The organism is Massilia atriviolacea, from assembly GCF_003953935.1.
Classification (GTDB): Bacteria; Pseudomonadota; Gammaproteobacteria; order Burkholderiales; family Burkholderiaceae_D; genus Telluria_A; species Telluria_A atriviolacea.
Map to the genome: position 1 here is coordinate 1 of NZ_RXLQ01000006.1, position 227,873 is coordinate 227,873.

A 227,873-nucleotide genomic window follows, 5' to 3' on the forward strand; every position below is an offset into this window, starting at 1 on the left:
CCGAAGACGGCGCCGGCCGCTGCCGCCGCCAGGGTCCCGGCCACGCCGGCCCGCGCCGCCGCGCCGCCGCCTGCGGCCCCCGCGCCCGCACCCAAGGAAACGAACCGATGAATCGCCCGCATTACATCCTGCTGCCCGTCAGTCCGCTGTTCATCACCTTCAGCCTGAGCTGCGCCTTCATGCTCAATCTGCTGCCCTGGGGGCACTGGATGGGCGCGCCCGACTTCGTGGCGCTGGTGCTGGTGTTCTGGGGCATCCACCAGCCGCGCAAGGTCGGCATCGGCGTCGCCTTTTTCATGGGCTTGCTGATGGACGTGCACGAAGCGACCCTGCTCGGCGAGAACGCGCTGGCCTACACCTTGCTGTCCTACCTGGCCATCATGATCCACCGCCGCGTGCTGTGGTTTCCGGTGCTGACCCAGGCGCTGCACGTGTTCCCGCTGCTGCTGGCCACCCAGGCGATCCAGGTGCTCGTGCGGGTGATCGTCTCGGGCAAATTCCCCGGCTGGATGTACTTCATCGAGAGCGTGGTGGCCATCGCCCTGTGGCCCGTGATTACCTGGATGCTGCTGGCGCCCCAGCGGCGCGCCGTCGACCGCGACCACACGCGCCCGATCTGACCGGCGTGGCTTCTTCATGACTGAACTGACCAATAACGACCGCGAAATCCATCTGTTTCGCCTGCGCGTGGTGGCGCTGGTGGTGCTTGTCTTCCTCTGCTTCGGCGTGCTGGTGGCGCGCCTGGTGTTCCTGCAGGTGGTCAAGCACGACGGCTTCGCCGAAAAAGCCGAAGACAACCGCATCGCCATCGTCCCGATCGTGCCCAACCGCGGCCTGATCGTCGACCGCAAGGGCGTGGTCCTGGCGCGCAACTACTCGGCCTACACGCTCGAAATCACCCAGTCCAAGCTGCGCAACACGCTCGACTCGGTGATCGACGAGCTGTCCACCCTGATCGAGATCGAACCGAAGGACCGCAAGCGCTTCAAGTCCCTGCTGGCCGAGTCGAAGAACTTCGAGAGCGTGCCGCTGCGCACCCGCCTGACCGACGACGAAGTGGCGCGCTTCGCGGCCCAGCGTTTCCGCTTTCCCGGGGTCGAGGTGCAGGCGCGCCTGTTCCGCCAGTACCCGCTGGGCGAAACCGCCTCGCACGTGATCGGCTACATCGGCCGCATCAACCAGAAGGAAGCCAAGGAACTGGAAGGCATGCCCGATGAAGCGAACTACAACGGCACCGACCATATCGGCAAGGAAGGGCTGGAAAAGAGCTACGAAGCGCAGCTGCACGGGCGCACCGGCTACCAGAAGATCGTGCGCACCGCCAGCGGGCGCGCGGTCAGCATCCTGTCGCGCACCGAAGCGACCGCCGGCAGCAACCTGATCCTGTCGATCGACATCGAACTGCAGAAGATCATCGAAGAAGCCTTCGGCGAATACCGTGGCGCGCTGGTCGCCATCGAACCGGAGACGGGCGACATCCTGGCCTACGTCTCGCGTCCCGGCTTCGACCCCAACCTGTTCGTCGACGGCATCGACACCCAGAGCTGGAACGAACTCAATACCTCGCTCGACCGCCCGCTGATGAACCGCCCGCTGCAGGGCACCTATCCGCCCGGATCGACCTTCAAGCCCTTCATGGCGCTGGCCGCGCTGGAACTGGGCGCGCGCACCCAGAACCACGCGATCTCGGACGCCGGCTACTTCACCCTGGGCGGGCACACCTGGAAAGACGACAAGGCGGGCGGGCACGGCATGGTCAGCCTGACCGAGTCGATCATCGTCTCGTGCAATACCTACTACTACCAGCTCGGCAACGACCTCGGGATCGACGCCATCCACGCCTTCATGAAACCGTTCGGCTTCGGCCAGAAGACCGGGATCGACCTGGAAAACGAAAAGACCGGCGTGCTGCCGTCGAAAGAGTGGAAGCGCACGCGCTTCGCCAAGAACAAGCCGATGCAGGCCTGGGTCGGCGGCGATAACGTTAACATCGCCATCGGCCAGGGCTTCAACAGCTACACCATGCTGCAGCTGTCGCACGCGGTGGCCACCCTGGCCAACAACGGCGTGGTGATGAAGCCGCACCTGGTCAAGATCGTGGAAGACAGCAGCACGCGCGCGCGCACGCTGACGGTGCCGAAGGAGAGCGGGCGCATTCCTTTGCGCCAGGAGAACATCGATTTCATCAAGCGCGCCATGATCGGCGTGTCCGAACGCGGCACCGGCCGTCCGGCCTTCGGCAACGCCGCCTACGTCGCGGCCGGCAAGACCGGCACCTCGCAGGCGGTGGGCCTGCGCCGGGGCGAAAAGTACAACGCCAAGAACGTCAACGAACGCCTGCGCGACAACGCGCTGTACATCACCTTCGCGCCGGCCGACAAGCCGCGCATCGCGGTGGCGCTGATCGTCGAAAATGCCGGCTTCGGCGGCGCGGTGGCGGCCCCGATCGCGCGCAAGGCGCTCGATTACTACCTGCTGGGCAAGCGCCCGGTCGGCAAGGACGGCGCCAAGGTGCCCAAGGAAGACGTGGAACTGCTGCCGCTGGAAGAACTCAAGACCGACACCGCCACCGAAATGCCCTACAAGCCCGGCGCCGAAACGCTGGCACCGAAGGAGTGACCGCCATGCGCATCAACGAACGGCGCTCGCTGTGGCGGCGCGCCAAACCCTACCTGCTGGTGTTCGACGCGCCGCTGGCCATGGTCATCTTTCTGCTGCTCGGCACCAGCCTGGTGACGATGTACTCGGCCGGCGCCGACTTCCCCGGCCGCATCGAAGGCCAGCTGCGCAACATGATGATCGCCTTCGTGGTCATGTGGCTGGCGGCCCAGGTGCCGCCGCAGACCCTGATGCGGCTCGCCGTGCCGATCTACACGGTCGGCGTGACCCTGCTCATTGCGGTCTTCCTGTTCGGCGTGATCAAGAAGGGCGCGCGCCGCTGGCTGCACATCGGCTTCGACATCCAGCCGTCCGAGATCATGAAAATCGCCATGCCGCTGATGCTGGCCTGGTACTTCCACCAGAAGGCGGGGCTGGTGCGCTGGCATTCGTTCATCATCGCCACCGTGCTGCTGGCCGTGCCGGTCGGCCTGATCCAGCTGCAGCCTGACCTGGGCACCTCGCTGCTGGTGCTGGCCTCGGGCTTTTACGTGATCTTCTTGGCCGGCCTGTCGTGGAAGGCGCTGCTCGGCCTGTTCCTGGCCGGCGCCGCCAGCCTGCCGGTGGCCTGGTCGCTGATGCACGACTACCAGCGCCAGCGCGTGCTGACCCTGATCGACCCGAACGCCGACCCGCTCGGCAAGGGCTTCCACATCATCCAGTCGGTGATCGCGATCGGCTCGGGCGGGGTCGGCGGCAAGGGCTGGATGAAGGGCACCCAGGCCCACCTCGAATTCATCCCCGAGCGCACCACCGACTTCATTTTCTCGGTGTTTGCGGAGGAGTTCGGGCTGATGGGCTTTCTGGGACTGCTGCTGCTGTACCTGCTGCTGATCGGGCGCGGGCTGATGATCGCGGCCAATGCGCCGACCCTGTTTTCGCGCCTGCTGGCCGGCGCCATCACGATGATCTTCTTTACCTACGCCTTCGTGAACATCGGCATGGTCAGCGGCATCCTGCCGGTGGTCGGGGTGCCGCTGCCGTTCATGAGCTATGGCGGCACCGCTTTTGTCACCCTCGGACTCGGGGCAGGTATACTGATGAGTATCCAGCGGCATCGCAAGCTGGTGCAAACCTGACCACGGAGCCACGATGGCGGTATCGAAAACGCTTTCACCTGCCATGACGCTGAGCGCACTGGCCTTTTTACTGACCGCCTGCGGCACCGATTCGGAAGGCCACCGGCGCATGTCGCCGGTGCCGTCGCCCGGCGCCAAGCCGGCCAGGCATGGCGAGCTGCCGTCCCTGCCGCGCGCCGGTTCCGGACGCGGCGGCTATTACCAGGACGACGGCCCGGGCGAGAATCCGCCGGCCAACCTGCTCGACATCCCGGACGCCGAGGTCAGGGCCGAGCCCCTGGCGCGCTATGCCAACCGGCCCTACGTCGTGTTCGGCAAGACCTACACCCCGATACTGCACGAGCAGCCGTTCCGCCAGCGCGGCGTGGCCACCTGGTACGGGAAAAAATTCCATGGCCAGAAAACCTCGTCCGGGGAACTGTACGATATGTACAAGATGACGGCGGCCCATCCGACCCTGCCGATTCCCTCGTACGCGCGCATCACCAGCCTCGATAGCGGCAAGCAGGTGGTGGTGCGCATCAACGACCGCGGCCCGTTTCATTCGAGCCGCGTGATCGACGTGTCGTACACGGCGGCGCTCAAGCTGGGATTGCTCGGCAAGGGCAGCCACACGGTGGAAATCGAACGCCTGCTGCCCAACGCACAGGAACGCATCGCCACCATCCGGCGCCTGGCGCCGGAGCCGGACGGCGAAGTGAGCACGATGGCGGTGGACCTGCCGCCGCCGGGCGAAAGCAGCGCGCTGGCCGTCACGCCAGCGGTGGCGGCACCGCCGGCGGCGGCGGCGCCGCAGAGCGGATACTACCTGCAGCTGGGCGCCTTCAGCCGCGCCGACAAGGCGGCCGACGTGCGCGCGCAGATCGCGGCCACGGGCGGGGCGCTGGCCGGGGTCCAGGTCGTGCAGGGCGGTGCGCTGCACCGGCTGTTCAGCGGTCCGTTCCCGAGCCGGGACGAGGCCATGCAGGCGCTGCGCGAATTGCCGTCGACCTTGCGCCTGAAACCGATCGTCGTGCAGCGCTGAGCGGGCCGGGCGCCGGGGGCGCTCCTGGCCGGGTCCATTATTTGCAGCTGCGCGCCTGCTGCTCGGGGAACTTGGCCAGCACCGCATCGACCTTGGCCTTGGCCGCCGGTTCGAGTGCGCGGAAGCGGTACGCCATTTTGGTGGCCTGGCTGGTGCGGCCGGCCACCTTGGCCCCGACCACGCCCTGCTTGGTCAGGGTCGCCAGCAGCGTCTGGGCCGATGTCTCCGACTTGAACACGCCGAGCGAAATCGCGTATTTCATCGGGCTGTTGTCGTTCATGATGAAGTAACTGGTGATCCCGAGTTCCTTCAGCTCGGCCGCCTTGCGGTCGGCCGCTTCCTTGCTGCCGGCTGAAGGAATGAACACGATATGGCTGGTCACCTCGGGTACGGCCACGTTCTCGCGCGTCTGGCGCTGGCCCAGGGCCAGCGGTGCCAGCATGGCTTCGAGGCGGCGCGCTTCGGGCGGCGCAAAATTGCCGACCAGGGTGCAGGCGACCAGCTCCGGCTTGACCTCAGGCTTCGGTTCCGGCTTCGGCTCGACCGGCGCAGGTGCGGGCGGCTTGGCCATGACCAGGACCGGCGTTGGCGGCGGCGCAACCGGTTCGGCGTCGCCCGCAGGTTCGGCGTCCGGCGGCGGCGCCGGGCGGGCGGCGACCAGCTTGATGTTCTCGACGCCGAGCTGGTTGCGCATGCGGCCCGGCTCGCGCTCGTTCTCCCTGAAGTTGCCGAGCAGGCCCTGGCCATACGCGAACAGCACGGCATTGATGGCAAGGAGGGTCCAAAATATGAATTTCAACACGGGCTATCCTGGAATGGCGAAGACGTGACGGTGGAATGAAGGCCGATCAGGACGATATTATCGACGATCCGGTGGCCGGCCGGTAGCCGCAGCACGGGACCGATGTACTGCGCCGCGCCGCCCGAGACGATGCAGGCTGCCGCGCCGTGCAGCGCGCAGGCGCGTTCGATGGCGCCCGCCTGCGCCGACAGGCAGCCCGACAGGATGGCGTCGGCGGTATTGTCGGCAAAGCCGGACGGCAGGGCGCCGGGCGCCACGTCCGGCAGTTGCGCCGTATTGCGCGCCAGCGAGCTGGCCATCAGCCCCAGGCCCGGCAGGATCATCCCGCCCAAAAACACGCTGTCGGCGCTGACCGCGTCGATCGTGGTGGCGGTGCCGCAGGTGGCCACGATCACGGCCTGGCCGGGCATCAGCGCGCGCGCCCCGAGCGCGGCGGCGAAGCGGTCGCACCCGAGCTGGGACGGATTGCGGTAAGCGTTGCGCAGGCCGGCCAGCTGCGCCACCGAGGCGAACCAGGTGACATCGGTGGTGGGCATCATCAGCTGCAGCTGGTCGCGCAGCTTGCTGCCTGCCACATTCGATATGAGCGCGCGCGTGATGCCCTGGCGCGGCCAGCTGGCCGGCAGGTGATTGATATCGGCGTGGGTCACGGCGCCGCTGTCGAGCCATGCGCCGGGCGCGGCGCCGTCCTCGGCCAGGGCCCACTTGATGCGCGTGTTGCCGGCGTCGATCAGCAGCAGCATGTCAGGCCTCCCGCGCGCGCAGCGACACGTCGCCGGCCACGATGGCGATGCGGCCGGCGGCCGTATCGAGCAGCAGGCGGGCGCCGTCGTCGACGCCGGCGGCCACGCCTTCGTGCAGGGTCGCGCCGTTGTCGAGGATCGCCACCGGCACGCCCTGGTAGGCATGCAGGCGGTTCCAGCGCGCGCAGAAGGGGGCGAAACCGCCCTGCGCGAACTGGCCCAGGCTGGCCGCCAGCGCGGCCAGCAAGTGCGCCATCAGCGCATTGCGGTCCATCTGCGCCAGCCAGGGAGCGGCGGCCACGCTGCGGCCGATGCGCTGTTCGATATCGTCGGGCATGAGCAGGTTGAGGCCGATGCCGATCACCGCCCACACGCCGCCGCCGGGCGCGGCCTGGGTTTCGATCAGTACCCCGGCCAGCTTGGCGCCGTCGCGCAGCACGTCGTTGGGCCACTTGAGCTGGACCGGCACATCGAGCGCGCCGAGGGCGTCGGCGATGGCCACCCCAACGGCCAGCGGCAGGCCGGCCAGCTCGCGCAGCGGCCCGGCAAAATGCCAGGCCAGCGAAAACGTCAGCGCCGCTCCCGGCGCCGACAGCCAGCTGCGCCCCGCGCGTCCGCGTCCCGCACTCTGGTGCAGGGCCACGCGCAGCAGCGGGCGGCGCAGGCCGGCGGCGCGCGCCAGCAGGTCGGCGTTGGTCGATCCGGTTTCGGCCACGACTTCGATGTCGATATCGGCGGCGCCCAGGTGGCGCGCGATCGCCTCGGCATCCATGGCGAAGGTCTCGTTCATGATGCGCCCTTGTCTGTTTTGCGCGCCTTGTGCGGCGCGTTGACGAAGGCCAGGTCGTACACGACGTCGGGCAGGAGCCGCAGCAGCTTGGCCACCACCCCCATCTGCCACGGGATGACGCGGTAGCTGGTGCCGGCGTCGATGGTCCGCACTGCCCTGGCGGCAAAGCGCTCCGGGCGCATCAGGAAAGGCATCGGATAGGCATTATGTCTGGTCATGGGCGTGTCGATGTAGCCGGGCGCGATGGTCACCACCTTGACACCGTGCGGCTTGAGTTCGAGCCGCAGCGACTCGCAGTACACGCGCACCGCCGCCTTCGAGGCGCTGTAGGCGCCGGCGCCCGGCAGGCCGCGCACGCCGGCCACGCTGCCGATGCCGACCAGGCGGCAGGGCGTGGTTTGCGCTTTCATGGTGGCGATGAAGGGTGCGAAGGTGGCCACGGTGGCGCCGACGTTGGTGGCGATGATGGCGTCGAACACCGGCAGGTCTTCGGTGAATTCGGTCAGGGTGCCGGCCGAAATGCCGGCGCAGGCGATAACGATATCGGCGCCGCCGCAGCGCGCGATGAAGTCGGCGGCGGCGGCGGCCAGCGCTGCGCGATCGGTTACGTCCAGCGCATAGACCAGGTGCCGCTCGGGGTTGGGCAATTGCGCGCGCAGCTCGTCGAGCGCATCGCGGCGGCGCGCCGCCAGGCCGACCGTGGCGCCGCGTGCGGCGTACTCGCGCGCCAGCGCGGCACCGATGCCGCTCGACGCGCCGGTGATGAACACGCGGTTCATTGGGCGCGCGCCGGCATGGCTACTTTTTTTCCGCGGCCGCCTTGGCGACCAGGTAATCCATCACCTGCAGGGCCATCGCCTGCTGCTGCGCTTCGCTGGCGTCGGGCGCGCTCCTGCCGGCCTGGGTGGGCGAGGTCAGGTAGCGGCCGGCGATGGCGATCTTCGGCCAGTCCTGGACCTTGTAGGAAGCCACCATGCCGTTGGCGCGAACCAGCTTGGCCTGGATGCCGAACGAGCGGTAGGCATTGGTGAAGGCGGCGCGGTCGATGCCGGCGCTGGCGGCCCACTCGAAGACCTGCTCGTCGTTGCCGAAGCGCTGGCGCTGCTCGTGCATCGCGGTAAACACCTTGGCGTGGTACTGCGGCACGATGCCCATCGATTCGAGCGTGTAGTACAGGCGCTGCTGCGGCACCACGGCCGGCGTGTGGCCGAGGTGGACGCGCTTGAAGACGATCTTGTCGCTGTTCTTGTTGACCCACTCGGCCAGCGCCGGTTCGAAGCTGGCGCAGTGCGGGCAGTAGTAGGCGAAAAATTCGGTGACTTCGACCTTCTGGCCGGCGTCGGTGTTCTGCGTCTCGGCCAGCGTGAGGTATTCGACGCCGCTGGCCGGCTGCTCGGGCGAGGCGGCCGCGTTGGCGCCGGCGCCGCACAGGGCCAGGGCGAGCATGATCTTGAAAAGAGTTGGCATCTGTCTGTTCCGTGGTTATTTCTGGTTGCGCACGATGGCGACGTCGATGCCGGCGTCGACCAGTTTGGCGCGCGCCTTGTTCATCGACTCGACCTGGCCGAAGGGGCCGATGCGCACCCGGTGCAGCACGCCGCTGTCGTTGGCGCGCTCGCTGATGACCGCCTCGAAGCCGAGCAGCGCCAGCTTGGCGCGCGTGTTTTCGGCGTCCGCCACTTCGCGGAAGGCGCCGGCCTGCAGGTAGTACGTGATCTTTTCCTCGGCCGGTTCGGCGGCCGAGGACGGGATCACGTTTTGCGCCGGAGCGGTGGCGACCTGGGTTGGCGCAGGTGCGGGTGCCGGCGCCGGCGCCGCTTTTTCTTTCATGTTGGCGATGGCCGCGCCCAGCGGATCGGCTTCGGCCGGGGTGGCCGGCTTCGGCTTCTCGGTGACCTGCTTGTTGGCCGCCCGCGCCGCGTCCTTGTTCCCGTACAGCGGCTTGTTCGGATCGGCCGCCTGGCCGGCGGTCGGCTCGCTCATCTTGCCGGCCTTGCCGGTTTTGTCGGTGAAGGGCGTGGCGCCCTTGGTGATCGCCAGCGCCACTGCGACAGCGATCACCAGGCCCACGATCAGGCCGATGACGATGCCGGTGAGGGTATTGCCCTGCTGGAACTGGAACCGGTGCTTGAGCGGGAGTGTGGGCCGCAGGCGGGAGTCGCGTGTCATTGGAGCTTTCAATCGAAGAAACGGTTACATTGTTTCCGGCGCCGACACGCCGATCAGGGCCAGGCCGTTGCGCAGCACCTGGCGCGTGGCGACCATCAGCGCCAGGCGCGCCAGCTTGAGCGCCTCGTCGTCGACCAGCACGCGTTCCGCAAAATAGAAGCTGTGCAGGTTGGCGGCCAGGTCGCGCAGGTAGAACGCCACCTGGTGCGGACCGAGTTCGGTCTGGGCGCGCGCCAGCATTTCCGGGTAGGCGGCCAGGGTCGCCAGCAGCGTCATTTCGGTCGGCGCGGTCAGCGGCGCCAGGTCGACCGATGCCAGCGAGGCGATGTCGCCCGTGAACTGCTCCAGCATGCGGCAGATGCGCGCGTGCGCGTACTGCACGTAATACACCGGGTTCTCGTCGGACGTCTTCAAGGCGATATCGACGTCGAACACGAATTCGGTATCGGCCTTGCGCGAGATGAGGAAGAAGCGCACGGCGTCGCGGCCCTTGGCGATGTCGCCGTTGCCGGACCATTCGATCAGGTCGCGCACCGTGACGTAGGAGCCGGCGCGCTTGGAGATCTTGACCTCTTCGCCATCCTTCATCACGGTGACCATCTTGTGCAGCACGTAGTCGGGATACCCCTGCGGGATCTCCAGGCCGACCGCCTGCAGGCCGGCGCGCACGCGCGCGATGGTGCCGTGGTGATCGCTGCCCTGGATGTTGATGGCCTGGGTGAAGCCGCGTTGCCACTTGACGATGTGGTACGCCACGTCCGGCACGAAATAAGTGAAGCCGCCTTCGGACTTGCGCATCACGCGGTCCTTGTCGTCGCCGTACTCGGTGGTGCGCAGCCACAGCGCGCCATCCTGCTCGTAGGTCTTGCCGGCCTTGATCAGGGCCTCGACCGCCTTGTCGACCTTGCCGTCGGCGTACAGGGACGATTCGAGGTAGTAATTATCGAACTTGACGCCGAAGGCCTGCAGGTCGATATCCTGTTCGTTGCGCAGGTAGGTGACGGCGAACGGGCGGATCGAATCGAGGTCGTCGACATTGCCGCTGGCGGTGGCGGGCAGGCCGTCGCTGGCCGAGACGGTTTTGCCGGCCAGGTAATCGGCGGCGATATCGGCGATGTAGTCGCCGTTGTAGGCCGACTCGGGCCATGCGGCGTCGCCCGGCTTGAAGCCGCGCGCGCGCGCCTGGACCGAATTGGCCAGGGTGGCGATCTGCACGCCGGCGTCGTTGTAATAGAACTCGCGGGTGACCGCGTAGCCCTGGGCGTCGAACAGCGCGGCCAGGGCGTCGCCGAGGGCGGCCTGGCGGCCGTGGCCGACGTGCAGGGGGCCGGTCGGATTGGCCGAGACGAATTCGAGGATGACCTTCTTGCCGGCGCCGGCGTCGCTGCGGCCGAAGGACTGGCCTTCGGCGAGGATGGTCTTGACCACCGACTGCTTGGCGGCAGCGGCCACGCGCAGGTTGATGAAACCGGGGCCGGCGATATCGGCGCTGTCGACCAGGGCTTTGCCGGCCGGGTTATCGAGCAGGGCGGCGACGATTTTCTGGGCCAGTTCGCGCGGATTCATCTTGAGCTGCTTGGCCAGCTGCATGGCGATATTGCAGGCGATGTCGCCGTGCGAAGGATCGCGCGGGCGCTCCAGGACGACGGACGGCGTGATGCCGGTGCCATCGAGGACAGGGGCGAGGGCGGCCTGGAACAGGGCGGCGATTTCTTGTTTTTGTGAGGCGAGCATGAGTGTTGATCTGTAGAGTGGTCGAGCGGTGGCGGTGCCACGGGCAATAGTAGCTCAATTATACTGGTTTGCCGCCCCTCTGAGTCCGCCCGCGCAAGCCATCGTCAGCCCCCCGCCGCCGCCAATCCCCCAACCGGGGTCAGAGCTTTAACTAGCAACAAAATTCCCCGGAGTCATAGCTTTGGTCTCGATGAATCCGCTTCATCGTCTCGTGCCATGGCGCGATGGCCCGGATTTGTCGCTTCCGAGGTAAAAATGTTGGGTTTGTGCTAGATGTTTCTAATTAAAGCTCTGACCCCGGTTGTAGGATTTCTAAATGTTTCTAATTAAAGCTCTGACCCCGGTTGTAGGATTTTGGGTTGGATAAGCGTTGGGCGTTGGAAGAATGTGTTGTCATAAAGGATCGTTTAAGCCTGCGCGAAGGCGAACCCGGTACAATTGCGCCTTTATTAAGTAGCTGAGCTGATCCCGACCATGACCAACAAGCGCCCGACGCTCTCCATCAAACCCGCCGCCGCCAAAAACGCCAAGCCGGCCGCGCAGCGCATGCGCGCCAGCTATGAGGTCAAACCGGTCCTGCAGCCCGGCTACCGCCCCGACCTGAAGGCCGATTCGCTCGCACTGTGCCTGCTCGGCGCGGCGAATGCCGTGGCCCAGGTGCGCGCCGGCGCGGCCTTGCCGCAGGCGCTGCTGACCGCGTTCGGGGTGACCGCCGCCGCTCCCCAGGCGCGCGGAGCGATCCAGGATATCGCTTACCGCACCATGCGCCAGCTCGGCCGCAGCGAAACCCTGCTCGGCCTGATGACGTCGAAGGCGCCCGAGCCGCCCATGCTGGCCAGCCTGCTGTGCTGCGCCCTGACCCTGATCGATACCCCGGACGGCGCCGAGCCGCCCTATGAAGTGTTTACCGTCGTCGACCAGGCCGTCACCGTGGCCAGCTCGCATCCCGACATGGCGCACGCCAAGGGCATGGTCAACGCCGTGCTGCGCCGCTTCCTGCGCGAGCGCGAGGACCTGCTCAAGACCGCGCTGATGCAGCCGGTGGCGCAGTTCAATTATCCGCAGTGGTGGATCGATGCCGCCAAGGCGGCCTACCCGGGCAACTGGCAGGCCATCCTCGCGGCCGGCAACGCGCAGCCGCCCCTGACCCTGCGCGTGAACCGGCGCAAGACCACGGTCGAGGCCTACCTGCGCTTGCTGGCCGACGCCGGCATGGGCGCCACCCAGATCGGCCCGTCCGCCGTGCGCCTCGACAAGGCGCTGGGCGTGGCCCTGATTCCCGGGTTCGACGAGGGGCTGGCCTCGGTCCAGGATGCCGGCGCCCAGCTGGCCGCGCCGCTGCTCGATGTGCAGGACGGCATGCGCGTGCTGGACGCCTGCGCCGCCCCCGGCGGCAAGACCTGCCACCTGCTGGAACTGGCGCAGCTGGAGCTGACCGCGCTCGATTCGGACCCGAAGCGCCTCGAACGCGTGGGCGAGAACCTGGAACGCCTCGGCCTCGGCGCCACCCTGAAAGCCTTCGAAGCCCAGACCAGCGTATGGTGGGACGGCCAGCAGTTCGACCGCATCCTGGCCGACGTGCCGTGCACGGCCTCGGGCATCGTGCGCCGCCACCCGGACATCCGCTGGTTGCGGCGCAAGGGCGATGCACTCCAACTTGCAACACTTTCGGCCAAAATTCTCGACAACCTTTGGCAGATGCTGCGCCCGAATGGTAAATTGCTGTTCGTGACATGTTCGCTCTGGCCCCAGGAATCGGAGGCGCAGGCCGCCGCATTCGCGGTGCGCCATAACGCGACCCGCCTGGCCGCGCCGGGACAGTTGCTTCCGACCGGTACCGCCGTGCAGGATCATGACGGTTTGTTCTACGCCCTGTTTCAAAAAAACGCGACGTAACGGGTCCTTCGACTATGCGAACTTTTAAGGCTCTGTCCCTCCTGTGACATTACGATTTTTCCGACTCCTGGCCTGCCAGCTGCTGCTGATGTTCGCGTCCGTGTGCGCGTTCGTGCCGGCATGGGCGGCGGACGTGGTCGATGTCACGCATGCGCATATCGAGGCGACCGACGAGGGCTACCGCCTGGCCGCCAGCTATGCCTTCGACCTGAACGAGGGGCTGGAAGACGCGATCAAGCACGGCGTGCAGCTGTACTTCACCACCGAAATCGAACTGACCCGCCCGCGCTGGTACTGGTACGACGACAAGGCCGTGTCGGCGCGCCAGACCATCCGCATCTGGCACAATGTGCTCACGCGCCAGTACCATGTGTCGGTGCTGGGCAGCATGGCGCAGAGCTTTCCGACCCTGGAAGACGCGATGGTGCTGATCCGCCGCCCCAGCCGCTGGGTGATCGCGCCGAAAGGGGCGCTCAAGCGCGGCGAAACCTACAACGTCACCGTGCGCATGTTCATGGACCGCCAGCTGCTGCCCAAGCCGATGCAGGTCAATGCGCTGAATAATTCCGACTGGCGCCTGGCTTCCAAGAACAAGTCCTTCCCTTACACGGCAGAGTAAAAAGAGTGAAACAGGTCTTGCGCTATGCCGTGATGGTCGGCGCCGCCGTCGTCAGCATCCTCCTGTTCCTGCTCGCCTCCGCCTCCGACAATTCGGGCTTCTTCGACCGTTACTACACCTGGCTGCTCGGCCTGAACGCCGCCGTGGCCGGCGCGCTGCTGGTGTTCGTGGTGGTGGCGCTGGCGCGCCTGTATGTGCGCTACAAGAGCGGCAAGTTCGGCTCGCGCCTGATGACGCGCCTGGTGCTGCTGTTCGCCGGCATCGGCATCCTGCCGGGCCTGGTGATCTTCCTGATCTCGGTGCGCTTCGTGTCGAATTCGATCGAATCCTGGTTCAACGTGAAGATCGAGGCGGCGCTGGAATCGGGCGTGAGCCTGGGCGTGGCCGCGCTCGATCAGGCGCGCAGCGAACTGGGCTCGATCGGCGAGATCAGCGCGGCCACCATCGCCGGCCAGGACGCGCTGGCCTCGCACGATATCCTCACGCGCCTGGTGCAGGACCAGGAGGGGATGCTGAGCGCGGTGATCATCGGCCAGGACGGCAAGATGATCACCAGCGCGGCCGCGCCGCGGGTCGACCTGAAGACCGATATGCCGACCCCGGCTATGCTGCTGCAGGCGGTCATGCCGGGCGGGTATTCGGTGGCCGAGGGCGGGGTGGAGCGCGATTTCAAGGATGCCAGCGGCAACCACGGGGGCGTGCCGAGCGCGCTCGACGGCGCCACCAGCCTGCGCCTGCGCGTGGTGCTGGCCATTCCCGAGCCGCCCGGGGCGGCGCCGCGCTTCCTGCAGCTGATCCAGGCGGTGCCGGTCAAGCTGGCGCTCAACGCCGAGGTGCTGCGCACCGCCTACAGCGAGTACCAGGAGCGCTTCGTGGCGCGCACCGGCCTGCGCAAGATGTACATCGAAACGCTGACCCTGACCCTGCTGCTGGCGATCTTCGGCGCGATCGCCAGCGCCTTCGTGATCGCCGGCAAACTGGCGCAGCCGCTGCTGGTGCTGGCCGAGGGCACGCGCGCGGTGGCCGAGGGCGACCTGTCGCCGCGCCCGATCGTGGCCACCTCGGACGAACTGGGTACCCTGACCCAATCGTTCAACACCATGACCGGCCAGCTGTTCGAGGCGCGCAGCGCGGTCGAGCGCAACCGCGCGGCCCTGCAAAGCGCCAAGGCGCACCTGGAATCGGTGCTGGAAAATATGTCGGCCGGGGTGATCGTGCTGGACGCCGATTCGAAGCTGGTCAGTTCGAACGAGGCGGTCGAGCGCATCCTGCAGCACGACGTGGCCAGCCACATGGGCATGGCGCTGGCCGCGATCGACGGACTGGAAATGTTCGCGCAAGCCATCGCCAAGGCGTTTTCGGCCCAGAGCGCGCAGAGCGCCGCCGGTTCGCCGCGCAAGCAGAGCAAGCAGGCCCACTGGCAGCAGCAGATCGAAATCCCGCGCCGGCTCGGCACCAGCGACGACCATGACATCACCCTGCTGGCGCGCGGCTCGCGCCTGCCGGTCGGCGCCGGCAGCGGCTACATCGTGGTGTTCGACGATATCTCGGATGTGATTTCGGCGCAGCGCTCGATGGCCTGGGGCGAAGTGGCGCGCCGCCTGGCGCACGAAATCAAGAATCCGCTGACCCCGATCCAGCTCTCGGCCGAGCGCATGCAGATGAAGCTCGAAGCGCGCCTGGAGGGGAGCGACCGCGACCTGCTCAACAAGGGCACCGCCACCATCGTCAACCAGGTCGACGCCATGAAGCGCATGGTGGACGACTTCCGCGACTATGCCAAGGCGCCCCCGGCCGTGCTCGACAAGCTCGACCTGAATGCCCTGGTCGGCGAAATCCTGCATATGTACCTATCCGGCGACGAAAGCGATATTATTCATGCTGAGCTTGCCGACACGCTGCCGGCGGTGATGGGCGACGCCACCCAATTGCGCCAGGTGATCCATAACCTGCTGCAAAATGCCCAGGATGCGATGAGCGAGCGCGCTGCGGATGCGCCGCCGGCGCGCATCGATATCACGACCGAGGCGATTCATTACCAGGGCGCGAACGGGGCCGGAACCGCGGTGCGCTTGTCGATCGTCGATAACGGACCGGGATTCGCCCCTAAAATCCTGTCGCGCGCATTCGAGCCGTATGTGACCTCGAAAGTGCGCGGAACCGGACTGGGACTGCCGATGGTGAAGAAAATCATCGACGAACACGGCGGCAAGATCGAGATACAGAACCGGAGTGACGGAACTGGCGCGTCGGTGTTGATTTTACTGTTAAAGTTAGCACCGGCCAGCGTTGTGGCATAAGCGTTGAATCAAGAATAAAATCGCGGCTGTGAGCGGTATGCGCTGCATGCCATTGGAGCGGGCAAAAAGAGGAAGGCAAACACATGGCAAACATTCTCGTAGTTGATGATGAAATGGGCATCCGCGAGTTACTCTCGGAAATCTTGGGCGACGAAGGCCATGCAATCACGCTCGCTGAAAATGCGCAGCAGGCCCGCGATGCGCGCGCGGCCGGGGCACCGGACCTGGTGCTGCTCGATATCTGGATGCCCGATACCGACGGTGTCACCCTGCTCAAGGAGTGGCAGCGCGACGGCCTGCTGACCATGCCGGTCATCATGATGTCGGGGCACGCCACCATCGATACGGCGGTCGAGGCAACCCGCATCGGCGCGCTCAATTTCCTGGAAAAGCCGATCGCGCTGCAAAAACTGCTGAAAGCGGTGCAGCAGGGCCTGACCCGGGCCCAGGAAGTGGTGCGCGCGCCGGTGATCGCGCCGCGCCCGATGCTGGCGCCCCAGCCCGAGGAAAGCCCGATGACGGCCTCGGCCATGTTTTCGGCGCAAACCCCGCAATCGGCCATCGCCCCGCGCATGGGCGGCTTGCCGAACGGCGAAGGGCACGGCTTCAACCTGAGTTTCGACCTGCCGCTGCGCGAGGCGCGCGACGCCTTCGAACGCATGTATTTCGAGCATCACCTGGGGCGCGAGGGCGGCAGCATGACCCGCGTGGCCGAAAAAACCGGCCTCGAACGCACCCACCTGTACCGCAAGCTCAAGCAGCTCGGCGTCGAGCCGGGCAAGCTGGCCAAAAAGAACGGATGAGCGCACCCGCTGCGCGCAGGGCGGCCCTGACCCTGGTCACGGGCGGCTCGGCGGCGCAGCGCGAGGCGGCCATCGCGGCGCGCCTCGCGGCCTTGTCGCCGGCCGGCAAGCCTGGCCCCGGGCCCGAAGCGGCCGCCGGCGCGCAGGAGGCGGTCGCCGTCCTGCTCGAAGGCTTGCCGTCCGGCCAAACCCTGCTCTCTCCCTCCGACCGCCTGCAGATTCACCGGATCGCACCCGGTTGCCTGTGCTGCACCGGCCATCTCGTTTTACGTGTAACATTAAACCGGATCCTGCGTCTGCGCCCCGACCGGCTGTTCATCGGGCTGGCCGCCACGGACCACCTTGATCAGTTGCGATCGTGGCTGCAACACCCGCCATACGATCAGCTGTTGGAACCGACAGCGGACCTGCGCACTTGAAATCGGTCCGCATAGCCCCACCTGCTCTGTCGAGCACAGTGGAACGTCTGATCGAGCGAAGGAGCATTCATGAACATGATCTACAACAGTGAACAGTACAGTGTGGTCGAATTCGGCGTCGATCACAACCTCGAAGCCCTGCGCTTCGGCGGCTATGAAATCGTCGACAAATCCGGTCGCCGTGAAGCGTTTATCGGCGGCAAACTTGCGCAATCGTTCAGGCGCGACGTCAACAACCTGATCGCCAGCGAACCGACCATGGAAGAGATCGACGACTTCCTCGGCTCCTACGACTCGCTGATGAGCCAACCGGTGTTGTTGCACTAATACCCCCGCAGTCCGGCAGGCAGGCATGACGCCGTCCGGGCTGCCGCTGCGCAGCTTGCCGTCCGAACATGGTATTCTTGCGCGATGTGCCAACTCCTCGGAATGAACTGCAATGTCCCCACGGACATTGTTTTTAGCTTTACCGGCTTCGCCATGCGCGGCGGCCGCACCGATACCCACCACGACGGCTGGGGCATCGCATTCTTCGAAGGCGCCGGCGTGCGCCATTTCGTCGATCACCAGGCGGCTGTGGCATCGCCGGTGGCCGAACTGATCAAGCGCTATCCCATCAAATCCCGGCATGTCATCGCGCATATCCGCAAGGCGACCCAGGGCCATGTTGCGCTGGAAAACTGCCATCCCTTCGTGCGCGAACTGTGGGGACGCTACTGGGTATTCGCCCATAATGGCGACCTCAAGGATTTCGCGCCGACCCTGGACGGCCCCTACCGGCCGGTCGGCAGCACCGACAGCGAAACCGCCTTTTGCTTCCTGCTGCAGGAATTGCGCAAGCGCTTCGGCGCCACGCCGCCGGCCCTGTCCGTGCTGCGCGCGGCGCTGCAGGAACTGGTGGCCGCGGTGGCCGTGCACGGTACCTTCAACCTGATGCTGTCCGATGGCGCTGCCCTGTTCGTGCACTGCTCGACCAAGCTGCATTATGTGGTGCGCCAGCATCCGTTCGTGACAGCGCGCCTGTCCGACGAAGATGTCAGCGTTGATTTTTCTCAAGTCACCACGCCCGCCGACCGGGTCGCCATCATCGTCACCGAGCCCCTGACCACCAACGAACAGTGGACCGCTTTCGCGCCCGGCGAATTCAAGGTGTTCGTGGACGGAATGTCAATACAGGAACGATAAGTATTTCCGCCACGCACTGGTATTTGTAGGTTACATTACCGGCTGTTATTATTGATATTTACAGGACAGATGAGCCACGACGCCGAATCCGACCTAATGGCGCAGCAGATGCCAGTGCGGGATTTTTATCTGGGGCGCCAGCCAATCCTCGACCGGCAACAAGGTTTGTACGGTTATGAAATGCTTTTTCGCAATGCGGCAGGCGAATCGGCCGAGATCGACAGCGATGTGGCGGCCACCGCCACGGTGATCGCCCACACCGCCCAGCTGGGCCTGGAAAAAGTCATCGGCGATGCGCTCGGCTTCCTGAACGTGGACGCCGAAGTGCTGATGAGCGATATCTTCGTGTTCCTGCCGCGCGAGCGGGTGGTGCTGGAAATCGTCGAGAGCATGGTGGTCAGCCAGCCCGTGCTCGAGCGCATTGCCGACCTGACCGGCCATGGCTTTCGCTTCGCCCTCGACGATGTGCGGGTCGATGCGCCCGAGGTGCAACTGTTGCTGCCGATGGTCGAATACGTCAAGCTCGACGTGCGCGCCATGCCCCTGTCCGGCCTGATGGCCGCCGCGCCGCGCTTCAAGCGCGAAAAAAAGAAACTGATCGCCGAAAAGGTCGAATCGCGCGAGGAATTCGACACCTGCCTCGGCCTCGGTTTCGATTTTTTCCAGGGATATTATTTTGCCCGCCCGGCCGTGATCAGCGGACGCAAGCTGTCGCCATCCCAGCTGGCGGTCCTCGAACTGATGGGCCTGGTGACATCGGACGCCGACAATATCGACATCGAGCGCGCGGTCAAGCGCGACGTCACCCTGGCCCTCAATTTGCTGCGGCTGGTCAACACGCCGGCCATCGGCATGCGCCACCGCATCGATTCGATCAGCCAGGCGATCACCATCCTCGGCCGCCGCCAGCTGCAGCGCTGGCTGCAGATCATGCTGTACGCCGAGCCTTCGCGCGGCGGCAACAGCATGACGCCGCTGCTCCTGCTGGCCACCACGCGCGGCCGCCTGCTCGAACTGCTGGCGCAGCGCCTGCGTCCCGGCCAGCGCAACGTGGCCGAGATTGCCTTTACCGTCGGCATCATGTCGCTGATGGATGCCTTGTTCGGGATGCCGATGACGCTGATCGTCGAGCAGATTCCCGTCATCGACGAGGTGGCGCACGCCCTGCTGCGGCGCAGCGGCTTCTTCGGCGACCTGCTGCACCTGGCCGAATGCATCGAACGCATGGAGGAGTCCGACGACCAGGTACTGCCGGCCCTGCGCGAACTGGCCATTTCCAGCGAAGAGCTGATCGAGCTGGAAGTGGCCGCCTTCGAGTGGAGCGACAAGGTGGTGCGTTACGCGCTGTAAGCGCGGCGTGGCGCGGGCGGGGCCCGCGCCACGCCGCGCTCACGGGCTACCGGCCCACTGCCTGTGCAGCTCAGGGTCGCTGCGCAGTTCCCACAAGGCCAGCACGATGACGGCGATGCCCACGATGAGGCTATTGTTCATCATGGCGCCGCGGTCGGCCACGGCCGGCACCCACGGCGATACCGCCACCCACACCCCCGCAAGGAGATTGACGACGACGGCCCAGACGTAGGTTTTGTAGAGGTCGAACGCGGCGAGCACGGCGATGACCGCGCCCGCGATCCAGGCATTCATGGCCTGTGGCGAGTCACTGGGGTAGGCCAGTGCCCAGGGTGAGACGATCAGCCAGAGACCGAGCAGCAGGATCGCCTGATCCTGCCATCGTCTGGCAGCGGGGTGAATGTCCATATTGCCTCCTGAACGCGATGTCCGGCGCGCAAAATCGCTGCGCGGGAGCTGCGCCGTCACTCCCGGGCTACAGGGAGTTAGGCAGGCAAAGCCGGGAAAAGTTCACCCGGCGTGCTACGACAGATTCGGCGCCAGCCAGCGTTCGAGCTCGTCTTTCGGCACGCCGCGCCGCGCCGCCATATCGCCGACCTGGTCGTCGCCGATCTTGCCGACCACGAAATACTTCGATTCCGGATGGGCGAAATAGAATCCCGATACCGCCGCTCCCGGAAACATGGCGAACGATTCGGTCAATTCCATGCCGATCTCCTGCGCCTGCAGCACCCTGAACATATCGGCTTTCACCGTATGCTCCGGACAGGCCGGATAACCGGGCGCGGGACGGATACCGGCATAGCGCTCGGCGATCATGTCCTCATTCGACAGCTGCTCGCCCGCCGCATACCCCCACAAATCGGTGCGCACGCGTTCGTGCAGATATTCGGCGAAGGCTTCCGCCAGCCGGTCCGCCAGCGACTTGAGCATGATCGACGAATAATCGTCGTGCGCATCTTCGAACCGCTTTTCGTGTTTCTCGATTCCCAGCCCGCTGGTCACCGCGAACATGCCGATATAATCCTTGATGCCCGATGCCTTCGGCGCGATAAAATCGGCCAGGCACTGGTTCGGGCGCTGCACGCCGTCGACCAGCGGCTTGACGCCCTGCTGGCGCAAGCCGTAATACGTGAACGCCACGCTGCTGCGCGTGTCGTCGGTATAGACCTCGATATCGTCGTCGTTGACGCTATTGGCCGGCAGCAGGGACACCACCCCGTTGGCGCTCAGCCAGCGTCCTTCGATGATCTTCCTGAGCAGCGCCTGGCCTTCTTCGAACACCTTGCTGGCCGCTTCGCCCACCACCTCGTCGGTCAGGATGGCGGGGAAGGGGCCGGCCAGGTCCCAGGTCTGGAAGAACGGACCCCAGTCGATGTATCTGGCCAGGGTGCCCAGGTCGACGTTCCTGAATTCGCGCCGGCCGATGAATTTCGGGCGCACCGGGTCGAACGCCAGCGCCATCTTGTTGGCGCGCGCGGCGGCCAGGGGCAGGATCGGCAGCGCCTTCTTGTTGGCGTGCTGCTCGCGGATGCGCACGTAATCCTGGGCGATGTCGTCGATGTACTGGTCGCGGCTCTCGGGCGTGAGCAGCGACTGCGCCACCGACACCGAGCGCGAGGCGTCCGGCACGTACACCACCGGACCGTCGTAGTTGTGCGCGATTTTCACCGCCGTGTGGGCGCGGCTGGTGGTGGCGCCGCCGATCAGCAGCGGGATCTTGAGCATGCGGAAGTGCGGGTCGCGCTGCATTTCCTTGGCCACGTGCGCCATTTCTTCCAGCGACGGCGTGATCAGGCCGGACAGGCCGATCATGTCGGCGTTTTCGACCTTGGCGCGCGCCAGGATTTCGGAGCAGGGCACCATCACGCCCATGTTCACGACTTCGAAGTTATTACACTGCAGGACCACCGAGACGATGTTCTTGCCGATGTCGTGCACGTCGCCCTTGACGGTGGCGATGACGATCTTGCCCTTCGGTTTGGCGACGATGCCGGTGCGTTTTTCTTCGAGCAGTTTTTCTTCTTCGATGAAGGGAATCAGGTGGGCCACGGCCTGCTTCATCACGCGCGCCGACTTGACCACCTGCGGCAGGAACATCTTGCCTTGTCCGAACAGGTCGCCGACCACGTTCATGCCGTCCATCAGCGGGCCTTCGATCACGTGGATCGGGCGTCCGCCGTTGTGCAGCAGTTCCTGGCGCGCTTCTTCGGTGTCTTCCACGATCCACTGGGTGATGCCGTGCACCAGCGCGTGCGAGAGGCGCTGCTGCACCGTGCCTTCGCGCCAGGCCAGGGTCTGCACGTCCTGCTTGTCGCCGGCCTTGAGCGTGCCGGCGATCTCGATCATGCGTTCGGTGGCGTCCTCGCGCCGGTTCAGGACCACGTCTTCGACCCGTTCGCGCAGCTCGGGCGCGATGTCGTCGTACACGCCCATCATGCCGGCGTTGACGATCCCCATGGTCATGCCGGCCTTGATCGCGTGGTACAGGAACACGGTGTGGATCGCTTCGCGCGCCGGGTCGTTGCCGCGGAAGCTGAACGAGACGTTCGACACGCCGCCCGAAATCTTCGCGTGCGGCAGGTTCTCCTTGATCCAGCGCGTGGCGTCAATGAAGTCGACCGCGTAGTTATTGTGTTCTTCGATGCCGGTGGCGATGGCAAAGATGTTGGGGTCGAAGATGATGTCTTCCGGCGGGAAGCCCACCTGTTCGGTCAGCACCTTGTAGGCGCGCGCGCAGATCTCGGTCTTGCGGGCGAAGGTGTCGGCCTGGCCCTGCTCGTCGAAGGCCATCACGATCACGGCGGCGCCGTAGCGGCGGCACAGGTGCGCCTGGCGGATGAATTCTTCCTCGCCTTCCTTCATCGAGATCGAGTTGACGATGGCCTTGCCCTGCACGCACTTCAGGCCCGCTTCGATCACCGACCACTTGGACGAGTCGATCATGATCGGCACGCGCGAAATGTCCGGCTCCGAGGCGATCAGGTTCAGGAAGCGCTCCATGGCCGCCTTGGAGTCGAGCATCGCCTCGTCCATGTTGATGTCGATGACCTGGGCTCCGTTTTCCACCTGCTGGCGCGCCACCGACAGCGCTTCGTCGTACTGCTCGTTGAGGATCATGCGCGCGAAGGCCTTGGAGCCTGTCACGTTGGTGCGTTCGCCGACGTTGACGAACAGCGACTGTTGATCGATGGTGAACGGCTCCAGGCCGGACAGGCGCTGCGCCACCGGAATGACGGGGACTTCACGCGGGGTGGTGGCGGCCAGCATGTCGGCGATCGCCTTGATGTGGTCGGGCGTGGTGCCGCAGCAGCCGCCGGCGATGTTGATAAAGCCGCTGTCGGCGAATTCGCGCAGCAGCGAGGAGGTATCGGCCGGCAGTTCGTCGAAGCCGGTGTCGCTCATCGGGTTGGGCAGGCCGGCGTTCGGGTAGATGCAGACGAAGGTGTCGGCGATCTGCGACAGTTCTTCGGCGTAGGGGCGCATCAGGGCCGCGCCCAGCGCGCAGTTCAGGCCGATCGTCAGCGGTTTGGCGTGGCGCACCGAGTTCCAGAAGGCGGGCACGGTCTGGCCCGACAGGATCCGGCCCGAGGCGTCGGTGACGGTCCCGGAAATCATGATCGGCAGGCGCTCGATGGCGGGGTGTTCGTCGAAATACCGGTCGATCGCGAACAGGGCCGCCTTGCAGTTCAGGGTGTCGAAGATGGTTTCGACCAGCAGCACGTCGGAGCCGCCTTCGACCAGGCCGCCCACCTGCTGGTGGTAGGCCGCGACCAGCTGGTCGAAGGTGACGTTGCGCGCGGCCGGATCGTTCACGTCCGGCGAGATCGAGGCGGTCTTCGGGGTCGGCCCGAGCGCGCCGGCCACGAAACGCGGCTTGTCCGGGGTGCTGTACTTGTCGCAGGCGGCGCGCGCCAGTCTGGCGGCGGCCACGTTCATCTCGTAGGCCAGGTGGCCCATGTGATAGTCGTCCTGGGCGATGGTGGTGGCGCCGAAGGTGTTCGTTTCGATCAGGTCGGCGCCGGCCGCCAGGTAGCGCTCGTGGATTTCCTGGATCACCTGGGGCTGGGTCAGGGTCAGCAGTTCATTGTTGCCCTTGACGAACAGCTCGCGCGCGCCGCTGCCTGCCGGGGCGGCGAAATCGGCGAAGCGCCCGTCCGGGCCGCCGCGGTAGGCTGCCTCGTCCAGCTTGTACTGCTGGATGATGGTGCCCATCGCGCCATCGAGGATCATGATCCGGCGCGACAGGATGTCGCGCAGCCGGGTTTCAGTCGTGGACATGGCGGGATGGGCGGTAGTCATGGGTGTGCTTTCAATAGGCGGGTCGGAACCGGTCTGGACCGGGTCTAAAATTATACGTCATCGTGCCCTTTTGGTTTTCCAGGGCTTAATGATCAGTTCGCTTTGTATCGTTTTGTAATTAAATGCCGGCTTGATACAAGACGATACAAAATGTGTTGTGTCTGCAATCTTTGCGTTACATGCGAAGACGACAATCGCTTCGATGACGCCGCAGTGCGTCTTTACGGGGAACACATAATGAACGATGAATTTCAAACCAGCTGGTCCGAGCCAGCATCCATGCAGCAGGGTGACGCCAGCACCGTGCAGCGCCCACCGGCAGCCGCGCCGCTCAAGCAGATCGTCACGATCCGCCTCGATGTCGACATGCTGAAGTGGTTCAAGTCCGCAGGTCCGGGTTACCAGACCCGCATCAACCAGATCCTGCGTGAACATATGGAAGCGCAGCAAGCCGCGCAGGACGCGGCCCGGTAAGACGTCGCCAGGGCGGCTCAGTCCAGGCTGAGTCCGTCCAAAGGGAATCCCTTGAGAAACTCGGCCGCAGGCAGACGCTTGCCGCCGGGTTTTTGCAGTTCCGTCAGGCGTAAAGTGCCTTGCTTGCAGGCAACGATGATTCCGTGCTGGGCATCGGCCGCCAGTACCTGGCCCGGCGCCGCATCGCTACCGGCCTCGAGCGCCTCGGCGCCCCAGATCTTGATGGTCACCCCGTTCAGCTCGGCGTGCGCGCCGGGGAAGGGGTTGAAGGCGCGGATCTTGCGGCCCAGTTCGTTTGATGACAGCGAAAAATCGAGTGCGGCTTCTTCCTTGGCGATCTTGGCGGCGTAGGTCACGCCCGCTTCCGGCTGCGCCACCGGGTGCAGGGTGCCGGCGGCGCGCGCGCGCAGGGCGTCGACGATCATCCGTGCGCCGAGCGCGGCCAGGGTGTCGTGCAGGGTGGCGGTGGTGTCGGTTGGCAAGATCGGTACCCGTTCCATCAGCAGCATGGGGCCGGTGTCCAGGCCTTCTTCCATGTCCATGATGGTCACGCCGGTTTCCGTGTCGCCCGCTTCGATGGCGCGGTGGATCGGCGCGGCGCCGCGCCAGCGCGGCAGCAGGGAACCGTGGATATTGATGCAGGGCTTGATGTCGAGGGTGCTGCGCGGCAAGATCAAGCCATAGGCGGCGACCACCATTGCGTCGTAGTCGGTGGCCATCAGGCGCGCATGCGCGAAGGCGGCCTGGGCGGCGCGCTCGGGGTCCTTGCTGTCGAGGCGCAGGGAGAGCGGCTGCAACACCTCGATGCCGTGGGCTTGGGCGTATTGCTTGACGGCGGAGGCGTGCAGTTGCATGCCGCGTCCGGCGGGGCGGTCGGGCTGGGTCAGGACCAGCGGAATCCCGAAGCCGGCTTCATGCAGGGAGCGGAGGGCGACCGCGGCGAACTCCGGCGTGCCGGCGAAGATGATGTTCATGGGGTTCCTGGGTTAAAACGGTTCAAGGGACAAACGCACTGTGTTTCATCAGCAACGCTAAAAATCGACAACAACGCTAAACACCGACAATAACGCTAAAAACCGTCGTTCCCGCGAAGGCGGGAACCCAAGTTATCGGCACAGTCGGGAACTGCGCGACGGACTTGGGTTCCCGCCTGCGCGGGAACGACGGTTTCAGGTGCAGAGGCAGTGAAGGCTAGGCCAGCCTATCCGCCAAGGCCAATCAATGCCGGCGACCGGCCGCCCGCAATGCCGCTTCGCGCTCCATTCCGCGCTCTTCCTTGAGCATCTTGGCCTTGATCCGGTTGCGCTTGAGCGGCGACAGGTATTCCACGAACACCTTGCCCATCAAATGGTCCATCTCGTGCTGGATGCAGACCGCCATCAAGCCGTCGGCGCTCAGCTCGAACGGCTTGCCGTCCGCGTCCAGTGCGCTGACCTTGATCTGCGCGGGCCGCTCCACGCCGTCGTAGATGCCCGGCACCGACAGGCAGCCTTCGTCGTAAACTTGCTTCTCGGCACTTGCCCACACGATCTGCGGATTGATGAACACGCGCAGCTCGTCCTTGGTCTCGGAGATATCCACGATGAGCAGTTGCTCGTGCACGTCGACCTGGCTCGCGGCCAGGCCCACGCCAGGCGCGTCGTACATGGTCTCGGCCATGTCGGCCACCAGTTTCTTGATGCGTTCGCCGAATTCGGTGACCGGCTTGGCCACCTTGTGGAGACGCGCGTCCGGGTAGCGGAGAATATTCAGTATTGCCATAGGTCTAGTAATTTCGATAACAATTCGGTGATAATTTCAAGTGGTCACGCGCATAAGAATTCTAAAACACAACAAAAACACAACAGACCCGCAACCGGGTTGAGCATGGTTTTTCTTGCTAGTTCAAGGATTTATGTGCAGAATTTGATCCAGTTCGGCAAGCCTTATCATCGATATCGTCGATAGGGTAGCGTTAAATCGCGCTGTCTCTTGCGCTGTGGCTGGCAAGGTGACGTGTCCAGCTAGCAATTCCGTGTTAATGCCGCACTTTACGGACATCTCAATGAAAAATTTTAGCACAGTCGGCGTCCGCGTAGCGGTTGTGGCGCTTTTTGCGGGACTGCTCGCAGCCCCGACCCAAGCGGCCACCTGCGAATTCCGGCCCAATGCCCCTGACCAGCATCTGGTGGTCAAGGGTGATACCTTGTGGGACATTTCCGGCAAGTTTCTGCAGCACCCATGGTGCTGGCCCCAGGTATGGGGTTTGAACAAGGCGGAGATCCGCAATCCGCACTGGATTTATCCGGGTCAGATCGTCTATTTCGACCGCAAGAACAACCGCTTGTCGCTGTCCCGTCCGGGTAGCGGCGATGGCTCGGGCAGCGCCAACGGCACCTTGCGCCTGTCGCCCCAGATCCGTACCGAAGGCCTGGGCAAGGATGCGATCCAGGCCATCCCGGCCGGCGTGATCGAACCCTTCCTGTCGCAGCCCCTGATCGTCGAAGCCGGCGAGCTGAAGGGCTCGCCGCGCATCGCCGCGGCCGAAGATGGCCACGTCTACCTCGGCCAGGACGACAAGATTTACGTGCGCGGCGACCTGAAGGGCGGCAGCTCGTTCCAGGTCTTCCGTCCGGGCACCCCGCTCAAGGACCCGCAAACCGGCAAGCTGCTGGCCTATGAAGCGGTGTACCTCGGCACGGCCAAGCTGTTTGCCGAAGCCAAGCCGGGCGTCGATGCGCATACCTTCGTGGTGGCCAGTTCCAAGCAGGAAATCGGCGTAGGCGACCTGCTGATTCCGGCCCCGCCGACCGTCATGCGCAACTACATGCCGCATCCGCCCGATCAGAACGTCGATGCGCGCGTCGTGGGCGTGTATTCGGGCGTGACCCATGCCGGCCAGAACCAGGTGGTCAGCATTAATCGCGGTACGCTTGACGGAATCGATGTCGGCACCGTACTCCAGCTGTACACTCTGGGCAGAACGGTGCCCGACCCGGGTGCGCCACGCCGCGGCATCCTGGGCACCAAGAAGACGATGATCAAGTTGCCTGACGAGCAGTCCGGCACCCTGTTCATTTTCCGTGTGTTCAACCGTATTTCGTACGGCTTGATCATGCAGGTAACCGACCCGGTGAAAATCGGCGACGTGGCCCGATCACCGGAGTAATATCGCCGTGCAAGACACGGACCCCGCCAACCCCATCAGCCAGGCCGAGCGCCTGGCTGCCTGGGTACGCCTGGAACAGACCCCGGGCGTGGGGGCCGTGAGCGCGCAGCGCCTGCTGGAGCGCTTCGGCACGCCGCAATCCGTCTTTTCCGCTTCCCACCTGGCCCTGCGCGAGATCGTCTCCGACAGCGTCGCGCGCGCCCTGTGCGGGCCCATGCCCGATGCCTGCGCCGCCTGTCTCGACCGCATCGGCGACTGGCTGGCCGATCCCGCCCACCATCTCCTCACCCCCGACGACCCCGCTTTCCCGCCGCTGTTGCGCCAGCTGGCCATGCCGCCGCTGCTGCTGTACGCCGCCGGCCGCATGGAGCTGCTGTCGGCGCCGGCCGTGGCCGTCGTGGGCAGCCGCAACGCCACCACGCAGGGCGCGGCCAATGCGCGCGCCTTTGCCGGCGCCCTGAGCACGGCGGGCCTGACCATCGTCTCCGGCCTGGCGCTGGGGATCGATGCCGCCGCGCACGACGGCGGCTTGCGCGGTCCCGGCTCGACCGTGGCCGTGACCGGCACCGGCGCCGACCGCATCTATCCGCGCCGTAACGAGGCGCTGGCCCGGCGCATCGCGGAGGAGGGGTGCATCGTCAGCGAGTACCCGCTCGGCAGCGGCCCCCTTGCCGCTAACTTCCCGCGCCGCAACCGCCTGATCAGCGGCCTGTGCTGCGCCGTGCTGGTGGTCGAGGCGGCGGCCGATTCCGGCTCGCTGATCACCGCCCGTCTGGCGCTCGAGCAGGGCCGCGACGTGTTCGCCATCCCCGGTTCGATCCACGCGCCGCTGTCCAAGGGTTGCCACAGCCTGATCCGCGACGGCGCCACCCTGGTCGACTGCGTCGACGATATCCTGGTCCCGCTGCGCATCGCGCCGCTGGCGACCTTGCCGGTCCAGGCCGACAGCGCCGCGCTGTGCACCGGCGCGCAAGCCGCGCTGCTCGACGCGCTCGGCTACGAGCCGGTCGGCGCCGATGCGCTGGGCGCGCTCACCGGCCGAGATGCGGGCGCGCTGGCCGCAGCCTTGCTGGCGCTGGAACTTGCCGGCCATCTCGAACGATTGCCCGGCGGATTGTTTCAGCGCGTGAAGCGCTAGCCGAACGGCGGGTCGCGCCGCAAAGCGCGCGCGGGCGGGGCTTGTGTCGGAGCGAGCTTAACTGATAGAGTAGAGCCATGTTCGATATCCTGGTCTACCTTTACGAGACGTACTACCGCCCCGATGCCTGCCCCGAGCCGGCCGCGCTGGCGCGTAAGCTGTCCGCTGTCGGTTTCGACGATGTCGAGATTTCGGAAGCGCTCGTGTGGCTGACCGACCTGACCGAAATGGCCGGCGACGAGACCAGCCTGGCGTTCAGTTCGACCGGTACGCGCTTTTACGTGCAGCGCGAATACGATGCCCTCGGCAGTGCCGCGGTCGGCTTTATCCAGTTCCTCGAAAGCGCGGGCGTGCTCAGTCCCTTGCAGCGTGAAATCGTGATCGAACGCGCGCTGGCGCTGGAAGAATCGCCGGTGGGCCTCGGCAAGCTGAAGATCATCGTGCTGATGCTGTTGTGGAGCCAGGGCAAGGAACCGGACGCGCTGATGTTCGACGACCTGTTCGGCTCCGACGACGAACAAGCCCCCCGCCTGCTGCATTGAATCGGGCCGGCGCTGTCCGCAGGCGCCCGTTTTCCCTTCCACGCAACGCTTTTCCCCCGCTGACGGCACGATTGTGGCGTTTGGCATGCAGTGGCTACTTGCGGATTTCCCGACAACCCGCTTATCATTGGCCGCTCTATCGGGTTGTTATAATTTCGATATCAGCTTGGCAAAATACCGCCTGCTGCGGCTGAGATAGGCTCTTAGCATGTATGATGCGCGGGCCGAACCACTTAATATAGTACGACGAGAAAACCTATGACCAAAACCCTCATCATCGCCGAGAAGCCCTCCGTCGCGAACGATATCGCCAAGACGCTGGGCGGCTTCACCAAGCACGATGAGTACTTCGAATCGGACGAGTATGTCCTGTCGTCGGCCGTCGGCCACCTGCTCGAAATCGCGGTGCCGGAAGAGCACGACGTCAAGCGCGGCAAGTGGAGCTTTGCCCACCTGCCCATGATTCCCCCGTATTTCGCGCTCAATCCGATCGCCAAGACCGAGGCCCGTCTCAAGGTCTTGAACAAGCTGATCAAGCGCAAGGATGTCACCCAGCTCATCAACGCATGCGACGCCGGGCGCGAGGGCGAGCTGATTTTCCGCCTGATCGCGCAGAACGCCAAGGCCAAGCAGCCGGTCAAGCGCCTGTGGCTGCAATCGATGACGCCGGGCGCGATCCGCGACGGCTTTTCGAACCTGCGCAGCGACGAAGAAATGCTGCCGCTGGCCGACGCCGCGCGCTGCCGCTCCGAGGCGGACTGGCTGATCGGCATCAACGGTACCCGCGCCATGACCGCCTTTAATTCGAAGGAAGGCGGCTTCTACCTGACCACCGTGGGCCGCGTGCAGACGCCGACCCTGTCGATCGTGGTCGAGCGCGAAGACAAGATCAAGAAATTCGTTTCCCGCGATTACTGGGAAGTGCGCGCCGAGTTCGTGTGCGCCGCCGGCGTGTACGAAGGGCGCTGGCTGGACCAGTCCTTCAAGAAGGACGAGAACGACCCCGAGAAGCGCGCCGAGCGCCTGTGGAGCAAGGCGGCCGCCGACAGCATCGCCATGGCCTGCAAGGGCCGCCAGGGCAATGTGACGGAAGAATCGAAGCCGACCACCTCGATGGCGCCGGCCCTGTTCGACCTGACCAGCCTGCAGCGCGAAGCCAACGGCCGCTTCGGCTTTTCGGCCAAGAACACCTTGGGCCTGGCCCAGGCGCTGTACGAAAAGCACAAGGTGCTGACCTACCCGCGTACCGATTCGCGCCATTTGCCGGAAGACTACATCAACACCGTCAAGGACACCATGGTGAGCCTGGCGGAAAACAATAACTACCACCAGTTCGCCAAGCAGATCACCGACAAGGGCTGGGTCAAGCCGAACAAGCGCATCTTCGACAACACCAAGATTTCGGACCACTTCGCGATCATCCCGACCACCCTGGCGCCGAAGAACCTGTCGGAGCCGGAACAGAAGCTGTACGACCTGGTCACGCGCCGCTTCATGGCCGTGTTCTTCCCGCCGGCGGAATTCCAGGTCACCACCCGCTTTACCGACGTGTCCGGCCACCAGTTCAAGACCGAAGGCAAGGTCATGACCAATCCGGGCTGGCTGGCGATCTACGGCAAGGAAGCCTCGACCGACAGCGACAAGGACGACAACACCGGCGGCAATCTGGTTCCCGTGGCCAAGGGCGAAAAAGTGCACACCGAAAAAGTCACGCCGAACGCCCTGGTCACCAAGCCGCCCGCGCGCTACTCGGAAGCGACCCTGCTGTCCGCCATGGAAGGCGCCGGCAAGCTGATCGACGACGACGAACTGCGCGACGCCATGGCCGGCAAGGGCCTGGGCACGCCGGCGACGCGCGCGGCCATCATCGAAGGCTTGCTGGGCGAGCGCTACCTGCTGCGCGAAGGGCGCGAGCTGATGCCGACCGCCAAGGCATCCCAGCTGATGACCTTGCTGCGCGGCCTCGGCGTGAACGAACTGACCGCGCCGGAACTGACCGGCGAATGGGAATACAAGCTGTCGCAAATGGAGAAGGGCAAGATTTCGCGTGACGAGTTCATGCGCGAAATTGCCCAGATGACGCAGATCATCGTCAAGCGCGCCAAGGAATACAACAACGACACGATTCCGGGCGAGTACGCGACCCTGCACACGCCGTGTCCGAACTGCGGCGGCGTGGTCAAGGAAAACTACCGCCGTTTCGCCTGCACCAAATGCGAATTCAACATGAGCAAGACGCCTGGCAGCCGCCAGTTCGAGATTGCCGAAGTTGAAGAACTGCTGGAAAAACGCACGATCGGCCCGATGCAGGGCTTCCGCTCGAAGATGGGACGTCCGTTCGCCGCGATCCTGCGCATCGTGCGCGACGAAGAGATCAAGAACTTCAAGCTGGAATTCGATTTCGGCCAGAACGACGATGGCGGCGAAGATGGCGAAGGCGTCGACTTCACCGGCCAGACCGCGCTCGGCCCGTGCCCGAAATGCACCGGCGGCGTCTACGAAATGGGCCTGGCGTATGTGTGCGAGCACAGCGTGGCCAAGCCGAAGACCTGCGACTTCCGCAGCGGCCGCATCATCCTGCAGCAGGAGATTTTGCCCGAGCAGATGGTCAAGCTGCTCAACGACGGCAAGACCGACCTGATGCCGGGCTTCGTGTCGCAGCGTACGCGTCGTCCGTTCAAGGCTTTCCTGGTCAAGGGCAAGGACGGCAAGATCAGCTTCGAGTTCGAAGAACGCAAGGCCAAAGCGCCGGCCAAGGGCAAGGCTGCGGCGGTAGCCGATCCGGAAGGCGGCGACGAGGCGGCACCGGCCACGGCCAAGAAAGCCGCGCCAGCCAAGAAAGCGGCGGCCAAGAAGGCGCCGGCGAAAAAGGCGGCCGCCAAGAAACCGGCTGCGAAGAAAGCCGCTGTCAAGAAGGCCGCTAGCGAGGAATAATCCGCCGCGCCGCGATCGACAGGAAGAGGTGGTCACAGTCTGTGGCCACCTCTTTTTTTTTGCGGGATAGGGACAGGGAAGGGCGAGCAGATGCAACCAGCTTGCATTAATAAACGATAATGCATTATCATTATCGGCTCTGTCCGCGTTTTTCCCGTATCCTGGAGCCGTCATCTTGCCATCCGTATTGCGCCTTCCCCGGCCGCCCGCACTGTCTCTGCGCCCGGTTCACCGTGCCGTCCTGCTGATCTGCGCGCTGGGAAGCGCCGCGCCCGCCAACGCCGCCGCCGACCTGCCTGCGCCTGCGGGCGACACCCAGGTCGTGGAAATCAGGGGCAGCAAGGAGGACGACGGGCGCGCCGCCGCCAGCGCCAGGGCGCGCGCCTTGCCCGGCACCGTCAGCGCCATCACGGCGCAGGAGATCGCCACACTCAATCTGGGGCGCGACATTTCCAACATCTTCCGGCGCGTGCCGGGCGTGGTCGCCAACAACATCGACCAGGGCGACACCGGCAACGGCTTTCGCATGCGCGGCTTCGCCACCCAGGGCACGCACGGCGCCGACACCGCCATCAGCATCGATGGCGTGCCGCAGAATATCCCGTCGAGCCAGGGCGGGGCCGGCCACGGACCGGCCTTCCTCGAATGGATGAGCGCCGACATGATCGACACCGTCGACGTCGTCAAAGGCCCGGTATCGGCCCTGTACGGCGACCAGAACCGGGCCGGCTCGGTGTTCATCGCCACGCGCGAGGGCGGCGCCGCCACCCCGTCCAGCGCCGCGCTCACGCTCGACAGCCACGGCGGCCGGCGCGGCTCGCTGACCCTGTCGGGCGAGTATGCGAACGTTCGCTCGCTGCTGGTGGCGGAGCGCTACCGCAGCGATGGCTTCCGCCACGGCGGCGGCAACGACCGCGAGAACCTGTTCTGGAAGCTGTCGACCACGATCGGCGATGGTCTCTACAGCCTGCGCGCCAGCTACTACCGCTCGGACTACGCGGGCGCCGGCTACCTGTCGCTGCCGGCCTTGCAGGCCGGGCTCGATCCGCATTCGGTCCAGTTCAACCTGCCCGGCTTCGGCGCCGCGCAGCGCACCTCGCTGGTGTTCAAGCGCGCACCCGCGCGCGGGGAGGCCGGCTGGTTCGCTACCGTGTATGCGGAAGACTTCGAACGCAGCCGCGCCATCGCCACCAGCGCCAGCGGCCACACCTTCGGCTACGACGATCGCAGCATCGGCGGCGCGCGCGCCGGCCATACCTGGGTCGTCGGCGACCGTGCGGTGCTGACCGTGGGCGCCGACACGCGCAGGGACAAGGGCGACGCGCTGCGCCGCCAGTACCTGCTGCGCCAGCCGACCGCCAACTACGTCAACAACCAGCAGCTCGACCTGCTCACCTACGGCGCCTTCGTGCAGGGCCAGTACCGCATCCTGCCGACGGTGAAGCTGCATGCCGGCGCGCGTTACGACCGCTTCGACTACGACCTGGTGAACCGCAAGCTGCCCGCCGCCTCGACCGGCTACGAGGGCTCGGTGCTCACGCCGAAATACGGCGCCATCTGGACCGTGCTGCCCGACCTGGAGCTGTTCGCCAATGTCGCCCAGGGCTTGCGCTCGCCGGCTGCGGAGCAGATCAGCGCGAGCGGCAGCCCTGGCCCGCTCGGCGCCGCCGGCGGCAGGGTCAACGCGGCCATCGATCCGAGCAAGGTGCGCTCGCACGACATCGGCTTGAATGCGAAAGTGGCGGGCGGCTGGCGCCTCGCCGGCGCGCTGTACGCGATCGGCAACGACGACGACATCGTCAACAGCGCGCCCGACGTCTTTGTCGCATCGGGCCAGACCACGCGCCGGGGCCTGGAAGTGGATGTGCGCTACCAGCCGGACAACACCTTCAGCGCTTCGCTGAGCTACGGCCGCATCCTGCGCGCGCGGCTCGACAACCCGGCCCCCGGCGCGGGCGCGCTGCTGTCGGTGCCGGCGCATACCTGGAAGGCGGGCGCGCAGCACCGCAGCGTGATCGGTGCGGGCAGGCTGACCGTCAACGGCGACGTGTACGTCAGCGCGCGCAATCCGTATTACAGCGGCACGCCATCGGTGCGGCGCGACATGCCGACCTTCGTGCGCTACGACGTCAAGGCGAGCTACGATATCGGCAGGTTCCAGGGTGCGCTGTTCGCCACCTTGCAGCCGCACCGGTTCGCCAGCGACATCGCCTACGGCACTGCCGCCGGCCTGCTGGTGTCGACCGTGCCGCGCGCGCAGGGCGGGGCGTCGCTGCGCTACTTCTTCTGATCGGCGCTTCGGACAGGGACGGGAACGCGCGCGCCGGGTGCGTTGTCTGCTGCGCGTACATCAGGCCATAGCGCACCGCCAGCATGCCGCCGCCGTCGCGCTGGGCCGCAGCGCTTACGGCGATTCGCCCGCAAACGACTGGCGCTCGCGCAGCGTATCGAGCTCGCGCGCCAGGTTCTCCTGCGCGCGTTCGTTGTACAGGTCCGCGAAATACGCATCCGGATACAGCGTGCCCGCCCTGGCCTGGGCATGAAAATGCGCCAGGATGCGTTCGCGCCCGGCGAGATAGTCCGCCTCTTCGATGTGCCGGTATTCGGCCCGCACCGCGCGCGCATAGCCGTCGTACACATCGGGCGCCTGGCCGAGGATCGCCAGGTCCACGCCCTGCATCACGTCCTGCAGCGCATGGCGCGCCGCCGCCGGCGCCAGATGCTCGGTGGCGCGAATCAGGGCAGCCACCTCGCCGGCCGCCGCGCCGCTGTCGAGAGCGGACGAAAGCCACAGCTGCGCGCTCTGTTCTTCGTTCGATCCGCTGCCGCTGCCGCCGCCGTACACCGCATCGTGGAACCAGAACGCCTTTTTCAGCATCGCCATCTGCGCCGCACCGGCGCCGGCGTTGGCCGCCCACACCGTGATCTCGGTCAGGCCGTGCACCAGGTGATCGAGGTTGTGATACGGCCGTGCCTCGGCACCGTAGGCGCTCTCGCCGGTCAGGCGCGCGAACCAGGCGCCGGCGTTGGCGTCATCGGCCGGCCACAGGCTGTCCCATTCCTTGCGCAGCCAGTCCAGGATCCAGGCGGCGTAGGCCGGCGCCGGCATGAACTGGCGCGTGGTCCAGTGCCAGCCGACCGGTCCCTGCAAGCCGCGCACGAAACTCGAACTGACCGAGCCCAGGTCGCGCGGCGGCATCACGAACAGCGTTTTGGCGCCGTGCAGCACGTCGACGTTGGCTTGCTGGATCAGGTTCTCGTAATCGAAGTCCGAGGTGTTGCGGATGCCCCGGATCAGGAAGTCGATGCCCAGCCGCTTGGCCGCGCGCGCCGTGTAGTCGCCGCGCACCAGCACCACGCTGACATTGGTCCAGCCCTGCGCGGCCACGCTGCGTTCGACGATGTCCTTGCGCGAGGCGGCGTGGAACTGCGGCTTCTTGAACGGGTTTTCGGAGATCAGGACGACGACTTCGTCGGCCAGTTCGCGCGCTTCGCCGATCACCCACAGGTGGCCGTTGGTGATCGGATCGAGCGTGCCGGAGAAGGCGATTTTTTTCAAGGTTCAGCTCCAAAGGTCGGTGTATTTGCGATGCAGTTGTTCGGTGAGCACGCGCACCTCGTCGAGCGTGCCGTCGTTTTCCACCACGTCGTCGGCGCGCGCCAGGTAGTCGGCGCGCGCCAGCTGCATGGCGACCACGCCGGCTACCTGGGCGCGGGTCCAGTCGGGATTGCGCAGGGCGATGCGCGCGGCGCGGTTGCGGTACGCGGCGTCGACCACCAGCACCCTCGTCGCGGGCAGCGCCTGGTCCATCGCCAGCGCCGACTCCCACACCACGTACGGCGTTTGCTGGCGGCGCGTCCATTCCGCGGCCAGCGCCAGCACCGCCGGGCGCAGGATGCGCTTGAGTTCCTCGTTGGCGTCCGCATCGAGCGCGAAGATGCTGCGCAGGGTGCCGCGCGCCAGTCTGCCGTCCGCCGCCATCGCCTGCGGAAAGGCGCGCGCGATCTGCAGCGTGGCCGGATGCGCCGGGTCCTGGTGCACGGTGCGCGCCAGGGCGTCGGCATCGATGCAGGGCACGCCCAGCGCTTCGAATGCACGGGCGAAGGTCGACTTGCCGCTGCCGATCCCGCCGGTCAGCACCAGTACCCTGGGGGGTGTTGCGCTCATTTCGTGCTCCGTTCGATTATTTGGTTGCTCACCCAATATTGTGAGGTTAGCGAAAGCCGGCGCGGAAAACAAGTATAATTTGGTCAATCAACCAATTTAAGTGACAACACGTATGTCGAGGAAGCCGAATTCGGAGCAGCGCCGCGCGCAGATCGTGCAGGCGCTGATGGACACGATGGCCGAACATGGCTACGAAAAGGCCACCATCCAGTTGATCGCGCGCCGCGCCGGGCTCACGCCCGGCCTGCTGCACTACCATTTTCACAGCAAAGCCGACATCCTGCTGGCGCTGGTGAAGGCGCTCGCCGGGGCGGCGCAGCAGCGCTACCAGGCGTTCGCGCAGGACGCGCAGGACGACGGCCAGCGCCTCGGCGCCTACATCGACGCGCGCCTGGGCCTGGGCGAGGGTGCGGACGCGGGCGCGGTGGCCGCGTGGGTGGTGATCGGCGCCGAAGCGGTGCGCCAGCCGGAGGTGCGGGCAGCCTACCGGCACGCCATCGATACCGAAACGGCGCTGCTGCGCGAACTGCTGTCGGCCAGCCTGGCCGCGCACGGCAAAAGCACGGCCAACGCGCAGGCGCTGGCGGCTGCCTTGCTGGCGATGATGGAGGGGACTTTTCAACTGGCCAGCGTGGCGCCGGCCGGCATGCCGGCGGGGTTCGCGGCGCCGATGGCCGCGCAACTGGTGCGCCGCTTTATCGACGCCGAGCCGCCGGCGTAGTGGCGCGCCAGCCGCTGCCCGCTTGCGGCGGCAGGGTTGCGGCATCGCCCCTGGCGATACTGAAGTGGGCCATGCCGCCGGGATGGCCGTGCGCCCACGCCGTCCAGGCGGCGCCGCTCATCAGCCAGGCCAGCGCGCCGTCGTCGCGCGCGAAGCGCTGCGCGCGCACCGGGCCGGCGTCGATGCGCACCCACAGTTCGCGGTAGCTGCCGTCGATGCCGGTTTCTTCGACCGTGTCGGCGCCGTCGAAGCGCATCGTGCCCGCATCGATGCCGGGGCCGAGTGGGGGATAGGCGATCGCGGGATGCCATTCGCAGCGCGCTCCCTGCACCACGGTGGTGCCGGCGAAGCCGCGCGAGTCGATGTGCCAGTGCGCCGACTGGAACCACAGCACCACGGTGGTGCTGTCGCTGCTGCCGTCGCTGCGCCAGATGCCCTGGCGCCGCCACAGGCCGTGGTAGGCGTCCGGCACGCTCATGCCAGGTCGGCCTTGTCGAAGTAGATGGTGCCGAGGATGCGCGCACCATCGAGCCGGCGCGCCAGGACCGCATCCGGGGTCCGCGCGAGCGCTTTTTTCGGCACCTCGAGCGTATCGCCCGGCGCATCCGGGCGCGTGCGGATGGCGACGATGTGATCGACATCGGGCCGGCTGTCGATCTGCTTGACCAGGAAACGCGCCGCCCCGCTACCCACCTGCAGGTAGCGCGCCGTGGGCCTGGCCACGAAGACCGGCAGCAGCGGCCGGAAAGCCAGCACCTGGTCGACGAGCACCGTCGCCCCCTTGTGGCGGGTGGCGCCGCCGCGCTCGAAGTGGCCCTGCACCAGGTCGGCCTGGAAGGCGCGCAGCGGATCGGCGCTGTCGGGCGCCAGCCGGTCCAGGTCGAAGTGTTCCGGGGCGATGGTCCACAGCGCCGTCTTGCCATCGAGCCGGCGCCGCAGGGCCGCGTCGAGCGCCGGGTCGGCCAGCCGGATCTGCAGGATCGCCTGGCGGTCGTGCGGTGCGCGCAGCATCGGCAGGTGCGAGGCATACAGCCCGCCGGCGCCGCCGAACAGCACCATGCCGTGCTGGCCGTGGCGCGGCGCCACGGCCGCAGCGGCGCGGTCCATGCAAGCCAGCAGCGCCAGCTTCAGGACAAGGCGGCGCCGCTTCATGCGTGCGATCCGCGCAAGGGCAAGGCCAGGCGGAAGGCTGCTCCCCGGTTCGGCGCGCTGTCGACATCGAGCGTGCCGTCGTGCGACTCGGCCAGCTGGCGCGCGATGTACAGGCCCAGTCCCAGGCCCTCGCGCACATCCTTGGTGCCGGCCCGTTCGAAGGGGGCGAAGATGCGCAACTGGTCTTCCGGCGCGATGCCCACGCCCTGATCGCGCACCTCGATCCAGGCATGCTCGCCGCGTACTTCCAGGCTGATCTTCACCGGCTTGCTGCCGCCGTAGCGCAGCGCGTTGGTGAGCAGGTTGATGATGATCTGCTCCACGCGGAACTCGTCCCACACGCCGGCCACCGGCTGCGGCGCATGCAGTTCGATGGTGCTGCCGGCCGCCTCGGTGCGCTGCGCCAGGTCGTTGACGATGCGCGACAGGAGCGCCGACAGTTCGGTTTCGGCCGGGCGGATCGACAGCTTGCCGCTGCGGATGCGCGAGACGTCGACCATGTCGTTGATCAGGCGGATCATGCTCTGGATCTGGCGTCCGTCGCGCGCCACCATCTTGCGCATGTTCTCTTCGCTGAAGGCCGCCATATTGCCTTTATCGAGCTGCATGCCGCGCAGCTGGGTTTCCAGGAACAGGGTGTTGAGCGGCGTGCGCAGTTCGTGCGCGACCATCGACATGAAGTCGTCGCGCATCTTCACCGAGCGTTCCAGTTCGACCTGGGTGGCGCGCAGCTCGCGCCGGCTCTCTTCCAGTTCGGCCACCTGGCGCTTGACCTCGTTGCGCTGCTGGCACAGGGCCACGAACACATTGACCTTGCTCTTGACGGCCGCGATGTCGAGCGGCTTGTAGAGGAAGTCGACGGCGCCGGTCTCGTAGCCCTTGAAGGCGTAATTGAGTTCGCGCCCGGCCGCGCTGACGAACACGATCGGCACGTTGCGCGTGCGTTCGGTGCCGCGCATCAGTTCCGCCAGTTCGATGCCGTCCATCCCTGGCATCATGACGTCCAGGATGGCCAGCGCGAAGTCGTGTTCGAGCAGCAGCGACAGCGCCGCCTCGCCCGAACCGGCCTGGTAGATGATGCGGTCGTCCTGTTCGATGATCTTGCTCAGCGCGAGCAGGTTCTCGGGCAGGTCGTCGACGATCAGGAGCTTGATTTTTTGTTGGTCGCTCTTCATTGGTTCTCCATCATCGCGCCCATCAGCGCGCGGATCGCGGGCACTGGCAGCACGGCGTCGGGTGCGCGCAGCCGGATCGCGGCGGCGGGCATGGTCGCTATCTCGGCGTCCTGCGGGTCCTGCACCACGGTCAGGCCGCCGCAGGCGGCGATGCGCGCCATGCCGGCCGCGCCGTCGGCGCTGGCGCCGGTGAGCAGGATGCCGGCCAGGCGCTTGCCGTAGGCGTCGGCGGCCGACTCCATCAGGATGTCGATGGCCGGGCGCGAAAAATGCACCGGGTCTTCCTGGCTCAGCGAAAACGTCAGGTCGCGCTCGATCGACAGGTGGTAGCCGGGCGGGGCGAAGTACACCGTGCCCGCCTCCACGCCCATCTTGTCGTCGGCCTGGCGCACCGGCATCGGCAGGTGCTGCTGGAAGACGCCGGCCAGGCGGCTGTCGCGGTCGTCCGGCAGGTGCAGCACCACCGTCACCGAAAAGCCGAATTTTTGCGGCAGCGCCGGCAGGATGCGCAGCAGGGCGTCGATGCCGCCGGCTGACGCGCCGATGACGACGGCGTCGATCCTGCGCCCGGCCAGCAAGCTGTCATGCACGGCGCTCATGGCGCCACCTTGCGGAAGATGCGCTCGGCCTTGACCAGCGGCTCGAAGGCGTCCGCGTGCGAGGAGAAGTCCAGGCTCTCCTTGCTGCCCAGGCCGAGAAAGCCGCGGTGGCACAGCGATTCGTGGAACAGGCCCAGCGCGCGGTCCTGCAGCTTGCGGTTAAAGTAGATCATCACGTTGCGGCAGCTGATTAGGTGGGTTTCTGAGAACACGCTGTCGGTCGCCAGGCTATGGTCGGCGAAGCTGACGTTCTCCACCAGGCTGCGGTCGAACAGGGCGCCGTCGTAGGCGGCCGTGTAGTAGTCGGAAAACGCGGCGCGCCCGCCCGCCATCTGGTAGCTGGCCGTGTAGGCGCGCATGCGGTCGAGCGCGAATACGCCCTTGCGCGCCCGTTCCAGCGAATGCGGATTGATGTCGGTGGCGTAGATGATGGAGCGCTCCAGCAGTCCTTCTTCCTTCAGCAGGATCGCCATCGAATAGATTTCCTCGCCGGTGCTGCAGCCGGCGATCCAGATCTTCAGCGACGGGTAGGTGGACAGGTGCGGCACCACATGCTCGCGCAGCGCCTGGAAGTAGGCCGGGTCGCGGAACATCTCGCTGGTCGGGATGGTCAGGTACTGCAGCAGCTGCATGAAGGCGTCCGGATCGTGCAGCACGCGCGCCTGCAGTTCGGAGATGCTGGCGCAATCCATCTGGTGCAGCGCATGATGCACGCGGCGCTTTTGCGAGGCGCCCGAGTAGTCGCGGAAGTCGTAGCTGTACTTGAGATAGATCGCCTCCATCAGCAGGCGCAGCTCGATGCTGATGCTGTCCGGGGTATGCATCAGAGCCGCTCCATGCTCGGCAGCCAGACCCGCAGCAGCGAGTACAGGCGGTCAAGGTCGATCGGCTTGGCCAGGTAGTCCGAGGCGCCGGCCTTCATGCACTGCTCCTGGTCGTCCTTCATGGCCTTGGCGGTGATGGCGATCACCGGCAGCTTGGCGAAGCGCGGATCGGCGCGCAGGCGCCGCGTCGCTTCCAGGCCGTCCATGCCCGGCATCATCACGTCCATCAGCACCAGGTCGATCTCGGCAATCTGGTCCAGCCTTTCCAGCGCTTCGAAGCCGTTGCGGCCGACTTCGACGATGATGCCTTTCTGTTCCAGCGCGCTGGTGAGCGAGAAGATATTGCGCACGTCGTCGTCGACCAGCAGGATGCGGCGGCCGTCGAACACGCGGTCGCGGCTGCGCACCGTCTTGAGCATGCTCTGGCGCTCGGCCGACATCTGCGACTCGACCTTGTGCAGGAACAGCGTGACTTCGTCGAGCAGGCGTTCGGGCGAACGCGCGCCCTTGATGATGATCGAGCGCGAATATTTGAGCAGTTCGGCTTCTTCGGCGCGGGTCAGGTTGCGGCCCGTGTAGACGATCACCGGCGGGAAGGAGACGATTTCTTCGGCCGCCATCTTGCGCAGCAGTTCGTGGCCCTGCATGTCGGGCAGCTTCAGGTCGATGATCATGCAGTCGTAGATCCCGGCCTGCAGCAGCGCGAAGGCTTCGCCGCCGGTGGCCACCGCCGTGATTTCGACATCGGCGTCGTCGATCAGCTGCACCACGCTCTCGCGCTGGCGTTCGTCGTCTTCGACCAGCAGCACGCGCTTGAGCTTCTGGGTGAATTTGCCTTCGAGCGTCTGGAATACCTGTTTCAGGCGGTCGCGCGTGGCCGGCTTGATCACGTAGCCGATCGCGCCCAGCTGCATGGCCGCTTCGGCGCGGTCGTTGGCCGAGACGATGTGCACCGGGATGTGGCGCGCGCGCGGATTGTCCTTGAGCTTTTGCAGCAGGTCCAGGCCGGAGCCGTCGGGCAGGCCCAGGTCGAGCAGGATGGCGTCCGGCAGGAAGTCGTTGGCCGCCTGCAGGCCGTCGGCGGCGCTGTGCGCGACCAGGCAGCGGTACTGCATTTCGTGCGCCAGGTCGAACAGGATGCGCGCGAACGAGACGTCGTCCTCGATCACCAGCACGCTGCGCCCGGGCGTCGTGGCGCGCTCGCGGTCATCGGCAAACACGGGGGCGCGCAGGGCCGATGCCGGCGCCGGCGCGGCGGCGCGCGCCGCGCTCGCAAGCGCAGGGGCGGGCGCTTCCGGCAGGCCGGGGGTGCCGGCCGGCAGGGTGCTCGGTAACAGCAGGGTGAAGGTGCTGCCCTTGCCTGGCGTGCTGTCGATCGCGATCGAGCCGCCCAGCAGGGCCGCCAGGTCGCGCGAAATGGACAGGCCCAGGCCCGTGCCGCCGTAGCGCCGGCTGGTGGTGCCGTCGGCCTGGCGGAAGGCTTCGAAGATGATCGCATGCTGGTCGCTGGCGATGCCGATGCCCGAGTCGCGCACGGTAAAGGCCAGCATGCCGTCGGCGCGCGCGGCGATCTTCAGCGAGACCTCGCCCGCATCGGTAAACTTGATCGCGTTCGACAGCAGGTTCTTGAGGATCTGCTGCAGGCGCTGGGCGTCGCTATGCAGGGTAAGCGGGGCGCCGGCTTCCACCGTCGACGTGAAGGTGAGCTGCTTCTGGCCGGCCAGCGGGCCGAAGGTATGGCGCATGGTGTCGGCCAGCTCGGTCAGGGCGATGTCTTCCGGCGTCAGTTCGAGCTTGCCCGCTTCGACCTTGGAGATGTCGAGGATGTCGTTGATCAGGTTCAGCAGGTCGTTGCCGGCCGCGTAAATCGTGTTGGCGAACTGGATCTGCTCCGGTTCCAGGTTGCCCTTGGCGTTCTCGGAGAGGAGCTTGGACAGGATCAGCGAGCTGTTGAGCGGGGTGCGCAGTTCGTGCGACATATTCGCCAGGAACTCGGACTTGTATTTGCTGGCGCGCTGCAGGTCGAGCGCGCGTTCTTCCAGCTCGTGCTGGATGACGCCCAGGGCGCTGTTCTTTTCATCGAGCGCGTTGGCCTGTTCGGCCAGGCGTTCGTTGCTCTGTTCCAGTTCGGCCTTCTGGTTTTCGAGGATGGTCTGGGATTCCTCCAGCACGCGCGACTGCTCTTCGAGTTCCTCGTTGGCGGTGCGCAGTTCTTCCTGCTGCACCTGGAGTTCTTCGTTGAGCTGCTGGGTTTCGGCCAGCGCGTCGTGCAGGCGGCGGCGCGCCAGCGCCGCTTCGATGGCGCGCCCGATGTTCGGCGCCACCAGTTCCAGGAATTCCAGGTCGCGCTTGCGCGGCTCGTTCAGGAAACCGAATTCGATCACGCCGTTGGCCGCGCCGTCGTTGTCGACCGGGACCAGGACCAGATGGCGCGGGCTGCCGCTGCCGATGCCGGAACTGACCTTCAGGTAATGGTCGGGCAGGTTTTCCATCACGATCATGCGCTTGCACAGCTGGGTCTGGCCGACCAGGGTATCGGCGCCGTTGAAGCGCACCTCGCGTTCGGTTTCTTCGCGGCTCATGCCGAAGCCGGCGATGCGGCGCAGGCTGCCGTCTTCCTCGCGCGCGTACAGGGCGCCGACGGCGGCGCCGGTGTATTCGGCCATGAAATCGAGGGTGGCGCGCCCGAGGCTGGTCAGGCTGTTGTGGCCGATGCTGCGCTCGGCCAGCTGGGTTTGTCCGCTGCGCTGCCAGGCCTGGCGTTCCAGCGCTTCGCCGTGGCTGCGGTGCTGGTCGATGGCTTCGCCGAACACGTCCGACAGGCGCATCAGCTCGCGCCGGCCGAAGTAGGCCAGCACGCCCGACAGCAGCAGGCTGACCAGCAGGTACAGGGCCACGCCCCAGCGCGTCACGGTCTGGGCGCTCGCGTTACGCTGTTGCAGCAGGCGCTGTTCGACCGCCAGGAATTCGTCGAAGGTGGTGCGGATTTCATCGAAGGCGACCTTGCCGCGTCCGCTGCGCACGAGGGTGATGACGTCGCTGTTGGCGCGCCGCAGGGCGATCGCGTTGTTGGCGTAGACATTCCACTGCTCCTGCATCGCGCCGATCTGGCGCAGGCGCTCGACCTGGGGCGGATTGTCGGCCACCAGCTTGGACAGGGCTTCGAGGGTGGCTGCGGCTTTGCCTTTCGACACCGTGTAGGGGGCGAGGAAGGATTCGTCGTTGCTCAGCAAGTAGCCGCGCAAGCCCGATTCCTGGTCGACCGAGAGCTTGGCCGCTTCGTTGGCGTGGCCGATCACCTTTTCGCTGTGCTCCACCATGCTCAGTACCGACAGCAAATAGGTAATGACGGCAACGAAAATGAGCGCACTGCCGACGCCGATCGCCAACGGCAAGGCGACGTTGCGGGCGAGGATGCGGCGAAAGCCGGTCTGGTCCATCGTTTTGACGCTCGGCATGCTATCTTCCACGTAAAAGGTGGAAGTTTATACGAAAAGAAATATTTGACGCGCAAGATTCGGGGCGGACCTTGTACAAGTGTCAGGTCCCTGGCGCCGGCCAGGTCTGGGGTTTGCCAGGTACGGGCGTGTTGACGACGCCCTGTCCGGCCTGACGGTCAGCGGCAGCCGTACCTGCGCGCCCCGGATTGCCCTTCGGCGATGGCGGCGGGCGGGGTCGCGCTGGCGCTGGCAAAAACCTTTCTCAGCGAAGCGAGCTGTTTCAGCGCCGGGGCGGTGTCGGTCTTGCTCCCGCAATAACACCCCGCGTTTGCCAGTTCATCCAGCCCGGACGTCACTCTGGGTTCCAGATGCCGCTTCACGCAGGATGTCACCGCCGGCCAGGCTGCCGCGAGCGCGCGCAAACGCGACACCACCGCTGCGGGACGCATGCAGCCGCCCGTGTCGGTGGAGGGCTCGACATGGATGGCGCGGCCGGCCGGATCAGGCCAGATCTCGCCAGCAAGCCGCAGCGCGCTCCGATGCGGAACCCTCCGGCGCGCCCGACGCCAATGCGCCATAGCGCACGTAATGGTAGACCGTCTCCGCACCCACGGCCAGTCCGATGCCGCGACGCCGGCCAGGGCGGCGAGCAGCTTTTTCCAGCCCCGCGCAGACCTGCCATACCCGCCTTGACGCATCTGTTTCCTTTTTTGGCGTTTACTGCTCCACCTCGATCATATTGTCGCCCGGCTTGCGGTCGATCAGCTTGTTGTCCGGATCGATGCCGGCCTTGTACGGCAGCGCCCCGACCACCATGGTCACGCTGACGGTCTTGCTGTCGACGATGCGCCGTTCGCGCAGCAGCGGCTTGCCATCCTTGTCGTCGACGCCGAATTCGATCACATCGCGCACAGGCGCTTCGGTTTCGTCGCCCAGCTTGCCGGCGCGCTGCTTGGCGACACTGGCGCGCAGCACCACCTCGTACTTGCCGTCCGCGCGCCTGGTGGCGCTGGCGCTGGTGGCGCGGTTTTCGTAGAGCACGATGTGCTCGAACAGGTCGTCGACCAGGTAGGCGTACTCGGGCGGGGCCGCGCGGCGCAGGCCGTCGGTCAGCGCCAGCACGCTCGGATACGGCGCGCCGTGGAAGGCGTGGCTGGTCAGCAGCTGGTGCAGCACGGCGTTGACCTTCCGTTCACCGAGCACGTCCTGCAGCAGGTACATGGCCAGCGCGCCCTTGTGGTAGTGGATGTAGCCCTGGTTTTCATTGTGCGACAGCGGCAGCTCGTAGCGGGTTTCCAGCGCGCGGCCCAACAGGTACTTGTCCAGGCCATAGCTCAGGAAGCGCCGCATGCGCTCCGGGCCGACCTGCTGCTGCATCACCATCAGGGCGGAATACTCGGACAGGGTTTCGCTCAGCACCGTGGCGCCGCGCGTGTTCGACGGCACCAGCTGGTGTCCCCACCACTGGTGCGCCACTTCATGCGCGGCCACGTAGAAGGGGTAGTCGATATCCTTGGGATTCTTGTCGTCGACCCGGGCGATGAAACCGACGCTCTCGGAAAACGGGATCGTGCCGGGGAAGGACTGCGCGAACGCCGCATAGCGCGGAAACTCGACCACGCGCAGCACCTTGTGCTGGTAAGGGCTGAAATGCTTCGAGTTGTAGTCGAGCCCGGCCTTGACGCCGCGAATCATGCGCTCGACGTTGACGTCGTGGCCCGGGTGGTAAAACACGTCGATCGTCACATCCTGCCAGCGGTCGTGCCGCACCTCGTAGCGGGCCGACTGGAAGGCGTAGAAATTCAGGATCGGCTTGTCCATGCGGTAATGGAAATAGCGGCGGCCGGCCGACATCCATTCCTTTTCCAGGATGCCGGGGGCGATCGCCATCTGCTCCGGGCTGGTGCTGATGACGGCGTTGAAGTCGATCCAGTCGGCATCGGCCGACAGGGTGTTGTTGGCCAGGCCCGCGGGATCGGTCGGCGCGCGCATCGGCGCGTGCGGGCCCAGGCCGTGGCGCTTGCGGTCGCGGTCGTTGTCCAGCTCGGCCGCCGGCTGGTAGCCGATGCGCGGCAACTGGCTGTTGTTGAAGAAGGTGCCGTTGGCCAGCACCGGGGTGTCCGATTCCAGGCCGAGGATGCCGCGTGCTTCGAACTCGACATCGAATTCGAGCGCCAGGCGCTGTCCCGGCTGCAATGGCGTGCCCAGCTTGTAGCCGTAGAAGCCGCGCTCGCGGTCGCTGACCAGCGTCGTGATTTTCTGGCCGAAGCGCACTTTCAGGCTGGCCAGGCGGTCCTGGCTTAGGAAGACCTGCTCGATCGGGCGCCTGCCCTTGTTCTCGAGCTGGTAGACGCCGGTGACAGTCAGGCGCCGCTGCTCCGGCACGATCGCCACTTTCAGGTCGACGCCGGTGATGCGCGGCTGCGGCAACGCCGCGAATGGCTTGTAGCGCAGCTCGTACTGGGCGCGGGTCTGGTCTTTTTGCCAGGCGGTCTGGTAGTCGCCTGCGACGTGCAGGTTGTAGTAGAGCAGCGCGCCGGTGCCGAGGAAGAGCGCCAGCCCGGCGCCGAAGGTGGCTAGCACCGGCAGGCTCAGGTTGCGGCGCGCCAGCTGGATCCGGCTGCCCAGTTCGGCGTTGCAGCCGCGCGGCCAGAACACCAGCGAAGCCACCAGCAGCATCAGCGCCGCGCCTCCCCAGTACAGCTCGAACCAGCGTTCGCGCACCAGGAAGTGGCCGTACCCGTTCATGTCCGAATACACGAAGGAGGGCGTGGTGCCGTACAGCAGCATCGGATGGTCGAGGCCGAGCGAGCCGAAGGTGATGGTGGCGAGGTAATACACGATCATGGCGAAGTACGCCAGGTACTTGTGGTTGATCAGCACCTGCAGCGCGATCGCCAGCACCGCCACCAGCGCGTATTGCGGCAGCTGGATCAGGAACAGGCTTTGCAGGTAGAGGCCGACGTCGATGGCGAAGTAGCCGCGGAACAGCTGGATCAGCATGCCGGCGATCATCACCAGCACCAGCATCAGCACTTGCAGGCCGATCAGGGCGAACAGCTTGGCCAGCATCGGCACCCAGCTCGGCAGCGGCAGGGCGTCCAGCATCTGGCCCACGCGCGCTTCGCGTTCGCGCCACACCAGTTCGCCCGCATAAAAGGTGGTCACGACCAGCATGAACAGGGAGAATGTCTCGCTGACCAGTTCCAGCACCTGGTAGGTGACCGGATAGGTATTGGTGCCGTACATCGAGCCGAGGTTGAGCGAGGCGCCGAACACGGCCAGCACGCCGGCCAGGGCGATCACGGCGAAGTAGATGTCCTTGACCGACTCGCGCAGGTTCAGCCAGCCCGATTTGAGCAACAGCAGGGCCAGGCTGCGCTGGAGGAAGTCGGGCGCTTCCTGGGTCGCCAGGGCGCTGTGGGACAGGCGCGCGGCGGCCTCGCCCTCGCTGCGCCCGGCCGGACGGCCCTCGCTGCCGCCGATGAAGTGGAAGCGCCAGTAGCCGAGCAGCAGCGCCACCAGCGCGAAGCCGCACCACAGCGCGCGGTTGAACAGGTAGACGCCGGCAAAGGGAATCTCGCGGCTGTTGCGCTCGGCGATGGACCAGTATTCGGTGACACGGATCAGGGCGGTGGTGCCGAAGGGGTCGATCAGCGCGGCCAGGGTCTTGTAGTCGAGGTCGCGCGCCAGCGAGGGCGCGACGATGTAGCCGATCATCATCACCACGCTGGCCACGTAGACCGGCAGCATGCGCCGGGTCAGCGCCGCCAGCACGAAGAAGATGGCGCCGAAGATGAAGATATTCGGCAAGGTGATGAACAGATAGGGCCGCAGGAACATCCAGAGCCCGGAGGGACCGAGCCGGTCCGGTTCGATGCCGGGAATGTAGCTGCCCAGCCAGGCGCCCAGCGCGATGCTGGAAAACACCACCGCCAGGGTCAGCGCGGCCCCGATGAAGCGCCCGAACACATAGTCGTGCTTGGCGATCGGGGCGCTGAAGAAGAAGTGGTGCATATCGTATTCGAAATCCTGCTGCACCGAGCGGCCCATCATCGCGGCCATCACCACCACGCCCAGGCAGCCGAGGAAGGCGACCGTCAGCGAGACCGAGCGCGGGGCGTTGATGAACAGCCGTCCGCCGAAGGTGATGTGGGCTTCCTTGAAGACGCCGCCGGCGGCGGCCATCCACAGCATCGCCAGCGCGAAAAACATGCCGAAGTAGACCCAGGTCGAGAGCAGCTTGAGCCGCTGGCGCGCTTCGAACAGTGCGATTGCCAACATGGAGGCCACCTTCAACAGTTGCTGGCCGCGACGTGGCGTCCGGCGATGGTGGCGAAGTAGACGTCTTCCAGGTCGCCGGCGGCCGGCTCGAAGCCCTCGCCCGGATCCTGTTCGGCATACACGTGAATCAGGGTGCGGCCGGTCAGCAGGCGGGTCGAGATCACCGCGTGCGCTTGCTGGAAATGGGCCAGCTCATGCTTGGCGACGAAGCGCGCCCAGATCTTGCCGTCGATATCGTCGATCAGCTTTTGCGGCTCGCCGCACAGCAGCACGTGGCCCTTGTTGATGATCGCCATGTTGGCGCACAGGTCCGACACGTCGGACACGATGTGGGTCGACAGCAGCACGGTCTTGTCGTCGCCGATGTCGGACAGCAGGTTGTGGAAACGCACGCGTTCCTGCGGGTCGAGGCCGGCGGTCGGTTCGTCGACGATGATCAGCTGCGGGTCGCCCAGCAAGGCCTGGGCGATGCCGAAACGTTGGCGCATGCCGCCCGAAAAGGTGCCGAGGCGCTGGTTGCGCACTTCGAACAGATTGGTTTGCTGCAACAGGCCGTCGACCACTTCGCGCCGGCGGCCGCGCTGGGACAAGCCCTTGAGCACGGCAAAATGGTCGAGCAGTTCGTAGGCCGTGACCTTGGGGTAGAGACCGAAATCCTGGGGCAGGTAGCCGAGCAGGCGGCGGATGTCGTCCTTGTCGTCGAGTACGTCGAGGTCGCCGAAGAAGACCGAGCCGGCATCGCACTCCTGCAGGGTGGCCAGGGTGCGCATCAGGGTCGACTTGCCCGCCCCGTTCGGGCCGAGCAGGCCGAACATCCCGCTGGGGATGGTGAGGGTAACTTTATCCAAGGCAACTACGCCATTCGCGTAGGTCTTGGATAAATTCCTGATGCGTAATTCCATGCCTGACTCCTGATACGGTCGCTGTATGTACGCCCTGCGGATAGCGGGGCGTACTTTTAGAGTTGCATTGTATAAAATTTGACCGTCCAGCGGCCGCCCATTGCGACATGCGGCGTTTTGATGGGCTCAGATTGCACAAATGGGGGTGTGGGAGTCGCCACCGTCGCCCCGGGCAGGCGGGGGCGGCAACGCGAGCGCCCGCCCGACCGGGCAGGCGTTCAACTTAATTCCGGAACAACACATCTTCGCGGTTGAACCACCACCTGCACCACGCCAGCAGCGCCCCGGCGATCAGGGTGGTGGACAGCAGGATCGCCGAAAACATGCGGTAATCCATGGTCCCCTTGACCAATTCCTTCATTGCCAGCGAGACATTAGTCAGGGGCACCATCGACCAGAACCAGTTCAGCTCCACGCCCGGCATCATGGCCACCACGATCGGCACGATCAGCAGCATCATCAGCGGCGAAATCATGCCCGAGGCTTCCTTGTAGCTCTTCGCATAGATCGAAATCGACAGCAGGATCGAGGCGAAAATCGCCGCCGTCGGCACCAGCATCAGCGCCACCATCGCCAGGTCGCGCGCCCCGATGGCGCGCACCATCTGCGCCAGGCCGCCCTCCAGCGAGCCGCCGAACACGCCCAGCAGCAAGCCCATGCTGGCCACCATCAGCAGCGCCGAGGTCAGTCCCACCGTAAACAGCACCAGGAACTTGGCCAGCACCAGCGCAGTGCGCGAAATCGGCGCCAGCAGCAGCGTTTCCAGGGTGCCGCGTTCCTTCTCGCCGGCGCCGAGGTCGATGGCCGGGTACATCGCCGCCATCAGGCACACCATCAGCAGGATGTAGGGCAGGAAGCCGCCCACCAGCGCGCCCACCCGTTCGCGCGTGCCGGCCGTCGACAACTCTTCCAGCTCGATCGGATTGAGCGCAAAGCGCAGCTCGGCCTGGCTCATGTTCATGGCCGACAGGGCCTGCTCGCGCAGCGCCCCGTTATGCGCCTGGATCACCGCCGCCACCCGCTTGTGGGTCATGTCGAGCGCCACCGCGTTGTTGTAATGCAGGGTCACGCGCGCCTGGCGGTGCGCCGCCATGGCCGCTTCGAAACCGGCGGGAATGACGATGGCGAAGGTGATGCGGTCGGCATCGATGGCGGCCTTGATCGCCCCCGCATCGGCCAGCGGCACTTCGCGCAAGCCTTTTTCGTGCTTGAAACGCTCGCTCAGCCCGGGCGCATGTTCCTTGCCGAACACGGCGTAGGTCAGCTCCTTGTGCTGGGCTTTCTTGAAGATGGTCGACGACAGATAGCCCAGGCCGCCGAAAATCAGCGGCATGGCGACGATCGGCAACAGCAGGGTGAAGATGAATGTCTTGCGGTCGCGCAGCAGTTCCAGCAATTCCTTGCAATACACGGTCCACATGGCTCAGCCTTCCTGGTTGATGACATGCACGAAGGCATCGTACAGGTCGTGGCTGCCGCCCAGCTCGCGCAGCTCGGCCACGCTGCCGTTGAAGGCGCTGCGGCCGCGGTTGATGACGCAGACCCTGTCGCACAGTTTTTCCACCTCGTGCAGGTGATGCGTGGAAAAGATCAGGGGAATGCGCAGCGCCTTGTAGCTGGCGATGAAGTCGAGCAGCACGCGCGCCGACATCACGTCCAGCCCGGTGGTCGGTTCGTCCAGGATCACCACCTGCGGCTCGTGCACCACGGTGCGGGCGATGGCGCACTTCTGCTTCATGCCGGTCGACAAGTCATCGGCGCGCTTGTGGGCGTAGGCGTGCATGTCGAGCTGTTCGAACAGGGCGTCGCAGCGCTGCTTGAGGCGGGCCGGGGCCATGCCGTGCAGGCGCCCGAAATACTCGACATTCTCGCGCGCGCTCAGGCGTCCGTACAGACCGGTGCTGCCGGACAGGAAGCCGACCCGCTGGCGCGCCTTGATCGGATCGGCCACGATATCGATATCGTCGATGAAGGCGCTGCCGGCGTCCGGGCGCAGCGCGGTCGAGAGGATGCGCAGGGTGGTGGTCTTGCCGGCCCCGTTCGGGCCCAGCAGGCCCAGCACTTCGCCGGGCGCGCAGGCAAAACTGACGTCGCGCACCGCATGGAACCAGCCATCGCTCTCGCGCACGTCGCGCTGGCGGGCGCGCCGCTCCTTGTGTACCGTCGCGGCGAAGCGCTTGGCCAGGTGTTTCACCTCGATCATCGGGTTCCTTCTCTCAAAGCGTGAGGGTAGCAGTACAAATTCGGCGCCGCAAGCGCGGCAGCCTGCCAAATCGGGCTGGAAATGTGGATAATGGGGCCATGGACAGTGCCATCAAAGAAAAAGTTCTTGCCGTCGCCAGCAGCGGGCGCAACGCGGCCGAGTGGACCGCGTACTTCCGCGTCACCCTCGGCCTGTACTACCTGGCCGGGCTGATGACCCCCGAAACCATCGATTTCAAGAAGGTCGACCGGGCCTTCAACCAGTTCATCTATCACACCATCGGCAAGGGCCACACCATCACCAGCGTGCTGCAGTTCATGAGCGGGGCGAAAGTGGTGCCGGTGGTATCGTCGCCGCGCTTTGCCGCCGCCTTTGCCGCGCATTGCCCGGACGTGCCGTCCGACACCATTCCCTTCCTGCTGAAGCTGAACCTGGGCGTGGCGAAAAACATTTCCGGCATCGATGCCGGCGGGCCCCTGCTCGACTGGATCGAGGCCCAGGCCGCGCCGGATACCGGCGACCCGCCCGCAGCGGAGGTTCTATAATGGCGTTTTATCGCCACCGGGACAGCGTATGCCAGTTCAACGATCCATCCATCCACTCGACCAGCTGATCGTCAGCATGGACAAGGCCCTGCGCGTGATCGCGGGCGTGGCCTCGGCATCGCGACCGACCCCGGCGGCGCACGCGGACGACGGCCAGCTCGACGAAGCCGAACAGCGCCTCAGCGCCGGCCTGATGCGGGTCAACCACGTGGGCGAGGTCTGTGCGCAAGCCTTGTACAACTCGCAATCGCGCTTTGCCAAGACCGAGGAGATGCGCGCCCAGTTCGCCGAAGCGGGGCGCGAGGAAGAAGACCACCTGGCGTGGACCGCCCAGCGGCTGGCCGAGCTCGGTTCGCGGCCGAGCCTGCTCAATCCCCTGTGGTACGCGGGCGCCTACGCGCTGGGCACGGTGGCGGCGCAACTGGGCGACGCGCGCAGCCTGGGCTTCGTGGTCGAGACCGAGCGCCAGGTGGAGGCGCACCTGGACAGCCATCTGAGCATGCTGCCGGCGCAGGACGCCAAGTCGCGCGCGGTGGTGGACCAGATGCGCATCGACGAGATTGCGCACGGCGCGGCGGCGCAGGCCCTGGGCGCCGTGGCGGTGCCGGCGCCGGTGCAGGCAATGATGAAGGCGATGGCCAAGGTGATGACGACGACCGCGTATTACGTTTGAGGTCGATAGCGAAGGTTCCACGGCGCTGCCGTGAGTGCCGATCGTCGATCCGCCGCCGGCATTCGTCGTCCGCGCGCCAAGGGCCGCCTTGGCGCGCGGAGGTCGCCGGCTTATCCTTCGACGATCTCGAAGGAATGCGTGATCTCGGCCGTCTTGGCCAGCATGATGGACGCCGAGCAATATTTGTCGTGCGACAGGCTCACGGCGCGCTCGACCGCCGCCGGCTTCAGGTTCTTGCCGCTCACGGTGAAGTGAAAATGAATCCTGGTGAATACCTTGGGATCGGTGTCGGCGCGCTCGGCCTTGAGCGTCACGTCGCAGCCGCGCACATCTTCGCGGCCGCGCTTGAGAATGAGCACCACGTCATACGCGGTGCACCCGCCGGTTCCCAGCAACACCATTTCCATCGGCCGCGGCGCCAGGTTGTGGCCGCCGCCTTCGGGCGCGCCATCCATGCTGACCATGTGGCCCGACCCCGTTTGCGCCCGAAAACTCATGCCCGACGGGCCGTTCCAGCTGACACTCACTTCCATTCCATTCTCCGATAATTGTTCCCCGGCCTATTGTAATGGAGGCGCGCCGGACGCGCCCGCCGGCGCTCAGACCGACAGCACGTAGCGCTCGCTCTTCATGCGCCAGCTGGCGAAGGCGACCGCGCCGAGCGCCGGCAGCATCGAACTGAGGAAGGTCAGCACGAAGGGCAGCACGCCCAGTTCCTGGCCCTTGGCCAGTTCGCGCAGCAAGGTCTGGTTCGACAGCATCGGCACCACGTACATCCAGGTGGCCGTCTTCAATTCCAGCATCGACACCGCCAGCCCCGGCAGCATCGGGATCAGGGTCACCAGGCTGAGCACGCTCTGGGCTTCCTTGAACGAGCGCGCATTCATGGCCAGGGCGATATGCAGGCCGGCCGCCAGCAGGGACAGCGGCACGGTGGCGACGCACACCCAGGCCAGCTGGGCCGAGGTGACGCGCCAGCTCATGCCGATTTCCTCCAGCGGCAGCCAGGACAGCACCGCATGCGCCAGCGCCAGCTCCAGGGTGATGCCGATCACCGCCAGCGAGCCGGCCGCCAGCCACTTGCCGCCGATCAGGGACCACGGACTGGCCGGCTGCGCCATCAGCACTTCCAGCGAGCGCCGCTCGCGTTCGCCGGCGGTGCTGTCGACCGCCGCCGACAAACCGCAAATGAAGGCCGGGAAAAACAGGAAACCGAGAATCGCGCCGATCAGCCCGGCCGAGCGCGCCGCCGTGCTGCCGGTGTCGTAGCGCTGCAGGCGGATCGGCGTCATGGTGGCGGGCGAGACCCCGTGCGCCAGCAGGCGCGCGCTGCTGATGCCGGAACTGTAATGCTGCAGCACTTCCTCCACATCGCGCTGGCGCTGGCCGTTGTCGCTGGCCGAGTCGTACCACAGCTCGATTTCGGCCGGGCGCATGGCCTGGTAGTGTTGGCCGAACTTGGGATCGATGCGCAGCAGCCCGACCACCTTGCGCGCGCGCAGCAGTTCGCCGATGGCGTGTTCGTCCATGTCCGCCACCTGCTGCACGGTGATGTTCTTTTGCTTGAACTGCGCCATCAGGTTGGGCGCCTGGGCCGCGCCGATCACGGCCAGTTCCATGCCCTCGCGTTCGGCCTGGGTGGCGCGCTTGATCTGCTGGTTCAGCATGTAACCGAGCATCAGCGGATACATCAGGGTGAACAGGGCCAGCAGGCCGAGCGCGCGCCTGTCGCGCAGGGTTTCCTTGAATTCCTTGAGAAAGACGATGAGGAACGCCGGCTTCATGCGGAGATTCCTTCTTCGCCGACCAGGCTGACGAAGGCGTCTTCCAGGTTGCTGATGCCGGTGCGGCGGCACAGTTCCTGGGGCGAACCCTGGGCCACGGTGTGCCCCTTGGCGATGACGATCACGTCGTCGCACAGGTGCGTCACTTCCTGCATCACGTGGGTGGCCATGATCACGCAGCAGCCTTCGCGGCGCAGGGCGGCGAGGGCGGTGCGCAGGGCGCGCGTGCTCATCACGTCCAGCCCCCGGCTCGGTTCGTCCAGCAGCAGGTGGCGCGGCTTGTGCAGCAGGGTGCGCGCCAGCGCCACCTTGATGCGCTGGCCTTGCGAAAAGCCCTTGCCGCGCCGCTCCAGGATGTCGTGCATGACCAGCAGGTCGGCCACTTCATCGATGCGGCGCTGCACCGCCGGCAGGGTCATGCCGTTCAGTTCGCCGAAATAAGCCAGGTACTCGCGCGTGCTGAGGCGCTCGTACAGGCCGAACTGGTCGGTGAGGAAGCCGATATCCTTGCGCACCGCCATCGGATCGATGGCCGGATCGACGCCGCCGATGCTGATCGTGCCCTGGTCGCGCTTGAGCAGGCCGACCAGCAGGCGCAGCAGGGTGGTCTTGCCGGCGCCGTTCGGCCCCAGCAGCGCCGTGATCTGGCCGTCGGCCGCTGCGAAGCTGACCCCGCCCAGCGCTTGCAGGCTGCCGAATTGTTTACGTACATCGTTTACGACAATCATCGTGGCCTCGGGGCTTAAGGGTGCGGACCGGCGCTGCCGATCTGGAAATTGGCGGCCGGAATCTCTTTCAGGCAGGCGGCGGACACCGGCCTGGCGGGATTGTCGAGAAACTCGCGCAGCAGGCGCGGCGCGCAGCCGAGCGAGGAAATGCCATGCCCGGCATTGGCCACCACCAGGTGCTGGGCCTTGGGAATGTGGCGCGCGGCGGCTTCGGCGCGGCGCGGCGGCGTGACCGGGTCGAGCGCGCCCGACAGCAGCAGGGCCGGCGCCAGGATCGGGGTCGGCGCGCGCCAGGGCACGGCCGGCAGCTTGAGCGACTTGCACTGTTCCATCAACTGGCCGACGCGGCTGCCGCCGAGGAAGGAATTATGGGCGTCCTCGGCCAGCAATTGCGGCGTCAGGCGCGGATAATCCTCGGCGCAGATGACCGCCATGTGCAGCACCAGGGCCACGCCGCCTTCGCCGGCCAGGTCGGCCCCGACGTTGCGGCGCGCCACGAACGGCGCCCAGCGGCCCTGCCAGGCGCTGTGGATCAGAAAGGGCAGGCGCCGTCCGTCCAGGGCCGAATACAGCACGTTGTGCACGGTGCCCAGGAAGCGCTCCTTGGTCATGCTCATCTGGAGGGGCTCGGCGGTGCGCGGATTGGCCAGGTTCAGCGGCACCGGGTGCTCGCCGATCTTGCTCAGCAGGCTGGCGAACTCGGTGCGAAGGGCCGGATAGGCCTGCTGGCAGGCGGGATCGGCCGCGCACTGGCGGAACAGGGTGTCGAGCGCGGCCTGGCCGTCGCGCCCGCCGGCCGGGATGATCTGGTCGGGCGCGGCCACGCCGTCCAGCACCAGGCTGCGCACGGCTGCGGGAAAGGCGCGCGCGTAGGCCTGCGCCAGGCGCGTGCCGTAGGAGGCGCCCCAGACATTGATGGTCTTGTAGCCGAGCGCCAGGCGCACCTGTTCGATGTCGCGCGCGGCGTTGTCGGTGGTGTAGGCCGCCAGCGGCGCGCGGATGCCGGCCAGGCAGCGGCGCACGGCGGCGATCTGCTGCTCGTCGCTGAGATCGTCGGAAAACTCTTTTTCATCGCAGTCGAGCTTGCCGGACAGGCCGGTGCCGCGCTGGTCGATGAGGATGATGTCGCGCGTGGCGCGCACGCGCCGGAACACCGCGTGCAGCACCGGCAGCACGTCGCTGCCGGCCTGGCCGGGGCCGCCCGCCAGCACGAACACCGGATCGTGACGGGCCGACTCGCGGAAGGCCGGCGCCACGGTGATGTGCAGGGGCAGGGTGGGGCCGCTGGCCTGCTGGTAATCGAGCGGGACGGCCAGGGTGCTGCAGCGCAAGCCTTCCTCGGCACCGGGCAGGTGGCAGATGCGCGTGGTCGGGGCAGGGGCGGCAAGGGCCGCCGGCGCCAGGGCCGGCAGCAGGGAGAGGAGTGAAGCGGCAAGGCAGTGTTTCAATTTCACGAGGTCTCCCGACGGTAGGTGCAGTTACATAGTAGGTTGACATTGTTTCCGTGGTCAAGAAAGTTTTTCCCCGTTAATGAAATTGTCCACCGTGGTGCAGTCTAGGGCGGGCCGGATGGCCGATGTTTGCGATTTCTCTAGGGATGGCGCCGATGTCATTTCGCCATCACTGCCACAGCGGCGGAAGGGCTTGACTCGGCCGTGGGGAATGCGCTATAGTTGCCGGCTTTCCGTTTGCTCAGGAAAAGACAATAAGGCAGAGTCCGCAGGCAGCACGAGCGGAACCACCATTTGAGCGATTTAATAAGTTTTATATTTAGGAAGTCAACATGAAAACTTTTTCCGCTAAAGGACATGAAGTCCAGCGCGATTGGTTCGTGGTTGACGCGACGGACTTGGTCCTCGGACGTGTTGCCAGCGAAGTGGCACTCCGGTTGCGCGGCAAACACAAACCAGAATTCACTCCGCACGTCGACACGGGCGATTTCATCGTCGTGATCAACGCAGGTAAACTGCGCGTGACCGGTACCAAAGCAACCGAGAAGACGTACTACCGTCACTCGGGCTACCCAGGCGGTATCTACGAAACCAACTTCAAGAAAATGCAAGAGCGTTTTCCTGGTCGCGCGCTGGAAAAAGCGGTCAAGGGCATGCTGCCTAAGGGCCCGCTTGGCTACGCCATGATCAAGAAGCTCAAAGTGTACGCGGAAGGTTCCCACCCGCACGCTGCCCAGCAACCTAAAGCACTCGTGCTGTTCAAGTAAGGAGCTGACATGATCGGTAACTACAATTACGGCACCGGCCGTCGCAAGAGTGCAGTCGCTCGCGTCTTCATCAAGGTTGGCACTGGCCAAATCATCGTTAACGGCAAACCAGCCGCTGACTACTTCTCGCGCGAAACGGGCCTGATGGTCATCCGTCAACCGCTGGAACTGACCGGCAACGTCGAGCGTTTCGACATCAAGGTCAACGTTCACGGTGGTGGCGAGTCCGGCCAGGCTGGCGCGGTTCGTCACGGCATCACCCGTGCACTGATCGACTACGACGCAGCATTGAAGGGCGACCTGGCACGTGCCGGTTTCGTTACCCGCGATGCACGTGAAGTCGAGCGTAAAAAAGTTGGTCTGCGCAAAGCACGTCGCGCAAAGCAATTCTCGAAGCGTTAATTCGCCTCTTGCGGTGCACTCCGGTGCGCCGCCCTCAAAAAAGCCGCCGACTGCGAAGTCTGGCGGCTTTTTTGTTTTTGCGAGGTTTTGCTTTTTTCAGCGCTGCGCAGTGTTTTGCCTGCGCTGTTAGAATCACCCTCTTTCGGGCATGGCCCCGCTTTTTACCTTTTAAGGACTACATATGATCAAAGTTGGCATCGTCGGCGGTACGGGTTACACGGGCGTGGAATTGCTGCGACTGCTGTCGGTCCACCCTGATGTGGAGCTGACCGCGATTACCTCGCGTAAGGAAGATGGCTTGCCTGTCGCGGACATGTTCCCTTCGCTGCGCGGCAAGGTGGACCTGGCGTTCTCGGCCCCGGACAAGGTCGACCTCAGCAAGTGCGACGTGGTCTTTTTCGCGACCCCGCACGGCGTGGCCATGGCGCAGGCGCCGGAGCTGCTGGCCGCCGGCGTCAAGGTCATCGACCTGGCCGCCGATTTCCGCCTGAAAGACCAGGCCACCTTCGAGCAGTGGTACAAGATCCCGCATACCTGCCCGGAATTGCTGGAAGAGGCCGTCTACGGCTTGCCGGAACTGAACCGCGACGCCGTCAGGAATGCGCGCCTGATCGCCAATCCGGGTTGCTATCCGACCACGATGCAGCTGGGCTTCGTGCCGCTGCTCAAGGCCAAGCTGATCGATGCCAGCGCCCTCATCGCCGATGCCAAGTCGGGCGTGTCCGGCGCCGGCCGCAAGGCCGAAATCGGCACCCTGTTCTCGGAGTCGAGCGATAATTTCAAGGCCTACGGCGTGTCCGGCCATCGCCACACCCCGGAAACCGTGGCCCAGCTGCAGCGTTACACCGGCCTGCCGGTCAAGCTGATCTTCACGCCGCACCTGGTGCCGATGATCCGCGGCATGCATTCGACCCTGTACGCGCGCCTGACCACCGAGATCAGCAACGAAGCGCTGCAGGAATTGTTCGAAACGACCTACAAGGACGCGGCTTTTGTGGATGTCATGCCGTTCGGCTCGCATCCGGAAACCCGCTCGACCCGTGGTTCGAACGTGCTGCGCCTGGCGCTGCATCGTCCGGACAACGGCAACACCCTGGTGATCCTAGTGGTCCAGGATAACCTGGTCAAGGGCGCGTCCGGCCAGGCTGTCCAGTGCATGAACCTGATGTTCGGCCTGGAAGAAACGCTGGGCTTGCAGCAGGTCGCGCTGCTGCCCTAAGGCGTTGCAAGCGCGAGGAAAGCATCGGCCCTCCCCGATGCTTTCCTCGCCCGCATGAATTAATATTTAATTAAGCTTTCTATTTAGCCAAGCAGTCTTTATGATGGGGCGTATCGATCCACCATCGAAAGACTGTCATGCCTTCCGTCCGCTCGCTCCTGTCCGCCCTCGTGCTCGGCGTCTTCGCCGCTCCCGTCTTCGCCGCCACCCCTGCCTATTCGGTCACCATGATCGACACCGGGCAATACGACAAATGGCGCCTGATCGATAACGCCGGCACCCTGTACGGTTCTTCCGGGGGCTATTCCGCCTTCTATGCGGGCGGCAGCAAGACGGTGCTGCATGTCAGCACCAGCCCGTTTCCGACCGGTGGCATCACGGCCATCAGCAAGGCCGGCCACATGGCCAGCTACGAATACTGGACCACGATCGGCGACCTCGTGTTCGCCAGCGGCTACCTGAGCTTCAATGGCGGCACCACGATCCTCGGTGCGCTCGGCCATGGCAGCGCCGCCCTGGACACCTTCACCCATGGGGTCAACCATGCCGGCACGGTGGTGGGCAGTTCGGGCACCGACCTGCGCCTGCCCGGCGGCGATCCGCATTACCCGCGTTATGCCGCGCACGCGTATGTGTACAGCGGCAATAAAATGCGCGATCTGGGCACGCTGGGCGGCACCCAGAGCAGCGCCATGGGCATCAATGCCGCCGGAACCATCGTCGGCGGCGCCGACAATGCCGCGTCGCTACAGCGCGCATTCATCTATGAAAACGGACGCATGGTCGATCTCGGCGCGTTTGCCGGGGGCACCAGCCTGGCAACCGGCATCAATGATGCCGGCCTGATCATCGGCCACTCGGCGCACCGTGCCGGCAGCGAGGAGCGCTCCGCCTTCCTGTACGCCAACGGCGTGATGAGCGACCTGGGCTGGTCGCCGCAGCGCGCTTCCAGCGCCGTCGATATCAACGAGTCCGGCCAGATCATCGCTTACGGCGTCGATGCCGGCGGCCTGCAGCGCGGCTTTCTCTACCAGAACGGCCAGTTGCTGCAGCTCGATACGGCGCTCGACCCGCTCGACAACTGGATCGTCGGCACCACCTACAGCATCAACGATCGCGGCCAGATCCTGGCCGACGCCTGCAGGCTGGGTAGCTGCGGCACTGTGCTGTTGAGCCCGGTTCCCGAGCCGGAAACCTGGGCCATGATGGCAGCCGGCCTGGCCTTGCTCGGTGTCTGCGCGCGCCGCCGCCGCGCGCGCCAAGGAACTGCTTGATTTCCGCTCGAATGGCCGCATTGTAGGTACAGTGGCATGCCGCCGCCCCGGCCCGCGCCGGGGGTGTTGCATTTGACGGCCACCAGAAGTGGTCGCTGAGCGTGACTCGTCCCAACAGTCTATAATGACTGATATCCGTTCCCCAGTAGGAGTTCCAAATGAATGCAGTTGCTGAAATGCCAGAAGTGATGCCGGCCCCGATCGTGTTTACCGATAGCGCCGCGCAAAAGGTTGCACAGCTGATCGAGGAAGAGGGCAATCCCGACCTCAAGTTGCGCGTCTTCGTGCAGGGCGGCGGCTGCTCGGGCTTCCAGTATGGCTTCACCTTCGACGAAATCGTCAACGAAGATGACACCACCATGGTCAAGAACGGCGTGCAACTGCTGATCGATTCGATGAGCTACCAGTACCTGGTCGGCGCCGAAATCGACTACAAGGACGACCTCGAAGGCGCCCAGTTCGTCATCAAGAATCCGACCGCCACCTCGACCTGCGGTTGCGGTTCGTCGTTCTCGGTATAAGGTCGTGAGCGCAGGCAGCCTTCGCGGCCGCCTGCCGGCTCATGCCGGATAGAGGGCGCCCAGGATCCTGGGTCCCTTCGCCCCCGTCACCTGGGGCAGATTGCCCGCTTCGCGCCTTGTGAAGCGGTAGCCCAGCCACGCGAACGCCAGCGCTTCGACGTGATTCGGGGCCACGCCCAGGGCGTCGGTCGTTTCCACTCTGGTCTTTCCGCCCAGCGCTTGCGCCAGCGCGCGCAGCAGCGCGCCGTTGTACGCCCCGCCGCCGCACACATACACCGCCTCGACCTCGCTGGCCTGCTGATGAATGGCGCGCGCGATGCTCGCAGCCGTCAGCGCCGCCAGGGTCGCCTGCACGTCGGCTGCGGGCATGGCCGGCGCCTGCGCCAGCCGCTGCGCCAGCCATTCGCCGTGGAACAGGTCGCGCCCGGTGCTTTTCGGGGCAGCCAGGCGGAAATACGGTTCGTCCAGCAAGATCCCGAGCAGGGTCGGATCGGCCCGCCCGCTGGCGGCCCAGGCGCCGTCGGCATCGTAGGCCTTGCCCTGGTGCAGGCCGATCCAGTGGTCCATCAGCACATTCCCGGGGCCGGTATCGAAACCGCCCACCGTGCCGTCCGCATGCAGCACGCTGATGTTGGCGATGCCGCCGATATTGATCACCACGCGGGTCCGGCCGGCCTGGCCGAAGCAGGCCTGGTGGAAGGCCGGCACCAGCGGCGCGCCCTGGCCGCCGGCGGCGACGTCGCGCGCGCGAAAGTCGGCGATGACGTCGATCCCCGTCAGTTCGGCCAGCAGGGCCGGGTGGTTGATCTGGCGCGTATAGCCGAGCTCGGGCCGGTGGCGCACCGTCTGGCCGTGCGCGGCCAGGGCTTGCACCGGACCGGGCGCGGCCGGCAGCAGGGCGGCCGCGCAGTCGGCGTAGCAGCCGGCCAGGCGGGCGGCGGCCAGCGCTTCGCGGGCGATTTCATTGTCGCCGCTGCTTTGCAGGGCCATCAGCTCGGCGCGCAGGGCGTCGGGGAAGGGCACGAAGGCCGCTTGCACGGTGCGGATGGCGCCGCCGGCAAAATCGGCCAGCACGCCATCGACGCCATCCATGCTGGTGCCCGACATCATGCCGATGTAGAGGGTCGAATGCAGGGGGGAGGCTGTGCTCATGTCGTTTCCAATTCAATCATGACGGACGAAAAAAAGGGCAGGAGCCGGGATCGACGATCCGGGTCCTGCCCTCGGTATGGTACGCGCTGGACTGTCAGCGCGCCATGGTCGAGCCGCTGGTGGGACGCAGCAGGGCGAAGCGGTGCGACATGTCGCCCGCGGCGATCTGGAAGCGTGCGCGTTCGGCCGACGTCATCGGGGCCTGGGCCAGCACCTTGATCGACATCGGATCGACAGCCTGGTTGTTGACGCGGAATTCGTAGTGCAGGTGGGCGCCGGTCGACCAGCCGGTCGAGCCGACATAGCCGATCACGTCACCCTGGCTGACCTTGCTGCCCTTGCGGATGCCTGGCGCGAAGCGGCTCATGTGGGCGTAGGCCGTGGTGTAGTTGGCCCAGTGCTTGATGGTGACAAAGTTGCCGTAGCCGCCCTGTACGCCGGCGAAGTCGATCACGCCGTCGCCGGAAGCGCGGATCGGGGTGCCGTTGGCGGCCGCGAAGTCGACGCCCTTGTGGGCTTTCCAGGCGCCGGAAATCGGATGCGAGCGCATCGAGAAACCGGAGGAAATACGGGAGAATTCGAGTGGGGATTTGAGGAAGGCTTTTTTGAGGGCTTTGCCGTCGAAGGTGTAGTAGCCACCTTGCTTGCTGACCGGGTCTTCGTACCAGACCGACTGGTAGGTCACGCCGCGGTTGACGAATTCGCCTGCCAGGATGCGGCCCGAGCGCACCATTTCGCCGTCTTGCCAGAACGTTTCGTAGACCACGTTGAAGCGGTCGCCGCGTTTCAGGTCGGAACGGAAGTCGATACTGGTGGAGAACATCTCGATGATCTGGGCGACGATCGCGTCGGGCAGCTTGCCGCCGTCGGTGGTGGCGTCGGTCGCCGAGTAGAGGGAGTTGGTGATTTCGCGGGCCCGCATTTCAACCCGGCGTTCCAGCTTGGCCGGTGCTTCCACGGCAGCGAACTTGTCGCCGGTGCGGGTGATCGAAATCTGCTTGACCGGGGTGTCGCGGCCGTCGACGACGGTGGCGCGCAACCATTGCAGTTCGCCGTTCTCGCCCGTCTGCGCCTGGACCCGCTTGCCGGTCTTGAGCTGCATCACGGCTTTGGCGACCTTGTCGGACTTGATGAATTCGACTGCTGCCGCATCGTCCACGCCCAGGCGCGTGAGCAGGGCGGCGAGCGTATCGCCCGGCCGTACCTTCTCTTCGTGCACGAATTGCTGGTCGTCATTCTGCAGCGCCGTGATCTGGTCGGCCAGGTTCGGCAGTTCCAGATTCTGTGCGATCGATTTGACCGGCAGGTCGGACGCATCGGGAGCCAGGGGCGCAACGCCCGCGGCACCGAATGCGCACACTGTCAGGAAGAGGGCGCCAGCGCTGATAATGCGCTGCTTTCGCGTCGTTCCCAGCAGGCCGGTCAAGCGTTTGCCTGTGAATTTGTTTGTAGGGTCCATGCAATCAGTTAAAATTTGCCGCTTGAACATTCGCGTTGAGCACTGAACTATTTCTTGTTATTGTTTTGTTTAGTTTTCATTGGGCAAGATTAATCGGATCGAGCAGTATATCAAACTTTTGAATCTTCCCAACAATTTCGACACTTCGCTACAGATTTATTACAAAGCACCTATGACAACTCCTGCCACTTCCAAGCCTGCCGCCCCTGCGCAAGGTACACCTGTTTTGCCGCTGACGGACTCCGTGCTGGAAGCGTTGGCCATCACCAAGCGCGGCGTCGACGAGCTGCTGATCGAGAGCGAGTTCGCGCAAAAGCTGGCCCGCTCCGAGCAGACCGGCACGCCGCTGCGCATCAAGCTGGGCCTCGACCCGACCGCGCCCGACCTGCACCTGGGCCACACCGTGGTGCTGAACAAGATGCGCCAGCTGCAAGACCTCGGCCATCAAGTCATCTTCCTGATCGGCGACTTTACCTCCATGATCGGCGATCCCTCGGGCCGCAACGTCACGCGTCCGCCGCTGACCCGCGAGCAGATCGAAGAAAACGCGATGACCTACTTCAAGCAGGCCTCGCTGGTGCTCGACCCGTCGCGCACCGAAATCCGCTACAACTCCGAGTGGTGCGACCCGCTCGGCGCGCGCGGCATGATCCAGCTGTCCTCGCGCTATACCGTGGCCCGCATGATGGAGCGCGACGACTTCACCAAGCGCTTCAAGAGTGGGACACCGATATCGATCCACGAGTTCCTCTATCCTTTGATGCAGGGTTACGATTCGGTCGCCTTGAAGGCCGACCTGGAGCTCGGTGGTACCGACCAGAAATTCAACCTGCTGGTCGGGCGCGAGTTGCAGAAGGATTACGGCCAGGAACAGCAGTGCATCCTGACCATGCCGCTGCTCGAAGGGCTCGACGGCGTGGACAAGATGTCCAAGTCGAAAAACAACTATATCGGCATCACCGAACCGGCCAACACCATGTTCGCCAAGCTGATGAGCATTTCGGACGTGATGATGTGGCGTTATTTCGAGCTGCTGTCCTTCCGTTCGATCGCCGATATCGCCGCCCTCAAGGCCGAGATCGACGGCGGGCGCAATCCGCGCGATGCAAAAGTAGCTCTTGGGCAAGAAATCGTGACGCGTTTCCACTCGGCACAGGCGGCCGACGATGCGCTGGCCGACTTCGTCAACCGTTCCGCCGGCGGCATTCCCGACGATGCGCCTGAAATGACCGTCGATGGCGCGCCGATGGGCATCGCCCACCTGCTCAAGAAGACGGGCCTGTGCGCGTCGACCGGCGAGGCGATGCGCATGGTCGAGCAGGGCGGCGTGCGCATCGACAGCAATGTCGTCAGCGACAAGGCGCTCAAGATCGAGGCCGGCACGTTTGTCCTGCAGGTCGGCAAGCGCAAATTCCTGCGCGTGACCTTCAGCGCATGATCGCCCTGCTGCAAAGGGTCAGCCACGCCAGCGTGGCGGTCGACGGCGCCACCATCGGCGCCATCGACGCCGGCTTGCTGGTATTGTTGTGCGCCGAAAAGGGCGACAGCGAGAAGGAGGGCGATGCCCTGCTGGCCAAATTGCTGGGCTATCGCGTTTTCAGCGACGAGGCCGGCAAGATGAACCGCAGCGTGACCGACATCCACGGCGGCCTGTTGCTGGTGCCCCAGTTCACCCTGGCGGCCGACACCAAATCGGGCACGCGGCCCTCGTTCACCCCGGCTGCCAGCCCGGAAGATGGCTTGCGCCTGTTCGACCATGTGGTGCGCCAGGCCCGTGCGCGCCACCCCGTGGTCGAGACCGGCCAGTTCGGCGCCGACATGAAAGTGTCGCTGACGAATGACGGTCCGGTCACTTTCTGGCTGCAAGTGAACCCGAAATGAAACTAAGCAGGCCGTTTGTGGTCAATATCATCAGTACAGGAGCTTGCGATGAGACTCTGGAGTGATTCCTTTACCGATGGCGGCCTGATTCCCGCCGAATGCGCCTTTGCCGCGATCGATCCGGACACGCACACCCGCTTGTCCAGCAACCGCAACCCGCACCTGGCCTGGGACGACGTGCCGACCGGCACCCAGTCGCTGATCCTGTTTTGTTACGATATCGACGCGCCCACGGTCGGCGACAACGTCAATAAAGAGGGCGCCGTGGTGGCGGAAGCCTTGCCGCGCGCCGATTTCTATCACTGGACCCTGGTCGATATTCCGGTCGCCATGCGTTCGCTTGCCGAAGGCAAGTTCTCGGAACTGGTCACGCCGCACGGCAAGCCGGGTCCGCTGGTCCCGTTCACCATCAAAAATGGCACCGAACATCAATTGCGCCAGGGTGTAAACGATTACACCAGCTGGTTCCTGGGCGATCCGGACATGGCGGGCGAGTATTACGGCTACGATGGCCCATGTCCGCCGTGGAACGACCTGCGCGTGCACACCTATCTGTTCTGCATCTACGCGCTCGACATTCCGCGCCTGGCGCTCGAAGGCCGCTTCACCGGCCCCGAGGCGCGCCTGGCCATTCGCGGGCACATCCTCGACGAAGCGCAGATGGTCGGCGTGTACTCGCTCAATCCCGCGCTGGCTGCCACCCTGGTCCCTTAACCTCATTAAAGCATCCTTTCCGGTCCGGGCACGGCGTGTCCGGCGTGCCCATGTCCCCGACCAATATCATCCTCATCCGCCACGGCGAAACTGCCTGGAACGCCGAACGCCGCCTCCAGGGCCATATCGACATCGCCCTCAACGCCGAAGGCTTGCGCCAGGCTGCGGCGACGGCCGACGCCCTGGCGGGCGAGCGGATCGACGTCATCGTCTCGAGCGACTTGCAGCGTGCCGCCCACACGGCCGACGCCGTGGCCAGGACGCGCTCCGTGCCGCCGCTGCACGCTACAGTCCAGCGCGACCCCTTGCTGCGCGAACGCTGCTTCGGCGGCTTCGAAGGCTTGCTGTACGCCGAGATCGAACAGCGTTTCCCGGCCGAGTTCGCAGCCTGGCAGGCGCGCGAAATCGATGCGCCGATGCCGTCCGGGGCCCGGGCGGCCGAAACGTTCCGCCAGTTTTACCAGCGCGTGGTGCCGGCCATCATCGCCTGGGGCCAGGCCCATCCCGGCCGCACCCTGGCCCTGGTGGCCCACGGCGGCGTGCTCGAATGCGCCTACCGCGCCGCGCTCGGCCTGTCGCTGGAAACACCGCGCGACTTTCCTGTGCTTAACGCCAGCATCAACCGCTTCCGCCTGGATGACGGCAAGCTGGGCCTGGTCAGCTGGGGCGAAGTCGGCCACCTGCATCCGAAGGTGCTCGACGAGCTCAGTTAAGGCTTGTCAAGCGTGCCCGATCCGTTTTTTGTGGCGGCGCCGTGCTGTCAAATGAAAAATAGTGCTTATTAATTGAGCAGCACTTCGGGTAAAATAGAGGGTTCCCGCAAACTCAGAGCGTCCCATCCGTGCAAATTGGTCCTTACTTGCTGCGCAATAATGTTTTCGTTGCTCCCATGGCGGGCGTGACGGATCGTCCTTTCCGACAACTGTGCAAGCAGCTGGGCGCCGGCTATGCGGTCTCCGAAATGGCAGCCTCGAATCCGCGCCTGTGGGCCACCGAAAAGAGTTCGCGCCGCACCGACCACGACGGCGAAATGGAGCCGAAGGCGGTCCAGATCGCCGGCGCCGACCCGCAGGACCTGGCCGACTGCGCCAAGTTCAACGTCGACCGCGGCGCCCAGATCATCGATATCAATATGGGTTGCCCGGTCAAGAAGGTGTGCAACAGCTGGTGCGGCTCGGCCCTGCTGCAGCACGAAGACCTGGTCGAACAGATCCTGCACGCGGTGGTGCGCGCGGTGGACGTGCCGGTCACCCTGAAATTCCGTACCGGCTGGAACCGCGAGAACAAGAACGCCCTGCGCATCGCCCGCATCGCCGAACAGGCCGGCATCCGGATGCTGACCCTGCACGGCCGCACCCGGGCCGACGGCTATACCGGCGACGCCGAGTACGAGACCATTGCCGCCGTCAAGGCCTCGGTCGCCATTCCGGTGGTCGCCAACGGCGACATCACCACCCCCGAAAAAGCCAGGCATGTGCTGGCCGTCACCGGGGCGGACGCGGTCATGATCGGGCGCGCGGCCCAGGGCCGGCCGTGGATCTGCCGCGAGGTCGACCATTACCTGCGCACCGGCCTGCACCTGCCGGCGCCGGCCGTGGAAGAAGTGCGCGCGCTGATGAACGAACACTTGCAGGCGCACTACGCCTTCTACGGCGAATTTTTGGGCGTGCGCACGGCGCGCAAGCACATCGGCTGGTATGTACGCGACCTGATCGGCGGCGAAAAATTCCGCCAGCAAATGAACCTGCTCGAATCGACGGAGGCGCAGTTGCGCGCGGTCGATGCGTTTTTTGAAACGCAACATATTCATGGCGAACGGTTACAATACCGGCCCGCGGGCGTTGCTCAAGTAGCATTGGCAGCCTGACACGGCACAGCTAGCAAGAAGAACTACCGGAACGACCGCTGCCTGCAGAGCCGCGGCGAAACATTTAATCCGCAGAAAAGCACCAACATCATATGAGCAAAGAAAGTATCCAGGAAGTTGTCCAGAAAAGTCTTGAGGAATATTTCAACGACCTGGGCGAGCAACAGGCATCGAACATCTACGACATGGTGGTCCTCACCGTCGAAAAGCCGATCCTCGAAGTCGTCATGACGCGAGCGGAAGGCAACCAGTCGCACGCGGCCCAGATGCTGGGCATCAACCGTAATACCTTGCGGAAGAAATTGCAGGAACACGGACTGCTGTAATCCGTCTTATTAGCACACACTGAGTGGCCGTGCTATCGAGCGCGAGCCCATCGCGCCCGAGGGGTGCGCCAGTGCAAACACCGAATACTCCACAACCAGGCCACTCACCATGATCAAACAAGCTCTCATTTCCGTCTCCGACAAGACCGGCGTGCTCGACTTTGCACGCGCCTTGTCCGCACTCGGCGTCGGCATCCTGTCCACCGGCGGCACCGCCAAGCTGCTGGCCGATAACGGCGTGGCCGTCACGGAAGTGGCGGACTACACGGGTTTTCCCGAAATGCTCGATGGCCGGGTCAAGACCCTGCACCCGAAAGTGCACGGCGGCATCCTGGCGCGGCGCGACTTTCCCGAGCATGTCGCCAAGCTGAGCGAGCACGACATTCCAACCATCGACATGGTGGTGGTCAACCTGTACCCGTTCCAGGCGACCGTGGCCAAGGATGACTGCTCGCTGGAAGACGCGATCGAAAACATCGACATCGGCGGCCCGACCATGCTGCGCTCGGCGGCCAAGAACCACAAGGACGTGATCGTCATCTGCGATCCGACCGATTACACGCAGGTGCTGGCGCAAGTGACCGCCGGCGAGGTGCCGTACGACACCCGCTTCCGCCTGGCGAAGAAAGTGTTCGCTCACACCGCCCAGTACGACGGCGCCATCACCAATTACCTGACCAGCCTGGGCGAAGACAAGGCCCACGCCACGCGCGCGGCCTATCCGCAAACCTTGAACATGACGTTCGAAAAGGTGCAGGACATGCGCTACGGCGAAAACCCGCACCAGTCGGCCGCCTTCTACCGCGATCTGGCGCCGGCCGCCGGTTCGCTGTCCGCCTACACCCAATTGCAGGGCAAGGAACTGTCGTATAACAATATCGCCGACGCCGATGCGGCGTGGGAATGCGTCAAGTCGCTGGGCGGCCTGGGCCAGCCGGCCGGCTGCGTGATCGTCAAGCACGCCAACCCGTGCGGCGTGGCGATCGGCACCGACGCGCTGGACGCGTACAAGCGCGCATTGCAGACCGATCCGACCTCGGCTTTCGGCGGCATCATCGCCCTGAATGTCGAGCTGGACGGCAAGACCGCCGAAGCGATCGCCAAGCTGTTCGTGGAAGTGCTGATCGCGCCATCGTTCACCGCTGAGGCGCGCGCCATCATGGCGGCCAAGCAGAACGTGCGCCTGCTGGAAATTCCGCTCGGCGCCGCCAACAACCCGTTCGACGTCAAGCGCGTCGGCGGCGGCCTGCTGGTGCAGTCGCCCGACGCCAAGAATGTCGGCCTGGAAGAACTGCGCGTGGTCACCAAAAAGCAGCCAAGCCAGCAGCAGTTGCAGGACATGATGTTCGCCTGGCGCGTGGCCAAGTTCGTCAAGTCGAATGCGATCGTGTTCTGCGCCAACGGCATGACCCTGGGCGTGGGCGCCGGCCAGATGAGCCGCATCGATTCGGCCCGCATCGCCTCGATCAAGGCCCAGAACGCCGGCCTGACCCTGGCCGGTTCGGCCGTGGCGTCGGATGCCTTCTTCCCCTTCCGCGACGGCCTCGACGTGGTGGTCGATGCGGGCGCGACCTGCGTGATCCATCCGGGCGGCTCGATGCGCGACCAGGAAGTGATCGACGCCGCCGACGAGCGCGGCGTGGTGATGCTGTACACCGGCACGCGCCATTTCCGTCATTAATTTCGGCGGGGTGCGCAAGTTTGGTATACCGAAGTTTCTCCGGCGGTATACCATTCGTCCATGATTATTCTTGGCATTGACCCGGGCCTGCGCACCACAGGCTTCGGGCTTATCGAAAAGCACGGCAACAAGCTGCGCTACATCGCGTCCGGCACCATCAAGACGGTGTCGGAAGGCGAGCTCCCCGGCCGTCTGAAGATCATCCTCAACGGGATCGCCGAGATCGTCCGCACCTACCAGCCCGATTGCGCGGCGGTGGAAAAAGTCTTCGTCAACGTCAATCCCCAATCGACCTTGCTGCTCGGGCAGGCGCGCGGCGCCGCCATTACGGCCCTGGTCGGCGCCGACCTGTCGGTGGCCGAGTACACCGCCTTGCAGGTCAAGCAAGCCGTCACCGGGCACGGCAAGGCGGCCAAGGAACAGGTGCAGGACATGGTGGCGCGCCTGCTGGTGCTGCCCGGCCTGCCCGGGACCGATGCCGCCGATGCGCTCGGCGTGGCCATCTGCCACGCCAACAGTATCGACGCGCTGGCGCTGATCGGCGCGCTGGCGCCCTCGCTTTCCGGCCTGCGCATGAAGCGCGGCCGTCTCGTTTAACCTCGCTTGAAGGTCTTCCCATGATCGGACGTATTTCCGGAACTTTGCTCGAAAAAAATCCGCCGCAGTTGCTGGTCGATTGCAACGGCGTCGGCTATGAAATCGATGTGCCGATGAGTACCTATTACGACTTGCCGGCGCTCGGCGCGCAAGTCACCCTGTTCACGCACCAGGCGATCCGCGAAGATGCGCACCTGCTGTTCGGCTTCGGCAATGCGGCCGAGCGCGCGGTGTTTCGCCAGTTGATCAAGATCACCGGCGTGGGGGCGCGCACGGCGCTGTCTATCCTGTCCGGGATGACCGTCAACGACCTGGCGCAGGCCGTCACCTTGCAGGAAGCGGGGCGCCTGGTGAAGGTGCCGGGCATCGGCAAGAAGACGGCCGAACGCTTGCTGCTGGAACTGAAGGGCAAGCTCGGCGCCGACCTCGGCGCGGCGGGCGGCGTGGTGCAGCACGATGCGCAGTCGGATATGTTGAATGCGCTGCTGGCCTTGGGGTATTCTGACAAGGAAGCCACTGCCGCGCTGCGCAATATGCCGGCCGGCAGCACCGTTTCGGACGGCATCAAGTTTGCGCTCAAGGCGCTGTCCAAGGGCTGATGCTGTTAGGTTAACCGAGCTCCGTCATTCCTGCCATTGGCAGAAATGACTTCCCGCGAAGGCGGGAATCCAAGGCATCTCTGTTAAGCGACGGCGCCTGACATGTTCGCAGTTGCGGAAATCACTTATCTACACGAAGGTTTATTCATGAGTATCCAGACCGACGACTTCAGCGAGCAGCGCATCATCGCGCCCACGCCCGCGTCGCCCAACGAAGAGGCGATCGAACGCGCGCTGCGGCCCAAGCAGCTCGACGAATACGTCGGCCAGGAAAAAATCCGCGGCCAGCTCGAAATCTTCATTTCGGCCGCGCGCAAGCGGCGCGAAGCGCTCGACCACACCTTGCTGTTCGGGCCGCCGGGCCTGGGCAAGACCACCCTGGCGCACATCATCGCGCGCGAAATGGGCGTGAACCTGCGCCAGACGTCCGGGCCGGTGCTGGAGCGCCCGGGCGACCTGGCGGCCATCCTGACCAATCTCGACGCGAACGACGTGCTGTTCATCGACGAGATCCACCGCCTCTCGCCGGTGGTGGAAGAGATCCTGTACCCGGCGCTGGAAGACTACCAGATCGACATCATGATCGGCGAAGGGCCGGCGGCGCGCTCGGTCAAGCTCGATCTGCAGCCGTTCACGCTGGTGGGCGCGACCACGCGCGCCGGCATGCTGACCAACCCGCTGCGCGACCGTTTCGGCATCGTGGCGCGGCTGGAGTTCTATAACACGGCGGAACTGACGCGCATCGTCACGCGCAGCGCTTCCTTGCTCAATGCGCCCATCGTCGAGGATGGCGCGCGCGAAGTGGCCTTGCGCGCGCGCGGCACGCCGCGGATCGCCAACCGCCTGCTGCGCCGGGTGCGCGATTACGCCGAGGTCAAGGGCACAGGCGAAATCACCAAGGCCATGGCCGACGCCGCGCTGGTGATGCTCGACGTCGACTCGGTCGGCTTCGACGTCATGGACCGTAAACTCCTCGAAGCGGTGCTGTTCAAGTTCGGCGGCGGGCCGGTCGGGATCGGCAACCTGGCGGCGGCCATCGGCGAGGAAAGCGATACGATCGAAGACGTGCTCGAGCCGTACCTGATCCAGCAGGGCTATCTGCAGCGCACCCCGCGCGGGCGGATCGCCACGCCGCTGGCTTACCAGCACTTCGGCATTGCCGCCCCGCGCATCAGCCCGACGGGCGATTTGTGGGATAACCTGGTTCCCTGAGGTGCATCCTTAGCGGCGGTTGCGCCGGTCGCTCCTCGGCGGGATATACAGCAGCTCGTCGTTCTCGCGCTTCTTTTTCTTGCGCGACCAGTCGCAGCAGTCGGCGCCGCAGCTGAGGACGTCGCAGACCTTGCCGGCGCCCTTGAACGACAGGTCGCACGGGCATTCCCCCGGTGCGTCGCAGGGCAGGTCGCAAAAGCCTGCCTGGTGCCGGCCGACCACGCGGCGCGGCGCACTCGATCGTTCCGCTTCCGGCCGGTAGCGGCGATAGGCGACCCCGCATTTGTCCAGGCGCCGTTTCAGGACGCCGAGCCCGTTCCACACGCCGAAGCGGCGAATGGCGCGGGCGCCGAGGTGGGAGCAGCTGGCATTGTCCGTGTAGGCGCAATAGGCGCAGCGAAAGCCTTTGTAGGGCGACAAGTGGCGCTGGTAGAAACCGATGGCCGACAGCGCGAGTGTTTTCATCATGGTGCGGTGTTCACCGTCTTGCAACGGCGCCTGTTTGATTGCCAAGAAGAACAATTGAGGACGAGTATGGCCGTTGGATACTTCCAGAACAAGCAGGTATTTACGAGGTTTAGCTACCGTAAACCAGGAGAGATATGGATGCAATCCTGAAACTGACCGTCCTCTTCTTCGTGACCGCGCTGGCGGAAATCGCCGGCTGCTATCTGCCGTGGCTGGTGCTCAGGCAGGGAAAGACCGCCTGGCTGCTGATGCCGGCAGCGCTGTCGCTGGCACTGTTTGCGTGGCTGCTCACGCTGCACCCGGCGGCGGCGGGGCGCACCTACGCCGCTTATGGCGGGGCTTACATCTGCGTCGCGCTGCTGTGGCTGCGCTATGTCGATGGCGTCACGCTGACGCCTTACGATTATGCGGGCGCGGGGCTGGCGCTGTCCGGCATGGCGATCATCGCCCTGCAGCCGGCACCGTAGGCGCCGGCGTCATGCCGCGCGCGCGCTTGCCGATGTCCACGATGGGCTCCGGGCGCTCGAGGAAGTGGATGAACCGATGGCCGATATCGTCGGCATTCGAGCCGGGGTTCATGTCGGTTGCGCCGGATCGTTGGCCTCCGGCAGCACACTGTCCTTGCGCTTGCGCCCGAAGAAACGCTTCCACGCCGAGAGTTCGAAAAACATGCCGAGCAGTGCAAAGCCGGCCGCGTATTCTATCGACGGCATGTAAAAGTACAGCGCCAGGGCCAATGCGAAGCAGACCGTTGCCGTGAGATGAGGATTTTTCATGACACCAATGTCGAGCGTTGTGGACTGCGCAGTATGCGCCGCAAACACGGCGCGATCAAGCCGGCTCACCTCCTCGATGCGGCTTCGTCGTGCCGCTCGCGCCAGCGTGCCGGCCGATAAGCGGGATTGCGCCTGGCCGGCCACACGAAAGACGTGAACATGAATACCGACACGCACATCAGCGGCAGCATCACGCCCAGCACGGCCGGCTCCGGATACAGCCAGATCATCGCGCCGCCCGCCACCAGCTGGAACAGCGCGATCGCCACCGCCATCGCGCGCCGCCAGGCAGAACGCACGATGCGATAACCGGCCACCGCAAAGAAAAAGTAGCCGCTGGCAAACGCCAGGATCCCCGCGCCCATCACGGCCAGGGTGGCATCCCCCGCAAACGGGTGTAGCTGCGCTGGCGGCAGCAAGGTGAGCGAGGTGGCGAACAAGGCCGCCAGGCCCGCCAGGAAGGCGAGCGCCTGTACAAGTTTCATCCGGACTCCGCGTGATGCAACGGACGAATGTCCGGCAAGGTTTCAGAATGGCAGGAATTGCCAAGCATGTATGAAACTTGTCGAAAGATAACACATGATGCATCGCGCTGCCAGCGGCGGCGCTATACTGTGCGCCCGTCCCACCATCCGCTGAGAAAGAACCGAACATGATGCAAATATGGGTCGATGCCGATGCCTGCCCGGCCGTGATCAAGGAGATCCTGTACCGCGTGGCCGAGCGCCTGCAACTGAACGTGACCCTGGTCGCCAACCAGCTGATGCGGGTGCCGCCGTCGCGCTTCGTGCGCGCAGTGCAGGTGCCGTCCGGGGCCGATGTCGCCGATGCCGAAATCGTGCGCCTGCTCAATCCCGGCGACCTGGTGGTGACAGGCGATATTCCGCTGGCCGCCGACGTGCTGCTCAAGGGCGGATTCGCGCTCAATCCGCGCGGCGAGTTCTACACCGACGACAACATCGCCCAGATGCTCACCATGCGCAAGTTCATGGACGAATTGCGCGGCAGCGGGGTCGACACCGGCGGGCCCGCGCCCTTCGGCCAGGCCGACCGCCAGAACTTCGCCAACCAGCTCGACCGCCATCTGGCGCGCCACGCCAAACGGCCGTGAACGGGATGCCCGCCGATGGCCGGGCTTGCTTGACGGTATTGCAGGAGGCGCGCAGCAGGGCGCCATGCATCCCCGCCTTGTCGAACTTGCGTCGAGCGCCAACAAGATCTCCGGGCGCCTCGCCGCCCTCGACCGCGATGTCCGGCGTGGCGTTCGCAGCCGCCGGGCCGATCGACTAGCCAGTCGACATGCGCATCACCGTGGTGCGCGTTTCATTGCGATCGCTTCCCCGAGAGAATGCGTGCCGGGTGCATACAGCGCCAGCCCCGCGCCGGCAATGGACACGGTCACCGCAGCGGCCAGGAAGGCCTTGCCGGTACGCCGGATCGCCGGCTCGATCCAGTGTGCGCGGTCGAGCCCGCGCAGGCGACGGTACAGGCTGGCCGAGAGCAGCCCGTCGACCAGCAGCTCGGCGAACAACAGCGGCGCCGAGGATACCAGCGAGAACATCATGAAGACGGCCGCGCCCAGGGCGACGCACATGCCCGCGAGCAGCGCCAGCGGAATGAGCAGATCGTCGGCGCCGTCGGCCGCATCGAGCGCCTGGCCGACGCCGCTGTCGGCCGCGCTGTCGATGAGCCCGCCGTCGGATGGCTCCCAGTCGCCGCTGGCGCCGCCGCCATCGAAGCCGCCGCCCTTGCCGCTGAACGATGCGTCGGCATCGTCCCTGGACGGGTTCAGGTCGAGCGAGATATCGCCTTCGCCGCGCCAGCGCAGCCACAGCCAGAGCAGGAACAGGAAGACCAGATAGGCCACGGCGATCGATGCAGGATAACGCAGCCACATCGCGTGCAGCCCCGCGTGCAGCAGCAGGAACGAGGCCAGCAAGCCCGCCGCGCCGGTCAGCGTGACCAGCAGCAGCATCTGCAAGCGCGGATAGCTGTCGCGTTCGAGCCTGCTTCGGGCGCGGGCGATGGCGCGCTCGCGCTGCGATACCACAGGACGTCGTCTCATGCGCGTCATGGCGGTGCCGTGCGTCAGGCCTCAGGCTGGTGGCACACCGCCTCGATATTGTGGCCATCGGGCCCGATGACGAAGGCGCCGTAATAATCCGGATGGTAGTGCGCGCGGATGCCCGGTGCGCCGTTGTCCTTCGCCCCGGCTTCCAGCGCGGCAGCGTAGAACTGGCGCACCTGTTCGCGGCTGTCGGCGACAAAGGCCACATGCATCTGGCCAGACGCCGGGCCGCCCTGGCCGAACCAGAATTCCGGCTTGCCGTGCTTGCCCAGCCCGGCCCAGCCTTTGACTTCGGTGATCAGGGAAATGCCGAGCGGCGCCAGCGCCTTGCCGAAAAACGTTTTGCTCTCTTCGTAGTTACTTACTGCAAAGCCAAGATGGTCGATGATCATGTCGGGTCCGATCGTGCGTTAACGGGATAAACAAGCTGCCATGTACTTCATGGCAACTTTGTATCCTGAATAATATCAGAGGAGAGCTTGGCGATCAGCAATAATCTGGATCGCCGCCGCGCAGGATGCGCGGGTGAAGCGGCTTACTCTTCGCGCACCCAGACCTGGGAGCGTCCGAACACGGGCATGCCGACATAGCCGCGCACATTGAGTTTCTTGCCGCCTTCGACGACTTTCAGTTTGCTCTTGTAGACCTTGCCGTTGTCCGGATCGAGGATCTGGCCGCCCGTGTATTCGTCGCCTTCTTTTTTCAGGCCGCTCATGAAGGTCATGCCGAGGATCGGCTGGTCCTTGTTGACGCCTTCGCATTTATTGCATTTGGGATTTTGCTCGCTGCCTTCGGGACGGAACAATTTTTCCAGCTTGCCCTGGATTTCGCCGTTGTTCTCGCTGATGCGGATCAGCGCCTTCGGCTTGCCGGTCACGTCGTCGATGTTTTTCCACAGGCCGACCGGGGACGCTGCGTCCTGCGCCATGGCCGGCGCCATGGCCAGCATGGCGGCGATCAGGGTGGCTGTTGTAAGTGCTTTCATGGTGTCTCCAGTATTGTTAGTGTGTCTAGCGTTGCTAGTGTAGCAAACTGGATGCGGTATTTGGGCGTGGATACGGCGCGCTGCGACCTGACAGTTGAGAGGGGCAACAGCGGTGGGGAAGAAAACTGCGGGAGAGGCCGGCAAGCGGCAGGCGATAAGGGCGCGCTACCGCAGGCTATTCCCGGCTGACGTCGGCGCGCTGGCCGACGTCGGCATGCGCCGCTTAAGGCGCGACGAGGATCTTGACGATTTCGTAGGTGCTGCCTGACATGATGGCGCCCTGGGCGTTGAGCGTATGGGAGCGCACGGTACCGAAACCACTTGCCAGCCACGAGACGTCTGTTTCGCCATTTTTTCCTGTTGGAGACGACAGCTTGCAGGTGTTCTTGAAAGTGTATCCAGCCACTGTTACCGTTTCAAAACCGTTAAATGTGAATTCATCGGTTTCCGAACTGACCGTCGAGGTATTTTCCGGGGAGTATGTTCGGGTAGCGGTGTAATGATTGATGACTGTCTGGCCCGGCACAAGGTCCAGGTTCATTTTGGCATCGGCCGAATTCACTTCTTTAAAGCTGTAGACGCCGCGATCGGTGTAGTCCACCATCCCGGGAAAATAGGCAAAGTTACCTTCTACGTGACGATAGACAACGCCAAACAAGGTGCCGTCAGTGCGCATTTCCGTCACGCCGAATGTTGGCTTGCCTTCAAAGATCTCCCTTGAGACTGTCTGCGTGGCGCCGTAGGTATCGATGAACTTCACGCCGGCCGTCAGCGTGAAGCATGCCGCCACCGTTGGTGCGGCCGTGGTTGTTGGAGCCGGAGCGGGGGCTGGAGCAGGGGCTGGAGCAGGAGCCGGAGCGGGGGCTGGGGCAGGGGCCGGAGCGGGGACCGGAGCAGGGGCCGGGGCGGGCGCTGGCACGGGCACGGGGGTTGGCGTCGGCGCCGTTGCTGGCGATACCGGCGCTGGCGCAGGCAGCGGCGCCGCGACCGCAGGTTCCGGCGTCGTGACCGGCGCCGGCACCACGACCACAGGCGCAGCCGGCGCCATGGCCGGTGCGGTATTGTTATCGGACGAACCGCCGCCGCAACCGGCGATCAGGACGCTGGACAGGGCGATGGCATAAGCTGATTGTTTCATGGTATTCCTCTTTCAAAAAATCGTCGTACTTGCGCCGGCCAATGGCAATCCATCACGGCCATGCCGCGGGACCGGCAAGTTGTTTGTCTGCGTGCCGGCGTGAACCGGTGAGTGATGTTGTTATGCGCGCTGGGAACGCCAGCCCTGTGCATGCGCACGGAACCGGGTAGCAGAGGGGCAGTCGACGGCAGGCGTCGATCGACGGGAACAAATCAGGGACATCGCAGGTGTTAACCGGAAAACCAATAGCGGGACTGGATCCGGCTCACCAAAGAGCGATAGTATAAAGAAACTTTAAGTTCTTTTCAGAAAAGAATTGTTAAATGTTAACTTTATAAGACAGTGCGTATTTTCAACTTGACATTTTTTAATGTAAGTACAGCGCGCTTCTGTTTCCTGCGGAAAGCAGAAGCGCGCAGCACCAACGCGCGACGGCTTAGGCCGGCGGCAGCTTGGCCAGCTGCTCGCGCAGCTTTTCGATGGTGGCCGAGAACGCCACCAGGCGCTCTTTTTCCTGCGCCACCACCGCCTCGGGCGCGCGCGCCACGAAGCTTTCGTTGCCCAGCTTGCCGTTGACCTTGGCGATTTCCCCTTCGATGCGGGCGATTTCCTTCGACATGCGCTCGCGCTCGGCGGCGACGTCGATTTCCACTTTCAGCATCAGCTTGGTCGCGCCTACCACCGCCACCGCCGCCGGCGATTCCGGCAAGGTGTCGACGATGTTCACTTCCGACAGCTTGCCCAGCGTCTGCACGTAGGCCGCATAGCTTTCCAGGCGCGCCCGGTCGGCAGCGTCCGCCGCTTCGACGATCAGCGGCACGCGCATCGATTCCGGCAGCTTCATTTCGCCGCGCAGGGTGCGGGTGCCGTCGGTCAGCGCCTTGAGCTGGCCCATCCACTCTTCCGCGCGCTCGTCGATGAGCGCAGGATTGGCTTCCGGATACGGCTGCACCATGATCGAATCGCCGGCCGGATTGAGCTGTTTGCCGGCCAGCGGGGCGACGGTCTGCCACAGCGTTTCGGTCACGAACGGGATGATCGGATGCGCCAGGCGCAGGATCACTTCCAGCACGCGCAGCAGGGTGTTGCGGGTGGCGCGCTGCTGGCCTTCGTTGCCGTGCTGGATCTGGACCTTGGCCATTTCCAGGTACCAGTCGCAGTAGTCGTACCAGACGAACTTGTGGATGGCCGAGGCGATGTTATCGAAGCGGTAGTCGGCGAAGCCCTTGGCCACTTCCATCTCGGCGCGCTGCATGGTCGACAGGATCCAGCGGTCGCCCTGCGACAGGTCGGCATCGGCCGGCACGCCGCAATCCTTGCCCTCGGTGTTCATCAGCACGAAGCGGGTGGCGTTCCACAGCTTGTTGTTGAAGTTGCGGTAGCCTTCTGCGCGGCCCAGGTCGAAGTTGATGTTGCGGCCCAGCGAAGCGTAGCTGGCCATGGTGAAGCGCACCGCGTCGGTGCCGTAGGCCGCGATCCCTGCCGGGAATTCCTTGCGCGTGGCCTTGGCGATCTTTTCGGCGTCGCGCGGATTCATCAGGCCGGTGGTGCGCTTCTCGACCAGCGCGTCGACGTCGATGCCGTCGATCAGGTCGATCGGGTCGAGCGTGTTGCCCTTCGATTTGGACATCTTCTGCCCGCTCGAATCGCGCACCAGGCCGTGCACGTACACGGTCTCGAACGGCACCTTGCCGGTGAAGTGCGCGGTCATCATGACCATGCGCGCCACCCAGAAGAAGATGATGTCGAAACCGGTCACCAGCACCGACGACGGCAGGAAGGTCTTGATGTCGACCGTCTCGTCCGGCCAGCCCATGGTGGAGAAGGGCACCAGCGCCGACGAGAACCAGGTATCGAGCACGTCGTCGTCGCGCCGCAGCGGCGCCGTCACGCCGGCCGCCAGCGCCTTGGCCCTGGCTTCTTCCTCGGTCTTGGCCACAAAAATGTTACCGGCATCGTCGTACCACGCCGGAATCTGGTGGCCCCACCACAGCTGGCGCGAGATGCACCAGTCCTGGATGTTGTTGAGCCACTGGTTGTAGGTGGTGTTCCAGTTCTCGGGCACGAACTTGATCTCGCCGCTGGCGACCTTGTCGAGCGCCACTTCGGCGATCGACTTACCGGGGAAGAAGGTGCCTTCCGGGGCCGGCTTGGTCATCGCCACGAACCACTGGTCGGTCAGCATCGGCTCGATGACGACGCCGGTGCGGTCGCCGCGCGGCACCATCAGCTTGTGCGGCTTGACTTCCTGCAGCAGGCCTTGCGCATCGAGGTCGGCCACGATCTTCTTGCGCGCCACGAAGCGGTCCAGGCCACGGTAGGCCTGCGGCGCTTCGTCGTTCATTTTGGCGTCGAGCGTCATCACGCAGATCATCGGCAGCTTGTGGCGCTGGCCGACGGCGTAGTCGTTCAGGTCGTGCGCCGGGGTGATCTTCACGCAGCCGGTGCCGAAGGCCTTGTCGACGTAGTCGTCGGCGATGATCGGGATCTCGCGTTCGGTCAGCGGCAGCTTGAGCATCTTGCCGACCAGCGCCTGGTAGCGCTCGTCGGTCGGATCGACCGCCACGGCGACGTCGCCGAGCAGCGTTTCAGGACGGGTGGTGGCCACCGTCAGGTGGCCGCTGCCGTCCGCGAACGGATAGCGGATGTACCACATCGAGCCGTCTTCTTCTTCCGACACCACTTCCAGGTCCGACACGGCGGTGCCCAGCTTCGGGTCCCAGTTCACCAGGCGCTTGCCGCGGTAGATCAGGCCCTGCTCGAACAGGCGCACGAAGACGTCGGTGACGACCTTCGAGCGCGGCTCGTCCATGGTGAAGTATTCGCGCGACCAGTCGGGCGAGGTGCCCATGCGGCGCATCTGGCCGGTGATGATGTTGCCCGACTTTTCTTTCCATTCCCAGACTTTTGCGACGAATTTCTCGCGGCCGAGGTCATGGCGCGAGACTTTCTGCGCGTCGAGCTGGCGCTCCACCACGATCTGGGTGGCGATGCCGGCATGGTCGGTGCCCGGAACCCAGGCGGTGTTATGGCCGCGCATGCGGTAGTAGCGGGTCAGGCCATCCATGATGGTCTGGTTGAAGGCATGGCCCATGTGCAGGGTGCCGGTGACGTTGGGCGGGGGCAGCTGGATGCAAAACGACGGCTTGTCGGCGTCGGTGGTCGCGGCGAAGTAGCCGCGTTTTTCCCACTCCGCGCGCCAGTAACGTTCAATATCGGCGGGCTCGAAAGATTTGTCTAATTCCATGGTTTGTCGTGTATTTTTGCGAAAACGTTCATTATAGAGGAGGACGGGGCGCAGCCGGGACGGGCGTTTACTGGCCGGCGGCGCGCTGGCGCAGCGCTTCCAGCGTCTTGGGCATGCTGCCACGGCTCATGCTGTCGACGATCCAGCCCAGTCCCATCGGCACCGGGCCCGGATCGGTGTACACCATGTACTTGACCACGGTCCTGTTTTTGTCCCCCGTGTGGGGGACCAGCAGCCAGTAGCCGGTGGTGTCGGCGATCGCTTGCTCGGCCGCCACGCCCGGCCAGGGCAGCATCTTCCAGCTGAGCTGGCACTGCGCGGCGGACAGCTTCGGCTCCATGCGCAGGCGGTACTTTTTCACCTTCCCGAGCGGCAGCTTGAGCGTCATGTCGACCTGGGTCGCGTCGTCCCTGCGCACCACCGCCACCTTGTCCACATTGGGCATGAAGGCGGGGTAGGACGGGTAATCCTGGATCATCGCGCACAGCTTCGGTAGCGGCGCGTTGATGATGGTGGCGGCCATGAAGGCCTTGCCGGGCTGGCCGGCCTTGCCGACATCGGCCAGGTCGACCGAGGTGTCGCTCAGCCTGGCGCTGTCGATGCCGGTGTCGGCGAATGCGCCGGGGCAGGCGGAGGCGCAAAACAGGGTTGCGGCAAATACGAGTCTGGTCATGGTGGGTTTTTCGGTGTGGTCAATCGGATGGCGTGCGGGCCGGCTTGCCCAGCACATGGTCGAGGGCATCCCGGGCCGCATTGGCCCGGCCCAGGGCGCGCGCGCGCGCGCTCATCGCCGCCAGCTGGCCGGGATGGGCCAGCAGCTGCGCGATGCGGTATTCCAGCGTCGGGCCGTCGACCGCCTTCAGGGCCACGCCCTGTTCGAGCAGGTAGTCGGCGTTGCGTTCCTCCTGCCCGGGAATCGGCGAATTGACGATCATCGGCAAGCCCATCGCCAGGCATTCCGAACTTGTCAGCCCGCCCGGCTTGGTCACGACCAGGTCGGCGCACGCCATCAGGCGTTCCACCTGGCTGGTGAAGCCCTGGGCCAGCAGGCGTCCCGGAAAGCGCGCCTCCAGTACCTTGAGCGCGGCCAGGGCCTTGGCGTTCTTGCCGGCCAGGACGATCAGCTGGAAAGTGCCTTCCAGCGACAGCAGGCGCTCGGCCACCGTCTCCAGGCTGCCCAGGCCCGCGCCGCCGCCCATCAGCAGGAAGGTGGTGGTGGCCGGGTCGAGGCCGAACTCGCGCGCGCAGGTGGCGCGGTCGAGCGCCTGGCCGAAGGCCGGCATGATCGGAATGCCGGTGACGTGGATGCGTTCGGGCGCAATGCCGCAGCGGCGCATGCGGTAGGCCACTTCCTCGTTGCCGGCAAAGTAGCCGGCCATGTTCTCGTGCACCCACATGCGGTGCAGGTCGAAGTCGGTCACCTGCACCCACACCGGGGTGGTGAAGCCGCGTTTGCGGATCGCGCGCGCCAGGATTTCGGCCGGCAGGAAGTGGGTGCAGACGATGGCGTCCGGCTGCGCCTCCTCGATCGCTTGCATCAGCGCGCGCGTGTTGAGGCGTTCGAGGCCGCGCCGCAGTTGCTGCATGGTGCTGTCGGGGCGCGCATCGTTGCTGGCCTGGTACAGGTAGCCCCACAGCGCCGGCGCCTTGTTCACCAGCTTCAGATAGAACTCGGTATACATCTTGCGAAAGGCGTAAGGGACGTAGTCCATCACGTCCAGGTGGGTGGCCTCGACGCCGCCCGGCGCCGCGCCGGCGGCGGCGCGAATCGCTTCGGCCGCGCGCATATGGCCGGCGCCGGCGGAAACGCTTAACAACAGGATCTTCTTGCTCATACGTGCCTGGAATGGAAAGGGGCGCCACGCGCTCCGGATCGACGAAAGTCTGCCAGCGTACCATTTTCGCAAGGTCCCGCGTCAGATCAATTCCCGCAACCGAGCAGGTTGATGCGCTCGTAGGCGGCTTTTGCCTGCACCAGGCCGTAGCCGTACTTGTGATCGCGGCCCGCCGCACCCAGGTCCAGCGCGCTCTTGCCGAGCGAGCTGCGGATCTGGGCGCCGCCGCAGGCCGGGAAGTAGCTCCACACCAGCGCCGCCACCGCCGACACATGCGGCGTCGCCATCGAGGTGCCGTTGAAGTAGGCGTAGCTGGCCGGCCTGAGCGCCACCGTGGCGTGCTGGCCCAGCTGGGTTTTGAGCTGCGCGCCCTCGGTGTCCGATGCCGATACGGAGGCAATCAGGGTCGCCGTGCCGACCGTGCCGCTGAACCCTCCGGCGACGTTGTTGTACACCACCGCGCCCACGCCGCCGCTGTTCTGGCAGTTGGCGACCTTGGTGGCGAAATCGATGGTGCCGCGCGCGATCAGGCATACCTTGCCCGAGACGGCGGCATCGCGCTTGTCGCCCAGGCCGAAGTCGGCCAGCGGCGCGCTGGCGCTCTTCACCGGCGAGCCTTCCATCGCCCCTGGCGCATACACGGTCGCGCCCACCGTCAGCGCCGGCGCGGCGCCGCTGTTCATCGGCACGGTGGAAAGCACGCCGACGCCGGGAGCGGCGATTTCGACCTTGCTGTTGTACTGCGAGAAGCTGGCCCAGGCCTTGTTCTCGTCGAGCGCGCCGACCATCATCACGCTGGCATAGCCGGCCGGGTAGGACACTGCCGTGTTGCCGTCGTTGCCGGCGGCGGCGATGCTCAGGACGCCTTTGGCGGCCAGCGCATCGAAGGCGCGCTGCTCGGTCCTGCTGGCGCGCGCGCCGCCGAGCGACATGCTGATCACGTTCGCGCCGGCGCTGCCGCACTTGTTGGCGGCGCTGGCCAGGGTCGAGGAATAGGCCCAGCCATCCGCGCCGAACACCTTCACGATGTGCAGTTTCACCTGCCGGTTGGGCGCAACGCCGACCACGCCGGTGCCGCTGTTGTTGACGGCGGCGATAGTGCCCGCCACGTGCGTGCCGTGGTGGTTCTCGTCCGTGTACCAGTTGCCGGTGCCGGCATCGTAGTCGCCGCTGGCGCTGTTGGCGGCCAGGTCTTCGTGCGCGCGCTCGTAGCCGGAATCGATGATGCACACCTTGCGGTTGGCGGCGTTCGCATCCGGCAGCAGGTCGGCCTGCACCAGCGCGATCCCGTACGGCACCAGCTGGCCGGCGGCGTAGGGCGTGCCGGTCGACGCCGAGGCCAGGGCCAAGGCTCGGCGCAGCACGTCTTCCTCGATGTACGCCACGTCCGGATTGCGCAGCAGGCCGTTCAGGGCCTGGGGCGGCAGCTCGGCCGCCAGCGCATCCATGCCGTCGATCTCGTGCTTGACGGCGCCATGCGCGTTGGCGACCGCCGCCTTCACGCTGGCCGCCGTGCCGGGTTTGAAGGCGACGATCACGCGGCTGGTGCCGGCGGCGGCCTGCGCCGCAATGCCGATGCCGATGGCGATGATGGACAGTTTCATCATGGGGATTCTCCTGGAGGCGGGTTGGCGGGCGGACGGCCCGGGTGGTCCAGTGTCCCATTCGCACACCGGAAGGTATTGTCATGGATCATCGTGGCGAAAAAGCCATGGCGGCGCGCCGATCAGGCGGTATAATTGCGCTCGCTGCCGCAAGGCGGCACACGCTAGGGGTCCTGCAAATCGCACAGCGAGGCGCGGGTGAGAAACACCCTCTGAACCTGATCTGGATAATGCCAGCGAAGGGAAGCCAGTGAGTTGCATGGGTGCGCCGTCACGGCCGTCATCCGGGTCGCTCCTACTCCTTTGCTGGCTCCTGCACGCAATGGAGCCACATGAACGCACCGCTGAAGTCCCCGCCCACCCCCCTCAAATTCGATTCCGCCACCGCCACGGTGGACCAAGCGGCGATTGCGCCTTTTCCGAATTCCCGTAAAGTCTATGCCCAGGGCAGCCGCGCCGACCTGCGCGTGCCGATGCGCGCCGTCAGCCAGTCCGATACCGCCGCGTCCTTCGGCGCCGAACCGAATCCGCCGGTCTATATATACGATACGTCCGGCCCGTACACCGACCCGGAAGCGAGCATCGACATCCGCTCGGGCCTCGGCACGCCGCGCCTGCCGTGGATCCTGGAACGCGGCGACACCGAACAACTGGCCGGCCCCAGCTCCGCCTACGGCCAGGCGCGCCTGGACGACCCGGCGCTGGCCGCGCTGCGCTTCCAGCTGCAGCGCACCCCGCGCCGCGCCGTGCAAGGCGCCAACGTGACGCAGATGCACTACGCGCGGCGCGGCATCGTCACGCCCGAAATGGAATACGTGGCGATCCGCGAAAACCTGCGCCGCCAGGATTACCTGCGCGATCTGGAAGCGTCCGGCCCGATGGGCAAGCGCAGCGCCCAGCTGCTGGGGCGCCAGCATCCGGGCCAGTCCTTCGGCGCGTCCATCCCCGACACCATCACCGCCGAATTCGTGCGCGAAGAAATCGCCCGCGGCCGCGCCATCATCCCGGCCAACATCAACCACCCGGAAGTCGAACCGATGATCATCGGCCGCAATTTCCTGGTCAAGATCAACGCCAATATCGGCAATTCGGCCGTGACCTCCTCGATCGGCGAGGAAGTCGAGAAGATGACCTGGGCGATCCGCTGGGGCGCCGACAACGTCATGGATCTGTCGACCGGCAAGCACATTCACGAAACGCGCGAATGGATCATCCGTAACAGCCCGGTCCCGATCGGCACCGTGCCGATTTACCAGGCGCTGGAAAAGGTCAACGGCAAGGCCGAGGACCTGACCTGGGAGATCTTCCGCGACACCCTGATCGAACAGGCCGAGCAAGGCGTCGACTACTTCACCATCCACGCCGGCGTGCTGCTGCGCTACGTGCCGATGACGGCTTCGCGCCTGACCGGCATCGTCTCGCGCGGCGGCTCGATCATGGCCAAGTGGTGCCTGGCGCACCACAAGGAGTCGTTCCTGTACACGCATTTCGAAGAGATCTGCGCCATCATGAAAGCCTACGATGTCTCGTTCAGCCTGGGCGACGGCCTGCGTCCGGGTTCCATCTACGACGCCAACGACGAAGCCCAGCTGGCCGAACTGAAAACCCTGGGCGAACTGACCCAGATCGCCTGGAAGCACGACGTGCAGGTGATGATCGAAGGCCCCGGCCACGTGCCGATGCAGCTCATTAAAGAGAACATGGACCTGCAGCTGGACCAGTGCGGCGAAGCGCCGTTCTACACCCTGGGACCGCTGACCACCGATATCGCGCCCGGCTACGATCACATCACCTCGGGCATCGGCGCGGCCATGATCGGCTGGTACGGCACCGCCATGCTGTGCTACGTCACGCCGAAGGAGCATCTGGGCCTGCCGAACAAGGATGACGTCAAGGACGGCATCATCACCTACAAGATCGCGGCGCATGCGGCCGACCTGGCCAAGGGCCATCCGGGCGCCCAGATCCGCGACAACGCGCTGTCCAAGGCGCGCTTCGAATTCCGCTGGGACGACCAGTTCAACCTGGGCCTGGACCCGGACAAGGCGCGCGAATTCCACGACGAGACCCTGCCCAAGGATTCGGCCAAGGTGGCGCATTTCTGCTCCATGTGCGGTCCGCATTTCTGCTCCATGAAGATCACGCAGGAAGTGCGCGACTACGCCGCCACCATGAACGTGAGCGAACAGAGCGCCCTGCGCCAGGGGATGGAAGTGAAAGCCATCGAATTCGTGCGCCAGGGCGGTGAGCTCTATAAAAAGGTGTGACCGTGAGCGAGATCGGGATCAAGATCGATATCGAAGTCAATGGCGAGGCGCGGCGCGTGGCGCCGGGCGCCTCCCTGCTCGACCTGGTCGAGGAACTCGGCCTGCCGCCCGGGCAGGCCATGGCGCTGGCGGTCAACCGCCAGGTGGTGCCGCGCCAGCAATGGCCGCAACGCGCCGTGCTGGCCCTGGACAAAATCGAGATCGTGCGCGCCATCGGCGGCGGCTGACATGAAGGAACCATCCATGAACATGAACGACAACAATCACGGCCTGCTGACCATCGCGGGCAAGACCTACAATTCGCGCCTGCTGGTCGGCAGCGGCAAGTACCGCGACCTGGCGCAGACGCGCGAGGCGACCGATGCCGCGCAGGCGGAAATCATCACCGTGGCGATCCGCCGCGTGAACATCGGCCAGGACCGCAACGCGCCCAACCTGCTGGACGTGCTGCCGCCCGACCGGTACACCATCCTGCCCAACACGGCCGGCTGCTACAACGCCAGGGATGCGGTGTACACCCTGCAAATGGCGCGCGAACTGCTGGACGGGCGCAAGCTGGTCAAGCTCGAAGTGCTGGGCGACGAAAAGACCCTGTTCCCGCACATGCCCGAAACGCTGATCGCGGCCGAAGCGCTGGTCAAGGACGGCTTCGACGTCATGGTCTACTGCAGCGACGACCCGATCCAGGCGCGCCTGCTGGAAGACATCGGCTGCGTGGCGGTGATGCCGCTGGCCTCCCTGATCGGCTCCGGCATGGGCATCCTCAATCCCTGGAACCTGTCCCTGATCGTCGAGCAGGCCAGGGTGCCGGTGCTGGTCGACGCCGGCGTCGGCACCGCCTCGGATGCGGCGATCGCGATGGAACTCGGTTGCGACGGCGTGTTGATGAACAGCGCCATCGCCGGCGCGCGCGACCCGGTGCGCATGGCCGGCGCCATGCGCCTGGCGGTGCAGGCCGGGCGCGAAGCCTACCTGGCGGGGCGCATGCCCAAGCGCTTCGCCGCCGTGCCGTCCTCCCCCGTGACGGGCAAAGTCGCGTGACAGGGACAAGTGCGCCGATCCAGCCGACGGTGCTGGTGTTCGCCGGCCTCGATCCCTCGGGCGGGGCCGGCATCGCGGCCGACCTGACCGCGATCGCGGCCCAGGGCGTGCATGCGCTGCCGGTCGTCACCGCGCTGACGGTGCAGGACCAGAACCGCGTGTACGAGGTGGTTCCGGTCGATTGCGCCCTGCTGGCGCGCCAGGCGCAGGCGCTGATCGACAGCGTCAAGATCGGCGCCGTCAAACTCGGCATCCCCGGCAACCGCGCCAATGCCGAGGCGATTGCCGCGCTGATCGTGCAACTGCGCCGGCGTTATCCGCAACTGCCGGTGGTGCTCGACCCTGTGCTGGCCAGCGGCCATGGCGATGCGCTGGCGCGCGGCGACGCGCTGGCGGCCCTCCAACCCCTGCTGGCCGCAGCCACGCTGGTGCTGCCGAACCTGCGCGAAGCGCAAGCCCTCGGCCAGCTAGCCTGCCCGCACGTGCTGGTCACCGGCGGCCATGGCGAGGGCCCGGAGGTGGTCAACCGCTGGCGCAGCCCCGGGCACGGGCAGGAGTGGCGCTGGCCGCGCCTGGCCGGCCAATTCCATGGCAGCGGCTGCACCCTGGCGGCGGCGATTGCGGCCCGCCTGGCGCTGGGCGAATCGATGGCCGACGCCCTCGAACGCGGCCAGTCCTTTACCCATCAAACCCTGGCGCAATCGTTCGCGATCGGCGCCGGGCAACGCATTCCACAGCGCTTCCCTTCCTTACTATGACATCGACAGCCACACTCCCCATGCGCGGACTTTACCTGGTCACCCCCAACTGGGACGATACCGATCGCCTGCTCCATTGCACCCGCGCCGCCCTCGACGGCGGGGTGGCGCTGGTCCAGTACCGCCACAAGGACGCCAGCCCGGAACTGCGCCGCCAGCAGGGCGCGGCCTTGCTGGCCTTGTGCCGCCGCTACGGGCGTCCGCTGGTGATCAACGATCATCTGGACCTGTGCCTGACGCTGGGCGCCGACGGCGTGCACGTGGGCGGCACGGACGCTTGCGTGGCGCAGGTGCGGGCCGCCCTCGGACCGGACAAGATCGTCGGCGCGTCCTGCTACGGCGACCTGGCGCTGGCGCGCGCGGCCGAACGCGATGGCGCCACCTATGCGGCCTTCGGCGGCTTTTATCCCTCGCCGGTCAAGCGCTACAGCTTCACCACCGCGCCCGACATCCTGCTCGAAGCGCGCAGCCAGGTGCGGCTGCCGCTGGTGGTCATCGGCGGCATGACGCCCGACAACGCCGTGCCGCTGGTCGAGCGCGGCGCCGACATGGTGGCCGCGATTACGTCGGTCTATGCCAGCCCCGATCCGGCCGCCAGCGCGCGCCAGTTCGATGCCTTGTTCGGCGCGCATCGGAAATCGTACACGAACGCGTGCGCGAACGTGAACGGGGCCGTATAATCTTTTTACACTCGTTCACAGCGTAAAAGGACTTCCGTGCCAAATTCCGCCCCAGTCGCGAAACGCCGCATCCTCATCGTCGACGACGATCCGCTGCTCCTGCAGTTTCTCAATGAAGTCATCGGCCATGCCGGTTACGACACAGTGACCGCCTCGTCCGGCGAAGAAGCGCTGCAGCAGATCGCCGAGGGCGAACCGGACCTGGCCCTGCTCGACATCACCATGCCCGGCATGAGCGGGCTGGAACTGGCGCACCATCTGAAGACCCACACCACGGTGCCGTTCATGTTCCTGTCGGCAATTGGCGACAGCGAATCGAGCAAGCAGGCCGCCGCCTACGGCGCGCTCGGCTACCTGGTCAAGCCGGTCGACGCCGAGCGCCTGATGCCGGCCTTCGAAGCGGGCCTGGCGCGCGCCGACGACATCCGCCAGCTGCGCCGCACCGAACTGAACCTCAACGCGGCGCTGGCCGCCGGGCGCGAGACCAGCCTGGCCGTTGGCTTGCTGATGGGCAAATTCCAGACCGACCGCAACACCGCCTTCGAAGTGCTGCGCGACCATGCGCGGTCCAGCCGGCGCAAGATCAACGAAGTGGCTGATCAGCTGCTTGCTGCGGAAGAAACCTTGAACAGTTTGCATGCCGGTTTCGCACATCGTCTCAAAGCCAAGTGATTGCGCATGAAGGCGTTGCGCTTTGCGCACGCTTTCAGATAAAAATTTCTCGTGCACTATTCCCGTACGGAAAAACTTTGCTACACTAAACATCGTGAATGGCATTCGTTCACACCGTTTCTTGCGTGATGGAGCCCTGACCCGCTCGCGTCCGCCCATTTCAGCGCCGCCTTCCCCCTGCGGCCGATAGCATGTTTCGGCCCAGCTCCGCCGATTGTTCCCCCGCCGTTGCCGCACTGCCGCACTTGCGTGCCGCGCTGTCGGGATATCGATCGAACCGGTTCAGAAAGGAAGTCGTCATGAAAGCGACCGCACATTACAAGCTCTGTGTTTCCGCCGCTCCCGCCCAGATTGTCGCCAAAGAGCGCCGTACCCTGTTTTCCCACACGCCGAGGCGCTGGCCGGTCGGCGCGGCCTTCAGCGGTGGCGCCGCCGACGCCCCGCGCCTGACCGCGCCCATGATGGACGCGGCGCTGGTGCTGGCGACCCGCGCGCAGGCCGCCGAGGCGGGCCAGGGCGCCGGCGGCGCCCGCCCCACGCCGCGCGTGCTGCACATCGACAGCGACGAAAAGACCGCCCAGGTGCTCTCCACCCTCCTGATGCCCGAAGCGAACGTGACCCACGTGGCCACCATCGCCGAAGCGCGCCGCGTGCTCGCCAGCGAACTGTTTTCGCTGGTGGTGCTCGACCCCGGCCTGTCCGACGGCGACGGCCGCGCGCTCATGCCCGAGCTCCTGACCACGCCCCTGCTGGTGTATTCGGCGCGCATGCCCGACGCGCGCGACCCGGTGCGCGCCTTCCTGCCCAAGCCATGGACCTCGCCGCGCCAGCTGTGGAGCACCATTTCGTCCATGCTCGGCATCGCCCAGTGCATGACGGCGGGGGACTAGCCGTGGACGCCAACCTCAACCACGGCCTGAAGTCGATCCTGTACGTCGAGGACGACCTGCATGTGCGCACCACGGCCAAGCTGGTGCTGGAAGTGATCGGCAAGTTCGAGGTGCGCGACTGCGGTTCGGGGCGCGAAGCGCTGCTGGCCGCGATGCATTTCAAGCCCGACCTGATTTTGCTGGACGTGATGATGCCCGAACTGGACGGCCTCGCGACCCTCTCCATGCTGCGCCGCATGCCGCACCTGGCCGACACGCCGGCCCTGTTCGTGACCGGCCTGACGGCGCAGGCGGACATCGCGCGCTATGCCGAAGCGGGCGCCATCGGCGTCATTCCCAAGCCCCTGATGCCGCTGCGCCTGACCGGGCAGCTGCATACCCTGTGGGAGCAGCGCGCGCCTGCCGTCGCCTGACGCGGAATAGGCAAGCTTGTTCCCGGCTTGATATGATGGCGGCACTGCGCCCTTGCGGCGCAATCCGATCATCTGAGGGACAGGAGCAACATGAAAACCAAGGCAGCGATTGCATGGAAAGCGGGCCAGCCGCTGACGATTGAAGAAGTCGACCTGGCAGGCCCGCGCGAAGGCGAGGTACTGGTGGAAATCAAGGCCACCGGCATCTGCCACACCGACTACTACACCCTCTCCGGCGCCGATCCGGAAGGGATTTTTCCTTCCATCCTCGGGCACGAAGGCGCCGGCGTGGTGGTCGATGTGGGCCCGGGCGTGAAAAGCCTGCGCAAGGACGATCACGTCATCCCGCTGTACACCCCCGAATGCCGCCAGTGCAAATTCTGCCTGTCGCAAAAAACCAATCTGTGCCAGTCGATCCGCTCGACCCAGGGCCGTGGCCTGATGCCCGACGCCACCAGCCGCTTCTCGATCGACGGCAAGCCGATTTACCACTACATGGGCACATCGACCTTCTCGAACTACATCGTGGTGCCCGAGATCGCGCTGGCCAAGGTGCGTTCGGACGCGCCGTTCGACAAGATCTGCTACATCGGCTGCGGTGTGACCACCGGCGTGGGCGCGGTGCTGTTTACCGCCAAGGTGGAAGCGGGCGCGAATGTGGTGGTGTTCGGCCTGGGCGGCATCGGCCTGAACGTGATCCAGGCGGCGAAAATGGTCGGCGCCGACAAGATCATCGGCGTGGACCTGAACCCCGAGCGCGAAGCGATGGCGCGCAAGTTCGGCATGACCCATTTCATCAACCCGTCCAAGGTCGAGAACGTGGTCGACACCATCATCGAATTGACCGACGGCGGCTCCGACTACAGCTTCGAATGCATCGGCAACGTGACCACCATGCGCCAGTCGCTCGAATCGTCGCACAAGGGCTGGGGCCAGTCGATCATCATCGGCGTGGCGGCGGCGGGGCAGGAGATTTCGACCCGGCCGTTCCAGCTGGTCACGGGCCGCGTCTGGAAAGGGTCGGCCTTCGGCGGCGCGCGCGGACGCACCGACGTGCCGAAGATCGTCGACTGGTACATGGAAGGCAAGCTCAATATCGACGACCTGATCACCCACCGCCTGCCGCTCGAACGCATCAACGAAGGCTTCGACCTGATGAAGAGCGGCGAGTCGATCCGCTCGGTCGTGCTGTACTGAGCCGAACCGGCCGCGCCGCTGGCCGTCGATCAGCCATTGAATCTGGCGGCCAGGCGCGGTAGCCTGGCGTCGACGGCGTCTTCGTCCCAGCTCTCGCCGTGCGGGCCATCCTGGAACGCAAACAGATGGCGCGGGAATGCGTCGCCCGGGCGGCCGGTTTTTTCTTCCCATACCTGGCTGGGCAGGTACAGGATGCCCTCGACCTGGCATTCGCCGTCGGCTTCGCCGACCACATCGGCCAGGCTGTCGGCATCGCGCAGCGCCGCTTCGAACACCTGTTCGCCTTTGCCGATCAGCCAAGCCGTGAAATCCATGAAGCCATCATCCGAGCAACCGCCGCCGATGATATAGGCCGCCGCCCACAGATCCCAATGGTAGGCGCGATTGACCTGCTCGACCATCAGGCGGTCGAACGCCACGATCTGGTCCGGGTCGAGTTCCGCCAGCATGGCGCCGAGCGTGTCGATCTGTGCGTCAGGATCGTTGTCGGCAGCCAGGCGCGATGCGTCGATCAGTTTCCAGAATTCCTTCTTTTCCATGTTGTCTCCCAAGTGAAATGTATGCCACTCGGCATTCTATCGGACCTGCCAGCGTCCTTGGAAAGGAGTCGGAATTGGGCCCGCTCGGGCGCAATGCCCGGTTTGGGCGCGATCAACAGCCGCGCTTGTACGCAGACCTATATTGAACTTCCCGGGGTGTCGTTAGTCCGTATCCAAACAGCAAGAGCACCCCCTGTTGCAGTGCGTCGTTTTGTGGAGGTTTCAAATGGATCCCAAAGTATTCCAGAGCCTGGTCGAGAAGGCCCAAGCCGATCCCGCCTTTTTCCATCAGTTGATTTTTACCCCGGAAACCGTCATCGCCCAGGTGAGCGACCTTGACCGCCAGGCCAAGGGTTCGCTGGTGGGCCTGGACCCGGCAGCCCTGATCGCCACTGCCGTGGGCATCTTGCAGCGCTGCGGCAATACCTGTTCCAGCAGCTGCGACAACACCTGCGGCGGCAGCTGCGGCTACACCACCAACCTGACCGCCGAAGTGGCGGTGTCCACGCCCGCCGTCACCTATTTCTCGCGCCTGAACAGCGCCTTGCAACGCTGCGGCAACACCTGCTCGAGCAGCTGCGACAACACCTGCGGCGAAAGCTGCGGCTACACCACCAACTTCACCGACATGGGCCCCGTGATCGCCAATCCGGCCGCCTGGAACCGCTAAGCGGCGCTGCGACGCGCCAGGCAGCGGCGGCGCGTCGTTTTCGGCCTTGCCGCTGTCGACAAAGGAGTCCGCCATGGACCGAACGACTTTCGCCCGCCTGGTCGCCGACCTGCGCGGCAATGCGCAACTGTTTCACACCTTCCTGGCCGATCCGGCCGCCGCGCTGGCCACGCTGGCCTACCTCGACGAGGCGACGCGGCGCACCATGCGCGCCATCGATCCGCAGACCTTCCTCGCCGACGCCGCCGCGCTGTTGGGGCGCGAGCGCGCGCTGCGGGCCTGCGGCCCCGAATACACCTGTTCCTGCACCTCCTACACCTGCGCCGGCGTCACCTGCGGCGGCTCGACCTGCGACGTCACCTGCACCGAGTTCAGTTGCGGTAATACCTGCGGCGACAGCTGCGGCTTCACCACCAATATCGGATCGCGCTTCTTCACCTGGAAACGAGCCACCCCATGAACCCATCCCCCGAGAGCGCACTTCCCGCTACGTCCTATCACGATCGTCTGCAGCGCCTCGGCCTGGCGCCTGAGAGCAGCGGCGTGTGGCTCAAGGTCGGCCGCACCGGCAGCGTGCAAGGCTGGAAGCTGCACGTCTCGAGCGTGCCGGCCGAAGCGCACGCCCTGCTCGACGCCATCGTTCCCGTCCTGCGCGCCGCCAAGGTCCCCTTCAAGATCGCCAGGGACGCCACCATCCTCGGGCTGCTCAACGAAGGCAACCTGGGCGCCACCCAGGTCGGCAAATTCTGCACCATCTACCCGCCCGACGACAGCGCCGCCAGGGCGCTCGCCGCGCAGCTGGTGCAAGCCACGCAGGGCTTCAACGGCCCGGCGATCACGTCCGACATGGCGCTCGGCCAGCTGGTGTATGCGCGCTACGGCGGCTTTAACACGATCGTCGAGCGCGACCTGCTCGGCCAGCACCACCTGTACATCCGCGACGGCGCCGGCCAGCTGGTCGCCGACGCCTACACCCAGCCCTTCGTGGCGCCGTCCTTCGCCGCCTGCCCGTTCGACAGCGCGCCAGCGCCAGCGCCCAGGACCGGCGGCCCCGCCACCTTCGGTCCCGGCTACGTGCTGGTCGACGTCATCAGGCATCACGCCAAAGGCAATGTGTACCTGGCGATCCTGGCGCGCTCGCAGGACAGCGTGGCCGCGCGGGTCATCAAGGAAGGGCGCAAGCACTGCCTGTCCGACATCCACGGGCGCGACATCCGGGTGCGCCTGCAGCGCCAGGGCGCGCTCCATGCGCAGCTGGCCTCGGTGGCGCCGGTGCCCGCTTGCGATCCGTACTTCGAAGTCGACGGCGACGGCTACCTGCCGATGGCCTACCTGGCCGGCGCCGACCTGGAAAGCGTGGTGCAGGCGACCCTGCAACGCGGCCCCTGGAGCGCGGCCGCCCGCGCCGGCCAGCTGCGCCTGCTGGACGCCCTGCGCCAGCTGGTCGACGCCGTCCAGCGCCTGCACGGCGCCGGTGTCGTGCACCGCGACCTGAGCGTATCGAACGTCTGGCTGGGAGACGACGGCCGGACCTGGCTGCTCGACCTCGAAATCGCCCAGCACGTGGGCGACCCCGGTCCCGTGTTCGGCAAGGGCACGCCGGGCTTCATGGCGCCGGAACAGGAAGCCGGCGCCGCGCCCACCTTCGCCCAGGACATCCATGCGGTGGCGGCGCTGATCCTGTTCGCGCTGACCGGCCTCGATCCGCGCCGCACCCTGTTCGCGCGCGGCGAGTCGCGCGTGCGCAATGTGCGCCATCTGGCCGCCTCGGCGCCCGAGGCCCTGCTCGAGCTGGTGCTGGCCGGGGTCGACGACGATCCGCTGGCGCGGCCCACGCTGGAGGCCATCGGGCGCCAGCTGGCGGAGTACGCAGCGAGCCTGCGCGCCGGGGCGGCGCCTGTGGCGAGTGCGGCGCCGGCGCAGGACATCGATGTTGCCGCCTGCGCCCACGGCGCGGGACTCGGCCTGCTGCGCCACACCTTCCGCGATCCGCAATCGGGGCTGTGGCTGTCGGCCGCCGTGTCGCATGCGGGGGGCGGGCAGGAGCAAGCCTCTTCGTACGAACTGCGGCGCGGCGCCAATCGCGGCGTGGCGGGCGTGGTGTATGCGCTGGCGCGCCTGGCGCGCGCCGGTATCGCCATCGACGCTGCCGCGCCGGCGGTGAACCGGGCCGTGGACTGGCTGCTGTCGGACGCCGTCACGCCCGACCACGGCATGCCCGGCCTGCACTTCGGCGACGCCGGCGTGGCGGTCGGCATCGCCGAAGCCGTGCAGGCCGGACTGGTGCCGGCCACGCCGCGCATCGCCGGCTTCATGGCGCGCGTGTCCGGCGCGCCGATCGCCTGGCCCGATCTCACGCACGGCGCGGCGGGGCAGGGCCTGGCCGCCTTGATGTGCGCCGCCAGTCTGGGCACGGATGCGCCGCTGGCCATGGCGCAGCGCTGCGCGCGCTACCTGGTTGACACCCAGGCGGCGGACGGCTCCTGGGTCATGCCCGAGGGCGTGCCCGGCATGTCGGGCGAGACCCTGAGCGGCTTTGCCCACGGCGTGGCCGGCATGGTGTTCTTCCTCCTGGAGCATGGCGCCCGCTGCGGCGACGACAACAGCCGCGCCAGCGCCGCGCGCGGCCTGCGCTGGCTGGAAGAGCATGCGCTGGCGGCCGATGCCACGGCGGCGGTCGAATGGCGCTACAGCGACCGCCAGGGCGCCGTGTGGCACTGGTGGTGCCACGGCGCGCCCGGCATCGCGCTGACCTTCCTGCGCGCCTGGCGCCATACGCAGGACCCGGCAATGGCGCTGCTGGCGCGGCGCGCGCTGGACGCCATCGATCCCCATCTGCGCGCGCCCAACCTGACCGTCTGCCATGGGCTTGCGGGAATCGGCGAGATCTTGCTGGAGGCGGCGCAAACGCTGGGCGAACCGGCCTGGCGCGACAAGGCGGCCACGCTCGCTTGCACCATCGTGCATCTGGGGCACCGCTGCGCCGACGGCAGCCTGGTATGGCTGGCGGAAGACCCGGTCGCGCCGACCGCCGACCTGATGGTCGGGATGGGCGGCATCGCCCACTTCCTGGCGCGCCTGGGCGAGGGCGGCGGGGGCCTGGGCTTTCCGCTGCTGCCCTAGCCGTTCGCGCGCCGGCGCGGCCAGCGCCGGCGTGCGCCGCTGCGCGCGCCAGGCGCGCATTCGCGCCACCTGTTCCCCAAAATCGACCGCCCATCGCCCGCCGCTGGAGCAGGCTCCCCCATCTGTCTACAGTCATGCTCACCCAGGCCGCGCCAGCGGCTGCCGGGAAGTAGAAAAATAGTTCTAGACAAAATTATCTAGATATTTTATTCTACATTCACCCTATGACGGAGAGACCATGCAAGCAGGAAACCACCCATGAACGACATGCTCGCCGTCATCGTCCCCAGCCTGGGCTGGGCGCTGCTCGATTTTGTCTGGCAGGGCGCGCTGATCGGCTGCCTGGCCGCGATCGCCATGGGATTGCTGCGCGCTGCGCGGCCCCAGGTGCGCTACGCCGTCGCTTGCGGCGCGCTGCTGTTGTGCGCCGCCTTGCCGCTGGCCGGGACCGTGCAGCGCGTGCTCGCAGCGCAGGCGGCGTCGACCACGATGCTGCCCTTGCGCGCGATCGCCCTGCCGGGCGGCGCCGGGGACGCGCCGGCACTGGCCGTGCAGCTCGCCACCTGGGAGCCGGTGCTGCAACAGCGCCTGCCGCTGCTGATGCTGTTCTGGAGCTGCGGCGCCGGCCTGCTGGCGCTGCGCCTGATGCTCGGCCTGGCCTGGGTGCGGCGCCGCAGCCAGCCGGGCCGCTATGTGCGGCACTCCGCCTGGCAGGCGCGCGTGGACCGGCTGGCGCTGCGCTTCGGCGTGGCCCGCCGTGTCGCGCTGGGGCTGGTGGACGACTTGCCCAGCCCGGTCACGGCCGGCTGGTGGCGTCCGCTGATCCTGGTGCCGGCCTCGCTGGCGACCGGCATGCCGCCCGATTTGCTGGAAGCGCTGCTGGCGCACGAAATGGCGCACATCAAGCGCTGCGATTACCTGGTCAACCTGATACAAAGCGCGATCGACATCGTGTTGTTCTATCACCCGGCGGTGTGGTGGCTGTCGCACCGGGTGCGGATCGAACGCGAACAGATTGCGGATGATCTAGCAGCAAGCATGCTCGGCGAACCGCGGCGTCTGGCGCTTGCATTATCCGAACTGGACCGGTTCCAGTTCTCCACACCTCAACTCGCCCACGGGGCTCACGGAGGAAATCTTATGTCCCGCATCAAACGCCTGGTCCGCCCGGATACCGAACCACTGAACTGGAAGATGGCATTGCCGATCCTCGGCTTGTCGGCCGCCTGCGCCGCCTTCTACGCCAACGCCCAGACAGTCCCTTTAGCGCCCGCCAAGGCGGTGCGCGCCGACAGCCCGGCGGCGGTACCGCCTGCGCCGCCCGCACCGCCGGCGCCGCCCGCACCGCCGGCGCCGCCCGCCTTGCGCGTTGCCGCAGCCGCTCCCGCCGCGCCACCGGCGCCGCCCGCTCCCCCCGCGCCGCCCGCGCCGCCGCCTCTTCCGGTGAGCATCAGCAAAGGCCCCGGCGAGATGGCGTATGCGCTGGTGCAGGGCCGCGAACGCAAGGGCATGCTCAGCGGCGACAGCCGCGACTTCGACGAGATCGCCGCCGCCAAGCACACGGTCGACGGCGATTTCCTGTGGTTCCGCCAGGGCGGCAAGGCCTACCTTGTGCAGGACCCGGCCCTGATCGCGAAAGCGACCGAAGCCTACGCGCCGCTCAAGCGCCTCGGCGAGCAGATGGACGTGCATGGCAAGGAGATGGAAAAGCACGGCAAGGTGGTCGAGCAGCTGGGCCGCGAGATGGAGCGCAAGGCCGGCGCCAGCCAGCCCGGACACGCCGAAACGAAGCGCATTTCCGGCCTGGTCGCCGCGCTGGCGCAGCAGCAGGGGCGCCTGCAGCGCGAGATCGTGCAGCTGGAGCGCCAGATCGACGACGCCGGCGGCCCTGCGCGTGCGCAGTTGTCGGCCAAGCGCGACCAGCTCAACGTGAAACTGAGCGACATCGAACGCCAGCTCGACGTGCAGCACGCGCATCTCGAACGCCAGCATGGCGCGATGGAACATGCGCGCGCGCCGATGGAGGCGATCAGCGAGCGGATGAAGGAAGCCGGCAAGCCGATGGACGCGCTGGGCAAGAAAATGAACGTGCTGGGACGCGAGATGGACCAGCAAGGCAAGGTGGTCGAGCGGGTGATGCGCGACGTCCTGCGCGACGCCGTCGCGCGCGGCCTGGCGCGGCCGGTGCCGGGCCAGCGCGCCGGCTGATGCTGTTTACGTTAACTTAATTGCATGTCGATTGTGCAATGATTTAGAATCGTGCTTCCGGCCGGTGCCGGAAGCGTTACCACTATCGACACTCTGTTAAGGAAACCATGAACCAAGCGCTACGCGCGGCCTGCGCCGCGGCTGCCATGCTGTGCACCGCCCAATCGCACGCCGCTGCGGTCGACATCAAGGGCCGCTGGGTCATCGACCTGCCGCCCATGATCGAGCAGGCCAGGGCCATGAAAGGCGGCGACAGGGAAATCGCCCAGCTCGAACGCACCTTCAAGGATGGGGTGATGGCGATCGACGCCGCAACCCTCAAGCTGTCGGTCGGCGGCATCAAGGGCGAGCCGCTCAGCTATCCCTACAAGCTGGTCGCCGCCGATCCCAGGAAACCCCACTGCGTCAACCTGTCGGTGGCAGCCTTGCCGAAGCCGCTGTCGCTGTGCATCGACGATGGCGTGCTGTCGGTCAACGATCCGACCAGCGCCCTGGTCTCAAAGTACCGTCGCGAGTAATCCGGCAAGCCCGATCGAGAAGGGCTTGACCTTTGCGATTACGCGTGTAATCATTCGCCATCGATTACACGCGTAATTAATAAGGGAGTGGTGCATGGAACAACAAGCGGCAGGGATCAGCGACGCCGAGTCGAAGGTCATGGAAGTACTGTGGCAGGGCAGTGGGGCGATGCCGGCCGACGACATCGTGGCAGCGCTCGTGAGTGGCCATGAGTGGCAGGAAGCGACCATCAAGTCGCTGCTCAACCGGCTGCTCAACAAGGGTGCGATCAGCGCGCGGAAAGAAGGCCGCCGCTATCTGTACACGGCCGTGCTCAAGCGCGAGCAGTGGCTCACCAGCGAAAGCAAGGGCATGCTCGACCGCCTGTTCGGCGGGCGCATCGCGCCGCTGGTGGCGCATTTCGGCAAGCACCGCAAACTGAGCAAGACCGACATCGCCGAACTCAAACGCCTGATTGGAGAGCTCGACGATGATGCATAGCCTGCCCGCACTGCTGCTGCGCCTGACCGTTGCCGCCAGTGTGGCGCTTGCCGTCGTGCTGCTGGTGCGGCGCCCGCTGCGCCAGCGCGTCGACGCCGGCCTGGCTTACCAGGCCTGGCTGATCGTCCCGCTGGCGCTGGCCGCCGCCGCCGCGCAGCCGCTGTTTGCCGCGCCGCTGAAGGCCATGGTGCTGCTGCCGGCGCTGGGCCGCGCGCCCGCCGCGCAAGGCGCCGTCACCGCCACGGCCGCCGCCCGGGATGCAGGCGGCGCGCTGCTGCTGGCCTGGGCCTGCGGTGCGCTGGCGACACTGATCCTGTTCTGCCTGAGCCATCGCGCCTTCGTACGCAGCCTGGGCACATTGACAATGCGCGGCGGCCTCGCCTACGCCGAGCATGCCGGCAGCGGCCCGGCCCTGCTCGGCCTGTGGCGCCCGCGGATCGTCGTGCCGCCCGATTTCGACCAGCGCTACAGCGCCGCCGAACAGGCGCTGATCGTCGCCCACGAACAGGTCCACGCGCAGCGCGCCGATGCGGTTGCCAATATCTTGCTGGCACTGATGCAGTGCGTGTTCTGGTTCAATCCCCTCGTGCACCTGGCCGCGCCGCGCTTTCGCTTCGACCAGGAGCTGGCCTGCGACGCGGAGGTAATGCGGCGCCATCCGGCGCAGCGCCGCAGCTATGCCGGCGCGATGATGAAAACCCAGGCCGGCGTGAGCCTCACGCCGTCCGTCTGCCACTGGCAATCCTGCCACCCACTCAAGGAGCGCATCATGCATCTGCAACAAACCCCGTCATCCCCGTCGCGCCGCCGCACCGGCCGCATTCTGGTGCTGGCTCTGGCCGCCGCCACCGGCTTCGCCGCCCTGGCGGCGCGCGCCCAGGCCGACGCCGTGCCTACCGCTGTGCCTACCGCCGTGCCTACCGCTGTGCCTGCCACCACCTACGCCGTCGCCATGCGCATCGATATGGGGACGGGCAAGGCGCCGCACACGATGCAGGTGCGCACGCCGGGGAATTTTTCGGTCAGGGTGGGCGAGGGCGACAGCGTCTGGAGCGGCGAATTCACGATGACGCCGGCCGGTCCCGAACAACTGTTCGTGCGCAGTAAAATCAGCCAGAACGGCAAGCTGGTTGGCGAGCCCGGCATCCTGACGCGCCTGGGCGCCGGCAGCGGCATCAAGATTGCCGGGACCAGCGGCGCGCCCGGTCTGGCGCTTGAGTTGACAGTGACGCAAGAGAACAAGACCGCCCCGGACGCCTGACAGGCCCGTTCGCCAGCGAAAGCGCCGCCGTCCGATGGCGGCGCGCCGGTATAATCACGGTATGCAAAATCTCCTCCATAACCTCAATCCCGAACAACTCGCCGCCGTCACCCTGCCGCCGCAGAGCGCCCTGATTCTCGCGGGCGCCGGCTCCGGCAAGACGCGCGTGCTGACCACCCGCATCGCCTGGCTGATCCAGACCGGCCAGGTGTCGCCGGCCGGGATCATGGCGGTGACGTTTACCAACAAGGCCGCCAAGGAAATGCTGACCCGCCTCTCGGCCATGCTGCCGGTGAGTACGCGCGGCATGTGGATCGGCACCTTCCACGGCCTGTGCAACCGCTTCCTGCGCACCCATTACCGCGACGCCGCGCTGCCGCAAACCTTCCAGATCCTCGATTCCCAGGATCAGTTGTCGATGATTAAACGTTTGCTGAAAGCGAACAATATCGACGACGAAAAGTATCCGGCCAAGAATCTGATGTATTTCATCAACAACGCCAAGGACCAGGGCTTGCGCGCCAACCGGGTCGAGGCGCACGACCCGATCGAACGCAAGATGGTCGAGTTGTACGAGCTGTACGACAACCAGTGCCAGCGCGAAGGCGTTGTCGATTTTGCCGAACTGCTGCTGCGCGCCTACGAACTGCTGCAACGCAACCAGCCGCTGCGCGAGCACTACCAGGCGCGCTTCAAGCACATCCTGGTCGACGAGTTCCAGGATACCAACGACCTGCAATACAACCTGCTCAAGCTGCTGGCGGGGCAGGGCCAGCAAGTGGCCGGCGCGCTGTTCGCCGTGGGTGACGACGACCAGAGCATTTATGCCTTCCGCGGCGCCAACGTCGGCAACATGAGCGCTTTCGAGCGCGAATTCCGGGTCCAGAACCTCATCAAGCTCGAGCAGAACTACCGCTCGCACGGCCACATCCTCGACAGCGCCAACCACCTGATCGCCAACAACAGCAACCGCCTCGGCAAGAACCTGCGCACCGACGCCGGCCATGGCGAGCCGGTGCGCATCTACGAAGCCTCGTCCGACCTGGAAGAAGCGCAGTGGATCATCGAAGAAGCCAAGAGCCTGATGGCCGAGGGCGCGCTGCGCAGCGAAATCGCGATCCTGTACCGCTCGAATGCGCAGTCGCGCGTGATCGAGCACGCCCTGTTCGCGGCCGGCCTGCCGTACACCGTCTACGGCGGCCAGCGCTACTTCCAGCGCGCCGAGGTCAAGCACGCGATCGCCTACCTGCAGCTGATGGACAATCCGCACAACGATTCGGCCTTCCTGCGGGTGGTGAACTTCCCCACGCGCGGCATCGGCATGCGCTCGATCGAGGCGCTGCAGATGGCCGCCGAACAGCATGGCATTTCGCTGTACGCGGCGGTGCCTTACGTGGCGGGCAAGGCCGGTTCCTCGCTGGGCGGTTTCGTCAAGTTGATCGAAGGCGCCCGCTTCGAGACCCAGCAGCTGGCGCTGCCCGAGATGGTGCGCGTGGTGCTGGAAGCGAGCGGCCTGCTGCAGCACTACCAGAACGAAAAAGAAGGCGCCGACCGCATCGAGAACCTGGAGCAGATGGTCAATGCGGCTACCCAGTTCGTGCAGGAAGAGGGCTTCGGCCAGGGCGCGCCGGCCTACCTCGGTCCCAAGACCCACGCCAGCGTGGGCGAACTGCTGGTCGAGGGCGACGGCGTCGAGGTCATCGAGGCCGACACGCCGCTCAACATCGTCATGTCGCCGCTGTCGGCGTTCCTCTCGCACGCCTCGCTCGAAGCGGGCGACGCCCAGGCCCAGGCCGGGCAGGATGCGCTGCAGCTGATGACGGTGCACTCGGCCAAGGGCCTGGAATTCGACGCGGTCTTCATCACCGGCCTGGAAGAAGGCCTGTTCCCGCACGAGAGCAGCTCGCGCGAGATGGATGGCGTCGACGAAGAACGGCGCCTGATGTACGTGGCCATCACGCGCGCCAGGAAGCGCCTGTACATGAGTTTTACGCAGACGCGCATGCTGCACGGCCAGACCCGCTACAACATGAAATCGCGCTTCTTCGACGAGCTGCCCGAGGAGGCGCTCAAGTGGCTGTCGCCGCGCGTGCAGTCGCACTGGTTCGGGAACAAAAAATCGGCCTGGGACGACGCCAAGTTCACGGGCGGTTCGGACAACAGGATCGCCCAGCAGATCGCGCAGAAAGCGGCCAGCAACGGCCCCGGATGGCGCATCGGCGAATCGGTGGCGCATGCCAAGTTCGGCGAAGGGGTGATCGTCAATATCGAAGGCGGCGGCAGCAATGCGCGCGCCCAGATCAACTTCGGCAAGGCCGGCATGAAGGTGCTCGACCTGTCGGTGGCCAAGCTGGAACGGGTCGGGCGCTGAGCGTGCGCGGCGGCGCACCGTGCGCCGCCGCCATGCGGCTTATTTGAGGGCCGCTTCCTTCTGCAACAGCGAGGGATCGCCGAAGATCTGGCGGTAGGCGGCAAAGATCGCGCACTGCAGCAGCAGCACGAACTGCAGCATCAGCCACAGGATGGCAATCTGCCCGCCCTTGCTTTTGCCCAGCACCATCCCCACCACCAGCGAGGCGCCGACGAACATGGCGACCCACGCCATCAGCATCAGCGCGAACGGGCGGATCGCCCCGAAGATACCGAACACGCTGTAGAAGGTCGCCTTGCCCGGCTTCATCTGCTGCCAGTAGGCCAGTGCCGGCGCGAAGCACATCAGCAGCAGCGCCGCGCCCTGCAGCAGGCCGGCCAGCAGCACGACCTGCATGTCGGCCGGGCTGATCTGCAATGTCCCGCGCTGGGCCAGCGGCACGCTCATCTGCTTGATGAATTCCGGCGAGATCATGAACGCCGGAATCAAACCCAGCACGATCGAGATCAGCAGGTAAATCAGGCCCAGCTTGCACAGGCGGGCCAGGGCCGGCGGCCGGAAGCCGGTCAGCAGCACGCCCGGCGCGACCGGCTGGTCCTGTCCGATCAGGTTACAGGCCTGCATGATCGCCATGCTGAACGAGGGAATCAGCACCATGGTCAGGATTTGCCCCAGGAAGGGTATCGTGGCCAGGGTCAGGCTCATCAGCAAAGTGGCGAACAGCAGCATCGTGAGGATGGCCGGCTGCTTGCGGAACAGGGCGAAGCCCTGCTTGATCCAGTGCCATCCGGTGATCGCGGGCAGGCGGCTCATGCGAACAATCCCGGGGCGGGGGTGGCGATGCGCTCGCGCAGGATGCGCTCGAAATGGGTCGGGTCGTGCGGAGTCAGCATTTCGGCCGCGCGCGGCAGGTAGAGGTCGTACAGGCGCGAGAGCCAGAAACGCAGGGCGGCGGCGCGCAGCATCGGCTGCCAGGCGGCCTGCTCGTCGGCCGTGAACGGGCGCAGCGCGTGGTAGGCGTCGAGCAGGGCGCGCACGCGGGCCGGGTCGAGCACGCCGGTACCGGTGTCGATGCACCAGTCGTTGACGGTGACGGCCACATCGAACAGCCAGGTGTCGCAGCCGGCGAAATAGAAATCGAAGAAGCCGGTCAGGCGCTCGCCGACGAACATCACATTATTGCGGAACAGGTCGGCGTGGACCGGACCGCGTTCGAGGCGGTGATAATGGTCGCAGGCCGCAAACGCGGTCTGGAAATGCATCTCGGCGCGCAGCAGATGGGCGTTGCGTTGGTCGAGGAAGGGCAGGACCAGCGGCGTGGTGTCGTTCCACCAGTCGAGGCCGCGCAAGTTCGGCTGCCGCAGCGGAAAATCGCGTCCGGCCAGGTGCATCTTCGCCAGCATCTGCCCGACGGCGGCGCAATGGACCGGCTGCGGCGCCATCTGCGAACTGCCTTCGAGTTTGCTGACGATGGCGGCCGGCTTGCCGTGCAGGGGCACCACCAGCTCGCCGTCCTGGTCCGGTACCGGGGCCGGCACCAGCACCCCGCGCTCGGCCAGGTGGCGCATCAGCTGCAGATAGAAGGGCAACTGCGCGAACGTCAGATTCTCGAAAATCGTCAGCACGTACTCGCCGCGTTCCGTATCGATGAAAAAATTACTGTTTTCGATGCCGGAACTGATCCCTCTGATGGCGATGGCATTTCCTAGTGGAAACTTCTTCAACAACAAAGTCAGGTCATCCAGGGTGACCGCGGTAAAAACTGCCATGTGAAAGCGAAGGGTAAGGTAAGTCGATCGAAATGAGCGCCCGCGCGCGAACGGCAGGGCGCGGGCGGGTGGTGCGGATTACTTGGCTGGCGCGGGCGGCGGGACCGGTGCGGCTTCGGTCTCGGCGGCGGCTTCGCTGGCGGCTTTTTTCTTCTTGTTCAGGTCGAATTCACCGACCTGCCATTGCGGGCCGCGCAGGGCGGAGCCGTTGGCATCGAGGCCGGAACTGCCGGCGGCGGGGTTGGTGCCCTTCATCGTATAGCTGCTCTTGCCGGATTTCACTTTCACTTCCGTGGTGCGGCCGTTTTCGCGTTTTTCGCTGATTTTCGGCTCATTCGCGCGCGGGGTGGCGATGGCGGGGGCGAGGTTGCTGTCGTCGAGGCGTTCGAGCTTCGGCGGCGCGTCGCTCGGCTTGGATTGCTGGGCGCCGGCGAGGTTCGCCGAAGCGAGCAGTGCCAGGGCCAGGAAAGTACGGAAAGAAGAAGTGCGCAGCATGATAGGGTCGCCTTTTGAACGTGTAGTCCATTGTAACAAACCGCCGCCCCGCCTGTGGAAACACATCGTACCATCACCAAAATTCCTACCCCTCCCTTCCTCTCCCCCTACAACCGGGGTCAGAGCTTTAACTTGCAACAATACCGCTGAGATACGGCATATCGGTTCAACACTGCGCTCAATCGGTGTTTTGGCGGGAAAGCGCCGTCAAAAAGCAGCGCAATCGGTTCAAATCCCGTTCGCACGATGCAAAATGTTGCAAGTTAAAGCTCTGACCCCGGTTTGAAGTTCCAGAATGTTGCAAGTTAAAGCTCTGACCCCGGTTGGAAGCTCGGTTTGGCGGGGGGAAGTTGCTGGCCGGAGCTCAGGTCCCGGTTCGGCTTCGGGGCGGACGTGCTTTCTGCGATAATGGCCGCTACGCTGCCGCGCCCTTTTTGTCGCGGCTCAACCTCATTTTTGGCACTATGCAAAATACCCTGCTGTTAGTCGACGGTTCCAGTTATCTGTACCGTGCGTTTCATGCCCTGCCCGATCTGCGCAGCCCGGACGGCCATCCCACCGGCGCCATGCATGGCATGGTCAATATGCTGCGCCGCTTGCGCCAGGATTATCCGGCCGCCTATATCGCTTGCGTGTTCGATGCCAAGGGCAAGACCTTTCGCGACGATATGTATCCGGAATATAAGGCCACGCGCGCGTCCATGCCGGACGACCTGCGCCTGCAAATCGAACCGATCCACGAGGTGGTGCGCCACATGGGCTGGCCGATCCTGATGGTCGACGGGGTCGAGGCGGACGATGTCATCGGCACGCTCTCGGTCCAGGCCTCCAGCCTGGGCATGAATACCGTCGTCTCCACCGGCGACAAGGACCTGGCGCAGCTGGTCAACGACAAGGTCACCCTGATCAATACGATGAGCAACGAGAAGCTCGACGAAGCCGGCGTGCTGGCCAAGTTCGGCGTGCCGCCCAAGCGCATCATCGATTACCTGACCCTGATCGGCGACACCGTCGATAACATCCCGGGCGTGGCCAAGTGCGGCCCCAAGACCGCCCTCAAGTGGCTGGCGCTGCACGACAGCCTCGATGGCGTGATCGCCAACGCCGCATCCATCGGCGGCGCGGTGGGCGAGAACCTGCGCCAGGCGCTCCCCTGGCTGCCGCAGGGCCGCGCCCTGATCACCGTCAAGACCGATTGCGACCTGGCCGCGCACATGGTGTCGATCGCCGACACCCTGGTGGCGCAGCCTGAAAACAAGGAGGGCCTGAAAGCCTTCTTCGAGCGCTATGGCTTCAAGACCTTGCTGCGCGAAGTGCTCCAGCGCGACGACGAGGGCGCCCCGCGCGCGCTGCTCAACTCCCCCGAGGGCGACCTGTTCCCCGGCGCGGTGGTGCCGGTCATGCGCGGCGAGTACGAGACCGTCGTCACCGAGGAAAGCCTGGAGCGCTGGCTGGCCCTGATCGACAAGGCCGAACTGACCTCGGTCGACACCGAAACCACCTCGCTCGATCCGCTCACGGCGCAGATGGTCGGCATTTCGCTGTCGGTCGAAGCGGGCAAGGGCGCCTACATCCCGCTGGCGCACCGCTACGCGGGCGTACCCGAACAGTTGAACCGCGAGGCGGTCCTGGCGCGCATGAAGCCCTGGCTGGAAGACGCGTCCAGGCCGAAGCTGGGCCAGAACCTCAAGTACGACAGCCACATCTTCGCCAACCACGGCGTGACCTTGCGCGGGATCGTGCACGACACCCTGCTCGAATCGTATGTGTTCGAGTCGCACAAGCCGCACGACATGGACAGCATGGCCCTGCGCCACCTGGGCTACACCACGATTCCCTTCACCGACGTGTGCGGCAAGGGCGCGGGCCAGATCTGCTTCGACCAGGTCGACCTGGAGCGCGCGACCGAATACGCGGCCGAGGATTCCGACATCACCCTGCGCCTGCACCAGGCCATGAAGGGCCATGTCGAGAGCGACGAGAAGCTCAATTTCATCTACCGCCAGATCGAATTGCCCACCTCGGTGGTGCTGCACAAGATCGAGCGCAACGGGGTGCTGATCGATAGCGAGCTGCTGAACCTGCAGTCGGGCGAACTCGGTGCGCGCATCATGGAGCTCGAACAGAAAGCCTACGAGCTGGCCGGCGGTCCGTTCAACCTCGGATCGCCCAAGCAGATCGGCGAGATCTTCTTCGGCAAGCTGCAGCTGCCGGTGGTCAAAAAGACCCCGAGCGGCGCGCCCTCGACCGACGAGGAAGTGCTGCAGAAGCTGGCCGAAGACTATCCGCTGCCGAAAATCCTGCTCGACTACCGCGGCATGTCCAAGCTCAAGTCGACCTACACCGACAAGCTGCCCAAGATGGTCAACCGCGAGACCGGCCGCGTGCACACAAATTACGCGCAGGCCGTCGCCGTGACCGGGCGCCTCTCGTCCAACGAGCCGAACCTGCAGAACATCCCGGTGCGCACGGCCGAAGGGCGGCGCATCCGCGAAGCCTTCGTCGCCGGTCCCGGCAACGTGATCGTGTCGGCCGACTATTCGCAGATCGAGCTGCGCATCATGGCCCATATTTCGGAAGACGCGGCCATGCTGCGCGCCTTTGCCGAGGGCGAGGATATCCACCGCGCCACCGCCGCCGAGATCTTCGGCGTGGCGCCGGCCGAGGTGCAGAGCGAGCAGCGGCGCTACGCCAAGGTGATCAATTTCGGCCTGATCTACGGCATGAGCGCCTTCGGCCTGGCCGCCAACCTGGGCATCGAACGGGCGGCGGCGCAAAGCTATATCGACAAGTACTTCGCGCGCTTTTCGGGCGTGCGCCAGTACATGGAAGACACGCGCATGCAGGCCAAGGCGCGCGGCTACGTGGAAACCGTGTTCGGACGGCGCCTCTGGCTGCCCGAGATCAATTCGCCGAACGGCCCGCGCCGCCAGGGTGCGGAACGGGCCGCGATCAACGCGCCGATGCAGGGCACGGCGGCCGACCTGATCAAGCTGGCCATGATCGCGGTGCAGGACTGGCTCGAAGCCGACGCCCTGGGCACGCGCATGATCATGCAGGTGCACGACGAACTGGTGCTCGAAGTGCCGCAGGCGGAACTGGAGCTGGTCAAGGCCAGGCTGCCGCAGCTGATGGCGGGCGTGGCGGCCCTGAAAGTGCCGCTGCTGGCCGAAGTGGGTATCGGCAAGAACTGGGAAGAGGCACACTAGGAGCGGGCGCCATCATCAATCGATCCGGCTACTGAGCGCGAACGCGGCCGATGCCGACGCCGGCTGGTCCGGCGTGGCCTTGGCGCCTGCGCGCAAGAGGGATGCGCGCGACCTGACCGACGGCGCGCCCGCTACGCCCGGTTCGGTCGGCGTGCCGGCCGGGCGCGATGTCCACGCCATCGGCACGTGTCCGCCAGCCCGATCCGGCCCCATCGGCGCCGGACTGGGCAGCCGATGCCACGGAGCGGTACAATGCCCGGCTTGCGACAGTCGCAAGCGTTGTTCAAGAGGCTACAAAATCGATCCGACCCTCATTTCCATCCTGCTGGCAACGACCATCGGGGGTGTGCTCAGCATTTCCGCCGCTGCCGTGTTTTCGTTCGCCTTGCTGTCGAAGATGGTCGAGCGCATGGTCAGCCTGTCGGTCGGGATCATGCTGTCGACCTCGCTCCTGCACGCCTTGCCGGAAGCCTTCAAGTCGGGCGTCGACCCGCGCAATCTGTTCGCCACCTTGCTGGCGGGCTTGCTGACATTTTTCATGCTGGAAAAGTTCGCCATCCTGCGCCATTCGCACCATCACGAAGGCGATGGCCACCACCATGCCCACGGGCACGACAAGCGCGAGGCGGGCAAGGCCGGCTGGATGATCCTGCTCGGCGACGGCATGCACAACTTTACCGACGGCATCCTGATCGCCGCCGCCTTCATGGCCAATCCGGAACTGGGCATCGTGACCGGGCTGGCCATCATCGCCCATGAAATCCCGCAGGAAATCGGCGACTTCATCGTCCTGCTCAATGCCGGCTTTTCGCGCACCCGCGCCTACCTGTTCAACCTGCTGTGCAGCCTCATGGCCGTGGCCGGCGGATTGCTCGGTTATTTCACCCTGGACAGTGCCAGCGGCTTGATTCCGTATGTGCTGGTGTTCGCTTCCTCGGGCTTTTTGTATATTGCGGTCAGCGATTTAATGCCGCAAATGCAACGCCGCGCCACCGTGCGCGAATCCATTCCGCAAGTCTTGCTGATCGGCGTGGGCGTGCTGATCGTCCTGTTCCTCACCAACGGCTAATCGGGCGCGCAGCGGCATCGATTGCCGCTGGCGCTTCTTTTTATTCCGCTCCGGATATCGAATTTCCTCCTGTTATATCGCTCAGGCCGGAATACGCAGGGCCTTTAGCCCCGCTCAAGTCCGCGCTATTGTTTAGCCCGCCAGCCTCTTTATACTGAACCCTGATGCAGCAATCCGGTGAATCGAGACCACCTTTTGCCTCGTAGCCAGTTTAGGAGGATATATGGCTGAAATCGTCCTGTTTGAACACGCCAATTATCACGGTGCTCATAAACATTTATTCGGTTCGGAAACGAATCTGAATGCGCCCGATGATAATTTTTTCAATGACAAGGTTTCCTCGTTTGTCATCCTGTCTGGCCGCTGGCAGTTCTATCGCGATGCCAATTTCCAGGGGCCGGCCTCGCAGGTTTTCGGCCCGGGCCGCTATAACTGGGTCGAAGCGGTGAACGTGCCGAACGATTCCATTTCATCGGTCAGGCTGTTGTAAGTGCAATAGCCCGAGCTGGCGGCGAGCGCCATGGCGCTGTACCGGCCACGTTTGCCGCCCTTATCCGCTAAGGAGGATTTATGGCTGAAGTCGTGTTATACCAACATATCGATTTTCGGGGCCGCGAGAAACATTTGTACGGTTCGGAACCGAATCTGAATGCGCGCGACGATAATTTTTTCAACGATAAAGTATCGTCATTCGTCGTGGTCTCGGGGCGCTGGAAGTTTTATCGCGACAGCAATTATCGCGGGCCGGCATCGCGGGTATTCGGGCCGGGACGCTATTCCTGGGTCGAAGCGGTGGATATTCCGAACGATTCCATCTCGTCGGTGCGCCTGATGTCGGCCTGATCCACGGCCGCATCCATGACAAGCGCGGTAGCCAACAAGATCAAGCGCTTGTCATCAAGCTGTCATATCCGTATGCGAGGCTGTGCGCATACAATAACAACAAGGAAGAAAGAAAACATGCTCGGTCATGTCGTCACCCGCATCAACACCTTGCGCGCCGCCCGGGTCGGCCGCCACTCGCCATACAAGGCCGCAATGGCCGACCTTCCCGCCACGCTCTACCCCTTCTGGAAACGCACGGCGCAGCACGAATTCAAAGGCATCCCGCAGGATGCCTTTTTTTTCGCCCGCGCGGCCGAGGGCCTGATGGCGTTTTTCGACTGCGTGCGCGACAGCAGCCTGCCGTGCGCCTTGCCGTCGATGGCGGCCGACTCGGTGTGGCACGCCTGGATGCGCCTCTCGCCCACGGGCCTGAATGCCTTTTGCCGCCAGCACTTCGGGCGCGTCATCGCGCACGTGGAGGCGCCCGAGATGAGCGGCGGCATGGGGCGCGCACTAGCCGTCTGCCTGGTGCGCGCGCGCCGCATCGAGCGCATGCCGGCGGCCGGCCCCAACCTGCCGCGCCTGTTCGCCCTGGACCGCATGCTGGCCATGCCGGGCGCTTGCGGCTACCTGCTGTTCAACGGCCAGGTCGCCTCGCTCGCCCTCGACGAGCGCGGACGCGCGGCGGGCGTGCCGGCCTGTGTCGAGAGCCTCAGTGCCGAGCAGTTGCTGGCGGCCGGCTTGATCGGCGAGAGCGAATACCGGCCGCACGCGCGCAAGGCGCGCATCAAGGGCGATCGCGGCACCGGCGGGCGCTACGCGCCTTGCGGCAGCGGCGCCTACGAGGGCGCAAGCGAAGCCGCGTGCGACAGTGCGTGCGGCAGCGGCGGCTGCGGCGGTGGCGGCGACTGAGCCGCCCGCGCCCTTATGCTCCCTTCGCCACGGGGCGCGCCGGATCGGCGCACCACTCGCTCCACGAGCCCGGATACAGCGCGGCGCCCGGCAAGCCGGCCACTTCCAGCGCCAGCAGGTTGTGGCAGGCGGTCACGCCCGAGCCGCACTGCATGATGGCGTCCTGCGGATTGCCCACCAGCGGCGCCAGTTCGGCCTTCAGCTGCGCCGCCTCCTTGAAGCGCCCGTCCGGCGCCAGGTTATCCTTGAAGAAGTGATTCTTCGCCCCCGGAATATGCCCGCCCACCGGGTCGATGGTCTCGTTCTCGCCGCGGAAGCGGTCGGCCGCGCGCGCATCGAGCACCACGCGCTTGCCGCCCCCGATATGATCGAGTACGTCGGCCGCCGACACGGTGGTCACCAGCGCGGCGCGCTCGCCGATCGCGCCGCTGCGGTGCGCCGGGATGTCGGTCGACAGCGCCAGTCCGGCCGCCTGCCAGGCCGCCAGCCCGCCATCGAGCACGGCCGCCGCCGGATGGCCGACCCAGCGCAGCATCCACCACAGGCGCGCCGCGAACATGCCGCCGTGCGCATCGTAGGCCACCACCTGGCTTTCGTCGTCGATGCCCCAGCTGCGCAAGGTGGCGATCAGGTCGGCCTTGAGCGGCAGCGGATGGCGGCCGCGAAACGCGCCGTCGGCCGCGCGCCTGGCGCCCGACAGCTCGGTTTCGATATCGGCGAACACGGCGTGCGGCAGGTGGCCGGCGGCGTATGCCTCGCGGCCGGCGGACAGGTTCATCAGGTCATGGCGGCAGTCGACGATGACCCACGATGGGTTGTCGATATGGCCGGCCAGGTCGGCTGCGGAAATCAGTGTCGTGTACATGGCGTCCTTTAAAGTTCGCTTGCGATGGGATCGGTCTTGCTGACGGCGGCGCCGCGCGGCGTGCTTTGGGTATTGTAAAACGTCGCGGCGATGCCCGACACAAGAATCACCGCCATCCCCAGCCACACGTACCAGGTAAACCGGTCGCCCCACAACAGCATGCCCCACAGGCTGGAGAACACGATGCCGGTGTACTGCAGGTTGGCCACCACCAGCACCTTGCCGATGCGGTAGGCGCGCGTCATGGCGATCTGCGCGAACAGGGCCGACACGCCGATGGCCAGCAGCAGGCCGGCGCCGTGCAGGCTATGCGCGGTCAATAGCGGCACGCCGGCGGGGCGTCCTTCCAGCAGGGTGCCGGCCAGGCCGGCGACCGCCGTCATGGCCGAAAAATAGAACACCACGCGGAACTCCGGCTCGCCCAGCTGGCCGAGGCGGCGCACCTGCATGTAGGCCATCGCCGATACCACGCTCGACATCAGGCCGACCAGGCCGCCGACCCACTGGTTGGCCGCGATGGCCGGCTGCAGCACCAGGGTCACGCCGACGAAGCTCATGATCACGGCCAGCACCAGCGGCCACTCGACGTGGTCCCTGGCACGCCACCAGCCGGCGCAGAACAGCCAGGCGGCGATCCAGATCGGCGCCATGTAGTTGAGGGTGACGGCGGTGGCCAGCGGCAGCCTGCCGATCGCGAAAAACCACATCCAGAGCGACACCACGCCGACCACACTGCGCCACAGGTGGCCCTTGACGAACATGGTGCGCAGGCTCAGGCCCTGGTGCCAGACCATGACGAGCAGCATGACGCTGCCGATCAGGCCACGGTACATGACGATTTCGGAGGTGGAGTAGGTGCCGGAGGCCAGTTTCACTGCCGCGCCCATGGCGGCGAAGGCGAAGCTGGCGAATAACATCCATAAAGCTGCTGCCATGGGTTCCTCAGGTGTTGGCGCGCGCGGCGGCGGCGCGCTTGTCGGTGACGGTATTGTAGAAGGTGGCGGCCAGGCTGGAGGCGAGGATCAGCGCCATGCCGAGCCAGACGTGCCAGTCGAACAGGTCGTGCCAGATCAGGATGCCCCACAGGCTGGAAAACACGATGCCGGTGTACTGCAGGTTGGCCACCACCAGCACCTTGCCGGTGCGCCAGGCGCGCGTGAGCGCCATTTGCGCGAACACGCCGGAGGCGCCGATGAACAGCAGCAGGGCGGCTCCCCGCAGCGAATGCGCATGCCAGGCGGCGCCGTCGGGCGATCCGCCCGGCAGCAGGCTGCCGGCCGCGCCGGCCGCGATGTTCACCGCCAAAAAGTAAAAGACGACGCGGTATTCCGGCTCGCCGGCGCGGCTCAGGCGCCGCACCATGGTGTAGGCCATGGCGGCCAGCATGCCGGACAACAGCGCCATCAGCGCGCCGAACCACTGTTGCGCCTCGAAGGCCGGGCGCAGGGCCAGCAGCACGCCGCCGAAACTGACGCCGATGGCGGCCAGCAGGGGCAGGGCGATGCGCTCCTTGCCGCGCCACCAGGCCAGGCCGATCATCGCCACCGCGGTCCAGATGGGCGACATGTAATTGAGGGTGACGGCGGTGGCCAGCGGCAGCTTGGTGGCCGCGTAGAACCACATCCACAGCGAGACCACGCCGATGGCCCCGCGCCACAGGTGTCCGGGCAGGTGGTCCGTGCCCAGCTTGCCGCCCTGCTGGCGGATGAACAAATACAGCAGGACGATCCCGACCAGGCCCCGGTAGAACACGATTTCGGCCACCGAATACTCGCTCGAAGCGAGTTTGACGGCCGCGCCCATGAGCGAGAACAGGAAGCTCGCCAGCAGGATCCAGAGCGCGGCCACGGAGTCGGCGCCTACAGCGCCAGGTTACTGCGGTACCACTCGTGGAAGTGCTGCATGCCGTCTTCCATCGGCGACTGGTAGGGGCCGACCTCGTTGACGCCGCGCGCCAGCAGGATGCGGCGGCCGGCATCCATGCGCATGCCGATTTCGTCGTCTTCCACGCAGGTCTCGAAGTAGGCGGCGCGTTCGGCCTCGATGAAGTCGCGCTCGAACAGCACGATCTCTTCGGGGTAGTAGAACTCGACCACGTTGCGCGTCTTTTGCGGGCCGTCCGGCCACAGGGTCGAGACGATCAGCACGTGCGGATACCATTCGACCATGATGTTCGGGTACAGCGTGAACCAGATCGCGCCTTTGTCGGGCGGCACGCCGCCACGGAACTTGAGCACCTGTTCCTGCCAGCGCTGGTAGATGGGCGAACCGGCCTTGCCCAGGCCGCGGTTCACGCCGACCGTCTGCACGCTGTAATCGCGCCCGAACTCCCAGCGCAGGTCGTCGCAGCTGACAAAGCCGCCCAGGCCCGCGTGGAAGGGCTCGACGTGGTAATCCTCCAAGTAGACTTCGATGAAGGTCTTCCAGTTGTAATTACAGGTCTGCACCTCGACGTGGTCGAACATATAGCCCGAAAAATCGAAGTCCTTCGCCACCGACAGGTCCTTGAGCTTGTCCATGACGTTGTAGCCGTTCTGTTCGAACAGCAAGCCGTTCCACTCCTGGAGCGGGGTCTTGGACAGGTTCAGGCACGGCGTTTCGGGGAAGTGCGGCGCACCGATCAGCTCACCCTTGAGGTCGTAAGTCCAGCGATGCAGCGGGCAGACGATATTGTTCGCATTGCCGCGCCCGTTGAACATCAGCGCCTGGCGGTGGCGGCAGACGTTCGACAGGACCTCGATCCCGTTTCCGTTGCGCACCAGCATGCGGCCCTCATTCTCGGAAGCGAGCGTGGCAAAGTCGCCCGTGTCGGGCACCATCAGCGTATGGCCGACATAGCGCGGGCCATGCTGGAACAAGTGCTGCATTTCGCGCTGTAACAGCGCTTCATCAAAGTAAGCATCTACCGGAAGCTGCGCGCACGAACGCGCCAGCTTGGCGTGGGTAGCCAGATCGGACATCCCAACCCCCCATTTATATGTGCATCAGCCAAAGAAGAGAAAGAATCCAAAGACCAGTATTTTTAAGTGCGGAATACGGTATTTCGGACAGAACCGGCGATTATAGCGCGGAACAGGCCCTACCGTCTCGGTCCGGCGCGGGAATGTGGTGTGGAGGGCCGTAAATGTTGAAGGAAAAACATGGTTTTCATCGATGCAGCCCCAATACGATAAAATGCCAAATCGCCACCGGTTAGGATGGATTGTTCTAGAATAAGCGATTAGACTGGCGCGCCGCGCACAAGTTGCGTGCTGCGGACTCACATAAAGTTACTATGGCAAAGAAATTATTAGTGGAGCCCGCTGCGGCGCCGGAATCGTTCGAACAGGCCATGGCCGAGCTGGCCCAATTGGTGACCCAGATGGAAGCCGGCCAGTTGCCGCTGGAAGCCTCGGTCGCGGCCTATGCGCGCGGTTCGGAGCTGGTGCGCTACTGCGCCGCCCAGCTCGAAAAAGTCGAGTCCCAGGTCAAGGTACTCGAAGGCGACATGCTCAAGCCCTTCGCGGCCGACGGCGCCGGCGAGGGCCTGCAATGAGCGCCGCCTTCGACGACTGGATGAAAACCGTGCAGGCGCGCGCCGAAGCGGCGCTGGACGCCTTGCTGCCGGCGGCCGATGTGGTGCCGCACAAGCTGCACGAGGCGATGCGCTACACCGTGCTGGGCGGCGGCAAGCGGGTGCGCCCGCTGCTGGTGTACGCCGCCGGCGCGCTGTTCGGCGCCGATGCGCAGGCACTGGCGCGCGCCGCCGCCGCGGTCGAAATGATCCACGCTTATTCGCTGGTGCACGACGACATGCCCTGCATGGACGACGACGACCTGCGCCGGGGCAAACCGACCGTGCACGTGGCCTACGACGAAGCGACCGCGCTGCTGGTGGGCGACGCGCTGCAATCGCAAGCCTTCCTGGTGCTGGCCGAAGGCATGGACATTCCGGCGCCGCGCCAGGTGGCGATGCTGCGCCTGCTCGCGCACGCGGCCGGCTCGGGCGGCATGTGCGGCGGCCAGGCGATCGATCTCGACAGCGTCGGCATCAGCCTGACCCTGGAGCAGCTCGAACAGATGCACCAGCTGAAAACCGGCGCCTTGCTGCGCGCCTCGGTGGTGCTGGGCGCGCTGGCCGGCGCCGATGTCGGGCCGGACCAGATGAAGGCCCTGGACGCCTACGCCAGGGCGATCGGGCTGGCCTTCCAGGTGGTCGACGACGTGCTCGATGCGACCGCCGATTCGGCCACCCTCGGCAAGACCGCGGGCAAGGACGCGGCGGCCAACAAGCCGACCTACGTATCGATTTTGGGCCTGGAGCCATCCAGGGTCTTGGCAGAAAAATTGCGGAGCGATGCGCATGACGCGCTCGCGCCGTTTGGTGAAAAAGCAGATCGGCTGCGCCAGTTGGCGGACCTGATCGTGCAGCGGAAAGCGTAAATGAACTTGCTAGAGACAATCAACGAACCGGCCGAACTGCGCAAGCTGGCGCGCGCACAACTGACGCCGCTGGCGCACGAGTTGCGCCACTTCCTGCTCGATTCCGTGTCCAAGACCGGCGGCCACCTGTCGTCCAACCTGGGCACGGTGGAGCTGACGATTGCGCTGCACTACGTGTTCAACACGCCGCACGACCGCATCGTCTGGGACGTGGGCCACCAGACCTACTCGCACAAGATCCTCACCGGCCGGCGCGACCAGATGCACAGCCTGCGCCAGCTGAACGGCATTTCCGGCTTCCCGCGCCGCGACGAAAGCGAATACGACACCTTCGGCACGGCGCACTCGTCGACCTCGATTTCGGCCGCGCTGGGCATGGCGCAGGCGGCCAAGATCAAGGGCGAACAGCGGCATGCGATCGCCGTCATCGGCGACGGTTCGATGACCGCCGGGATGGCCTTCGAAGCCCTGAACAACGCCGGCGTCCAGGAAGACATCAACCTGCTGGTGGTCCTGAACGACAACGACATGTCGATCTCGCCGCCGGTCGGCGCCCTGAATCGCTACCTGGCGCGCCTGATGTCGGGCCAGTTCTACGCGGCCGCCAAGAACGTCGGCAAGTCGGTGCTGCCCGGCCCCGTGCTGGAACTGGCCAAGCGCTTCGAAGAACACGCCAAGGGCATGGTGGTCCCGGCCACGATGTTCGAGGAATTCGGCTTTAACTACATCGGCCCGATCGACGGCCACGACCTCGAATCGCTGATTCCGACCCTGGAAAACATCAAGAAGCTCAAGGGTCCGCAATTCTTGCACGTGGTCACGCGCAAGGGGCAGGGCTACAAGCTGGCCGAAGCCGACCCGGTGCTGTACCACGGGCCGGGCAAGTTCAATCCGACCGAGGGCATCCTGCCCGCCAAGGCCGGCAAGACCACCTACACCGAAGTGTTCGGCACCTGGCTGTGCGACATGGCCGCCGCCGATAAACGCCTGGTCGGCATCACCCCGGCCATGCGCGAAGGCTCGGGCATGGTGCGCTTCGAAGAGCAGTTCCCGGACCGTTACTTCGACGTCGGCATCGCCGAGCAGCATTCGGTCACCTTCGCCGGGGGCCTGGCGACCGAGGGCCTGAAACCGGTGGTGGCGATCTACTCGACCTTCTTGCAGCGCGCCTACGACCAGCTGATTCACGACGTGGCCCTGCAAAACCTGGACGTGCTGTTCGCGCTCGACCGCGCGGGCCTGGTCGGCGCCGACGGCGCCACCCACGCCGGCAACTACGATATCTCCTACCTGCGCTGCATTCCGAACATGGTCATCATGGCGGCCTCGGACGAAAACGAATGCCGCCAGATGCTCAGCACCGGTTACCAGTACAACGGTCCGGCGGCGGTGCGTTATCCGCGCGGCGCCGGCATCGGCGCGGCGATCGAAAAGGAGCTGACCACGCTCCCGATCGGCAAGGGCGAGATCAAGCGCAGCGGCAGCGGCGTGGCAATCCTGGCCTTCGGCTCGATGGTGGCGCCGAGCGTGGCGGCCGGCACCGAACTGAATGCGACGGTGGCCAATATGCGCTTCGTCAAGCCGCTCGACGTGGAACTGCTCAAGCAGATCGCGCAGGAGCACGACTACCTGGTGACGGTGGAAGAGGGCGCCGTCATGGGCGGCGCCGGTTCGGCCGTGGCCGAAGCGCTGGCGGCGCAAGGCATTCAAAAGCCGCTGCTGATCCTCGGCCTGCCGGACAAATTCATCGACCATGGCGACCCGGCGGCCCTGCTGGCCAGCGTGGGGCTCGACGCCAAGGGCATCGCCGCCTCGATACGCCAGCGTTTCGGCGCCGCCGAGCCGCGCCTGGTGGTCAACAACATCTGAAGCATGCCGATTGCGCCCCTGGCGCAATCGGCTTTTCGCGCTTCAAGTTAATGCGTTTGCCCCTTCTTTATGGCATAGTAGGCCCATGAAAGCGCTTAAAAGCCCCCTTGCCAACGAGCTTCTTGCCGATCCCAAGGCGCGCGACGAATTGCGCCGCTTTTTGGTGACCAAGCGGTCCAGCGCGGTTTCCGCAGATCAGCCGGCGACCGGACAGTTCCAGATTCGCCGCGGAACGTCGGAGGCCACCGTGAAAGCCGTCTTCGTCCCGAAGGCCAAAGCCGCCTAGGATGAATATTGCCCTTCCTGCACTCATTGCTTTTCTGCTTCTTCTTCCCGGTTTTATCTTCCGCACCCGCCTGAAACGGGCGGAACGCACTTCCCTCGATTTTTCTCCGTTCGGCCAGATCGTCGCCGAAGCCGTGCTGTGGTCGTTCTGCGCGCACCTGGTCTGGCTGGTCTTGTCGGACATCGTTTTCAGCCAGCGTTTCCAGCCCCTGGTGCTGATGAAGCTGCTTTCCTCGGCGCCACTCAGCCAGGCCGACGCCACTGTGGCCGTTGCCGCGAATTTCGAATGGATCGCGACCTACTTCGGCAGCCTGTTCATCGCCGCGTTTCTGGTCCCGACCGTGGCGCGCGCCGCCATTTCGCGCTACCGGCTCGACCGTTCTTCGGCGCCATGGGGTTCGGTATTCCGCTTTCACGACGCCCCGTGGTACTACCTGCTGACCGGCGCCGATTTTACCGAGGAGGAGGCGCCGGACTTCATCGTGATCTCCGCAATCGTCGAGATCGCGAAGGAAGCGGTGCTGTATGTGGGCGTGCTGAGCGAGTTTTTCGTCGACGCCGACGGCCAGCTGGACCGCCTGGTGCTGCAAGGCGTGTCGCGCCGTCCGATCTCTGCCGATAAAAACAGCATCGATGCCGGCAGCGGCCATGACACCGAGCGCTTTTACGAAGTCGACGGCGATTCCTTCGTGCTGCGCTACAGCGAAACGATCACCCTCAATGTCCAGTATGTGAAGCTGAGCACCGAGGAGACGGCCGGCGCCGCCGGCGGCAGTCCGGCAGTGTCGTTGCCGGCTGCCGCCGATCGGTCGATTGCTTCCGGTTTTACTGCGTGTTTTTTTGCCCGTCGATGGGCGTAAACCGCACGGCGATGTCGTGGCCCAGCCCGGTCGACCATTCGTCATACATCCCCTCGGTGCGCCAGCGTGACGTGGTCCACGCGGCGTTCTTACCCTTGCGAATAGCCGCTGCCAGGCCAGCCTGGTCCGCTCCCACGATTTTCTTGCTGATAATGGCAGCCGACGTGAGCAGTGCTGCACGCGCCTCCTTCGTTTCAGCCGCGTTGTTAACATTCAAAATCAGACTGACGCGCCATAAGCCGCGGCCAGGTGTCTTGCAGATATCGATCATATTGCTGGCGCAAGCGCCCGTCGACTTGTTGAACGGACGCGAGGGCAACTTCGCCTCGGCGCCCAGGAAGCAGTAGTCGCGCGGGTGGCGTGCCGGCGACATTCCCTGCGCCGACGAAGCGCTGGCCACGACCGCGCACCAGGCCGTCAAAAGCGTCCGTTTGTTCATGCATTCCTCCCTTTAGTGAGGATACGCGATGAAGTCGCCATGTTCAGAACAGTACCCTCTGCAGAATCGCTCGCAACGGTTCTTGGCCACTGCCGGGCGAGAGGGGCAGCACCCCGACACCATGGTCCACATGAAAGTCAGCTTGCTCCAGCCAAGCAGCGGTGCTGGCCGCCGGTATCAGCAACAAGGCAAGCTCGGGTGCGCAGCCATGCCAGCGCAGGCAGTCGCGATAAATATGCGCGGTTTCCATGGCGCTCAATACGCTGGACCTGGCCACGCTGTATTTCGGATCGAAGACAGCGAAGCGTTTGCGTCCATCAATCGTGCAAGTGACGACGATGTCCGGACGCCGTTCGCTGGAGATGCTGAAAAAAGGAGCGCCGGGTTTTATCTGGTCCATCGCCGGAAAGGTCTTTTGCAGGTATGCCGTCACGGTCGTGCCGGCCGCGCTGCCGGTGTCCCTGAGCCTGTCCGGCGCGCGGTCCACGCTTCGCTCCCACCTCAGCGACGGAAACATCTGGCGCAGGGTTTGGACCACGCGCAGGTAGCACCAGCGTTCGTAGATTTCCCAGGTGGGACTGATCGCCAGCGTATCGCCTTCGCGCTCTCCATCGATGCCGGGCCGCAGTATCTGCCACCCGCGCCGGTAGGCCAGCGCGTAGGGCGGGTGGCCGGCGATCGCCGTCAGGCCGGCAGACGAGACTTGCGCATGGCGCACCGTTGCAAACGGCGTCTCGCGGCATTGGCGCCGCAGCGTTCGCTCCAGGTCATCGAGCAAGGCGCGGCGATAGTCCAGTCTCGGCGCTGACGGGGTGCGGAAGGCATTCGCGGATGTATCGGCACCGAGGCGCTCCAGGTCGGCACGCACCTTGCGCAGGCGCCGCACCACGCGCAACAGCAAAGCCAGCAAGGTACGGTGGGCCGAGGTATCGAGCTCCTCGCGCGTCACCGGGACGTCCAGCCGCAAGCGCTCGGGCGGGGCCGCGGCGCCTGTCACCCCGTGCAGGGCGGCCAAGGTGCGCGGAGCGCGCACCAGGGACCGGGCGCTATGCTGGTCGAGCCGGCGCACTTGATGCGGCGGCACCAACTGCCGATCGCTACGCAACTGCGTCAGGCGATGATGGCGCACGGTCTCGATTGCGCGCACCAGCAGCGGGCCGAACTTCTTGATGCGGCCATATTCGAGGTAGGGATTGCTGTATTGTCCTGCAGCGCCGATGTGCGCATGCGCCGCCTCGGCGCCGAACAGGAGCGCTGGGTCGGCCTCCAGCAAGTCGTCGAGGATTTGCGCGAACAGGTCCTGTCCGAGCTTGTGCGGCGCCGGGCTGACATCGAGCCGGAACTCGGCCAGGCGCTTGCCGTGGTCGTCGAACAATTCAGCCAGCACGGTGCCGGCGAAGAAACCCGGCTGCCACGTCCATCGGTGCCGATCGATGTCGCGCACGCAGTCCATGACAACATCGTCGATGACCAGAACGCATGGCCCCGCGTGTTGCAGATCCAGTACATAGTGGCACCGCTCCCGAAAGCCGGTGCTCGTTTGCATCGACGGCATCACATCGAATGTGATGCCATCGGCATCGCTACATCGCAGGCGATACATCGCGCTAGCGCCAGAAACGCGCGCTACCCATGTCGCGCAGGTCGCCGCACAGCTCCGCCATTTTGGCGGCCGATTCGTTCAATTGCGCGTCGTTGAGCACTGTATGGGTTTTGTCGAAGGCTTGCCGCAGGCGGGTACTATCCTCACCCCTGAGCTTGGGAAGGATCTTCGAAAAGACAGCATGGTCGAGCGCGTTTCGGGCATCGATGGCGCCTCCTTTCCTGGCTGCGGCGATATAGCCGACGATGTCGCCGATCGTGCGCCAGCCGAAATGCAGCCTGACCGGACGCAGGGCAGCGGCCAGGCCGCACAGGACTTCCTGGACCATCTTCACGTCCGCAGGCGTCGTGCCAAGGCTCGACCAGCCAGGGTAGCTCTCGACATCGATGTCCCAGAACTCCAGAACGGCGGCGCGATCAAGGATCTTGTCGCTCAGGCCGTGCGTCGTTTCGTCCATGTTGACGGTACCGATGATGACCAGGTTGTCGGGGTAGCGCATCCGTGGCGGCACGCCGCTCACGTCGTCGTCGAGCGCATGCAGTTCAATATCTCCGCCCGTCTCCATGCCCGACAGCAGCGGCGCCAGGTATTGCTCCGGATGGGAGAGGTTCATCTCGTCGAGCACCACGGTATACGGACGCGCGGGGTCGCCGCAGGCACGCAGGAGAAAATCGAGGAAGCCGGTACGTACGTAGGTATCGCTGGCAAGCGGATTGATATAGCCCAGCAGGCTGGCAGGGTCGTGCCACCCGGGCTGCACGGCGACGGTATGGAGGCCCTGGTCGGGATCGGATGCATCTTTCCACAGAGCCAGCGCATAGTGGCGCGCCAGTAGCGTCTTGCCGGCGCCGCTCAATCCTGCCAGTACCGCGAAATGGCGGCGTGGATCGCTCCACAAACTTGCGTCGAGTCGCGCGATGAGTGTCGGGGGAAACACCACCCCGCGAGGAAACGCGGCTTTGATGGCGTCCACCAGTGGGCGCTCCACGGTTTCGTGATTCGCGGCCCGGTCGCCCGCTGCCTGCGCCGACAGATCGTGCGCGGTCGCCAGCGCTTCTGGTACCCAATGGATACGATTCGCCCAGAGCCGGCCTTCCTCCGTGAGTGAATACATGCCCTCACGATCCGATTGCAGCAGACCGAGCGCATGCTGCCAGTTGATGATCCTCGTCGGCATGTTATCCGTGGTCCAGCCAGGATTTACCGTGCGCAAAAGGGCATGCAGTTGTTTCCATTGCGCTGGCCCTTGACGCAGCTGATACAGGATGTGATCGAATCCAAGAATGCGGGTGATCAGCCAGTCGGAGACGTCGTCCGGATCCGCAATGTCGTTCTCGAGCACGGCGTGCCCGCGCAGTGTCGGCATCAACTGGTCACCCGCCGCCTCGAGCACGCCCCATTCGCCGATCAGCGCGTTGACGGTAATGTTGACCGATGGTGGGGACAGGCGTGGATTGATCGAGCGGATGTGCTCCTTGAAATCTTCCCGCGTGCAACCGTCTTTGGCGAATTCCAGCAAGCTGCGCACGGTAGCGAACCAGCCGTTAATGATCAGCATGCTGCGGCGGCGCCGGTCGGCGGGCAGGGGGACCAGTTGCGCTTCGCCGGGCAGCTCGTCGGGGTCGCTCTCGGTGGTCGCATCGATCTGCTTCGGCAGCCTGCTAAGCAACAGCCATGGCAAGGTCATGCGTTCGACACCGGCACGCTGCGGTGGCGCGGCCACTTCGCCCAGTACGCTGTCCAGGCGGTCGAGTACCGCCCGGTGCAAGGTGACCGCATGCACGTTCGCTTTTGCGTCGATCCCCATTGCCTTGGCAAGTTCACGCATGGAGTTGGTAAATGACAGCGTGACGAATTCGCCGGGCAGCAGCGAGGCAAAGACATTGTAGAGTTTCAGGCGTGGGCGAGTCAGCAGCCTGGACTTGATGTGCGACTCGCATTCCTTGAACAGGCTGACCAGATAGGCGGTCCGCTCCGGACCCGGCGGTGGCAGCGGGCCTTCGCGCAGCTTCCACAGCAAGCCGATCAGCTTGTCATCTGTATGAAGTACATCGACATTGATCGCTCCGCCCCGGCCGAAGCTGGAGATCGCCTGGCTGGACCATAATTTGCGCTGGAACGCCGCCGTCCTGAATTCCTCGGCCGACGCGGCCGCAACCATGTTCAGATGCTGTTCCACGTCAACCACCCATTGCAGGTGTTTCGGGCTGCGCTTGCGATGATCCTCGGCTTGTTCGCAACTGTTTCGAAGAGCTTGGTCAGACGACAATATGGCGTTCAAGGTGATTCCTGAAAAAGGTGGTGGGAGGCGGCCTTGGCGTTGGGGCGTGGACTGGACCGAATCGGTTTGGCGCCACAGCGTGTCTTGCACGTCCGCTGGTATAAACGTTACTATCGCACACTATTTCCCCAGGGGAAAACTAATTATTACTCAACGCGAGAAACAGTTACTCTTGCCAAAGGCGGCTGGTATTCGAGCATTGCGTCGATGCGCGCGCGCAGCTCCGGCACCAGCTCCCGCTCGAACCAGGGATTGCGCTGCAGCCAGGGCGTATTGCGCGGCGACGGGTGGGGCAGGGGGAAATATTGTGGTGCGACCTCGCGCCACGCTTGCACGGTCTCGGTCAATGTCGCCTTGCGGCGCGCGCCGAGAAAATGGCGCTGGGCGTGCGCGCCGACCAGCAGGGTCAGTTCGATATCGGGCAGCTTGGCCAGCAGGTGCTCCAGCCATAAGTCGGCGCATTCCGGGCGTGGCGGCAGGTCGCCGCCCTTGCCCCGGCCGGGGTAGCAGTAGCCCATCGGGATAATCGCGAACTGCGTAGCATCGTAGAACGTCTGCGCATCGACGCCGAGCCATTCGCGCAGGCGCTTGCCGCTGGCGTCGTCCCACGGTATGCCGGAAGCGTGCACACGCGTTCCCGGCGCCTGCCCGACGATCAGCACGCGCGCGCCTTCACCGACCTGCACGATGGGACGCGGACCTTTGGGCAGATGCGCTTCGCAGGCGCGGCACGCGCGCACGTCGGCCAGCAGGGTGTCGAGGTCGGGATAGTGCTTGAGGATGGCCGTATCGCTCATCGGCGCACAGCGCTCGCTTGGGTGGGATGGATTTTGCTGTGCTTATCCACGAGTGCGCAAAAAGGATGGCTGGATGGGTAGTTTACGACATCTTAAGATAGCCCCGGCCTGGCGGCGCACGATAGGCGTGACGCAGGCTTCAGAAGCCGCGCCGGCGGATGCCCGCCGCAGCCGTGCGCTGATGCTTGTCCCTTACTTGCGCAGGCGCGCCAGTTCGCCCTTGAGCCAGGCGGCGCTGGCCACCGCCGGCGTGCCGGGGCAGCGGATCTGGTACGGATCGCCGCTCATGCTGCTGCTCGAGGCGCCGCGTTCGATGAAGCTTTCGGTGGTGGTTACCAGCTTTTTCTTTTCCAGATAATCGAACTTCTTCTGCAGGTGGGCGCGCGCCTGCCTGGCGTCGTGCCAGCTGCCATTGCGGTTGAACTGGCACTGCGACTTTTCGACGGCGTCGAGCAGGCGCGCAACTTCGGTACGGGTGGCCTCGGGCGCGGCGGCCGACGCGCTGCCGGCGCTCCAGCATACGGTGGCCAGTGCGGCGATCAGCAGTCTTTTCATGAAGATTATCCTCGCTTGCGCTCGTGCTGCCACAGCACGTCGCTGCCGCCGGCAAAGCGGTTCAACACGCGCGAGAGCACGAACATCAGGTCCGACAGCCGGTTCACGTACTGGCGCGGGTGGTCGTTGATGGTCTCGGTCTTGCCGAGAGTGACGATGCTGCGCTCGGCGCGCCGGCACACCGTGCGGCACACGTGCGCAATCGAGGCCGCGCGCGAGCCCGCAGGCAGGATGAAGTCCTTCAGCGGCGGCAGGCCGGCATTGTATTTCTCGAGCAGGTCGTCCAGCCGCGCCACATGCTCGTCGGTGATCAGGGTGTAGCCCGGAATGCATATCTCGCCGCCCAGGTCGAACAGGTCGTGCTGGATCGAGACCAGCTCTTCGCGCAGCTCGGCCGGCATGTCTTCGCACAGCAGCAGGCCGACGAAGGAATTGAGTTCGTCGACTTCGCCCAGGGTGTGCACGCGCACACTGTCTTTTTCGGTGCGGCTGCCGTCACCGAGGCCGGTGGTGCCGTTGTCGCCGGTGCGGGTGGCGATTTTGGAAAGTCGGTTGCCCATGATTGTATTCCCGTAGCTGGATCAGAATCAGCCAGCATACGACAAAAGCGGCGTTTACGCATACAATCAAGGCATGTCCGCCTCCCTTCCCATCGATCCCGAACGCCGCCGCCAGGTCGCCCAGGCGCTGCTGGCGGTGCTGCCGCAGCGCTGCGTGCTGTCCGATCCCGAAGACACGCGCCCCTACGAGTGCGACGGACTGGCCGCCTACCGCCAGCTACCGATGATCGTCACCCTGCCGGACGACGAGGAGCAGGTGCTGGCGATCCTGAACGTCTGCCGCGAACTGAATGTGCCGATCGTCCCGCGCGGGGCCGGCACCGGCTTGTCGGGCGGCGCGTTGCCGATCGCCGACGGCGTGGTGCTCTCGACCGCGCGCATGAACCGCATCGTGCGCATGGAACCCTACGCGCGCCTGGCGGTGGTGCAGCCGGGCGTGCGCAACCTGGCCATTTCGGACGCCGCCGCGCCGCATGGCTTGTACTACGCGCCCGATCCATCGTCCCAGATCGCCTGCACCATCGGCGGCAATGTGGCCGAAAACTCGGGCGGCGTGCATTGCCTCAAATACGGACTCACCGTGCATAACGTGCTGCGCGTGCGCGTGGCCACCATCGACGGCGACATCATCGAACTTGGCGGCGAAGCGCTCGACGCGCCGGGCCTGGACCTGCTGGCCGTGTTCATCGGCTCGGAGGGCATGCTGGGCGTCGTCACCGAAGTGACGGTCCGGCTGATCCCCAAGCCGGCCACCGCGCGCGTGATCATGGCCTCCTTCGACAGCGTGGTCACCGGCGGCGACGCGGTGGCCAGCGTGATCGCCGCCGGCATCATCCCGGCCGGCCTGGAAATGATGGACCAGACCTCCTCGCGCATGGTCGAACCGTTCGTGCGCGCCGGCTACGATACCGACGCGGCGGCGATCCTGCTGTGCGAGGCCGACGGCACCCAGCTGGAGGTGGACGAGGAGATCGAGCGCATGACTGCGGTGCTGCAATCGGCCGGGGCCGGCGCGATTGCCGTCTCGCAGAGCGAGGCCGAACGCCTGCGCTTCTGGTCCGGCCGCAAGAACGCCTTTCCGGCGGCGGGCCGCATCTCGCCCGACTACTACTGCATGGACGGCACCATCCCGCGCAAGAACCTGGCGCAGGTGCTCACCGGAATCGCGCGGATGGAAGTGACCTACGGCCTGCGCTGCGCCAATGTGTTCCACGCCGGTGACGGCAACCTGCACCCCCTGATCCTGTTCGACGCCAACCAGCCCGGCGAATTCGACCGCGCCGAAGCCTTTGGCGCGGCCATCCTGGCGCTGTGCGTGGAAGTGGGCGGCACCATCACCGGCGAGCATGGCGTGGGCAAGGAAAAGATCGATTCGATGTGCGTGCAGTTCACGCGCGCCGAACTCGATGCCTTCTTCGCCGTCAAGCGCGCCTTCGACGCGCCGCGGCTGCTCAATCCCGACAAGGCCATTCCCACGCTGAACCGCTGCGCCGAATTCGGCAAGATGCGCGTTTCCGGCGGCGTGCTGCCGTTCGCCGGCCTGCCGCGTTTCTGATCATGAAGGACACCGTGCAGCAGATCGACCATTTCAGGGACCAGGTGCTGGCGGCGGCAAGCGCCGGGCGCACCTTGCGCATTCGCGGCGGCGGCACCAAGGACTGGTACGGACAGCACATCGAGGGCGAGATCCTCGACACGCGCGCCTTCAGCGGGATCGTCGACTACGAGCCGACGGAACTGGTCATCACGGCGCGCTGCGGCACGCCGCTGGCCGAGATCGAAGCGGCGCTGGCCGAGCGCAATCAGATGCTGGCCTTCGAGCCGCCGCACTTCGGCGAGGGCGCCACCATCGGCGGCGTGGTTGCCAGCGGCCTGTCCGGCCCGCGCCGCGCCAGCAGCGGCGCGCTGCGCGACTTCGTGCTCGGCGCGGTCCTGATGGACGGCAAGGGCGAGGTGCTGACCTTCGGCGGCCAGGTCATGAAAAACGTGGCCGGCTACGACGTCTCGCGCCTGCTGGCCGGTTCCATGGGCACGCTGGGACTGATGCTGCAGCATTCCATCAAGGTGCTGCCGCGCGCGCTGTGCGAGACCACCCTGCGCTTTGCGATGGACGAAATCGAGGCCCTGCGCCGCCTGAACGAATGGGCCGGCCTGCCGCTGCCGGTATCGGCCAGTTGCTGGCACGCCGGCGTGCTGACCTTGCGCCTGTCGGGCGCGCAGGCGGCGGTAACTGCCGCCGCGCGCACCCTGGGCGGCGAAGCGGCCGATGATGGCGCCGCCTTCTGGAGCGCGCTGCGCGAGCAGCGGCACGCCTTCTTCGACGGCGAGGGCAGCCTGTGGCGCCTGTCGGTGCCATCGGCCACCGGCGCCATCATCCTGCGCGGCGCGCAGCTGGTCGAGTGGGGCGGAGCGCAGCGCTGGCTCAAGGTCGATGCCGACGCCGCCATGGCCCAGAACATCCGGCGCGCGGTGACGGCGGTGGGCGGGCACGCCACCTTGTTCCGTGGCGGCGACAAGGGCGTCGGCGTCTTCCAGCCGCTGGCGCCGGGCGTGGCCAGGATCCATCAACGCCTGAAGGCGGCCTTCGATCCGTCGCAGGTTTTCAATCCCGGACGGATGTACTGATGCAAACCAATCTCGCCGATTTCATCAAGGGCACGCCGGAGGGCGACGAAGCCGAAGCGATCCTGCGCGCCTGCGTGCATTGCGGCTTCTGCACCGCCACCTGTCCCACCTATCAGTTGCTGGGCGACGAACTCGATGGCCCGCGCGGACGCATCTATCTGATCAAGCAGGTGCTCGAAGGTGCGCCGGTGACCGTCAAGACCCAGACCCATCTCGACCGCTGCCTGACCTGCCGCAATTGCGAGACGACTTGTCCGTCGGGCGTGCGCTACGGGCGGCTGGCCGATATCGGCCGCCGGGTGGTCGAGGAGCGCGTCCAGCGCCCGCTGGCCGAGCGCATCAAGCGCGCGGTGCTCAAGGAAGCGCTGCCGCGTACGTGGATATTCAGGCCGGCTTTCAGGGCGGGCCAGCTGTTCCGGCCATTGCTGTCTCCGGCCCTGCAGGACAAGCTGCCAACAACGCGCCGTGCCGGGCATTGGCCGGCGCGCGAGCATGCGCGCAAGATGCTGGTGCTGCAAGGCTGCGTGCAAAGCACCATGGCGCCCGATATCAACGCCGCCACGGCGCGCGTGCTCGATGCCTTCGGCGTGCAATTGCTGGCCGCGCCCAAGGCTGGCTGCTGCGGCGCGCTGCGCTACCATTTGAACGACCAGGCGGGCGGCCTCGATGACATGCGCCGCAATGTCGACGCGTGGTGGCCGCTGGTGGAGAGCGGCCAGGTCGAGGCGATCGTCATGACCGCTTCCGGCTGCGGGGCCACGGTGAAGGAATACGGGCACCTGCTGGCACACGACAGCGCCTACGCCGCCAGGGCCGCGCGCATTGCGATGCTGACGCGCGACCTGAGCGAAATCATGCCGCAGTTCGAGGCCGAACTGGGAGCGAAGCTGAAAGGGAAAGTGGCGAAGCGGGTGGCGTTTCATCCGCCTTGCACCCTGCAGCACGGGCAGCAGATCCGGGGCAAGGTGGAAGGGGTCTTGCGTGCCGCCGGCGTCGATGTGACGCTGTGCGCCGACAGCCATTTGTGCTGCGGTTCGGCCGGCACCTATTCGGTACTGCAACCGGCACTGGCAAAAGAACTAAGGGACCGCAAGCTGGCCAATTTGCAGGCCACCGGTCCCGAGATGATCGTGTCGGCCAATATCGGCTGCCAGACGCACCTGCAATCAGGTACGGACACGCGTGTCGCGCACTGGATCGAGTTGATCGACCAGGCGCTGGCCTGACTTTTTCTTGATTCTTACGCGGCCAGGTTGGCTTTTTGCGCTGCGGTCAGGCGCTTGCCGGTGACGACGATGGTGGTCATATCGGCATTGGCTTCGCTGTCGGCCTTGACGGCGGCCGCCGGCGCGGTTTGTGCTGCGCTGCGGGCGCGTGGCGCTTCAGCCGAGGCCATGGCGGTGACAAAGGTCAGTGCCACTGCGGCGATGACGACGGCTTCCATGTTCTTCACGATGTTCATATCGATCCTTTTTCGGTGTGTTTTGATTTGGTATGTACGCATTATGCGGCATCGCAACATATAACGCCAATTTCAAATTCGAATGGATGTCATTCACAAGGTGAATTGTGTAAACACTTTATTTGATGATGCTTATCTGTTTTCTGAATGAGCGGAACGCCCATCGTTCCCGCCCGATTGGCAGGACCGAGGGCGGGGCGGGGAAGAGAGGGGGGCTGCGGGATGCGAGGGGGAGGCAGTACTTATTTCGCCAGCAGCTTCTCGATATCGGCCACCAGTTCTTCCGGCTTGGTCGCCGGCGCGTAGCGCTTGTACACGCTGCCGTCTTTCGCGATCAGGAACTTGGTGAAGTTCCACTTGATCCGCTCGGTGCCCAGCAATCCGGGCGCCGCTTTCTTCAGGTGCTGGAACAGCGGATGCGCGTTCTCGCCGTTGACGTCGACCTTGGCGAACAGCGCAAACGTGACCCCGAAGTTCTTCTCGCAGAAGGCGCCGATCTCGCTCTCGCTGCCCGGCTCCTGTCCGCCGAACTGATTGCACGGAAAACCCAGCACCGCCACGCCCTTGTCGCGGAACTGCTGGTACACGACTTCAAGGCCCTTGTACTGCTTGGTGAAGCCGCACTCGCTGGCCGTGTTCACGACCAGCACAACCTGGCCCTTGTACATGGCCAGGTCCACCGGCGTACCCGAAATATCGGCCGCCTTGAAATCGAGCGCGCCCGTCACACGATGCCCAGGTGCTCGGTACCGGCCGACAGGTCGCGGTTCTTCGCTTCCTTGCCGTTCAACTTGATGTTCAGGCGCAGGTCATTGACCGAGTCGGCGTTGCGCAGCGCGTCTTCGTAGGTGATCTTGTCGTCTTCGTGCAGGTCGAACAGCGCCTGGTCGAAGGTCTGCATGCCCAGTTCGCGCGACTTCTTCATGATCTCCTTGATCTCGTGCACATCGCCCTTGAAGATCAGGTCCGAAATGAGCGGGGAGTTGAGCATGATCTCGATCGCCACGCAGCGGCCCTTCGATTCCTTCATCGGAATCAGGCGCTGCGATACCATGCCCTTCAGGTTCAGCGACAAGTCCATCAGCAGCTGCTGGCGGCGCTCTTCGGGGAAGAAGTTGATGATGCGGTCGAGCGCCTGGTTGGCGCTGTTGGCGTGCAGGGTGGCCATGCACAGGTGACCGGTTTCGGCGAAGGCGATCGCGTGTTCCATCGTTTCGCGGTCGCGGATCTCGCCGATCTGGATCACGTCCGGCGCCTGGCGCAGCGAGTTTTTCAGCGCCACTTCGAACGTTTCGGTGTCGACTCCCACTTCGCGCTGCGTGATCACGCAGTTCTTGTGCGGGTGGACGTATTCGACCGGGTCTTCGATGGTGATGATATGGCCGTAGCTGTTTTCGTTGCGGTGTCCGACCATCGCCGCCAGGGTCGTCGATTTACCCGAGCCGGTCGCGCCGACCATGATCACCAGGCCGCGCTTGGTCATCACGATGTCTTTCAGGATCTCGGGCAGGCCCAGGTCTTCCAGGCGCGGAATGGCGGTGGTGATGGTCCGCAGGACCATGCCCACGGAACTCATCTGGATGAAGGCCGAGACCCGGAACCGTCCCAGGTCGCCCGGGCTGATCGCGAAGTTCGCTTCCTTGGTCAGCTCGAAGCCGGCGGTCTGCTTGTCGTTCATGATCGCGCGCGCCAGGTCGGCGGTGTGCGCCGGCGTCAGCGGCTGGGACGACACCGGAGTGATCTTGCCATCGATCTTGATCGCCGGCGGGAAGCCGGCCGTGATGAACAAGTCCGAGCCGTTTTTGCTGGTCATTAGACGCAGCAGATCGAACATGAATTTTGAAGCCTGGTCGCGTTCCATTAAATATCCTAAAAATTAGCCGGGGAAGTTTTCCGGCGTTTTGGCGGCCGAACGCGCAGCAGCGCCGGAAATGACGTTGCGGCGAACCAGGTCGGTCAGGTTCTGGTCCAGCGTTTGCATGCCGACCGAGCTGCCGGTCTGGATCGAGGAGTACATCTGCGCGATCTTCGCTTCGCGAATCAGGTTGCGGATCGCCGGCGTGCCGATCATGATTTCGTGCGCGGCCACGCGCCCCGAACCATCCTTGGTCTTGAGCAGGGTCTGCGATATGACGGCTTGCAGCGATTCGGACAGCATCGCGCGCACCATCTCTTTTTCTTCGGACGGAAAGACGTCGACGATACGGTCGATGGTCTTGGCGGCCGAGGAGGTGTGCAGGGTGCCGAACACAAGGTGGCCGGTTTCCGCCGCCGACAGGGCCAGGCGGATGGTCTCCAGGTCGCGCAGCTCGCCCACCAGGATGCAGTCCGGGTCTTCGCGCAGCGCCGAGCGCAAGGCGTTGTTGAACGAGAGCGTATGGGGGCCGACTTCGCGCTGGTTGATCAGGCACTTCTTCGAGTCGTGCACGAATTCGATCGGGTCTTCGATGGTCAGGATGTGGCCATACTCGTTTTCGTTGAGGTGGTTGACCATCGCCGCCAGCGTGGTCGACTTGCCCGAACCGGTCGGGCCGGTGACCAGCACCAGGCCGCGCGGCTTCATCGCCAGGTCGGCGAAAATGCGCGGCGCGTTCAAGTCTTGCAGGCTCAGGATTTTCGAGGGAATGGTCCGCAGTACCGCCGAGGCGCCGCGCTCCTGATTGAAGGCGTTGACGCGAAAGCGCGCCAGGCCCGGAATCGCAAACGAAAAGTCGCATTCCAGCACCTCTTCGTATTGCTTGCGCTGGCCGTCATTCATGATGTCATAGATCATGCCGTGCACATCCTTGTGCTCCAGCGGCGGCAGGTTGATGCGGCGAACGTCGCCGTGCACGCGTATCATCGGCGGCAAGCCGGATGAGAGGTGCAAATCGGATGCCTTGTTCTTGACGGAGAATGCGAGTAATTCGGAGATGTCCATTTATAATCCCTGTGCCGTGAATGGGCGCATGCCGATAGTGTGCGCGTTTCGCAACGACCGACCTGCATTGAATTGCCCGCCGAAAATGATTATGTCCACAATCGTCCAGAACTTGCAAGCTGTCGATGCGAGTATTGTTGCTGCGGCCGACGCCGCAGGCCGTGCCCGGAACGAGGTGCAATTGCTCGCCGTTTCCAAGACTTTTCCTGCCGAGGCCGTACTAGAAGCCGCCGCCGCCGGGCAGTATGCGTTCGGAGAGAATTACTTGCAAGAAGCATTAGATAAAATTGCTGCGGTTTCGCACGCCTTGCCGGCCGCGCCGATGGAGTGGCACTTCATCGGACCCATACAGAGCAACAAGACGCGGCCGATCGCAGCGTCCTTCGCGTGGGTGCATACCGTCGAACGGCTCAAGATAGCGCAGCGTTTATCGGAACAACGCCCGCCGCAACTGGCTCCCTTGAATGTTTGTCTTCAGGTTAACATCAGTGGTGAGGCTAGCAAGAGTGGTGTCACACCGGAAGCATTGCCCGAATTGGCGCGCGCAGTGGCGCAACTGCCACACTTGCGCCTGCGCGGGCTGATGGCGATCCCGGAAGCGGAGGCCCAGGTCGACAGGCAGCGCGCCGCGTTTCGCAAGTTGCGCGTGCTGTACGAGCGCCTGCGCGCGGACGGCATGGCGCTCGATACCCTGTCGATGGGGATGTCGGCCGACCTCGGGGCGGCGGTGGCGGAGGGCGCGACCATTGTGCGCGTGGGCAGTGCCATTTTCGGCTCGCGCAAATACGAATAACCGCAGTACGCAGCATCATGAGGACGGGTATGAAGATTGGCTTTATCGGTGGTGGGAACATGGCCTCGGCGCTGATCGCCGGCCTGGCGGGCAAGCTGGCGGCGGGGGCGGATATTCACGTGGTCGATCCGAATGCCGACGCATTGGCGCGCCTGCATGCGCAGCATGGCGTGAGCACCGGCACCGCGATCGACGGCGCGCTGGCCGCCTGCGATGCGATCGTGCTGGCGGTCAAGCCGCAGCAGATGCGCGAGGTGGCGGCGGCGCTGCTGCCGCAGTTGACGGGCGCGCCGCTGATCCTGTCGATCGCGGCCGGGATTCGCGCGGCCGACCTGTCGCGCTGGCTCGGTGCTTACGGCGCGATCGTGCGCACCATGCCGAACACCCCGGCGCTGATCGGCCTCGGCATCACTGGCATGGTGGCCATGGCCGGCGTGAGCGAGGCCCAGAAGGCGGCGGCCGACGCCATCATGAAGGCGGTCGGCCAGACCGTCTGGCTCGACGGCGAGGACATGATCGATCCGGTGACGGCGGTCTCGGGCAGCGGGCCGGCGTATGTGTTTTACTTTATCGAGGCGATGCAGCAGGCGGCCGAGGAAATGGGGCTGTCGGCCGCGCAGGGCAAGCAGCTGGCGCTGGCCACGTTCACCGGCGCGGCGCAACTGGCGGCGCAGTCGGACGAAGCGGTGTCGGTCCTGCGCGAGCGCGTCACGTCGAAGGGCGGCACGACCTATGCGGCCTTGCGCAGCATGCAGGACAGCGGCGTGAAAGAGAAGGTGGTGGCCGCGATCAAGGCCGCTGCGGCGCGCGGGCGGGAGCTGGGGGATGAATTGGGCGCCGACGACGACAATTAAGCGCGTAGCGCCGGTTCCGGCATGCGCGGAACCGGCGGCAAGGTATCAGCTGCGCTTCTTGCGCACCAGGCCGACCACGCTGCGCGCAGCCTTGATCAGCGACAGTCCCACGGTCAGCATCGGCAATATCTTGCCCGACTTGGCCATCACCAGTCCCGCGACCGTGCCGACGATCCCCAGCGGCAGCTGCATCCCGCCGCCGCCGCCGCCGCCGCCGAGCAGTTTGCCGATGCCGCCGGTGGGATGAGCCAGGGGCGCGATCAAGGCGCCGATCTCGCGCGCGGCATCGCGCCGCTGCATCGAACACTGCACAATCAATGCCTCGCGCCGTTCGGCCAGCGACAGCTTGTCGTTACCTGTCTGCGCCTTATTCGTCTGCGCGTTATTCGTCTGCGTGTTATTCGTCTGCGTGTTACCTGTCTGCGCCTTACTCATCGCCATGCCCCGCATTCCTGACGAAATTGACGTCCTTGTTCAGTTCGGCCACGGTTGCCGAGAGCAGGCGCGGACGGGCATCGACACTGCGCTTGACCTGCATGGCCACCAGGCCGCCCGCAACGCCGAACAGCGCTGCCAGGGCACCGATGGCTTCGAGCCGGTAGCTATCCCAGAAGAGCGCCACCACCAGCAGCACCACCAGCAACAGGGCGATGCCGAACAGGATCAGCGACACCAGCGCAAGCACGACATACCCGAGGAAGCGCTGCAGCTCTTCCTGCACCTCGACCGCGGCCAGTTCCAGCCGCGTTTGCACCATGGCGATCAGGGTGGCCCCGATCCGCCCCACCGATTCGACGATCGCCACGCCGCTTACCTGCGCGAAATCAGCATGCCGATGATGACGCCAGCCGCGGCGCCGATTCCGACCGATTTCCATGGGTTTTCATGCACGTACTCGTCGGTGGCCTTGGCGGCGATCTTGGTTTTCTCGACGACCGCTTCTTCCAGGCGAATCAGGTCGGCCTTGGCGGTGGTCAGGGTGCGCTCGAACTTGGCCTTGGCCGCTTGCAGTTCTTCGCCGGTCAGCTGGCTGCCGTGGCGCAGCCACTGTTCGGCGTCCTGGATCACGGACTTCAGGTCGTTCATCAACTGGTCGCGTGCGCCCGGCTTGGTTGGGATGGATTCGATCATTTTTGTTACCTCGTAAGTGAATTGATAGGAAAGCCCGGTCGGCCTGCACGCTGGAGTTTATCTTACGCGCCGGGAAACATTAACTTTCCATGTTATCGGAACAACATCAGCTGAACGCGTAGTCTAACGCCACACCGGCAAAAAGGGCCGCACCCAACCAATTGTTGTGGCGAAAAGCGGCAAAACAAGCCATGCGTTCGCGCCCGCGGATCAAAGTGTAGTGATAAAGCGCCATTCCGGCGGCCACGGCGATGCCGCCGACGAAGCAGGTGCGCAAGCCTTCGAGCCAGCCGCACACCAGGATGATGGCCAGCGCCGCGCCGTAGCACAGCATGACGGCGGCCACGTCGAAGCGGCCGAAGGTGATCGCCGAGGTGCGGATGCCGATCTTGAGGTCGTCGTCGCGGTCGACCATGGCGTATTCGGTGTCGTAGGCCACGGCCCAGAACACATTGGCCAGCAGCAGCCACCAGGCCACGGCGGGCACCTGGTTCTGCACGGCGGCAAAGCCCATCGGGATGCCGAAGCCGAAGGCGATGCCCAGGTAGGCCTGGGGAATCGCGAAGAAGCGCTTGAAGTAAGGGTAGCTGCCGGCGATGATCACCGCCGCCACCGAGAGCTGCCTGGTGAGGCTGTTCAGCGGCAGGATCAGCAGGAAGGAGGCGATGGCCAGGACGGCGGCGACGGCCAGCGCTTCCCAGCTCTCGATGCGTCCGCTGGTGAGGGGCCGTTCGGCGGTGCGCTTGACGTGCCTGTCGATATCGCGGTCGGCGTAGTCGTTGATGGCGCAGCCGGCCGAGCGCATCAGGGCGGTGCCGAGGGTGAAGATCAGCAGGATGGCGAGGTCGGGAATGCCGCGCGAGGCGATCCACAGGGCGATCAGGGTGGGCCAGAGCAGCAGCAGGATGCCGATCGGCTTGTCCAGGCGGATCAGGCGGAAGTACAGCGACAGCTTGTTCATGGTCGGGTCGCGCGCGCGACTGTCGTGGGCAAGGCTGGGATTTTACTGTGTTTGGGTGGGGGTGGGGCGGTGAGCGCTGCCTGTCGCCGTTAACTGCAAAACCGTCGTTCCCGCCTTGGCGCGGGAACGACGGTTCTAAGGATGCGGGTGCTTACAAGCTCAGCGCTGTCGATGCCCTCAGAACGTCAGTTCTTTCTCGACTTCCGCAATCTTGCGGCGGGCCATGGCCAGGTTCGATTTCGCCTTGTCCAGCACGGCGTACACGAACACGCCTTCCTGCTTGGCCATCGGGCGCAGGATGTGATATGCGTTGCCCAGGGTGATCAGCATATCTTCGATGCTGTCGTTCAAGCCCAGCGCCTTCATGGTCTTGAGCTTGGCGCGCATGACTTCGGTGTTGCCCGCCGCCGCGATTTCAATATCCATGCCGCTGCCGGCGTTACCGAGCATCATGCCGCTGGACGAGTCCACCACCGCGCAGCACTGCGCGCCGTCGATGCCCATGATGCTGTCGAGTGCTTCTTTAATCGTTGCCATTTCAATCGTTCCTTCATGCGCTAGAGAACGAATATCAAGGCTGCGCAAAGATTCCTTGAATTCGAATAATGAGGTTGCGGCGCCGCCCTTACACCATCAGCTGGCGCGCCACGGTGCCGACCCGGTGCACCACCTGGGCCAGGATGGCGTTGCCGTCGGCGATCACGTTGATGACCAGCTGGACGTCGCGGCGCGGCACCGCGTGCACCACCACGAAACCCGATTCGGTATTGATGGTGACGCTGCGGTAGGTGCCCAGGCCGGCTTCCATCGCCACCACCGAACCGATGGCGGAAATCGAGCTGGCCATGGCGGCGATCCGCCCGGCATCGTTGTCGCGGTTGAAGGCGCTGGCCAGCGCGAAGCCATCCACGGTGGCCACCACCACGGCGTTGACGCCGTTGATATCGCGCAGGAATTGCGCGGACAGGTCGTTGGCGGATTGCAGCAGGCCCGGCGGCAGCAGGTCGTTGGCGCTCATGTGGTTTCTTCCAGTAAGCCGGCTTCCAGTTGCGCCAGCAGGGTATCGATCAACAGGGTGACATCGTCGCGCCGGCGCACATCGACCTCGACGATCGGCAGCACCATGCCGCGCGCTTCGAGCAGGTCGGCGTAGCGCTCCAGGCTCGGTTCCGGATGGCTGGGCAGGCGTCCGACGCCGATGGCGCAGGGCATCGTCGCCAGGGCATCGGCAAAGCCGTCGAGGAACATGCCCAGGTCGGCCAGCGGATCGGGACGCGAGTTGTCGGTGAGGATGATCAGGCCGAGCGCCTTGTTGGCCAGGATCTTCCACAGAAAGTCGAAGCGCTGCTGCCCCGGCGTGCCGAACAGGCGGATGCGGTCGCCGTTCTCGAGCGTCAGCAAGCCGTAGTCGAGGCCGACCGTGGTGCGTTCCTTGGCCACCGAGGCGTCCGTGTTGAGCACGTCGGTGACGATGGGCGCGACTTCGCTGATGGCCGCGATGGCCGTGGTTTTGCCGGCGCCCATGGTGCCGGTGAAGAGTATTTTGTATTCTTTCATCGCCTATTTTCCTGCCAGACCAATCCGGCGGCGTATGTTGTTGAGCAGGCTGGCGGTAAAGCCGGCCGAACTGGCGGGCGCGGGCGCCGCGAGGGCCGGCGCCGGCGCCGGCGCTTGCGGCGCCGCCGCTTCGGTCAGCAGGCCGGCCGTGTGCAGCACGCCGATGAAGCCGGCGCACACCTCCAGGGCGGCGCCGGTCAGGCCGGCCAGGTCGGCCGCGCTGAGCGGCTTGCGCGACAGGTGCGTGGCCATGCGGATGCGCAGCGGATCGCCATCGAGCTGCAACACCGACGGCCAGCGGCGCAGCTTGTAGCGCAGCGCGCCGGCATCGGCCGCCGCCGCGCCCTGGCTGCCCGGCAGCAGGGCCTCGCCCATGCGCTTGAGCCAGTCGCGCAGCTGGTCGGCGCGGATCGGGTAGGCGATCTTTTCGGTATGCTGGGCGTGGCCGGGCATGCTCAGCAGCAGCGCCTCGGTGGCGCCGCCGCGATGGGCCGCGGCCGGCGCTTGCGCCACCACGGCGGTATACGGCGCGTCGTCGACAAACGACCAGCCCAGTTTGTCCGAGTAGGAAAACAGGCGCACCAGCGCGCGGATATAGGCGATGTCCTTCGCGGGAAGCGCAGGCGCACCAATTCTGAAGCCAGACAAAGCAACTCCTTAAGGAGGGCGGTAATGAGGGGAGGGGAGACCCGGGGCGTACGGCAGTCCTCGATGCGTGCTGCGGCGCTAATATGCGCCTTGCATAACGACACGAGCTGGTAAGCTTTCCAGCGAATAAGGCGAATTATAACAAAGTTTATCAATAAGTTCTTTTGAGCATCAGAAATATTTTAAATGCACTGTATTTAATGCAAGATTAAAGCGTCTGCTTGCGATGCTTCTTTTGTCCAGCCAGTGGCGCTTCCGTCTCAGGCAAGCGCTTGCGCGAACATCTCGACGCCCGGCAGGTCGCAGGCCGCAACCGCTTCGCACACGGCCTCGATGGCGGCGCGGCGGGTGAAGCTTTTGCGCCACACGATCACCACGCGGCGCGACGGCACCGGTTCCTCGAACGGCACGAAGGCCAGCATATTGCTGCGCGACTGCATGTCGGGCACGGAGGCGCGCGGCAGCACGGTCAGGCCGATGCCGCTGGCGACCATGTGGCGGATGGTTTCCAGCGACGAGCCCTCGAAGGTGCGCTGCATGCCGTTGCCCGGCGAGGAAAAACGCGCCATCTCCGGACAGACTTCCAGCACCTGGTCGCGGAAACAGTGACCGTTGCCCAATAACAACATCGTTTCGGATTTCAGATCCTGGGCCGAGACGGCCTTGCGCTTGGCCCATGGGTGGTTTTGCGGCACGGCCACCACGAACGGTTCGTCGTACAGGGTTTGCATCGACATGCCGTGTTCCGGCAGCGGCAGCGCCATGATGGCCGCGTCCAGTTCGCCCTGGCGCAGCAGTTCCAGCAGGCGCACGGTAAAGTTTTCCTGCAGGATCAGGGGCATCTGCGGCACCTGTTCGATCAGGTTCTTCACCAGCGGCGGCAGCAGGTAGGGGCCGATGGTGTAGATCACGCCCAGGCGCAGCGGCCCGGCCAGCGGGTCCTTGTTCTGCTTGGCCAGTTCCTTGATGGCGGCGGTCTGTTCGAGCACGCGTTCGGCCTGGGCGATGATCTGCGCCCCCAGCGGCGTGACCGAGATTTCGGCCCCGCCACGTTCGAACAGCACCACGCCCAGTTCGTCTTCGAGCTTCTTGATGGCGACCGACAAGGTCGGTTGCGCGACGTAACAGGCCTCGGCGGCGTGTCCGAAATGTCTCGCACGCGCGACGGCAACGATATATTTCAGTTCAGTCAGGGTCATAAAGGTGAGGGCAGGAAGAGGACAGGCGCGGCGCGACTGTCGTGACGCATATGTTGCTTATCGAGCAGCAAAGAAATTATATTCTACCGGAATGCAGTCGATATAATTGTGCCGCGGGCGGATTTTCGACCCGCCGACCACTTGAAAGGCGAGCATGTCCACCACTTTTGGCCCGATCGAAGCGCAGGCCTACATCCATAAATTGCTGACCGTAATGCACCATCAGGGCGGCTCGGACTTGTTCATTTCGGCCGATTTCCCGCCGAGCATGAAGTTCCAGGGCGCGATGAAACCGATGAGCCAGCAAAAGCTGACCGGCGACGTGACCCGCGCGCTGGCGCTGTCCTTGATGAACGACAAGCAGCGCAATGAGTTTGAGAAGGAAATGGAATGTAACTTTGCCATTTCCCTGCCCAATGTGTGTCGTTTCCGCGTCAATGTCTATGTACAGCAGCAGTGCGTGGCGATGGTGGTGCGGACGATCGCGTCCGAAATCCCGAATTTCGAAAAGCTGGACCTGCCGGAAGTGCTGAAAGACGTCGTCATGACCAAGCGCGGCCTGGTGCTGGTGGTCGGCGGCACCGGTTCGGGCAAGTCGACCACGCTGGCGGCGATGATCGATTACCGCAACGCCAATTCGGCGGGGCATATCATTACGGTAGAAGACCCGGTGGAGTACGTCCACAAGAACAAGAACTGCCTGATTACCCACCGCGAAGTGGGGGTGGACACGCACTCCTGGCACGCGGCGCTGAAAAACACGCTGCGCCAGGCGCCGGACGTGATCCTGATCGGCGAGATCCGCGATACCGAAACCATGGAACACGCGATCGCCTTCGCCGAAACCGGCCACCTGTGCCTGGGCACCCTGCATGCCAACAATTCGAACCAGACCATGGACCGGATCATCAACTTCTTCCCGGAAGAGCGGCGCAACCAGCTGCTGATGGACCTGTCGTCGAACCTGCGCGCGATCGTCTCGCAGCGGCTGGTGCGCACGGAGGATGGCAAGGGGCGCAAGGCCGCCATCGAGATCTTGCTCAATACGGCGACCATCAGCGAGATGATCCTGAAGGGGAACTTCCAGTCGATCAAGGAGATCATGCACAAGTCGCGCGAACTGGGCATGTGCACCTTCGACCAGGCGCTGTACGAGTTGTACAACCGCGGCCAGATCGGCTACGACGAAGCGATCCGCAACGCCGATTCGGCCAACGGCCTGCGCCTGCAGATCAAGCTGCGCGGCGACCGCAAGGAACCGGGCGGCGCGGTGGGGGCGAAGTCGAACGACCTGTCGATGGCGATGGATGAGGAAGAGGAAGAATAATCCCAACACCGTTCGCCGCCACTAACCGCGTCGTTCCCGCGCCTGCCGCGTCGTTCCCGCTCCTACCTTGTCGTTCCCGCGCAGGCGGGAACCCAAGTTGCTCGTTTAGCAAAGAGCACTTGGGTTGCCGCCTGCGCGGGAACGACGGAGCTGGCGAAATTGGCTAATACAGTACCTTGGACCCCATGCCCGACTTCGAAAACAAAATCTGCACCCGCCCCGACCTCGCCGCCCGCGTCGCCGCCCTCCCCAAACCGGTGGTGCTGACCAACGGCGTGTTCGACATCCTGCACCGCGGCCATGTGACCTACCTGGCGCAGGCGCGCGCGCTGGGCGCCTCGCTGGTGGTCGCCGCCAACACCGATGCCTCGGTCAAGCGCCTCGGCAAAGGCGACGACCGTCCCCTCAACAACGCCGCCGACCGCATGGCCGTGCTGGCCGCGCTGGAATCGGTCAGCCTGGTGGTCGACTTCGACGAAGACACCGCCCTCGAGGTGGTGCTCGAAGCGCGCCCCGAGATCTATGCCAAGGGCGGCGACTACGACATGCAGGCCATCCCCGAAGGCCGGGCCGTGCTGGCCTACGGCGGCCGGGCGGTCGCCATCGATTTCGAACACGACCGCTCGACCACCAAGCTGCTGTCGAAAATCCGCACGTAAGCAAGGAGCCTCGCATGGGTGGAAACGCCATGAAACACGTCGGCGTCACCCGCCAGCCGGCCGCCGCTTACCAGGCCATCACCGCCGCCGTCATCGACAGGCTGCGCGCGCTGTTTCCCGGCATCGGCTGCCAGCCGATCCTCGCCTACGGCAGCAAGGAGTCCTTCGGCGACAGCGACATCCTGATCGAATCGACCCGCCTGCCGCCCGACTGGATCGAGGAGGTCAGGGCAGCCTTTGCGCCGCAGGACCTGATCGTCAACGGCGCTGTGGTCTCGTTCGATTTCCGCGCGATGCAGATCGACCTGATCGCCACCCCCGCCGACGAAATGGCGTTTGCCGCCTCCTACTACGCCTTCAACGACCTGGGCAACCTGATGGGCCGCATCGCCCATAAAATGGGCCTCAAGTACGGCCACGACGGCCTGTGGACGCTCTTGCGCGACAAGGACCAGGTGTTCGCCGAGATCCTGATCACGCGCGACGTCGCCAAAACCTTCGCCCTGCTCGGCTACGACCACGCGCGCTACCTGCAAGGCTTCGACACCCTCGGCGACGTGTTCGCATTCGCCGCCTCGACCCCGTATTTTCACCGCCAGATCTACCTGCTCGACAACCGCAACGCCGCCAGCCGCGTGCGCGATGCCAAGCGGCCTTCGTACACCGCGTTCCTGAAATGGATCGACGACAAACCGGAACTGGACCGCTACCACTGGTCGGCCTGGGATGGCGGACGCGCGTCGCCCGAACGCGATGCCGAACGGGCCGATTGGGAACAGCGCATTTTTAACGATATCTTCCCCGAGGCGCGTCCCCGCTACCTCGCGGCGATCGACCGGCACGACACCCACAAGCGCGCCAAGCTTGTGTGGAACGGCGCCATCGTGGCCGCGCACACCGGCTACCAGGGCAGGGAACTGGGCGACTTCATGAGCGCTTGCCGCGCCAGCTTCCTGGACGCGCCGCACGATGCGGCGCTGTCGTTCGAGCAGTGGGTGCTCACACTCGGCCCCGGCGACCTCGCCGGCCGCCTGCGCGCGTACCAGGCCAGCTGGCGTTAATCGCGCGCCTGGCCGTCTTCGATTTCCTGCAGCTTGCGGCGCAGTTCTTCGCGCTCCTCATCGCGCAGCGAGGGAATCTCCAGCCACTGCTGGTACAGCAGCGCGACCCAGTCCCAATGGCCGACCTGGGGAATGTGAGGTTCCATCCGTTCGAACTGGCGCACGATATCGGTGGTGCAGGCCGGCTCCTGCGCGGCGATCCAGGCCAGCACGCGGATCGCCGCGCAGGTGCTCCAGTCCATCGGCCCGAACAGGACCGACAGCAGCGCGCGGCGCCGCGCCGATCCTTCCCAGCCGCCGTCGACCTGGCCGGCCACCTGCGCCGCCGCCAGCTGCACGCGCGGCAGCCATGCGAGCGCGCTCACGCCCTGCGGCAGCGGCGGCGGATGCACCATCACCGCCAGCATGTCGCGCACATGGCGCGCGCCGAATCTTGCCGCCGCATGGCTGGCCTGGGCCCAGTTCGCGTGCGGCAGGTAGGGCTGCTGCGCCAGCGCCGCGATGGCATCGCGCACCGCAGCGTCGGGCGCCGCCAGGGCCGGACGCGGCACGCTGCCGTCGTATGCCCACAGCGGATAATCGACCGGCGCCAGCGCCAGGCGCGGGTCGACCGCCGGCAGGGCGCCGCTGTCCATCTCCAGCCGCGCCAGCCGATTGTGCGCCGCCAATTCCAGCGCGAGCGCCAGCTGGTTGCTGGGCGCTTCCAGCGAACTGACGCCGATCCTGATCGTGCGCGCTTGGCCGCCGTCGTTTTTCAGCCAGTCCTCGCGCAGCTGGCGCAGCAGGTTGGCGGTGGCGTCCGACGATTGCGGCAGCCGTCCGCGCTCGCGAAATACCAGCTGGTGCGCGCGGTTGTCGCCGCCGCGCATCGCTTCCCACAAGCGCGCCATCCACGCTTCGTCGCCATCGAGCTTGTAGCGGCAGTACCATGCCGAGGCCTGCGCCCACGCCTGTTCGCCCTCGCAGGCCAGCACGGCGTCGTACCAGGCCAGCGCCTTTTGCCAGTCGCCTTCCTCGAAACGGGTGTCGCCCGCTTCCAGCCTGGGCGTGATGTCGGCCGGGTCGAAGCTGCCGGCGCGGACGAACGCCTGCTCGGATTCGTCGTAGCGCCCCATGCAGCGCAGCAGCAGCCCGATGGCGCTGGCCTGCTCGGCGGAGGCGGCCTTGCCGATCGGCCCCGTGACCGCCAGCGCGGCCTCGAAATTGCCGGCCTTGCGGTGCAGGCCGGCGCGCACCAGCAGCAGCAGCGGCGATGCCGCATACGCGGCGCTGGCGCGGTCCGCCACGCGCGCCCAGCGCTCCACAAAGCGCACGGTAGCGGCCGGGGATTCGTGGGCTTCTTCGACGCTGTTGAGCACCGTCGCCAGCAATTGCATCACGGTCGCTTGGTCGACGCCGGCCAGCGCGCCTTCCTGCTCGACCCAGTCGAGCGCCCAGGCGTGCAGCCAGGCCGCGCTGCGCTGCGCACGCGCGACCTGCAGCAGCAGGTCGACCGCCTCCATCGTCTTGCCCTGGCGCTGCCAGAACCAGGCGCGCAAGGCTTCGCTGTGGGCAAAGCGCTGCTCGCCGGCCGGCAGTAGAAGGTCGACATCGCCGCCGGCCGCATCCAGATAGCGCGCGGCCAGGGCCTGCCACGCGGCGCGGCGCGGATCGGCCGCCAGCAGGCTGGCCAGATGCGCCGCTCCGTGCGCGAGATCGGCGCCGCTGTCGAGGCTCGTGCGGGCGAGGAACAGATGGAATTCGGGCGTGCCTTCGCGCAGGACCGGCGCCTGGCCTGCGGCGGGATCAATGCCGGCGGTGGCTGGCGCCGGCAAGCTTGCCTGCGCCTGCGCGGCGTCTTCCTGCTTGCCCGGCGCCTGGCCGGTGAGCTTTTTAAACCAATTCATGTTGTCGGGTCCTGCTGTCGATGGGGCGCGCCGGCGCGCCGGTTGTTTACCGCTGGCGATATCTTATAGAATACCTGCGAACCGACTCCACTTTCCCGCTACCATGAAGATATCGACATCTGTTTTTTTCGGCGTCATCTCCTTGTGTCTTGCCAGCGCGTCCAGCGCTGCCGACCTGCCCGACCTCGAAGCCGGCCTTGCCAGCGCCATGAAATACGACAAGGCGGCCGAAAAGCGCGCCGGCACCTCCGGCAAGGCGATCCAGGCGTACATGAAAGCCGGCTACGTCAACCCGCGTCCGAACATGCGTGCCGATTACAACGATTACTACCTGGTCAATAAACCGGCCACCTTCCTTGGTTATCCGCTGGTCGTGATCGAAGAAGAGTACATGACGCGCTATGTCGGTTGCTGCGTGAGTGAAGGGCTGGGGGTGACGGTCAGCGTGACAGGCAACACCGCAGCGCTGCAAAAATTCGCCAAGCTTAATTACTGCAGGGTGGAAGAGAAAACCGACCCCGGCGCCGAACTGCAAGAACTGGGCATCAAGAATGCGCTGCCCAAAGGGCGCTATGCGAGCCTGAGCTGTCGCGACCGCGACGCCTTGAGCTACGACGCAAAATGAGCGGTCCGGCGGCAGCGGGCGCTCAATCCGGCGGGCCAGACAGCGTCTTGCGCGACCGCGCCAATGCCGCCGCCATGCTGCGCGCGCTTGGCGCCAGCGAACGCCTGCTGCGTCACCTGCAACTGGTCGGGGAAGCGGCCGATGCGCTCATGGCCGTCTACAGCGGCCTGCAATTGCACTTCGACGCGCGCCTGATCGAGCTTGGGGTGGCGCTGCACGATGCCGGTAAAATCGTCCATCCCGAAGAACTCGACGGACCCGGATCGCGCCACGAGCCGGCCGGCCAGGCCCTGATGCTGGCCAACGGCGTGCCGCCGGCGCTGGCGCGCTGCTGCGTCTCGCACGCGGCATGGCAGGACCCGGGGAACTCGTTCGAGGAATTGTCGGTCGCGCTGGCCGACAAGCTATGGAAGGGCAAGCGCGAAGAAGCGCTGGAACTGCTGGTGATCGACATGGCCGCCGCCCAGCGCGGCCAGGCGCGCTGGGACGTGTTCACCACGCTCGATTCGGCGTTCGAAGACATTGCCGCCAGCGGCAGCGAACGCCTGCGGCATAGTATCGTCTGACGCAGGTGCGCTGGCTGTCGCAAGACTGCCGGGCCGCGCCCCCTGCAAAAACTCAGCCAGCCCGCTTGCGGCGCGCCATGCCGGCCACCAGGGCCAGGCCGGCCAACATCATCCCGTAGGTCGCCGGTTCCGGCACCGGGCTGGTCGCTGGCGTGTTGTCGAGCGCATTGACTTCGGACCACAAGCCGATCGACAGCTTCAGATTGTACGCCGTCGCGGCCGTGTTATCGAACATGATCCACAAGCGTTCGCTTGTCGAGTACGAGAGGCCGCTGTCGTCCGAGATCGAGAACTTGAACTCGGTGCTGGAATTCGGGTACCAGCTCGACAGGAGGCCGTCGAAGCCCATGCTGGCCATGACCTTGGAGCTTTCTGCCATTAACTCTGTGCTTTTGATCGATCTTGCTACACTGGCATTGACGTCGGCAAAGAACTTCACTTGCGTGCCGGGCGAGAGGACGAATTCTTCGATCATCATGGAACTCGACGCGATCGCCGTGCGGCCATGGCCGGCAAGACGCGTGGTCGACGCGTCTGCGCGCAGGTCCAGGCTCTGGAAATCGGTGCCGCTGACGGTCGACGCCACGGTGGTCCCGGGGACGGCAATGTTGACGTCGAGCGGGCGGCTATACAGCGAGCGCGTCCTGTCCTTGTCGATTTCCTGCACTTGCTCGGGGCCGCTCTGGCGGAAATCGCCATACGCGGTCGTGCCCTGCGGATGGGGGTAGCCGGGCTTGACGATCGAGAGCGATGGTGCAATGCCGTCGTTCGGCAGCAGGTCCACCAGCGTGTACGAGAAATTGTTCAATGTGCCCGATGCGCTCACTTGCGCGCTGGCGGACAGCGGGACGGCGAGCGTTGCGCTCAATGCCAGCGTGGCAAAAATTGTCTTCATGGATATCCTGGGTTCATGTTAAGTGTGTCTTGCATGGAAAGCGGCAAAACCAGTGCTGCCGGCAGCCGCATCCAGCGATAGGCCGCACCGGCCGCGCCAGCGGCTGGCCGACGGTTATTGGTCCTGGGCCTTGCGGCGGCGGACTGCTCCTGCGACCAGGGCCAGTCCGGCCGCCAGCATGGCCGTTGTGGCCGGCTCGGGCACGGCGCTTGCTGCCTGCGCGTCATACGCGGATTGCAGGGACGAGCCCGTGAAGATTTCCAGATGCAGCTTCGCCGCAGACGCCGAGCTGTTGCCGAGCGTGAGCGACATGCGTTCACTGGCGGACATCGTCGCCGGAGGAGCATCGGCGAAAGACAGGTTCGATGCGGCCAGATTGATCGATGTCGAATCGTAGCCAAACCCATCGCTTCTCAGCATGAAGGAAGCTTCCGCGTTTGCCAAATCGCGGTACGCGCTGCCTTTCGGTTCCGTGGTCGTGGCGCTGCCGTTGAAGTCTGCGAAAAACGACACCTGCGTTCCGGGCGACAGCACAAATTCGAGGATTTCGGAACGGGCGTACGTGGAGGCCGAGCGGAATGCCTCAGGGGCGCCGGTCGTGGACACATTTGTGTGGAATTGCAATGCGCCGAAATTGGACCCCGTCACGCTGGCGTTTGCGGCGCCGGCAGGTGCGCCGAGCTTCACGTCGAGGTTGCGGTTATAGCGCGTCGTTATTTGCGTGCGGCTGTCTTCGAACTCCGGTTCGTTCGTACGCCTTTGCATGATCGAACCGTAGACACTGGAGCCGCCGGCATACCCGACGGGCGCGACGATGCTGAGCGACGGCGTGATGCCATCATCGGGCAACAGGTCGATCAGGGTGTACGAAAAATTGGTCAGGCTGGCTTCGGCGTGAACCTGTGCGTGGGCCAACAGCGGTGACGCCAGCGTGGCTGCGAAGAGCACGCCTACGGCGAATTTATTCATGGATGGGCCTTGAAGGAATTGCAAGATTATCGGAAATGACAATATAGCAGCGCCCTGCGCGCACACACGAATTTGTTGCAAATTTTACACATTATCACGTGCATCCGACGCCAGGCCGCGATGCCGCCGACCCGCTCGGCGCCAGGCGCCGGGGCCATCGAACCGGCGCAGCGTGGCTGCCCACGGCTTACGTCAGGCGCCGCACCGACTCCCGCACCACCAGGCTCAATGCCGGCGGCGTCACCTTCACTTCGTCACGCCCGATCATCCCCAGCATCATGCTGCCGATGCAGGAGCCGACGTCGTACAGCGGCTGGCGCACGGTCGTCAACGGCGGGGTGGTGTACATCGAACTATGCAGGTCGTCGAAACCGATGATGGAGACGTCTTCCGGCACCCGGATGCTGCGCCGGTACAAGGCCAGGCGCGCGCCGTAGGCGGACAGGTCGTTGGCCGCGAAGATGGCCGAAAAGCGCGCTCCCGAGGTGAGCAGCTGGTTGACCGCCTGCAGCCCGCCCGATTCCTGGAAGTCGCCCGCCACGATCAGGTCGGGATCGGGCTCGATGCGGTGTTTCGCCAGGGTGTCGCGGTAGCCGGCCAGGCGCGCGTGCGCGTCTTCCTGGTCGTCCGAACCGCGAATGAAGGCGATGCGCCGGTGGCCCTGTTCGATCAGCAGTTCCATCGCCTCGCAGGCGGCGCCGTAATTGTCGAGGAAAAAACCGAAAACCCGCTCGCCTTCGAGCTTGCGCCCGAACGCGACGATCGGCACGCGCTGCGAAAAATCGAGGATCTGGGTGTCGCTCATGTTCCCGGTCAGGATCACCACGCCGTCCACACGGCGTCCGATCAGCAGTTCGACCCGCTCGGCTTCTTCAAGCGCGTGCCAGTGCCCGCTCATGATCAGGAGCGCATAGCCGGCCGCCTTGACCGCGTCTTCGATGCCGACCATGGCGTCGTTGAAATAGCCCGACACCAGCGACTGCGTCAGCACGCCGATGGTGCGCGTGCTGCCCATTTTCAGGCCCTGCGCCACCAGGTTCGGCTTGTAGTTCAGGCGTTCGATGGCGTCTTCGATGCTGCGCCGCTTGGCGTCCGAGACCCTGGCCGTGCCGTTCATGAAGCGCGATGCCGTGGCCGGCGACACGCCGGCGGCGTGCGCCACCTGGTGCAGGGTGACCGCACCGCTGTCGTTATTTCTCATCGTGTGATTCTCGTCGTGTGATTCTCGTGTTCCGATGCCGATTCATCGTCGTTGACACAGGTGTTCGACCAGCGCGCGGTGCGGCGGCAGGTCCGCCAGCGCGTGGCTTGCCAGTTTGGCGATCATGGCAAATTCGGCAGCCGCTTCCTCGCGCCGCGCCGGATGGCAGGCGCTCGGGTGCAGGCTGGTGGCGAACTCCATCCCGTACAGCACATATTGCCAGCTCGACGTCGGATACATTTCGACGTCGGCCACGAAGTCGAGCCGGTGCGGCGCGCGGCAGCGCCACATGGCCAGCTTGTCGCGCAGGGACTGGGGAATCGAGCGCGGGTCGGTATTGTCGGTCCAGAAGGCCGAATCGGTGCGCTGGCTCAGGCAGTAGTGCAGCTTGATGAAGTCCACCACGCGCTCGTAGCGCTCGCGCATCAGGCGGTTGTACTGGGCCGCCACCGGCGCGGTGTCGCCGTTAAAGGGGAACAGGTGGCCGATCAGGTAGGCCGCCGTTTCGATCAGGCCGATGCCGGACGATTCGAGCGGCTCCAGGAAGCCGCCCGACAGCCCGACCGCCACGCAGTTCTTCACCCACTGCACCTCGCGGTAGCCGATATTGAGTTTCAGCTGGCGCGGCGCGAGGCCGTCGGCGGCGGCGCCGATGTACCGGCGCAGCACCTGCTCGGCGCGTTCGTCGGTCGTGTGGCGGCTCGAATACACGTAGCCGATGCCGCGCCGCCGCTGCAGGCCGATGTCCCAGGTCCATCCCGCTTCGTGCGCGGTGGAGATGGTGTACGAGGGGATCAAGGTATCGGGCGCGGGGTAGGGCACCTGCAGCGCCAGCGCGCGGTCGACGAACAGCACGTCGTCCATCTTGCGGAACGGCGAGCCGAGCGCCTCGCCGATCAGCGCGGCCCGGAAACCGGTGCAGTCCACGAACAGGTCCGCGCCCAGCGCGCCGTGTTCGCGCGTGTGCACGCAGGCGATCGCGCCGCCGGCATCGAGTTCGACCCGTTCCACATTGGCCTGTACATGGCGCACGCCGAGCGAACGGCCATGCTCGGCCAGCAGGGCGGCGAAGCGCCCGGCGTCGAAGTGGTAGGCGTAGTTCATCGGCCCGGAATAATCGGCGTCGGCCAGGCGCTTGGGCCCGTGCGCGGCGTCGGCCACGCGCTTTTGCATGGTCGCCGCCTGGGCGAAAGCAACCCCGGCGCCGGCCGTGCCCTGCAGCCAGTGCGGCAGCAGTTCCGGTCCGCCCTGGCGCTGGCTCGGCTGGCTGAAGGGATGGAAGTAGTGGTCCGCTCCGGGCGCGCCGGCAGGGCGCACCCAGTCGTTGAAGCGCACGCCCTGCTTGAAGGTGGCCTCGCAGTCGCGCACGAAGCGCGCTTCGTCGATGCCGATCGCGGCCAGGGTCGACCGGATCGACGGAAAAGTGCCCTCGCCGACACCGATGATGCCGATCTCGGGCGACTCGACCAGGGTGATGCTCACGCCGCTCGCGCCGGCGCTCGCCGCGCCTACGCTGGCCGCGCCTACGCCGGCTGCACCTACGCCGGCCGCGCCTACGCCGGCCGCACCCAGGGTGCGCGCCAGGTAGCAGGCGGTGAGCCAGCCGGCGGTCCCGCCGCCGACGATCAACACGTTATGAAACGCTTTCATGAATTGCCCCTTTTTGTGGCGGAGTGTGGCGAATATGACAAAAAGAACCGCACCAGAATATTTCATTTGACTTTGGATTGCACCGAAATGTACCATGAAATCGTTTTCAAGTCTGATGAAAACGTTTTCTCGCCCAGCCAAGTTTTGAACAACAAAAATCGGATCATTCCGAATGGAGACTGCATGAAACCTACCGCCACCCAGGCGTTTCGCCGCGCTCGCGCCCCAATTCAACTCGCCATCCTGACATTGCTCGCAGGCATCAGCGCGGCAAATGCCCAGGAAACGGCGCAAGCCCCGGCAGCGCCTGCGGTCAGCAAGAACGTCGCCAGCGCCGACTCGAACGTGATTCCCGAAGTCGTGGTCACCGCGACCAAGCGTTCGACCCCGCTGCAAAAAACCCCGATCGCGATCACCGCGATCAACGCCGCATCGCTGCAGGACAACCACGTACAGACGATCCAGGACGTGGTCAACCTGGTGCCGGGCTTCCAGGCCACCGGCCAGGGCGACCATGGCGTCATCACCATGACCCTGCGCGGCATCGGCAACGACAGCGCCAAGACCGAATACGCCGATCCCGAAGTGGCCAGCTTCATCGACGGCATCTACTCGCCGCGTCCGGAAGGCGCCACTTCGCTGCTGTTCGACCTGGAAGCGATCGAAGTGCTGCGCGGCCCGCAAGGCACCCTGTGGGGCCGCAACTCCACCGTCGGCGCGGTCAACATGCAGACCACCAAGCCGGTGCTCGGCGAGCGTTCGGGCAATATCGAAGCGGGCATGGGCGACTACAAGCGCCTCGGTACGCGCGGCGCCTTCAACATTCCGCTCGGCGAAACCGCCGCCCTGCGCATCGCCGCCGTGCACGAACAGCACGAAGGCTACGTCGACTACCAGAAGCTGCCGAGGATTTCGGTGGCCGACCAGCGCGCCGCCTTCAAGGCCGGCGGCGGCAAGGACAGCGACTTCCGTCCGATCAATCCGAACCTGTTCATCGCCAACGGCCCGCAATACGGCGCCCAGGACCAGACCGCGGTGCGCCTGTCCCTGCTGTGGAACATCCGGCCCGACGTGAAGTGGAACGTCTCGTACGAAAAATACGCCGACCGCGGTACCCCGAGCATGAACCTGCTGCAAACCCCGCGCGCCGGCACCGACCTGTGGTCGACCCTGGCCGACGTGGCGCCGATGGTCAAGCGCGATTCGGACGCGATCCGCTCGCGCCTCGAATACACCATCAACGATTCGCTGGCGCTGCACTACATCGCCGGCGTGGCGCGCTTCTCCGGTGCGTCGACCTTCGACCAGGATGGCGGCGTGGAGATTCCGACCAGCTTCGCCACCGGCGCCAAATACCAGGCCAACAACACCGTCGCCTCGCACTACAAGAACCACAGCCACGAACTCGAACTGCAATCGCTGGGCAAGAAGACCGTCGACTGGCAGCTCGGCCTGTACTACGCGGCCGAAAAGAACGACATGCGCTTCGATATCCCGATCTTCAACGGCACGCAGGAGGGCACGGTCAACTGGCAGGGTTCCTTCATCCAGCCGAAGCAGACCGTCGATTCGACCGCCGCCTTCGGCCAGGCCACCTGGAACATCAGCGACAAGCTGCACCTGACCGGCGGCCTGCGCTACACCAAGGACAAGCGCACCAACCAGGGCGGCAACGGCTATACCTGGGACAGCAAGGCCGACGTGCCGCAAGTGCCGGTCAGCCCATCGATCGACCCGCGCCTTCCGGGCCAGGGCTTCGTGCCGAACAATCCATCTAACGACGGCGTCTACCACGGCAGCAAGACCACCGGCCTGGTACGGGTGAACTATGACCTCGACCGCAGCAACATGCTCTACGCCAGCGTCTCGACCGGCTACAAGTCGGGCGGCCTGCAGGATGGCGGCCGTCCGTACGGCGCCGAAACCCTGACCAACTATGAAATCGGCAGCAAGAGCACCCTGATGGGCGGCATGGTCAAGGTGAACAACGCGATCTACTATTCGGACTTCAAGGACTTCCAGTTCAGCGCTCCGGTCAGCAATCCGGACGGCACCCGCGGGCTGGCCACCAACAATGCCGACGGCGCCACCGTGTTCGGCGTGGAGTCGGAAATCGCCGCCAAGCTCACGCGCGACGACAAGCTGCAGCTGACCCTGGCCTACACCCGCGCCAAGCTGGGCAATCTGATTGGCGGCAGCAACGACTACACTCTGCCGGTCTGCAACATCCCGGGCATCGGCAACTGCCTGGACGTGAGCGGCAACACCATGCCGCACGCGCCGAAGTTCTCGATGCAGCTGCAGTACCAGCACAGCTTCGAACTGGCCGGCGGCGCCACGCTGGTGCCGCGTATCTCGACCCACTACGAAACCGCGTCCTGGCTGAGCGTGTTCAACCTGGGCGAGGGCGACCGCCAGAAAGCCTACACCCGCACCGACCTGGGCCTGCGCTACACCAGCAACAAGTGGTGGGTCGATGCCTTCGTGCGTAACGTGGCCGACAAAAACATCAAGACCAGCGCAGCGAACGGCTTCAATTCCATCTGGGTGGCGCAGTACCTGCCGCCGCGCACCTTCGGCTTTAACACCGGCGTCGACTTCTAAGTCCCGCCATCCTGTCCGCTTCCTCCGGGGAGCGGATCAAGGCGCGGCGTGCCTGCATGGGCGCCGCGCGTCCCGTCATCGCCCCACCGATATCGAGCTCTACCATGAACCAATCCAATCAATTTCCCGCCGACTTTACGTGGGGAGTCGCGACCAGCGCCTTCCAGATCGAGGGCGGCTCCGCAGCTGATGGCAAGGGGCCATCGATCTGGGATACGTTCTGCCTCAACCCGAACAATATCAAGGACCGGAGCGACGGCACGGTCGCCTGCGACCATTACCACCGCTACCGCGAAGACGTGGGCCTGATCTCGTCGCTGAACGTGGACGCCTACCGCTTCTCGATGGCCTGGGCGCGCGTGCAGCCGAGCGGCAAGGGCGCCTGGAACGAAGCCGGCTTCGGTTTCTACGACCGCCTGCTCGACGAACTGGCCGCCAAGGACCTCAAGGCCCACCTGACCCTGTACCACTGGGACCTGCCGCAGGGCTTGCAGGACGATGGCGGCTGGATGAATCGCGACACCGCCTACCGCTTCGCCGACTACGCGCAGGAGGTGGCGCGCCGCTTCGGCAACCGGATCGACGCCATCGCCACCCATAACGAACCGTGGTGCACCGCCAATCTCGGTTACGGCAACTCGCAGTTCGCGCCCGGCGTGAGCGACGCCAGGCAGGCCATCCAGGTTTCGCACCACCTGCTGCTCTCGCACGGCCTGGCCATGAACGCCATGCGCACCGCCGCCACCTCGGCGCGGCTGGGCATCGTGCTGAACCAGTGGACGGCCGATCCGGCCACCGATTCCGAGGCCGACCGCAATCTGGCCGAACTCGAATACGCGCGCTCGGTGCAGTGGTTCATGGACCCGATCTTCAAGGGCCGCTACCCGGAACTGGCGCTGCGCGCGCACGGCGAGATGGCGCCCGTGGTGCACGACGGCGACATGGCGATCATCGCCCAGCCGATCGACTTCCTCGGCGTGAACTACTACTTCCGCTCTTTCTGCAGCGCCGAAACGCCGCCGCGCACGCCGCCCGGCAAGCTCGGTTTCACCGACATGGGCTGGGAAATCTATCCGCAGGGCCTGACCGAACTGCTGGTCAAGCTCAATGCCGAATACATGCTGCCGCCGATTTACATCACCGAGAACGGCATGGCCAATCCGGATACCGTCGACGACGGCAAGGTCGCCGATCCGGAGCGCATCGCCTACGTGCAGATGCACCTGGACGCGCTCAAGGCGGCCATGGAGCAGGGCGTCGACGTGCGCGGCTACTTCCTCTGGAGCTTGCTCGACAACTTCGAATGGAATTCGGGCTACGCCAAGCGCTTCGGCATCGTCCATGTCGATTACGCGACCCAGGAACGCACGCTCAAGAACAGCGCCATCTGGTACCGCGATGTCGTGACCGCCCAGCGCCAGCGCTGATCGACCGCTGTTCCTTTGCTTTTCCATTGGAGGCAACATGGTTCCTGATTCCTATGCCGACGGTCCGCGCCTGCTGGCCGACATCGGCGGCACCAACGCGCGCTTCGCGCTCGAACACGGCCCCGGGCGGGTGGGCGACGCCCACACCCTGGCCTGCGCCGAGTACGAGCATGTCGACGACGCCGTCCGCGCCTATTTAAACCGGCTGCCTGCGCGCCGCGTGCGCCACGCGGTTATCGCGATCGCCAATCCGGTCGACGGCGACGCCGTCAAGATGACCAATCACCACTGGGCGTTCTCGATCGCCGCCTCGCGCGCCGCGCTCAAGCTCGACACCCTGCTGGTGGTGAACGACTTCGCCGCGCTGGCGATGGCGCTGCCGGCCCTCGGTCCGGCGGACCTGGACAAGATCGGCGGCGGCGCGGCCGCCGGCAGCGGCGTGATCGGCCTGGTGGGCGCCGGCACGGGCCTGGGCGTGGCCGGCCTGGTGCCGGTCGACGGACGCTGGGTGGCGGTCCAGAGCGAAGGCGGCCACGTGGCCTTTTCGCCCTTCGACGAGCGCGAAGTGGCGGTGCTCCAGCATTGCTGGCAGCGTTACGAGCACGTCTCGGCCGAACGCATCGTCTCCGGTCCCGGCATCGTGCTCATTCGCGAAGCGCTGGCCGCGCACCGTGGCCTGCGGGTCGACGCCAGCCTGTCCACCGCCGACATCGTCGAGCGCGGCCTGGCCGGCAGCGACCCGCTTTGCAGCGAAACGCTGGACTGCTTTTCGGGTATGCTGGGCACCGTCGCAGCCAACCTGGCGGTGACGCTGTGCGCACGCGGCGGCCTGTATATCGGCGGCGGCGTGGTGCCGCGCCTGGGCGCCTACTTCGCCCGCTCGCCGTTTCGGGCGCGCTTCGAGAACAAGGGACGCTTTTCCGCCTTTACCTCGCAGATCCCGACGCTGGTCATCACCGCCTCCTATCCGGCCATGCTGGGCGCGGCGGCGATCCTGGCCGGACACCTGGACGGCCAGGCGGCAAGCGCGCCGAAGCCGCGCGCCGTGTCGGCGGCGCCGGCGCCTTTGCCGCCGCCCACTCTTGAAACGGAAAACGACCATGCACGCTTCTAAACCGACCGTCTCGCCCCTGTTGTGGGTGCCGACCGGCTACTTCACGATGGCGCTCGGGTACGTGATGCTGACCTCCGTCACCGCCATCATGTTCAAGAATCTCGGCATGGACAACGGCAAGGCGGCCGAGTATTCGAGCCTGCTGATCCTGGCGTACACGGTCAAGCCGCTGTTCGCGCCCTTCGTCGAGATGTACCGCACCAAGAAGTTCTTCGTGCTGTGCGCGCAGACCCTGATCGGCCTCGGTTTCATCGGCATCGCGCTGGTCATGGCGCTGCCGAACTACATGGCGATCCTGATGGCGCTGTTCTGGGCCATGTCCTTCGTCGGCGCGACCCAGGACATCGCCTGCGACGGCGTGTACGTCACCTCGCTCGACTCGCGCGCGCAGTCGCTGTACTGCGGCATCCAGAGCCTGAGCTGGAACGTGGGTCCGATCGTCGCCGCCGGCGGCATGGTGTACCTGAGCGGCTGGCTGCACGTGAACGTGTTCCATCACGACGCCGCCGTCTTCGGCCCGAACTGGATCGACGCCTGGCGCATCATCTTCTTCCTGGTGGGCGGACTGACGGTGCTGATGGCGTTCTGGCATGCGCGCTTCATGCCCGACGGCGCGCGCGCCGAGAACACGCCGGCCAGCGTCAAGGCGGCGGGAGCGATCCTGATGGACTCCTTCGTCACCCTGTTCCAGAAGCGCGGCGTGTGGCGCATGCTGGCGTTCGCGTTCCTGTTCCGCCTCAGTATCGGCTTCCTCGAAAAGATCGGACCGTTCTTCATGGTCGACCCGGCCGGCAAGGGCGGCCTGGGACTGACCAACGAAAAGCTGGGCGTCATCTACGGCACCTACGGCCTGGCCGCGGTGCTGCTCGGGTCCCTGCTGGGCGGCTGGTACGTGGCGCGCAAGGGACTGAAGTCGACCCTGTTCGTGCTGTGCTGCGCGGTGAATATCCCGAACGTCACCTTCCTGATCATGGCCGTCTACCTGCCGACGAACCTGTACCTGATCACGGCCGGCGTGATGATCGAGAAGTTCTTCTTCGGCTTCGGCGCGGTCGGCTTCATGATCTACCTGATGCAGCAGCTGGCGCCGGGCAAGTACACCACCACGCACTACGCCTTCGGCACCGGCATCATGGGCCTGTGCGGCCTGGTGACGGGCGCGGTCAGCGGCCACCTGCAGGAGTGGATGGGCTACGTCAACTACTTCATCTTCGTGATGGTCGCCACGATCCCCTCGTTCATCGCCACCTGGTGCGCGCCGTTCTATATCGACGAAGCGGCCGCCAACGACCCGAAAGCCGCGCAGGCGGTACCGGCATGAGGCGCGCGCCGGCCTGCCTGTGGTTGATCGTGCTGGCGGCCGGCGCAAATGCCGGCGCCGCTCCCGGCGCGATCCGCGTCAACCAGATTGGCTTCGCGCCGCAGGCGCACAAGGTGGCGCTGCTGCCGGCGGGCGCCAGCGCCGAGGTGGAGGTGATCGACGCCGCCAGCGGCAAGGTCGCCTGGCGCGGGCGCGCCGCTCCCGCCGCCGTCTGGAAGGAGTCGGGAGAGTCGGTGATGCTGGCCGATTTTTCGGCCCTGGCCAGGCCCGGCGAGTACCGCATCCGCGCCGCCGGCGCCGCCCCGTCGGAGCGCTTCGCGGTGCGGCGCGGGGTGTATGCGCAGCTCAACGCCGCCGCTCTCAAGGCCTTCTACTTCAACCGCTCCGGCATGGCCCTGGACGCGGCGCACGCCGGCGTGTACGCGCGCGCGGCCGGGCATCCCGACACGCGCGTGCTGGTACACGCTTCGGCGGCGTCCGAGGCGCGCCCGGAAGGCACCGTCATCGCCAGTCCCAAGGGCTGGTACGACGCCGGCGACTACAACAAGTACATCGTCAACTCGGGCATCTCGACCTACACCCTGCTGGCCGCCTTCGAGCACTTTCCGGACTACTTTGCGCGCAGGCGCGGCGCCATTCCGGAGAGCGGCAATGCGCTGCCCGACATCCTCGACGAAGCGCTGTGGAACCTGGAATGGATGCTGACCATGCAGGACCCGCACGACGGCGGCGTGTACAACAAGCTGACCAACCTGCGTTTCGACGGCATCGTCATGCCGGACCAGGCCAGCGGCGAACCGCGCTACGTGGTGCGGAAGGGGACCGCGGCCACGCTCGATTTCGCCGCCACCATGGCCGCCGCCAGCCGTGTGCTCAAACCGTACGAAAAGCAGTTGCCCGGTTTGCCGGCGCAGATGCTGCGCGCGGCCGAAGCGGCATGGGAATGGGCGCGCGCCAACCCGGCCGTGGCGTACCGCAATCCGGCCGGCGTGGCGACCGGCGAGTACGGCGACGCCACCTTCGACGACGAATTCGCATGGGCCGCGGCCGAGCTGTATATCAGCAGCGGCAAGGATGGCTATTACGCCGCCATGCAGCCGGCCGGCGTGACTGCCAGCGTGCCGCAGTGGGCCGACGTGCGCGGCCTGGCCTGGATCTCGCTCGCGCACCACCGCAACAGCCTGAGCGCCGTGGCCGACCGCAAGCTGATCGCCGCGCGCATCGACGGCCTGGCCGCGTCGCTGGCCGCCACCTGGCGCGCCTCGGCCTACGGGGTGCCGATGCAGGGCGGAGACTTCGTCTGGGGCAGCAATGCGGTGGCGCTGAACCAGTCGATGATGCTGCTGCAAGCCTACCGTTTGAACGGCAGGCGCGATTACCTCGATGCGGCGCAGGCCGGCCTCGATTACGTTTTGGGGCGCAACGCCACCAGGTATTCCTTCGTGACCGGCTTCGGCGCGCGCCAGGTGATGCACCCGCACCACCGGCCGTCGATGGCCGACAAGGTGGCCGCGCCGGTGCCGGGCTTCCTGGCGGGCGGGCCGCATGCGGGGCAGCAGGACAAGGGCGATTGCAAGGCCGCGTATCCGTCGGCGCTGCCGGCGCTGTCGTACATCGACGACGACTGCAGCTACGCCAGCAACGAAGTGGCGATCAACTGGAATGCGCCGCTGGTGTATGTGTCGGCGGCGCTCGATGTGCTGGGCGGGACGGCGCCGTGAAGCGCGACGACCCGTATGTGATGCTGGCGATGCTGGTGCGCCAGGAGCAGCTGCTGCAGTTCGATGCGTTCGACAGCGACATCGCGCTGGAGATCGGCCTGCGGCTGGTGCGCGCCGCGCGCGCGGCCGACGAGGCGATCACGGTGGACATCACGCGCCACGACCAGCGCCTGTTCCATCACGCCATGAACGGCACGCCGGCCGATCACGCGCACTGGATCTGGCGCAAGAGTAACCTGGTCAAGCGCAGCGGGCACAGTTCCTGTTATGTGCACACGCAGGTGACCATGGGGGGCGGTGCGATTCACGCCATTCCCACGCTCGATGCGCGCCGGTTCGCGGCGCTGGGCGGCGCGTTTCCGCTCACGCTGCGCGGCAGCGGCGTGGTCGGCGCCATCACCGTGGCGGGCCTGCCGGGCGGCGAGGACCACGCGCTGGTGGTGCGGGTGCTGCGCGACTACCTCAGGATCGACGAATCCCTGTAGCTAGTGTCCTGAACCAGAAATTCGTTGAATAAATATGACGACAATCGCACCGGTACTGCGTCGCACATGCTCGCCAGGCCCCGGCCTGTCTGCGCTTTGCTCCTTGTCCCGGTACGATTTCGCCACATTGAATCATCAACGAATTTCCAACTCAGGACACCAAGTACTCGCCCAGAAATAAATGTGTTTTTGGCTGCCGGAACCGGCGCGTTGCTGCGTTGGCTCCTGCTTGCCGTGCCCGCACTGCCGCGCACGCGCCGCCTTGCACCGCATCCGGTTCTGTTTGCCAAAACTCACATGTATTTCCGGTCAAGTACTTAGTCGAACGTCACGCTGCGCTGCTGCGCGTGACTCTGCATCGCCATGCGGATGATCTTGATCACCGCCAGCCCTTCGCGCGCCGTCACCGGCAGGCTCTTGCCGTTGACGATGGCGTCGAACACGCGCTGATAGTATTCCTGGTAAGCGCCGGGCAGCGACCTGGCCGTGCCGGTGACGGCCAGGTCGCCCTTCACGAAACTGATCTGCGCGTGCTGCGACTCGGCCTCCACGCCCCAGCCGGGCGCACCGGGACGCTCGCCGCGCATCAGCGCCGCCTCCTGCGGATCGATTCCGTGCTTGATAAAGCTGCCGGTTTCGCCATGCACGATGAAGCGCGGGCCGGCCTGCAGCACCAGCGAGGCCGCGTGCAGGATCACGCGCCGCGCGCCGTAGCGCATGGTCAGGTGGAAGTAGTCGTCGGACGCGCCGCTGGCCACCGGCCCGCGCTGCACCCCCATGTCGCAATTGACGCAATCGGGATTCCCGAACAGGACCAGCGCCTGGTCGATCAGGTGCGCGCCCAGGTCGTACAGCAGGCCCGAACCGGGCAAGTCCTGTTCGCGCCAGCGCCCGCGCACGCTGGGGCGGTAGCGGTCGAAGTGCGCTTGGTAGGTGTTGATGGGCCCCAGCAGGCCCGATTCGATGGTCTGGCGCAGGGTCAGGAAATCGCTGTCCCAGCGCCGGTTATGGAAGACGCTGAGCAGCAACTGGCGCTCCTCGGCCAGCGCGATCAGCTCCGCGCCATCGTCGAGCGTGATGGTGAACGGCTTTTCCACCACCACGTGCTTGCCGGCCGAAAGCGCCTGCTTCGCCAGCGGCGCATGGCTGGCATTGGCGGTGGCGACCACCACCAGGTCGACCTCGGCGGATGCGATCAGTTCGGACGGCTCGGCCACCACCTGCGCCTCCGGAAAATCGCGCCGCACGCGCTCGCCCTGGCTGGAGCACACGCGGGTCAGGCGCATGCCCGGCACCGAGGCGATCAGGGGCGCCTGGAAGGTGGCGCCGGAAAAGCCGTAGCCGATCAGGCCGACCCGCACTTCGCGTCGTTCGTCCATCGTCATGCCTGCTGCCAGGCGGCCCAGGCGTCCACCAGGCCGGCCCCGGTGGCGCCGTCGATGCCCGGTCCGGCCGGGATGCCGACGCCTTCCGGATCGCTGGCCGGGCTGGCCGAGCCATCGCGCACGTCGATCGCCGTGCGCACCAGCAGGGCCTTGATCTCGGCCGGCGTGAGCTTGGGGTTTTTCTGCAGCAGCAGCGCGCACACGGCCGCGACCTGCGGGGCCGAGGCCGAGGTGCCGCTGAACACGGCCCAGCCGTCGCCGGCGGTGGTGCCGTCATGCTCGGCGTTGCCGGTGTCGATCTCGGCGCCGGGCGGAACCGGCAGCATGATGTAATCGGCATTCGGCAGCATGCCGACCAGGCCGCACACATCGGGTACATGCCGGCCTGAATAGATACCGCTGGTAAAGGCCGAGGCGTAATCGGAGGCTTTCATCGCCCCGTCTTCGGCCACGAAGGTGCCGCCGACGCTGAGCACTTCCGGCATCGAGGCCGGGAAAGCGTAGTGGCCGTTGCCTGCCGAGAACACCACCACGATGCCGCTGGCAATCGCCGCCTGGATTTCGGCTTCCAGCGGTTTCAGGCCGTTCGGCAATTCGTCCAGTTCGGTCACGCCATCGTCATTGCGCAAGTCGTAGCACATGCTCACGGTAATCACGTGCGGCTTGTGCTTGAGCGCTTCCTGGAAACCTTCGAGGATGCTGGCGCCGCCGTTCGGATCGGCGTCGTCGCCCAGCTTGACGCCGATGAAGGTCACTTTCGGCGCCACCGCGAACACATTGGCCGACTCGCCCGTGCCATGGCTGCCCGGGTCGGTGTGGCGATTGGTGGCCGAGGGCGCCAGCACCACCGAGGAGGTGAAGCCGTTGCGGGTGAAGAAAGGGTGCGAATGGTCGAAGCCGGTGTCGATCATGGCGACCCGGATGCCTTCGCCGTGGTGGCGTTCCTTGTGGATATGCGGCACGTTGAGCTTGGCGGGCACATCCTTGAGCACATCCAGATGGTAATACCCGACCGACGGCGGGCGCGCGCTGGCGCCGGGGTCGGCCAGGTAGATGTGCGGCCACTGGATATAGGCGTCGTCGATCAGCGCGGACAGGGCCGGATCGGGATTCCATGGCGCCCCTTTGGCGGGGTAGAACAGCTTCTCGCTCGAATAGCTCTGCTTCTGGTTCAGCTTGAACGGGGTCAGGCGCGTGCCGAACACATGCTCGAACTGGGCCACGCTGCCGCGTACCGACACCGTCATGCGGCCGCGTCCGGTGACGATGAAGCCGCGCTGGCGCAATGCTTCGATGGCCGTTTCCATTTCGCCCGGCTGCGGTTCGAAGCTGAGGATGCTGCGCGAGGACAGGCGCGCCGCCAGCTTGGTCGGTCCGGCCTTGGCGCGGCCCTTGAAGGTGATTGCGATGCGCAACTGTTCCTGCGGCGGGGCGGTTTCGCCGATGACGGGGCGGGGCTGGCTGGGTTTGAAAGGCTGCATGGATTCCCCCTAGGTAGGTTGGCCCGCCGCCGTGTGGCGCGGAGCGATGGTAATCAGGCTGATGGCATGTTGCAGATCGGCAGGAACCGCGAGTGCCGGGGTCGATGTTACATCGGAAGCGAACCCGGCCCTTACATTTGGAATTGGTCCGAATACATTTTCTGCCTCGGCCTGGGAGGTTTCGGCCGAGATGGTGGCCATGCCGCAGGCGGTCACGTGCATGCCATGCGCTTCGAGCAAGGCGCACAGGGCGGGGTCATCGCTGCGATCGCGGGCGGGATCGCGCAGCAGGAGCTGGAGCTTGATCATGGCGGAGCGGATGGTTGGACGCTGATGTCATGATAGTAAGGCTTAGCAGAAATTTCTGCCCGACACAGGCAATCGTGCGGAACCGCACCTCGTCCGGCGCCTGGCTCCAGTCCAGTCCGTGTCCACCCCGGTGCCAGGTCTGACAATCGGACACGAACTGAGCATTAGGCGAGAGACAGTCTTCTTCTACAGATGTGCTTGTGTCCGAATATCAGACCTGGCACCGAGGTGGACACGAACTGAGCATTAGGCAAGAGACAGTCTTCCGCTACGGATGTGCTTGTGTCCACCCCGGTGCCAGGTCTGACAATCGGACACGAACTGAGCCTTAGGCAAGCGACGGTCTTCTGCAACAGATGTGCTTGTGTCCGAATGTCAGACCTGGCACCGGGGTGGACACGGATTGGACGGGTCAGGCGCCGCCGGCGTAGCCGTTCTGGCGCCAGGCTTCGAATACCACCACCGCGACCGTGTTCGATAAATTCAGGCTGCGGTTGTCGGGCCGCATCGGCAGGCGGATGCGCTGGGCCGCCGGGAACGATTCGCGCAGCGCCGGCGCCAGGCCGCGCGTCTCGGCGCCGAACACGAATACGTCACCGGGCAGGAAGGCCGCCTCGGCAAACGGCGAGGAGCCGTGCGTGGTCAGCGCGAACATGCGCGCCGGATCGGGCCGGCAGGCGCTGATGTACGCGTCCCAGTGCTTGTGCACTTTCATGGTGGCGTAATCATGATAGTCGAGACCGGCACGCTTCATCTTGGCATCGTCGAGCGGAAAGCCGAGCGGTTCGATCAGGTGCAGCTGCGCACCGGTGTTGGCGCACAGGCGGATGATATTGCCGGTGTTCGGCGGGATTTCGGGTTCGACCAGTACGACGTGAAACAATGCATTCTCCTTCAGTGAATCGATCAGTGCGGCGGCGTGCGCGCGAACACCATATTGCTCACGCGCGCGGCGCCGAAGCGCTTGAGCGTGGCCGCCAACGCATCGAGCGTGTGGCCGCTGGTCATGACGTCGTCGACCACGCCGATGTGGCGTCCACGCACCACGGCCAGCATGTCGGGCGCCACCAGGAATGCATGGCGCATGTTTTTCTTGCGCTCGCCCGGCGTCAGGCGCGCTTGCGCCGGCGTGTCCAGCGGGCGCAGCGCCAGGCGCGGATACAGCGCGATCCCCAGCAGGCTCGATAGCGGCCTGGCAATTTCGAGCGCCTGGTTGTAGCCGCGCTCGACCAGCCGCGCCGGTCCCAGCGGCACCGGACAGAGCAGCTCCGGCAGCGCGAAGCCCGGTGCCGCCAGCACGGCCCGCCGCAGCGCTCCGGCGCACCAGGGCGCCAGCGCGAGGGCGCCGCCGAACTTGAGGCGCAGCACCAGCTGGTCGAGCGGGCTGGCGTAGTCGGCCGCCGCCACGGTGGCGTCGTAGGCCGGCGCCCCGGCCAGGCAGGCGCCGCAGGCAAGGCCGGCCTCGGCCTCGCCGAGCGGATTGGCGCAGCAGCGGCAGCGCACGCCGCCCCCTGCCGCGAAGCGGCCTTCGCAGGCGGCGCACACGGGCGCCCCGGCCGCGCCGCCGCACAGGGCGCAGGCGCAGGGCAGCAGGGCGCCGCCGCACGCCAGCAGCGCGCGCCGCGGCCACCGGGACCAGCGCTGGCTCATCGGACCGCCTTTCGAAATCGGAACACGGCAAACGGGAACACCGCAAACGGGTACACTGCCCGCATTATCTCATCTCACAGTCCTATGAACACCCCCGACACCTTGAGCGCGCCGATCGACCTGGCGCGCGTGCGTTCCCTGTTTTCGCGCCCGCAGCGCGTGGCGCAGTCCGATTTCCTGCGGCGCGAGATCGCCAGCCGCATGCATGAGCGCCTGCTGCTGGTCAAAGCGGCGCCCAGGCGCGTGCTCGACGCCGGCTGCGGCAGCGGCGCCGACCTGGCCCTGTTGCAAAAAGATTATCCCGCCGCCCATATCCTCGGCCTCGATGCGGCCGTGGCCATGGTGGAGGCGGCCAAAACGCCCGCCTCGGCCCTCAAATCGCTGATCAGCCGCCTGATGCCGGCCAAGGCCGGGGTCGACCTGCTGTGCGGCGATTTCGGCAATATGCCGCTGGGGCCGAACTCGGTCGACCTGGTGTGGTCCAACCTGGCCTTGCACTGGCATCCCCAGCCCGACCGTGTCTTTGCGGAATGGCGCCGGGTGCTGCGCCAGGATGGCTTGCTGATGTTTTCCAATTTCGGCCCGGATACCTTGCGCGAGCTGCGCACGGCCTTTGCCGAGGCCGATGGTCCGGCCGCGTCGCCGCGCGTGCTGCCGTTCGTCGACATGCACGACTTCGGCGACCAGCTGGTGGCGGCCGGGTTTTCCACCCCGGTGATGGACATGGAAGTCATTACCGTCACCTACGACACGGCCGCGGCCCTGCTGGCCGACGCGCGCGCCCTGGGCGGCAATCCGCTGGCCACGCGCGCGCGCGGACTGAGCGGACGCGCGGCCTGGGGCCGCATGCTGGCGGCGCTGGAGCGGCAGCGCCGGCCCGACGGCAAGCTCGGCCTGACCTTCGAAGTCATCTACGGCCACGCCTTCCGTCCGGCGCCGAGGGTGACCGCGGCGGGCGAGGCGATCATCCGCTTCGAGCCGCGCAAGGGCCGTTAGCGCTGCGTCAAGGGTTTTTGTCAAGGGGCTTGCTTTGTACCCGGCATGGTACACAAGGGCTGTAAAAGCGGGGCAAACAGGGGGCAGCCGACCCGTTACGGGAGGATTTTCCCTTGATGACGTTGGGCATACTTGAGTATAATCAAGGACTAATTTTATCGACTGTGCTGATTGCTCTTGAAAATGTCATGAGTTTTTCAGCGGTGCAGCGGTCGAAAGCGATAGCAAGTCAGCGTTCATCAGTGTGCTTTGTGCGCCAATGGCCGATGTCAGGGTTCCAGTCGGGTCCGCCGTGCCGTGAGCGCGCCGGGACGGTATGGGCCCTTTTTGTGCGATGGTTTCGGAGCGCCGTCATCCGCTCAGGATGCTCGGCGTAGAAAAAATATTTTTATTTTTGGGTGGTTGGGGAAAACATGACATATGCAAAGCGACTTCAGGCCTTGATGTTCGGTCTGGCAATTTCGGCCAGCATCCCAGCGCTGGCCGCACCGGTGGAGGGACGTCCGGTGGATTACCAGCTGAACCTGCAAATGCCAGTGACGAAGATTGCGTCGGAAATCAACGACCTGCACACCTGGATGATGATCGTCTGCCTGGTGATCTTCGTCGCGGTGTTCGGCGTGATGTTCTATTCGGTCTTCAAACACCGTCGTTCGCTGGGCCACAAGCCAGCCACCTTCCATGAATCGACTGCTGTCGAGATCGCCTGGACCGTCGTGCCTTTCCTGATCGTCATCGTGATGGCGCTGCCGGCGACCAAGACCGTGGTGGCGATGAAAGACACCTCGAACGCCGACATCACCATCAAGGCCACCGGCATGCAGTGGAAATGGGGCTACGATTACCTGAAGGGCGAGGGCGAGGGCATTTCCTTCCTGTCGAGCCTGTCGACCCCGCGTTCGCAAGTCGGCGAACCTGGCGTTGCGGCAACCCAGGCCCGCGGCGTCAACTACCTGATGGAAGTCGACAATGAAATCTACGTGCCGGTCAACAAGAAGATCCGCATCGTCCTGACCGCCAACGACGTCATCCACGCCTGGATGATCCCGGCCTTCGGCGTCAAGCAGGATGCGATTCCCGGCTTCGTGCGCGATACCTGGTTCAAGGCCGAGAAGATCGGTGTCTACCGCGGCCAATGCGCCGAGCTGTGCGGTAAAGAACACGCCTTCATGCCGATCGTCGTCAATGTCGTCTCCGACGCCGACTACACCAAGTGGGTCAACGGCGAGAAAAAGAAAATGGCGGCCCTGGCCGACGATCCATCGAAAGTGTGGACCATCGACGAACTGAAAGTCAAAGGCGAGAAAGTCTACGCCACCAACTGCGTGGTCTGCCACCAGGCCAACGGCAAAGGCGTGCCGAACGCCTTCGCCGCACTGGACGGCTCGCCGGTCGTACTGGGCGCGAAAGCCGAACAGATCAATGTGCTCTTGCACGGCCAGAAATCGGGCAAGTTCCCGTCCGAGATGCCAGGCTGGAAACAATTGTCGGATTCCGATATTGCTGCGGTGATTACCTACACCCGCAACAACTGGTCGAACAAGGCAGCGGAAAATATCGTTCAACCAGCCGAAGTCCTGGCTGCACGTAACAAGTAATCGGGAGTAAGTTATGAGCACAAGCACACTAGATCACGCACACGGCCATGACCACGATCATAGCCACGATCACCCGACGGGCCTGACCCGCTGGCTGTTCGCCACCAACCACAAGGATATCGGTACCCTGTACCTGTGGTTCTCGCTCATCATGCTGCTGTCCGGCGGCGTGCTGGCGCTGATGATCCGTACCGAACTGTTCAAACCGGGCCTGCAGTTCTTCCAGCCCGAGTTCTTCAACCAGCTGACCACGATGCACGGCCTGGTGATGGTGTTCGGCGCGATCATGCCGGCCTTCGTCGGCTACGCCAACTGGATGATCCCGCTGCAAGTGGGCGCGTCCGACATGGCCTTCGCGCGCATGAACAACTTCTCGTTCTGGCTGCTGCCGCCCGCGGCTATCCTGCTGGCGACCTCGTTCCTGGTGCCTGGCGGCGCGACCGCCGCCGGCTGGACCCTGTACGCACCGCTGTCGACCCAGATGGGCCCCGGCATGGACATGGCGATTTTCGCGATGCACCTGATGGGCGCGTCGTCGATCATGGGGTCGATCAACATCATCGTCACCATCCTGAACATGCGCGCTCCCGGCATGACCCTGATGAAAATGCCGATGTTCTGCTGGACCTGGCTGATCACCGCCTACCTGCTGATCGCCGTGATGCCTGTGCTGGCCGGCGCGATCACCATGACCCTGACCGACCGTCACTTCGGCACCTCGTTCTTTAACGCTGCCGGCGGCGGCGACCCGGTCATGTACCAGCACATCTTCTGGTTCTTCGGACACCCCGAGGTGTACATCATGATTCTGCCGGCCTTCGGTATCGTCTCGCAGATCCTGCCGGCGTTCGCCCGCAAGCCCCTGTTCGGCTATGCATCGATGGTGTATGCAACGGCCTCGATCGCGATCCTGTCGTTCATCGTCTGGGCGCACCACATGTTCACCACCGGCATGCCAGTGACCAGCCAGCTGTTCTTCATGTACGCCACCATGCTGATCGCGGTGCCGACCGGCGTGAAAGTGTTTAACTGGATCGCCACGATGTGGAAGGGTTCGATGACCTTCGAAACCCCGATGCTGTTCTCGGTCGGCTTCATCTTCGTGTTCACGATGGGTGGTTTCACCGGCCTGATCCTGGCCGTGACCCCGATCGACATCCAGCTGCAGGATACCTACTACGTCGTGGCGCACTTCCACTACGTGCTGGTCGCCGGTTCGCTGTTCGCCCTGTTCGCCGGTTTCTACTACTGGTCGCCGAAGTGGACCGGCCACATGTACAGCGAATTCCGCGGCAAGATGCACTTCTGGCTGTCGCTGATCACGTTCAACATCACCTTCTTCCCGATGCACTTCCTGGGTCTGGCGGGGATGCCGCGCCGTTATGCGGATTATCCGGCGCAGTTCACCGACTTCAACACGATCGCCACCATCGGCGCCTTCGGTTTCGGTCTGTCGCAGGTGTACTTCCTGTTCTGCGTGGTCCTGCCGACCATCCGTGGCGGCGCCAAGGCGGCCGACAAGCCATGGGATGGCGCCGAAGGCCTGGAGTGGACCGTGCCGAGCCCGGCACCGTTCCACACCTTCGAAGTCCCGCCGACGGTCAAGTAAGACGGCGCCGCGGGCAGCCCGGTGTTGCCCGCGCCACCGAACTTTGTAAGCGAACACCATGTCCGATCCAAAAAAGCCGAACAATCTCCGAACGGGCCTGATCATCGGCGCGCTGGCGGTATTTTTCTTCGCAATGGTATTTATCAAACGCATCTGGCTGTGAGCTGACGTGGCTAAAGAACAATCCGGCAGGCTGGAACTGAATCGCGCGATGCTCGGCAAGCTGCTGGTGGTCGCGGTCCTGATGTTCGGGTTCGGCTACGCCCTGATCCCCGTGTACAAGCATATGTGCGAACTGCTCGGTATCAACGTGCTGACCCAGACCGACGGCACGGTGACGTACGACAAGAATACCCAGGTCGATACATCGCGCAAGATCACGATCGAGTTCGATGGCAATTCGCAGGGTCCGTGGCGTTTCCGCCCGACCACGCGCTCGATCGAGGTCCATCCGGGCGAACTGACCACCGTGGTGTACGAGGTGGTCAATACGCAGAGCCGGACCGTGCAGGCGCAGGCGATACCCAGCTTCGCGCCGCAACTGGTGATGCAGCATTTTAAGAAGGTCGAGTGCTTCTGCTTCAAGCAGCAGACCTTGCAGGCGAACGAGGCGAAGCAGATGCCGGTGGTGTTCTACATCGATCCGGCCCTGCCGCGCGACATCAAGACGATGACGCTCTCGTACACCTTCTTTGAAATTGCCGGTACCCAGGCCGTGGCGGCGAAGTAAGCGCCGCCATGACCGAAAACAAGCGGGAGCCCGGACGCAAGGCATCGTTCGGCGCCACCATGAAAGCGGTGTTCTGGTCCTTCCTGGGCATCCGCAAGCGCAGCGATTACGAAAAAGATTCGGCCAGCCTGAATCCGGTGCACGTGATTATTGCCGGATTGATTGGGGTGATGTTGTTCATTGGCGTACTGGTGGCATTGGTGAAGTTGGCCGTGTCGTAAGCCAGGCGCTGGATTCAAGTTTTTACAAAATTAGCAATAAATTCACCGCATACAGTTTGATTTAGGAGATGAAGATGAGTTCACCACACGCCGCCGCACCGCATTATTTCGTGCCAGGCCCGTCCAAATGGCCGATGGCCGCCGGCCTGTCGCTGCTCGTCACGATGATCGGCGCCTCGGCCTGGGTCAATGACATATCGTGGGGTCCGGCGCTGAACATCGCCGGCATCCTGGCGACCCTGATGGTCTTCTACTTCTGGTTCGGCGACGCCATCGGCGAATCCGAAGCCGGCCAGTACAGCAAACGCATCGACCTGTCCTACCGCTGGTCGATGAGCTGGTTCATCTTTTCCGAAGTCATGTTCTTCGGCGCCTTCTTCGGCGCCCTGTTCTATGCGCGCACCATCACCACGCCGTGGCTGGGCGATCTCGACCACAAGATCATCTGGCCCGATTTCGCAGCCCAGTGGGGCGGCGCCAGCCCGGCCGGCACGGTCGACAGCTTCACCACCATGGGTCCGTTCCCGATCCCGACCATCAATACCTGCCTGCTGCTGCTGTCGGGCGTGACCCTGACCATTTCGCACCACGCCCTGCGCGCCGGCCACCGTGCCAAGACCGCGTTCTGGCTGGCCGCGACGATCCTGCTGGGCGCCGTCTTCATGGGCTTCCAGGCCTACGAATACATGCACGCTTACCAGGACCTGAACCTGAAGCTGACCTCGGGCATCTACGGTTCGATCTTCTACATGCTGACCGGCTTCCACGGTTTCCACGTGACGCTCGGCGCGATCATGCTGTCGGTGATCCTGTACCGCGTCATGAAGGGCCACTTCACCGCCGACAACCACTTCGGTTTCGAAGGCGCGGCCTGGTACTGGCACTTCGTCGACGTCGTCTGGCTCGGCCTGTACGTCGTCGTCTACTGGCTGTAATGGCGGCAAGCGGGAGGGCGCGCCCTCCGGCAAGACCGATACAATAAGAAAAACCGGGGACAGTCCACCAAGCGGTGGCCTGTCCCCGGTTTTTTGCGGCTGGGGTAAAACCTTGCCGGCGGCAGGGTCGGACGGGATGCCTAGCGAATCCCGGTCGGGGCGATCCAGCCCATCTTGTAGCTGCCCAGCAGCATCAGGAACAGGGTGATCGACAAGCCCACGCGCAAGGCCAGGGCGTGCACCGTGCGGTTGCTCTTGCCCTTGTCGCGCATCAGGAAGAACAGGGCCGAGCCCAGGCTTCCCAGAATCAGGAGGAAGGCAATGGCGACGAGGATTTTCATAATGAGCTCGAATTTTTTGAGTAAGGCACCATTGTAATGCGTATCGGCTTCCGTTTTCGGGCGATTCCCTTCGTGGCCACGGTGCTGCTGGTGGCCCTCGGCATCGCGCTCGGACGCTGGCAGGATGGCCGCGCCGCCGAGAAAATCGGCCTGCAGCAGAGAATCGCGGAACGCGCCGGCGCGGCGCCGGTGGTGCTCGGCGCCGAACCGCTCGGCGCGGCCGAGGTCGAACTGCGCCCGGTCACGGTGAGCGGCACCTTCGTGCGCGACTGGCCGCTGTTTTTGAATAACCGCCCGCAGGAAGGCAAGGCCGGCTTTTACCTGATCATGCCGCTGCGCATCGAAGGCACGAACACCCATGTGCTGGTGGCGCGCGGCTGGCTGCCGCGCTACACCGGCCAGTTCGACCGCCTGCCCGATTTCGACACGCCGGCCGGGGTGGTGACGGTCAACGGCATGGCGCGCGCCGGCATGGGCAAGGTGATGCAGCTGGGCACGGCGACGCCGGTGGCGCCCAGGGCCATCCTGCAAAATGTCACGCCGGAGCAATTCGCGCAAGCGAGCCGCCTGGCCGTGCAACCGTTTTTTATCGAGCAAAGCGGCCCGGCGCCGGCCGGCGACAAGCTGGTGCGCAACTGGCCGGCTCCGTCCCTGAATGTGGAAAAACACCAGGGTTATGCATTTCAATGGTATGCGCTGGCGGTCATGGCGCTGCTCTTTTTCGTGATAACAGGATTTCGACGTGGAACAAAACAAAACGACTGAAAGAAGTCAATGGAGCGGCCGCTGGAAACTGCTGGCCGTGGTCTTCGTGTGCGCGGCGCCGATGCTGTTTTCCTACCTCACCTATTACGTGATCAAGCCGACCGGGCGCACCAACTACGGCACCCTGATCGAGCCGCAGAAGCACCCGATCCCGGCCGCGCTGGGCGCCACCACCCTGGACGGCAAGCCGATCGGCCTCGACGCCTACAAGGGCAAATGGATCATGCTGCAGTCCGGCCCCGGCGCCTGCCCGCAGGAATGCATGGAGCAGCTGGTGGCGATGCGCCAGTGGCGCCTGATGCAGGGCAAGGAAATGGAACGCATCGAACGCGTCTGGCTGGTCACGGACGCGACCCCGATCGAGACCATGCTGATCCGCATGGTCGACGGCACCCACATGCTGCGCGTGCCGGCCGCCAGCCTGGAAGCCTGGCTGCCGGTCGAGCCGGGAGGCAAGATTTCCGACCACACCTATGTGATCGACCCGATGGGCCACCTGATGATGCGCTTTCCCAAGAAGCCGGATCCGTCCAAGGTGAAGAAGGATATGTACAAGCTGCTCAAAGCGTCTGCGATCGGCTAGGCGATGCAGCTCTCGTCCATGTTGCAACTGGGCCTGACCGGCCTGCTGGCGGCCTGCCTGCCGCTGTCGATGGTCTGGATGTCGTCCGACCCGAACAAATACCGCAAGCTGGTCTGGGTCACGGTCTTCCTCACCTTCGACCTGATCGTGTTCGGCGCCTTTACGCGCCTGACCGATTCCGGCCTGGGCTGCCCGGACTGGCCGGGCTGCTACGGCGCCGCCAACCCCTTCCTGGCGCATGCCGAGATCGTCGCTGCCGAAACCCTGATGCCGACCGGGCCGGTCACGGTCGTCAAAGCCTGGATCGAAATGATCCACCGCTACCTGGCGATGGGCATCGGCGTGCTGATCATGGCGCTGATGGCCACCGCCTGGCGCCAGTGGCGCAAGACGCGCCGCGCCGAATACGCACCGGCGCTGCCGACCATGCTGTTCGTGTTCGTGCTGGTGCAGGGCGCCTTCGGCGCCTGGACCGTCACGCTCAAGCTGCAACCGGTGATCGTCACCATCCACCTGCTGCTGGGCATGGGCCTGCTGTCCATGCTGGTCTGGCTCGGTGCGCGCCAGAACCGCGCCAGCGCGCTGGCGCACGGCCGCTTTACCGCGCCGGCCGCCGCCGCCCCCGCCGCGGCCCCGGCCACGCTGGGCCGCCTGGCGCTGGCCGCGGCCGTGGTGCTGGCTGTGCAGATCGCCCTGGGCGGGTGGGTGAGCACCAACTACGCCACCCTGGCCTGCACCGATTTCCCGCTGTGTAACGGCAAACTCGTGCCCGAGATGGACTTCGAGCACGGTTTCCACCTGTGGCGCGAACTGGGCAAGACCGCCGCCGGCCACTACCTGCCGTTCTCGGCCCTGACCGCGATCCACTGGGTGCACCGCAACTTCGCCTTCGTGGTGCTGGCGGTGCTGGGCCTGGCGGCCTGGCGCGCGCGCACCCATCCGGGCGTGGCGCGCCATGCGCGCGGGATCGGCATCGTGCTCGCGGTGCAGGCCGCGACCGGGATCGCCACCGTCTACCTGAACTTCCCGCTGACCATCGCCGTGCTGCATAACGCGGGCGCGGCGCTGCTGGTGCTGATGGTGACCATGTTAAACTACAAGATCAAGTACCCCTCCGGACCGGTACTGCAAGCAAGCCACCACCAATGACAACCCAGACCGCAACACACAAATCCGCCAACCGCGCCGCCCAGTACTGGGCGCTGACCAAACCGAGAGTGACCCAGCTGGCCGTCTTCTGCGCCGTGATCGGCATGCTGCTGGCCACCGAGGGCATGCCCGACTGGCGCATCGTGCTGCCGGCCACGGCCGGCATCTGGCTGCTGGCCGGGGCCGCCTTCGCCGTGAACTGCCTGGTCGAGGCCGAGATCGACGCGCGCATGGCGCGCACCGCGCGCCGCGCCACCGCCATGGGCGAACTGACCAAGACCCAGACCCTGGTCTTTTCCGCCATCATCGGCGGCGCCGGCATGGCCGTGCTGTACCTGCTGGTCAATCCGCTGACCATGTGGCTCACGTTTGTTACCTTCGTCGGCTACGCGGTGATCTACACCATGATCCTCAAGCCCGCCACGCCGCAGAACATCGTCATCGGCGGCCTGTCCGGCGCGATGCCGCCGGCGCTGGGCTGGGCGGCCGTCGCCAACGACGTGCCGATGCAAGCCTGGCTGCTGGTGCTGATCATTTTCGTGTGGACCCCGCCGCATTTCTGGGCGCTGGCCATGTACCGGCGCGACGATTACGCGCGCTCCGGCCTGCCGATGCTGCCGGTCACGCACGGCATGAACTTCACCGGTTTCCACGTCTGGCTGTATTCGATCGTGCTGGCCGCCACCACCCTGCTGCCGTACGCGGTGCGCATGAGCGGTCACATCTACCTGGTGGCGGCGATCGTCCTCAACGGCATGTTCCTGTGGCATGGCTGGAAAGTCTACCGCCACTATTCCGACCTGGTGGCGCGCAAGGCGTTCACCTGGTCCATCATTTACCTGTCGCTGCTGTTTGCGGCCTTGCTGGTCGACCACTACATCAAATTATGATCAAGAAACTGCTTGCCCTCTGTATCTTGCCTGCCATGCTGGCCGTGACGCTGGCCGCCTGCGACAAGCCGGCCACGCCCCCGAGTTTCCAGAACACCGACCTGACCGGCCTGGATTACGCGCGCGATTTCGCCCTGACTGACCACAACGGCAAGCCGCGCACCCTGGCCGACTTCAAGGGCAAGGTGGTGGTGATGTTCTTCGGCTTCACCCAGTGTCCCGACGTATGCCCGACCACCATGGCCGAAATGGCGGCGGTGATGAAGGAACTCGGTCCCGACGCCGACAAGGTGCAGGTGCTGTTCGTCACCATCGACCCGGCGCGCGACACCCGCGAATTGCTGGCGCAATACGTGCCGGCCTTCGATGCGCGCTTCCTCGGCCTGTATGGCGACGCCGATGCGACCGCCAAGGTGGCCAAGGAATTCAAGGTCTTCTACGCCAAGGTGCCCGGCAAGGCCGACGGCAGCTACTCGATGGACCACACCGCCGCCAGCTATGTGTTCGACCGCAACGGCAAGATCCGCCTGTTCGTCCGTCATGGCAAGGGGCCGGCGCCGATCGTGCACGACATCAAGCAATTACTGAACTGATTTTTCACATCACGCTGACGGGGTGGGCATGGAGCAGGAGCGCGGCAGCAAGAACTACGCCTACATGGGCGCCATCGCGCTGCTCACCATCGGTTGCCTGTATGTGCTGCGGCCGTTCCTGGCGGCGATGCTGTTCGCCGCCGCCATCGTCATTTCGTCCTGGCCGATCTACCAGTACGTGCTGGCGCGCATGCGCGGCCGGCGCACCCTGGCCGCGCTGACGCTGACCCTGACCCTGACCTGCCTGGTGATCCTGCCGATCGCGCTGGTGGCGTACAACCTGGCCGACGATGTCGGGCGCTTCTACGAGCAGTTGAAGACCGCCGTCGCCTCCGGCCACGTGGAGCCGCCGCTGTGGCTGCGCCAGATTCCGCTGGTCGGCGAGACCCTGTACAGCTACGTGGCCAACCTGGTGTCGACCCGCGAGCAGATGATGGTCCTGGCCCAGCGCCTGCTGGAACCGGCGCGCCACTACCTGCTGGGCGGCGGCATCGTGCTGGGCGCCGGTGTCGCGCAGATGAGCCTGGCCGCGTTTGTCAGCTTCTTCCTGTACCGCGACGGCCATACGATTCTCGTCGCCATCGGCGTGGCCATGCAGCGGATCATCGGCGAACGCGCCGAGCGGATTGCCAGCACCGTCAGCCAGACCGTGCGCGGCGTCATGTACGGCTTGCTGGGGACGGCGCTGGCGCAGGCCGTGGTGGCGGCGCTCGGCTTCGCGATTGCCGGCGTGCCGGCCGTGCCCTTGCTGGCGGTGGCCACCTTCGTGATGTCGCTGGTGCCGGTCGGTCCGCCGATCGTCTGGGGCGGGGCGGCGATCTGGCTGTTCAACCAGGGCCAGACCGGCTGGGCCATCTTCATGGTGGTGTGGGGCATGGTGCTGATCAGCGGGGTGGACAATGTGGTCAAGCCGATGCTGATCAGCCGTGGCAGCAGCCTGCCTTTCCTGCTGGTCTTGCTGGGCGTGCTGGGCGGGGTGCTGGCCTTCGGTTTCGTGGGCCTGTTCATCGGCCCGACCTTGCTGGCGGTGGGCTATTCGCTGATGCGCGAGTGGACCGGGATCGAGCCGGCGGTGGTCAACGATATTTAATGATGGATATCCGATGCGCGCGCCTTGCCGACCATGAGGCATTGCTGGCCCTCGATACGGTGCTTGCCGGCGAACCCGGGCGGGGCGTGCAGATCAGGCACTGGATCGACAGCGGCTGCTGCTACGTGGTTCAGGCCGGCGCGTGTGTCGGCGCGTACGGCGTCCTCGGCTACCATTTTTTCGGTCACGGATTCATCGAAATGGTGATGGTTGGCGAGCGTTTCCGCCGGCAAGGCCTGGGAATCGCGCTGGTCCGCCATTTCCAGGCGCACTGCAGGACGCCGAAACTGTTCGCCTCGACCAATCTGTCCAACCGGCAGATGCAAGCGCTTCTTACCACCGCCGGTTTTCGCACGAGCGGATTCATCGACAACCTGGACGACAACGATCCGGAAATCGTGTACTTTGCACGCTCCCGATGAGTGTCCACCCCGGTGCCAGGTCTGACATTCGGACACGAGCTCAGCCGTTGAGTGTCCACCCCGGTGCCAGGTCTGACATTCGGACACGAGCTCAGCAATTGCAGTGCCGAGGCCGTGTCCACCCCGGTGCCAGGTCTGACATTCGGACACGAGCTCAGCCGTTGAGTGTCCACCCCGGTGCCAGGTCTGCCATTCGGACACGAGCTCAGCCATTGCAGTGCCGAGGCCGTGTCTGCATGTCAGACCTGGCACCGCAGTGGACAATTGCAGTGCCGAGGCCGTGTCCGAATGTCAGACCTGGCACCGGGGTGGACACGGCCTCGGCACTGCAATTGCTGAGCTCGTGTCCGAATGTCAGACCTGGCACCGCAGTGGACACGAGCTGGGCAATCGCGGGTGCTCGCTTAGTCCTGCTCGTCCGTGTCGAGCGCGCGGTGGACTTGCGGGATCACCTTGATCAGTACGATGCGCGGGCCGTTCATTTTCTTGACCACGATGTCGAAGTGCGGGAATTCGATGCGCTGGCCCTGCTTGGGAATGTCGCCCAGCTTGACCATCAGTAAGCCGCCCACCGATTCGACTTCGTCCAGACCGAGCGTTTCGTTGTCGATGTCGATCCCCAGAATCCGTTCCAGCGAGAAGATCGGCAGGCTGGCCTTGCCGATCAGGGTGCCGTCCGGCTGGCGCAGCCAGTCGTTTTCGTTGAGGCGGAATTCGTCGCGGATTTCGCCGACCATGGCGCCCAGCAGATTGTCCAGGGTGATGAAACCGACCGGGCGCTTGCCCTTTTCACCGATCAGCGCAAAGTGCGGCGCGCCATCGCGAAAGCGCCGGAACATCTGCTGCGCCGGGGTGCGCGCCGACATCGTTTCGACCGGGCGCAGGAACTGCGTCAACTCCTTGATCGGACGCCCGGCCTGCTGGGCAAAGAACAGGTCCTTCAAGTGGATCACGCCCAGCACGTCTTCGCCGTTCGTATCGAAGTAGGGATAGCGGCTGAAGCGGTTCCTGACCACGGTCTGCAGGTTTTCTTCGAGCGACTTGCTGGCGTACAGGGCGATGACTTCGTTGATCGGACGCATCAGGTCGGCCACCGACAGCTGGCTGAAGTCGAGCGACTGGGCCAGGATGTGGCGCTCGTCGCGGGTGAATTTTTCGCCAGGCTGGCTGGTGCGCAGGATCAGCTTGAGTTCTTCGGTCGAATAGTGCGCGTCATGGCCGCCGGGACCGGCCAGGCCGGCCAGGCGCAATACCATGTTGGCGCTGCCGTTGAGCAGGTAAATGGCCGGATACATCGACCAGTAGAACACGTACAGGGCCGGCGCGGTCCACAGGCCGACCACTTCGGGATTGCGGATCGCGAGCGACTTCGGCGCCAGTTCGCCGACGACGATGTGCAGGAAGGATATGACGCTGAAAGCCACCACGAAGGAGACCGTGTGGATGATCTTTTCCGATTCGACGCCGACCAGGGCGAACAGGGGTTCGAGCAGGCTGGCAAAGGCCGGCTCGCCGACCCAGCCCAGGCCGAGCGAGGCGAGCGTGATGCCCAGCTGGCAGGCCGACAGGTAGGCGTCGAGCTGGCCGTGGACCTTGCCCAGCAGGCGCCCGCGCACCCCCTGGCTCTTGGCAATGGCGCGCACGCGGGTTTTTCGAAGGGTGACGATGCCGAACTCGGCAGCGACGAAAAAGCCATTCAGCGCGACCAGGAACAGGGCGAGCAAGACCAGTAAGGCATTTTGCATAGGGAGTGGTGTTAGTTTTTCGCTTGGTTACAGGGAACCGGGATGGTCATTGTACCGTTCATGGCGTACTGAACACACCAAGATGTACCGCCGACAGGATCGCTTCGACGGCGGGATGCTTGATTTTACGCTCGTTGGAAATGGCGTAAACGTGCTCGCGCACCTGCGGCACGTGCCCGACCAGCACCGCGCCGAACTGGTCGGCCAGGTCGCCGGACAGCGCCGCCGGCGCGAAAAACAGGCCGGCGCCGCGCCGCCCGAAGGTGTTGAGCAGGGCGTTGTCTTCGAATTCGCCGACCACGTCCGGCCGCACATTGTGCAGCTCGAACCATTCGTCGATGCGCCCGCGCAAGGCGTTGTTGCGGGTCGGCAGCAGGAAGGGGGCGCCGTTCAGGCTGCCCGGAAACGCCTCGGCATAGGCCCCGGCCAGGATCGGCGTGCCGACCACGATGGTGTCGCTTTCGAACAGCATGTGGCTAAAGACGCGCAAGGTGGTGCCGGAGCGCACCGCGCGGTCGGTCAGCACCACGTCCAGCTTGTGCAGGGCCAGGTCGGCCAGCAGGGCGTCGAACTGGTCTTCGTAGCACACCAGGCGCACCGGCGTGGCCAGGTGCAGGGTCGCTTCCAGCAGGCGGAAGGCGGTCAGCTTGGGCAGCGAATCGGAGATGCCGACAGTCAGCCGGGTGCGTCCGCTATCGGCTTCGCCCAGCGCTTCCTGCAATTGTTCGCCCAGCAGGAAAATCTGGTCGGCATACACCAGCGCCAGGCGCCCCGCTTCGGTCAACTGCAGGCCGCGGCCCTGCTGCATGAAGAGCGCCTTGCCGATCGACTGCTCCAGCTGGCTGAGCTGGGTGCTGATGGTCTGGATCGCCAGCCCCAGGCGTTCGGCGGCGCGCGTCACGCCGCCTTCCTTGGCCACCACCCAGAAGTAGTAGAGGTGGCGAAAATTCATTCCAGTATTCTTCATGCTTCGGTTTTTCAGAAGTAATACTCAGATTATCTCCTATTTTTAAAAATGTTGCTTGCAGTTACACTGCATGCATCAACAATAACAATGAGGAAAATCAATACATGAAGCATTTCAGAATATCCTTTTTGGTCACCTTCGTCTGCCTTGCGGTGGCCGGCTGGTGGGGCTATTCCCACCACGGGATCAGCGGCATGTTTTCGGCGCTGGGCGTGGCGGCGATCCTGGGCATCATGGAGGTGTCGCTGTCCTTCGATAACGCGGTGGTGAACGCCTCGGTGCTCAAGACCTGGGACGAGTACTGGCAAAAGCTGTTCCTCGGCGTGGGTATCATCATCGCCGTGTTCGGTATGCGCCTGCTGTTCCCGCTGGTGATCGTCGCGCAAGCGGCCGACCTGGGCATTCTGGAAGTCTGGAACCTGGCCCTGTCCGATCCGAAAGCGTACTCGGCGCACCTGACGGCGCACCATGCGGAAGTGGCGGCGTTCGGCGGCATGTTCCTGTTGCTGGTGTTCCTGAACTTCCTGCTGGACGATGAGAAAGAAACCCACTGGCTCGGCAGCCTGGAAGAGAAACTGGGCGCCCTGGGCAAGGTCGGTTCGATTTCGGTGATGATCGCCCTCGGTACCCTGATGGCCAGCATCACGATGGTGGCCGAAGCGCAAAAGATGGTCGTGCTGATGGCAGGCCTGTGGGGTATCCTGATTTACGTCGGTGTCGACACCATCAGCAGCCTGCTCGAAGGCGACGACGCCGAAGGCAGCAATGTCGGCGACATGGTCAAGCGCGGCGGTATCGGCGGCTTCCTGTACCTGGAAGTGCTGGACGCATCGTTCTCCTTCGACGGCGTGATCGGCGCGTTTGCGATCACCACCGACGTCGTGATCATCATGCTGGGCCTGGCCATCGGCGCGATGTTCGTGCGTTCGATGACGGTGTTTCTGGTCAAGAAGGGCACGCTCGACGAGTTCGTGTACCTGGAGCACGGCGCACACTATGCGATCGGTATCCTGGCGCTGATCATGTTGGCAAGCATGAAGTTCCATGTGCCCGAGATCTTCACCGGCCTGATCGGCGTGGCCTTCATCGTCGCCTCGCTGTGGTCGTCGGTGCGTCACAAGAAGCTGGAGCTGTCGGCCGCTTAAGGCGTGTGGCGGCGCCCTCGGCGCCGCGTCATACACAGGCGGCAAACTGAAGAACACCAGTTTGCCGCGTCATTCACCCGGTGTTCATTGCCTTATTTTTAATTTTCTAACGATTGGAGAACAAGTATGCCTATCAGCTTGCAAAAAGGCGGTAACGTCAACCTGAGCAAAGAAGCACCTGGCCTGACCAAGATGATCGTCGGCCTCGGCTGGGATACCCGCGCCACCGACGGCAGCGCATTCGACCTCGACGGCGCAGTGTTCCTGCTGAACGCCAGCGGCAAGGTCCGTTCCGACGCCGACTTCATTTTCTACAACAACCTGAAATCGGCCGACGGCTCGATCGTCCACTCGGGCGACAACACCACCGGCGCCGGCGATGGCGACGATGAAAACGTGACCATCGACCTGGCCAACGTGCCGGCCGATATCGACAAGATCGTGCTGGCCGTGACGATTCACGATGCCGAGACACGCCGCCAGAACTTCGGTATGGTATCGAAAGCCTTCGTCCGCTGCGTGAATGCCGCCGGCAACGCCGAAATCGCCCGCTACGACCTGTCGGAAGACGGCTCGACGGAAGCGGCCATGATCTTCGGCGAAGTCTACCGCGCCGGCAGCGACTGGAAATTCCGCGCCATCGGCCAGGGTTTCAAGGGCGGCCTGGGCCCCCTGGCAACGAGCTACGGCGTCAACGTTTAAACGGGTTTGCGACCCGCGCTGGCAGGCCGGCGCGGGTCGCCGATAAGGAGCAAGCATGACAGTGTTTACCGTCACAGGCGATATCGATCCCTTCCTGCACGTGTCCATGACGCGCGGCGACACGATTTACTGCGAGTCGGGTGCGATGGTCATGATGGAGGCCGCGCTCGACCTCAAGGGCAAGATGCAGGGCGGCATCGGCAGCGCGCTGATGCGGCGTTTCGCCAACGGCGAATCGTTCTTCCAGCAGCACATCGAAGCGGTGCGCGGCGATGGCGATTGCCTGCTCTCGCCGACCCTGCCGGGCGCGATGCAGATCATCGACGTCGGCCAGAACCAGTACCTGCTCAGCGACGGCGCCTTCGTCGCCGCCAGCGCCAGGGTCGAACTCAAGGCGCGCACGCAAAGCCTCGGCAATGCCCTGTTCGCCGACAGCGGCGGCTTTTTCGTTACCGAAACCAGCGGCAACGGCCAGGTGGTCGTGTCCGGCTTCGGCTCGATGCACGAACTGATGGTCGAGAAGGGCAAGGACATCACCATCGACAATTCGCACGTGGTCGCCTGGGACAGCAGCCTGCGCTACGAGCCGAGCATCACGACCGGCAACAGCGCCGGCTTTTTCGGCAACCTGATCAACAGCCAGACCAGCGGGGAGGGCATCGTGTTACGCTTCTCCGGCAATGGCAAAGTCTATATTTGTTCGCGCAACCGAGCCTCGTTCCAAGCCTGGGCGGCCGGCGGCGCGCGTTAAACCAAAGGAGTCATACCATGTCAGTCAATCTGCAAAAAGGCCAGAAAATTTCTCTGGATAAAGAAGCCGGCAGCACCCTGACCCGCATCACCATGGGGCTGGGATGGGACGCCATCAAGACCAAGGGACTGTTCGGCTTCGGCGGCAAGACCCAGTCGGTCGACCTGGACGCCTCGTGCCTGCTGTTCGACGAGAGCGGCCGTCCGGTCGATGTGGTCTGGTTCCGCCAGCTCAAGAGCAAGGATGGCAGCATCGTGCACACGGGCGACAACCGCACCGGCGCGGGCGATGGCGACGACGAGCAGATCGTGGTCGACCTGACCCAGGTTCCGGCCGGCGTCAAGTCGCTGGTGTTTACCGTGAACAGCTTCACGGGCCAGAACTTCGCCCAGGTCGAAAACGCCTACTGCCGCATCATCAACGGTGCCAACCAGCAGGAAGTGGCGCGTTTCAACCTGTCGGTGCAGGGCGAGCACACGGCCCAGATCATGGCCAAGCTGTACCGTCACAACAATGAGTGGAAGATGCACGCGATCGGCGAAAACGGCAGCGGCCGTACCTTCGACGAACTGATGCCGAAGATCACGCCGCACCTGTAAGTCTGCGCGCCGGCCGGGCCTGACCCGGCCAGGCGCCGCGCGCGACCAGCGCCCCGCCCCAATGCCCGTTCGTATGCGACACGGGTGTCTGGCGCGGGGCGTTTCTGTTTCGTGCAAGGATCAAGGCCAGCACAGCTGGAAGCGCCCGGATCGGCCATCGCCCCGCGCTGCCTCCCGAGCGACCTGGAAGGGGAGCAGGCGGCTGCATGCACCAGTTCGCCGCCGTGGCGGCGACAGCGGCGAAGCCTTCCTTGTTATCGGGGGGCGACTGCGGCAAGCGCTGGCCCGGCTCGCTGCGGGCCATGGGAAGTAGTGCTGCCCGAACTGGTGTCCGGCATCTGACGCCAGCCTGACAGCAGCGTCCGTGTCCACTTCGGTGCCAGGTCTGACATTCGTACACGAACTGGACTTAGCAGCACTGGAAGCGGATATCGCAGCAGAGACCGTGTCCATTTGTCAGACCTGACACCGAAGTGGACATGGGAAGTAGTGCTGCCCGAACTGGTGTCCGGCATCTGACGCCACTCTGGCAGCAGCGTCCGTGTCCACTTCGGTGCCAGGTCTGACATTCGTACACGAACTGGACTTAGCAGCACTGGAAGCGGATATCACAGCAGAGACCGTGTCCATTTGTCAGACCTGACACCGAAGTGGACATGGGAAGTAGTGCTGCCCGAACTGGTGTCCGGCATCTGACGCCACTCTGGCAGCAGCGTCCGTGTCCACTTCGGTGCCAGGTCTGACATTCGTACACGAACTGGACTTAGCAGCACTGGAAGCGGATATCACAGCAGAGACCGTGTCCATTTGTCAGACCTGACACCGAAGTGGACATGGGAAGTAGTGCTGCCCGAACTGGTGTCCGGCATCTGACGCCACTCTGGCAGCAGCGTCCGTGTCCACTTCGGTGCCAGGTCTGACATTCGTACACGAACTGGACTTAGCAGCACTGGAAGCGGATATCACAGCAGAGACCGTGTCCGTTTGTCAGACCTGACACCGAAGTGGACATTTGTCAGACCTGACACTGAAGTGGACATGACAGCAGCGTTCGTGTCCACTTCGGTGCCAGGTCTGACATTCGTACACGAACTGGACCTAGCAGCACTGGAACCGGATACCACAGCAGAGACCGTGTCCGTTTGTCAGACCTGACACCGAAGTGGACACCGAAGTGGACAACAGCAGAGACCGTGTCCGTTTGTCAGACCTGGCACCGAAGTGGACACGGTCTCTGCTGTGATGGCGCGCTAGTTCGCGCTTTTCTGCACCAGCGCGCTGCCGACGCCGTGGCGCTTGCCTTCGCTTACTGCCGTTACGCTGCCGTCGGCATTGAATACGATGGCGTTGGCCGCGCCGATTTCTTGCGGCTTCGCGGCCCATTTGTAGCCGAGCTTTTCCAGCGCCAGCGCCTGCGCGCTGCCGCCGAAGCCCGGCTCGACGTCGGTCGTCACGTCGTTGCGCTGGCTCAGGCGCGGGGCGTTGATGGCCTTGTCCATCGGCATGCCGAAGTCGACGTGGTTGACGATGGTTTGCAGCACGGTGGTGATGATGGTCGCCCCGCCCGGGCTGCCCACCGTGAAGGCCGGCTTGCCGTTCTTGAGCGCGATGGTCGGCGCCATGCTGCTGCGCGGGCGCTTGCCCGCTTCCGGCACGTTGGGGTGCGGCCCGCTGAAGTCGAAATCGGTCATCTCGTTGTTGAGCAAAAAGCCGTAGCCGGGCACCACGATCCCGCTGCCGCCCCACGATTCGATGGTGAAGGTGTAGGCCACGATATTGCCTTCCTTGTCGGACACGGCAAGGTGGGTGGTGTGGGCATTGTCGGCCATCAGGCGCGCCGCCTGCGGCCGCTGCGGCACGCTGGGGTCGTTCTGGAAGGGATAGGGGTCGCCCGCCAGCGCCTTGGGTCCGGCCCGCTCGGCGTTCATCTGGGCGCGCCGGCGCGCCGCGTATTCCTTGCTGAGCAGGCCCGCCACCGGGGCGTCCACATACTCCGGATCGGCCAGGTAGGCATTGCGGTCGGCAAACGCCAGCCGGCTCGCTTCCATGTAGACGTGTTCGGCGCTGGCGCGCGGCAGCGCCTTGAGGTTGTAGCCTTCGAGCAGGTTGAGCGCTTCGCCGACGGCAATGCCGCCGCTGCTGGGCAAGGGGATGCCGTACACCTCGTAGCCGCGGTAGGTGGTCTTGACCGGCTGGCGGATGCGCGCTTCGTAATTGGCTAGGTCGGCCATGCTCAGCTTTCCGGCGCGCACGCGCACGCCGGCCGCCACAGGCGGCCTGGCCACCGCCTCGACCATGGCGCGCGCCATCGGACCCTGGTAAAAGGCTTTTTGCCCCTGCGCGGCGATCTCGCGGTAGGCCTTGGCCAGGCCGGGGTTTTTCAGGACCGTGCCGAGCGGCAGCGGTTTGCCATCCTTGAAGTACAGGGCGCTGCTGCTGGTAAACAGCTGGAGTTTTTTCTGGTTCTCGGCGCTCATGCGCCTGAAATTTTCGCTTACCGCAAAGCCCTTGCTGGCCACGCCGATGGCGGGCGCCAGCACCTGCTTGAAGGACATGGTGCCGTAGCGGCTCAGCGCTTCATGCCAGCCGCGCACGGTGCCGGGCACGCCGACCGAGGCGCCGCTGGCGAGCGTGGCGTCGAAGTCGCTGTCCTTGCCGTTTTCCTGGAACACGCTGGGCGTGAAGCTGGACGGCGCGGTTTCGCGGTGGTCGACCGTGATCACGCGCTTGTCCCTGGCCAGGTAGATCATCATGAAGCCGCCGCCGCCGATGCCGCAGCTGTAGGGATCGGTAACGCCCAGGGTGGCGGCGGCCGCTACGGCGGCGTCGACCGCATTGCCGCCCTTGTCGAGGATCGCCATCGCCGATTGCGACGCCTGTTCGCTGATGGTGGCGACCGCGCCGCCGGTGCCGCTCGCCACCGGGGTCCCGGCACGGGCAAAGGGAACGATCAGGACGATGGTGCAGGCGAGGGCGAGACGGCGGGCGGCGTGGGTCATGGAAACTTATCGGCTTTCGGTCGGGGCTTGGTTGATGGTCAGGCGGACTGCCGACGGCGGGGCCGGCGGCGCGTTGGTGGGCCGCGGCGGCGGCGGGTCGGTGGCCAGGGTGATGACCAGCTCGGGCCGCTGCACCGAGGTGTAGCTCGGTTCGGCCGGTTCCAGGTCGAACGGTTCTGCGCCAACGGGAAAGATCAGGGTGAAGTGATAGACGATCTTGCCGGCCGTGATGCACACCACGTCGGGCGGGCAGCGGCTGTCGTCGACCTTGTCGAAACGCAGCACTGTATCCGGCGCCAGGGTCGTGCTGGTCTGCGGCAACAAGGCCACGGTGGTGGGGTTCTTGTGATGCATCGGCGGTTCCTTCAGTGGCGCTGCGGTGCACCCGGTAAATACACAGGCGGCGGCGAACGCGAGAATCAGCTGGTTCATGATGGGCTCCTCATTAGTGGGAAAGCCGATCATAGATCATATCAATTTCGCCACTGTGTGGCCGCGCAATTGACGAGCCGGCGCGCAGCGGGACGGCCGCGCGCCGGTATTGCGGTGGGAACATGCGGAGCCGGCCCGGGCTGGCCCATAGGCAATTACGCCTGCGCCGTGCCTTCTTGCAGGCGGCGGGTGCGGCGGGTCAGGCCGATCACGGCCAGGCCGAGCGCCAGCATGGCATAGGTTTCCGGTTCCGGCACGGCGCTGGTGTAGACGGTCAGGGTCGGGTTCAGCAGGGCCAGGCCGGCCCAGGAATCCTGGCTATGGACGACGCCGTCCGGCGTGGTCCAGCTGGCCGGCATGGCGAAGACGGTCATGCTGCCGTTCAGGGACATGCTCATCGACTCCCTGAGCGAGAGGTTGGCGGCGCTGAATACGAAGGCATCGTTCCCGTTGAGCTGGCTGGCCTGGCGGTTGCCGCCGGTGCTCCAGCCGGATGGGGCGCTGGCGAGCAGGCTGACCGAACCGCGGTTGCTGGCCGTGCCGGCCTGGCCGCCCGGCGCCACTGCCGCGTCGAGGGTGCCGGCGAAGGTGGCGGAAAAGGAATAGCCGGTGATGTGGTAGCCCGAGCGCACGGCGAAGTTCAGGTCGCCGCTGTAGGCGTTGCCGTCGGCATCGCTGCTCTTGACGGCCATGCTGCTGGCAAAATCGCTGAAGCGGATCGTGGTCGCGCCATCCGCATCGGACACCAGCACGTCGGCCACCGTCGAATCTGGATTGCTGAAAGTGAAGGCGGTCGCTTCGATGACGGTTGGTGCCGCTGCGGCGCTGGCCGACGCGAACGCCAGCGCGACGGCGCTCATCTGCAATTTAAGCAAGTTCATTGTTCCCATTCCTTTTCATGTCATCAACACATCGATGAACGCCCCATGGCGTTTCCAAGCTGACATCATAATCGACGCTTTGCGCGCCTCAAAGGACAACATTGTAAGAAAGATACTGGGAGCAACATGGGCGCCGGCGCGTGAAGGCGGCGCGACGCGCTAGGCGTCGAGACTGTCCTGCAGGCGCTTGCGGGTGCCGCGCGTGAGCACGATGACGGCCACGCCGACGGCAAGCATGATGTAGGTTTCCGGCTCCGGCACCGACTGCGAGGCCACGCTGGCGCGCGTGCCGGCCGTGCCGTAGGCGCTGCGCTGCTGCTTGTCGAAGCCGGTGCGCGCGTCCGGGTAGGCCTGGCGCATGGTGGGCGTGCTCCAGGAACCGATATTGTTGTTGGCATACAGGCCCAGGGCGCTGACGAGATCGCGTTCGTTCTCGCCGAGTACGTCAGCGGGGCGCAGGTGCATGGCGCGCGTGACGTCGGCCAGGCTGCGGCTGGTGCCGGCGTCGGCCAGCTCGATGCCGGCGTGGCTGGCATAGCGCTTGGTCACATTGTTCAGGGCGGGGGACTCGATCAGGGTCGGAGCGGCGCCGGCCAGGCCGGGCGCCAGCAGCAGGGCGGCCAGATTTCGTGTCCATGTGGAGTATTTCATGTGCAGACTACCTATTCATGTTGAGCTGTGAAAAAGGCTGTGACGGCGCGCAGGGCAGCGCTCGGGGGCCCCATTGTTATTGCCGCGCCCTGACACCGGCACGGTATGCATGATACGTCAAAGTCGAATTATAAATATGTAATCAAGTGTATTGTCTTGTACAAGCTTGATGAAACAGAATCCGAATTGTACCGACAAAAAAAATGCCGCCTAGTCTACACCAGGCGGCATCGGCGCGGGGGCGCCAGGCGTGCGCGGGTCTCAGATAAATGCCGAGAGCGCACCTTTCATCTTTTTCAGCGCGGCGCTTTCGATCTGGCGGATGCGCTCGGCCGAGACGCCGAATTCGTCGGCCAGGGCATGCAAGGTGGCCCCCGAGCCGTCGTCGTTGGCCAGCCAGCGCGCTTCGACGATGCGGCGCGAACGGGCGTCGAGCTTGCCCAGCGCGGTTTCCAGGCCTTCGGACTGCAGGCGCGTGACCTGTTCGGCTTCGAGCACCCTGGTCGGCTCGGACAGGTCCGACGACAGGTAGGCGATCGGCGAGAACTTGTCGTCTTCGTCGTCGGTCGGCGCTTCCAGCGCGATGTCGCGGCCGGACAGGCGCGTTTCCATCTCGATCACTTCTTCGCGCTTGACGTCGAGCAGCTTGGCCAGCGCATCGATCTGGGTCGGGCTCATGGCGTCCAGGCCCTGCTTGTTGCTGCGCAGGTTGAAGAACAGCTTGCGCTGGGCCTTGGTGGTTGCCACCTTGACCAGGCGCCAGTTCTTCAGGATGTATTCATGCATCTCGGCCTTGATCCAGTGCATCGCGTACGACACCAGGCGCACGCCCTGGTCCGGGTCGAAGCGCTTGACCGCCTTCATCAGGCCGATATTGCCTTCCTGGATCAGGTCGGCGTGCGGCAGGCCGTAGCCGAGGTAGCCGCGCGCGATCGACACCACCAGGCGCAGGTGCGACAGCACCAGCTCCTGGGCGGCGCCGAGGTCGTTGTTCTTTTGCAGGCGCTGGGCCAGGGAAATCTCTTCATCGTGGGTCAGCATCGGCAGGCGGTTCACCGCCGAGATATAGGCGTCGATATTGCCCAGGTTGCCGGTGAAACCGAGTCCTAAAGCACGATTGCCGGTCGGAACCAATGCGGATTGTGCGGACAACGTCATCATGTATTTCCTCTTAGAGTCTGTGCTGCATCATCGAATGCCCGGGCCGGATGCCGGTCCGGGGCGACTGTTGCGGTCTGATGCCAGCGGTGGCTTCGGGGATTCCCCGCCATGCAAGACCCTATATTAGCACTCTCTTGTTGGGAGTGCCAATGTGCAGAATGTATGGCAGCGATAGCGAAATGTTATTACTTAGAGGCAACCATAAAATGGCAAGCTTCACTCTAGTGGAGGACTGCATTCACGCCTTGATACGGATCAAATACCCTGCGTGCCGAATCGCCATGCAGTTGCGCCAGCGCTGGTGTCGATGCCAGCCGACAGTGTCGCGCAAGCCGCTGCGGGCTTCTGTACGCTCGCACACGCTGCGCTTGCGTACCGTGCCTGACAGGTGCCTGCGCTCCCGCCGCGCCACCCGGGTTGCATGGCGGCGACGATGCCATCCAAATGTAAGGACATGCGTTGACAATACGCAAAGATTTCCTTAAAACAATGATATTCCAACATTTTTTAAGGACATCATGGATCCCATTCTGATCATCGACGGCGACGACAACAATAATCACCTGAGCGGCGGCGCGGCGCCAGAAGCAATGAATGGCAAGGGCGGCGACGACTTCCTGTTCGGCAGCGACGGCAACGACACCCTGGACGGCGGCGCCGGCAAGGATATCCTCGACGGCGCGCGCGGCGACGATACCTATCTGTGGGGGCGCGGCGCCGGGCAGGACATCATCGTCTACGGCGGGCCGGCGGGTGCGGGAATGAACGTGCTGCAATTGACCGAGGGCGTGGCCCCGTCCGACCTGCGCCTGGTGCGGCAAAACGATCACCTGGTGTTCGGCATCGCCGGCACCGAGGACACGCTGACCGTGCATGGCTTCTTCATGCAGGACCTCTCGTATACAGGCGGCATGGCGTGGGGCTACCCGATCAGCGACATCCGCTTCGCCGACGGCACGCGCTGGGACATGCTGGCCATCCAGACCCAGGTCAGGCTGGCCAGCTCGCCGCTGCTGGTGCTCGGCGAGCAGGACGACCAGATGGGCGGACCGGCGCTGGACGGCGCCGGTGGCAACGACGATCTCTTCACCGGCGGGGCCGGGGTGCTGTTCGGCGGCAGCGGCAACGATACCCTGCATGGCGGCTGGCAGGCCGATGTCCTGCAAGGCGGCAGCGGCGACGATCTGTTGCTCGGCGGCGAAGGCAACGACTTCCTCGACGGCGGCGCCGGCAACGATGTGCTGGACGGCCAGGGCGGCTTCGATACCTACCGCTTCGGCTACGGCAGCGGCCAGGACCTCATCGCCCCGTCCCGGTTCGGCCAGGGCGACGTGCTGACCATCGTCATGGGGCCCGCCGTGCAGGCCGGCACGCTGACGGTCTTGCGCACCAGCCCGGACAGCCCGGACCTGGTGCTGGAACTGCCGCTGAGCGGAGAGCGCCTGACGCTCAAGGAGTATTTCAGCAGTCCGCGCCAGGTCGCGATCCAGTTCGCCGACGGCAGCAGCATGGATAGATCGCTGATCGACATGAAAGCCAGCGGCGCCATGCCTGTCAACAACGTGACCGGCACCGAGGGCGGCGACTATCTGTACGGCACCTACATGAGCGACATCCTGCGCGGCGGCGGCGGCGACGACAACCTGGTCGGCGGCGGCGGCGACGACCTGCTGATCGGCGGCCAAGGCAACGACATGCTCGACGCCTTCCAGGGCAACGATGTCGTCGATGGCGGCGCCGGCGACGACCGCGTCATGAGCGGCGAGGGCCATGCCGTCTTGCTGTTCGGGCGCGCTTCCGGCCACGACGATGTCTTCGTGCCGCGCGCCGGCGGTTCCATGACGGTCTTGCTGGAAGCGGGGATCGGCGCCGCCGATATTGCGCTCAGCCGCAGCAACGGCGGCCAGGGGGCAGACCTGCTGGTCGAGGTCGGCGGCCAGCAGGCGGGCATCCGCCTTCCCGGCTACTTCATGCCGGCGCCGGACGGGGCGGTGCCGGCCTTCGCGCTGCAGTTTGCCGATGGCGCGCTGTGGAATAGCGCCCTCATCAACAATCTCCTCCTCACCGGAAACGACGACAACAATACCCTCGACGGCACGGTCGGCAACGACCGCCTCGACGGCCGTGGCGGCAACGACATGCTGCATGGCCTGCAGGGCAATGACCTGCTGCTGGGCGGCCAAGGCAGCGACGTGCTGATCGGCGGGGAAGGCGACGACACCCTCTACGGCGGCCAGGGCAACGATTTCCTCGACGACAGTGTCGGCAACAATACCTATGTGTTCGCGCGCGGCGACGGGCGCGACATGATCTTCAACAACCAGAAGCTGCAAGAAGCGCGCTACCAGAGCATCGCGTTTGCCGACGGCATCAGCCCCGAGCAGGTGCACCTGCAGCGCGTTCCACGCGGCACCTGGGACGACCTGGTGCTGACGCTCGACGGCGCGCCGGACCAGGAAATCACGGTGCAGGGCTACGTCTACAACGACCCGATGTACGCCACCAATATGTCCCTGAAAGAGATCCGCTTCGCCGACGGCAGCGCATGGGACGCGGCGGCCATCGCCCGGCGCCTCACCACCGGCACCGAGATCGGCGAAACCATCCCCGGCACCGAGGGCAACGACCTCATCGACGGCAAGGGCGGCGACGACATCCTGGCCGGGCAGGGCGGCAACGACACCCTGATCGGCGGGCGCGGCCACGACCGGATCGACGGCGGCGCCGGCGCCGACACCTATGTATTCAACCTGGGCGACGGGCCCGACACGCTGGCCGACACCTACGCCGGCAGCGGCGCGGCGGGCAATATCATCCGTTTCGGGGCCGGCATCGTGGGCAAGGATGTGCGCTTGACCGAGCGCGGCAGCGATGTGGAGATCGTCTACGGCAGCGGCGCCGACCGCATCGTGCTGCTCAACAACCGCGCCGACCTGCCCGCCTTCGACCGCATCGAGTTTGCCGACGGCAGCCTGGCCAGCGTCGCCAGCTACCTCAACCATGCGCCGGTGCTGGCCAAGCCGCTGCCGGACATGGCGGCGGCGCGCGGCCAGCTGTTCAAGCAGAGCCTGTGGGGTACCTTCTCCGACCCGGACGCGGGCGACACGCTCAGCCTGACGGTGAGCCAGGCCAACGGCCAGGCGCTGCCCGCGTGGCTGGTCTACGACGCGCGCGAAACCACCCTAGCGGGCTACGCGCCGCTCAGCCCATCGGCCGTATACCAGCTGCGCGTGACCGCCACCGACCGCGGCGGACTGCAGGTGTCGGATGAATTCACCCTGACCCTGGACGCCCCCAACATGGCGCCGTACGTCAAGTTGTCGAGCGGCGGGGCGCGCGTGAACGAAAACACCTCCTTCGGCTTGCGCACGCCCACCTTCGCCGACGCCGATGCCGGCGACGCGCTCACCATCAAGGTCGGCATGGCCGACGGCAGCGCGCTGCCCGGCTGGATGTCGTTCAACGGCAGCGATTACCTGCGCGGCATGCCCGGCTACGCCAACGCCGGCACCTACCAGCTCAGTGCGACGGCCACCGACAAGGGCGGCCTGTCGGTGTCGAGCACTTTCCAGGTGGTGGTCGACAACGTCAACCGCGCGCCGCTGCCGGCCCAGGCGGTCGGCACCCTGAACGCGGCCCAGGGGACGCCGTTTGCCGGGGTGCTGCCGGCCAGGACCCTGGTCGACCCGGATGGCGACGCCATCGCCTACCAGCTGGTCCAGGCCGATGGCAGCCCCCTGCCGGCCTGGCTGGCGTTCGACGCGGCCACCCGCACCCTGTCCGGCACGCCGCCGGCGGGCGCGGCGCCGCTCCTGTCGCTGCTGCTCACGGGCACCGACAGCGCCGGCCTGGCCGGCAGCGCCAGCTTCAAGCTGGCGGTGGCGGCCGATGCGGTCCGGATCCTCAACGGCACGGCCGACGGCGATGTGCTGAACGGCCTGGCGGCCGGCGACACCCTGCTCGGCCTGGCCGGGAACGACCAGTTGAACGGATTTGCCGGCAACGACCTGCTCGACGGCGGCCTGGGCGCCGACCGCATGGCCGGCGGCGCGGGGGACGACCGCTACCTGGTCGATGTCGCCGGCGACGTGGCGCTGGAACTGGCCAATGACGGGCGCGACACCATCGTCGCCACGGTCGGGTATACCTTGCCGGCCAATACGGAGGTGCTGGTGCTGGGCGGCACAGGCGCGCTGTCCGGCTACGGCAACGGCGCCGACAACATCTTGTCCGGCAACAGCGCGAATAATTTCCTGAGCGGCAATGGCGGCAACGATGTGCTGCAGGGCGGCGCCGGCAACGACAGCCTGGTCGACAGCCTGGGCAAGAACCTGTTCGACGGCGGCAGCGGCGTCGACACCCTGTCCGGTGGCAGCGGCAACGAACTGTTCATCGGCGGCGGCGGGAACGACGTCATCAACCCGGGCAGCGGGATCGACATCATCGCCTTCAATCGCGGCGACGGCAGCGACGCGCTCAACCCGAGCACGGGACTGGACAATGTGATTTCGCTGGGACGCGGCATCGCCTACGCCGACCTGACGTTCAGGAAGGTGGGCACGGACCTGGTTCTCGGCACCGGCGCCGGCGAGCAGATCAGCCTGAAGAGCTGGTACGCGTCGGCCTCCAGCCATAGCGTGGCCAGGCTGCAGATGTTCATCGAGGGCGGCAGCGATTACCAGACCGGCTCGACTCTGCCGATGAAGAACGAGAAGATCCAGCTGTTCAACTTCGATGCGCTGGCCACCAGGTTCGACCAGGCCTTGCTGGCCGATCCCGCGCTGTCCAGCTGGGCCCTGGCGCCGGAACTGGCCGCCGTCTGGATCAAGGCCGGCGCCAGCACGGCGCTTGGCGGCGACCTGGCGCAGCAGTATGCGAGCACAGGCGCCCTGGCCAACGTGGCCCAGGTGCCGGCGCTGGCGATCATCGGCAGCCCCGCCTTCGGCGACGCCGGCCAGGCGCTCGGTTCGGCGCTCGGCCTGGCCGACGGCTCGGCCTTCCTGATGTAAGCGCACGGAAAAAGGGGCCGCCAATGCGGCTCCAGCGCTGTAAAAATGGCGACGCGAGCGGCCATTCGCGTCTGCGCCAGGCGCTTGTCGCGCCGGTTGACAAAACCGGTGTTGACGATAAGTAAGCATTTCTTTAAAACGTACTCCTCAACAACTTTTTCTGGATATCCCATGACACCCATCCTCATCGACGGCGACGACACCAACAATTCCCTGTACGGCACGGCGGCGCCGGAAGCGATCAACGGAAGGGGCGGGGACGACTTCCTGTATGGCGGCGAGGGCAACGACACGCTCGACGGCGGGACCGGCAAGGACGTGCTGGACGGCGGCGCCGGCAACAATACCTACCGCTGGGGCATCGGCTCCGGCCAGGACAGCATCCAGCGCGGCGTCCAGGTGGCCGCCGGCCATAGCGTGCTGGAACTGGGCGAGGGCGTGTTCCCGTCCACGCTGAACCTGCTGCGCATGGGGCAGGACCTGGTGCTGAGCATCGCCGGCAGCGGCGATACGCTGAGGCTGCCGATGTTTTTCATGCAGGGCGGCGGCAGCGACGGCCTGGTGTGGAACTACCCGGTCAGCCTGATCCGCTTTGCCGACGGCAGCGCCTGGGATGTCGACGCGATCCACACCCGGGCCGCGCTGGGCACGCCGGCCCTGCTGCTCGGCGGCAGCGGCAACGATACCCTGCAAGGTTCGCCGGAACACGATGTGTTGCGCGGCGGCGCAGGCGACGATGTGCTGCGCGGCGGCGGCGGCGACGACTGGTTCGATGGCGGCGCCGGCAACGACCTGCTCGACGGCGGCAGCGGCGGCGGCTACGACACCGTGCGTTTCGGCTACGGCAGCGGGCAGGACACCGTGGCCGCGCCGGCCGGCGGCCTGGGCGACGTGCTGACGGTCGACCTGGGCGCCGGCGTGCAGGCCGCCACCCTGGTCTTCCTGCGCGCCGGCGCGGCCAGCGCCGACCTGGTCATCGAACTGCCGCTGAGCGGGGAGCGCCTGACCGTCAAGGACTACTTCAGCGCCCAGCGCCACGTCACGCTGCACTTCGCCGACGGCGGCGCCATGTCCAAGGCGACCATCGACCAGCGCGCCGGCGATGCGCTGGCGCCGCGCCAGTCGAACGGCACGGCCCTCGCCGACACCCTGTACGGCGGCTCGAACAGCGACATCCTGCGCGGCGGGGCCGGCGACGATGTGCTGCTCGGCTACTTCGGCGACGACCTGCTGGTCGGCGGCGAGGGCAACGACCTGCTCGATGCCAGCGAGGGCAACGACTATGTCGACGGCGGCGCCGGCGACGACCGCATCCAGACCGGCAGCGGCGCCACCGTGGTGCTGTTCGGGCGCGCCTCCGGCCATGACGAAGTGGCCGTGGCGCCGGCCGGCGGCCCCCTCACGGTCCTGCTGGAGGCGGGCATCGGCCTGGCCGACATCACGCTCGCGCGCAGCGAGAACGGGCACGACCTGCTGGTGGGCGTCGGCGGCCAGCAGGCCGGGCTGCGCGTTGCCTTCTATTTCGCCGAGCTGCCGGGCAATCCGGTGGCGCCGTTTTCCCTGCAGTTCGCCGATGGCGTGGTGTGGGACGGCGCCCTGATCGAACGCGTCCTGGCGGGCGGCGACGGCGGCGACAATCTGCTCGATGGCACGGCCGGCAACGACCGTCTCGACGGCGGCGCCGGCAACGACCAGTTGCGCGGCTTGCAGGGCAACGATGCCTTGCTGGGCGGCGCCGGCAACGACCTGCTGCTCGGCGGCGAAGGGGACGACACCCTCGACGGCGGCCAGGGCGACGATTTCCTGGACGATGGCTTCGGCAACAATACCTATGTGTTCGCGCGCGGCGACGGCCGCGACACGATCCTCAACAACACCCCATTGCCGCAGATGCGCTACCAGAGCATCGCCTTCAGCGACGGCATCCGTCCGGAGCAGGTCCATCTGCAGCGCGTCGGCTACGGCACCTGGGACGACCTGGTGATCACCATCGACGGCCAGCCCGAGCAGGTGATCGAGGTGCGCGGCTTCATCTATAACGATCCGCTGTACGCAACGAACCAGCACCTCAACGAGATCCGCTTCGCCGACGGCAGCAAGTGGGACAGCGCCGCCATCTTCGCGCGCCTGAACCTCGGCACGGAAGCGGGCGAGAGCATCGGCGGCAGCGCGCTGGCCGACCGCATCGAAGCGAAGGGCGGCAACGATACCCTGACCGGCGGACGCGGCGACGACCTGCTGGACGGCGGCGCCGGCGCCGACACCTATGTGTTCAAGCTGGGCGACGGGCGCGACACCCTGGTCGACACGCGCGAAGCGGGCGGCCCTGGCAACACGGTACGCTTCGGGGCAGGGATTACGCAGCAGGACGTGCGCGTCGAGCAGGCCGGCGCCGGTCTGCAGATCGCCTACGGCACGGGCGGCGACCTGATCGTGCTGGCCAACAGCGGCGCCGGCCAGCAGCCGGTCGAACGCCTCCAGTTCGCCGACGGCAGCACGCGCCTCCTCGGCGACTACAGCAATCACGCGCCGCAGCTCAAGCTGGCGCTGCCGGACCAGCACATCGCGCCGGGCCAGGCATTCAAGCTGACCCTGCCGGCCGGCATGTTTGTCGATCCGGATGCGGGCGACCTGCTGCGCCTGTCGGTGTCGCAGAGCGCCGAGGCGCTGCCCTCCTGGCTCAGTTTCGATGCCGCCAGCAACACCCTGCAAGGCACCGCCCCGCCCGGCCTGCAGACCAGCTACCAGCTGCGCGTGATGGCGAAAGACCTGGCCGGCCTCACGGCCACCGACGACTTCACCCTGACCGTGGGCGGCAGCAACAGCACGCCGTACGTGAAGGCGCCGATCGGTCCCATCGCCGTGAACGAAAACGGCCGCTTCGGCGTGCGCACGCCGACCTTCGGCGACGCCGACGCCGGCGACACCCTGAGCGTGAAAGTGACCCTGGCCGGCGGCGCCGCGCTGCCGTCCTGGCTGTCGTTCGACGGCAAGGAGCTGCTCGCCGGCGCGCCCGGCTTCGAGCATGCCGGCAGCTACAAGCTGAGCGCCACCGCCACCGACCAGGGCGGGCTGTCGGTCTCGAGCAACTTCGACCTGGTGGTCAAGAATGTCAACCGCGCACCGCAGCCGACCCAGGCGCTGGCACCGCTGGAAGCGGCGCAGGGCACGCCGTTTTCCGGCGTGCTGCCGGCCAGGCTGCTGGCCGATCCGGACGGCGACGCCGTGAGCTACAAGCTGGCGCTGGCGGGCGGCGCGCCGCTGCCGGCCTGGCTGGCCTTCGATCCGGCCACCCGCACCCTGTCCGGCACGCCGTCGGGCGCCGACGCGCCGGCGCTCTCGCTGCTGCTCACCGGCACCGACAGCGCCGGCCTGTCCGGTTCCAGCAGCTTCAAGCTGAACGTGGCGGCGGACGCCGTGCAGGCCTTGAACGGCACGGCCGGCGCCGACGCGCTGAACGGCCTGTCGGCGGGCGACACCCTGCTCGGCCTGGCAGGCAACGACCAGCTCTACGGCTTTGCCGGCAACGACCTGCTCGACGGCGGCCTGGGCGCCGACCGCATGACTGGCGGCACGGGCAACGACCGCTATATCGTCGATGCCTCGGGCGACGTGGTGGTCGAACTGGCCAATGAAGGGCGCGACACGGTGGTCGCCACGGTCGTCACCAACCTGGCGGCGAATGCCGAAGTGCTGGTGCTGGGCGGCAGCGCCGCGCTGGCCGGTTACGGCAATGCCGGCGACAACATCCTGAACGGCAATAGCGCCAGCAATATGCTGAACGGCAATGGCGGTAACGATATCCTGCAGGGCGGGGCCGGCAACGACACCCTCACCGATACCCTGGGCAAGAACGTCTTCGACGGCGGCCTGGGCGCCGATATCATGAACGGCGGCAGCGGCGCCGAGCTGTTCATCGGCGGCGCCGGCAACGATACCATCACGCCCGGCAGCGGCATCGACATCATCGCCTTCAACCGCGGCGACGGGCTCGATGCGGTCAACCAGAACAGCGGCCTGGACAACGTGATTTCGCTGGGCGGCGGGATCGGTTTCGGCGACCTGACGTTCAAGCGCACGGGCAGCGACCTGGTGCTGGGCACCGGCGCCGGCGAGCAGATCACCCTGCGCGCCTGGTACACCTCGAACGTGCACACGGTGGCCAGGCTGCAGATGTTCATCGAAGGGACCAGCGACTACCAGAGCGCCGCGCCGCTGTCGCTCAACAGCCAGAAGATCCAGCTGTTCAACTTCGACGCGCTGGCCGCCAAGTTCGACCAGGCGCTGGCCGCCAATCCGGACCTGGGCAGCTGGAGCCTGGCGCCCGAGCTCGCTGGCGCCCTGATCCGCTCGAGCGGGAATACCGCGATCGGCGGCGACCTGGCGCAGCAGTACGCGAGCACCGGCACGCTCGGTAATGTGGCGCAGGTGCCGGCGCTGGCCATCATCGGCAGCGCCAGCTTCGGCGACGCCAATCAATCTCTGGCGGGCTCGCCGCTCGGACTGGCCGACGGTTCGGCCTTCCTGATGTAAATGAACAAGGGCCGCGTCAGCGGCCCTTTTTTTGCTTTCAGCGCAGGCGCGCCAGATGGCGGCGCACCGACAGCACCGCCCCGGCCAGTCCCAGCGCCGTGCTGACCGCCAGCAGCAATCCCATGAACAGCGGATTGAGCGGCGCCAGCTGGAACGAGGAGCCGTACAGGCGCGCGAATTCGCCGATGGCGGTATTGAGCGGCTGCAGCGACAGGGTCACCGCAGCCAGCGCCACGCCGCCGGCGCACAAGCCCAGCAAGCCGCCCGTGTAATAGAAGGGGCGGTGGATGAAGCCGTCGGTCGCGCCGATCAGCTTGCTGACGGCGATTTCGTCGCGCTGGGTCAGCACCTGCAGGCGGATGGTATTGAACACCACCGCGATGACCACCATGCCGAGCGTGGCGGCCAGCAGCAGCAGGATCAGGCGCAGCACGCGCAGCAGGGCGGCCAGGCGCTTGACCCAGGCCGAATCGACCTGCACCGCGTCCACTCCCGGCAAGGCGCGCAGGCGCTCGGCGATGGCGTCGACGCTGCCGGCCTCGTTGACGCTGCGGAAACTGTCGAGTTTCAGCACATAGCCGTCCGGCAGGGGATTCTCGCCCAGGGTGGCCAGCACGTCGGTCAGCCCGGTCTTGCTGTTCAGGCTTTCCAGCGCCTGTTCGCGCGGCACGAACACGATGCGCGCCCTGGGATCGGCCAGGATGGCGCGGATGGCCGGCTCCATCGCCAGCGCCTGTTCGCGCGTGGTCGCGGCCTTGGCGAACACGCTGATTTCGGGCTCGACCGAGAGCTGTTCGGACATCGGACGCACATTGTCGAGCAGGGTCAGGCCGGCGAACGGCAAGGTCAGCGCAATCGCGACGACGACCACATTGAACAGGAAACTGAGCGGCGACTTGCCCAGGGTGCCGAGGGCCGAGCCGATGGCGAAACCGTGTTGGCGGAACCAGCGCTTCATGCGGCGTCTCCCACCACGCTGCCATGGTCGAGGCGGATCACGCGCGCCTTGCCCTGGCGCGCGGCGTCGTACAGCACCAGTTCGTCATGGGTGGCGATCAGGCAGGTCACGCCCACCGCATGAAAGGCGCGCAGGGCGTCGAGCACCTTGTCGGCGCTGGCGCGGTCCAGGTTGGCGGTCGGTTCGTCGGCCAGGATGATCTGGGGCCGGTTGACGATGGCGCGCGCGATCGCCACGCGCTGCTGCTCGCCGCCCGACAGTTCGAGCGGCTTGGCCAGCGCGCGTCCCTCCAGCCCGACCTTGTCGAGCGCGGCGCGGGCGCGCAGTTCGGCCTCGGCCTTCGAGGCGCCGGTGACCAGCAGCGGCAGCATGGTGTTGGCCAGGATCGAACGGTCGGTCAGCAGGCGCTGCTGCTGGAAAATCAGGCCCAGGTTGCGCCGCAGGAAGGGCAGGCCGGCGTTTTTCATGCGCCCGATATCCTGCTCGTTGACCAGCACGCTGCCCGAGGTGGGGCGTTCCATGGCGGCGATCATCTTCAGCAGGGTCGACTTGCCGGCGCCGGACGGGCCGGCCAGGTAGACCAGCTCGCCGCGCGCGATGTTCAGGGTCACTTCACGCAGGGCGGTGGCGTCGCCCGGATAGGTTTTGGAGACACACCGGAATTCGATCATGGACGCTTATCCCAGCAAGGCCTCGACGAATTCGTCGGCGCTGAACGGTTGCAGGTCTTCGATCTTTTCGCCGACGCCGATGAAGTACACGGGAATCGGACGGGTGCGGGCGATCGCGGCCAGCACGCCGCCCTTGGCGGTGCCGTCCAGCTTGGTGATGACCAGGCCGGTCAGCTGCAAGGCGTCGTCGAAGGCCTTGACCTGGGCCAGGGCGTTCTGGCCGGTGTTGCCGTCGATCACCAGCAGCACTTCGTGCGGGGCGCCATCCATGCCCTTGCCGATGACGCGCTTGATCTTCTTGAGTTCTTCCATCAGGTGCAGCTGCGTCGGCAGGCGGCCGGCGGTGTCGACCATGACCACGTCCATCTTGCGCGCCTTGCCCGACTGCACGGCGTCGAAGGCGACGGCGGCCGGGTCGCCCGACTCCTGGGCGATCACGGTGACGTTGTTGCGCTGGCCCCAGACCATCAATTGCTCGCGCGCGGCGGCGCGGAAGGTGTCGCCGGCGGCCAGCAGCACCGATTGCTCGTACTTCTGCATGTGCTTGGCGAGTTTGCCGATGGTGGTGGTCTTGCCGGCGCCGTTGACGCCCGCGATCATCATCACCAGCGGTTCGTGGCGGCCCAGTTCGAGCGGCTTGACCAGCGGGCGCAGCATGTCGGTCATGAGCACCTTGAGCGCGGCCTTGACGGCGGCGGCGTCGAGCAGCTTGTCTTCCTTGACCTTGCGCCGCAGTTCGGTGAGCAGGTAGTCGGTGGCGTCCATGCCGGCGTCGGACATGAGCAGGGCCGCTTCGAGTTCCTCGTACAGGTCTTCGTCGATGCGCGCGCCCACGAACAGCAGGCTCAGGTTACTGGAGGTTTTCGACAGGCCGGCTTTCAGGCGCGCCATCCAGGAACTCTTGCTGTCGGCCTCGTTGCCGAGGCGTTCGGCGGTTTCGGGAATCAGCCCGGTGCCGAAGGCCGGGACGGCCGGGGCGACGAAGGTCGAGGTGCTGCCGTAGCGGCGCGATGGCGCGGCGGGGGTGGCTGGCGCGGCGTCGGCCAGCGGCGCCGGCGGCACTGGTGACACTGGTGGCACTGGTGATACAACGGGCGCGGGCGGAGCGGAAGCGGGCGGCGTTGGCGGCGGAAGATCGGGTGTTGGCGGTTTTTTCTTAAAAAAACTAAACATGGGAATGTGGTGGAGGGCGCAGCATGCTGATGCCCGGCGGCGCCGGGCACGACGAAATCGATGCCGCGTATTTTACCAGAGCAGGGCCGGGTTTCCCCGCCCGAGCGGGGCTAACTGGCAACGGCCGCGTTCTGGGCCCGCCAGCGCGCCACCGAGGTATCGATGTCGTCCAGGTCGAGCACGCAGTTCGGACCGAGCTGGCGCCGCGCCAGCGCCGCGCAACTGCCGCCGGCCCACACCTGCACGTGCGGGCCCAGGCGGCTTTGCAGCTCGATCACATTGTCGACCGCCGCGCGCGGCGACATCACGCTCGAAAACGACAGCGCCACGATGTCGGCGCGCTGCACCCGCGCCGCTTCGACGATGTCGGCCAGCGGGGTCTGCACGCCGAGCGAGACGCAGTGCGCCCCTTCCAGCGCGAACAGCGCTTCGGCCATCAGCAGGCCCAGGCCGTGGCGCTCCTGGGGCACGGTGGTGAGCAGGATGCGCGGGATGGCATCGGCATGGTTGACCTGCTGGTTGGCCGCGAAGATCGCATTGCGCATCACGCTTTGCAGCAGTTCGGCGAACAGGTGTTCTTCGAAAATGGCCAGGCCGCCGGCGGCCCAGGTGTCGCCCACCAGGGTGGTCAGCGGCGCCACCACTTCCAGCACGAAGCGGCGCAGGCCCAGCTGCAGCAGGGACTGCGCCATTTTCAGGCGCAGCTCGTGCATCTGGTGCGCCTTGATCATGGCCAGGCACTGGCGCAGCAGCGGATCGTCGGCGTCGCCGGCGATCGAGCCGGTGCCGGACTTGCTGGCCATGCTGTTCAGCTCATCCGTACTCAACTGCATGATCTTGCCGGGGCGGTAGCCCATGTCGAGCAGGCGCTTGACCACGCGCAGGCGCGCCACCTGCTCGAACGGATACAGGCGCTCGCCGTTGGCGTCGCGCTCGGGCTGGGGAAAGTTGTAGCGCCGCTCCCACACGCGCAGGGTTTCCTTGGGGACGCCGGTCTCCCGTTCGACGTCGCTGATGCTGCTGAAGACGGCAGTGGTCGGTGCTTGGCTCATTGTCGCATTCACGGTTTGTTCAGGACATCATCCTGATTGTAAGTTGAAATCATAGGGAGAAAACTACTCTTTGTATCAGCTTGTTTCGGCGGCGCTCCCCGAGGGCGACATCATGCCATGCCTCGGGAGGTGCACGCTTCGCCATTCATCGCGTTTCTTGAATCCAATTTCATACCCATGACGTATAAATCCATGGTGACCCGTTTTGTCATGGACAAATCGTTGACAGATTCCATTATTTCACGGATTATCCGTCAGGTGGTGAATTTGTCCTGGACAAAACAAAGAAAACAGGTGGATCTGATGAAAATAGCAGTGATCGGGGCGGGGATTTCGGGTTTGTCGTGCGCCTACAAGCTTGTCCATGGCGGGGCGGACGTGACCCTGTACGAGGCGGGCGCTTACTTCGGCGGCCACAGCAACACGGTGGACGTCACCCTGGACGGCGTCACGCACGGGGTGGACACGGGCTTTTTGGTGTTCAACGAGCGCACCTACCCCAACCTGATCGCCCTGTTCGCCGAGCTGGGCGTGGAAACGGCGCCCAGCGACATGTCGTTTTCGGTCAAGCTGCCGCTCGCGCAGGAAGCCGGCGCGCGCGTGCTGGAATGGGCCGGCAGCAACCTCGATACCCTGTTCGCCCAGCGCGGCAACCTGCTGCGCCCGCGCTTTTTGCGCATGGTGCGCGACATCCTGCGCTTCAACCGCCACGCCACCGGCCTGGCCACCGCCCAGCGCATGCCCGCCATCTCGCTCGGCGAATTCCTCGACCAGCACCATTACAGCGAGCAGTTCCGCGCCTGGTACCTGCTGCCGATGGCCGCCTGCATCTGGTCGTGCCCCTCGGACCAGATGCTGGCCTTCCCGGTGGCGACCTTCATCCGCTTCTGCCACAACCACGGCCTGCTGCAAGTGAGCGACCGGCCGCAGTGGAACACCGTGCGCGGCGGCTCGCGCAACTATGTCGAGAAGCTGCTGGCGGCGATTCCCCAGCGCCGCCTGGGCACGCCGGTGACGGCGGTCACGCGCCATCCGGCCGGCGGCGCGCGCTCGGTGCGGGTCGATACCGCGCATGACACCGAACAGTTCGACCACGTGGTCATGGCCTGCCACAGCGACCAGTCGCTGGCGCTGCTCGCGGACGCGCGCGCCGACGAGCGCTCGGTGCTGGCGGCGGTGCGCTACCAGCCCAACCGCGCCGTGCTGCACACCGACGCCAGCTGCCTGCCGCGCAGCCGCAAGGCCTGGTCGGCCTGGAATTACCAGAGCACGGCGTCGGCCACGCCGCAGGTGTGCGTGCACTACCTGCTCAACCAGTTGCAGCCGCTGCCTTTCAAGACGCCGGTGATCGTCTCGCTCAATCCGATCGACGAACCGAACCGCGCGCGCGTGATCCGGTCGTTCGACTACGCGCACCCGGTGTTCGACGATGGCGCCGTGGCCGCGCAGGCGCGCCTGGCCGGCTTCCAGGGGCAGCAGAACACCTGGTTCGCCGGGGCCTGGACCGGCTACGGCTTCCATGAAGATGGCCTCAAGTCCGGCCTGGCCGCCGCCGCCGCCTTGACGCGCCTGATGCGGGGACAACAGCATGCAGCGGCCTGACCCGGCGCCCGAGCCACGCGCGCAGCTGTGCTTCGGCCAGGTGCGCCACACGCGCCTGCGGCCCGTGGTCAACGCCTTCGCCTACGCCACCTATTACGTGCGCCTGCCGCTGCGCGCCATCGGCACGCAGCGCTTCGGCTGCGCCCTGTTCTCGCGCAACCGCTTCAACCTGCTCTCGTTTGCCGACGCCGACCATGGCGACGGCAAGCAGCCGCTGGTCGACTGGATCGACGCCCTGCTGTTGCGCGAAGGCATCACCGATGCCGATGGCGAGGTCTGGCTGCAAACCATGCCGCGCGTGCTCGGCTACGTGTTCAATCCGGTTTCGTTCTGGTTTTGCCACCGCCGCGACGGCGCCCTGCGCGCGCTGGTGTGCGACGTGCGCAATACCTTCGGCGAGCGCCACTTCTATTTGCTCGATACCGGCGCCGACATCGCCAACGGCCAGGAACTGCGTGCGCGCAAGGTGTTCCATGTCTCGCCCTTCTGCCAAGTGCAGGGCGGCTACCGCTTCCGCTTCACGCACCTGCTGCGCATGAACGATGGCCGGGCCCAGGACAGCACGCTGGCCTGCATCGACTACGACGACGCCGACGGTCCGCTGCTGCAGACGAGCCTGTCCGGCAATGCGGTGCCGATCACTTCGGGCAGCGTCGCCCGCGCGTTCTTCGGCTTTCCGCTGATGACGGCCGGCGTGGTGGCGCGCATCCATCTGCAAGCGCTGCGCCTGTGGCTGCGCCGCGTTCCCTTCTTTTCCAAACCGACTCCACCCCAACATAAGGTAACCCGATGAGCTCCCAATCCCTGCCATCGCTCGTTCCGGCCGCGCCCCGTCTTGGCGCCGCCACGCCCGCGCCATCGTCCGCCAGGCTCATTCTCACGCTGCTGGAGAAGCTCAAGCACGGCGCGCTGACCCTGATCACCCCGGACGGCGCCCAGCGCCATTTCGGCGACGCGTCGGTGCCGGTGATCCTGGAGCTGAATAACTGGAACTGCTTTGCGGCCGCCATGCGCTCGGGCGACATCGGCTTTGCCGAAACCTATATCGCGGGCGACTGGCAGACCAACAACCTGACCGGCCTGATCGCGCTGCTGGCGCGCAACCGCGCCGCCATCGAAACGCTGGTCTACGGCAGCTGGTGGGGCAGCCTGGCCTACCGCATCAAGCATCTCCTGAACCGCAACAGCAAGGCCGGCAGCCGCAAGAACATCCATGCCCATTACGACATCGGCAACGCGTTCTACCAGCTGTGGCTGGATCCGTCGATGACCTATTCGAGCGCCCTGTATACGGAAGCGAGCGGGCGCGACCTGGAACAGGCGCAACAGGCCAAGTACCGCAGCATCCTGCGCGAGCTGGCGCTGTCGCCCGGCCAGAAGGTGCTGGAAATCGGCTGCGGCTGGGGAGGATTCGCCGAACTGGCCGCGCGCGACGGCGGGGTGCATGTGACCGGCCTGACCCTGTCCGAGCAGCAGCTGGCCTACGCCAGGGCGCGCATGGAAAAGGCCGGCCTGCTTGACAAAACCGACCTGCGCCTGTGCGACTACCGCGACAGCGCCGGCCAGTACGACGCGATCGCCTCGATCGAGATGTTCGAAGCCGTGGGCGAGAGCTACTGGCCGAGCTACTTCGAGTGCCTGGCGCGCAACCTGAAGCCGGGCGGGCGCGCCTGCATCCAGACCATCGTCATCGCCGACGAACTGTTCGAGCGCTATCGCAAGGGGACGGACTTCATCCAGCAGTTCATCTTCCCGGGCGGGATGCTGCCGTCGCCATCGGCCTTCGAGCGCATGGCCTTCGAACATGGCCTGGCGGTGACCAACGAATACCGCTTCGGCATCGACTACGCCGACACCCTGGTCGAATGGCGCCAGGCCTTCCACGCGCGCCTGGACGAGGTGCGCGCGCAGGGCTTCGACGAGCGCTTCATCCGCACCTGGGAGTTCTACCTGTGCTACTGCGAGGCCGCCTTCCGTGAAAAGAACACGGACGTCATGCACTTCACCCTGACGAAAGCCTGAGATGCGGCGCCGCCAGCTGCTGCTATCGGCCTGCGCCCTGGCCCTGGTCGGCCCGGCCGGCGCGGCCCCCGGCCATATCGACCAGCACCTGACGCAGGCGCGGGTGGCGGGCAGGGGCACGTTTACCTGGTTCGCTCTGGCCATCTACGACGCCGAACTGTGGGTGGGCGAAAAGGGCTACCGGCCCGACGCGCCGTTCGTGCTCGACCTGCGCTACGCGCGCAAGCTCGATGGCATCAAGATCGCCGAGGCCAGCGCCGAGCAGATGGAAAAGATCGGCGCCGGCACGCCGGCCCAGCGCGCCCAGTGGCTGGCCAGGATGAAGACCATCTTCCCCGACGTGAAAGAGGGCACCCATATCAGCGGCGTGTTCCTGCCCGGCGCCGGCGCCCGTTTCTACCTCGATGGCAAGGCCCTGGCGACGGTCCCCGACCCCGAATTCGCACGCGCGTTTTTCGGCATCTGGCTCGACCCCGCCACCAGCGCGCGTTCGCTGCGCACGGCCTTGCTCAAAGACGCCGCGCCGCGATGAGCCGCCTGTCGCTGGCGAAGCTGCTCGCGTACGGCGTGTTCGGGCTGCCGCTGGCGATGGTCGCCTTGCCGATCTATGTGTACCTGCCCCAGTTTTACGCCGAGCGCGCCGGCCTGTCGCTGGCGCTGATCGGCACCGTGCTGCTGGCCGCGCGCGTGGCCGCCGCCTTCATCGACCCGCTGCTCGGCTGGTGGATCGAGCGCGGGCAGGGCGCCTATCCACGTTACGTGGGGCTGGCGCTGCCGCTGCTGCTGGCCGGCTTCGTGGCGCTGTTCCATCCGCCCGCCCTTGGCAGCCTGGCGACCATGGCCTGGTTTCTCGGCACGCTGATGCTGGTCTACCTGGGCTTCAGCATCGCCACCATCGCGCACCAGAGCTGGGGCGCGGCCCTGACCCAGGCGCCGCAGGAGCGCGCACGCGTGACCGGCGTGCGCGAAGCCTGCGGCCTGGCCGGCGTGGTGCTGGCGGCGGCGGTGACCGGCGCGGCCGGCTACGACGCCCTGAGCATCGCCTTTGGCGCCACCCTGGCGGCGGGCGGCGCGCTGCTGCTGCTGCGTGCTCCGCGTCCGCTGGTGAACCTTGCGGCCGCAGCGCGGCCCGGCTGGCGCGCCATGGCCGCGCCGTTTCGCGAAGCGCCGTTCCGCTCCCTGTTCGCGGTGTTGATCGTGAACGGCATCGCTTCATCGATCCCGGCCACGCTGTTCCTGTTTTTTGCGTCCGACCGGCTGCGACTGGGCGCCCTGTCGGCCCTGTTCCTGATCGTTTATTTCGCCGCGGCGGCGTGCTCGATGCCGCTGTGGATCGCCGCCGCGGCCCGCTTCGGCGAAGCGCGCGCCTGGGCCGGCGCCATGCTTCTGGCGGCCGCCGTGTTCGTCTGGGCCTATTGGCTGGGGGCGGGCGCCAGCATGGCCTTCGGCCTGATCTGCCTGCTCTCCGGACTGGCGCTGGGCGCCGACCTGGCGCTGCCGCCGGCGCTGCTGGCCGGCGTGATCGCCGGCGCCGGCCACGCGGGCGGGCGCGAAGCGGCTTATTTCGGCGTGTGGAACTGGGGCGTGCAAATGACCCTGGCGCTGGCCGCCGGCATCGCCCTGCCGCTGCTGGCGTGGCTCGGCTACGTGCCCGGCGCCGGCGGCGGCACCGGCGCGCTGGCGGCGGCCTACGCGCTGCTGCCGTGCGCCCTCAAATTGCTGGCCGCCGCCATGTTGTGGCGCGCGCCGCTTCGTCATTGTTAACCGAGAAGGAAAGTCCCATGAAACTGCACAAGATCTTTGCCGCCGGCGCGCTGGCGCTGGCCGTCGCCGGCTGCAGCACGCCCACGCCGGAAACCTACGCCAAACAGACGCCGGCGCTCGACATCACCAGGTACTTCAACGGCACGCTGGACGCGCACGGCATGTTCCAGGACCGCTCCGGTGAAGTCATCAAGCGCTTCGTGGTGCAGATGCGCTGCACCTGGAACGGCGATACGGGCGTGCTCGATGAAGATTTCGTGTATGCGGACGGCACGCGCCAGAAGCGCGTCTGGACCCTGACCCGCACCGGGCCCGACACCTTCAGCGCCACCGCGGCCGACGTGGTCGGTACCGCGCGCGGCACGGTGTCGGGCAATGCGCTGCGCTGGCAGTACGTGCTGGCGCTGCCGGTCGACGGCAAGGTGATCAATATGGACATGGACGACTGGATGTTCCTGATCGACGACAAGGTCATGCTGAACCGCACGGCGATGAGCAAGTTCGGCGTGAACCTGGGCAGCGTGACGCTGTCGTTCACCAAGCGGTCCGCCACGGGCGCGGCGCCGCAATGAACCCGCGCATCGAGGAGTGGCGCGGGCGGCGCGTGTGGATGATCGGGGCGTCGACCGGGATCGGCGAAGCGGCCGCGCATCTGCTGCTCGACCTGGGCGCGCGCGTGGCGTTTTCCGCGCGCAGCGCCGGCAAGCTGGAACAGACGGTGGCGGGCGAGCCGCGCGCGCTGGCGCTGGCGCTCGATGTCACCGACCGCGCCAGCGTGGACAAGGCGTGCCAGCGCATCGTGGCCGAGTGGGGCGGGATCGACCTGGTGCTGATCGTCGCCGGCGGCTACAACGAGATGCGCGCCGATGCGATCGACCTGGCGGCGGCCAACGCGATGATCGACCTGAACCTGCGCGGCGCCTTCAACTGCCTCGACGTGGCGCTGCCGCTGCTGCTCAGGCAGGGCGCGGGCGGGATCGGCATCGTCGCCTCGGTGGCCGGCTACGGCGGCCTGCCCAAGGCGCTGGTGTACGGGCCGACCAAGGCGGCGCTGATCAACCTGACCGAGTCGCTGTACCTCGATCTGCGCGCGCGCGGGATCGCGGTGTACCAGATCAATCCGGGCTTCGTCGATACGCCGCTCACCGCCAGCAACGACTTCAAGATGCCGGCCCTGATGAGCGCCGCCGACGCCGCGTATGCGATGGTGGACGGGATCGAGCGCGGCCAATTCCATATTCATTTTCCCAAGCGCTTCACCAACAGCCTGCGGCTGGCGCGCCTGCTGCCGTACCGGCTGTACTTCTGGCTGATCCACAAGGTGACCGGCTTATGAACCGCGCGCCCGAACTGGCACGGCTGGTGCGCTTTTACGAAGGCATCGAGCGGGCGTCGCTGCGCGCCCGGCTGGAGCTGATCTACGCGTCCGACGCGCAGTTCAAGGATCCGTTCAACGAGGTGCGCGGGGTCGAAGCGATCGTGCGCATCTTCCAGCATATGTTCGAGCAGGTCGACCAGCCGCGGTTTGTGGTGACCTCGACCGTGCTGCAGGGCGACGATGCCTTCCTGACATGGGAATTCCTGTTCCGGATGAAGCGCTTTTCCGGCGAAGCGCAATGCATTCGCGGCGCCACCCACATCCGCTTCGATACGAACGGGGCGGTCATGACGCACCGCGATTATTGGGATGCCGCCGAGGAGCTTTATGAGAAGCTGCCGATAATAGGAAGCGTGATGCGCTGGCTCAAACGAAGGGCAAATAAATAGCCTGTCGGGACCGGCCCACATATGCATCAATCAGCCACAAGATTCGCTGGGCTTTTATCAGAAAAGGGTATAAATTATGACAAAACGATGACAGGAGGCAGTGTGAAAAGCCCAGACAATTTCAGCTTGTTGATTTCGCCGGAGACGATTCACGTGGCGGGGTCGATGTGGATACGCAATGTCATCGGACTGGCGTTCATCGCCACGGTGGCTTGTTTCTTTACAGCACCGGTTACCACCGAAACCAAGAGCGCTTACGACCGCCCGCTGCCTCTGCCAGCCGAGCTTGGTCTTGAACTGCTGCCGCAGGCGCCCTTGCTCACTTCCCAATAAACATCCGCCTCGTTCCCGCCTGCGCGGGAACGAGGTGCCGTCTTTATTTTCCGCTTCTTGCCGCTTCGGCCGTCTTGCGAATGGTTTCCAGGGTCGCATTCGGGGTAATCAGATTCCCGTCGTAACGCAGCTCGATGACCGCCGGCAGCGATTGCTCCCGGGTGTGCGCCAGCGCGCGCGCCAGCGCCGGGCCGAATTCCGCCGTCGCATTGACCACTTCGCCATGCGCGCCGTAAGCCTTGGCCAGTTCCGCAAAGTCCGGGTTATGCAATCCGGTGCCCGATACGCGGCCCGGATAATCCCTTTCCTGGTGCATGCGGATGGTGCCGAACATGCCATTATTAAAAACAATCATAATCACGCCCGCTTTATATTGCACTGCGGTTGCCAGTTCCTGGCCGTTCATCATGAATTCGCCATCGCCGGCAAAGGTCACCACCGTGCGGGACGGGTCGACGATCTTGGCCGCGATCCCGGACGGCACGCTGTAACCCATGGCGCCATTGGTCGGCGCCAACTGGGTGCGCATGCCGCCGTAGCGGTAGAAACGGTGCGCCCAGGAGGCGTAATTGCCGGCGCCATTGGTAATGATCGTGTCGCGCGGCACTTGCGCCATCAATTCCTGCACCACTTGCCACAGGTCCAGCGGGGCCTTGCCATCCTTGAAAATCGGCGGCTGCTCCTGGTAGGCGGCCAGTTCGGCCTTGGCCTCGGCCACCGTGCCGCGCCAGGCCGACGCATCGACCGGCTCCATCGCGGCCAGCATGGCGCAGGCTTGCGCGGCGCCGCTGTTGATCATCAGGTCGGCCTGGTAGACGCTGCCCAGTTCCTCGGCGTCGGCGTGGACATGCACCAGGCGCTGCTTCGGCACGGGGGAGTCGAGCAGGGTGTAGCCGCCGGTGGTCATTTCGCCCAGGCGCGGGCCGATGGCGATGACCAGGTCGGCGTTCTTGACGCGCGCGGCCAGTTTCGGATTGATGCCGATGCCGACGTCGCCGATATAGTTGGGGTGGGCGTTGTCGAGCAAGTCCTGGAAGCGGAAGGTGCAGCCGACCGGCAGCGCGTTGGCTTCGGCGAATTGCTGCAGGTCGGCGCAGGCCTGGGCGTTCCAGCTGGCGCCGCCGAGCAGCACCACCGGGCGGGTCGCGCCGGCCAGCATCGTGCGCAGGGTGGCGATCTGGGCGGCGGAGGGCGACGCCTGCACCGGCTGGTAGCGGCGGGTGTCGGCCACGGCGGCGGTGTCGATCAGCATGTCTTCGGGCAGCGCCAGCACCACCGGGCCGGGGCGGCCGCTGGTGGCGACCTGGAAGGCGCGCGCGATGTATTCCGGAATCCGGTCGGCGCGGTCGATCTGGGTCACCCATTTGGCCATCTGGCCGTACATGCGGCGGTAGTCGATCTCCTGGAAGGCTTCGCGGTCGATGAAATCGTTGCCGACCTGGCCGATGAACAGGATCATCGGGGTCGAATCCTGGTAAGCCGTGTGCACCCCGATCGAGGCGTTGGTGGCGCCCGGGCCGCGCGTGACGAAGCAGATGCCGGGCTTGCCGGTCAGCTTGCCGTAGGCTTCGGCCATGAACGCGGCGCCGCCTTCCTGGCGGTTGATGATGAAGCGGATGTCGGAATCGTGCAGGGCGTCGAGTACGTCGAGGTAGCTTTCGCCGGGAACCCCGAAGGCGGTGTCGACGCCGTGAATGTTGAGCGCATCGACCAGAATCTGGCCGCCACTGCGGGAAGGGTGCGTCATGGAGTCTCTGCCTGGATGGTTGAGTATGCGCCATTCTATGCGAGCCGATTCCGGCAAGCTTTTGAAATTACGACATTAAATATCACAATTTCTATCCCCGCCGGACCGCGCGCGGCATTGTGCCGCCGCAAACCCGCGATTGGGCCGGACTTGCGGGGTCAGACCGTGTTGTGTGGGAACGCGATCGGTTCGAGATGTCGATGGGGAGCGGCACCGGACCTGCACCGGACCGGCAGCGGATTTGCAGCGGATTTGCAGCGGATCGCCCCGCTGCTGGTGACGGCGCTGGAGGAGGCCGGCGGCGCTGCGCCGGCCCTGGCGTGCGCGATGGCGCGCACGCAAACGCTGCTGCAATCGGCGCCGCAGCCGGGGGCGGGCTGCGGCGCGATGCGGGACTTGCCCGGATTACCTGACGCTGAGCTTGCCGGCGCCGGCGTTGCGCAGGACCGATTCGCGCACCTTGGATGCGTCGAGCAAGGCTGGGGTGTACGGCAGGGTCCAGCCGACCGCGTTGCTGAACTTGCAGCTCGCGCCGCCCAGGCCCAGCGCCGCGCCGTTCAGCAGCGATCCGCTGTCGACGATGGCGCCGGTTTTGCTGGACGAGCCCGACGCTTCGATCGCATCGCCGCATTCGGTGGCGCCGATGATGTCGAAGGCATTGTTCTGCGACACGATCTTGGCCTTGTAGCCAACCCCGATGCTGTAGTGGTGTGCGTACAGCTTGGCGTTGCGGTCGCCCTCATAGTAATTGTTATATACGTGAACTTTGCCGAAACGCACGCGCGGGGCGCGGCTGGTCACCTGCTTGTAGTGGTTGCCATGGAAGGTCACGGTCAGATGGCCGTCGTCGGCGGTGGTGCTGTCGGAGGAGCCGACCAGGGTATTTTTCTCGTGCAGTTCGAACACATTGTTCGACACGGTCACGTAGTCCGAACCGTTCTTGACGTCGAGCGCGCCATCGTGGCACTGCTTGAGTTTGCCGTTTTCTTGCGGGAACTGATCATCGGTGCGCGGCGCATCGGTGAAAGTATTGTGGTCGATCCAGACGTGGGTCGACTTGTCGACGTTCAGGCCGTCGTATTCGGAGTTCCAGTTGCCGCTGCTGCCGTCTTTCGGGTCCCATTTCGGCGCGATGTCGCAGGGATTGGCGATGGTCAGGTTGCGCACGATGACGTTATCGACGCCCTTGATCATGATGCGGCCGTTGACGATGCGCGCATCGCTGCCCACGCCGATCACGGTGGTGTTCGACGGAATCGAAATCAGGCTGCGCGCGGCCTGGTCGCTGGCGCTCTTGAAAGCGCCGCCGTTGTCGCTGGCCGCCATGTCGATGGTGCCGTAGACCTTGATCTGCGCCGGTTTGCCGGCCTGGGCTTTGAGCGCCGCCAGCAGTTGTGATGGCGAGCTGACCAGGTAGGTCTCTTTCTGGGTCGCCGCCGCGCCGCCGCGGGTGCCGCTGCTGTAGCTGGCCCAGCCGGTTGCCGGCGCTGCCTGCGTGAGCGGGTCGGTGCCTGCCGGCGGGGTGACGGGGGGCGTCACGGGTGGGGTGACCGGCGGGGTGACCGGTGGCGTCACAGGCGGGATGACCGGCGGCGTGGTGCCGCTGTCCAGCGGGCCTAGCGCGCATTTCTTGTCGATGCCGGGATACGGATCGCTGCCGAAGGTGGCGGCGCTGCAGGCCACTTTGCCGCTGAACGACTTGAGCACCCATTTGTTCTTGATGCCGAACGACACCTGGCGCCTGGCGCTGCCGGCGTCGCAGGCACCGCCCTGGGCCGCGCATTTCGAAAAACCCTCGGGCCAGTCCGCTGCATGGGCGGCGGAAGCGGCGAACAGGGTGGTGCTGATCAGTGCGGCAAGAGGTAACAGTTTCATTAAACTTTCCTTTTTAAAAATTGTCGATATTATAAGAGTGTGTATGTATGCCGGGTAAGGCAACTGCGATCACTTTTTTTGCATGATCGATATCGAAAACGATATGGCTCGCCGGGGAAAAAGCGGAAAGTTGGTCCTGTGGGTCGCGGCGCGGTACAATGCCGGGGTGAAGCGGGTCAGACAGTCGCTGGCTGGCGTGTAATGCGTCGGCGGGAGGAAGGTCCGGACTCCATAGAGCAGGGTGACGGTTAATGGCCGTCCGCCGAAAGCCGACCGGCGCAAGCCGGGGAGTATAAGGCGAGGAATAGGGCCACAGAGACGAGCGTATTGAGTTACGGTGAAACGCGGTAACCTCCACCTGGAGCAATCCCAAATAGGCACGCGTTGAGGCGGCTCGCGGAGCGTGCGGGTAGGGAGCTTGAGCGCAGGAGTAATTCTGCGCCTAGAGGAATGGCTGTCATAGCGATTGCCCGCAAGGGTCGTCGCCGTAACAAAATCCGGCCTATCGGCCCGCTTCACACTGATTATCCGGCGCGCAAGGCGCCGCTGCCTGCCTGCGCGCCTCCGGGCCGGGCACCGCCGGCGCTGAGCTTCACGTTTGCGGATGGCACAGTGCACGAGCGGTGATCGACGCGCTGGCCCTGGGCGTGCAGCATCAGCACCCGATCCACATGGCAAGCCTGGCGGACGTGGCGACCGACGATTCCTTGCGCTTCACCCTGGTTCTTTACGGCGGTCTGTTTTTCGACATGGACGACGGCGCCAGCCTGTACGACGCCCCGCCGCTGCGCTATTGATCCTTGCCTCATCCCGCGGCGCCGGTCCGGCCGCGGCTTCCTAGCACACTGCGCCGTCCGCGCAGGACAAATCACTCATCCGTTGCGTAAAAGTAAGCAGATGTAATTATTTTAAGTCTTGTTGTGCCTCGCAAACCCATGTGTATAGATGAGGTTGAACATTCACTGTCTTATCTAAGTCTCTAATTTTTCGACATATTTTACTTTGAAGATCCTTCAAGGTAATGCGCTAAGTCCTTGACTTCATTAACAAAATTCCCTTTTGGCACGATTGAAAGCGCTTGACCGTCCAGATGGCTTCATCTAAAGTGGGCAACTGTGTGAAAAAGTGTAGTTTTGTGGGAGATAAAATGAGCTCCTGGCGCCAAAACACCGACTTCATAATAACTTTTCCAAGTAGGTAACTCGTGTTTCAAGGCGCGTCCGCAATCAATCTCGATGCGAAAGGCAGGATGTCCATTCCCGCCAAGCATCGCGACGCACTCGCAGTCCAGTGCGAAGGCCGCCTCACGCTCACCCGCCACCCGCACGGGTGCCTGCTGTTTTTTCCGCGTCCGGTGTGGGAATCGCACCGCGAGCAAATCGCCGCCTGGCCGATGTCGGCCCGCGCGTGGCAGCGTATTTTCCTCGGCAACGCTTGCGATGTCGAGCTCGATTCCGCCGGCCGCATCCTGATCTCGCCCGAGTTGCGCAGCGCCGTCGGCCTCACCCGTGAGGTCATGCTGCTCGGCATGGGCAGCCATTTCGAAATCTGGGATGCCGCCAGACTGGCCGAGGACGAGCAAGCCGCCGTCGCCGGCGGCATGCCCGATGTCTTATCTAATTTTTCCTTCTGAGGCGCGCCGATGATGAATGTGGTGGCGGTGCCGGAATTTCAGCACCGGACGGTGTTGCTGGACGAAGCGGTCGATGCGCTCGACCTGACCGGTCTGCGCGCCGACGGTACTTATATAGACGGGACCTTCGGTCGCGGCGGACATAGCCGCCTGATCCTGTCGCGCCTTGGCCCGAAAGGGCGCCTGTTTGCTTTCGACAAGGACTTGCAGGCGATCGCCACGGCCGGCCAGATCGGCGACGCGCGCTTCGAGATCGTGCACGACAGCTTCGCCACCATGGGGCAGGCGCTGCGCGCGCGCGGCGTGACCCAGGTCGACGGCATCCTGCTCGACCTCGGCATTTCCTCGCCCCAGGTGGACGACGCCGCGCGCGGCTTCAGCTTCCGCAACGACGGCCCGCTCGACATGCGCATGGACACCACGCGCGGCGTTTCCGCCGCCGAATGGCTGGCCGGCGAGACTGAACAACAATTGGAAAGGGTCATTCGCGACTATGGGGAAGAACGGTTTGCTTTTCAGATTGCAAAGGCGATTGTTGCTCGCCGGGCAGTCGAACCAATTTCAAGCACACGACAGCTTGCCGGCATCGTGGCAAACGCGGTCAAAACCCGGGAGAAGGGCAAGGATCCGGCCACACGGACCTTTCAGGCTATCCGGATTTTCATCAATAAAGAGCTTGAAGACCTTGAAACAGGCTTGAACGAGGCCTATGCCATGCTCGCGCCCGGCGCCCGCATGGCCATCATCAGCTTCCATTCGCTGGAAGACCGCATGGTCAAGCAGTTCCTGGCCAGCAAGGTGAAGGTCGAACAGCCCGACCGCCGCCTGCCGATCCGCGCGGTCGACCTGCCGCAGCCGCTGATGAAACTTATCGCCAAGATGAAGCCGTCCGACGCCGAAGTGGACGCCAATCCGCGCGCCCGCTCGGCCGTGATGCGCGTGGCCGAACGCTTGCCCGCCCGGAGCGCTGCGTGAACAGCAAGATCAACATCGTGCTCGCCGTCCTGCTGGTCGGCTGCGCCTTGTCGCTGGTTAACGCCCAATTCCAGGCGCGCAACCTGTTCATCGAACTGGGCAAGCTGGAGCAGCAGGCGCGCCAGCTCGACATCGACTGGGCCCAATTGCAGCTGGACCAGTCGACCCTGGGCACCAACGCGCGCATCGAACAGATCGCGCGCGACAAGCTCGACATGACGCCGCTGACCCCGGCGCGCACGCAATACCTGACGGAAGGGGCCAAATGAAACGCGGTAGCAATGGTGCGGCAGGCGCGCGCGTAGCGGCCTCGAAAGGCGTATCGTTCTCGAAAAGCCCGGTGCTGGCGGTCAGCCTGCCCACCTGGCGTTCGCGCGTCGTGCTGTTCGTGCTGTTCGCCGCCTTTGTCGCGCTGGCCGGACGCGCCGTGTGGCTGCAAACCGTGACCGACGAGGTCCTGATCAGCTACGGCAAGCAGCGCTACGAGCGCACCATCGAACTGCCGGCCACGCGCGGGCGCATCCTCGACCGCAACGGCCAGGTGCTGGCCTCCTCGGTGCCGGTCAAGGCGGTATGGGCGATTCCCGAAGACGTGCTGGCCTCGCCGCCGGAAAAACTGCACGCCCTGGCCTCGCTGCTCAAGATGAGCGATGCCGAACTGCGCAAGAAACTCGATTCCGACCGCACCTTCGTGTATCTCAAGCGCCAGGTGGAAATGCCGGTGATCGAGCAGATCGCCAAACTCGGTATCAAGGGCCTGGACACGCGCAAGGAATACAAGCGCTTCTACCCGCAGGGCGAAATCGCGACCCACCTGGTGGGCTTTACCAACGTCGAGGACGCCGGCCAGGAAAGCATGGAACTGGCGCAGCAAAAGACCCTGGTCGGCACCACCGGCAGCCGCCGCGTGATCAAGGACCGCCTCGGCCAGATCGTCGAAGACGTGGGCCTGTCGAAGGAGCCGCACGACGGCAAGGATCTGACCCTGTCGGTCGACAGCAAGCTGCAGTACATCGCCTTCACGCAGATCAAGGAAGCCGTGGCCAAGTTCAAGGCCAAGGCCGGCGCCGCCGTGGTGCTGGACGTGAAGACCGGCGAAGTGCTGGCGCTGGCCAACTGGCCCACCTACGACCCGAACGACCGCAAGGGGCTGACCGGCGCGCAGCTGCGCAACCGCGTCATCACCGATACCTTCGAGCCGGGATCGACCCTGAAACCGTTCACCGTGGCGCTGGCGCTCGACACCGGACGCGTCACCCCGGCCACCCGCATCGATACCGGCGCCGGGCGCCTGGTGATCAACGGCGCGCCGATTTCCGACACCAAGCCGCACGGCGTGATCACGGTGTCCGAGATCGTCGAGATGTCGTCCAACATCGGCACCTCCAAGCTGGCGCTGTCGATGCCGCCGCGCGAGATGTGGGAGATGTTTACCGAAGTCGGTTTCGGCCAGCAGCCCAAATTCGGTTTCCCCGGCGCGGTGGCGGGGCGCGTGCGTCCGTACAAATCGTGGCGTCCGGTGGAACAGGCCACCATGAGCTACGGCAACGGCATCTCGGTCTCGCTGCTGCAGCTGGCGCGCGGCTACATGATGTTCGCGCGCGACGGCGACACGATTCCGCTGTCGTTCCAGAAGGTCGGCGAGCTGCCGGTGGGGCGCCAGATCATCAAGCCGAAAACCGCGCGCGAGATGCGCGAGATGCTCGAACTGGTGGTCTCGGGCGCGCACGGCACCGCCAAGCAGGCGCGCGTGGCCGGCTACCGCGTGGGCGGCAAGACCGGTACCGCCTACAAGGTCGAAAACGGCAAGTACGCCATTCCGCGCAAGTACATCGGTTCCTTCGTCGGCATGGTGCCGATGTCGAATCCGCGCTTCATCATCGCCGTCATGATCGACGAACCGACCGCCATCGGCCATTTCGGCGGCATCGTGGCGGCTCCGACGTTTGCCGCGCTGGCCGCCAACTCGCTGCGCGCGCTGAATATTCCGCCGGATTCGGATGTGACGGAAATCGTCGCGCCGAACGATGGCTCCGGGGAGGTCATGTAATGCCGTCTATGAATCAGCACAATCCGCACGACATCTGCGCCTGGATCGCCCGCGAGGCTGGCGACGGCAAGCCGGTCTCCGACTCGCGCCGCGTCAAGCCGGGCGATGTGTTCTTCGCCTACCCGGGCGACGCCGCCGACGGCCGCGCCTACATCGCCAGGGCCATCGCGCAGGGCGCCGCCGCGGTCGTGTACGACGAGCGCGATTTCGCCTGGGACGCTGCCTGGAACGTGCCGCACCTGGCCGTGGCAGAGCTGAAAGCGAACGCCGGTCCGATCGCGCACGCCTGCTACGCGATGCCCGACAGCGCCATGTTCACCGTGGGCGTCACCGGCACCAACGGCAAGACCTCGTGCGCGGTCTGGCTCGGCCAGGCCTTTGCGCGCCTGGGCGAAACGGCCGCCGTCATCGGCACGCTCGGCGTGGGCCTGTTCGGCGGACGCGGCGAAGTCGAGTACGACGTCACCGGGTACACGACACCCGACGCGGTGCTGCTGGCCGAGAAACTGGCCAGCGTGCGCGATGCGGGCGCCACCGCCCTGGCAATTGAGGTAAGCTCCATCGGTCTGGGGCAAGGCCGTACCCTGGGCATGCATTTTGACGTTGCGCTGTTTACCAACCTGACGCGCGACCACCTCGATTATCACGGCACCATGGAATGCTACGAAGCGGCGAAGGCCAAGCTGTTCGCGTGGCCAGGATTGAAAACAGCAGTGCTTAACCTCGACGACCCGGCAGGACAGCGCCTGGTCCATCAACTCGTCTCCCAGCCCGGCGGCCCGTCCGTCACCGGCTACACCCTGCGCGATGTGGCGGCCCAGCCCGACATCGCCGGCGTGACCATGCTGCGCGCCTCGCAATTCCGCAGCCGCCACGCGGGCACCGAATTCCATCTCGATTCGCCGCTCGGCAGCGGCCAGGTCAAGACCCGGCTGGTCGGCCACTTCAATATCAGCAATGCGCTGGCGGTACTCGGCGCGCTGCTGGCCAAGGGCGTGGCCTTGCGTCCTGCGCTCGACGCCATCGAAGCGCTCACGCCGGCCCCAGGCCGCATGCAGCAGATCGGCGGCCAGGATGCGCCGATGGTGGTGATCGATTACGCGCACACGCCGGACGCGCTGGAACAGACCCTGGGCGCGCTGCGCCAGGTCGCGCACGAACGCGGCGGCCAGCTGTGGTGCGTGTTCGGCTGCGGCGGCGACCGCGATCCGGGCAAGCGCCCGCAGATGGGGGCCATTGCGCAGATCGCCGAGCATGTGCTGGTCACCAGCGACAATCCGCGCAGCGAAGACCCGGCCGCCATCATCGGGCAGATCGTGGCCGGCATGGACGCGGCCCATCCGACGTCGCGCTTCCAGGCCATCGAAGACCGCGCCGCCGCGATCCTGTCGGCGGTCAAGCACGCGGCCAAGCCGGACGTGATCCTGCTGGCCGGTAAAGGCCATGAACCGTACCAGGAAATCAAGGGCCGCAAGATGCCGTTTTCCGACGCCGACCACGCCGCGCTGGCGCTGGCCGCGCGCGTGACCATGATGAGGACCAACTGATGCACGGCACGCTCGCACAACTGGTGGCGTCGATTCCGGGCGCGCGCATGACGGCCGACGCCACGTTCGGCAGCGTGTCGACCGACAGCCGCAGCGCCGGCGCCGGCGCGCTGTTCGTCGCCCTGCGCGGCGACACCTTCGACGCCCACGACTTCCTGGCGCAGGTGGCCGCCGCCGGCGCCGCTGCCGTGGTGGTGGACCGTCTGCCCGACGGCTGGACCCTGCCGGCCATCGTGGTGCCCGACACCCTGGTGGCCCTGGGCCGCATCGCCAACCACTGGCGCGCGAAATACGCCATTCCCGTCATCGGCGTCACCGGCAGCAACGGCAAGACCACGGTCAAGGAAATGATCGCCGCGATCCTGGCGGCCGGCCTGTCGGACGATGCGCGCCTGGCCACGCGCGGCAACCTGAATAACGAAATCGGCGTGCCGCTCACCCTGATGCGCCTGACGGACGCGCACAAGGCGGCCGTGATCGAACTGGGCATGAACCACCCGGGCGAGATCGCGCGCCTGAGCGCGATCGCCGAACCGACCATCGCCCTGGTGAACAACGCCCAGCGCGAGCACCAGGAATTCATGCATACGGTCGAAGCGGTGGCGCGCGAAAACGGCGCCGTGCTGGCCGGCCTGCCGGACGACGGCGTGGCCGTGTTCCCCGGCGACGACGCGTACACGGCGCTGTGGCAAGGCATGGCCGGCGGACGCAAGACGATCACCTTCGGCCTGGACGCCGCGTCCAACGTGCGCTGTACGCACCGCGCCGCCGATTTCGGCAGCGAACTCGATGTGACAGTGCAGACCGACGGCGCGCCGCCGCACGCCTTCAGCGTCAGGCTGGCCGCGGCCGGCCTGCACAATGTGCGCAACGCGCTCGCGGCGATTGCCTGCACCATCGCCGCCGGCGTTGGCGCGGATGCCGTGGCGCGCGGCCTGGCCGCCTTCGAGCCGGTCAGCGGGCGTCTGCAGCGCAAGCGGGCCGCCTGCGGCGCCACCGTCATCGACGACACCTACAACGCCAATCCGGATTCGGTGCGCGCCGCCATCGACGTGCTGGCGCAGGCCGCCGCGCCGCGCATCCTGGTCCTGGGCGACATGGGCGAAGTCGGCACGCAGGGGCGCGAGTTTCACGAAGAAATCGGCGCCTACGCGGCCGCGCGCGGCATCGAAACGGTGCTGGTCACCGGCGAGCTGGCGCGCCACATGGCCGGCGCCGGCGCAAGGCATTACACGCAGTTCGACGAATTATTGGCAGCACTCGATACACAATTGGGCAGCACCTCTGACGCGACTGTACTGGTGAAGGGCTCCCGTTTCATGAAAATGGAACGGGTCGTCGCTCACCTGGTCGGATCAATCATCACAAGTAAGGAAGCCCACTAATGCTGCTTTGGCTCGCACAAATGTTCCAGGACGAATTCGGTCCTCTGCGAATCTTCAACTTCATCACCTTCCGCGCGGTGTTCGCCACCATCACGGCGGTGCTGATCGGCCTGGTCGCCGGTCCGGCCGTGATCCGCAAGCTGACCTCGATGAAGGTCGGCCAGGCCGTGCGCCCGGACGGTCCGCAGACGCACCTGAAAAAACACGGCACCCCGACCATGGGCGGTGTGCTGATCTTGATCGCCATCGGCATCTCGACCCTGCTGTGGTGCGACCTGTCGAACCGCCTGGTGTGGCCGGTGCTGGTCGTCACGCTCGGTTTCGGCGCCATCGGCTGGGCCGACGACTACCGCAAGGTGGTCTACCAGGACCCGGAAGGCATGCGCTCGGGCGAAAAGTACTTCTGGATGTCGCTGATCGGCATCGCCGCCTCGTTGTACCTGGCGTTCTCGGTGTCGGCGCCGACCCCCGGCAAGGTATGGGACCTGTTTTACGCATGGGTGCAGTCGGGCTTTTCGATGGATCTGCCGCCCAAGGCCGACCTGATCGTGCCCTTCGTGAAGACCATCAGCTATCCGCTCGGCGTGTGGGGCTTCATCGCACTGACCTACTGCGTCATCGTCGGCACCAGCAATGCGGTCAACTTCACCGACGGCCTCGATGGCCTGGCGATCATGCCGACCGTGATGGTCGGCTCGGCCCTCGGCCTGTTCGCCTACCTGACCGGCAGCGCCACCTATTCGAAGTACCTGCTGATCCCGCACATTCCGGGCGCCGGCGAACTGCTGATCTTCTGCGGCGCGATGGCAGGCGCGGGCCTGGCCTTCCTCTGGTATAACGCGCATCCGGCCCAGATGTTCATGGGCGACGTCGGCGCGCTGGCGCTCGGCGGCGCGCTCGGCACCATCGCCGTCATCGTGCGCCAGGAGATCGTCCTGTTCATCATGGGCGGCGTGTTCGTGGCCGAAACGGTCTCGGTAATCATCCAGGTCAGCTGGTTCAAGTACACCAAGAAGCGTTACGGCACCGGACGCCGCGTGTTCCTGATGGCGCCTTTGCACCACCATTTCGAACAAAAAGGCTGGAAAGAGACCCAGGTCGTCGTGCGTTTCTGGATCATCACGATGATGCTGGTGCTGGTCGGCCTGTCTACCCTGAAGCTGCGCTGATGAACCACCTCGAACAATACGCCGGCAAGCACGCCCTGGTCCTCGGACTGGGCGAGTCGGGTCTCGCCATGGCCCAGTGGCTGGCGCGCTGCGGCGCGCGCGTGCGCGTGGCCGATACGCGCGAGGCGCCGCAGCGCCTGCAGGCGCTCAAGGAAGCCGTCCCAAGCGCCGATTTCATCGGCGGCGAACTGGGTGAAGCACTGCTCGACACCATCGACTTCGTGGCGGTCAGCCCGGGCCTCGCACCCGAGCGCGAACTGGCGGCCATCGTGCCGGCAGCCGGCGCGCGCGCCATTCCGGTCTGGGGCGAGATCGAACTGTTCGCCCAGGCCCTGGCCGCGTTGAAGGAAGAACGCGCGTATGCGCCGAAAGTCGTCGCCATCACCGGCACCAACGGCAAGACCACCGTCACCAGCCTGACCGGTCTGCTGTGCCAGCGCGCCGGCCTGTCGACCCGCGTGGCCGGCAATATCAGCCCGGCGGCGCTGGACGTGCTGCGCGACGTGCTCGATAGCGGCGAGCTGCCGCAAGCCTGGATCCTGGAGTTGTCCAGCTTCCAGCTGCATTCGACCTTCAGCCTGGACGCCGATGCCGCCACGGTGCTCAACATCACCCAGGACCACCTGGACTGGCATGGCGACATGGCCGCCTACGGCGCGGACAAAGCGCGCATCTTCGGCCCGTCCACCGTGCGCGTGCTCAATCGCGACGATGCGGCGGTGATGCGCATGGCCGCGCAGGGCAGCGTGGTGCGCACCTTCGGCACCGACGAACCGCAGGAAGCCGACTGCTTCGGCCTGCACAACGAACGCGGCGTGCTGTGGCTGACCGTGGCAGTGGCCGGCGAAGAAAGCGAAAAGAAGCGCAAGAAGAACGAAGCGGCCGAAGTCGTGCCGTGCACCACCAGCCGCCTGATGCCGGCCGATGCGCTGCGCATCCGCGGCCTGCACAACGCCGCCAATGCGCTGGCCGCGCTGGCCCTGTGCCGCGCCATCGGCCTGCCGTTCGCGCCGCTGCTGCACGGCCTGCGCGACTACCAGGGCGAACCGCACCGGGTGGAACTGGTGGCCGCCATCGATGCGATCGACTACTACGACGACAGCAAGGGCACTAATGTGGGCGCGACCGTGGCCGCGTTGACGGGCCTGGGCAAGGCCTTCGGCGGCGAAGAACAGAAGATCGTGCTGATCGCCGGCGGCGACGGCAAGGGCCAGGAGTTCGACCCGCTGGTCGAACCGTGCTCGCGCTACGTGCGCGCGGTGCTGCTGATCGGACGCGACGCGCCGCTGCTGCGCGCCGCCATCGAGCCGTCCGGCGTTCCCGTGTTCGACTGCGCGACGCTGCCGGAAGCGGTGCGCCGCGCCTCCGGGCTGGCCAAGGCCGGCGACGCCGTGCTGCTCTCGCCGGCCTGCGCCAGCTTCGACATGTTCACCGGCTACGGCCAGCGCGCCCAGGTGTTCGTCGACGCCGTGCGCGAACTGGCGCTCGACAAGGGACAGGATCTCTGATGGCCTTCCAGTTTCCATTCAAGTTCGCCGGCTCGGCTTCGGACGCATTGTCCGGGGACCGCACACGCCCGTCGAAAATGATGGAATACGACCAGTTGCTGGTCTGGGTCACGGTGCTGCTGATGCTGTTCGGGATGGTGATGGTGTACTCGGCCTCGATCGCGCTGCCCGATTCGCCCAAGTACGCCAACTACAAGACCACTTATTTCCTGCAGCGCCAGGCGATCTTCATCGGCGTCTCGATGCTGGCCGCGTACTTCGTGTTCCGCATCCCGGTCGCGATCTGGCAGCGCTACGCCTCGCTCATGTTCGTCGGCAGCCTGGCGCTGCTGGTGCTGGTGCTGGTCCCGCACATCGGCTTTTCGGTCAACGGCGCGCAGCGCTGGATCGACCTGAAGCTGTTCAAGCTGCAGCCGTCCGAAGTGATGAAGATCGCCGCCGTGATCTACGCGGCCGACTACACGGTGCGCAAGCAGGAATACATGCACAAGCTGACCAAGGGCTTCCTGCCGATGGCCGGCGCGATCGGCCTGGTGGGCCTGCTGCTGCTGCTCGAACCCGACCTGGGCGCGTTCGGCGTGATCGTCTGCATCGCCATGGGCATCCTGTTCCTGGGCGGGATCAACGCGGTCTGGTTCGGCGGCATCGGCGCGCTGCTGGTGGCCATCTTCGCCTCCATCATCATCTTTTCGCCCTTCCGGCGCGCGCGCATTTTCGCCTACCTCGACCCCTGGAAGGAAGGCAATGCGCTCGACAAGGCTTACCAGCTGACCCACTCGCTGATCGCCTTCGGGCGCGGCGAATGGTTCGGCGTGGGCCTGGGCGCCAGCGTCGAAAAACTGCACTACCTGCCGGAAGCGCACACCGACTTCCTGATGGCCGTGATCGGCGAAGAACTCGGCCTGGCCGGCGTGCTGGTGGTGATCGCCATGTTTTACTGGCTGGTCAAGCGCGCCTTCGACATCGGCCGCCAGGCCATCGCCATCGACCAGATCTTCGCGGGCCTGGCCGCCAAAGGCATCGGCATCTGGATCGGGGCGCAGACCTTCATCAACATGGGCGTGAACCTGGGCATCCTGCCGACCAAGGGATTGACCCTGCCGCTGATGAGCTACGGCGGTTCGGGCGTCTTGATCAACTGTGTGGGATTGGCGATTTTGCTGCGTATCGATTATGAGAACCGGGTGTTGATGAGGGGGGGACGGCCATGAAGCGTTTGATGATCATGGCGGCTGGCACCGGCGGACATATCTTCCCGGGGGTCGCGATCGCGCAGACCATGCGCCAGCGCGGCTGGGAGGTAAGCTGGCTGGGCACCTCGCACGGCATGGAACAGGACCTGGTGCCGAAGAACGGCATCGCCATCGACAGCATCGTCTTTTCGGGCATGCGCGGCAAGGGCATCAAGCACAGCATCGGCGGCGCCTTCAAGATGGTGGCCAGTTTCTTCGCCTGCCGCCGCTTCATCAGGCAGCGCAAGCCCGATGTGGTGCTCGGCATGGGCGGCTATGTGTGCGTCCCCGGCGGCCTGATGGCGCGCCTGGCCGGCGTGCCGCTGGCCCTGGTCAATGCCGACGCCGCGCTGCTGTTGTCGAACAGGACGCTGGCGCCGCTGGCCGACAAAGTGATGTTCGGCTTTCCCGCCGATTTCGGCAGCGCCGCCGCCAAGGCCATCGTCACCGGCAACCCGGTGCGCAAGGAGATCCTGGCCATGCCGGCGCCGCAGCAGCGCTTCGATGGCCGCGGCGGCCCGCTGCGCATCCTGGTCGTCGGCGGCAGCCTGGGAGCGAAGGTCCTCAACGACAGCGTGCCGGCGGCGCTGGCGCTGCTGCCGGCCGGGGAGCGTCCGCGCGTGACGCACCAGTCGGGCAAGAAGAATATCGATGCGCTGCGCGAGGCGTATGCCAAAGCCGGCGTGACGGCCGACGTGGTCGACTTCATCGACGACATGGCCGGCGCCTATGCCGCGGCCGACGTGGTGATCTGCCGCGCCGGCGCGATCACGGTGTCGGAACTGACGGCGGCGGGCGTGGCCAGCGTGCTGGTGCCGTTCGTGGCCAGCACCACCAGCCACCAGCGCGACAATGCGCAGTGGATGGAAAGGCAAAAGGCGGCAATCCATTTGCCGCAGACGGAATTGAGCGCGCAGCGCGTGGCGCAGCTGCTGCAAGGCCTGAGCCGCGCCACCTGCCGCGCGATGGCCGACGCCGCGCTGGCGGCCGGCAAGCGCGACGCCAATGAAGCAATCGCGGATGTACTCGAACAACTGGCAGGATCGACAGACAGAATTGAAACAAGAACATGAAACATAAAATCAAGAACATCCACTTCGTCGGCATCGGCGGCAGCGGCATGAGCGGCATTGCCGAGGTGCTGCTGAACCTCGGCTACAGCGTGTCCGGCTCGGACCTGGGCACCAACGCGGCCAGCCAGCGCTTGTCCAGCCTGGGCGCGCAGGTGATGCTCGGCCACGCGGCCGACAATATCCTCGGCGCCGACGTGGTGGTCACTTCGACCGCCGTCAAGGAAGACAACCCGGAAGTGGTGGCGGCGCGCGCAGCCCAGATTCCCATCGTGCCGCGCGCGATCATGCTCGGTGAATTGATGCGCCTCAAGCGCGGTATCGCGATTGCCGGCACCCACGGCAAGACCACCACCACCAGCCTGGTGGCATCCGTGCTGGCCCAGGGCGGGCTCGATCCGACCTTCGTGATCGGCGGACGCCTGAACAGCGCCGGCGCCAACGCCAAGCTGGGCACCGGCGAATACATCGTGGCCGAAGCCGACGAATCGGACGCCTCCTTCCTGAACCTGACGCCGATGATCGAAGTGATCACCAACATCGACGCCGATCACATGGAAACCTACGAGCACGATTTCGAAAAGCTCAAGCAGGCCTTCGTGCACTTCACCCACCGTCTGCCGTTCTACGGCCGCGTGATGCTGTGCATCGACGACCAGCACGTGCGCGACATCATCCCCTTCGTGACCAAGCCGATCACCACCTACGGCTTCTCCGAAGCGGCCCAGGTGCGCGCCATCAACGCCAGCGCCATCGGCCTGCAGATGCACTTCACGGTAGTCCAGGAAGGCTATCCGGACACCCAGTTCATCCTCAACCAGCCCGGCATGCATAATGTGCAGAATGCCTGTTCGGCGATTGCCATCGCGCGCGAAATCGGCATCGAGGACAGCGCGACCCAGCAGGGCCTGGCGGAATTTCATGGCGTGGGGCGCCGCTTCACGCGCTACGGCGACGTCGCCATTCCCGGCGGCGGCAGCTTTGCGCTGGTGGACGATTTCGGCCACCATCCGGTCGAAACCGAAGTCACGCTGGCGGCCGCGCGCGGGGCTTACCCCGGCCGCCGCCTGGTGCTGGCCTTCCAGCCGCACCGCTATTCGCGCACGCGCGACCTGTTCGAAGATTTTGTGAAGGTGCTGGCCACGCCCGACGTGCTGCTGCTGTCCGAAGTCTACGCCGCTGGCGAAGCGCACGTGGTGGCCGCCGACGGCCGCGCCCTGTCGCACGCGCTGCGCGTGGGCGGCAAGATCGAGCCGATCTTCGTCGAGGCGATTGCCGACATGCCGGCCGCGATCATGAACGTGGTGCGCGACGGCGACGTCGTGATCACCATGGGCGCCGGCTCGATCAGCGGCATTCCGAACAAACTGGTTAACTCTGTGGAGGCTTGAGCATGAGTGTATTCAATTCCGGCGACGCCGGCGCACTGGGCAAGGTCGGCGTGCTGTTCGGCGGCCGTTCGGCAGAACGCGAGGTGTCGATCATGTCCGGCACCGGCGTGCACCAGGCGCTCCTGAGCAAGGGCATCGACGCCCATCTGTTCGACACCGGCGAGCGCAGCATCGCCGAGCTGGCGGCCCAGGAATTCGACCGCGTGTTCATCGCGCTGCACGGCCGCTTCGGCGAAGACGGCAGCCTGCAGGGCGCGCTCGAACAACTCGGCATTCCCTACACCGGCAGCGGCGTGATGGCCTGCGCGATCGGCATGGACAAGATCTACACCAAGATGATCTGGCTGATGCGCGGCCTGCCGACCCCGCGCTACGCCTCGCTCGACGCCAGCACCGACCTTGCGCAGGTTGTCGGCGAACTTGGTCTGCCGCTGATCGTCAAGCCGCCGCACGAAGGCTCGAGCATGGGCATCACCAAGGTGCGCGCCGGCGCCGACCTGAAAGCGGCCTAC

At 65.4% G+C, this 227,873-nt stretch carries 215 protein-coding genes, 1 other RNA gene and 1 riboswitch (1 of these 217 running past the window's edge); of the genes, 123 read left to right on the plus strand and 93 right to left on the minus strand.

Going from position 1 to position 227,873, the window contains the following annotated elements:
- Positions 1-107: 107 nt before the first annotated feature.
- From mreD to EJB06_RS12295, 4 genes are read left to right on the plus strand one after another with little or no spacing between them, the layout of a single operon-like run.
- Positions 108-620, plus strand: coding sequence for a rod shape-determining protein MreD (mreD, locus tag EJB06_RS12280; protein WP_126074329.1), 513 nt, complete (start codon positions 108-110; stop codon positions 618-620).
- Positions 621-636: 16 nt separating this feature from the next.
- Positions 637-2,619 carry a penicillin-binding protein 2 gene (mrdA, locus tag EJB06_RS12285; RefSeq protein ID WP_126074330.1) on the plus strand — a complete coding sequence of 661 codons (1,983 nt, stop codon included), beginning with the start codon at positions 637-639 and terminating at the stop codon, positions 2,617-2,619.
- Between the two features lie 5 nt (positions 2,620-2,624).
- Positions 2,625-3,737: a rod shape-determining protein RodA gene (gene rodA / locus EJB06_RS12290; protein ID WP_126074331.1), complete on the plus strand. Its 1,113-nt coding sequence runs from the start codon at positions 2,625-2,627 to the stop codon at positions 3,735-3,737.
- A gap of 13 nt (positions 3,738-3,750) precedes the next feature.
- Positions 3,751-4,761 (plus strand): septal ring lytic transglycosylase RlpA family protein, encoded by a 1,011-nt coding sequence (locus EJB06_RS12295; protein ID WP_126074332.1) that lies wholly within the window; start codon positions 3,751-3,753, stop codon positions 4,759-4,761.
- Between the two features lie 37 nt (positions 4,762-4,798).
- Here the strand turns inward: EJB06_RS12295 and EJB06_RS12300 are convergent, their stop codons facing one another.
- Genes EJB06_RS12300 through argS form a run of 7 tightly spaced genes read right to left on the minus strand, consistent with a single transcriptional unit; the run spans position 4,799 to position 10,999 of the window.
- Entirely contained in the window at positions 4,799-5,563 is a 765-nt protein-coding gene (locus EJB06_RS12300) for an SPOR domain-containing protein (protein WP_126074333.1), read from the minus strand.
- Positions 5,557-6,306: a type III pantothenate kinase gene (locus tag EJB06_RS12305; protein ID WP_126074334.1), complete on the minus strand. Its 750-nt coding sequence runs from the start codon at positions 6,304-6,306 to the stop codon at positions 5,557-5,559. Before EJB06_RS12305 ends, EJB06_RS12300 begins: the two co-directional genes overlap by 7 nt.
- 1 nt (position 6,307) lies before the next feature.
- Positions 6,308-7,096, minus strand: a complete 789-nt coding sequence (locus EJB06_RS12310; protein WP_229427049.1) for a biotin--[acetyl-CoA-carboxylase] ligase — start codon at positions 7,094-7,096, stop codon at positions 6,308-6,310.
- A complete protein-coding gene (locus EJB06_RS12315; protein ID WP_126074335.1) occupies positions 7,093-7,875 on the minus strand; it encodes an SDR family oxidoreductase in 783 nt (260 codons plus the stop codon). The genes EJB06_RS12310 and EJB06_RS12315 overlap by 4 nt, the downstream gene beginning before the upstream one ends.
- A 19-nt stretch (positions 7,876-7,894) precedes the next feature.
- Complete coding sequence (locus EJB06_RS12320; RefSeq protein WP_126074336.1) at positions 7,895-8,563, minus strand: thiol:disulfide interchange protein DsbA/DsbL; 669 nt, start codon at positions 8,561-8,563, stop codon at positions 7,895-7,897.
- 15 nt (positions 8,564-8,578) lie between these two features.
- Positions 8,579-9,265 carry an SPOR domain-containing protein gene (locus tag EJB06_RS12325; protein ID WP_126074337.1) on the minus strand — a complete coding sequence of 229 codons (687 nt, stop codon included), beginning with the start codon at positions 9,263-9,265 and terminating at the stop codon, positions 8,579-8,581.
- A gap of 24 nt (positions 9,266-9,289) precedes the next feature.
- Complete coding sequence (gene argS / locus EJB06_RS12330; RefSeq protein ID WP_126074338.1) at positions 9,290-10,999, minus strand: arginine--tRNA ligase; 1,710 nt, start codon at positions 10,997-10,999, stop codon at positions 9,290-9,292.
- Between the two features lie 474 nt (positions 11,000-11,473).
- Here argS and rsmB point away from each other — a divergent pair, with 474 nt between their 5' ends.
- The 8 genes from rsmB to EJB06_RS12370 all read left to right on the plus strand — a co-directional run bounded on the left by rsmB (position 11,474) and on the right by EJB06_RS12370 (position 19,571).
- Complete coding sequence (rsmB, locus tag EJB06_RS12335; protein WP_126074339.1) at positions 11,474-12,895, plus strand: 16S rRNA (cytosine(967)-C(5))-methyltransferase RsmB; 1,422 nt, start codon at positions 11,474-11,476, stop codon at positions 12,893-12,895.
- A gap of 88 nt (positions 12,896-12,983) precedes the next feature.
- Entirely contained in the window at positions 12,984-13,514 is a 531-nt protein-coding gene (locus EJB06_RS12340) for a DUF4390 domain-containing protein (protein ID WP_126074340.1), read from the plus strand.
- A gap of 5 nt (positions 13,515-13,519) precedes the next feature.
- A complete protein-coding gene (locus EJB06_RS12345) occupies positions 13,520-15,814 on the plus strand; it encodes a sensor histidine kinase (RefSeq protein WP_164557904.1) in 2,295 nt (764 codons plus the stop codon).
- A gap of 83 nt (positions 15,815-15,897) precedes the next feature.
- On the plus strand, positions 15,898-16,617 hold the full coding sequence (locus tag EJB06_RS12350) for a response regulator (RefSeq protein ID WP_054266258.1): 720 nt from the start codon (positions 15,898-15,900) through the stop codon (positions 16,615-16,617).
- Positions 16,614-17,036: a GTPase gene (locus tag EJB06_RS12355; protein WP_126074341.1), complete on the plus strand. Its 423-nt coding sequence runs from the start codon at positions 16,614-16,616 to the stop codon at positions 17,034-17,036. The genes EJB06_RS12350 and EJB06_RS12355 overlap by 4 nt, the downstream gene beginning before the upstream one ends.
- 69 nt (positions 17,037-17,105) lie before the next feature.
- Positions 17,106-17,363, plus strand: coding sequence for a BTH_I0359 family protein (locus tag EJB06_RS12360; RefSeq protein ID WP_054266260.1), 258 nt, complete (start codon positions 17,106-17,108; stop codon positions 17,361-17,363).
- A gap of 84 nt (positions 17,364-17,447) precedes the next feature.
- On the plus strand, positions 17,448-18,221 hold the full coding sequence (locus EJB06_RS12365; protein WP_126074342.1) for a class II glutamine amidotransferase: 774 nt from the start codon (positions 17,448-17,450) through the stop codon (positions 18,219-18,221).
- 69 nt (positions 18,222-18,290) lie between these two features.
- Positions 18,291-19,571: an EAL and HDOD domain-containing protein gene (locus tag EJB06_RS12370; RefSeq protein ID WP_126074343.1), complete on the plus strand. Its 1,281-nt coding sequence runs from the start codon at positions 18,291-18,293 to the stop codon at positions 19,569-19,571.
- 39 nt (positions 19,572-19,610) lie between these two features.
- On the opposite strand, the gene EJB06_RS12375 is transcribed toward EJB06_RS12370, so the two are convergent.
- Together EJB06_RS12375 and metH are read right to left on the minus strand one after the other, a co-directional pair.
- Positions 19,611-19,979, minus strand: a complete 369-nt coding sequence (locus EJB06_RS12375; protein WP_126074344.1) for an SPW repeat protein — start codon at positions 19,977-19,979, stop codon at positions 19,611-19,613.
- Between the two features lie 114 nt (positions 19,980-20,093).
- Positions 20,094-23,852, minus strand: a complete 3,759-nt coding sequence (gene metH, locus EJB06_RS12380) for a methionine synthase (protein ID WP_126074642.1) — start codon at positions 23,850-23,852, stop codon at positions 20,094-20,096.
- Positions 23,853-24,110: 258 nt separating this feature from the next.
- Here metH and EJB06_RS12385 point away from each other — a divergent pair, with 258 nt between their 5' ends.
- A complete protein-coding gene (locus EJB06_RS12385) occupies positions 24,111-24,347 on the plus strand; it encodes a BrnA antitoxin family protein (RefSeq protein ID WP_126074345.1) in 237 nt (78 codons plus the stop codon).
- Between the two features lie 17 nt (positions 24,348-24,364).
- Here EJB06_RS12385 and fmt read toward each other — a convergent pair whose 3' ends face one another.
- Together fmt and def are read right to left on the minus strand one after the other, a co-directional pair.
- Positions 24,365-25,321, minus strand: coding sequence for a methionyl-tRNA formyltransferase (gene fmt / locus EJB06_RS12390; RefSeq protein ID WP_126074346.1), 957 nt, complete (start codon positions 25,319-25,321; stop codon positions 24,365-24,367).
- A 244-nt stretch (positions 25,322-25,565) separates the two neighbouring features.
- The gene (gene def / locus EJB06_RS12395; protein ID WP_126074347.1) at positions 25,566-26,108 is read right to left on the minus strand and encodes a peptide deformylase; all 543 of its coding nucleotides are present in this window, start codon (positions 26,106-26,108) and stop codon (positions 25,566-25,568) included.
- A 283-nt stretch (positions 26,109-26,391) separates the two neighbouring features.
- Between def and EJB06_RS12400 the strand changes: the two genes are divergently transcribed.
- The 5 genes from EJB06_RS12400 (at position 26,392) to EJB06_RS12420 (ending at position 34,399) form a co-directional block, all read left to right on the plus strand.
- Positions 26,392-27,495 (plus strand): LysM peptidoglycan-binding domain-containing protein, encoded by a 1,104-nt coding sequence (locus EJB06_RS12400; protein ID WP_126074348.1) that lies wholly within the window; start codon positions 26,392-26,394, stop codon positions 27,493-27,495.
- Between the two features lie 7 nt (positions 27,496-27,502).
- Positions 27,503-28,633, plus strand: a complete 1,131-nt coding sequence (gene dprA, locus EJB06_RS12405; protein ID WP_126074349.1) for a DNA-processing protein DprA — start codon at positions 27,503-27,505, stop codon at positions 28,631-28,633.
- A 77-nt stretch (positions 28,634-28,710) separates the two neighbouring features.
- On the plus strand, positions 28,711-29,175 hold the full coding sequence (locus tag EJB06_RS12410) for a Smg family protein (protein WP_126074350.1): 465 nt from the start codon (positions 28,711-28,713) through the stop codon (positions 29,173-29,175).
- 258 nt (positions 29,176-29,433) lie between these two features.
- Entirely contained in the window at positions 29,434-32,109 is a 2,676-nt protein-coding gene (locus EJB06_RS12415; RefSeq protein WP_126074351.1) for a DNA topoisomerase III, read from the plus strand.
- 175 nt (positions 32,110-32,284) lie between these two features.
- Positions 32,285-34,399 (plus strand): TonB-dependent receptor, encoded by a 2,115-nt coding sequence (locus EJB06_RS12420; RefSeq protein ID WP_229427050.1) that lies wholly within the window; start codon positions 32,285-32,287, stop codon positions 34,397-34,399.
- A 114-nt stretch (positions 34,400-34,513) separates the two neighbouring features.
- On the opposite strand, the gene coaD is transcribed toward EJB06_RS12420, so the two are convergent.
- Positions 34,514-35,668, minus strand: a complete 1,155-nt coding sequence (gene coaD / locus EJB06_RS12425) for a pantetheine-phosphate adenylyltransferase (RefSeq protein ID WP_126074353.1) — start codon at positions 35,666-35,668, stop codon at positions 34,514-34,516.
- Between the two features lie 3 nt (positions 35,669-35,671).
- Positions 35,672-36,277: a dephospho-CoA kinase gene (coaE, locus tag EJB06_RS12430; RefSeq protein ID WP_126074354.1), complete on the minus strand. Its 606-nt coding sequence runs from the start codon at positions 36,275-36,277 to the stop codon at positions 35,672-35,674.
- A gap of 112 nt (positions 36,278-36,389) precedes the next feature.
- Here coaE and EJB06_RS12435 point away from each other — a divergent pair, with 112 nt between their 5' ends.
- Positions 36,390-36,998: a TetR/AcrR family transcriptional regulator gene (locus tag EJB06_RS12435; protein ID WP_126074355.1), complete on the plus strand. Its 609-nt coding sequence runs from the start codon at positions 36,390-36,392 to the stop codon at positions 36,996-36,998.
- Here the strand turns inward: EJB06_RS12435 and EJB06_RS12440 are convergent.
- From EJB06_RS12440 to EJB06_RS12490, 11 genes are all read right to left on the minus strand, one after another.
- Positions 36,973-37,476 (minus strand): hypothetical protein, encoded by a 504-nt coding sequence (locus EJB06_RS12440; RefSeq protein ID WP_126074356.1) that lies wholly within the window; start codon positions 37,474-37,476, stop codon positions 36,973-36,975. The two genes, EJB06_RS12435 and EJB06_RS12440, sit on opposite strands and share 26 nt — an antisense overlap.
- Complete coding sequence (locus EJB06_RS12445; RefSeq protein WP_126074357.1) at positions 37,473-38,150, minus strand: hypothetical protein; 678 nt, start codon at positions 38,148-38,150, stop codon at positions 37,473-37,475. Before EJB06_RS12445 ends, EJB06_RS12440 begins: the two co-directional genes overlap by 4 nt.
- Complete coding sequence (locus tag EJB06_RS12450; RefSeq protein WP_126074358.1) at positions 38,147-39,325, minus strand: hybrid sensor histidine kinase/response regulator; 1,179 nt, start codon at positions 39,323-39,325, stop codon at positions 38,147-38,149. The genes EJB06_RS12445 and EJB06_RS12450 overlap by 4 nt, the downstream gene beginning before the upstream one ends.
- Positions 39,322-39,924 carry a chemotaxis protein CheB gene (locus EJB06_RS12455; protein WP_126074359.1) on the minus strand — a complete coding sequence of 201 codons (603 nt, stop codon included), beginning with the start codon at positions 39,922-39,924 and terminating at the stop codon, positions 39,322-39,324. The genes EJB06_RS12450 and EJB06_RS12455 overlap by 4 nt, the downstream gene beginning before the upstream one ends.
- Complete coding sequence (locus tag EJB06_RS12460; RefSeq protein ID WP_126074360.1) at positions 39,921-40,748, minus strand: CheR family methyltransferase; 828 nt, start codon at positions 40,746-40,748, stop codon at positions 39,921-39,923. The genes EJB06_RS12455 and EJB06_RS12460 overlap by 4 nt, the downstream gene beginning before the upstream one ends.
- Positions 40,748-44,206: a response regulator gene (locus tag EJB06_RS12465; RefSeq protein ID WP_126074361.1), complete on the minus strand. Its 3,459-nt coding sequence runs from the start codon at positions 44,204-44,206 to the stop codon at positions 40,748-40,750. Before EJB06_RS12465 ends, EJB06_RS12460 begins: the two co-directional genes overlap by 1 nt.
- Before the next feature lie 158 nt (positions 44,207-44,364).
- Entirely contained in the window at positions 44,365-44,886 is a 522-nt protein-coding gene (locus tag EJB06_RS12470; RefSeq protein ID WP_126074362.1) for a hypothetical protein, read from the minus strand.
- 19 nt (positions 44,887-44,905) lie between these two features.
- Entirely contained in the window at positions 44,906-48,472 is a 3,567-nt protein-coding gene (locus EJB06_RS12475) for an ABC transporter permease/M1 family aminopeptidase (protein WP_126074363.1), read from the minus strand.
- Between the two features lie 11 nt (positions 48,473-48,483).
- A complete protein-coding gene (locus EJB06_RS12480) occupies positions 48,484-49,374 on the minus strand; it encodes an ABC transporter ATP-binding protein (protein WP_126074364.1) in 891 nt (296 codons plus the stop codon).
- Between the two features lie 223 nt (positions 49,375-49,597).
- A complete protein-coding gene (locus EJB06_RS12485; RefSeq protein WP_126074365.1) occupies positions 49,598-50,794 on the minus strand; it encodes an ABC transporter permease in 1,197 nt (398 codons plus the stop codon).
- A gap of 3 nt (positions 50,795-50,797) precedes the next feature.
- On the minus strand, positions 50,798-51,577 hold the full coding sequence (locus EJB06_RS12490) for an ABC transporter ATP-binding protein (RefSeq protein WP_126074366.1): 780 nt from the start codon (positions 51,575-51,577) through the stop codon (positions 50,798-50,800).
- Positions 51,578-51,675: 98 nt separating this feature from the next.
- Here EJB06_RS12490 and EJB06_RS12495 point away from each other — a divergent pair, with 98 nt between their 5' ends.
- Together EJB06_RS12495 and coq7 are read left to right on the plus strand one after the other, a co-directional pair.
- Positions 51,676-52,122: a hypothetical protein gene (locus EJB06_RS12495; RefSeq protein ID WP_126074367.1), complete on the plus strand. Its 447-nt coding sequence runs from the start codon at positions 51,676-51,678 to the stop codon at positions 52,120-52,122.
- A gap of 28 nt (positions 52,123-52,150) precedes the next feature.
- Positions 52,151-52,795, plus strand: a complete 645-nt coding sequence (coq7, locus tag EJB06_RS12500; RefSeq protein WP_126074368.1) for a 2-polyprenyl-3-methyl-6-methoxy-1,4-benzoquinone monooxygenase — start codon at positions 52,151-52,153, stop codon at positions 52,793-52,795.
- Between the two features lie 110 nt (positions 52,796-52,905).
- Here the strand turns inward: coq7 and EJB06_RS12505 are convergent, their stop codons facing one another.
- The 4 genes from EJB06_RS12505 to EJB06_RS12520 form a co-directional block, all read right to left on the minus strand.
- Positions 52,906-53,328: an OsmC family protein gene (locus EJB06_RS12505; RefSeq protein WP_126074369.1), complete on the minus strand. Its 423-nt coding sequence runs from the start codon at positions 53,326-53,328 to the stop codon at positions 52,906-52,908.
- Positions 53,329-53,394: 66 nt separating this feature from the next.
- A complete protein-coding gene (locus EJB06_RS12510) occupies positions 53,395-54,579 on the minus strand; it encodes an ABC transporter permease (RefSeq protein ID WP_126074370.1) in 1,185 nt (394 codons plus the stop codon).
- Positions 54,576-55,307, minus strand: coding sequence for an ABC transporter ATP-binding protein (locus tag EJB06_RS12515; protein ID WP_126074371.1), 732 nt, complete (start codon positions 55,305-55,307; stop codon positions 54,576-54,578). The genes EJB06_RS12510 and EJB06_RS12515 overlap by 4 nt, the downstream gene beginning before the upstream one ends.
- Positions 55,308-55,321: 14 nt before the next feature.
- A complete protein-coding gene (locus EJB06_RS12520) occupies positions 55,322-56,761 on the minus strand; it encodes an alpha/beta hydrolase (RefSeq protein ID WP_229427051.1) in 1,440 nt (479 codons plus the stop codon).
- 329 nt (positions 56,762-57,090) lie between these two features.
- Between EJB06_RS12520 and rplM the strand changes: the two genes are divergently transcribed.
- From rplM to erpA, 5 genes are all read left to right on the plus strand, one after another.
- Complete coding sequence (gene rplM, locus EJB06_RS12525) at positions 57,091-57,525, plus strand: 50S ribosomal protein L13 (RefSeq protein ID WP_126074372.1); 435 nt, start codon at positions 57,091-57,093, stop codon at positions 57,523-57,525.
- A gap of 9 nt (positions 57,526-57,534) precedes the next feature.
- Positions 57,535-57,927 (plus strand): 30S ribosomal protein S9, encoded by a 393-nt coding sequence (gene rpsI, locus EJB06_RS12530; RefSeq protein WP_018058049.1) that lies wholly within the window; start codon positions 57,535-57,537, stop codon positions 57,925-57,927.
- A 181-nt stretch (positions 57,928-58,108) separates the two neighbouring features.
- Complete coding sequence (argC, locus tag EJB06_RS12535; RefSeq protein WP_126074373.1) at positions 58,109-59,146, plus strand: N-acetyl-gamma-glutamyl-phosphate reductase; 1,038 nt, start codon at positions 58,109-58,111, stop codon at positions 59,144-59,146.
- Between the two features lie 137 nt (positions 59,147-59,283).
- The gene (locus EJB06_RS12540; protein WP_126074374.1) at positions 59,284-60,420 is read left to right on the plus strand and encodes a PEP-CTERM sorting domain-containing protein; all 1,137 of its coding nucleotides are present in this window, start codon (positions 59,284-59,286) and stop codon (positions 60,418-60,420) included.
- A gap of 158 nt (positions 60,421-60,578) precedes the next feature.
- Positions 60,579-60,941: an iron-sulfur cluster insertion protein ErpA gene (erpA, locus tag EJB06_RS12545; RefSeq protein ID WP_054266294.1), complete on the plus strand. Its 363-nt coding sequence runs from the start codon at positions 60,579-60,581 to the stop codon at positions 60,939-60,941.
- Positions 60,942-60,980: 39 nt separating this feature from the next.
- Here erpA and EJB06_RS12550 read toward each other — a convergent pair whose 3' ends face one another.
- Both EJB06_RS12550 and EJB06_RS12555 read right to left on the minus strand, forming a co-directional pair.
- Positions 60,981-62,093, minus strand: a complete 1,113-nt coding sequence (locus EJB06_RS12550; protein ID WP_126074375.1) for an anhydro-N-acetylmuramic acid kinase — start codon at positions 62,091-62,093, stop codon at positions 60,981-60,983.
- Positions 62,094-62,187: 94 nt separating this feature from the next.
- Positions 62,188-63,552 carry a M23 family metallopeptidase gene (locus EJB06_RS12555; RefSeq protein WP_126074376.1) on the minus strand — a complete coding sequence of 455 codons (1,365 nt, stop codon included), beginning with the start codon at positions 63,550-63,552 and terminating at the stop codon, positions 62,188-62,190.
- A gap of 172 nt (positions 63,553-63,724) precedes the next feature.
- Here EJB06_RS12555 and tyrS point away from each other — a divergent pair, with 172 nt between their 5' ends.
- From tyrS to ruvB, 10 genes are all read left to right on the plus strand, one after another.
- Positions 63,725-64,990 carry a tyrosine--tRNA ligase gene (tyrS, locus tag EJB06_RS12560; RefSeq protein ID WP_126074377.1) on the plus strand — a complete coding sequence of 422 codons (1,266 nt, stop codon included), beginning with the start codon at positions 63,725-63,727 and terminating at the stop codon, positions 64,988-64,990.
- On the plus strand, positions 64,987-65,433 hold the full coding sequence (gene dtd, locus EJB06_RS12565; RefSeq protein WP_126074378.1) for a D-aminoacyl-tRNA deacylase: 447 nt from the start codon (positions 64,987-64,989) through the stop codon (positions 65,431-65,433). The genes tyrS and dtd overlap by 4 nt, the downstream gene beginning before the upstream one ends.
- A 48-nt stretch (positions 65,434-65,481) precedes the next feature.
- Positions 65,482-66,147, plus strand: coding sequence for a YbhB/YbcL family Raf kinase inhibitor-like protein (locus EJB06_RS12570; RefSeq protein WP_126074379.1), 666 nt, complete (start codon positions 65,482-65,484; stop codon positions 66,145-66,147).
- Positions 66,148-66,197: 50 nt separating this feature from the next.
- Positions 66,198-66,860, plus strand: a complete 663-nt coding sequence (locus tag EJB06_RS12575; protein ID WP_126074380.1) for a histidine phosphatase family protein — start codon at positions 66,198-66,200, stop codon at positions 66,858-66,860.
- A gap of 128 nt (positions 66,861-66,988) precedes the next feature.
- The gene (dusB, locus tag EJB06_RS12580) at positions 66,989-68,014 is read left to right on the plus strand and encodes a tRNA dihydrouridine synthase DusB (protein ID WP_126074381.1); all 1,026 of its coding nucleotides are present in this window, start codon (positions 66,989-66,991) and stop codon (positions 68,012-68,014) included.
- A gap of 92 nt (positions 68,015-68,106) precedes the next feature.
- Positions 68,107-68,340, plus strand: coding sequence for a helix-turn-helix domain-containing protein (locus tag EJB06_RS12585; RefSeq protein WP_054266301.1), 234 nt, complete (start codon positions 68,107-68,109; stop codon positions 68,338-68,340).
- A gap of 109 nt (positions 68,341-68,449) precedes the next feature.
- The gene (gene purH / locus EJB06_RS12590; RefSeq protein ID WP_126074382.1) at positions 68,450-70,021 is read left to right on the plus strand and encodes a bifunctional phosphoribosylaminoimidazolecarboxamide formyltransferase/IMP cyclohydrolase; all 1,572 of its coding nucleotides are present in this window, start codon (positions 68,450-68,452) and stop codon (positions 70,019-70,021) included.
- 60 nt (positions 70,022-70,081) lie between these two features.
- Positions 70,082-70,618, plus strand: coding sequence for a crossover junction endodeoxyribonuclease RuvC (ruvC, locus tag EJB06_RS12595; protein WP_126074383.1), 537 nt, complete (start codon positions 70,082-70,084; stop codon positions 70,616-70,618).
- A gap of 20 nt (positions 70,619-70,638) precedes the next feature.
- A complete protein-coding gene (gene ruvA, locus EJB06_RS12600; RefSeq protein ID WP_126074384.1) occupies positions 70,639-71,217 on the plus strand; it encodes a Holliday junction branch migration protein RuvA in 579 nt (192 codons plus the stop codon).
- A 147-nt stretch (positions 71,218-71,364) separates the two neighbouring features.
- Entirely contained in the window at positions 71,365-72,429 is a 1,065-nt protein-coding gene (gene ruvB, locus EJB06_RS12605; RefSeq protein ID WP_126074385.1) for a Holliday junction branch migration DNA helicase RuvB, read from the plus strand.
- Positions 72,430-72,438: 9 nt separating this feature from the next.
- On the opposite strand, the gene yidD is transcribed toward ruvB, so the two are convergent.
- Positions 72,439-72,897 carry a membrane protein insertion efficiency factor YidD gene (yidD, locus tag EJB06_RS12610; RefSeq protein ID WP_229427053.1) on the minus strand — a complete coding sequence of 153 codons (459 nt, stop codon included), beginning with the start codon at positions 72,895-72,897 and terminating at the stop codon, positions 72,439-72,441.
- Positions 72,898-73,031: 134 nt separating this feature from the next.
- Between yidD and EJB06_RS12615 the strand changes: the two genes are divergently transcribed.
- Positions 73,032-73,364 (plus strand): YnfA family protein, encoded by a 333-nt coding sequence (locus EJB06_RS12615; RefSeq protein ID WP_126074386.1) that lies wholly within the window; start codon positions 73,032-73,034, stop codon positions 73,362-73,364.
- Between the two features lie 108 nt (positions 73,365-73,472).
- Here EJB06_RS12615 and EJB06_RS12620 read toward each other — a convergent pair whose 3' ends face one another.
- Positions 73,473-73,742 (minus strand): hypothetical protein, encoded by a 270-nt coding sequence (locus tag EJB06_RS12620; RefSeq protein WP_126074387.1) that lies wholly within the window; start codon positions 73,740-73,742, stop codon positions 73,473-73,475.
- On the minus strand, positions 73,739-74,158 hold the full coding sequence (locus tag EJB06_RS12625; RefSeq protein ID WP_126074388.1) for a hypothetical protein: 420 nt from the start codon (positions 74,156-74,158) through the stop codon (positions 73,739-73,741). Before EJB06_RS12625 ends, EJB06_RS12620 begins: the two co-directional genes overlap by 4 nt.
- Positions 74,159-74,328: 170 nt before the next feature.
- On the opposite strand from EJB06_RS12625, the gene EJB06_RS12630 reads away from it, so the two are divergent.
- Positions 74,329-74,784 (plus strand): YaiI/YqxD family protein, encoded by a 456-nt coding sequence (locus EJB06_RS12630; RefSeq protein ID WP_126074645.1) that lies wholly within the window; start codon positions 74,329-74,331, stop codon positions 74,782-74,784.
- Between the two features lie 195 nt (positions 74,785-74,979).
- Here EJB06_RS12630 and EJB06_RS12635 read toward each other — a convergent pair whose 3' ends face one another.
- From EJB06_RS12635 to EJB06_RS12670, 8 genes are all read right to left on the minus strand, one after another.
- A complete protein-coding gene (locus tag EJB06_RS12635) occupies positions 74,980-75,738 on the minus strand; it encodes a hypothetical protein (RefSeq protein ID WP_126074389.1) in 759 nt (252 codons plus the stop codon).
- A gap of 23 nt (positions 75,739-75,761) precedes the next feature.
- Positions 75,762-76,130 carry a VOC family protein gene (locus EJB06_RS12640; RefSeq protein ID WP_164557916.1) on the minus strand — a complete coding sequence of 123 codons (369 nt, stop codon included), beginning with the start codon at positions 76,128-76,130 and terminating at the stop codon, positions 75,762-75,764.
- A 146-nt stretch (positions 76,131-76,276) separates the two neighbouring features.
- On the minus strand, positions 76,277-76,726 hold the full coding sequence (locus tag EJB06_RS12645; protein WP_126074391.1) for a DUF2147 domain-containing protein: 450 nt from the start codon (positions 76,724-76,726) through the stop codon (positions 76,277-76,279).
- Positions 76,727-76,949: 223 nt separating this feature from the next.
- Entirely contained in the window at positions 76,950-77,864 is a 915-nt protein-coding gene (locus EJB06_RS32220) for a hypothetical protein (RefSeq protein ID WP_198420822.1), read from the minus strand.
- Positions 77,865-78,300: 436 nt separating this feature from the next.
- The gene (locus EJB06_RS12655) at positions 78,301-81,111 is read right to left on the minus strand and encodes a valine--tRNA ligase (protein WP_126074392.1); all 2,811 of its coding nucleotides are present in this window, start codon (positions 81,109-81,111) and stop codon (positions 78,301-78,303) included.
- Positions 81,112-81,178: 67 nt separating this feature from the next.
- The gene (locus EJB06_RS12660) at positions 81,179-81,784 is read right to left on the minus strand and encodes an SRPBCC family protein (protein WP_126074393.1); all 606 of its coding nucleotides are present in this window, start codon (positions 81,782-81,784) and stop codon (positions 81,179-81,181) included.
- A gap of 19 nt (positions 81,785-81,803) precedes the next feature.
- On the minus strand, positions 81,804-82,946 hold the full coding sequence (locus EJB06_RS12665; protein ID WP_229427054.1) for an MGDG synthase family glycosyltransferase: 1,143 nt from the start codon (positions 82,944-82,946) through the stop codon (positions 81,804-81,806).
- A gap of 86 nt (positions 82,947-83,032) precedes the next feature.
- The gene (locus EJB06_RS12670) at positions 83,033-84,553 is read right to left on the minus strand and encodes a S8 family serine peptidase (RefSeq protein WP_229427055.1); all 1,521 of its coding nucleotides are present in this window, start codon (positions 84,551-84,553) and stop codon (positions 83,033-83,035) included.
- A 153-nt stretch (positions 84,554-84,706) separates the two neighbouring features.
- A riboswitch (TPP riboswitch) is annotated at positions 84,707-84,812 on the plus strand.
- A 70-nt stretch (positions 84,813-84,882) separates the two neighbouring features.
- Between EJB06_RS12670 and thiC the strand changes: the two genes are divergently transcribed.
- From thiC to EJB06_RS12715, 9 genes are all read left to right on the plus strand, one after another.
- A complete protein-coding gene (gene thiC, locus EJB06_RS12675) occupies positions 84,883-86,817 on the plus strand; it encodes a phosphomethylpyrimidine synthase ThiC (protein ID WP_126074394.1) in 1,935 nt (644 codons plus the stop codon).
- Positions 86,818-86,819: 2 nt separating this feature from the next.
- Positions 86,820-87,044, plus strand: a complete 225-nt coding sequence (thiS, locus tag EJB06_RS12680) for a sulfur carrier protein ThiS (RefSeq protein WP_307720449.1) — start codon at positions 86,820-86,822, stop codon at positions 87,042-87,044.
- 16 nt (positions 87,045-87,060) lie between these two features.
- Positions 87,061-87,858 (plus strand): thiazole synthase, encoded by a 798-nt coding sequence (locus tag EJB06_RS12685; RefSeq protein WP_126074395.1) that lies wholly within the window; start codon positions 87,061-87,063, stop codon positions 87,856-87,858.
- Positions 87,855-88,616, plus strand: a complete 762-nt coding sequence (gene thiD, locus EJB06_RS12690) for a bifunctional hydroxymethylpyrimidine kinase/phosphomethylpyrimidine kinase (protein WP_229427056.1) — start codon at positions 87,855-87,857, stop codon at positions 88,614-88,616. Before EJB06_RS12685 ends, thiD begins: the two co-directional genes overlap by 4 nt.
- Positions 88,617-88,636: 20 nt before the next feature.
- A complete protein-coding gene (thiE, locus tag EJB06_RS12695; RefSeq protein ID WP_126074396.1) occupies positions 88,637-89,296 on the plus strand; it encodes a thiamine phosphate synthase in 660 nt (219 codons plus the stop codon).
- A 36-nt stretch (positions 89,297-89,332) separates the two neighbouring features.
- Positions 89,333-89,968, plus strand: coding sequence for an ANTAR domain-containing response regulator (locus EJB06_RS12700; RefSeq protein WP_126074397.1), 636 nt, complete (start codon positions 89,333-89,335; stop codon positions 89,966-89,968).
- Between the two features lie 299 nt (positions 89,969-90,267).
- Entirely contained in the window at positions 90,268-90,858 is a 591-nt protein-coding gene (locus tag EJB06_RS12705) for a DNA-binding transcriptional response regulator (RefSeq protein ID WP_126074398.1), read from the plus strand.
- 2 nt (positions 90,859-90,860) lie between these two features.
- Positions 90,861-91,271: a response regulator gene (locus EJB06_RS12710; RefSeq protein WP_198420823.1), complete on the plus strand. Its 411-nt coding sequence runs from the start codon at positions 90,861-90,863 to the stop codon at positions 91,269-91,271.
- Positions 91,272-91,361: 90 nt separating this feature from the next.
- Positions 91,362-92,468, plus strand: coding sequence for an S-(hydroxymethyl)glutathione dehydrogenase/class III alcohol dehydrogenase (locus tag EJB06_RS12715; RefSeq protein WP_126074400.1), 1,107 nt, complete (start codon positions 91,362-91,364; stop codon positions 92,466-92,468).
- A gap of 29 nt (positions 92,469-92,497) precedes the next feature.
- Here the strand turns inward: EJB06_RS12715 and EJB06_RS12720 are convergent, their stop codons facing one another.
- On the minus strand, positions 92,498-93,007 hold the full coding sequence (locus tag EJB06_RS12720; protein WP_126074401.1) for a DUF4240 domain-containing protein: 510 nt from the start codon (positions 93,005-93,007) through the stop codon (positions 92,498-92,500).
- A gap of 226 nt (positions 93,008-93,233) precedes the next feature.
- On the opposite strand from EJB06_RS12720, the gene EJB06_RS12725 reads away from it, so the two are divergent.
- From EJB06_RS12725 to EJB06_RS12760, 8 genes are all read left to right on the plus strand, one after another.
- On the plus strand, positions 93,234-93,677 hold the full coding sequence (locus EJB06_RS12725) for a hypothetical protein (protein ID WP_126074402.1): 444 nt from the start codon (positions 93,234-93,236) through the stop codon (positions 93,675-93,677).
- Between the two features lie 73 nt (positions 93,678-93,750).
- Positions 93,751-94,137 (plus strand): hypothetical protein, encoded by a 387-nt coding sequence (locus tag EJB06_RS12730; protein WP_126074403.1) that lies wholly within the window; start codon positions 93,751-93,753, stop codon positions 94,135-94,137.
- Positions 94,134-96,800 carry a class III lanthionine synthetase LanKC N-terminal domain-containing protein gene (locus EJB06_RS12735; protein WP_126074404.1) on the plus strand — a complete coding sequence of 889 codons (2,667 nt, stop codon included), beginning with the start codon at positions 94,134-94,136 and terminating at the stop codon, positions 96,798-96,800. Before EJB06_RS12730 ends, EJB06_RS12735 begins: the two co-directional genes overlap by 4 nt.
- A 258-nt stretch (positions 96,801-97,058) precedes the next feature.
- The gene (locus EJB06_RS12740) at positions 97,059-99,008 is read left to right on the plus strand and encodes a M56 family metallopeptidase (RefSeq protein WP_126074405.1); all 1,950 of its coding nucleotides are present in this window, start codon (positions 97,059-97,061) and stop codon (positions 99,006-99,008) included.
- 107 nt (positions 99,009-99,115) lie between these two features.
- Positions 99,116-99,526, plus strand: a complete 411-nt coding sequence (locus EJB06_RS12745; protein WP_126074406.1) for a hypothetical protein — start codon at positions 99,116-99,118, stop codon at positions 99,524-99,526.
- Between the two features lie 94 nt (positions 99,527-99,620).
- The gene (locus EJB06_RS12750) at positions 99,621-100,007 is read left to right on the plus strand and encodes a BlaI/MecI/CopY family transcriptional regulator (RefSeq protein ID WP_126074407.1); all 387 of its coding nucleotides are present in this window, start codon (positions 99,621-99,623) and stop codon (positions 100,005-100,007) included.
- Entirely contained in the window at positions 99,997-101,268 is a 1,272-nt protein-coding gene (locus EJB06_RS12755; RefSeq protein WP_126074408.1) for a M56 family metallopeptidase, read from the plus strand. The genes EJB06_RS12750 and EJB06_RS12755 overlap by 11 nt, the downstream gene beginning before the upstream one ends.
- A gap of 61 nt (positions 101,269-101,329) precedes the next feature.
- A complete protein-coding gene (locus tag EJB06_RS12760) occupies positions 101,330-103,639 on the plus strand; it encodes a UvrD-helicase domain-containing protein (RefSeq protein WP_126074409.1) in 2,310 nt (769 codons plus the stop codon).
- 39 nt (positions 103,640-103,678) lie between these two features.
- Here the strand turns inward: EJB06_RS12760 and EJB06_RS12765 are convergent, their stop codons facing one another.
- The 3 genes from EJB06_RS12765 to EJB06_RS12775 all read right to left on the minus strand — a co-directional run bounded on the left by EJB06_RS12765 (position 103,679) and on the right by EJB06_RS12775 (position 105,903).
- Positions 103,679-104,452, minus strand: a complete 774-nt coding sequence (locus EJB06_RS12765) for a BPSS1780 family membrane protein (protein ID WP_126074410.1) — start codon at positions 104,450-104,452, stop codon at positions 103,679-103,681.
- Entirely contained in the window at positions 104,449-105,408 is a 960-nt protein-coding gene (locus EJB06_RS12770; protein ID WP_126074411.1) for a homoserine kinase, read from the minus strand. The genes EJB06_RS12765 and EJB06_RS12770 overlap by 4 nt, the downstream gene beginning before the upstream one ends.
- A gap of 78 nt (positions 105,409-105,486) precedes the next feature.
- Positions 105,487-105,903, minus strand: a complete 417-nt coding sequence (locus EJB06_RS12775; protein ID WP_126074412.1) for a hypothetical protein — start codon at positions 105,901-105,903, stop codon at positions 105,487-105,489.
- Positions 105,904-106,367: 464 nt separating this feature from the next.
- Here EJB06_RS12775 and polA point away from each other — a divergent pair, with 464 nt between their 5' ends.
- Complete coding sequence (polA, locus tag EJB06_RS12780) at positions 106,368-109,112, plus strand: DNA polymerase I (RefSeq protein WP_126074413.1); 2,745 nt, start codon at positions 106,368-106,370, stop codon at positions 109,110-109,112.
- Between the two features lie 15 nt (positions 109,113-109,127).
- Here polA and EJB06_RS31850 read toward each other — a convergent pair whose 3' ends face one another.
- Positions 109,128-109,292: a hypothetical protein gene (locus EJB06_RS31850; protein ID WP_164557903.1), complete on the minus strand. Its 165-nt coding sequence runs from the start codon at positions 109,290-109,292 to the stop codon at positions 109,128-109,130.
- Between the two features lie 142 nt (positions 109,293-109,434).
- Here EJB06_RS31850 and EJB06_RS12785 point away from each other — a divergent pair, with 142 nt between their 5' ends.
- The 4 genes from EJB06_RS12785 to EJB06_RS12800 all read left to right on the plus strand — a co-directional run bounded on the left by EJB06_RS12785 (position 109,435) and on the right by EJB06_RS12800 (position 111,918).
- On the plus strand, positions 109,435-110,181 hold the full coding sequence (locus EJB06_RS12785; RefSeq protein WP_198420832.1) for a ZIP family metal transporter: 747 nt from the start codon (positions 109,435-109,437) through the stop codon (positions 110,179-110,181).
- 223 nt (positions 110,182-110,404) lie between these two features.
- Entirely contained in the window at positions 110,405-110,671 is a 267-nt protein-coding gene (locus EJB06_RS12790; RefSeq protein ID WP_126074414.1) for a beta/gamma crystallin-related protein, read from the plus strand.
- Between the two features lie 80 nt (positions 110,672-110,751).
- Positions 110,752-111,024 carry a beta/gamma crystallin-related protein gene (locus EJB06_RS12795; protein ID WP_126074415.1) on the plus strand — a complete coding sequence of 91 codons (273 nt, stop codon included), beginning with the start codon at positions 110,752-110,754 and terminating at the stop codon, positions 111,022-111,024.
- A 117-nt stretch (positions 111,025-111,141) separates the two neighbouring features.
- Positions 111,142-111,918 carry a UCP032817 domain-containing protein gene (locus EJB06_RS12800; protein ID WP_126074416.1) on the plus strand — a complete coding sequence of 259 codons (777 nt, stop codon included), beginning with the start codon at positions 111,142-111,144 and terminating at the stop codon, positions 111,916-111,918.
- Positions 111,919-111,931: 13 nt separating this feature from the next.
- On the opposite strand, the gene EJB06_RS12805 is transcribed toward EJB06_RS12800, so the two are convergent.
- The 4 genes from EJB06_RS12805 to EJB06_RS12820 are packed head-to-tail and all read right to left on the minus strand — an operon-like array spanning position 111,932 to position 115,743.
- Positions 111,932-112,783 carry a sulfurtransferase gene (locus tag EJB06_RS12805; RefSeq protein ID WP_126074417.1) on the minus strand — a complete coding sequence of 284 codons (852 nt, stop codon included), beginning with the start codon at positions 112,781-112,783 and terminating at the stop codon, positions 111,932-111,934.
- Positions 112,784-112,791: 8 nt separating this feature from the next.
- Positions 112,792-113,718: a DMT family transporter gene (locus EJB06_RS12810; protein ID WP_229427057.1), complete on the minus strand. Its 927-nt coding sequence runs from the start codon at positions 113,716-113,718 to the stop codon at positions 112,792-112,794.
- A gap of 7 nt (positions 113,719-113,725) precedes the next feature.
- A complete protein-coding gene (locus tag EJB06_RS12815) occupies positions 113,726-114,631 on the minus strand; it encodes a DMT family transporter (RefSeq protein WP_126074418.1) in 906 nt (301 codons plus the stop codon).
- 11 nt (positions 114,632-114,642) lie between these two features.
- Positions 114,643-115,743, minus strand: coding sequence for an aromatic ring-hydroxylating oxygenase subunit alpha (locus tag EJB06_RS12820; protein WP_126074419.1), 1,101 nt, complete (start codon positions 115,741-115,743; stop codon positions 114,643-114,645).
- A gap of 314 nt (positions 115,744-116,057) precedes the next feature.
- On the opposite strand from EJB06_RS12820, the gene EJB06_RS12825 reads away from it, so the two are divergent.
- The 5 genes from EJB06_RS12825 to EJB06_RS12845 all read left to right on the plus strand — a co-directional run bounded on the left by EJB06_RS12825 (position 116,058) and on the right by EJB06_RS12845 (position 120,219).
- A complete protein-coding gene (locus EJB06_RS12825) occupies positions 116,058-116,318 on the plus strand; it encodes an exodeoxyribonuclease VII small subunit (RefSeq protein ID WP_126074420.1) in 261 nt (86 codons plus the stop codon).
- On the plus strand, positions 116,315-117,205 hold the full coding sequence (locus EJB06_RS12830; RefSeq protein ID WP_126074421.1) for a polyprenyl synthetase family protein: 891 nt from the start codon (positions 116,315-116,317) through the stop codon (positions 117,203-117,205). Before EJB06_RS12825 ends, EJB06_RS12830 begins: the two co-directional genes overlap by 4 nt.
- Positions 117,206-119,074: a 1-deoxy-D-xylulose-5-phosphate synthase gene (gene dxs / locus EJB06_RS12835; protein WP_126074422.1), complete on the plus strand. Its 1,869-nt coding sequence runs from the start codon at positions 117,206-117,208 to the stop codon at positions 119,072-119,074.
- Positions 119,075-119,159: 85 nt separating this feature from the next.
- Positions 119,160-119,360 (plus strand): hypothetical protein, encoded by a 201-nt coding sequence (locus tag EJB06_RS12840; protein WP_126074423.1) that lies wholly within the window; start codon positions 119,160-119,162, stop codon positions 119,358-119,360.
- Position 119,361: 1 nt separating this feature from the next.
- The gene (locus EJB06_RS12845; RefSeq protein ID WP_126074424.1) at positions 119,362-120,219 is read left to right on the plus strand and encodes a hypothetical protein; all 858 of its coding nucleotides are present in this window, start codon (positions 119,362-119,364) and stop codon (positions 120,217-120,219) included.
- Here the strand turns inward: EJB06_RS12845 and EJB06_RS12850 are convergent.
- The 6 genes from EJB06_RS12850 to EJB06_RS12875 form a co-directional block, all read right to left on the minus strand.
- Positions 120,185-120,658, minus strand: a complete 474-nt coding sequence (locus EJB06_RS12850; protein ID WP_126074425.1) for a hypothetical protein — start codon at positions 120,656-120,658, stop codon at positions 120,185-120,187. The genes EJB06_RS12845 and EJB06_RS12850 overlap by 35 nt on opposite strands.
- 43 nt (positions 120,659-120,701) lie before the next feature.
- The gene (locus EJB06_RS12855) at positions 120,702-122,261 is read right to left on the minus strand and encodes a DUF2357 domain-containing protein (RefSeq protein WP_126074426.1); all 1,560 of its coding nucleotides are present in this window, start codon (positions 122,259-122,261) and stop codon (positions 120,702-120,704) included.
- Between the two features lie 4 nt (positions 122,262-122,265).
- Positions 122,266-124,542 (minus strand): McrB family protein, encoded by a 2,277-nt coding sequence (locus tag EJB06_RS12860; protein WP_198420824.1) that lies wholly within the window; start codon positions 124,540-124,542, stop codon positions 122,266-122,268.
- Between the two features lie 146 nt (positions 124,543-124,688).
- Entirely contained in the window at positions 124,689-125,339 is a 651-nt protein-coding gene (locus EJB06_RS12865) for a uracil-DNA glycosylase family protein (RefSeq protein WP_126074427.1), read from the minus strand.
- 192 nt (positions 125,340-125,531) lie between these two features.
- Positions 125,532-125,894 (minus strand): YfeK family protein, encoded by a 363-nt coding sequence (locus EJB06_RS12870; RefSeq protein ID WP_126074428.1) that lies wholly within the window; start codon positions 125,892-125,894, stop codon positions 125,532-125,534.
- A 5-nt stretch (positions 125,895-125,899) separates the two neighbouring features.
- A complete protein-coding gene (locus tag EJB06_RS12875; protein ID WP_126074429.1) occupies positions 125,900-126,454 on the minus strand; it encodes a cob(I)yrinic acid a,c-diamide adenosyltransferase in 555 nt (184 codons plus the stop codon).
- Between the two features lie 73 nt (positions 126,455-126,527).
- On the opposite strand from EJB06_RS12875, the gene EJB06_RS12880 reads away from it, so the two are divergent.
- From EJB06_RS12880 to glcF, 3 genes are read left to right on the plus strand one after another with little or no spacing between them, the layout of a single operon-like run.
- On the plus strand, positions 126,528-128,009 hold the full coding sequence (locus EJB06_RS12880; protein ID WP_126074430.1) for an FAD-linked oxidase C-terminal domain-containing protein: 1,482 nt from the start codon (positions 126,528-126,530) through the stop codon (positions 128,007-128,009).
- 2 nt (positions 128,010-128,011) lie between these two features.
- Positions 128,012-129,079, plus strand: a complete 1,068-nt coding sequence (gene glcE, locus EJB06_RS12885; protein ID WP_126074431.1) for a glycolate oxidase subunit GlcE — start codon at positions 128,012-128,014, stop codon at positions 129,077-129,079.
- Positions 129,079-130,305: a glycolate oxidase subunit GlcF gene (gene glcF, locus EJB06_RS12890; protein ID WP_126074432.1), complete on the plus strand. Its 1,227-nt coding sequence runs from the start codon at positions 129,079-129,081 to the stop codon at positions 130,303-130,305. Before glcE ends, glcF begins: the two co-directional genes overlap by 1 nt.
- Positions 130,306-130,319: 14 nt before the next feature.
- On the opposite strand, the gene EJB06_RS12895 is transcribed toward glcF, so the two are convergent.
- From EJB06_RS12895 to EJB06_RS12910, 4 genes are all read right to left on the minus strand, one after another.
- Complete coding sequence (locus tag EJB06_RS12895; RefSeq protein WP_126074433.1) at positions 130,320-130,541, minus strand: hypothetical protein; 222 nt, start codon at positions 130,539-130,541, stop codon at positions 130,320-130,322.
- A gap of 242 nt (positions 130,542-130,783) precedes the next feature.
- On the minus strand, positions 130,784-131,269 hold the full coding sequence (locus EJB06_RS12900; protein ID WP_126074434.1) for a glutathione peroxidase: 486 nt from the start codon (positions 131,267-131,269) through the stop codon (positions 130,784-130,786).
- Positions 131,266-132,402, minus strand: coding sequence for a PilT/PilU family type 4a pilus ATPase (locus EJB06_RS12905; RefSeq protein ID WP_126074435.1), 1,137 nt, complete (start codon positions 132,400-132,402; stop codon positions 131,266-131,268). Before EJB06_RS12905 ends, EJB06_RS12900 begins: the two co-directional genes overlap by 4 nt.
- Positions 132,403-132,417: 15 nt before the next feature.
- Positions 132,418-133,461, minus strand: coding sequence for a type IV pilus twitching motility protein PilT (locus EJB06_RS12910; protein WP_126074436.1), 1,044 nt, complete (start codon positions 133,459-133,461; stop codon positions 132,418-132,420).
- Positions 133,462-133,552: 91 nt separating this feature from the next.
- Here EJB06_RS12910 and EJB06_RS12915 point away from each other — a divergent pair, with 91 nt between their 5' ends.
- Together EJB06_RS12915 and proC are read left to right on the plus strand one after the other, a co-directional pair.
- The gene (locus EJB06_RS12915) at positions 133,553-134,254 is read left to right on the plus strand and encodes a YggS family pyridoxal phosphate-dependent enzyme (protein ID WP_126074437.1); all 702 of its coding nucleotides are present in this window, start codon (positions 133,553-133,555) and stop codon (positions 134,252-134,254) included.
- A 29-nt stretch (positions 134,255-134,283) separates the two neighbouring features.
- On the plus strand, positions 134,284-135,108 hold the full coding sequence (proC, locus tag EJB06_RS12920) for a pyrroline-5-carboxylate reductase (protein WP_126074438.1): 825 nt from the start codon (positions 134,284-134,286) through the stop codon (positions 135,106-135,108).
- Positions 135,109-135,153: 45 nt separating this feature from the next.
- On the opposite strand, the gene EJB06_RS12925 is transcribed toward proC, so the two are convergent.
- From EJB06_RS12925 to EJB06_RS12965, 9 genes are all read right to left on the minus strand, one after another.
- Positions 135,154-135,549 carry a hypothetical protein gene (locus EJB06_RS12925; protein ID WP_126074439.1) on the minus strand — a complete coding sequence of 132 codons (396 nt, stop codon included), beginning with the start codon at positions 135,547-135,549 and terminating at the stop codon, positions 135,154-135,156.
- Positions 135,536-135,913 carry a phage holin family protein gene (locus tag EJB06_RS12930; protein WP_126074440.1) on the minus strand — a complete coding sequence of 126 codons (378 nt, stop codon included), beginning with the start codon at positions 135,911-135,913 and terminating at the stop codon, positions 135,536-135,538. Before EJB06_RS12930 ends, EJB06_RS12925 begins: the two co-directional genes overlap by 14 nt.
- A 5-nt stretch (positions 135,914-135,918) precedes the next feature.
- Positions 135,919-136,239 (minus strand): ElaB/YgaM/YqjD family protein, encoded by a 321-nt coding sequence (locus EJB06_RS12935; RefSeq protein WP_126074441.1) that lies wholly within the window; start codon positions 136,237-136,239, stop codon positions 135,919-135,921.
- Positions 136,240-136,345: 106 nt separating this feature from the next.
- Complete coding sequence (gene ubiA / locus EJB06_RS12940) at positions 136,346-137,200, minus strand: 4-hydroxybenzoate octaprenyltransferase (protein WP_126074442.1); 855 nt, start codon at positions 137,198-137,200, stop codon at positions 136,346-136,348.
- A 177-nt stretch (positions 137,201-137,377) separates the two neighbouring features.
- Positions 137,378-137,737, minus strand: a complete 360-nt coding sequence (locus EJB06_RS12945) for a hypothetical protein (protein ID WP_126074443.1) — start codon at positions 137,735-137,737, stop codon at positions 137,378-137,380.
- 88 nt (positions 137,738-137,825) lie between these two features.
- The gene (locus EJB06_RS12950; RefSeq protein ID WP_126074444.1) at positions 137,826-138,218 is read right to left on the minus strand and encodes a roadblock/LC7 domain-containing protein; all 393 of its coding nucleotides are present in this window, start codon (positions 138,216-138,218) and stop codon (positions 137,826-137,828) included.
- A complete protein-coding gene (locus tag EJB06_RS12955; RefSeq protein ID WP_126074445.1) occupies positions 138,215-138,757 on the minus strand; it encodes a GTP-binding protein in 543 nt (180 codons plus the stop codon). Before EJB06_RS12955 ends, EJB06_RS12950 begins: the two co-directional genes overlap by 4 nt.
- A 3-nt stretch (positions 138,758-138,760) precedes the next feature.
- Complete coding sequence (locus EJB06_RS12960; protein WP_126074446.1) at positions 138,761-139,405, minus strand: hypothetical protein; 645 nt, start codon at positions 139,403-139,405, stop codon at positions 138,761-138,763.
- 260 nt (positions 139,406-139,665) lie between these two features.
- Positions 139,666-140,604, minus strand: a complete 939-nt coding sequence (locus EJB06_RS12965; RefSeq protein ID WP_126074447.1) for a hydrogen peroxide-inducible genes activator — start codon at positions 140,602-140,604, stop codon at positions 139,666-139,668.
- Between the two features lie 154 nt (positions 140,605-140,758).
- Between EJB06_RS12965 and EJB06_RS12970 the strand changes: the two genes are divergently transcribed.
- The 3 genes from EJB06_RS12970 (at position 140,759) to EJB06_RS12980 (ending at position 143,651) form a co-directional block, all read left to right on the plus strand.
- On the plus strand, positions 140,759-141,931 hold the full coding sequence (locus EJB06_RS12970; protein WP_126074448.1) for a PilT/PilU family type 4a pilus ATPase: 1,173 nt from the start codon (positions 140,759-140,761) through the stop codon (positions 141,929-141,931).
- A gap of 185 nt (positions 141,932-142,116) precedes the next feature.
- Complete coding sequence (locus EJB06_RS12975) at positions 142,117-142,590, plus strand: adenylyltransferase/cytidyltransferase family protein (RefSeq protein WP_126074449.1); 474 nt, start codon at positions 142,117-142,119, stop codon at positions 142,588-142,590.
- A gap of 29 nt (positions 142,591-142,619) precedes the next feature.
- Positions 142,620-143,651 (plus strand): nucleotidyltransferase family protein, encoded by a 1,032-nt coding sequence (locus EJB06_RS12980; protein WP_126074450.1) that lies wholly within the window; start codon positions 142,620-142,622, stop codon positions 143,649-143,651.
- On the opposite strand, the gene EJB06_RS12985 is transcribed toward EJB06_RS12980, so the two are convergent.
- Complete coding sequence (locus EJB06_RS12985; protein ID WP_126074451.1) at positions 143,648-145,537, minus strand: tetratricopeptide repeat protein; 1,890 nt, start codon at positions 145,535-145,537, stop codon at positions 143,648-143,650. The two genes, EJB06_RS12980 and EJB06_RS12985, sit on opposite strands and share 4 nt — an antisense overlap.
- Before the next feature lie 142 nt (positions 145,538-145,679).
- Between EJB06_RS12985 and EJB06_RS12990 the strand changes: the two genes are divergently transcribed.
- Positions 145,680-146,162, plus strand: a complete 483-nt coding sequence (locus EJB06_RS12990; RefSeq protein WP_126074452.1) for a hypothetical protein — start codon at positions 145,680-145,682, stop codon at positions 146,160-146,162.
- A 47-nt stretch (positions 146,163-146,209) separates the two neighbouring features.
- Complete coding sequence (locus EJB06_RS12995; RefSeq protein ID WP_198420825.1) at positions 146,210-146,728, plus strand: HD domain-containing protein; 519 nt, start codon at positions 146,210-146,212, stop codon at positions 146,726-146,728.
- Positions 146,729-146,780: 52 nt separating this feature from the next.
- On the opposite strand, the gene EJB06_RS32505 is transcribed toward EJB06_RS12995, so the two are convergent.
- From EJB06_RS32505 to EJB06_RS13015, 4 genes are all read right to left on the minus strand, one after another.
- A complete protein-coding gene (locus EJB06_RS32505; RefSeq protein ID WP_229427058.1) occupies positions 146,781-147,623 on the minus strand; it encodes a PEP-CTERM sorting domain-containing protein in 843 nt (280 codons plus the stop codon).
- A 114-nt stretch (positions 147,624-147,737) separates the two neighbouring features.
- The gene (locus EJB06_RS32510; RefSeq protein ID WP_229427059.1) at positions 147,738-148,592 is read right to left on the minus strand and encodes a PEP-CTERM sorting domain-containing protein; all 855 of its coding nucleotides are present in this window, start codon (positions 148,590-148,592) and stop codon (positions 147,738-147,740) included.
- A gap of 187 nt (positions 148,593-148,779) precedes the next feature.
- Positions 148,780-149,793 (minus strand): LacI family DNA-binding transcriptional regulator, encoded by a 1,014-nt coding sequence (locus EJB06_RS13010; RefSeq protein WP_126074453.1) that lies wholly within the window; start codon positions 149,791-149,793, stop codon positions 148,780-148,782.
- A 42-nt stretch (positions 149,794-149,835) separates the two neighbouring features.
- Complete coding sequence (locus EJB06_RS13015; RefSeq protein ID WP_126074454.1) at positions 149,836-151,443, minus strand: tryptophan halogenase family protein; 1,608 nt, start codon at positions 151,441-151,443, stop codon at positions 149,836-149,838.
- A 183-nt stretch (positions 151,444-151,626) separates the two neighbouring features.
- Between EJB06_RS13015 and EJB06_RS13020 the strand changes: the two genes are divergently transcribed.
- The 6 genes from EJB06_RS13020 (at position 151,627) to EJB06_RS13045 (ending at position 160,115) form a co-directional block, all read left to right on the plus strand.
- On the plus strand, positions 151,627-154,047 hold the full coding sequence (locus tag EJB06_RS13020; protein ID WP_126074455.1) for a TonB-dependent receptor: 2,421 nt from the start codon (positions 151,627-151,629) through the stop codon (positions 154,045-154,047).
- A gap of 104 nt (positions 154,048-154,151) precedes the next feature.
- On the plus strand, positions 154,152-155,474 hold the full coding sequence (locus EJB06_RS13025) for a GH1 family beta-glucosidase (protein WP_126074456.1): 1,323 nt from the start codon (positions 154,152-154,154) through the stop codon (positions 155,472-155,474).
- 37 nt (positions 155,475-155,511) lie between these two features.
- Entirely contained in the window at positions 155,512-156,588 is a 1,077-nt protein-coding gene (locus EJB06_RS13030; RefSeq protein ID WP_126074457.1) for a glucokinase, read from the plus strand.
- Complete coding sequence (locus tag EJB06_RS13035; protein ID WP_126074458.1) at positions 156,575-157,909, plus strand: MFS transporter; 1,335 nt, start codon at positions 156,575-156,577, stop codon at positions 157,907-157,909. Before EJB06_RS13030 ends, EJB06_RS13035 begins: the two co-directional genes overlap by 14 nt.
- A complete protein-coding gene (locus tag EJB06_RS13040; protein WP_126074459.1) occupies positions 157,906-159,630 on the plus strand; it encodes a glycoside hydrolase family 9 protein in 1,725 nt (574 codons plus the stop codon). Before EJB06_RS13035 ends, EJB06_RS13040 begins: the two co-directional genes overlap by 4 nt.
- The gene (locus tag EJB06_RS13045; protein ID WP_229427060.1) at positions 159,627-160,115 is read left to right on the plus strand and encodes a heme-degrading domain-containing protein; all 489 of its coding nucleotides are present in this window, start codon (positions 159,627-159,629) and stop codon (positions 160,113-160,115) included. Before EJB06_RS13040 ends, EJB06_RS13045 begins: the two co-directional genes overlap by 4 nt.
- 317 nt (positions 160,116-160,432) lie before the next feature.
- Here EJB06_RS13045 and EJB06_RS13050 read toward each other — a convergent pair whose 3' ends face one another.
- The 5 genes from EJB06_RS13050 to EJB06_RS13070 all read right to left on the minus strand — a co-directional run bounded on the left by EJB06_RS13050 (position 160,433) and on the right by EJB06_RS13070 (position 164,940).
- Complete coding sequence (locus tag EJB06_RS13050) at positions 160,433-161,494, minus strand: oxidoreductase (RefSeq protein ID WP_126074460.1); 1,062 nt, start codon at positions 161,492-161,494, stop codon at positions 160,433-160,435.
- A 2-nt stretch (positions 161,495-161,496) separates the two neighbouring features.
- Complete coding sequence (locus EJB06_RS13055) at positions 161,497-162,981, minus strand: S8 family serine peptidase (RefSeq protein ID WP_126074461.1); 1,485 nt, start codon at positions 162,979-162,981, stop codon at positions 161,497-161,499.
- Between the two features lie 9 nt (positions 162,982-162,990).
- Positions 162,991-163,290, minus strand: coding sequence for a hypothetical protein (locus EJB06_RS13060; protein WP_126074462.1), 300 nt, complete (start codon positions 163,288-163,290; stop codon positions 162,991-162,993).
- Between the two features lie 412 nt (positions 163,291-163,702).
- Positions 163,703-164,173: a tRNA (uridine(34)/cytosine(34)/5-carboxymethylaminomethyluridine(34)-2'-O)-methyltransferase TrmL gene (trmL, locus tag EJB06_RS13065; RefSeq protein WP_126074463.1), complete on the minus strand. Its 471-nt coding sequence runs from the start codon at positions 164,171-164,173 to the stop codon at positions 163,703-163,705.
- A 23-nt stretch (positions 164,174-164,196) separates the two neighbouring features.
- Complete coding sequence (locus EJB06_RS13070) at positions 164,197-164,940, minus strand: ComF family protein (protein WP_126074464.1); 744 nt, start codon at positions 164,938-164,940, stop codon at positions 164,197-164,199.
- Between the two features lie 84 nt (positions 164,941-165,024).
- Here EJB06_RS13070 and EJB06_RS13075 point away from each other — a divergent pair, with 84 nt between their 5' ends.
- The 6 genes from EJB06_RS13075 (at position 165,025) to EJB06_RS13100 (ending at position 171,029) form a co-directional block, all read left to right on the plus strand.
- Positions 165,025-165,936 carry a methyltransferase domain-containing protein gene (locus tag EJB06_RS13075; RefSeq protein WP_126074465.1) on the plus strand — a complete coding sequence of 304 codons (912 nt, stop codon included), beginning with the start codon at positions 165,025-165,027 and terminating at the stop codon, positions 165,934-165,936.
- A 413-nt stretch (positions 165,937-166,349) separates the two neighbouring features.
- Entirely contained in the window at positions 166,350-167,534 is a 1,185-nt protein-coding gene (gene coxB, locus EJB06_RS13080; protein WP_126074466.1) for a cytochrome c oxidase subunit II, read from the plus strand.
- 13 nt (positions 167,535-167,547) lie between these two features.
- The gene (gene ctaD / locus EJB06_RS13085; RefSeq protein WP_126074467.1) at positions 167,548-169,143 is read left to right on the plus strand and encodes a cytochrome c oxidase subunit I; all 1,596 of its coding nucleotides are present in this window, start codon (positions 167,548-167,550) and stop codon (positions 169,141-169,143) included.
- A 169-nt stretch (positions 169,144-169,312) separates the two neighbouring features.
- Positions 169,313-169,873 carry a cytochrome c oxidase assembly protein gene (locus tag EJB06_RS13090; protein WP_267876900.1) on the plus strand — a complete coding sequence of 187 codons (561 nt, stop codon included), beginning with the start codon at positions 169,313-169,315 and terminating at the stop codon, positions 169,871-169,873.
- A gap of 8 nt (positions 169,874-169,881) precedes the next feature.
- Entirely contained in the window at positions 169,882-170,094 is a 213-nt protein-coding gene (locus tag EJB06_RS13095) for a DUF2970 domain-containing protein (protein ID WP_126074468.1), read from the plus strand.
- Between the two features lie 74 nt (positions 170,095-170,168).
- On the plus strand, positions 170,169-171,029 hold the full coding sequence (locus tag EJB06_RS13100; RefSeq protein WP_126074469.1) for a cytochrome c oxidase subunit 3: 861 nt from the start codon (positions 170,169-170,171) through the stop codon (positions 171,027-171,029).
- A 140-nt stretch (positions 171,030-171,169) separates the two neighbouring features.
- On the opposite strand, the gene EJB06_RS13105 is transcribed toward EJB06_RS13100, so the two are convergent.
- Positions 171,170-171,370, minus strand: coding sequence for a twin transmembrane helix small protein (locus tag EJB06_RS13105; RefSeq protein WP_126074470.1), 201 nt, complete (start codon positions 171,368-171,370; stop codon positions 171,170-171,172).
- Between the two features lie 36 nt (positions 171,371-171,406).
- On the opposite strand from EJB06_RS13105, the gene EJB06_RS13110 reads away from it, so the two are divergent.
- Genes EJB06_RS13110 through EJB06_RS13140 form a run of 7 tightly spaced genes read left to right on the plus strand, consistent with a single transcriptional unit; the run spans position 171,407 to position 176,862 of the window.
- Entirely contained in the window at positions 171,407-172,135 is a 729-nt protein-coding gene (locus EJB06_RS13110; RefSeq protein ID WP_126074471.1) for an SURF1 family protein, read from the plus strand.
- Positions 172,113-172,718, plus strand: a complete 606-nt coding sequence (locus EJB06_RS13115; RefSeq protein WP_164557905.1) for an SCO family protein — start codon at positions 172,113-172,115, stop codon at positions 172,716-172,718. Before EJB06_RS13110 ends, EJB06_RS13115 begins: the two co-directional genes overlap by 23 nt.
- A 3-nt stretch (positions 172,719-172,721) precedes the next feature.
- Complete coding sequence (locus EJB06_RS13120) at positions 172,722-173,867, plus strand: COX15/CtaA family protein (RefSeq protein WP_126074472.1); 1,146 nt, start codon at positions 172,722-172,724, stop codon at positions 173,865-173,867.
- Positions 173,864-174,757: a heme o synthase gene (gene cyoE, locus EJB06_RS13125; RefSeq protein ID WP_126074473.1), complete on the plus strand. Its 894-nt coding sequence runs from the start codon at positions 173,864-173,866 to the stop codon at positions 174,755-174,757. The genes EJB06_RS13120 and cyoE overlap by 4 nt, the downstream gene beginning before the upstream one ends.
- On the plus strand, positions 174,757-175,350 hold the full coding sequence (locus tag EJB06_RS13130) for an SCO family protein (RefSeq protein ID WP_229427079.1): 594 nt from the start codon (positions 174,757-174,759) through the stop codon (positions 175,348-175,350). Before cyoE ends, EJB06_RS13130 begins: the two co-directional genes overlap by 1 nt.
- Before the next feature lie 28 nt (positions 175,351-175,378).
- The gene (locus tag EJB06_RS13135) at positions 175,379-176,440 is read left to right on the plus strand and encodes an AI-2E family transporter (RefSeq protein ID WP_126074474.1); all 1,062 of its coding nucleotides are present in this window, start codon (positions 175,379-175,381) and stop codon (positions 176,438-176,440) included.
- A gap of 41 nt (positions 176,441-176,481) precedes the next feature.
- On the plus strand, positions 176,482-176,862 hold the full coding sequence (locus tag EJB06_RS13140; RefSeq protein WP_198420827.1) for a GNAT family N-acetyltransferase: 381 nt from the start codon (positions 176,482-176,484) through the stop codon (positions 176,860-176,862).
- 404 nt (positions 176,863-177,266) lie between these two features.
- On the opposite strand, the gene EJB06_RS13145 is transcribed toward EJB06_RS13140, so the two are convergent.
- Positions 177,267-178,607, minus strand: a complete 1,341-nt coding sequence (locus EJB06_RS13145; RefSeq protein ID WP_126074475.1) for a hemolysin family protein — start codon at positions 178,605-178,607, stop codon at positions 177,267-177,269.
- A 58-nt stretch (positions 178,608-178,665) separates the two neighbouring features.
- Positions 178,666-179,574, minus strand: a complete 909-nt coding sequence (locus EJB06_RS13150; RefSeq protein ID WP_126074476.1) for a LysR family transcriptional regulator — start codon at positions 179,572-179,574, stop codon at positions 178,666-178,668.
- Between the two features lie 104 nt (positions 179,575-179,678).
- Between EJB06_RS13150 and EJB06_RS13155 the strand changes: the two genes are divergently transcribed.
- The 4 genes from EJB06_RS13155 to EJB06_RS13170 all read left to right on the plus strand — a co-directional run bounded on the left by EJB06_RS13155 (position 179,679) and on the right by EJB06_RS13170 (position 182,771).
- Positions 179,679-180,719 (plus strand): DUF475 domain-containing protein, encoded by a 1,041-nt coding sequence (locus EJB06_RS13155; protein WP_126074477.1) that lies wholly within the window; start codon positions 179,679-179,681, stop codon positions 180,717-180,719.
- Positions 180,720-180,845: 126 nt separating this feature from the next.
- Positions 180,846-181,421 (plus strand): TerD family protein, encoded by a 576-nt coding sequence (locus EJB06_RS13160; protein ID WP_126074478.1) that lies wholly within the window; start codon positions 180,846-180,848, stop codon positions 181,419-181,421.
- A gap of 55 nt (positions 181,422-181,476) precedes the next feature.
- Complete coding sequence (locus EJB06_RS13165; protein ID WP_126074479.1) at positions 181,477-182,172, plus strand: TIGR00266 family protein; 696 nt, start codon at positions 181,477-181,479, stop codon at positions 182,170-182,172.
- Between the two features lie 17 nt (positions 182,173-182,189).
- Positions 182,190-182,771, plus strand: coding sequence for a TerD family protein (locus EJB06_RS13170; protein WP_126074480.1), 582 nt, complete (start codon positions 182,190-182,192; stop codon positions 182,769-182,771).
- Positions 182,772-184,021: 1,250 nt separating this feature from the next.
- On the opposite strand, the gene ggt is transcribed toward EJB06_RS13170, so the two are convergent.
- The 5 genes from ggt to rpoH all read right to left on the minus strand — a co-directional run bounded on the left by ggt (position 184,022) and on the right by rpoH (position 188,895).
- Positions 184,022-185,770 carry a gamma-glutamyltransferase gene (ggt, locus tag EJB06_RS13175; protein ID WP_126074481.1) on the minus strand — a complete coding sequence of 583 codons (1,749 nt, stop codon included), beginning with the start codon at positions 185,768-185,770 and terminating at the stop codon, positions 184,022-184,024.
- Between the two features lie 6 nt (positions 185,771-185,776).
- Positions 185,777-186,202 (minus strand): hypothetical protein, encoded by a 426-nt coding sequence (locus EJB06_RS13180; RefSeq protein WP_126074482.1) that lies wholly within the window; start codon positions 186,200-186,202, stop codon positions 185,777-185,779.
- Positions 186,203-186,357: 155 nt separating this feature from the next.
- Positions 186,358-187,083 (minus strand): PEP-CTERM sorting domain-containing protein, encoded by a 726-nt coding sequence (locus EJB06_RS13185; protein ID WP_126074483.1) that lies wholly within the window; start codon positions 187,081-187,083, stop codon positions 186,358-186,360.
- Positions 187,084-187,242: 159 nt separating this feature from the next.
- Positions 187,243-187,734: a PEP-CTERM sorting domain-containing protein gene (locus EJB06_RS13190; RefSeq protein ID WP_126074484.1), complete on the minus strand. Its 492-nt coding sequence runs from the start codon at positions 187,732-187,734 to the stop codon at positions 187,243-187,245.
- Positions 187,735-187,995: 261 nt separating this feature from the next.
- Positions 187,996-188,895, minus strand: a complete 900-nt coding sequence (gene rpoH / locus EJB06_RS13195; protein ID WP_126074485.1) for an RNA polymerase sigma factor RpoH — start codon at positions 188,893-188,895, stop codon at positions 187,996-187,998.
- A 518-nt stretch (positions 188,896-189,413) separates the two neighbouring features.
- Here rpoH and EJB06_RS13200 point away from each other — a divergent pair.
- Positions 189,414-193,904, plus strand: coding sequence for a putative Ig domain-containing protein (locus tag EJB06_RS13200; RefSeq protein ID WP_126074486.1), 4,491 nt, complete (start codon positions 189,414-189,416; stop codon positions 193,902-193,904).
- Between the two features lie 171 nt (positions 193,905-194,075).
- Positions 194,076-198,437 (plus strand): putative Ig domain-containing protein, encoded by a 4,362-nt coding sequence (locus tag EJB06_RS13205; protein WP_164557906.1) that lies wholly within the window; start codon positions 194,076-194,078, stop codon positions 198,435-198,437.
- A 37-nt stretch (positions 198,438-198,474) separates the two neighbouring features.
- Here EJB06_RS13205 and ftsX read toward each other — a convergent pair whose 3' ends face one another.
- The 4 genes from ftsX to EJB06_RS13225 all read right to left on the minus strand — a co-directional run bounded on the left by ftsX (position 198,475) and on the right by EJB06_RS13225 (position 202,291).
- A complete protein-coding gene (gene ftsX / locus EJB06_RS13210) occupies positions 198,475-199,395 on the minus strand; it encodes a permease-like cell division protein FtsX (protein ID WP_126074488.1) in 921 nt (306 codons plus the stop codon).
- On the minus strand, positions 199,392-200,066 hold the full coding sequence (locus EJB06_RS13215; RefSeq protein ID WP_126074489.1) for a cell division ATP-binding protein FtsE: 675 nt from the start codon (positions 200,064-200,066) through the stop codon (positions 199,392-199,394). Before EJB06_RS13215 ends, ftsX begins: the two co-directional genes overlap by 4 nt.
- Positions 200,067-200,072: 6 nt before the next feature.
- Positions 200,073-201,239: a signal recognition particle-docking protein FtsY gene (ftsY, locus tag EJB06_RS13220; RefSeq protein WP_126074490.1), complete on the minus strand. Its 1,167-nt coding sequence runs from the start codon at positions 201,237-201,239 to the stop codon at positions 200,073-200,075.
- A 110-nt stretch (positions 201,240-201,349) separates the two neighbouring features.
- Positions 201,350-202,291: a MerR family transcriptional regulator gene (locus tag EJB06_RS13225; RefSeq protein ID WP_126074491.1), complete on the minus strand. Its 942-nt coding sequence runs from the start codon at positions 202,289-202,291 to the stop codon at positions 201,350-201,352.
- A gap of 303 nt (positions 202,292-202,594) precedes the next feature.
- Between EJB06_RS13225 and EJB06_RS13230 the strand changes: the two genes are divergently transcribed.
- The 9 genes from EJB06_RS13230 to EJB06_RS13270 all read left to right on the plus strand — a co-directional run bounded on the left by EJB06_RS13230 (position 202,595) and on the right by EJB06_RS13270 (position 209,779).
- A complete protein-coding gene (locus EJB06_RS13230) occupies positions 202,595-203,893 on the plus strand; it encodes an NAD(P)/FAD-dependent oxidoreductase (protein ID WP_126074492.1) in 1,299 nt (432 codons plus the stop codon).
- Entirely contained in the window at positions 203,880-204,686 is an 807-nt protein-coding gene (locus EJB06_RS13235; RefSeq protein WP_126074493.1) for a DUF1365 domain-containing protein, read from the plus strand. The genes EJB06_RS13230 and EJB06_RS13235 overlap by 14 nt, the downstream gene beginning before the upstream one ends.
- Positions 204,683-205,915, plus strand: a complete 1,233-nt coding sequence (locus tag EJB06_RS13240) for an SAM-dependent methyltransferase (RefSeq protein ID WP_126074494.1) — start codon at positions 204,683-204,685, stop codon at positions 205,913-205,915. The genes EJB06_RS13235 and EJB06_RS13240 overlap by 4 nt, the downstream gene beginning before the upstream one ends.
- A 1-nt stretch (position 205,916) precedes the next feature.
- Complete coding sequence (locus EJB06_RS13245; protein ID WP_126074495.1) at positions 205,917-206,447, plus strand: chalcone isomerase family protein; 531 nt, start codon at positions 205,917-205,919, stop codon at positions 206,445-206,447.
- On the plus strand, positions 206,444-207,679 hold the full coding sequence (locus EJB06_RS13250; protein ID WP_126074496.1) for an MFS transporter: 1,236 nt from the start codon (positions 206,444-206,446) through the stop codon (positions 207,677-207,679). Before EJB06_RS13245 ends, EJB06_RS13250 begins: the two co-directional genes overlap by 4 nt.
- Before the next feature lie 17 nt (positions 207,680-207,696).
- Entirely contained in the window at positions 207,697-208,251 is a 555-nt protein-coding gene (locus EJB06_RS13255) for a DUF3833 domain-containing protein (protein ID WP_126074497.1), read from the plus strand.
- Positions 208,248-209,015 carry an SDR family NAD(P)-dependent oxidoreductase gene (locus EJB06_RS13260; protein WP_126074498.1) on the plus strand — a complete coding sequence of 256 codons (768 nt, stop codon included), beginning with the start codon at positions 208,248-208,250 and terminating at the stop codon, positions 209,013-209,015. The genes EJB06_RS13255 and EJB06_RS13260 overlap by 4 nt, the downstream gene beginning before the upstream one ends.
- On the plus strand, positions 209,012-209,446 hold the full coding sequence (locus EJB06_RS13265; protein ID WP_126074499.1) for a nuclear transport factor 2 family protein: 435 nt from the start codon (positions 209,012-209,014) through the stop codon (positions 209,444-209,446). The genes EJB06_RS13260 and EJB06_RS13265 overlap by 4 nt, the downstream gene beginning before the upstream one ends.
- Positions 209,447-209,548: 102 nt before the next feature.
- Entirely contained in the window at positions 209,549-209,779 is a 231-nt protein-coding gene (locus tag EJB06_RS13270; protein ID WP_126074500.1) for a hypothetical protein, read from the plus strand.
- 43 nt (positions 209,780-209,822) lie between these two features.
- On the opposite strand, the gene EJB06_RS13275 is transcribed toward EJB06_RS13270, so the two are convergent.
- Together EJB06_RS13275 and EJB06_RS13280 are read right to left on the minus strand one after the other, a co-directional pair.
- Complete coding sequence (locus EJB06_RS13275) at positions 209,823-211,526, minus strand: thiamine pyrophosphate-binding protein (RefSeq protein WP_126074501.1); 1,704 nt, start codon at positions 211,524-211,526, stop codon at positions 209,823-209,825.
- A 405-nt stretch (positions 211,527-211,931) separates the two neighbouring features.
- Entirely contained in the window at positions 211,932-213,401 is a 1,470-nt protein-coding gene (locus tag EJB06_RS13280) for a pectate lyase family protein (RefSeq protein WP_164557907.1), read from the minus strand.
- Between the two features lie 168 nt (positions 213,402-213,569).
- On the opposite strand from EJB06_RS13280, the gene rnpB reads away from it, so the two are divergent.
- From rnpB to EJB06_RS13350, 14 genes are all read left to right on the plus strand, one after another.
- Positions 213,570-213,922: RNase P RNA component class A (gene rnpB / locus EJB06_RS13290), an RNA gene on the plus strand.
- A 102-nt stretch (positions 213,923-214,024) separates the two neighbouring features.
- Positions 214,025-214,198, plus strand: a complete 174-nt coding sequence (locus EJB06_RS31855) for a hypothetical protein (RefSeq protein ID WP_164557908.1) — start codon at positions 214,025-214,027, stop codon at positions 214,196-214,198.
- Positions 214,199-214,605: 407 nt separating this feature from the next.
- Positions 214,606-215,034, plus strand: a complete 429-nt coding sequence (mraZ, locus tag EJB06_RS13295) for a division/cell wall cluster transcriptional repressor MraZ (protein ID WP_126074504.1) — start codon at positions 214,606-214,608, stop codon at positions 215,032-215,034.
- Between the two features lie 12 nt (positions 215,035-215,046).
- Positions 215,047-216,009, plus strand: a complete 963-nt coding sequence (gene rsmH, locus EJB06_RS13300) for a 16S rRNA (cytosine(1402)-N(4))-methyltransferase RsmH (RefSeq protein ID WP_126074661.1) — start codon at positions 215,047-215,049, stop codon at positions 216,007-216,009.
- Positions 216,006-216,278, plus strand: a complete 273-nt coding sequence (ftsL, locus tag EJB06_RS13305) for a cell division protein FtsL (RefSeq protein WP_126074505.1) — start codon at positions 216,006-216,008, stop codon at positions 216,276-216,278. The genes rsmH and ftsL overlap by 4 nt, the downstream gene beginning before the upstream one ends.
- On the plus strand, positions 216,275-218,059 hold the full coding sequence (locus tag EJB06_RS13310; RefSeq protein ID WP_126074506.1) for a peptidoglycan D,D-transpeptidase FtsI family protein: 1,785 nt from the start codon (positions 216,275-216,277) through the stop codon (positions 218,057-218,059). The genes ftsL and EJB06_RS13310 overlap by 4 nt, the downstream gene beginning before the upstream one ends.
- The gene (locus tag EJB06_RS13315; RefSeq protein ID WP_370660125.1) at positions 218,059-219,606 is read left to right on the plus strand and encodes a UDP-N-acetylmuramoyl-L-alanyl-D-glutamate--2,6-diaminopimelate ligase; all 1,548 of its coding nucleotides are present in this window, start codon (positions 218,059-218,061) and stop codon (positions 219,604-219,606) included. Before EJB06_RS13310 ends, EJB06_RS13315 begins: the two co-directional genes overlap by 1 nt.
- Positions 219,606-220,991: a UDP-N-acetylmuramoyl-tripeptide--D-alanyl-D-alanine ligase gene (locus EJB06_RS13320; protein WP_126074507.1), complete on the plus strand. Its 1,386-nt coding sequence runs from the start codon at positions 219,606-219,608 to the stop codon at positions 220,989-220,991. The genes EJB06_RS13315 and EJB06_RS13320 overlap by 1 nt, the downstream gene beginning before the upstream one ends.
- On the plus strand, positions 220,991-222,160 hold the full coding sequence (gene mraY / locus EJB06_RS13325) for a phospho-N-acetylmuramoyl-pentapeptide-transferase (protein WP_126074508.1): 1,170 nt from the start codon (positions 220,991-220,993) through the stop codon (positions 222,158-222,160). Before EJB06_RS13320 ends, mraY begins: the two co-directional genes overlap by 1 nt.
- Positions 222,160-223,668, plus strand: coding sequence for a UDP-N-acetylmuramoyl-L-alanine--D-glutamate ligase (gene murD / locus EJB06_RS13330; RefSeq protein WP_126074509.1), 1,509 nt, complete (start codon positions 222,160-222,162; stop codon positions 223,666-223,668). The genes mraY and murD overlap by 1 nt, the downstream gene beginning before the upstream one ends.
- On the plus strand, positions 223,668-224,879 hold the full coding sequence (gene ftsW / locus EJB06_RS13335; protein WP_126074510.1) for a putative lipid II flippase FtsW: 1,212 nt from the start codon (positions 223,668-223,670) through the stop codon (positions 224,877-224,879). The genes murD and ftsW overlap by 1 nt, the downstream gene beginning before the upstream one ends.
- On the plus strand, positions 224,876-225,973 hold the full coding sequence (gene murG, locus EJB06_RS13340) for an undecaprenyldiphospho-muramoylpentapeptide beta-N-acetylglucosaminyltransferase (RefSeq protein ID WP_229427062.1): 1,098 nt from the start codon (positions 224,876-224,878) through the stop codon (positions 225,971-225,973). Before ftsW ends, murG begins: the two co-directional genes overlap by 4 nt.
- The gene (gene murC / locus EJB06_RS13345; RefSeq protein WP_126074511.1) at positions 225,970-227,361 is read left to right on the plus strand and encodes a UDP-N-acetylmuramate--L-alanine ligase; all 1,392 of its coding nucleotides are present in this window, start codon (positions 225,970-225,972) and stop codon (positions 227,359-227,361) included. The genes murG and murC overlap by 4 nt, the downstream gene beginning before the upstream one ends.
- Positions 227,362-227,363: 2 nt before the next feature.
- Positions 227,364-227,873, plus strand: the 5' portion of a protein-coding gene (locus EJB06_RS13350; RefSeq protein ID WP_126074512.1) for a D-alanine--D-alanine ligase. 459 nt of this gene lie beyond the right edge of the window; the window shows 510 of its 969 coding nt (coding positions 1-510); its start codon is at positions 227,364-227,366; the stop codon falls past the right edge of the window.

Coding starts and splice junctions, on each gene's coding strand:
- mreD (WP_126074329.1), top strand. CDS start 108: ATGAATCGCCCGCATTACATCCTGCTGCCCGTCAGTCCGCTGTTCATC.
- mrdA (WP_126074330.1), top strand. CDS start 637: ATGACTGAACTGACCAATAACGACCGCGAAATCCATCTGTTTCGCCTG.
- rodA (WP_126074331.1), top strand. CDS start 2,625: ATGCGCATCAACGAACGGCGCTCGCTGTGGCGGCGCGCCAAACCCTAC.
- EJB06_RS12295 (WP_126074332.1), top strand. CDS start 3,751: ATGGCGGTATCGAAAACGCTTTCACCTGCCATGACGCTGAGCGCACTG.
- EJB06_RS12305 (WP_126074334.1), bottom strand. CDS start 6,306: ATGCTGCTGCTGATCGACGCCGGCAACACGCGCATCAAGTGGGCCCTG.
- EJB06_RS12310 (WP_229427049.1), bottom strand. CDS start 7,096: ATGAACGAGACCTTCGCCATGGATGCCGAGGCGATCGCGCGCCACCTG.
- EJB06_RS12315 (WP_126074335.1), bottom strand. CDS start 7,875: ATGAACCGCGTGTTCATCACCGGCGCGTCGAGCGGCATCGGTGCCGCG.
- EJB06_RS12320 (WP_126074336.1), bottom strand. CDS start 8,563: ATGCCAACTCTTTTCAAGATCATGCTCGCCCTGGCCCTGTGCGGCGCC.
- EJB06_RS12325 (WP_126074337.1), bottom strand. CDS start 9,265: ATGACACGCGACTCCCGCCTGCGGCCCACACTCCCGCTCAAGCACCGG.
- argS (WP_126074338.1), bottom strand. CDS start 10,999: ATGCTCGCCTCACAAAAACAAGAAATCGCCGCCCTGTTCCAGGCCGCC.
- rsmB (WP_126074339.1), top strand. CDS start 11,474: ATGACCAACAAGCGCCCGACGCTCTCCATCAAACCCGCCGCCGCCAAA.
- EJB06_RS12340 (WP_126074340.1), top strand. CDS start 12,984: ATGTTCGCGTCCGTGTGCGCGTTCGTGCCGGCATGGGCGGCGGACGTG.
- EJB06_RS12350 (WP_054266258.1), top strand. CDS start 15,898: ATGGCAAACATTCTCGTAGTTGATGATGAAATGGGCATCCGCGAGTTA.
- EJB06_RS12355 (WP_126074341.1), top strand. CDS start 16,614: ATGAGCGCACCCGCTGCGCGCAGGGCGGCCCTGACCCTGGTCACGGGC.
- EJB06_RS12360 (WP_054266260.1), top strand. CDS start 17,106: ATGAACATGATCTACAACAGTGAACAGTACAGTGTGGTCGAATTCGGC.
- EJB06_RS12365 (WP_126074342.1), top strand. CDS start 17,448: ATGTGCCAACTCCTCGGAATGAACTGCAATGTCCCCACGGACATTGTT.
- EJB06_RS12370 (WP_126074343.1), top strand. CDS start 18,291: ATGAGCCACGACGCCGAATCCGACCTAATGGCGCAGCAGATGCCAGTG.
- EJB06_RS12375 (WP_126074344.1), bottom strand. CDS start 19,979: ATGGACATTCACCCCGCTGCCAGACGATGGCAGGATCAGGCGATCCTG.
- metH (WP_126074642.1), bottom strand. CDS start 23,852: ATGTCCACGACTGAAACCCGGCTGCGCGACATCCTGTCGCGCCGGATC.
- EJB06_RS12385 (WP_126074345.1), top strand. CDS start 24,111: ATGAACGATGAATTTCAAACCAGCTGGTCCGAGCCAGCATCCATGCAG.
- fmt (WP_126074346.1), bottom strand. CDS start 25,321: ATGAACATCATCTTCGCCGGCACGCCGGAGTTCGCCGCGGTCGCCCTC.
- def (WP_126074347.1), bottom strand. CDS start 26,108: ATGGCAATACTGAATATTCTCCGCTACCCGGACGCGCGTCTCCACAAG.
- EJB06_RS12400 (WP_126074348.1), top strand. CDS start 26,392: ATGAAAAATTTTAGCACAGTCGGCGTCCGCGTAGCGGTTGTGGCGCTT.
- EJB06_RS12410 (WP_126074350.1), top strand. CDS start 28,711: ATGTTCGATATCCTGGTCTACCTTTACGAGACGTACTACCGCCCCGAT.
- EJB06_RS12415 (WP_126074351.1), top strand. CDS start 29,434: ATGACCAAAACCCTCATCATCGCCGAGAAGCCCTCCGTCGCGAACGAT.
- coaE (WP_126074354.1), bottom strand. CDS start 36,277: ATGAGCGCAACACCCCCCAGGGTACTGGTGCTGACCGGCGGGATCGGC.
- EJB06_RS12435 (WP_126074355.1), top strand. CDS start 36,390: ATGTCGAGGAAGCCGAATTCGGAGCAGCGCCGCGCGCAGATCGTGCAG.
- EJB06_RS12440 (WP_126074356.1), bottom strand. CDS start 37,476: ATGAGCGTGCCGGACGCCTACCACGGCCTGTGGCGGCGCCAGGGCATC.
- EJB06_RS12445 (WP_126074357.1), bottom strand. CDS start 38,150: ATGAAGCGGCGCCGCCTTGTCCTGAAGCTGGCGCTGCTGGCTTGCATG.
- EJB06_RS12450 (WP_126074358.1), bottom strand. CDS start 39,325: ATGAAGAGCGACCAACAAAAAATCAAGCTCCTGATCGTCGACGACCTG.
- EJB06_RS12455 (WP_126074359.1), bottom strand. CDS start 39,924: ATGAGCGCCGTGCATGACAGCTTGCTGGCCGGGCGCAGGATCGACGCC.
- EJB06_RS12460 (WP_126074360.1), bottom strand. CDS start 40,748: ATGCATACCCCGGACAGCATCAGCATCGAGCTGCGCCTGCTGATGGAG.
- EJB06_RS12465 (WP_126074361.1), bottom strand. CDS start 44,206: ATGCCGAGCGTCAAAACGATGGACCAGACCGGCTTTCGCCGCATCCTC.
- EJB06_RS12470 (WP_126074362.1), bottom strand. CDS start 44,886: ATGCGTCAAGGCGGGTATGGCAGGTCTGCGCGGGGCTGGAAAAAGCTG.
- EJB06_RS12475 (WP_126074363.1), bottom strand. CDS start 48,472: ATGTTGGCAATCGCACTGTTCGAAGCGCGCCAGCGGCTCAAGCTGCTC.
- EJB06_RS12480 (WP_126074364.1), bottom strand. CDS start 49,374: ATGGAATTACGCATCAGGAATTTATCCAAGACCTACGCGAATGGCGTA.
- EJB06_RS12485 (WP_126074365.1), bottom strand. CDS start 50,794: ATGTGGACCGTGTATTGCAAGGAATTGCTGGAACTGCTGCGCGACCGC.
- EJB06_RS12490 (WP_126074366.1), bottom strand. CDS start 51,577: ATGATCGAGGTGAAACACCTGGCCAAGCGCTTCGCCGCGACGGTACAC.
- EJB06_RS12495 (WP_126074367.1), top strand. CDS start 51,676: ATGGACAGTGCCATCAAAGAAAAAGTTCTTGCCGTCGCCAGCAGCGGG.
- coq7 (WP_126074368.1), top strand. CDS start 52,151: ATGCCAGTTCAACGATCCATCCATCCACTCGACCAGCTGATCGTCAGC.
- EJB06_RS12505 (WP_126074369.1), bottom strand. CDS start 53,328: ATGGAAGTGAGTGTCAGCTGGAACGGCCCGTCGGGCATGAGTTTTCGG.
- EJB06_RS12510 (WP_126074370.1), bottom strand. CDS start 54,579: ATGAAGCCGGCGTTCCTCATCGTCTTTCTCAAGGAATTCAAGGAAACC.
- EJB06_RS12515 (WP_126074371.1), bottom strand. CDS start 55,307: ATGATTGTCGTAAACGATGTACGTAAACAATTCGGCAGCCTGCAAGCG.
- rplM (WP_126074372.1), top strand. CDS start 57,091: ATGAAAACTTTTTCCGCTAAAGGACATGAAGTCCAGCGCGATTGGTTC.
- rpsI (WP_018058049.1), top strand. CDS start 57,535: ATGATCGGTAACTACAATTACGGCACCGGCCGTCGCAAGAGTGCAGTC.
- argC (WP_126074373.1), top strand. CDS start 58,109: ATGATCAAAGTTGGCATCGTCGGCGGTACGGGTTACACGGGCGTGGAA.
- EJB06_RS12540 (WP_126074374.1), top strand. CDS start 59,284: ATGCCTTCCGTCCGCTCGCTCCTGTCCGCCCTCGTGCTCGGCGTCTTC.
- erpA (WP_054266294.1), top strand. CDS start 60,579: ATGAATGCAGTTGCTGAAATGCCAGAAGTGATGCCGGCCCCGATCGTG.
- EJB06_RS12550 (WP_126074375.1), bottom strand. CDS start 62,093: ATGAGCACAGCCTCCCCCCTGCATTCGACCCTCTACATCGGCATGATG.
- EJB06_RS12555 (WP_126074376.1), bottom strand. CDS start 63,552: ATGGACCCTACAAACAAATTCACAGGCAAACGCTTGACCGGCCTGCTG.
- tyrS (WP_126074377.1), top strand. CDS start 63,725: ATGACAACTCCTGCCACTTCCAAGCCTGCCGCCCCTGCGCAAGGTACA.
- dtd (WP_126074378.1), top strand. CDS start 64,987: ATGATCGCCCTGCTGCAAAGGGTCAGCCACGCCAGCGTGGCGGTCGAC.
- EJB06_RS12570 (WP_126074379.1), top strand. CDS start 65,482: ATGAGACTCTGGAGTGATTCCTTTACCGATGGCGGCCTGATTCCCGCC.
- EJB06_RS12575 (WP_126074380.1), top strand. CDS start 66,198: ATGTCCCCGACCAATATCATCCTCATCCGCCACGGCGAAACTGCCTGG.
- EJB06_RS12585 (WP_054266301.1), top strand. CDS start 68,107: ATGAGCAAAGAAAGTATCCAGGAAGTTGTCCAGAAAAGTCTTGAGGAA.
- purH (WP_126074382.1), top strand. CDS start 68,450: ATGATCAAACAAGCTCTCATTTCCGTCTCCGACAAGACCGGCGTGCTC.
- ruvC (WP_126074383.1), top strand. CDS start 70,082: ATGATTATTCTTGGCATTGACCCGGGCCTGCGCACCACAGGCTTCGGG.
- ruvA (WP_126074384.1), top strand. CDS start 70,639: ATGATCGGACGTATTTCCGGAACTTTGCTCGAAAAAAATCCGCCGCAG.
- ruvB (WP_126074385.1), top strand. CDS start 71,365: ATGAGTATCCAGACCGACGACTTCAGCGAGCAGCGCATCATCGCGCCC.
- yidD (WP_229427053.1), bottom strand. CDS start 72,897: ATGATGAAAACACTCGCGCTGTCGGCCATCGGTTTCTACCAGCGCCAC.
- EJB06_RS12615 (WP_126074386.1), top strand. CDS start 73,032: ATGGATGCAATCCTGAAACTGACCGTCCTCTTCTTCGTGACCGCGCTG.
- EJB06_RS12625 (WP_126074388.1), bottom strand. CDS start 74,158: ATGAAACTTGTACAGGCGCTCGCCTTCCTGGCGGGCCTGGCGGCCTTG.
- EJB06_RS12630 (WP_126074645.1), top strand. CDS start 74,329: ATGCAAATATGGGTCGATGCCGATGCCTGCCCGGCCGTGATCAAGGAG.
- EJB06_RS12635 (WP_126074389.1), bottom strand. CDS start 75,738: ATGAGACGACGTCCTGTGGTATCGCAGCGCGAGCGCGCCATCGCCCGC.
- EJB06_RS12645 (WP_126074391.1), bottom strand. CDS start 76,726: ATGAAAGCACTTACAACAGCCACCCTGATCGCCGCCATGCTGGCCATG.
- EJB06_RS32220 (WP_198420822.1), bottom strand. CDS start 77,864: ATGAAACAATCAGCTTATGCCATCGCCCTGTCCAGCGTCCTGATCGCC.
- EJB06_RS12655 (WP_126074392.1), bottom strand. CDS start 81,111: ATGGAATTAGACAAATCTTTCGAGCCCGCCGATATTGAACGTTACTGG.
- EJB06_RS12660 (WP_126074393.1), bottom strand. CDS start 81,784: ATGACCAGACTCGTATTTGCCGCAACCCTGTTTTGCGCCTCCGCCTGC.
- EJB06_RS12665 (WP_229427054.1), bottom strand. CDS start 82,946: ATGAGCAAGAAGATCCTGTTGTTAAGCGTTTCCGCCGGCGCCGGCCAT.
- EJB06_RS12670 (WP_229427055.1), bottom strand. CDS start 84,553: ATGATGAAACTGTCCATCATCGCCATCGGCATCGGCATTGCGGCGCAG.
- thiC (WP_126074394.1), top strand. CDS start 84,883: ATGAACGCACCGCTGAAGTCCCCGCCCACCCCCCTCAAATTCGATTCC.
- EJB06_RS12685 (WP_126074395.1), top strand. CDS start 87,061: ATGAACATGAACGACAACAATCACGGCCTGCTGACCATCGCGGGCAAG.
- thiE (WP_126074396.1), top strand. CDS start 88,637: ATGCGCGGACTTTACCTGGTCACCCCCAACTGGGACGATACCGATCGC.
- EJB06_RS12705 (WP_126074398.1), top strand. CDS start 90,268: ATGAAAGCGACCGCACATTACAAGCTCTGTGTTTCCGCCGCTCCCGCC.
- EJB06_RS12715 (WP_126074400.1), top strand. CDS start 91,362: ATGAAAACCAAGGCAGCGATTGCATGGAAAGCGGGCCAGCCGCTGACG.
- EJB06_RS12720 (WP_126074401.1), bottom strand. CDS start 93,007: ATGGAAAAGAAGGAATTCTGGAAACTGATCGACGCATCGCGCCTGGCT.
- EJB06_RS12725 (WP_126074402.1), top strand. CDS start 93,234: ATGGATCCCAAAGTATTCCAGAGCCTGGTCGAGAAGGCCCAAGCCGAT.
- EJB06_RS12730 (WP_126074403.1), top strand. CDS start 93,751: ATGGACCGAACGACTTTCGCCCGCCTGGTCGCCGACCTGCGCGGCAAT.
- EJB06_RS12735 (WP_126074404.1), top strand. CDS start 94,134: ATGAACCCATCCCCCGAGAGCGCACTTCCCGCTACGTCCTATCACGAT.
- EJB06_RS12740 (WP_126074405.1), top strand. CDS start 97,059: ATGAACGACATGCTCGCCGTCATCGTCCCCAGCCTGGGCTGGGCGCTG.
- EJB06_RS12745 (WP_126074406.1), top strand. CDS start 99,116: ATGAACCAAGCGCTACGCGCGGCCTGCGCCGCGGCTGCCATGCTGTGC.
- EJB06_RS12750 (WP_126074407.1), top strand. CDS start 99,621: ATGGAACAACAAGCGGCAGGGATCAGCGACGCCGAGTCGAAGGTCATG.
- EJB06_RS12755 (WP_126074408.1), top strand. CDS start 99,997: ATGATGCATAGCCTGCCCGCACTGCTGCTGCGCCTGACCGTTGCCGCC.
- EJB06_RS12760 (WP_126074409.1), top strand. CDS start 101,330: ATGCAAAATCTCCTCCATAACCTCAATCCCGAACAACTCGCCGCCGTC.
- EJB06_RS12765 (WP_126074410.1), bottom strand. CDS start 104,452: ATGAGCCGCCTGCCCGCGATCACCGGATGGCACTGGATCAAGCAGGGC.
- EJB06_RS12770 (WP_126074411.1), bottom strand. CDS start 105,408: ATGGCAGTTTTTACCGCGGTCACCCTGGATGACCTGACTTTGTTGTTG.
- EJB06_RS12775 (WP_126074412.1), bottom strand. CDS start 105,903: ATGCTGCGCACTTCTTCTTTCCGTACTTTCCTGGCCCTGGCACTGCTC.
- polA (WP_126074413.1), top strand. CDS start 106,368: ATGCAAAATACCCTGCTGTTAGTCGACGGTTCCAGTTATCTGTACCGT.
- EJB06_RS31850 (WP_164557903.1), bottom strand. CDS start 109,292: ATGGCGTGGACATCGCGCCCGGCCGGCACGCCGACCGAACCGGGCGTA.
- EJB06_RS12790 (WP_126074414.1), top strand. CDS start 110,405: ATGGCTGAAATCGTCCTGTTTGAACACGCCAATTATCACGGTGCTCAT.
- EJB06_RS12795 (WP_126074415.1), top strand. CDS start 110,752: ATGGCTGAAGTCGTGTTATACCAACATATCGATTTTCGGGGCCGCGAG.
- EJB06_RS12800 (WP_126074416.1), top strand. CDS start 111,142: ATGCTCGGTCATGTCGTCACCCGCATCAACACCTTGCGCGCCGCCCGG.
- EJB06_RS12805 (WP_126074417.1), bottom strand. CDS start 112,783: ATGTACACGACACTGATTTCCGCAGCCGACCTGGCCGGCCATATCGAC.
- EJB06_RS12810 (WP_229427057.1), bottom strand. CDS start 113,718: ATGGCAGCAGCTTTATGGATGTTATTCGCCAGCTTCGCCTTCGCCGCC.
- EJB06_RS12820 (WP_126074419.1), bottom strand. CDS start 115,743: ATGTCCGATCTGGCTACCCACGCCAAGCTGGCGCGTTCGTGCGCGCAG.
- EJB06_RS12825 (WP_126074420.1), top strand. CDS start 116,058: ATGGCAAAGAAATTATTAGTGGAGCCCGCTGCGGCGCCGGAATCGTTC.
- EJB06_RS12830 (WP_126074421.1), top strand. CDS start 116,315: ATGAGCGCCGCCTTCGACGACTGGATGAAAACCGTGCAGGCGCGCGCC.
- dxs (WP_126074422.1), top strand. CDS start 117,206: ATGAACTTGCTAGAGACAATCAACGAACCGGCCGAACTGCGCAAGCTG.
- EJB06_RS12840 (WP_126074423.1), top strand. CDS start 119,160: ATGAAAGCGCTTAAAAGCCCCCTTGCCAACGAGCTTCTTGCCGATCCC.
- EJB06_RS12845 (WP_126074424.1), top strand. CDS start 119,362: ATGAATATTGCCCTTCCTGCACTCATTGCTTTTCTGCTTCTTCTTCCC.
- EJB06_RS12850 (WP_126074425.1), bottom strand. CDS start 120,658: ATGAACAAACGGACGCTTTTGACGGCCTGGTGCGCGGTCGTGGCCAGC.
- EJB06_RS12855 (WP_126074426.1), bottom strand. CDS start 122,261: ATGTATCGCCTGCGATGTAGCGATGCCGATGGCATCACATTCGATGTG.
- EJB06_RS12865 (WP_126074427.1), bottom strand. CDS start 125,339: ATGAGCGATACGGCCATCCTCAAGCACTATCCCGACCTCGACACCCTG.
- EJB06_RS12870 (WP_126074428.1), bottom strand. CDS start 125,894: ATGAAAAGACTGCTGATCGCCGCACTGGCCACCGTATGCTGGAGCGCC.
- EJB06_RS12875 (WP_126074429.1), bottom strand. CDS start 126,454: ATGGGCAACCGACTTTCCAAAATCGCCACCCGCACCGGCGACAACGGC.
- EJB06_RS12880 (WP_126074430.1), top strand. CDS start 126,528: ATGTCCGCCTCCCTTCCCATCGATCCCGAACGCCGCCGCCAGGTCGCC.
- glcE (WP_126074431.1), top strand. CDS start 128,012: ATGAAGGACACCGTGCAGCAGATCGACCATTTCAGGGACCAGGTGCTG.
- glcF (WP_126074432.1), top strand. CDS start 129,079: ATGCAAACCAATCTCGCCGATTTCATCAAGGGCACGCCGGAGGGCGAC.
- EJB06_RS12895 (WP_126074433.1), bottom strand. CDS start 130,541: ATGAACATCGTGAAGAACATGGAAGCCGTCGTCATCGCCGCAGTGGCA.
- EJB06_RS12905 (WP_126074435.1), bottom strand. CDS start 132,402: ATGGAACGCGACCAGGCTTCAAAATTCATGTTCGATCTGCTGCGTCTA.
- EJB06_RS12910 (WP_126074436.1), bottom strand. CDS start 133,461: ATGGACATCTCCGAATTACTCGCATTCTCCGTCAAGAACAAGGCATCC.
- EJB06_RS12915 (WP_126074437.1), top strand. CDS start 133,553: ATGTCCACAATCGTCCAGAACTTGCAAGCTGTCGATGCGAGTATTGTT.
- proC (WP_126074438.1), top strand. CDS start 134,284: ATGAAGATTGGCTTTATCGGTGGTGGGAACATGGCCTCGGCGCTGATC.
- EJB06_RS12925 (WP_126074439.1), bottom strand. CDS start 135,549: ATGGCGATGAGTAAGGCGCAGACAGGTAACACGCAGACGAATAACACG.
- EJB06_RS12935 (WP_126074441.1), bottom strand. CDS start 136,239: ATGATCGAATCCATCCCAACCAAGCCGGGCGCACGCGACCAGTTGATG.
- ubiA (WP_126074442.1), bottom strand. CDS start 137,200: ATGAACAAGCTGTCGCTGTACTTCCGCCTGATCCGCCTGGACAAGCCG.
- EJB06_RS12945 (WP_126074443.1), bottom strand. CDS start 137,737: ATGGCAACGATTAAAGAAGCACTCGACAGCATCATGGGCATCGACGGC.
- EJB06_RS12950 (WP_126074444.1), bottom strand. CDS start 138,218: ATGAGCGCCAACGACCTGCTGCCGCCGGGCCTGCTGCAATCCGCCAAC.
- EJB06_RS12955 (WP_126074445.1), bottom strand. CDS start 138,757: ATGAAAGAATACAAAATACTCTTCACCGGCACCATGGGCGCCGGCAAA.
- EJB06_RS12965 (WP_126074447.1), bottom strand. CDS start 140,604: ATGACCCTGACTGAACTGAAATATATCGTTGCCGTCGCGCGTGCGAGA.
- EJB06_RS12970 (WP_126074448.1), top strand. CDS start 140,759: ATGTCCACCACTTTTGGCCCGATCGAAGCGCAGGCCTACATCCATAAA.
- EJB06_RS12975 (WP_126074449.1), top strand. CDS start 142,117: ATGCCCGACTTCGAAAACAAAATCTGCACCCGCCCCGACCTCGCCGCC.
- EJB06_RS12980 (WP_126074450.1), top strand. CDS start 142,620: ATGAAACACGTCGGCGTCACCCGCCAGCCGGCCGCCGCTTACCAGGCC.
- EJB06_RS12985 (WP_126074451.1), bottom strand. CDS start 145,537: ATGAATTGGTTTAAAAAGCTCACCGGCCAGGCGCCGGGCAAGCAGGAA.
- EJB06_RS32505 (WP_229427058.1), bottom strand. CDS start 147,623: ATGAAGACAATTTTTGCCACGCTGGCATTGAGCGCAACGCTCGCCGTC.
- EJB06_RS32510 (WP_229427059.1), bottom strand. CDS start 148,592: ATGAATAAATTCGCCGTAGGCGTGCTCTTCGCAGCCACGCTGGCGTCA.
- EJB06_RS13010 (WP_126074453.1), bottom strand. CDS start 149,793: ATGAGAAATAACGACAGCGGTGCGGTCACCCTGCACCAGGTGGCGCAC.
- EJB06_RS13015 (WP_126074454.1), bottom strand. CDS start 151,443: ATGAAAGCGTTTCATAACGTGTTGATCGTCGGCGGCGGGACCGCCGGC.
- EJB06_RS13020 (WP_126074455.1), top strand. CDS start 151,627: ATGAAACCTACCGCCACCCAGGCGTTTCGCCGCGCTCGCGCCCCAATT.
- EJB06_RS13025 (WP_126074456.1), top strand. CDS start 154,152: ATGAACCAATCCAATCAATTTCCCGCCGACTTTACGTGGGGAGTCGCG.
- EJB06_RS13030 (WP_126074457.1), top strand. CDS start 155,512: ATGGTTCCTGATTCCTATGCCGACGGTCCGCGCCTGCTGGCCGACATC.
- EJB06_RS13035 (WP_126074458.1), top strand. CDS start 156,575: ATGCACGCTTCTAAACCGACCGTCTCGCCCCTGTTGTGGGTGCCGACC.
- EJB06_RS13040 (WP_126074459.1), top strand. CDS start 157,906: ATGAGGCGCGCGCCGGCCTGCCTGTGGTTGATCGTGCTGGCGGCCGGC.
- EJB06_RS13050 (WP_126074460.1), bottom strand. CDS start 161,494: ATGGACGAACGACGCGAAGTGCGGGTCGGCCTGATCGGCTACGGCTTT.
- EJB06_RS13055 (WP_126074461.1), bottom strand. CDS start 162,981: ATGCAGCCTTTCAAACCCAGCCAGCCCCGCCCCGTCATCGGCGAAACC.
- EJB06_RS13060 (WP_126074462.1), bottom strand. CDS start 163,290: ATGATCAAGCTCCAGCTCCTGCTGCGCGATCCCGCCCGCGATCGCAGC.
- EJB06_RS13070 (WP_126074464.1), bottom strand. CDS start 164,940: ATGAGCCAGCGCTGGTCCCGGTGGCCGCGGCGCGCGCTGCTGGCGTGC.
- EJB06_RS13075 (WP_126074465.1), top strand. CDS start 165,025: ATGAACACCCCCGACACCTTGAGCGCGCCGATCGACCTGGCGCGCGTG.
- coxB (WP_126074466.1), top strand. CDS start 166,350: ATGACATATGCAAAGCGACTTCAGGCCTTGATGTTCGGTCTGGCAATT.
- ctaD (WP_126074467.1), top strand. CDS start 167,548: ATGAGCACAAGCACACTAGATCACGCACACGGCCATGACCACGATCAT.
- EJB06_RS13095 (WP_126074468.1), top strand. CDS start 169,882: ATGACCGAAAACAAGCGGGAGCCCGGACGCAAGGCATCGTTCGGCGCC.
- EJB06_RS13100 (WP_126074469.1), top strand. CDS start 170,169: ATGAGTTCACCACACGCCGCCGCACCGCATTATTTCGTGCCAGGCCCG.
- EJB06_RS13105 (WP_126074470.1), bottom strand. CDS start 171,370: ATGAAAATCCTCGTCGCCATTGCCTTCCTCCTGATTCTGGGAAGCCTG.
- EJB06_RS13110 (WP_126074471.1), top strand. CDS start 171,407: ATGCGTATCGGCTTCCGTTTTCGGGCGATTCCCTTCGTGGCCACGGTG.
- EJB06_RS13120 (WP_126074472.1), top strand. CDS start 172,722: ATGCAGCTCTCGTCCATGTTGCAACTGGGCCTGACCGGCCTGCTGGCG.
- cyoE (WP_126074473.1), top strand. CDS start 173,864: ATGACAACCCAGACCGCAACACACAAATCCGCCAACCGCGCCGCCCAG.
- EJB06_RS13135 (WP_126074474.1), top strand. CDS start 175,379: ATGGAGCAGGAGCGCGGCAGCAAGAACTACGCCTACATGGGCGCCATC.
- EJB06_RS13145 (WP_126074475.1), bottom strand. CDS start 178,607: ATGCAAAATGCCTTACTGGTCTTGCTCGCCCTGTTCCTGGTCGCGCTG.
- EJB06_RS13150 (WP_126074476.1), bottom strand. CDS start 179,574: ATGAAGAATACTGGAATGAATTTTCGCCACCTCTACTACTTCTGGGTG.
- EJB06_RS13155 (WP_126074477.1), top strand. CDS start 179,679: ATGAAGCATTTCAGAATATCCTTTTTGGTCACCTTCGTCTGCCTTGCG.
- EJB06_RS13160 (WP_126074478.1), top strand. CDS start 180,846: ATGCCTATCAGCTTGCAAAAAGGCGGTAACGTCAACCTGAGCAAAGAA.
- EJB06_RS13165 (WP_126074479.1), top strand. CDS start 181,477: ATGACAGTGTTTACCGTCACAGGCGATATCGATCCCTTCCTGCACGTG.
- EJB06_RS13170 (WP_126074480.1), top strand. CDS start 182,190: ATGTCAGTCAATCTGCAAAAAGGCCAGAAAATTTCTCTGGATAAAGAA.
- ggt (WP_126074481.1), bottom strand. CDS start 185,770: ATGACCCACGCCGCCCGCCGTCTCGCCCTCGCCTGCACCATCGTCCTG.
- EJB06_RS13180 (WP_126074482.1), bottom strand. CDS start 186,202: ATGAACCAGCTGATTCTCGCGTTCGCCGCCGCCTGTGTATTTACCGGG.
- EJB06_RS13185 (WP_126074483.1), bottom strand. CDS start 187,083: ATGAACTTGCTTAAATTGCAGATGAGCGCCGTCGCGCTGGCGTTCGCG.
- EJB06_RS13190 (WP_126074484.1), bottom strand. CDS start 187,734: ATGAAATACTCCACATGGACACGAAATCTGGCCGCCCTGCTGCTGGCG.
- rpoH (WP_126074485.1), bottom strand. CDS start 188,895: ATGATGACGTTGTCCGCACAATCCGCATTGGTTCCGACCGGCAATCGT.
- EJB06_RS13200 (WP_126074486.1), top strand. CDS start 189,414: ATGGATCCCATTCTGATCATCGACGGCGACGACAACAATAATCACCTG.
- EJB06_RS13205 (WP_164557906.1), top strand. CDS start 194,076: ATGACACCCATCCTCATCGACGGCGACGACACCAACAATTCCCTGTAC.
- ftsX (WP_126074488.1), bottom strand. CDS start 199,395: ATGAAGCGCTGGTTCCGCCAACACGGTTTCGCCATCGGCTCGGCCCTC.
- EJB06_RS13215 (WP_126074489.1), bottom strand. CDS start 200,066: ATGATCGAATTCCGGTGTGTCTCCAAAACCTATCCGGGCGACGCCACC.
- ftsY (WP_126074490.1), bottom strand. CDS start 201,239: ATGTTTAGTTTTTTTAAGAAAAAACCGCCAACACCCGATCTTCCGCCG.
- EJB06_RS13225 (WP_126074491.1), bottom strand. CDS start 202,291: ATGAGCCAAGCACCGACCACTGCCGTCTTCAGCAGCATCAGCGACGTC.
- EJB06_RS13230 (WP_126074492.1), top strand. CDS start 202,595: ATGAAAATAGCAGTGATCGGGGCGGGGATTTCGGGTTTGTCGTGCGCC.
- EJB06_RS13235 (WP_126074493.1), top strand. CDS start 203,880: ATGCAGCGGCCTGACCCGGCGCCCGAGCCACGCGCGCAGCTGTGCTTC.
- EJB06_RS13240 (WP_126074494.1), top strand. CDS start 204,683: ATGAGCTCCCAATCCCTGCCATCGCTCGTTCCGGCCGCGCCCCGTCTT.
- EJB06_RS13245 (WP_126074495.1), top strand. CDS start 205,917: ATGCGGCGCCGCCAGCTGCTGCTATCGGCCTGCGCCCTGGCCCTGGTC.
- EJB06_RS13250 (WP_126074496.1), top strand. CDS start 206,444: ATGAGCCGCCTGTCGCTGGCGAAGCTGCTCGCGTACGGCGTGTTCGGG.
- EJB06_RS13255 (WP_126074497.1), top strand. CDS start 207,697: ATGAAACTGCACAAGATCTTTGCCGCCGGCGCGCTGGCGCTGGCCGTC.
- EJB06_RS13260 (WP_126074498.1), top strand. CDS start 208,248: ATGAACCCGCGCATCGAGGAGTGGCGCGGGCGGCGCGTGTGGATGATC.
- EJB06_RS13265 (WP_126074499.1), top strand. CDS start 209,012: ATGAACCGCGCGCCCGAACTGGCACGGCTGGTGCGCTTTTACGAAGGC.
- EJB06_RS13275 (WP_126074501.1), bottom strand. CDS start 211,526: ATGACGCACCCTTCCCGCAGTGGCGGCCAGATTCTGGTCGATGCGCTC.
- EJB06_RS13280 (WP_164557907.1), bottom strand. CDS start 213,401: ATGAAACTGTTACCTCTTGCCGCACTGATCAGCACCACCCTGTTCGCC.
- rsmH (WP_126074661.1), top strand. CDS start 215,047: ATGAATGTGGTGGCGGTGCCGGAATTTCAGCACCGGACGGTGTTGCTG.
- EJB06_RS13310 (WP_126074506.1), top strand. CDS start 216,275: ATGAAACGCGGTAGCAATGGTGCGGCAGGCGCGCGCGTAGCGGCCTCG.
- EJB06_RS13315 (WP_370660125.1), top strand. CDS start 218,059: ATGCCGTCTATGAATCAGCACAATCCGCACGACATCTGCGCCTGGATC.
- EJB06_RS13320 (WP_126074507.1), top strand. CDS start 219,606: ATGCACGGCACGCTCGCACAACTGGTGGCGTCGATTCCGGGCGCGCGC.
- mraY (WP_126074508.1), top strand. CDS start 220,991: ATGCTGCTTTGGCTCGCACAAATGTTCCAGGACGAATTCGGTCCTCTG.
- murD (WP_126074509.1), top strand. CDS start 222,160: ATGAACCACCTCGAACAATACGCCGGCAAGCACGCCCTGGTCCTCGGA.
- ftsW (WP_126074510.1), top strand. CDS start 223,668: ATGGCCTTCCAGTTTCCATTCAAGTTCGCCGGCTCGGCTTCGGACGCA.
- murG (WP_229427062.1), top strand. CDS start 224,876: ATGAAGCGTTTGATGATCATGGCGGCTGGCACCGGCGGACATATCTTC.
- murC (WP_126074511.1), top strand. CDS start 225,970: ATGAAACATAAAATCAAGAACATCCACTTCGTCGGCATCGGCGGCAGC.